At 50.0% G+C, this 230,686-nt stretch carries 211 protein-coding genes and 1 riboswitch (1 of these 212 cut by a window edge); of the genes, 101 read left to right on the top strand and 110 right to left on the bottom strand.

The features are described from left to right. Both CRO03_RS15190 and CRO03_RS15185 read right to left on the bottom strand, forming a co-directional pair. On the bottom strand, positions 1–465 hold the 5' portion of the coding sequence (locus CRO03_RS15190) for a PilN domain-containing protein (protein ID WP_097112486.1). It extends 132 nt beyond the left edge of the window; 465 of the gene's 597 nt are visible here — the first part of the coding sequence; its start codon is at positions 463–465; its stop codon lies beyond the left edge, outside the window. After that, the gene (locus CRO03_RS15185) at positions 453–1,532 is read right to left on the bottom strand and encodes a pilus assembly protein PilM (RefSeq protein ID WP_097112485.1); all 1,080 of its coding nucleotides are present in this window, start codon (positions 1,530–1,532) and stop codon (positions 453–455) included. The genes CRO03_RS15190 and CRO03_RS15185 overlap by 13 nt, the downstream gene beginning before the upstream one ends. A gap of 153 nt (positions 1,533–1,685) precedes the next feature. On the opposite strand from CRO03_RS15185, the gene CRO03_RS15180 reads away from it, so the two are divergent. Continuing rightward, positions 1,686–4,352 (top strand): penicillin-binding protein 1A, encoded by a 2,667-nt coding sequence (locus CRO03_RS15180; RefSeq protein WP_097112484.1) that lies wholly within the window; start codon positions 1,686–1,688, stop codon positions 4,350–4,352. Positions 4,353–4,478: 126 nt separating this feature from the next. On the opposite strand, the gene argH is transcribed toward CRO03_RS15180, so the two are convergent. The 9 genes from argH to metB form a co-directional block, all read right to left on the bottom strand. Beyond that, a complete protein-coding gene (gene argH / locus CRO03_RS15175) occupies positions 4,479–5,867 on the bottom strand; it encodes an argininosuccinate lyase (protein ID WP_097112483.1) in 1,389 nt (462 codons plus the stop codon). Positions 5,868–5,872: 5 nt separating this feature from the next. After that, positions 5,873–7,078 (bottom strand): argininosuccinate synthase, encoded by a 1,206-nt coding sequence (locus tag CRO03_RS15170; RefSeq protein WP_097112482.1) that lies wholly within the window; start codon positions 7,076–7,078, stop codon positions 5,873–5,875. Positions 7,079–7,085: 7 nt separating this feature from the next. Next, on the bottom strand, positions 7,086–8,000 hold the full coding sequence (locus CRO03_RS15165) for an ornithine carbamoyltransferase (RefSeq protein WP_097112481.1): 915 nt from the start codon (positions 7,998–8,000) through the stop codon (positions 7,086–7,088). 69 nt (positions 8,001–8,069) lie between these two features. After that, a complete protein-coding gene (gene argB / locus CRO03_RS15160) occupies positions 8,070–8,840 on the bottom strand; it encodes an acetylglutamate kinase (RefSeq protein ID WP_097112480.1) in 771 nt (256 codons plus the stop codon). Then, on the bottom strand, positions 8,837–9,868 hold the full coding sequence (gene argC, locus CRO03_RS15155; RefSeq protein WP_097112534.1) for an N-acetyl-gamma-glutamyl-phosphate reductase: 1,032 nt from the start codon (positions 9,866–9,868) through the stop codon (positions 8,837–8,839). Before argC ends, argB begins: the two co-directional genes overlap by 4 nt. Before the next feature lie 120 nt (positions 9,869–9,988). Further along, on the bottom strand, positions 9,989–12,892 hold the full coding sequence (locus CRO03_RS15150) for a ligand-binding sensor domain-containing diguanylate cyclase (RefSeq protein WP_097112479.1): 2,904 nt from the start codon (positions 12,890–12,892) through the stop codon (positions 9,989–9,991). Positions 12,893–12,981: 89 nt separating this feature from the next. Continuing rightward, positions 12,982–13,875, bottom strand: a complete 894-nt coding sequence (metF, locus tag CRO03_RS15145) for a methylenetetrahydrofolate reductase (protein ID WP_097112478.1) — start codon at positions 13,873–13,875, stop codon at positions 12,982–12,984. Positions 13,876–13,894: 19 nt separating this feature from the next. Beyond that, entirely contained in the window at positions 13,895–16,297 is a 2,403-nt protein-coding gene (gene metL / locus CRO03_RS15140) for a bifunctional aspartate kinase/homoserine dehydrogenase II (RefSeq protein WP_097112477.1), read from the bottom strand. Between the two features lie 6 nt (positions 16,298–16,303). Beyond that, a complete protein-coding gene (metB, locus tag CRO03_RS15135) occupies positions 16,304–17,584 on the bottom strand; it encodes a cystathionine gamma-synthase (protein WP_097112476.1) in 1,281 nt (426 codons plus the stop codon). A 195-nt stretch (positions 17,585–17,779) separates the two neighbouring features. On the opposite strand from metB, the gene metJ reads away from it, so the two are divergent. Beyond that, positions 17,780–18,115 (top strand): met regulon transcriptional regulator MetJ, encoded by a 336-nt coding sequence (gene metJ / locus CRO03_RS15130; RefSeq protein WP_097112475.1) that lies wholly within the window; start codon positions 17,780–17,782, stop codon positions 18,113–18,115. 105 nt (positions 18,116–18,220) lie between these two features. Here the strand turns inward: metJ and CRO03_RS15125 are convergent, their stop codons facing one another. Next, complete coding sequence (locus CRO03_RS15125; RefSeq protein ID WP_097112474.1) at positions 18,221–18,868, bottom strand: response regulator; 648 nt, start codon at positions 18,866–18,868, stop codon at positions 18,221–18,223. Next, complete coding sequence (locus tag CRO03_RS15120) at positions 18,861–20,003, bottom strand: sensor histidine kinase (protein WP_097112473.1); 1,143 nt, start codon at positions 20,001–20,003, stop codon at positions 18,861–18,863. Before CRO03_RS15120 ends, CRO03_RS15125 begins: the two co-directional genes overlap by 8 nt. A gap of 129 nt (positions 20,004–20,132) precedes the next feature. On the opposite strand from CRO03_RS15120, the gene CRO03_RS15115 reads away from it, so the two are divergent. The 3 genes from CRO03_RS15115 to CRO03_RS15105 all read left to right on the top strand — a co-directional run bounded on the left by CRO03_RS15115 (position 20,133) and on the right by CRO03_RS15105 (position 22,859). After that, positions 20,133–20,891: a DUF2306 domain-containing protein gene (locus CRO03_RS15115; protein WP_097112472.1), complete on the top strand. Its 759-nt coding sequence runs from the start codon at positions 20,133–20,135 to the stop codon at positions 20,889–20,891. A 50-nt stretch (positions 20,892–20,941) separates the two neighbouring features. Beyond that, positions 20,942–21,751: an SDR family oxidoreductase gene (locus tag CRO03_RS15110; protein WP_097112471.1), complete on the top strand. Its 810-nt coding sequence runs from the start codon at positions 20,942–20,944 to the stop codon at positions 21,749–21,751. A 136-nt stretch (positions 21,752–21,887) separates the two neighbouring features. After that, positions 21,888–22,859 (top strand): sugar phosphate nucleotidyltransferase, encoded by a 972-nt coding sequence (locus CRO03_RS15105; protein WP_097112470.1) that lies wholly within the window; start codon positions 21,888–21,890, stop codon positions 22,857–22,859. Between the two features lie 29 nt (positions 22,860–22,888). Here CRO03_RS15105 and CRO03_RS15100 read toward each other — a convergent pair whose 3' ends face one another. Both CRO03_RS15100 and rpmE read right to left on the bottom strand, forming a co-directional pair. Continuing rightward, complete coding sequence (locus CRO03_RS15100) at positions 22,889–24,130, bottom strand: malic enzyme-like NAD(P)-binding protein (RefSeq protein ID WP_097112469.1); 1,242 nt, start codon at positions 24,128–24,130, stop codon at positions 22,889–22,891. Between the two features lie 608 nt (positions 24,131–24,738). Continuing rightward, on the bottom strand, positions 24,739–24,951 hold the full coding sequence (rpmE, locus tag CRO03_RS15095) for a 50S ribosomal protein L31 (RefSeq protein ID WP_019675731.1): 213 nt from the start codon (positions 24,949–24,951) through the stop codon (positions 24,739–24,741). A gap of 203 nt (positions 24,952–25,154) precedes the next feature. Between rpmE and priA the strand changes: the two genes are divergently transcribed. The 5 genes from priA (at position 25,155) to CRO03_RS15070 (ending at position 30,318) form a co-directional block, all read left to right on the top strand. Then, positions 25,155–27,329: a primosomal protein N' gene (priA, locus tag CRO03_RS15090; protein WP_097112468.1), complete on the top strand. Its 2,175-nt coding sequence runs from the start codon at positions 25,155–25,157 to the stop codon at positions 27,327–27,329. Between the two features lie 87 nt (positions 27,330–27,416). After that, positions 27,417–27,992 (top strand): SPOR domain-containing protein, encoded by a 576-nt coding sequence (locus CRO03_RS15085; protein ID WP_097112467.1) that lies wholly within the window; start codon positions 27,417–27,419, stop codon positions 27,990–27,992. 59 nt (positions 27,993–28,051) lie between these two features. After that, positions 28,052–28,570 (top strand): ATP-dependent protease subunit HslV, encoded by a 519-nt coding sequence (hslV, locus tag CRO03_RS15080; protein ID WP_097112466.1) that lies wholly within the window; start codon positions 28,052–28,054, stop codon positions 28,568–28,570. 11 nt (positions 28,571–28,581) lie between these two features. Then, positions 28,582–29,916, top strand: a complete 1,335-nt coding sequence (gene hslU / locus CRO03_RS15075; RefSeq protein ID WP_097112465.1) for an ATP-dependent protease ATPase subunit HslU — start codon at positions 28,582–28,584, stop codon at positions 29,914–29,916. A gap of 33 nt (positions 29,917–29,949) precedes the next feature. Further along, complete coding sequence (locus CRO03_RS15070; protein WP_097112464.1) at positions 29,950–30,318, top strand: gamma-butyrobetaine hydroxylase family protein; 369 nt, start codon at positions 29,950–29,952, stop codon at positions 30,316–30,318. Positions 30,319–30,337: 19 nt separating this feature from the next. Here CRO03_RS15070 and CRO03_RS15065 read toward each other — a convergent pair whose 3' ends face one another. Both CRO03_RS15065 and CRO03_RS15060 read right to left on the bottom strand, forming a co-directional pair. Beyond that, on the bottom strand, positions 30,338–32,200 hold the full coding sequence (locus CRO03_RS15065; protein ID WP_097112463.1) for a methyl-accepting chemotaxis protein: 1,863 nt from the start codon (positions 32,198–32,200) through the stop codon (positions 30,338–30,340). Positions 32,201–32,277: 77 nt separating this feature from the next. After that, complete coding sequence (locus CRO03_RS15060; protein ID WP_097112462.1) at positions 32,278–34,278, bottom strand: putative bifunctional diguanylate cyclase/phosphodiesterase; 2,001 nt, start codon at positions 34,276–34,278, stop codon at positions 32,278–32,280. A 163-nt stretch (positions 34,279–34,441) separates the two neighbouring features. On the opposite strand from CRO03_RS15060, the gene rraA reads away from it, so the two are divergent. Both rraA and CRO03_RS15050 read left to right on the top strand, forming a co-directional pair. After that, positions 34,442–34,927, top strand: coding sequence for a ribonuclease E activity regulator RraA (rraA, locus tag CRO03_RS15055; protein ID WP_097112461.1), 486 nt, complete (start codon positions 34,442–34,444; stop codon positions 34,925–34,927). An 18-nt stretch (positions 34,928–34,945) separates the two neighbouring features. Then, positions 34,946–36,004 carry a formimidoylglutamase gene (locus CRO03_RS15050; protein ID WP_097112460.1) on the top strand — a complete coding sequence of 353 codons (1,059 nt, stop codon included), beginning with the start codon at positions 34,946–34,948 and terminating at the stop codon, positions 36,002–36,004. Here CRO03_RS15050 and CRO03_RS15045 read toward each other — a convergent pair. Both CRO03_RS15045 and hutI read right to left on the bottom strand, forming a co-directional pair. Continuing rightward, positions 36,001–37,527, bottom strand: coding sequence for a putative bifunctional diguanylate cyclase/phosphodiesterase (locus CRO03_RS15045; RefSeq protein ID WP_097112459.1), 1,527 nt, complete (start codon positions 37,525–37,527; stop codon positions 36,001–36,003). The two genes, CRO03_RS15050 and CRO03_RS15045, sit on opposite strands and share 4 nt — an antisense overlap. An 81-nt stretch (positions 37,528–37,608) precedes the next feature. Beyond that, positions 37,609–38,829, bottom strand: a complete 1,221-nt coding sequence (gene hutI, locus CRO03_RS15040; protein ID WP_097112533.1) for an imidazolonepropionase — start codon at positions 38,827–38,829, stop codon at positions 37,609–37,611. A 129-nt stretch (positions 38,830–38,958) separates the two neighbouring features. Between hutI and hutC the strand changes: the two genes are divergently transcribed. The 4 genes from hutC to CRO03_RS15020 all read left to right on the top strand — a co-directional run bounded on the left by hutC (position 38,959) and on the right by CRO03_RS15020 (position 45,107). Continuing rightward, positions 38,959–39,675, top strand: a complete 717-nt coding sequence (gene hutC / locus CRO03_RS15035; protein ID WP_097112458.1) for a histidine utilization transcriptional repressor HutC — start codon at positions 38,959–38,961, stop codon at positions 39,673–39,675. 10 nt (positions 39,676–39,685) lie between these two features. Continuing rightward, positions 39,686–41,359, top strand: coding sequence for a urocanate hydratase (gene hutU / locus CRO03_RS15030; protein WP_097112457.1), 1,674 nt, complete (start codon positions 39,686–39,688; stop codon positions 41,357–41,359). A 4-nt stretch (positions 41,360–41,363) separates the two neighbouring features. Continuing rightward, positions 41,364–42,899 (top strand): histidine ammonia-lyase, encoded by a 1,536-nt coding sequence (gene hutH, locus CRO03_RS15025; RefSeq protein WP_097112456.1) that lies wholly within the window; start codon positions 41,364–41,366, stop codon positions 42,897–42,899. 180 nt (positions 42,900–43,079) lie between these two features. Beyond that, positions 43,080–45,107 (top strand): methyl-accepting chemotaxis protein, encoded by a 2,028-nt coding sequence (locus CRO03_RS15020; RefSeq protein WP_097112455.1) that lies wholly within the window; start codon positions 43,080–43,082, stop codon positions 45,105–45,107. Positions 45,108–45,274: 167 nt separating this feature from the next. Here the strand turns inward: CRO03_RS15020 and CRO03_RS15015 are convergent, their stop codons facing one another. The 6 genes from CRO03_RS15015 to typA form a co-directional block, all read right to left on the bottom strand. Beyond that, positions 45,275–45,895 carry a restriction endonuclease gene (locus CRO03_RS15015; RefSeq protein ID WP_097112454.1) on the bottom strand — a complete coding sequence of 207 codons (621 nt, stop codon included), beginning with the start codon at positions 45,893–45,895 and terminating at the stop codon, positions 45,275–45,277. A gap of 111 nt (positions 45,896–46,006) precedes the next feature. Then, positions 46,007–46,930, bottom strand: a complete 924-nt coding sequence (locus CRO03_RS15010; RefSeq protein ID WP_097112453.1) for a bifunctional GNAT family N-acetyltransferase/hotdog fold thioesterase — start codon at positions 46,928–46,930, stop codon at positions 46,007–46,009. A 31-nt stretch (positions 46,931–46,961) separates the two neighbouring features. Further along, positions 46,962–47,399, bottom strand: a complete 438-nt coding sequence (gene dtd, locus CRO03_RS15005) for a D-aminoacyl-tRNA deacylase (RefSeq protein ID WP_097112452.1) — start codon at positions 47,397–47,399, stop codon at positions 46,962–46,964. Next, positions 47,396–48,262 (bottom strand): virulence factor BrkB family protein, encoded by an 867-nt coding sequence (locus tag CRO03_RS15000; RefSeq protein ID WP_097112451.1) that lies wholly within the window; start codon positions 48,260–48,262, stop codon positions 47,396–47,398. Before CRO03_RS15000 ends, dtd begins: the two co-directional genes overlap by 4 nt. 151 nt (positions 48,263–48,413) lie before the next feature. Next, on the bottom strand, positions 48,414–49,238 hold the full coding sequence (locus CRO03_RS14995) for a substrate-binding periplasmic protein (protein WP_097112450.1): 825 nt from the start codon (positions 49,236–49,238) through the stop codon (positions 48,414–48,416). A gap of 113 nt (positions 49,239–49,351) precedes the next feature. After that, positions 49,352–51,190 carry a translational GTPase TypA gene (gene typA / locus CRO03_RS14990; protein WP_097112449.1) on the bottom strand — a complete coding sequence of 613 codons (1,839 nt, stop codon included), beginning with the start codon at positions 51,188–51,190 and terminating at the stop codon, positions 49,352–49,354. A 347-nt stretch (positions 51,191–51,537) separates the two neighbouring features. Here typA and glnA point away from each other — a divergent pair, with 347 nt between their 5' ends. From glnA to glnG, 4 genes are all read left to right on the top strand, one after another. Beyond that, the gene (glnA, locus tag CRO03_RS14985) at positions 51,538–52,947 is read left to right on the top strand and encodes a glutamate--ammonia ligase (protein ID WP_097112448.1); all 1,410 of its coding nucleotides are present in this window, start codon (positions 51,538–51,540) and stop codon (positions 52,945–52,947) included. 119 nt (positions 52,948–53,066) lie between these two features. Next, entirely contained in the window at positions 53,067–53,582 is a 516-nt protein-coding gene (locus tag CRO03_RS14980; RefSeq protein WP_097112447.1) for a DUF4124 domain-containing protein, read from the top strand. An 81-nt stretch (positions 53,583–53,663) separates the two neighbouring features. Next, positions 53,664–54,728: a nitrogen regulation protein NR(II) gene (gene glnL / locus CRO03_RS14975; RefSeq protein WP_212682429.1), complete on the top strand. Its 1,065-nt coding sequence runs from the start codon at positions 53,664–53,666 to the stop codon at positions 54,726–54,728. A 4-nt stretch (positions 54,729–54,732) separates the two neighbouring features. Continuing rightward, positions 54,733–56,142: a nitrogen regulation protein NR(I) gene (gene glnG / locus CRO03_RS14970; RefSeq protein ID WP_097112445.1), complete on the top strand. Its 1,410-nt coding sequence runs from the start codon at positions 54,733–54,735 to the stop codon at positions 56,140–56,142. A 1-nt stretch (position 56,143) separates the two neighbouring features. Here the strand turns inward: glnG and CRO03_RS14965 are convergent, their stop codons facing one another. After that, complete coding sequence (locus CRO03_RS14965; protein ID WP_097112444.1) at positions 56,144–56,617, bottom strand: Spy/CpxP family protein refolding chaperone; 474 nt, start codon at positions 56,615–56,617, stop codon at positions 56,144–56,146. A gap of 130 nt (positions 56,618–56,747) precedes the next feature. Here CRO03_RS14965 and CRO03_RS14960 point away from each other — a divergent pair, with 130 nt between their 5' ends. Genes CRO03_RS14960 through CRO03_RS14950 form a run of 3 tightly spaced genes read left to right on the top strand, consistent with a single transcriptional unit; the run spans position 56,748 to position 59,832 of the window. Continuing rightward, positions 56,748–57,443: a response regulator transcription factor gene (locus tag CRO03_RS14960; protein WP_097112443.1), complete on the top strand. Its 696-nt coding sequence runs from the start codon at positions 56,748–56,750 to the stop codon at positions 57,441–57,443. 2 nt (positions 57,444–57,445) lie between these two features. Beyond that, positions 57,446–58,828, top strand: coding sequence for an ATP-binding protein (locus tag CRO03_RS14955; protein WP_097112442.1), 1,383 nt, complete (start codon positions 57,446–57,448; stop codon positions 58,826–58,828). Next, positions 58,825–59,832 (top strand): alpha/beta fold hydrolase, encoded by a 1,008-nt coding sequence (locus CRO03_RS14950; RefSeq protein ID WP_097112441.1) that lies wholly within the window; start codon positions 58,825–58,827, stop codon positions 59,830–59,832. The genes CRO03_RS14955 and CRO03_RS14950 overlap by 4 nt, the downstream gene beginning before the upstream one ends. Positions 59,833–59,841: 9 nt before the next feature. Here the strand turns inward: CRO03_RS14950 and CRO03_RS14945 are convergent, their stop codons facing one another. Next, positions 59,842–60,306, bottom strand: coding sequence for a tRNA (cytidine(34)-2'-O)-methyltransferase (locus tag CRO03_RS14945; RefSeq protein WP_097112440.1), 465 nt, complete (start codon positions 60,304–60,306; stop codon positions 59,842–59,844). A gap of 168 nt (positions 60,307–60,474) precedes the next feature. Here CRO03_RS14945 and CRO03_RS14940 point away from each other — a divergent pair, with 168 nt between their 5' ends. Next, on the top strand, positions 60,475–62,340 hold the full coding sequence (locus tag CRO03_RS14940; protein WP_170949032.1) for a putative bifunctional diguanylate cyclase/phosphodiesterase: 1,866 nt from the start codon (positions 60,475–60,477) through the stop codon (positions 62,338–62,340). 3 nt (positions 62,341–62,343) lie between these two features. On the opposite strand, the gene gpsA is transcribed toward CRO03_RS14940, so the two are convergent. The 4 genes from gpsA to CRO03_RS14920 are packed head-to-tail and all read right to left on the bottom strand — an operon-like array spanning position 62,344 to position 64,564. Further along, positions 62,344–63,351 carry an NAD(P)H-dependent glycerol-3-phosphate dehydrogenase gene (gene gpsA, locus CRO03_RS14935; RefSeq protein WP_097112438.1) on the bottom strand — a complete coding sequence of 336 codons (1,008 nt, stop codon included), beginning with the start codon at positions 63,349–63,351 and terminating at the stop codon, positions 62,344–62,346. A gap of 4 nt (positions 63,352–63,355) precedes the next feature. After that, positions 63,356–63,850, bottom strand: a complete 495-nt coding sequence (gene secB / locus CRO03_RS14930) for a protein-export chaperone SecB (RefSeq protein WP_097112437.1) — start codon at positions 63,848–63,850, stop codon at positions 63,356–63,358. A 19-nt stretch (positions 63,851–63,869) separates the two neighbouring features. Next, on the bottom strand, positions 63,870–64,127 hold the full coding sequence (gene grxC / locus CRO03_RS14925) for a glutaredoxin 3 (RefSeq protein WP_097112436.1): 258 nt from the start codon (positions 64,125–64,127) through the stop codon (positions 63,870–63,872). A 2-nt stretch (positions 64,128–64,129) separates the two neighbouring features. Beyond that, positions 64,130–64,564, bottom strand: coding sequence for a rhodanese-like domain-containing protein (locus CRO03_RS14920; protein WP_097112435.1), 435 nt, complete (start codon positions 64,562–64,564; stop codon positions 64,130–64,132). Between the two features lie 163 nt (positions 64,565–64,727). Between CRO03_RS14920 and gpmM the strand changes: the two genes are divergently transcribed. The 3 genes from gpmM to CRO03_RS14905 all read left to right on the top strand — a co-directional run bounded on the left by gpmM (position 64,728) and on the right by CRO03_RS14905 (position 68,334). Continuing rightward, on the top strand, positions 64,728–66,278 hold the full coding sequence (gpmM, locus tag CRO03_RS14915) for a 2,3-bisphosphoglycerate-independent phosphoglycerate mutase (protein ID WP_097112434.1): 1,551 nt from the start codon (positions 64,728–64,730) through the stop codon (positions 66,276–66,278). Positions 66,279–66,289: 11 nt separating this feature from the next. Beyond that, complete coding sequence (locus CRO03_RS14910) at positions 66,290–67,453, top strand: murein hydrolase activator EnvC family protein (RefSeq protein WP_097112433.1); 1,164 nt, start codon at positions 66,290–66,292, stop codon at positions 67,451–67,453. Between the two features lie 107 nt (positions 67,454–67,560). Further along, positions 67,561–68,334, top strand: coding sequence for a divergent polysaccharide deacetylase family protein (locus CRO03_RS14905; protein ID WP_097112432.1), 774 nt, complete (start codon positions 67,561–67,563; stop codon positions 68,332–68,334). Between the two features lie 64 nt (positions 68,335–68,398). On the opposite strand, the gene rpoH is transcribed toward CRO03_RS14905, so the two are convergent. The 4 genes from rpoH to ftsY all read right to left on the bottom strand — a co-directional run bounded on the left by rpoH (position 68,399) and on the right by ftsY (position 72,300). Further along, positions 68,399–69,259, bottom strand: coding sequence for an RNA polymerase sigma factor RpoH (gene rpoH, locus CRO03_RS14900; RefSeq protein ID WP_097112431.1), 861 nt, complete (start codon positions 69,257–69,259; stop codon positions 68,399–68,401). Positions 69,260–69,386: 127 nt separating this feature from the next. Next, the gene (ftsX, locus tag CRO03_RS14895) at positions 69,387–70,367 is read right to left on the bottom strand and encodes a permease-like cell division protein FtsX (RefSeq protein ID WP_097112430.1); all 981 of its coding nucleotides are present in this window, start codon (positions 70,365–70,367) and stop codon (positions 69,387–69,389) included. Continuing rightward, on the bottom strand, positions 70,364–71,047 hold the full coding sequence (gene ftsE, locus CRO03_RS14890; protein WP_097112429.1) for a cell division ATP-binding protein FtsE: 684 nt from the start codon (positions 71,045–71,047) through the stop codon (positions 70,364–70,366). Before ftsE ends, ftsX begins: the two co-directional genes overlap by 4 nt. 2 nt (positions 71,048–71,049) lie before the next feature. Then, positions 71,050–72,300 (bottom strand): signal recognition particle-docking protein FtsY, encoded by a 1,251-nt coding sequence (gene ftsY, locus CRO03_RS14885; protein ID WP_097112428.1) that lies wholly within the window; start codon positions 72,298–72,300, stop codon positions 71,050–71,052. An 81-nt stretch (positions 72,301–72,381) separates the two neighbouring features. Between ftsY and rsmD the strand changes: the two genes are divergently transcribed. Further along, positions 72,382–72,975 carry a 16S rRNA (guanine(966)-N(2))-methyltransferase RsmD gene (rsmD, locus tag CRO03_RS14880; RefSeq protein WP_097112427.1) on the top strand — a complete coding sequence of 198 codons (594 nt, stop codon included), beginning with the start codon at positions 72,382–72,384 and terminating at the stop codon, positions 72,973–72,975. 1 nt (position 72,976) lies between these two features. Here the strand turns inward: rsmD and CRO03_RS14875 are convergent, their stop codons facing one another. Further along, on the bottom strand, positions 72,977–73,579 hold the full coding sequence (locus CRO03_RS14875) for a YjaG family protein (protein WP_097112426.1): 603 nt from the start codon (positions 73,577–73,579) through the stop codon (positions 72,977–72,979). Positions 73,580–73,608: 29 nt separating this feature from the next. Then, on the bottom strand, positions 73,609–74,838 hold the full coding sequence (locus CRO03_RS14870) for a coiled-coil domain-containing protein (RefSeq protein WP_170949031.1): 1,230 nt from the start codon (positions 74,836–74,838) through the stop codon (positions 73,609–73,611). A 300-nt stretch (positions 74,839–75,138) separates the two neighbouring features. On the opposite strand from CRO03_RS14870, the gene CRO03_RS14865 reads away from it, so the two are divergent. Beyond that, complete coding sequence (locus tag CRO03_RS14865; RefSeq protein ID WP_097112424.1) at positions 75,139–75,729, top strand: DUF4136 domain-containing protein; 591 nt, start codon at positions 75,139–75,141, stop codon at positions 75,727–75,729. Here CRO03_RS14865 and CRO03_RS14860 read toward each other — a convergent pair. After that, on the bottom strand, positions 75,726–76,316 hold the full coding sequence (locus CRO03_RS14860) for a DUF3833 domain-containing protein (RefSeq protein WP_097112423.1): 591 nt from the start codon (positions 76,314–76,316) through the stop codon (positions 75,726–75,728). The two genes, CRO03_RS14865 and CRO03_RS14860, sit on opposite strands and share 4 nt — an antisense overlap. Positions 76,317–76,492: 176 nt before the next feature. Between CRO03_RS14860 and CRO03_RS14855 the strand changes: the two genes are divergently transcribed. Continuing rightward, the gene (locus CRO03_RS14855) at positions 76,493–77,146 is read left to right on the top strand and encodes a 2OG-Fe(II) oxygenase (protein WP_097112422.1); all 654 of its coding nucleotides are present in this window, start codon (positions 76,493–76,495) and stop codon (positions 77,144–77,146) included. A gap of 24 nt (positions 77,147–77,170) precedes the next feature. On the opposite strand, the gene CRO03_RS14850 is transcribed toward CRO03_RS14855, so the two are convergent. The 3 genes from CRO03_RS14850 to CRO03_RS14840 are packed head-to-tail and all read right to left on the bottom strand — an operon-like array spanning position 77,171 to position 79,038. Further along, positions 77,171–77,605, bottom strand: coding sequence for a DUF192 domain-containing protein (locus CRO03_RS14850; RefSeq protein ID WP_097112421.1), 435 nt, complete (start codon positions 77,603–77,605; stop codon positions 77,171–77,173). Between the two features lie 39 nt (positions 77,606–77,644). Then, positions 77,645–78,520: a 4-hydroxybenzoate octaprenyltransferase gene (gene ubiA / locus CRO03_RS14845; RefSeq protein WP_097112420.1), complete on the bottom strand. Its 876-nt coding sequence runs from the start codon at positions 78,518–78,520 to the stop codon at positions 77,645–77,647. Further along, positions 78,517–79,038, bottom strand: coding sequence for a chorismate--pyruvate lyase family protein (locus tag CRO03_RS14840; RefSeq protein WP_097112419.1), 522 nt, complete (start codon positions 79,036–79,038; stop codon positions 78,517–78,519). Before CRO03_RS14840 ends, ubiA begins: the two co-directional genes overlap by 4 nt. Before the next feature lie 164 nt (positions 79,039–79,202). Between CRO03_RS14840 and CRO03_RS14835 the strand changes: the two genes are divergently transcribed. Continuing rightward, positions 79,203–79,601 carry a flagellar basal body-associated protein FliL gene (locus tag CRO03_RS14835; protein WP_097112418.1) on the top strand — a complete coding sequence of 133 codons (399 nt, stop codon included), beginning with the start codon at positions 79,203–79,205 and terminating at the stop codon, positions 79,599–79,601. Here CRO03_RS14835 and glpG read toward each other — a convergent pair. Both glpG and glpE read right to left on the bottom strand, forming a co-directional pair. Beyond that, positions 79,595–80,455 carry a rhomboid family intramembrane serine protease GlpG gene (gene glpG / locus CRO03_RS14830; RefSeq protein ID WP_245861679.1) on the bottom strand — a complete coding sequence of 287 codons (861 nt, stop codon included), beginning with the start codon at positions 80,453–80,455 and terminating at the stop codon, positions 79,595–79,597. The genes CRO03_RS14835 and glpG overlap by 7 nt on opposite strands. Beyond that, positions 80,409–80,735 carry a thiosulfate sulfurtransferase GlpE gene (gene glpE / locus CRO03_RS14825; RefSeq protein WP_097112416.1) on the bottom strand — a complete coding sequence of 109 codons (327 nt, stop codon included), beginning with the start codon at positions 80,733–80,735 and terminating at the stop codon, positions 80,409–80,411. The genes glpG and glpE overlap by 47 nt, the downstream gene beginning before the upstream one ends. Before the next feature lie 177 nt (positions 80,736–80,912). Here glpE and CRO03_RS14820 point away from each other — a divergent pair, with 177 nt between their 5' ends. The 7 genes from CRO03_RS14820 (at position 80,913) to dusC (ending at position 87,077) form a co-directional block, all read left to right on the top strand. Further along, on the top strand, positions 80,913–81,503 hold the full coding sequence (locus CRO03_RS14820) for a LemA family protein (protein WP_097112415.1): 591 nt from the start codon (positions 80,913–80,915) through the stop codon (positions 81,501–81,503). A gap of 6 nt (positions 81,504–81,509) precedes the next feature. Next, positions 81,510–83,369 carry a M48 family metallopeptidase gene (locus CRO03_RS14815; RefSeq protein WP_097112414.1) on the top strand — a complete coding sequence of 620 codons (1,860 nt, stop codon included), beginning with the start codon at positions 81,510–81,512 and terminating at the stop codon, positions 83,367–83,369. A gap of 103 nt (positions 83,370–83,472) precedes the next feature. Beyond that, positions 83,473–83,949, top strand: a complete 477-nt coding sequence (locus CRO03_RS14810; protein WP_212682428.1) for a hypothetical protein — start codon at positions 83,473–83,475, stop codon at positions 83,947–83,949. 105 nt (positions 83,950–84,054) lie between these two features. Continuing rightward, on the top strand, positions 84,055–84,930 hold the full coding sequence (locus tag CRO03_RS14805) for an HDOD domain-containing protein (RefSeq protein WP_097112413.1): 876 nt from the start codon (positions 84,055–84,057) through the stop codon (positions 84,928–84,930). A 19-nt stretch (positions 84,931–84,949) separates the two neighbouring features. Continuing rightward, complete coding sequence (locus CRO03_RS14800) at positions 84,950–85,114, top strand: DUF2256 domain-containing protein (protein WP_097112412.1); 165 nt, start codon at positions 84,950–84,952, stop codon at positions 85,112–85,114. Positions 85,115–85,236: 122 nt separating this feature from the next. Next, a complete protein-coding gene (nagB, locus tag CRO03_RS14795) occupies positions 85,237–86,031 on the top strand; it encodes a glucosamine-6-phosphate deaminase (protein ID WP_097112411.1) in 795 nt (264 codons plus the stop codon). Between the two features lie 80 nt (positions 86,032–86,111). Beyond that, positions 86,112–87,077 carry a tRNA dihydrouridine(16) synthase DusC gene (dusC, locus tag CRO03_RS14790; RefSeq protein WP_097112410.1) on the top strand — a complete coding sequence of 322 codons (966 nt, stop codon included), beginning with the start codon at positions 86,112–86,114 and terminating at the stop codon, positions 87,075–87,077. 28 nt (positions 87,078–87,105) lie between these two features. On the opposite strand, the gene tdh is transcribed toward dusC, so the two are convergent. The 3 genes from tdh to CRO03_RS14775 form a co-directional block, all read right to left on the bottom strand. Further along, positions 87,106–88,128, bottom strand: coding sequence for an L-threonine 3-dehydrogenase (tdh, locus tag CRO03_RS14785; RefSeq protein ID WP_097112409.1), 1,023 nt, complete (start codon positions 88,126–88,128; stop codon positions 87,106–87,108). A 14-nt stretch (positions 88,129–88,142) separates the two neighbouring features. After that, positions 88,143–89,339 carry a glycine C-acetyltransferase gene (locus CRO03_RS14780; RefSeq protein WP_097112408.1) on the bottom strand — a complete coding sequence of 399 codons (1,197 nt, stop codon included), beginning with the start codon at positions 89,337–89,339 and terminating at the stop codon, positions 88,143–88,145. Positions 89,340–89,487: 148 nt separating this feature from the next. Next, positions 89,488–90,150 carry a TetR/AcrR family transcriptional regulator gene (locus tag CRO03_RS14775; RefSeq protein ID WP_097112407.1) on the bottom strand — a complete coding sequence of 221 codons (663 nt, stop codon included), beginning with the start codon at positions 90,148–90,150 and terminating at the stop codon, positions 89,488–89,490. A 136-nt stretch (positions 90,151–90,286) separates the two neighbouring features. Between CRO03_RS14775 and coaD the strand changes: the two genes are divergently transcribed. Beyond that, on the top strand, positions 90,287–90,772 hold the full coding sequence (coaD, locus tag CRO03_RS14770) for a pantetheine-phosphate adenylyltransferase (protein ID WP_097112406.1): 486 nt from the start codon (positions 90,287–90,289) through the stop codon (positions 90,770–90,772). A gap of 7 nt (positions 90,773–90,779) precedes the next feature. On the opposite strand, the gene CRO03_RS14765 is transcribed toward coaD, so the two are convergent. From CRO03_RS14765 to nagK, 3 genes are read right to left on the bottom strand one after another with little or no spacing between them, the layout of a single operon-like run. Further along, a complete protein-coding gene (locus tag CRO03_RS14765; RefSeq protein ID WP_097112405.1) occupies positions 90,780–92,105 on the bottom strand; it encodes a sugar MFS transporter in 1,326 nt (441 codons plus the stop codon). A gap of 25 nt (positions 92,106–92,130) precedes the next feature. Then, positions 92,131–93,300 carry an N-acetylglucosamine-6-phosphate deacetylase gene (gene nagA / locus CRO03_RS14760; RefSeq protein ID WP_097112404.1) on the bottom strand — a complete coding sequence of 390 codons (1,170 nt, stop codon included), beginning with the start codon at positions 93,298–93,300 and terminating at the stop codon, positions 92,131–92,133. Further along, entirely contained in the window at positions 93,300–94,214 is a 915-nt protein-coding gene (gene nagK, locus CRO03_RS14755) for an N-acetylglucosamine kinase (RefSeq protein WP_097112403.1), read from the bottom strand. Before nagK ends, nagA begins: the two co-directional genes overlap by 1 nt. A gap of 218 nt (positions 94,215–94,432) precedes the next feature. Between nagK and CRO03_RS14750 the strand changes: the two genes are divergently transcribed. Further along, on the top strand, positions 94,433–97,000 hold the full coding sequence (locus CRO03_RS14750) for a family 20 glycosylhydrolase (protein WP_170949030.1): 2,568 nt from the start codon (positions 94,433–94,435) through the stop codon (positions 96,998–97,000). Between the two features lie 79 nt (positions 97,001–97,079). Here the strand turns inward: CRO03_RS14750 and CRO03_RS14745 are convergent, their stop codons facing one another. The 3 genes from CRO03_RS14745 to CRO03_RS14735 form a co-directional block, all read right to left on the bottom strand. Further along, on the bottom strand, positions 97,080–97,790 hold the full coding sequence (locus tag CRO03_RS14745; protein WP_097112402.1) for a SapC family protein: 711 nt from the start codon (positions 97,788–97,790) through the stop codon (positions 97,080–97,082). A 194-nt stretch (positions 97,791–97,984) separates the two neighbouring features. Beyond that, entirely contained in the window at positions 97,985–99,010 is a 1,026-nt protein-coding gene (locus tag CRO03_RS14740; protein WP_097112401.1) for a cupin-like domain-containing protein, read from the bottom strand. Between the two features lie 71 nt (positions 99,011–99,081). Beyond that, the gene (locus CRO03_RS14735; RefSeq protein WP_170949029.1) at positions 99,082–101,757 is read right to left on the bottom strand and encodes a TonB-dependent receptor; all 2,676 of its coding nucleotides are present in this window, start codon (positions 101,755–101,757) and stop codon (positions 99,082–99,084) included. 431 nt (positions 101,758–102,188) lie between these two features. Between CRO03_RS14735 and CRO03_RS14730 the strand changes: the two genes are divergently transcribed. Continuing rightward, a complete protein-coding gene (locus CRO03_RS14730) occupies positions 102,189–103,214 on the top strand; it encodes a LacI family DNA-binding transcriptional regulator (RefSeq protein WP_097112400.1) in 1,026 nt (341 codons plus the stop codon). A 55-nt stretch (positions 103,215–103,269) separates the two neighbouring features. Here the strand turns inward: CRO03_RS14730 and CRO03_RS14725 are convergent, their stop codons facing one another. Next, positions 103,270–104,871 (bottom strand): AbgT family transporter, encoded by a 1,602-nt coding sequence (locus CRO03_RS14725; RefSeq protein ID WP_097112399.1) that lies wholly within the window; start codon positions 104,869–104,871, stop codon positions 103,270–103,272. A 391-nt stretch (positions 104,872–105,262) separates the two neighbouring features. Here CRO03_RS14725 and CRO03_RS14720 point away from each other — a divergent pair, with 391 nt between their 5' ends. Both CRO03_RS14720 and CRO03_RS14715 read left to right on the top strand, forming a co-directional pair. Next, positions 105,263–106,012: a 3-hydroxybutyrate dehydrogenase gene (locus CRO03_RS14720; RefSeq protein WP_097112398.1), complete on the top strand. Its 750-nt coding sequence runs from the start codon at positions 105,263–105,265 to the stop codon at positions 106,010–106,012. A 43-nt stretch (positions 106,013–106,055) separates the two neighbouring features. Then, positions 106,056–109,544: a PAS domain-containing hybrid sensor histidine kinase/response regulator gene (locus CRO03_RS14715; protein WP_097112529.1), complete on the top strand. Its 3,489-nt coding sequence runs from the start codon at positions 106,056–106,058 to the stop codon at positions 109,542–109,544. Positions 109,545–109,608: 64 nt separating this feature from the next. Here CRO03_RS14715 and CRO03_RS14710 read toward each other — a convergent pair whose 3' ends face one another. Next, on the bottom strand, positions 109,609–110,262 hold the full coding sequence (locus tag CRO03_RS14710; RefSeq protein ID WP_097112397.1) for a response regulator: 654 nt from the start codon (positions 110,260–110,262) through the stop codon (positions 109,609–109,611). 72 nt (positions 110,263–110,334) lie between these two features. Next, positions 110,335–112,650, bottom strand: a complete 2,316-nt coding sequence (locus CRO03_RS14705; RefSeq protein WP_097112396.1) for a TonB-dependent receptor — start codon at positions 112,648–112,650, stop codon at positions 110,335–110,337. A 154-nt stretch (positions 112,651–112,804) separates the two neighbouring features. Here CRO03_RS14705 and CRO03_RS14700 point away from each other — a divergent pair, with 154 nt between their 5' ends. The 4 genes from CRO03_RS14700 to CRO03_RS14685 all read left to right on the top strand — a co-directional run bounded on the left by CRO03_RS14700 (position 112,805) and on the right by CRO03_RS14685 (position 117,258). Then, a complete protein-coding gene (locus CRO03_RS14700; RefSeq protein ID WP_097112528.1) occupies positions 112,805–114,106 on the top strand; it encodes a GntP family permease in 1,302 nt (433 codons plus the stop codon). 11 nt (positions 114,107–114,117) lie between these two features. Next, positions 114,118–115,287, top strand: a complete 1,170-nt coding sequence (locus CRO03_RS14695) for an E22 family MetX-like putative esterase (RefSeq protein ID WP_097112395.1) — start codon at positions 114,118–114,120, stop codon at positions 115,285–115,287. Positions 115,288–115,506: 219 nt separating this feature from the next. Continuing rightward, positions 115,507–116,250, top strand: coding sequence for a substrate-binding periplasmic protein (locus CRO03_RS14690; protein ID WP_097112394.1), 744 nt, complete (start codon positions 115,507–115,509; stop codon positions 116,248–116,250). A 105-nt stretch (positions 116,251–116,355) separates the two neighbouring features. Then, positions 116,356–117,258, top strand: a complete 903-nt coding sequence (locus CRO03_RS14685) for an amino acid ABC transporter substrate-binding protein (RefSeq protein ID WP_141397754.1) — start codon at positions 116,356–116,358, stop codon at positions 117,256–117,258. Positions 117,259–117,330: 72 nt separating this feature from the next. Here the strand turns inward: CRO03_RS14685 and CRO03_RS14680 are convergent, their stop codons facing one another. From CRO03_RS14680 to ilvC, 6 genes are all read right to left on the bottom strand, one after another. Beyond that, positions 117,331–118,371 (bottom strand): ABC transporter ATP-binding protein, encoded by a 1,041-nt coding sequence (locus tag CRO03_RS14680; protein ID WP_097112392.1) that lies wholly within the window; start codon positions 118,369–118,371, stop codon positions 117,331–117,333. Between the two features lie 2 nt (positions 118,372–118,373). After that, positions 118,374–120,008 carry an ABC transporter permease gene (locus CRO03_RS14675; protein WP_097112391.1) on the bottom strand — a complete coding sequence of 545 codons (1,635 nt, stop codon included), beginning with the start codon at positions 120,006–120,008 and terminating at the stop codon, positions 118,374–118,376. A 42-nt stretch (positions 120,009–120,050) separates the two neighbouring features. Continuing rightward, a complete protein-coding gene (locus CRO03_RS14670; RefSeq protein WP_097112390.1) occupies positions 120,051–121,070 on the bottom strand; it encodes a Fe(3+) ABC transporter substrate-binding protein in 1,020 nt (339 codons plus the stop codon). A gap of 98 nt (positions 121,071–121,168) precedes the next feature. After that, a complete protein-coding gene (locus tag CRO03_RS14665) occupies positions 121,169–121,981 on the bottom strand; it encodes a TlpA family protein disulfide reductase (RefSeq protein WP_097112389.1) in 813 nt (270 codons plus the stop codon). A gap of 7 nt (positions 121,982–121,988) precedes the next feature. Continuing rightward, the gene (locus tag CRO03_RS14660) at positions 121,989–122,423 is read right to left on the bottom strand and encodes a methylglyoxal synthase (RefSeq protein WP_097112388.1); all 435 of its coding nucleotides are present in this window, start codon (positions 122,421–122,423) and stop codon (positions 121,989–121,991) included. 166 nt (positions 122,424–122,589) lie between these two features. Further along, entirely contained in the window at positions 122,590–124,155 is a 1,566-nt protein-coding gene (gene ilvC / locus CRO03_RS14655; protein WP_342745196.1) for a ketol-acid reductoisomerase, read from the bottom strand. A 144-nt stretch (positions 124,156–124,299) separates the two neighbouring features. Between ilvC and ilvY the strand changes: the two genes are divergently transcribed. After that, positions 124,300–125,184, top strand: coding sequence for an HTH-type transcriptional activator IlvY (gene ilvY, locus CRO03_RS14650; protein ID WP_097112386.1), 885 nt, complete (start codon positions 124,300–124,302; stop codon positions 125,182–125,184). Positions 125,185–125,237: 53 nt separating this feature from the next. Here ilvY and CRO03_RS14645 read toward each other — a convergent pair whose 3' ends face one another. The 8 genes from CRO03_RS14645 to zapE form a co-directional block, all read right to left on the bottom strand. Further along, entirely contained in the window at positions 125,238–125,648 is a 411-nt protein-coding gene (locus tag CRO03_RS14645) for a ClpXP protease specificity-enhancing factor (protein WP_046556867.1), read from the bottom strand. Positions 125,649–125,656: 8 nt separating this feature from the next. After that, positions 125,657–126,295: a stringent starvation protein SspA gene (gene sspA / locus CRO03_RS14640; protein WP_097112385.1), complete on the bottom strand. Its 639-nt coding sequence runs from the start codon at positions 126,293–126,295 to the stop codon at positions 125,657–125,659. Positions 126,296–126,372: 77 nt separating this feature from the next. Further along, positions 126,373–127,110 carry a cytochrome c1 gene (locus CRO03_RS14635; protein ID WP_097112384.1) on the bottom strand — a complete coding sequence of 246 codons (738 nt, stop codon included), beginning with the start codon at positions 127,108–127,110 and terminating at the stop codon, positions 126,373–126,375. Continuing rightward, on the bottom strand, positions 127,110–128,384 hold the full coding sequence (locus CRO03_RS14630) for a cytochrome b (RefSeq protein WP_097112383.1): 1,275 nt from the start codon (positions 128,382–128,384) through the stop codon (positions 127,110–127,112). The genes CRO03_RS14635 and CRO03_RS14630 overlap by 1 nt, the downstream gene beginning before the upstream one ends. After that, positions 128,384–128,974 (bottom strand): ubiquinol-cytochrome c reductase iron-sulfur subunit, encoded by a 591-nt coding sequence (petA, locus tag CRO03_RS14625; RefSeq protein WP_097112382.1) that lies wholly within the window; start codon positions 128,972–128,974, stop codon positions 128,384–128,386. The genes CRO03_RS14630 and petA overlap by 1 nt, the downstream gene beginning before the upstream one ends. A gap of 273 nt (positions 128,975–129,247) precedes the next feature. After that, positions 129,248–129,640 carry a 30S ribosomal protein S9 gene (gene rpsI, locus CRO03_RS14620; protein ID WP_097112381.1) on the bottom strand — a complete coding sequence of 131 codons (393 nt, stop codon included), beginning with the start codon at positions 129,638–129,640 and terminating at the stop codon, positions 129,248–129,250. A 12-nt stretch (positions 129,641–129,652) separates the two neighbouring features. Then, positions 129,653–130,081, bottom strand: coding sequence for a 50S ribosomal protein L13 (rplM, locus tag CRO03_RS14615; RefSeq protein ID WP_019675269.1), 429 nt, complete (start codon positions 130,079–130,081; stop codon positions 129,653–129,655). A 228-nt stretch (positions 130,082–130,309) separates the two neighbouring features. Further along, positions 130,310–131,401: a cell division protein ZapE gene (gene zapE, locus CRO03_RS14610; protein WP_097112380.1), complete on the bottom strand. Its 1,092-nt coding sequence runs from the start codon at positions 131,399–131,401 to the stop codon at positions 130,310–130,312. A gap of 123 nt (positions 131,402–131,524) precedes the next feature. Here zapE and CRO03_RS14605 point away from each other — a divergent pair, with 123 nt between their 5' ends. The 3 genes from CRO03_RS14605 (at position 131,525) to CRO03_RS14595 (ending at position 134,593) form a co-directional block, all read left to right on the top strand. Continuing rightward, complete coding sequence (locus CRO03_RS14605; protein WP_097112379.1) at positions 131,525–131,971, top strand: Z-ring associated ZapG family protein; 447 nt, start codon at positions 131,525–131,527, stop codon at positions 131,969–131,971. A 91-nt stretch (positions 131,972–132,062) separates the two neighbouring features. Then, positions 132,063–133,415, top strand: coding sequence for a Do family serine endopeptidase (locus CRO03_RS14600; RefSeq protein WP_097112378.1), 1,353 nt, complete (start codon positions 132,063–132,065; stop codon positions 133,413–133,415). A gap of 92 nt (positions 133,416–133,507) precedes the next feature. Next, positions 133,508–134,593 carry a trypsin-like peptidase domain-containing protein gene (locus CRO03_RS14595; RefSeq protein WP_097112377.1) on the top strand — a complete coding sequence of 362 codons (1,086 nt, stop codon included), beginning with the start codon at positions 133,508–133,510 and terminating at the stop codon, positions 134,591–134,593. On the opposite strand, the gene murA is transcribed toward CRO03_RS14595, so the two are convergent. The 7 genes from murA to mlaF are packed head-to-tail and all read right to left on the bottom strand — an operon-like array spanning position 134,590 to position 139,135. Then, positions 134,590–135,849: a UDP-N-acetylglucosamine 1-carboxyvinyltransferase gene (gene murA, locus CRO03_RS14590; protein ID WP_097112376.1), complete on the bottom strand. Its 1,260-nt coding sequence runs from the start codon at positions 135,847–135,849 to the stop codon at positions 134,590–134,592. The genes CRO03_RS14595 and murA overlap by 4 nt on opposite strands. An 8-nt stretch (positions 135,850–135,857) precedes the next feature. Beyond that, a complete protein-coding gene (locus tag CRO03_RS14585) occupies positions 135,858–136,115 on the bottom strand; it encodes a BolA family protein (RefSeq protein ID WP_097112375.1) in 258 nt (85 codons plus the stop codon). Positions 136,116–136,123: 8 nt separating this feature from the next. Continuing rightward, positions 136,124–136,417 carry an STAS domain-containing protein gene (locus tag CRO03_RS14580; protein WP_097112374.1) on the bottom strand — a complete coding sequence of 98 codons (294 nt, stop codon included), beginning with the start codon at positions 136,415–136,417 and terminating at the stop codon, positions 136,124–136,126. A 4-nt stretch (positions 136,418–136,421) separates the two neighbouring features. Then, positions 136,422–137,096, bottom strand: a complete 675-nt coding sequence (locus tag CRO03_RS14575; protein ID WP_097112373.1) for an MlaC/ttg2D family ABC transporter substrate-binding protein — start codon at positions 137,094–137,096, stop codon at positions 136,422–136,424. Positions 137,097–137,098: 2 nt separating this feature from the next. After that, positions 137,099–137,563 (bottom strand): outer membrane lipid asymmetry maintenance protein MlaD, encoded by a 465-nt coding sequence (gene mlaD / locus CRO03_RS14570; protein ID WP_097112372.1) that lies wholly within the window; start codon positions 137,561–137,563, stop codon positions 137,099–137,101. A gap of 1 nt (position 137,564) precedes the next feature. Next, on the bottom strand, positions 137,565–138,347 hold the full coding sequence (gene mlaE, locus CRO03_RS14565) for a lipid asymmetry maintenance ABC transporter permease subunit MlaE (protein WP_097112371.1): 783 nt from the start codon (positions 138,345–138,347) through the stop codon (positions 137,565–137,567). Next, the gene (gene mlaF / locus CRO03_RS14560; protein ID WP_097112370.1) at positions 138,344–139,135 is read right to left on the bottom strand and encodes a phospholipid ABC transporter ATP-binding protein MlaF; all 792 of its coding nucleotides are present in this window, start codon (positions 139,133–139,135) and stop codon (positions 138,344–138,346) included. The genes mlaE and mlaF overlap by 4 nt, the downstream gene beginning before the upstream one ends. A 288-nt stretch (positions 139,136–139,423) precedes the next feature. On the opposite strand from mlaF, the gene CRO03_RS14555 reads away from it, so the two are divergent. From CRO03_RS14555 to CRO03_RS14505, 11 genes are read left to right on the top strand one after another with little or no spacing between them, the layout of a single operon-like run. Further along, the gene (locus CRO03_RS14555) at positions 139,424–140,401 is read left to right on the top strand and encodes a calcium/sodium antiporter (protein ID WP_097112369.1); all 978 of its coding nucleotides are present in this window, start codon (positions 139,424–139,426) and stop codon (positions 140,399–140,401) included. A 28-nt stretch (positions 140,402–140,429) separates the two neighbouring features. Continuing rightward, positions 140,430–141,398, top strand: coding sequence for a KpsF/GutQ family sugar-phosphate isomerase (locus CRO03_RS14550; protein ID WP_170949028.1), 969 nt, complete (start codon positions 140,430–140,432; stop codon positions 141,396–141,398). A gap of 1 nt (position 141,399) precedes the next feature. Further along, positions 141,400–141,954 carry a 3-deoxy-manno-octulosonate-8-phosphatase KdsC gene (gene kdsC, locus CRO03_RS14545; RefSeq protein WP_097112368.1) on the top strand — a complete coding sequence of 185 codons (555 nt, stop codon included), beginning with the start codon at positions 141,400–141,402 and terminating at the stop codon, positions 141,952–141,954. Beyond that, positions 141,951–142,508: an LPS export ABC transporter periplasmic protein LptC gene (lptC, locus tag CRO03_RS14540; RefSeq protein WP_097112367.1), complete on the top strand. Its 558-nt coding sequence runs from the start codon at positions 141,951–141,953 to the stop codon at positions 142,506–142,508. Before kdsC ends, lptC begins: the two co-directional genes overlap by 4 nt. Next, a complete protein-coding gene (gene lptA, locus CRO03_RS14535) occupies positions 142,495–142,989 on the top strand; it encodes a lipopolysaccharide transport periplasmic protein LptA (protein WP_097112366.1) in 495 nt (164 codons plus the stop codon). Before lptC ends, lptA begins: the two co-directional genes overlap by 14 nt. Then, positions 142,986–143,708 (top strand): LPS export ABC transporter ATP-binding protein, encoded by a 723-nt coding sequence (gene lptB / locus CRO03_RS14530; protein WP_097112365.1) that lies wholly within the window; start codon positions 142,986–142,988, stop codon positions 143,706–143,708. Before lptA ends, lptB begins: the two co-directional genes overlap by 4 nt. A 46-nt stretch (positions 143,709–143,754) precedes the next feature. Further along, positions 143,755–145,251, top strand: a complete 1,497-nt coding sequence (locus CRO03_RS14525) for an RNA polymerase factor sigma-54 (protein ID WP_097112364.1) — start codon at positions 143,755–143,757, stop codon at positions 145,249–145,251. 26 nt (positions 145,252–145,277) lie between these two features. Further along, positions 145,278–145,565 carry a ribosome hibernation promoting factor gene (hpf, locus tag CRO03_RS14520; protein WP_019675250.1) on the top strand — a complete coding sequence of 96 codons (288 nt, stop codon included), beginning with the start codon at positions 145,278–145,280 and terminating at the stop codon, positions 145,563–145,565. A 7-nt stretch (positions 145,566–145,572) separates the two neighbouring features. Continuing rightward, on the top strand, positions 145,573–146,046 hold the full coding sequence (gene ptsN / locus CRO03_RS14515; protein WP_097112363.1) for a PTS IIA-like nitrogen regulatory protein PtsN: 474 nt from the start codon (positions 145,573–145,575) through the stop codon (positions 146,044–146,046). Continuing rightward, the gene (gene rapZ, locus CRO03_RS14510) at positions 146,043–146,900 is read left to right on the top strand and encodes an RNase adapter RapZ (RefSeq protein ID WP_097112362.1); all 858 of its coding nucleotides are present in this window, start codon (positions 146,043–146,045) and stop codon (positions 146,898–146,900) included. The genes ptsN and rapZ overlap by 4 nt, the downstream gene beginning before the upstream one ends. After that, a complete protein-coding gene (locus tag CRO03_RS14505; protein ID WP_097112361.1) occupies positions 146,890–147,162 on the top strand; it encodes an HPr family phosphocarrier protein in 273 nt (90 codons plus the stop codon). Before rapZ ends, CRO03_RS14505 begins: the two co-directional genes overlap by 11 nt. 11 nt (positions 147,163–147,173) lie before the next feature. Here the strand turns inward: CRO03_RS14505 and CRO03_RS14500 are convergent, their stop codons facing one another. From CRO03_RS14500 to CRO03_RS14475, 6 genes are read right to left on the bottom strand one after another with little or no spacing between them, the layout of a single operon-like run. Further along, positions 147,174–147,572: a Na+/H+ antiporter subunit G gene (locus CRO03_RS14500; RefSeq protein ID WP_097112360.1), complete on the bottom strand. Its 399-nt coding sequence runs from the start codon at positions 147,570–147,572 to the stop codon at positions 147,174–147,176. 10 nt (positions 147,573–147,582) lie between these two features. Further along, positions 147,583–147,852 (bottom strand): K+/H+ antiporter subunit F, encoded by a 270-nt coding sequence (locus CRO03_RS14495; RefSeq protein ID WP_097112359.1) that lies wholly within the window; start codon positions 147,850–147,852, stop codon positions 147,583–147,585. Beyond that, a complete protein-coding gene (locus CRO03_RS14490) occupies positions 147,846–148,382 on the bottom strand; it encodes a Na+/H+ antiporter subunit E (RefSeq protein ID WP_097112358.1) in 537 nt (178 codons plus the stop codon). The genes CRO03_RS14495 and CRO03_RS14490 overlap by 7 nt, the downstream gene beginning before the upstream one ends. Next, on the bottom strand, positions 148,379–149,902 hold the full coding sequence (locus CRO03_RS14485; RefSeq protein ID WP_097112357.1) for a monovalent cation/H+ antiporter subunit D: 1,524 nt from the start codon (positions 149,900–149,902) through the stop codon (positions 148,379–148,381). Before CRO03_RS14485 ends, CRO03_RS14490 begins: the two co-directional genes overlap by 4 nt. Further along, on the bottom strand, positions 149,902–150,255 hold the full coding sequence (locus tag CRO03_RS14480; protein WP_097112356.1) for a Na+/H+ antiporter subunit C: 354 nt from the start codon (positions 150,253–150,255) through the stop codon (positions 149,902–149,904). Before CRO03_RS14480 ends, CRO03_RS14485 begins: the two co-directional genes overlap by 1 nt. Continuing rightward, positions 150,255–153,050: a monovalent cation/H+ antiporter subunit A gene (locus CRO03_RS14475; protein WP_097112355.1), complete on the bottom strand. Its 2,796-nt coding sequence runs from the start codon at positions 153,048–153,050 to the stop codon at positions 150,255–150,257. The genes CRO03_RS14480 and CRO03_RS14475 overlap by 1 nt, the downstream gene beginning before the upstream one ends. Before the next feature lie 325 nt (positions 153,051–153,375). Here CRO03_RS14475 and CRO03_RS14470 point away from each other — a divergent pair, with 325 nt between their 5' ends. Continuing rightward, positions 153,376–153,558 carry a helix-turn-helix domain-containing protein gene (locus tag CRO03_RS14470; RefSeq protein ID WP_097112354.1) on the top strand — a complete coding sequence of 61 codons (183 nt, stop codon included), beginning with the start codon at positions 153,376–153,378 and terminating at the stop codon, positions 153,556–153,558. Here the strand turns inward: CRO03_RS14470 and CRO03_RS14465 are convergent. From CRO03_RS14465 to CRO03_RS14450, 4 genes are read right to left on the bottom strand one after another with little or no spacing between them, the layout of a single operon-like run. Further along, the gene (locus tag CRO03_RS14465) at positions 153,544–154,443 is read right to left on the bottom strand and encodes a phosphotransferase (RefSeq protein WP_097112353.1); all 900 of its coding nucleotides are present in this window, start codon (positions 154,441–154,443) and stop codon (positions 153,544–153,546) included. The two genes, CRO03_RS14470 and CRO03_RS14465, sit on opposite strands and share 15 nt — an antisense overlap. Beyond that, positions 154,392–155,021, bottom strand: coding sequence for a nicotinamide riboside transporter PnuC (gene pnuC / locus CRO03_RS14460; protein WP_097112352.1), 630 nt, complete (start codon positions 155,019–155,021; stop codon positions 154,392–154,394). Before pnuC ends, CRO03_RS14465 begins: the two co-directional genes overlap by 52 nt. After that, positions 155,018–155,266 (bottom strand): YkoF family thiamine/hydroxymethylpyrimidine-binding protein, encoded by a 249-nt coding sequence (locus tag CRO03_RS14455; protein WP_097112351.1) that lies wholly within the window; start codon positions 155,264–155,266, stop codon positions 155,018–155,020. Before CRO03_RS14455 ends, pnuC begins: the two co-directional genes overlap by 4 nt. A gap of 27 nt (positions 155,267–155,293) precedes the next feature. Beyond that, positions 155,294–157,399 carry a TonB-dependent receptor gene (locus CRO03_RS14450; RefSeq protein ID WP_097112350.1) on the bottom strand — a complete coding sequence of 702 codons (2,106 nt, stop codon included), beginning with the start codon at positions 157,397–157,399 and terminating at the stop codon, positions 155,294–155,296. 46 nt (positions 157,400–157,445) lie between these two features. Beyond that, positions 157,446–157,558, bottom strand: a riboswitch (TPP riboswitch). A 140-nt stretch (positions 157,559–157,698) separates the two neighbouring features. On the opposite strand from CRO03_RS14450, the gene CRO03_RS14445 reads away from it, so the two are divergent. Beyond that, positions 157,699–158,472, top strand: a complete 774-nt coding sequence (locus CRO03_RS14445; protein ID WP_097112349.1) for a M15 family metallopeptidase — start codon at positions 157,699–157,701, stop codon at positions 158,470–158,472. 23 nt (positions 158,473–158,495) lie between these two features. Here the strand turns inward: CRO03_RS14445 and mgtE are convergent, their stop codons facing one another. Continuing rightward, positions 158,496–159,839 carry a magnesium transporter gene (mgtE, locus tag CRO03_RS14440; RefSeq protein WP_097112348.1) on the bottom strand — a complete coding sequence of 448 codons (1,344 nt, stop codon included), beginning with the start codon at positions 159,837–159,839 and terminating at the stop codon, positions 158,496–158,498. A gap of 320 nt (positions 159,840–160,159) precedes the next feature. On the opposite strand from mgtE, the gene CRO03_RS14435 reads away from it, so the two are divergent. The 3 genes from CRO03_RS14435 to CRO03_RS14425 are packed head-to-tail and all read left to right on the top strand — an operon-like array spanning position 160,160 to position 163,491. Then, positions 160,160–160,975, top strand: coding sequence for a DUF432 domain-containing protein (locus CRO03_RS14435; RefSeq protein ID WP_097112347.1), 816 nt, complete (start codon positions 160,160–160,162; stop codon positions 160,973–160,975). A 15-nt stretch (positions 160,976–160,990) separates the two neighbouring features. Then, the gene (locus CRO03_RS14430) at positions 160,991–161,845 is read left to right on the top strand and encodes a mechanosensitive ion channel family protein (protein ID WP_097112346.1); all 855 of its coding nucleotides are present in this window, start codon (positions 160,991–160,993) and stop codon (positions 161,843–161,845) included. 5 nt (positions 161,846–161,850) lie between these two features. Then, positions 161,851–163,491, top strand: coding sequence for a BamA/TamA family outer membrane protein (locus CRO03_RS14425; protein ID WP_097112345.1), 1,641 nt, complete (start codon positions 161,851–161,853; stop codon positions 163,489–163,491). 19 nt (positions 163,492–163,510) lie between these two features. Here the strand turns inward: CRO03_RS14425 and CRO03_RS14420 are convergent, their stop codons facing one another. The 6 genes from CRO03_RS14420 to radC form a co-directional block, all read right to left on the bottom strand. After that, complete coding sequence (locus CRO03_RS14420; RefSeq protein WP_097112344.1) at positions 163,511–165,730, bottom strand: tetratricopeptide repeat protein; 2,220 nt, start codon at positions 165,728–165,730, stop codon at positions 163,511–163,513. Positions 165,731–165,789: 59 nt separating this feature from the next. Beyond that, positions 165,790–166,599, bottom strand: coding sequence for a bifunctional DNA-formamidopyrimidine glycosylase/DNA-(apurinic or apyrimidinic site) lyase (gene mutM / locus CRO03_RS14415; RefSeq protein WP_097112343.1), 810 nt, complete (start codon positions 166,597–166,599; stop codon positions 165,790–165,792). A 5-nt stretch (positions 166,600–166,604) separates the two neighbouring features. Next, a complete protein-coding gene (locus tag CRO03_RS14410; protein ID WP_097112526.1) occupies positions 166,605–167,105 on the bottom strand; it encodes a hypothetical protein in 501 nt (166 codons plus the stop codon). A 110-nt stretch (positions 167,106–167,215) separates the two neighbouring features. Next, on the bottom strand, positions 167,216–167,371 hold the full coding sequence (rpmG, locus tag CRO03_RS14405; RefSeq protein ID WP_008219722.1) for a 50S ribosomal protein L33: 156 nt from the start codon (positions 167,369–167,371) through the stop codon (positions 167,216–167,218). An 11-nt stretch (positions 167,372–167,382) separates the two neighbouring features. Continuing rightward, positions 167,383–167,619 carry a 50S ribosomal protein L28 gene (gene rpmB, locus CRO03_RS14400; protein WP_026349251.1) on the bottom strand — a complete coding sequence of 79 codons (237 nt, stop codon included), beginning with the start codon at positions 167,617–167,619 and terminating at the stop codon, positions 167,383–167,385. Between the two features lie 179 nt (positions 167,620–167,798). Then, entirely contained in the window at positions 167,799–168,473 is a 675-nt protein-coding gene (radC, locus tag CRO03_RS14395) for a RadC family protein (RefSeq protein WP_097112342.1), read from the bottom strand. A gap of 82 nt (positions 168,474–168,555) precedes the next feature. Between radC and coaBC the strand changes: the two genes are divergently transcribed. The 3 genes from coaBC (at position 168,556) to slmA (ending at position 171,209) form a co-directional block, all read left to right on the top strand. Then, on the top strand, positions 168,556–169,800 hold the full coding sequence (gene coaBC / locus CRO03_RS14390) for a bifunctional phosphopantothenoylcysteine decarboxylase/phosphopantothenate--cysteine ligase CoaBC (protein WP_097112341.1): 1,245 nt from the start codon (positions 168,556–168,558) through the stop codon (positions 169,798–169,800). Further along, the gene (dut, locus tag CRO03_RS14385) at positions 169,800–170,258 is read left to right on the top strand and encodes a dUTP diphosphatase (protein ID WP_097112340.1); all 459 of its coding nucleotides are present in this window, start codon (positions 169,800–169,802) and stop codon (positions 170,256–170,258) included. The genes coaBC and dut overlap by 1 nt, the downstream gene beginning before the upstream one ends. Positions 170,259–170,618: 360 nt before the next feature. After that, a complete protein-coding gene (gene slmA, locus CRO03_RS14380; protein WP_097112339.1) occupies positions 170,619–171,209 on the top strand; it encodes a nucleoid occlusion factor SlmA in 591 nt (196 codons plus the stop codon). A gap of 202 nt (positions 171,210–171,411) precedes the next feature. On the opposite strand, the gene pyrE is transcribed toward slmA, so the two are convergent. Both pyrE and rph read right to left on the bottom strand, forming a co-directional pair. After that, complete coding sequence (pyrE, locus tag CRO03_RS14375) at positions 171,412–172,059, bottom strand: orotate phosphoribosyltransferase (RefSeq protein ID WP_097112338.1); 648 nt, start codon at positions 172,057–172,059, stop codon at positions 171,412–171,414. Between the two features lie 18 nt (positions 172,060–172,077). Beyond that, on the bottom strand, positions 172,078–172,791 hold the full coding sequence (rph, locus tag CRO03_RS14370; protein WP_097112337.1) for a ribonuclease PH: 714 nt from the start codon (positions 172,789–172,791) through the stop codon (positions 172,078–172,080). Positions 172,792–172,916: 125 nt separating this feature from the next. Between rph and CRO03_RS14365 the strand changes: the two genes are divergently transcribed. Next, the gene (locus CRO03_RS14365; RefSeq protein ID WP_097112336.1) at positions 172,917–173,777 is read left to right on the top strand and encodes a YicC/YloC family endoribonuclease; all 861 of its coding nucleotides are present in this window, start codon (positions 172,917–172,919) and stop codon (positions 173,775–173,777) included. Between the two features lie 46 nt (positions 173,778–173,823). Here the strand turns inward: CRO03_RS14365 and CRO03_RS14360 are convergent, their stop codons facing one another. Beyond that, positions 173,824–174,960 (bottom strand): Fic family protein, encoded by a 1,137-nt coding sequence (locus CRO03_RS14360; RefSeq protein ID WP_097112335.1) that lies wholly within the window; start codon positions 174,958–174,960, stop codon positions 173,824–173,826. Positions 174,961–175,351: 391 nt separating this feature from the next. Here CRO03_RS14360 and CRO03_RS14355 point away from each other — a divergent pair, with 391 nt between their 5' ends. From CRO03_RS14355 to CRO03_RS14330, 6 genes are all read left to right on the top strand, one after another. Continuing rightward, positions 175,352–177,145, top strand: a complete 1,794-nt coding sequence (locus CRO03_RS14355) for a serine hydrolase domain-containing protein (RefSeq protein ID WP_097112334.1) — start codon at positions 175,352–175,354, stop codon at positions 177,143–177,145. Between the two features lie 142 nt (positions 177,146–177,287). Beyond that, complete coding sequence (locus CRO03_RS14350; RefSeq protein WP_097112333.1) at positions 177,288–178,487, top strand: MFS transporter; 1,200 nt, start codon at positions 177,288–177,290, stop codon at positions 178,485–178,487. A gap of 94 nt (positions 178,488–178,581) precedes the next feature. Next, positions 178,582–180,390: a MocR-like pyridoxine biosynthesis transcription factor PdxR gene (gene pdxR / locus CRO03_RS14345; RefSeq protein WP_097112332.1), complete on the top strand. Its 1,809-nt coding sequence runs from the start codon at positions 178,582–178,584 to the stop codon at positions 180,388–180,390. 124 nt (positions 180,391–180,514) lie between these two features. Next, the gene (locus tag CRO03_RS14340; RefSeq protein ID WP_097112331.1) at positions 180,515–181,384 is read left to right on the top strand and encodes a carbon-nitrogen hydrolase family protein; all 870 of its coding nucleotides are present in this window, start codon (positions 180,515–180,517) and stop codon (positions 181,382–181,384) included. Positions 181,385–181,458: 74 nt separating this feature from the next. Next, complete coding sequence (locus CRO03_RS14335; protein WP_097112330.1) at positions 181,459–183,882, top strand: TonB-dependent receptor; 2,424 nt, start codon at positions 181,459–181,461, stop codon at positions 183,880–183,882. A 99-nt stretch (positions 183,883–183,981) separates the two neighbouring features. Next, the gene (locus tag CRO03_RS14330; protein ID WP_097112329.1) at positions 183,982–185,550 is read left to right on the top strand and encodes a tetratricopeptide repeat-containing sulfotransferase family protein; all 1,569 of its coding nucleotides are present in this window, start codon (positions 183,982–183,984) and stop codon (positions 185,548–185,550) included. A gap of 22 nt (positions 185,551–185,572) precedes the next feature. Here the strand turns inward: CRO03_RS14330 and gabT are convergent, their stop codons facing one another. Together gabT and CRO03_RS14320 are read right to left on the bottom strand one after the other, a co-directional pair. Then, on the bottom strand, positions 185,573–186,856 hold the full coding sequence (gene gabT, locus CRO03_RS14325) for a 4-aminobutyrate--2-oxoglutarate transaminase (RefSeq protein WP_097112328.1): 1,284 nt from the start codon (positions 186,854–186,856) through the stop codon (positions 185,573–185,575). A gap of 28 nt (positions 186,857–186,884) precedes the next feature. Next, positions 186,885–188,336 carry an NAD-dependent succinate-semialdehyde dehydrogenase gene (locus CRO03_RS14320; RefSeq protein WP_097112327.1) on the bottom strand — a complete coding sequence of 484 codons (1,452 nt, stop codon included), beginning with the start codon at positions 188,334–188,336 and terminating at the stop codon, positions 186,885–186,887. A 94-nt stretch (positions 188,337–188,430) separates the two neighbouring features. Here CRO03_RS14320 and CRO03_RS14315 point away from each other — a divergent pair, with 94 nt between their 5' ends. Continuing rightward, positions 188,431–189,342, top strand: coding sequence for a LysR family transcriptional regulator (locus tag CRO03_RS14315; protein WP_097112326.1), 912 nt, complete (start codon positions 188,431–188,433; stop codon positions 189,340–189,342). Positions 189,343–189,375: 33 nt separating this feature from the next. On the opposite strand, the gene CRO03_RS14310 is transcribed toward CRO03_RS14315, so the two are convergent. Next, positions 189,376–192,333 carry a ligand-binding sensor domain-containing diguanylate cyclase gene (locus tag CRO03_RS14310; RefSeq protein ID WP_097112325.1) on the bottom strand — a complete coding sequence of 986 codons (2,958 nt, stop codon included), beginning with the start codon at positions 192,331–192,333 and terminating at the stop codon, positions 189,376–189,378. 179 nt (positions 192,334–192,512) lie between these two features. Between CRO03_RS14310 and CRO03_RS14305 the strand changes: the two genes are divergently transcribed. From CRO03_RS14305 to CRO03_RS14270, 8 genes are all read left to right on the top strand, one after another. After that, a complete protein-coding gene (locus CRO03_RS14305) occupies positions 192,513–192,989 on the top strand; it encodes a DUF4442 domain-containing protein (protein WP_097112324.1) in 477 nt (158 codons plus the stop codon). Positions 192,990–193,071: 82 nt separating this feature from the next. Then, entirely contained in the window at positions 193,072–193,704 is a 633-nt protein-coding gene (gene gmk / locus CRO03_RS14300) for a guanylate kinase (protein ID WP_097112323.1), read from the top strand. 48 nt (positions 193,705–193,752) lie between these two features. Continuing rightward, entirely contained in the window at positions 193,753–194,028 is a 276-nt protein-coding gene (gene rpoZ / locus CRO03_RS14295; protein ID WP_019675213.1) for a DNA-directed RNA polymerase subunit omega, read from the top strand. 118 nt (positions 194,029–194,146) lie between these two features. Continuing rightward, entirely contained in the window at positions 194,147–196,267 is a 2,121-nt protein-coding gene (gene spoT, locus CRO03_RS14290; protein WP_097112525.1) for a bifunctional GTP diphosphokinase/guanosine-3',5'-bis pyrophosphate 3'-pyrophosphohydrolase, read from the top strand. A gap of 4 nt (positions 196,268–196,271) precedes the next feature. Beyond that, positions 196,272–196,664, top strand: coding sequence for a RidA family protein (locus CRO03_RS14285; protein ID WP_097112322.1), 393 nt, complete (start codon positions 196,272–196,274; stop codon positions 196,662–196,664). Positions 196,665–196,702: 38 nt separating this feature from the next. Then, entirely contained in the window at positions 196,703–197,497 is a 795-nt protein-coding gene (locus tag CRO03_RS14280; RefSeq protein ID WP_245861676.1) for a substrate-binding periplasmic protein, read from the top strand. 74 nt (positions 197,498–197,571) lie between these two features. Next, the gene (gene recG, locus CRO03_RS14275; RefSeq protein ID WP_097112320.1) at positions 197,572–199,653 is read left to right on the top strand and encodes an ATP-dependent DNA helicase RecG; all 2,082 of its coding nucleotides are present in this window, start codon (positions 197,572–197,574) and stop codon (positions 199,651–199,653) included. Positions 199,654–199,665: 12 nt separating this feature from the next. Then, on the top strand, positions 199,666–200,460 hold the full coding sequence (locus tag CRO03_RS14270) for a putative hydro-lyase (protein WP_097112319.1): 795 nt from the start codon (positions 199,666–199,668) through the stop codon (positions 200,458–200,460). Between the two features lie 60 nt (positions 200,461–200,520). On the opposite strand, the gene CRO03_RS14265 is transcribed toward CRO03_RS14270, so the two are convergent. Next, positions 200,521–204,537: a cache domain-containing protein gene (locus CRO03_RS14265; RefSeq protein WP_097112318.1), complete on the bottom strand. Its 4,017-nt coding sequence runs from the start codon at positions 204,535–204,537 to the stop codon at positions 200,521–200,523. Between the two features lie 263 nt (positions 204,538–204,800). Here CRO03_RS14265 and CRO03_RS14260 point away from each other — a divergent pair, with 263 nt between their 5' ends. Continuing rightward, entirely contained in the window at positions 204,801–205,421 is a 621-nt protein-coding gene (locus CRO03_RS14260) for a C39 family peptidase (RefSeq protein ID WP_097112317.1), read from the top strand. Between the two features lie 145 nt (positions 205,422–205,566). Here the strand turns inward: CRO03_RS14260 and CRO03_RS14255 are convergent, their stop codons facing one another. Beyond that, positions 205,567–206,730, bottom strand: coding sequence for an MFS transporter (locus tag CRO03_RS14255; RefSeq protein ID WP_097112316.1), 1,164 nt, complete (start codon positions 206,728–206,730; stop codon positions 205,567–205,569). 126 nt (positions 206,731–206,856) lie between these two features. Then, on the bottom strand, positions 206,857–209,277 hold the full coding sequence (locus CRO03_RS14250) for a TonB-dependent receptor (RefSeq protein WP_097112315.1): 2,421 nt from the start codon (positions 209,275–209,277) through the stop codon (positions 206,857–206,859). Between the two features lie 149 nt (positions 209,278–209,426). On the opposite strand from CRO03_RS14250, the gene CRO03_RS14245 reads away from it, so the two are divergent. From CRO03_RS14245 to CRO03_RS14220, 6 genes are all read left to right on the top strand, one after another. Beyond that, positions 209,427–210,341 carry a LysR family transcriptional regulator gene (locus tag CRO03_RS14245; RefSeq protein WP_170949027.1) on the top strand — a complete coding sequence of 305 codons (915 nt, stop codon included), beginning with the start codon at positions 209,427–209,429 and terminating at the stop codon, positions 210,339–210,341. Between the two features lie 147 nt (positions 210,342–210,488). Then, positions 210,489–211,898: an aminotransferase gene (locus tag CRO03_RS14240; protein ID WP_097112313.1), complete on the top strand. Its 1,410-nt coding sequence runs from the start codon at positions 210,489–210,491 to the stop codon at positions 211,896–211,898. A 25-nt stretch (positions 211,899–211,923) separates the two neighbouring features. Continuing rightward, positions 211,924–212,463 (top strand): NlpC/P60 family protein, encoded by a 540-nt coding sequence (locus CRO03_RS14235; protein ID WP_212682427.1) that lies wholly within the window; start codon positions 211,924–211,926, stop codon positions 212,461–212,463. A gap of 231 nt (positions 212,464–212,694) precedes the next feature. Next, positions 212,695–212,976 (top strand): helix-turn-helix domain-containing protein, encoded by a 282-nt coding sequence (locus CRO03_RS14230; RefSeq protein ID WP_097112311.1) that lies wholly within the window; start codon positions 212,695–212,697, stop codon positions 212,974–212,976. After that, positions 212,976–214,241 (top strand): HipA domain-containing protein, encoded by a 1,266-nt coding sequence (locus CRO03_RS14225; protein WP_097112310.1) that lies wholly within the window; start codon positions 212,976–212,978, stop codon positions 214,239–214,241. Before CRO03_RS14230 ends, CRO03_RS14225 begins: the two co-directional genes overlap by 1 nt. A gap of 131 nt (positions 214,242–214,372) precedes the next feature. Next, positions 214,373–214,645 carry a DUF3297 family protein gene (locus CRO03_RS14220; protein WP_097112309.1) on the top strand — a complete coding sequence of 91 codons (273 nt, stop codon included), beginning with the start codon at positions 214,373–214,375 and terminating at the stop codon, positions 214,643–214,645. 51 nt (positions 214,646–214,696) lie between these two features. Here CRO03_RS14220 and CRO03_RS14215 read toward each other — a convergent pair whose 3' ends face one another. From CRO03_RS14215 to CRO03_RS14190, 6 genes are all read right to left on the bottom strand, one after another. Next, positions 214,697–216,412, bottom strand: a complete 1,716-nt coding sequence (locus tag CRO03_RS14215) for a diguanylate cyclase (RefSeq protein WP_097112308.1) — start codon at positions 216,410–216,412, stop codon at positions 214,697–214,699. 167 nt (positions 216,413–216,579) lie between these two features. Beyond that, on the bottom strand, positions 216,580–218,496 hold the full coding sequence (locus CRO03_RS14210; protein WP_097112307.1) for a M1 family metallopeptidase: 1,917 nt from the start codon (positions 218,494–218,496) through the stop codon (positions 216,580–216,582). A 165-nt stretch (positions 218,497–218,661) separates the two neighbouring features. After that, positions 218,662–219,507, bottom strand: coding sequence for a helix-turn-helix domain-containing protein (locus CRO03_RS14205; protein WP_097112306.1), 846 nt, complete (start codon positions 219,505–219,507; stop codon positions 218,662–218,664). Positions 219,508–219,510: 3 nt separating this feature from the next. Further along, positions 219,511–220,497, bottom strand: coding sequence for an agmatinase (gene speB / locus CRO03_RS14200; protein ID WP_097112305.1), 987 nt, complete (start codon positions 220,495–220,497; stop codon positions 219,511–219,513). After that, complete coding sequence (locus CRO03_RS14195) at positions 220,494–221,933, bottom strand: aldehyde dehydrogenase family protein (RefSeq protein ID WP_097112304.1); 1,440 nt, start codon at positions 221,931–221,933, stop codon at positions 220,494–220,496. The genes speB and CRO03_RS14195 overlap by 4 nt, the downstream gene beginning before the upstream one ends. A 30-nt stretch (positions 221,934–221,963) precedes the next feature. Further along, entirely contained in the window at positions 221,964–222,896 is a 933-nt protein-coding gene (locus tag CRO03_RS14190) for a hypothetical protein (RefSeq protein ID WP_097112303.1), read from the bottom strand. A 220-nt stretch (positions 222,897–223,116) separates the two neighbouring features. On the opposite strand from CRO03_RS14190, the gene CRO03_RS14185 reads away from it, so the two are divergent. From CRO03_RS14185 to CRO03_RS14160, 6 genes are all read left to right on the top strand, one after another. Continuing rightward, positions 223,117–224,541: an amidase gene (locus CRO03_RS14185; protein WP_097112302.1), complete on the top strand. Its 1,425-nt coding sequence runs from the start codon at positions 223,117–223,119 to the stop codon at positions 224,539–224,541. Positions 224,542–224,680: 139 nt separating this feature from the next. Continuing rightward, on the top strand, positions 224,681–225,430 hold the full coding sequence (locus CRO03_RS14180) for a 5-oxoprolinase subunit PxpA (protein WP_097112301.1): 750 nt from the start codon (positions 224,681–224,683) through the stop codon (positions 225,428–225,430). Positions 225,431–225,438: 8 nt separating this feature from the next. Further along, positions 225,439–226,131 carry a 5-oxoprolinase subunit PxpB gene (gene pxpB, locus CRO03_RS14175; RefSeq protein ID WP_245861674.1) on the top strand — a complete coding sequence of 231 codons (693 nt, stop codon included), beginning with the start codon at positions 225,439–225,441 and terminating at the stop codon, positions 226,129–226,131. Next, entirely contained in the window at positions 226,128–227,102 is a 975-nt protein-coding gene (locus CRO03_RS14170) for a 5-oxoprolinase subunit C family protein (protein WP_097112299.1), read from the top strand. The genes pxpB and CRO03_RS14170 overlap by 4 nt, the downstream gene beginning before the upstream one ends. Then, positions 227,092–227,931 (top strand): glutamate cyclase domain-containing protein, encoded by an 840-nt coding sequence (locus CRO03_RS14165; RefSeq protein ID WP_097112298.1) that lies wholly within the window; start codon positions 227,092–227,094, stop codon positions 227,929–227,931. The genes CRO03_RS14170 and CRO03_RS14165 overlap by 11 nt, the downstream gene beginning before the upstream one ends. Positions 227,932–228,105: 174 nt before the next feature. Continuing rightward, positions 228,106–228,972 (top strand): D-amino acid aminotransferase, encoded by an 867-nt coding sequence (locus CRO03_RS14160; RefSeq protein ID WP_097112297.1) that lies wholly within the window; start codon positions 228,106–228,108, stop codon positions 228,970–228,972. A gap of 83 nt (positions 228,973–229,055) precedes the next feature. On the opposite strand, the gene CRO03_RS14155 is transcribed toward CRO03_RS14160, so the two are convergent. Continuing rightward, positions 229,056–229,295, bottom strand: coding sequence for a YlcI/YnfO family protein (locus tag CRO03_RS14155; protein WP_097112296.1), 240 nt, complete (start codon positions 229,293–229,295; stop codon positions 229,056–229,058). Positions 229,296–229,344: 49 nt separating this feature from the next. Next, positions 229,345–229,665 carry an addiction module antidote protein gene (locus CRO03_RS14150; RefSeq protein ID WP_097112295.1) on the bottom strand — a complete coding sequence of 107 codons (321 nt, stop codon included), beginning with the start codon at positions 229,663–229,665 and terminating at the stop codon, positions 229,345–229,347. Between the two features lie 363 nt (positions 229,666–230,028). Here CRO03_RS14150 and CRO03_RS14145 point away from each other — a divergent pair, with 363 nt between their 5' ends. Further along, on the top strand, positions 230,029–230,301 hold the full coding sequence (locus tag CRO03_RS14145; protein ID WP_097112294.1) for a BrnT family toxin: 273 nt from the start codon (positions 230,029–230,031) through the stop codon (positions 230,299–230,301). Further along, complete coding sequence (locus CRO03_RS14140; RefSeq protein ID WP_097112293.1) at positions 230,261–230,539, top strand: BrnA antitoxin family protein; 279 nt, start codon at positions 230,261–230,263, stop codon at positions 230,537–230,539. Before CRO03_RS14145 ends, CRO03_RS14140 begins: the two co-directional genes overlap by 41 nt. Positions 230,540–230,686: the final 147 nt, after the last annotated feature.

Here is a 230,686-nt window from a genome sequence, read left to right as displayed (position 1 = left end):
CAGTAACGGACTATCCAGTAATTCAGACTGTTCTGCATCCCGTAACATTGTCGACAATCGGTTATTGGACTCACTTCGGCCAATTAGCAATAAATTTGAGCCTTTTTTCTCTAATTGAGTCAGGTATATACCTGATGGAACCACCCGGGCAATTTCAGACATAATTTCCGTACCAAGATTACGACTGCCCTGTAACTGTTCAATCAGACTCATCCGTTGCTGCAGGCTGCGTTTAGTTTCATTCAGGGTTCGGATCTCTGCAATTCTCTGATCCAGTATTTTAATCTCATTCTCCAGATAGCGATTCCGCTGATACTGACCGTCAATCATGCTGCTGTACACCATGTTGATCAGGAAAAAAACCAAGAAACTGAAAACCGCTGTCATTGCCAATACAGTAACGTATTGTTTTTGTTTTTCTTTGCGCGCAGCTTCCCGCCAGGGCAGTAAATTTATATATGCCATGCTGAAAAACTCCGTAAGGCAAGGCCACTGGCAACCATCAGCTGCGGGGCGCTTTTATTTAGTTGTTCGCGGTCAACTGAGGTAGCAACATCAATTGTTTTAAAGGGGTTAGCGACAACAGTATGAATACCCAATTCATCAATCAATAATTTATCAATTCCCTCGATTAATGCAGTACCACCAGACACGATCAGATAGTCAACCGCGTCGCGGCCACTGCTTGTCAGGTACATCTGAATGCCCCGACGAATTTGTTGCAGTAACATAGTTTGAAAAGGTGCCAGCACTTCAAAGGTATAGTTGGGCGGTAAATCACCGGTAACTTTCGCCAGTTCTGCTTCATCATAGCTTTTGTTGTAGTACGACAAAATACTGCGGGTGTATTGCTCGCCACCAAAGGCCTGGTCACGGGTGTACAGGGTTTTGCCTTTTTCAACAATACTCAGTAAGGTCATGGTGGCGCCAATATCAACCAGCGCAACGACTTTACCTGCTGCATCATCCGGTAGCTGCTTTAAACATAACTCAGCTGCCCTGCTAAGGGCATAACTTTCGACATCAACCAGTTTAGCGTTGAAACCACCATTATCTAAAGCAGCAACCCGCGCCTCAACACTCTCAGTGCGCGCTGCACTCAGTAACACATTTACTTTTGATGGGTCTGATTCGTTGACATCTAATTTCTCGAAGTCGAGACTGACCTCATTCAATGGGTAAGGAATTAATGTATCAGCCTCAACTTCGATCTGACTTTCCAATTCAGCATCGGTTAATGACACATCCATGAAGATGACTTTGCTGATCACAGTTGATCCGGAAACCGCAGCGGCGGCAAACTTGACCGACCTTGGGATCTTCTTACGGATCTTGCCGATCACGTTACCGACAGCTTCGATATCCTGGATCTCACGATCGGACATCGCGCCTTTAATCATCGGCTCGACAGCAAAGGCTTCAACCTTATACTGGTTACCATGCTGGCTTAGCAGCACAGCCTTGACGGAGTGGGCACCAATATCGATACCGACCATCATGGGTGTTTGTTTACTGAACAGGCTTTTTATCATAGCTTCCTGTGGCCAATTTTTAGTTATGATTATTATTGTCGTATTCTTAGCTCAGACGCTATTTTTTAGCAAGAAAAAGCGTTTCATCGACAGCCAATAAATATATACTAGCAGCGTTGTAAAGGAATTGGGAGTAAAAATTGGGGTTATTCAGTGTCTTGGGTTAAAAAACTTTTAATAGTCTGTCTGGTTGGTTTTTTTGCCGGGATCCTGACGATCGTAGCAATGTACTTTTATGTCAGAAATGATCTGCCTGACGTCGCTACGTTGAAGGAAGTAAAGCTGCAAACCCCAATGCAGGTTTATACCGCTGACGGTCAACTGATTTCTCAATTTGGTGAGAAACGGCGAATACCTTTAAAACTTGATGAAATGCCACCTTTACTGATTCAGGCATTCTTAGCCATTGAAGATACAAGGTTTTATGAACACCCCGGTATAGATATTATTGGCATTATGCGGGCTGTCACTGTGGTTGCATCTTCAGGGGACTTTAGTCAGGGTGCCAGTACTATCACTCAGCAACTTGCCCGAAATTTTTTCCTGAGCCGGGAAAAAAAGATTATGCGGAAAATTAAAGAAGTGTTTCTGGCATTTCGGATTGAGCAACTTCTGAGCAAAGACGAAATTCTTGAGTTGTACCTTAATAAAATTGAACTGGGCCACCGTTCCTTCGGGGTAGGTGCTGCTGCTCAGGTTTATTTCGGTAAAACAGTAGATGAGTTAACCCTGGACGAGATAGCCATTATTGCTGGTCTACCCAAAGCTCCCTCTACACTAAATCCCATCCGCTCCCCGGCGAATGCCAAAAATCGTCGTGATATCGTTTTAACCAGAATGCGCGCTATCAATGTGATTAGTGAACAGGATTACCGTACTGCTTTAGCTGCGCCCATTACCAGCAAACTTCATGGCGCTCAGATAACTGCCTCAGCTCCTTATATTGCTGAAATGGTTCGTCAGCAAATGGTAGAGCGTTATGGTGAAGAGACCGCTTATTCAGAAGGCTACCGGGTTTACACCACCATCCATAGTCAGCATCAGCATGCCGCCAAACAAGCATTGCAGCAGAATTTATACAACTACGATGAACGCCATGGTTATCGCGGCGCCGTAGCAAAATTGTGGAAATCCGAGTTAGCGGAGCAAACCGGAACGCCAGAAGATACTTATCCGGAGCAGGAGCAACAGCCTGTATTTACTGAAGAGGGCCGCCCTGAACACGCTGAGATAATTAACTACTTAACTAAGCAGCAGGGCATTGAAGATTTATTCCCGGCAGTTGTGTTGACGGTTTATAACAACAGCGCTGATGTGCTGCTGGCCAGTGATCAGATCGTGACTCTGGAGTGGGATGGTTTGAAATGGGCAAGAGCATTTATTACTGATGAGCGTCAGGCTGTCGCACCTAAAAGCGCTGCTGCAACTCTGGCCCCGGGCATGCACATTCTGGTGCGCCAGCAAGACGAACAGTGGCGGCTTAGTCAGGTGCCGGCAGCCAGTAGCGCACTGGTCGCAATAAATCCTGAAAACGGCGCTATTCAGGCTCTGGTTGGCGGGTACAGCTTTAGCCAAAGCCAGTTTAACCGGGTAACGCAGGCAAAACGACAGGTCGGTTCTAATATCAAGCCTTTTATATATTCGGCGGCCTTAGAGCAGGATTATACTCTGGCGTCGATCATGAACGACGCGCCTATTCATCAGTGGGATGACAACGCCGGTATTGCCTGGCGTCCCCGAAATTCACCGCCGGTCTATGATGGGCCAATTCGGATCCGGGAAGCACTGGCTAAATCGAAAAACGTGGTATCAGTCAGATTGTTGCGCGGTGTTGGCATAGATGAAAGCATTCGTCATTTACAGCGTTTCGGTTTCGCAGCAAATGATCTGCCCCGCAATGAGACGTTGTCTCTGGGTTCAGCTTCATTAACGCCGTTAGAACTGGTGACAGGCTATGCCGTGTTTGCCAATGGTGGTTTCCTGGTAACCCCATTTATAGTCGATCGGGTGTTAAATGAGCAGGACGAGGTAATTTATCAACACTTACCAGAGATCGCTTGTACAGAATGCCAGACAACGGCTGCTTCAGATGATGAGTTAGCAGCAGCTGAGCCAGAGCAAGCTGGCGATAGTGAACAACAGCTATATGAACTCTTCAATACCATGCAACAGACTGAATCAGCACCAGCTGATGACCCGGGCGTTGAGTCTGAGCCTGAGCCAGCAACCCCCATCCTGGCCGAGCAGGTTATCAGTAGTCAGAATGCTTTTTTAATAGCCGATGCCCTGACCAGCAGTGTCTGGGGTGGGGGTGACTGGGCCAAGGGCACCGGCTGGAATGGTACGGCCTGGCGAGTGCAGCGCTTGAAAAGACGCGATATTTCTGCAAAAACCGGAACCACGAACGATTCAAAGGATACCTGGTTTTCAGGCTTTACTACAGCAACTGCGGTCACCACCTGGGTTGGCTTTGACGATGCCAATCGTAGCCTCGGCAGAGCACAGTGGCATGCCAATATGGGCCAGGATCAGAGCGCCGGAACCGAGTCAGGTGCGCGCACCGCTTTGCCTGCGTGGCTTGATTATATGACAAAAGTCCTGCCAGACTATGAACAACAACCTATGCAAGCTCCTACCGGGCTAGCCTCAGTCAGGATTGATTTAGCCAGTGGCCTGCTAAGCCGCAGTACTGACCATACCAGCAGCTTTGAGTACTTTAAAATAGGCACAGAACCTACTCAGTACAGTCAGAATAGCGTCCAGCAAATTCATTTTGATAACGATAAAAAAGCCGAGCCTGACGAATCAGAATTGTTTTAACCCTGTCTGGTTTTCACATAGATGTTCTTTAACCGATGTCTTTGTTATTAATGGTTTAGTTGCCGATAAAATAAAGGCCAGCATCTTGCTGGCCTGTACTATTCTCTGATATTGCAATATCAGCCGTTAATCAGTAACCGTGTGTTCAAACCAGCTTTTGGCATCAGCAAGGGCCTGCATGACCTGTTCCGCCGCTGTGCCACCTAATGCACAACGTCTGGCCATCCCTGCCTCCAGCGTCAGAGCCGGATAAACATCATCGGTAATTAATCCGCTTACCTGCTGCAACTGGCTCAGACTTAATGCTTCCAGCGGCAACTGCTGCTTTGATGCCACCAGCACCAGCTCACCGGCACATTCATGCGCATCCCGAAACGGCATACCCTTGCTTACCAGATAGTCTGCTAAATCGGTGGCGTTGCTGTAGCCGAGCTCTGCAGCCTTGCGGCATTGCTCCCGGTTAACACTCAGGTGAGGCAATACCGTCGCCAGTACTAACAGCGATTGCTGCCAGCTATGCATCAGATCAAAAAAGCCTTGTTTATCTTCCTGCATATCTTTGTTGTAAGCCAGTGGCAAACCCTTTAACACGTGCAAAATAGCCACCAGATGTCCCAACACCCGGCCGGTTTTACCGCGAAGTAACTCAAACACGTCCGGGTTTTTCTTCTGCGGCATCAGTGACGAGCCCGAGCTTATGGCATCACCGAGCTTAAAAAAGCCCGCTTCGCCCGAGCAAAAGAAAATGACATCTTCTGACAAGCGCGATAAGTGAGTCATACAAAGGCTGGCGGTTGCTGACAGCTCCACCAGATAATCGCGATCAGAGACCGCATCCAGACTATTAAGCGCCGCATTACTAAAACCCAACTCATTTGCCAGGACCTGCCGGTCAATATTAACGCCGGTACCTGCCAGCGCCCCGCAACCGAGTGGACAGCTGTCCATTCTGGTTAAGGCATCATCCAACCGACCTAAATCACGTTTAAACATTTCAACGTACGCCAGCGCCCAATGCGCTACCAACACTGGCTGCGCCCGCTGCAAGTGGGTAAATCCCGGCATCACTGCCTGCTCTGCCTTGTCAGCAAATTCCAGCAACGCCGCCAGCGCGGCCAATAATGATTTACGTACCGTACCGGCTTGTAAGCGGGTCCATAAGCGCAGATCTGTTGCTACCAAATCATTGCGGCTGCGGCCGGTATGCAGCTTCTTGGCTACATCTCCGAGCGTAGCGGTAAGCTGACTTTCTACCCAGCTATGAATGTCCTCTTCCTTGGTTTGCAATGGCAAACGTGGATCAGCTTCAATGGCGATAGCTAAATCTGCCAACCCCTGATCCAATTGCTTGGCTTCAGCAGCGCTAATAATGCCTGCTTGCAGCAGACCTTTGGCCCAGGCTCTGGAGGCAGCAATGTCCTGCTGCGCCAGTAAATAATCGAAACTAAGCGAGTCATTAAACTCTCTGAACTCGCTTAAGGTGGCTTCGGTAAACCGTCCTCCCCACATCGCCATAACGATTAATCCTTTTGTTGATGCATGGCCCGGATCCGACTGGCCAGGCTGTATAGCCGGATAAAGCCAGCCGCATCTTTCTGATCGTAAACTTCATCACCTTCAAAGGTAGCAAAAGCTTCCGAGTACAATGTATTTACCGAGCGACGTTTCGCTACAGTAACATTACCTTTATAAAGCTTAATCACCACCTCACCGGTTAACTGCTCAGCCAGCGAGGTTGCGGCCGCCAGCAATGCATCTTTAAGCGGGGTAAACCAGCGACCATCGTATACCAGCTGAGCAAACTCCAGACCAATTTCCTCGCGGTACTTCAGCGAACTACGGTCATACACCAGTGCTTCCAACCCTTTTAATCCGGCCAGTAAAATGGTGCCGCCCGGGGTTTCATAGCAACCTCGTGATTTCATGCCCACCAGCCGGTTTTCAACGATATCAATCCGACCCACGCCATGCTCGGAACCCAACTCATTTAACAGCTCAATTGCTGCCACACCATCCAGCTGCTTGCCATTAACCTGAGTTAACTGACCCCGTGCAAACGCCAGCTCAACATAGGCCGGATGATCTGGTGCCTGCTCGGGCGCTTTGGTCCACATCCATACCTGCTCAGACGGCTCAGACCAGGGATCTTCCAGCTCGCCGCCTTCATGCGAAATATGCCATAAATTGGCATCACGGCTGTAAATCTTGGTAGCAGAAGCGGTGGTAGGCACCTTTTTCTCTGCCAGGTAGTCCAGCAAAGACTGGCGAGAGTTAAACTGCCACTCGCGCCACGGCGCGATAACTTTCAGCTGTGGTGCTAACGCTGCAAAGCAGCTTTCGAACCGAACCTGATCATTGCCTTTACCGGTACAACCATGACATAACGCATCGGCACCAAGCTCCAGCGCCAGCTTAACCTGAGCGCGGGCAATAACCGGCCGGGCCATCGACGTACCCAGTAAATACTGGCCTTCGTATACCGCACCGGTTTTTAAGGTCGGGTAAATAACCTCATTGACCAGTTCCTGGCGCAAATCGACCACATAACAGCTGCTGGCACCGGAATTAATGGCTTTTTGCTCTACTCCTGCCAGTTCTTCATCGCCCTGGCCAACATTAGCGACAAAAGCAATTACTTCACAGTTATAGTTATCTTTTAACCACGGCACGATAGCCGACGTATCCAAGCCACCCGAGTACGCCAATACTACTTTTTTAACACTCATTGTTACCTCAACTAAATAAACTGACTAATACGGCATTCTGGGCATGCATCCGGTTTTCTGCCTGCTGCAAAACCAACGAATAATCACTATCCAGCACTTCGCTGGTTACTTCCTGGCCCCGATGTGCCGGTAAGCAATGCATAAAATGTTTTACGGCTAAGCGCTGCATCGCTGCAGTGTTAATCTGATAATCAGCAAACAACTGGCCCACTTGTTTTGGATCGGCTTTAGCCCCCATCGACAACCAGGTATCAGTATAAATTGCATCTACCCCGGCAGCTGATGATAAATGCTGACTCAGGATCAGCTTAGCGCCGCTTTTTGCTGCCATTTGCTGAGCTTTTAACAGCACATGGGCGTCAGGGCCAAAACCGGGTGGCGTAATAACAGTTAAGTCCATCCCCATAATTGCAGCGCCAAGCATTAATGAATGACAGACATTATTGCCATCGCCAACAAAGGCCAGATGCACCTTATCCAGCTCGCCAAACTGTTCGTGTAAGGTCAGTAAATCAGCCAGCGCCTGACACGGGTGATATAAATCGCTCAGCGCATTAATCACCGGTTTCTTGCTGCTATGCGCCAGTTCAATCAGCGTTTTCTGGGAGAACACCCTGGCGACAATAGCATCAGTCCAACAAGCCAGATTACTGCCAAAGTCCTGCACCGACTCACGTACACCCATAGCGCCGTTTTGTAAGTCCAGATAAACGCTGTGACCGCCCAGCTTATTGATGCCGACATCAAAACTCACCCTGGTTCTAAGCGAAGGCTTTTCAAATAGCAGCGCAATACTTTTACCTGCAAGGGCGCTACTGAACTGCGTCGGGTTTCGTTTAATTTCAACGGCCAGAGTCAGAATATCATTTAGTTGGTTCCGGTCCAGATCGGCTAAGCACAGTAGCTGGCTTAATTTACTCATAAAACACGCTGTAATCCGCTAGGCGGTTTCCTGATCAAGCCATAGGTGTGCAACAACACCCTGGCGGGTTTAATATAAAATACAGGTGCCTACCGGCTCGTCCTGCATCAGTTTTAATAAATTCTCTGGTTGTTGCCAGCCGGCGACAATAATATTGCGCTGCAGCGCCAACCCTGTTTCCAGTGCGGCATCCAACTTCACTTTCATGCCACCTTTAATTACGCCACTGGCGACCAGCTCGCCAGCGCCAGCCGGGGTAAGCTCTGCAATCAGTTGCATCTGACTATCCAGAATTCCCGGTACATCCGTCAGTAAAACCAACTCGCCCTGCACCAGCTGACAAATAGCCGCGGCCGCTAAATCGGCGTTAACATTCAGCAACTGACCTTCAGTGCCAATGCCTACAGAGCTGAAAACCGGGGTAAAGCCCTGCTCAAGCAACAAATTAATTAGTTGAGGACTGTTTGCTTTGGCCAAACCAACAGCACCCAGTTTTGCATTTACAGTAAACTGCAAACTGTTTCCGGCAGAAAGGTTCAGGCCCACCGGATTTAATCCCTGCAACATCGCCCGGCTAACCAGCTCTGCATTAACTGCACCGTCCAGTGCGCCGGTTATTACCGGCATCTGCTCTGTGGGCGACACCCGCTGACCGTCAATTTTTTCAGTGGTAAAACCAAATTTTGCCAGCCATTGATCCACCTGATCGCCGCCGCCATGTACCAGCACGACAGGCCGCTGTTGTTTAAGTTGATGACAAACTGCAAGTAACGCATCAAGCGCCGGGCGCTCCTGTAATAAACGGCCACCCATTTTTATTACCAGCGGTAAGGTTTTCATGCCACCACCCCGCTGAATAAACCTGAAGTTTCCGGCTTATTAAAGCGTACATTTGCCGCCTGCATCGCTTGCGCGGCAGCACCTTTCAGCAAATTGTCAATCGCTGACACGACCACCAGCTGTTCACCATCCTGTTGCCAGTAAATGTCGCAATAAGGGGTACCTGCAACATTAGCGACATTGGGAGACTGAGTTAACAACCTGACCAGCGGTTTATACTGATATGCCGCAGTAAAGGCATGTTTAACCTGTTCCGGGCTGACGTCAGGTTTTAACGTCACCACACTGGTGGCGAGGATACCGCGTTTAAAATTACCTAAATGAGGAGTAAACACCACTTTGCGGCCAAGGTTCTGCTCAATTTCAGGCCGGTGCCGATGGCCAAAAAAGCCATAGGCATTCAGGCCTACTTCGCAAAACGACGTGCTGAGCGCAGCCTTACGGCCCGCACCCGACACACCACTGGTAGCATTTATAACAGGGATACACTGCTTAGCCAGCATGTCGGCTTTAATTAACGGCAGTAACGCCAGTGAACAGGCCGTGGGATAACAGCCGGGTACCGAAATTAAATTGCCCGGTGCCTCATGTAACCATTCCATCAGGCAATAGACAGCGTCGTTTAACAGCTGTGGATGCTGATGCTGATAACCATAATATTTAGGGTAAAGTTCGGCTTGCTTCAGCCGGAACGCACCGGATAAATCAACCACCACTATGCCAGCGGCCAATAATAAAGGCGTAACCGCTTCGCTCGCTTCATGTGGCAACGCCAGAAAAGCCACATCGACCTGTAAAGAGCTGATCCGCTCATCCTGCCAGGGTTCTACCATAATATCGATGGCATTGGTAAAACGTGGATATAAATTACTTAATGGCTCGGCAGTTCTACCGGCAGACGCAAAGGCATAGTCCAGTGAGAAGTAAGGGTTAGCGCTAAGTAAGGCACATAGCTCGGCACCGCTATAGCCGGCGGCACCTAATACGGCACTACGAATTATTTGATCTGAAGAAGACGCTAAAGGCATGTTAACCATTCTCAATTGCAAAACCAGCTAAAAGTTATAGCATAAAACGGCTGCTAGTGTAGAACGGCAAACATGCAGAATCAACAATAATTATGCTGTTTTTGTGAATTTTTATCTATTTTATAAAGATTCGTCAGAGGTGAAACTATTATGACTGATTACCGTATTCCGGCCGCTGTTTTTCGCCTGATAAAGCGCCCGGTCTGCGTCAATAAGCAGTTGTTTACCATCGTCTTTAACCTGAAGCGTTGCCAGGCCAATACTTAAGGTAACCGTCAGATCGGGTACGATGTCGGTAAAGCAGGTATCGGCCACGCGTTGACGCAGTCTGTCGCATACTTCCTGTGCCAGCGGCAGTGAAGTGTCCGGTAACAAAATTACAAACTCTTCCCCTCCCCAGCGTGCCAGGGAATCAATATCCCGGCAATGCTGCTGCAAGGTAGCTGCTACCCTTTTTAACACCTCATCACCCACGCTATGTGACCAGTTGTCATTTACTTGCTTAAAGTGGTCAATATCCAGCAATGCCAGACATAGCGGCTCTTGTTGGCGCTTCGCCCGCTTCAATTCGTGCTGCATGGCCTCATCAAATGCCCGACGATTGGCCAGGCCGGTCAAAGAATCCAGTCTGGCCAATGCCGCCAGCTCAGCCGTTTTTTCAGCCACCTGACGTTTTAATTTCAACTCGCTGCGTTTTAAGCTGGCCAGACGCCAGCGCACTATGGCAATGACTAACGCGACCAGAAATAATATAACCAATGCCTGAAACAGTGGTCGCTGCCAGAGATGAGGGGCAATACTAAAGGAAATTGTGGCCGCAACAGGGCTCCAGCCACCATCCGGGTATGAGGCCGCCACATTAAAGGTATAGTGTCCCGGCGCTAAGTTGGTATATTGCACATTAGCCTGGGTACCTCGCGCTACCCAGTCCTGCTCAAACCCTTCCAGCATGGTGCGATACTGGATGCGATGCGGCATAATATAACCTAAGCCGGCATATTCCAGCTCTATCCGGCTGGTACCCGCCGCCAGTTTAACAGACTGCTGCAAAGAGTAGTGCTTACCATCTGCCACCAGTTTTTCCAGTACCACCGGCGGAATCACCGCAGAAAACGAACTTAGCCTGGCCGGTTGTACTTTACTGGCGCCAACAGAGGTTGCCACCCAAACCGAGCCATCGTTATGCAGGCTGGCAGCAGGAGAGGATCCACCATTTGCCTGAGCACTGGCCATTCCGTCGCTTTCGCCAAATAACTCATAGTTTATCTGATCGCGCCGGCCATACACCACGTCCAGCGCCTGTTCTCTGCCCAGTCGTAACACGCCACGATTGGTAGAAATCCAGAAGTGCTGCTGCTCATCAATAACCAGCTGAAAGAGTTTATCAAAGGGCATACCATGACTGCGGCCTATCAGGGCTAATTGCTCAGTAGCAAGATCAAACGCCACCAACCCCCGGTCGGTAGTCATCCACAGAATGCCGGCGGCTGGGTCCTCGACAAAACCAAACGCATATTCAGCTTGATCCAGCACACTGAAATCAAGCTGAGTGACCCGGTCGTTTTGCCATACCGATACGCCGGCTCCACTACCAATAAATACTCTGCCATCGTCAGTTTGGTGCAGTGCCATGATAAAAGGTGAAGGTAGTGCCACCGCCTCTACCGGCGTGGTGATTTGACCATCTCGTATCAAACTCAGACCCTGAGCTGTCCCTACTAGTACTGAGCCGTCTGCTCTTGGTAAAATTGCCCGCACTTCATTTGCTGCCAGGCCATCTTCACTACTGTAGTGGGCTATGACTTTACCGTCAGCATAATGCAGCAAGCCATCGGTATAGGTGCCAATCCATAAGCTTTGCTGCTGGCCCATGGCAAGACTGAGCACAGATTGCCCTTTGGCATGACTGGACAGGTCGATATTGCGGATAATACCATTGCAAATCTGGTCAAGGCCCCTGCTGCTACCGACATAAACACAGTCTGCCTGATCAGACATGACGGTACGCACATAATTATCTGCTAAGCCCTGCTCACTGGTATAAGTTGTAAAGGGCGCGTCACGCAGCCGGAAAATACCGCCATTAGTGCCTACCCACAGACTGCGCTCTTTGTCACGCAACAACGCCAGTACCCGGTTATTGGGTAAACCTTGTTCAATGCTCAATTGCTCTACAGTATTGTTGTATAGCCTCAGTAAGCCGCGGTCGACAGTGCCTATCCACAGCACGCCCGACGCCTCCGGTAGCAGCGTTGCAACCGGCACATCAGCCAGAAGCTGAGTTAATTGCTGTTGCTCATTTAGCAGAAACAGTCCGCGTTCTGTGCCAATCAGTAATTGCTGCTGAGCGTTGGCTGCCAGGGCAAAAACCGGTGAGGTAATCTGCTCAGGAAACGGGTGGCGTAGTACTAAGTCAGGATCAATAACCGCCAGGCCCGCCCTGGTCCCTACCCATATCCGGCCTTTGCTATCTTCAAACACACTATTGGCCGCATTGGCAGGTAAGCCATTATCCTCAGTAAACTGACGCCGACTGCCGTTCGGTGTCTGCATAACAACACCTTCGCCTTCGGTCGCCAGCCATAGTCTTTGCTGGCTATCTACCAGCGCTTTGTTAATTAGTACACCAAGCGGAGGGTAGCTTTGCCATTGATGACCATTGACCCGGGCAATACCACCACGCGAGCCGGCCACCAGCAGATCACCGTTTTGGGCAACACTCAACGTCCGGATCCCGGAATCGGGTAAGCCGGTTACAGCACTGCGCTCAAAAATATCAAAACGACGGCCGTTAAAGCGGGCAACCCCTTCCCAGGTAGCAAACCACAGATAACCATCGGGTGTCTGGGCAATGGCGTTAACGGTGTTGTGGGGTAGTCCATCGACTGTACTCCAGCTTTCGCTGAAGTAGTTATCAAGGCTGACAATGTCATTAGTTGTGGCGATTACCGGCGTCACCAGCAATCCACTAAGCAACCATAGCAGGCTGGTTACACCGCTTCGGTAAACAGTTAACAACGGCATGGCCAATCCCTGTTTCAAGAATACATAACTTGCGGATGCAAGATTACCGCTTTTGCTGATACTTGGGAAGCCTGATTCAACAGATGTTGCTAAAGCACGGGGCGTACGCCCAGTAAATGACAAATGGCATAGCTTAATTCACTGCGGTTAAGGGTATAAAAGTGGAACTGGTCAACCCCCTCGCGGCTTAATACTTTTACCATTTCCATCGCTATATTTGCCCCCACCAGATTGCGGGTAGTCGGGTCATTGTCCAACCCCTGATAGGCTTTATTCATCCAGTCAGGGATAGCAACATTTGTCAGACCGGCAAATTTCTGTAACTGTTGAAAGTTGGTAACCGGCAAAATACCCGGAATAATATCGACATCAATACCTATGGCGGCACAACGATCGCGATAGCGTAAAAACTTTTCGATATCAAAGAAAAACTGGGTAATGGCCCGCGAGGCACCTGCTTCAACTTTACGTTTTAAATTCAGTAAATCGAATTGGGCATTGGGCGCTTGCGGGTGCACTTCCGGATAAGCTGCCACCGAAATGTCAAAGTCCGCCACAGAACGCAGTATTTCAACCAGATCTGCCGCATATAACTCTGGCACATCGCTACTGCCTGGCGGTAAATCGCCACGTAACGCCACTATATGCCGGATCCCATTGTTCCAGTAGTCACGGGCAATATCGGTCAGCTGCTGCTTGCTGGCATCAACGCAGGTTAAATGCGGCGCAGCAATTAGACCGGTGCGTTGTTTTATCGATTTAATAATATCGTGAGTGCGGTCCCGCTCTCCGGAATTAGCACCGTAGGTGACCGACACAAAAGACGGTGTCAAAGGTGCCAGCCGCTCAATCGACTGCCACAAGGTTTGTTCCATTTGTGCAGTCCGCGGGGGAAAAAATTCAAAGCTTACATTAACTTTTCCCTGCACATCGTGCAGGTTGCGGTTGATTGCATCCAGATATTGAGCGTTAGCAAAGGCCATATTTCTTCTCTTTAAACCGTCATACTTCGCGGCTTGCGCCAGTTAAAATGAGCTGCTGACACAACTGCGCCAGATCAGCATGAATACCTCCGGCGGTAACTTGCTTGCCCGCCCCCGGACCTTTCAGCACCAGTGGATTAGCGCAGTACCACTGGCTTTCAATTACAAAAATATTGTCGCAGGGGGCCAGCGCAGCCAAAGGCTCATCAGGCGCCACTTGCAACAACTTAACCTCAGCCTCCGGCCCGTGGTCAGTCAGAGTTAAACTGGCGGCATATCGCAATAGTTTGCCAGCAGTGTTGGCTTCATCCCGGGCATTGGCCAGCATGCTATCCAGCAAGTCTCGTTGCAGCCAGGCCTCTGCCCAGCTGCCGGCGGCAAGGGCCGCTGGCATCAGTGGCTGCAGGCTGATCTGCTCCAGCTCCATACTCAGCCCCAGTTCACGCGCCAGCACCAGCAACTTGCGCTGGACATCAATACCAGATAAATCGTCCCGCGGATCAGGCTCGGTGAAGCCCAACTCGGCCGCTTCGGCCAGTAAGCCCGAAAATGGCTGACTACCATCGAACTTACATAGCAACCAGGACAAGGTGCCGGAGAACACCCCGCTAATCCGTTTAATTTTGTCGCCGCTCTGCAGCAGACCTTGTACAACCTGTTGCACCGGAATGCCGGCACCGACAGTAGTATTGCTGCGCCAGCTTAAGTGATTGCTGGCTAACTCAGCCCGGATAGCGTTGTATTCAACTAACGGTAGTGTCACACCTTGCTTATTGGCGCTGATAATATGGCAACCTGCAGCGATAAAATCAGGATACTGCCTTGCAAACTGCCGGCTGGGCGTAATATCCACTAATACTTTTGGTCCCGGTAACTGACGAATATAAGCCAGCAGTTCAGGTTCGGAATAGCTGTTGGCAGCAGCAAGCTCACTTTGCCACTGCAAAGGGTTCAGTTGCTCACCCAGCCAGGCCTGACGAGAATTAAACACTCCCGCCAGTTGTATGCTTATCGCATTGCCAAGTGTTTCTATCTGCCCTGGCAGCAGTTGTAAAAACTCAGCACCAACGTTACCAGTACCCGCCACCAGCAAGTGCAAGCTGGGTTTAGTGACCACACAGTGTTGATGGATCTTATTTAGCTCTGTCACTGTTAACTCCCGTTTAAACAGCCACACGGCCAGTTGATCATTTTCATATGCGTTTTGCACCTCAAGCTGCTGTAATAACTGAGATAAAAAATAACTCACCTGCTGCTGAGCACTTGCTTTTAACCAGACCAGTGCATAGTAATTGAAGGTATCTGTCAGTGGATGGCAGCCATACTGTTGCAACAGCGTGGCTGCTTGCGGCCACACTGAAGATGGAATAAGCCAGCGCTGACTGGCATCATCACTACCATCATGTTGCTGTGGCAACACCACCACCGGGCTTTGTAATTGTTCGGCCAGGGTATCGGCGTTTACCGCCAGCCTACCGGGCAACGACACTAAGCGTACCGATGCTAAACTGGTTAAAAACGCCTTGGCAGGGGCATCGGCAACAACTTCACAAGCTGTTTCCTCAGGCTTCAGTGCACTGCGTACCAGCAAACTGGTGCTGCTGCCAGTAAGTGGTGCCAGAGTGCGGGCATGCAATACCGGGTTTCCCAGTGCAGCCAGCTGACAAGCCTGGCGTTCATTCACTTTGCTATAAGGTTTGGCGCTGGCACATTTTCGCGGATCAGCGCTGTAAATCGCTTTTACGTCAGTCCAGATACTGACTTTATCTGCAGCAAGCAGCGCTGCCAGCAGCGTGGCACTGTAGTCACTGCCATTGCGACCCAGGGTGATACTTGCACCCTGCTGATTGCGACCTATATAGCCGGTGACGACATAAATCAGTGGCGACGGGGGTGTGGCTGCGGTTATTTCAGCCAACAGCAATGAGCTTTGCTGCCAGTTGGGATTGGTGTCCTGAAATACCAGAAAATCGCGGGCATCAATTGCCGCTGCTGGCCGGCCCTGCTCGGTGAGCAACGTGGCCAGTAGGGAGGCCGACAGTAGTTCACCAATTGCCAGAACCTCGTTGCTTTGTCTGCAGGTTAACCACCGCGGAACTTGTTCAAGCCAGCTGTTCAGTTTTGCAATTACCGGCATTGCCGCCTGTGCTGACAAGGTTGCAGTAACCAGTTGCTGCAACTGCGTAGTGAGTTGAGCCAATAACGGCTTAATGTCATCGCCATTATCATAACTGGCAAGCAATGCCAGCAAAGCATCGGTGGTGTCACCGGGAGCAGAAACCACCACCCAGGGTAAACCACATTGTTGCTGCACCAGGTCGGCAACTGCCTGAAAACGCGCTGCGCTGGCCAGACTACTACCACCGAATTTATGTACCTCTACCGCTGGCCGGTTAAGTGCTGCTGTTAAATGCTGAGTCATCTTTATTTACCAGAATGCTGTTAAAGCCGGGTTTAGCCGGAATTGCTGCTCGACTGAGCCCTTACCAGTACCAGTATTACCGCTGGCAACCCGATCAGCGTTGTTATTGTGTTGCGAGGTATTAAGCCAATTTGCTACTGCATTAAAGCCAGCTTGTAAGTCGGCGATTAGATCTGCCGACGCTTCAATGCCGACCGACAAGCGAATTAGTGTCGGGCCAATACCCGCTGTTTGCTGAGCGGCAGCATCCATTGAAGCATGAGTCATCGACCCAGGGTGGCAAATCAGGCTTTCAATGCCGCCTAGTGATTGGGCCAGGGTAAATAATTGTAAGCTGGCAAAAAATACCGGCAAGGCTTCAGCCGGGGCGGCTAAATCAAAACTGCACATGGCGCCAAACCCTGTTTGCTGTGCTTTGGCAACAGCATGGCCCGGGTGGTCGGTCAGACCCGGGTAATACAATTTGCTGACCAATGGCTGGCGCTGTAAAAAACTGACCAGCTCGTTGGTATTTTGTTGCTGTAGCTGCAAGCGAGGTACCAGCGTGCGTAAACCGCGCAATGTCATATAGCTGTCAAAAGCCGGCCCGGTTACGCCTAAACAATTAGCCCACCACTTTAACTCATCACCAATAACCGGATCTTTGGCTACCAGCACCCCACCAACAATGTCGCTGTGGCCATTAATATACTTAGTAGTGGAATGCACCACGATATCGGCACCCAGCCGCAGCGGCTGTTGCAATACCGGCGATAAGAAAGTGTTATCTACCACCACCTTTGCACTTAAATTTTTGGCTAACTGGCATACCGCTTTAATATCGGTAATTTGCAGCAAAGGGTTACTTGGCGTTTCCAGCCAGATCATCGCTGGCGCTGCTGCCTTAACTTGCTCTGACCAGTCGCTTTCCTGAAAATTAATGAGCACCAGCTTAAAAGCCTGCTTGCGCGTCGCCAGATTGGTAAATAAGCGATAGCTGCCACCGTAGCAATCATGCGGGATGACCAGTGTGTCGTCTGGCCCCAGCAACTGCAGCGCCAGCAAACAGGCGGACATGCCACTGCCGGTAACAATAGCCCGCGCACCCTGCTCCAACTGACATAACGCCTCGGCCAGAGTATCCCGGGTCGGGTTGTTAGAACGCGAATAATCGTACTGGCCGGGTTGTCTAAATGCCGGTAACTCATAAGTAGACGTTAAATATAAAGGTGGGGTAACTGCGCCAAACGCCGTATCCTGAGCTATTCCGGCCCGGGCAGTAATGGTTGCAGCAGCTGAGTGAGACATAACGACACCTTTTGACTTTCTTTTTTGGAAGTTTAGACGTCTAAAAGTATATCGATCAAAAGTTGGATGTCAAACCATTTAGCCGTCTATAATGATTATTTGTTGCGCACTATTGGACATGGCAGGATAAAAAGTTAGAATTTGGCAACTGCGCGAGCAAATACGAATAACCATTAAAATAACTAAGGTACCCTTATGGCTAAATGGAATGGCGAATATATCCATCCTTATGCGGAACATGGTAAAAAGTCAGAACAAGTAAAAAAAATTACCGTTTCCATTCCGCTGAATGTTTTAAAAGTATTGACCGACGAGCGCACCCGTCGCCAGGTTAACAACCTGCGCCACGCAACTAACAGTGAATTGTTATGCGAAGCATTTTTACATGCATTCACCGGCCAGCCACTGCCGGCTGACGAAGACTTACGCAAAGATAACCCGCATCAGATCCCGGCGGAAGTACGGCAAATTCTGACCAGTATGGGTAAACCCATCCCGGTAATTATTGAAGCGGATACTGCTGAAGACTAGAGTCGACAGTGTTAACAAGCCCAAATAAAGCCGCCTGCAGGCGGCTTTTTTACGGGCTTGTGCAGGCAGTATTGGTTATAAAGCGCGTTTCATAAGCAAAAAACGTTAATTGATAAGGCCCAGTTCCAGCGCCAGCAAGACAGCCCGGGTGCGGTCACGCACCCCCAGCTTTGCCAGAATCGCCGAACACTGATTTTTAACCGTCCCCTCAGATTTATACAATGCAGCCGCAATTTCCTTGTTGCTGTAACCTGCCGCCATTAATTGCAGAATCTCCAGCTCTTTGTCACTCAGCGGCTCCAGCTGAGCGGGCATGCTAAAACCAGCATCGCTGGTTTGCCGGATACTACCTAGTAAGCGCTCGGTAATATTAGGCGCAAACCAGCTACCGCCATCAGCCAGGGTTGCAATTGCCTGCACCAGGGTCTCCAATGACACATCTTTTAATAAAAAACCCCGTGCACCATAAGAGATACTCTTTAACACCAGTTCATGTTCATCGAAAGTCGTCAGGATCAATACTGGCGTGCTGACACCGGCCTGCTTTAGTGACGCCAGGGTTTGCACCCCGTTCATCACCGGCATGGACAGATCCAGTAAAATAACGTCAGGCTGCAACTGTGAGCAGGCTGTGAGCACGCCAGAACCGTCAACACACTCACCCACTACCACGACTTTTCCAGATAACCCAAGCAAACTTTTAATACCATCGCGGATCAGTTTCTGATCATCAACCAGCAATACTTTATGCATTGTCACTCTCATTGTAGGGAAGCGTTATGGTTAACTGCATTGCCTGATGATTATTGCCAAGCACTAAACTACCCTTGCACTCAGCCAACCGTTCCTGCATGCCGGTAATACCATTGCCTGGCTGCCAGCGTGGTGTCAGGCTGCCATTATCATATATCACTAGTTTTAGCTGTTGTTGTGCCACCTGCGCTGCAATAGTCACTTCGCTGGCACCACTGTGTTTTAGGCTGTTACTCAACGCTTCCTGTACAATACAAAGCAGATGCTGAGCCTGCGCCAGATCGTTGAGCATAATATCAGACGGGATTTGCAGCTTTACCTGCAACTGCGCTGGCACTAACCGGGTTAAGCCGCAGACTGCATCCAGCAAGCTGACATCAGCATACTGACGCATAGTACTGACTGCGTCGCGAACATCTGACAACAATAGTTTCGCCAGCTGATGGCAGTTGTCTACCTGCACTTTTGCCTCACCGTCGGTTAAATGGCTGGCAACCTGCAATTGAATAGTCAGGGCCGTTAAATGGTGGCCGACCAGATCATGCAGATTGCGGGCAATCCGGGTGCGTTCACTCTGACGCGATGCTGCCTGCAGTAATTGCCGGGTTGCCAGCAACTGCTGATGTTTTTGCTCCAGCTCGTCTTTGGCATTCTCAGCATCGCGGCTGGCACTTTGCACCATAACCGCGAACAAATGAAAGCAGCCATACAACAGTGCTGTTATCCAGACCGCCCTGCCACCTTGCCAGGCCACCAGCCCAAACCAGACCGCTACCACTGCCGTTGTCAGCAACAATGCAGGGCCAGTTCGCATAACAAAAGGCAACATAGCAGCCCAGATAACCGTCAGGATAGACAAAAACTCAAAATTGCGCGCTGGTGTCAGCCAGAGCAAGCAAATAGCCACCAGTAACTGTAGCGACAACAGATAATGTCCAACACGGCTTTGCAAGCCATAGCGGCCCTGCTTGCGGGTCAGCAACCAGAATAAGCCACCATAGGCCAGAAACAATATATGCAACGCTACGCTGCCATATGTTGCCGCTGTTTTCTGCAAAATATACAGGCTGATGCCATATACCATCAGCCAGGTTAGCAAACCGGCCAGGGTAGCGAAGTCAATTTTTGTTTTCATTCTTCCATTATGCGGAGTAACTAAATAACTGCAATAGGCCAGAAGTCACAGTAAAAAATCCTGACTTCTGGCACCTGCTTTGGCAACTTGCCAGGCGTAAGCTGGCAACATTAACCAAGGAGACTGACCATGTTAGTTATTCACACCACATTGTTGTATCTGCATATTGCACTTGGCGCGATAGCGCTGTTGCTATTCTGGCTGCCAATCGTCGCCCGTAAAGGTGGCAAGCTACATATTGCTGCCGGTAAGGCCTTTTACTCTATTATGCTGGTTGTTGCCGGTTCAGGCATCATAATGACCCTGATTGGCTTAGCTGATCCGGTCGGTATTTACATCAATAGCAGACAACTGACTCCTGAGCAGATTGACAGCATGATGATCTGGCGCATTCCTTTTACTTATTTTTTACTGCTGCTCAGTCTGCTGACCTGGGTAACGGTGCGTCATGCCATCGGTGTGCTGCGCGCTAAAACAAATCGCAGTATGCTGCGCAACTGGCGCTATCAGGGGCCAGTGCTAATGATGTTTCCGGTTGCCTTGTTCGTTGGCTGGCAGGGGATAACTATCGCTATGCCGCTGTTGATCATTTTTGCCGTTGTCAGTCTGATCACAGCAACTACTATTAGCAAGTATGTATACCGGGCGGAGATAACGCCCCGGGCCTGGATTATTGAACACTTCAGCGCCATGGTCGGTGCCGGTATTGCGGTATACACCGCCTTCTTTGCAGCAGGCGGACGCCGGGTGTTATCACAATGGTTGCCGGGTGAATGGCAAATAGTCAGCTGGCTGGCAGCACCTGTTATTGGCCTGACCATACTTGTCACCCTGACCGGTTATTACAAACGTAAATATAAGGTGCAACACAACAAAGCTTTACAATAGCCTCAGGGCTGGCTTAATGTCCCTGAAAATGCTGACCAGGGACAACAACAATGACCATAAAAAACACTGCAGTTAACAATAGAGTGATCTGGATCACCGGCGCTTCCGGTGGGATTGGTGAAGCCCTGGCCCGTGAGCTGGCCGCTGACGGGGCCAGACTGATATTAAGTGCCCGGCGCCAGTCTGAACTGGAGCGGGTGCGCACCAGCCTGCCCAATGCGGCTTCTCACCTGATACTGGCACTGGATATTACTGACCACGATGCCATCACAGCCGCTATTGCTGAGATTAAGCAACAAATTGGTGGCCTGGACTGGCTTATCAATAATGCCGGGATCAGCCAGCGCGCATTAATTACGGACACCACGCTGGATACTGAGCGCAAGCTCTTTGAAGTTGATTACTTTTCCCAGATTAATTTAACCCGACAGGCCCTGCCACTGCTGCTGGCCGACGGCGGCGGCAAGGTGGTGTTTGTATCATCCGTAGCCGGTTTAGTGGGCACCCAGTATCGCGCCAGTTACTCTGCCGCTAAAGCGGCGTTGCATCTGTGGGCGAATAGTTTACGGGCAGAGTTGTTTGAGCAGGGGCTTAGTGTCGCTACCATTTTCCCTGGCTTTGTGAACACAGAAGTGTCACGCAATGCCTTAACTGGCGATGGCAGCGTACTGGGCGAAATGGACGATGCTCAGGCCAAAGCCATGAGCGCAGAACAATTTGCTGAAAAAGCCGTAAAGGCATTGGTTAAGGATAAAAATTATATTGTTATTGGCGGCTTAAAAGAGCGGCTGGGGGCCTTGGTATCCAGATTGTCGCCAGAATTGTTGTATAAAATGATTCGAAAAAGCAACGTCCGCTAGCGTTGCCCGGTAAGCTGGCATTCGTTGCGTCCTGGCCTTTACAACTAAACACAATATTCTTTTGATCTGAATCAAGCCTTGTTGCTGCTGCTGAACTAGGCTTAATGGCACCTCAAGCCAGCATGGAAAACACCCAATGTCAGCCGTGTTAAGTGTGTTACTGGCCGGTGGCTGTGGCAGTCGCCTGCGTCCTTTGACATTACATCAGGCCAAGCCGGCAGTGCCCTTTGCTGGCCGCTTCAGAATAATTGATTTTGTATTAAGTAATTTACTGCACTCTGGCTTTACCGATCTGCTAGTACTGACTCAATACCAGGCCGCAGGCTTAGAGCACTACTTACAGCAGCACTGGGGCGGCCGCTTTCGCCGCCAGGGGTTTTTGCGCTGTTACCATGCCGAGGCAAATGCAAATCTTGGCACTGCCGGTGCAGTCGCCATACAACTTAGTCAGATCCGTAACTTGCAGCCACAACATATCGCCCTGTTAAGTGCCGACCATATTTATAAAATGGATTACCGGCAAATGCTGCGATACCATTTGCAGCAGCAAGCAGCGGTTACTGTCGCCGCGATAGCTATACCCAAAGCACATGCTCACCGTTTTGGCATTATTCAGACTGACGCCACTGGCAGGATAACCGGTTTTATTGAAAAACCGCAGACGCCTCCTCCCTGTATGCCGGGCAGACCAGGTTATGTATTAGCATCGATGGGAAATTACCTGTTTAATGCTGCAACCCTGTATCAGTCTTTAGCACTCTGCCAACCCGGGCACTACCTTGATTTCGGTCAGCAAGTGCTACCCGCATTGTTCAAGCAACATGCTGTTTATGTTTACAATTTTGCTGACAACCTGTTGCCAGGCACTCAGGCGCTGACCGGCTACTGGCGCGATGTTGGCACACTCAATGCTTTTTATGCCGCCCAGCAGGATGTACTAAACCATCCCGACTGGCTGCAGGGCCCGACCCAACCCTGGCCGATTCTGAATGGCAGCGCTATTGCCACACAGATACCCCGCCATCAGTTGCGTAAAGTACAACCAATGACAGGTGGCAGGCCTTGTTATGCTATGCATCAATACGGCCTGCAACAACAAGTCCATTAGCTGACAACGCAGTAAGCGCAACGCAGACGTTACAGATAATAATTATCCGGCAGCTCAATCCGGGCGACGCCGGACGCTACTGCCGCCTCAGCCACCGCACGGGCAACCCGCGGTAGCAACCTTGGGTCCATGGGCTTGGGAATAATATAAGCTTTGCCAAATTCCAGCTTATCGATTTGTGCTGCCTGCAGCACCTCAGCGGGTACCGGTTCTTTCGCAATTGCCCGAATAGCATTGACTGCAGCTATTTTCATTTCATCGTTGATAACACTGGCCCGTACATCGAGCGCACCACGGAAAATAAACGGGAAACACAAGACGTTATTAACCTGATTCGGATAATCCGAGCGGCCGGTTGCCATAATCAAATCCTTGCGGGCTGCGTGGGCCAGTGCCGGCTTAATTTCAGGATCAGGATTAGAGCAGGCAAAAATAACCGGATTAGGCGCCATTAATTGCAGGGCTTCCGGTGGCAGCACATCCGGGCCTGACACGCCGACGAATACATCGGCACCGCTTAATGCATCTTCCAGGGTACGTTTATCAGTGTTATTGGCAAATAATAGCTTGTACTGGTTTAAGTCATCACGCCGGGTATGAATAACCCCTTTGGTGTCCAGCATATAGATATGCTCACGCTGGGCACCACATTTAATCAGCAGCTCCATACAGGCGATGGCAGCCGCGCCGGCACCCATACAGACAATAATTGCTTTGCTGATATCTTTACCCTGAATTTCCAGGGCGTTCAGCATGCCAGCGGCCGTAACAATAGCGGTACCATGCTGATCATCATGAAATACCGGTATTTTACAGCGCTTAATCAATTCTTTTTCAATTTCAAAGCATTCCGGCGCTTTAATATCTTCCAGATTAATACCACCAAAGGTATCTGCGATATTGGCAACCGTATTAATAAACTCTTCAGTAGTGCGATGACTAACTTCTATATCAATCGAGTCCAGATTGGCAAAACGTTTAAACAGCAAAGCCTTACCTTCCATAACTGGCTTGGAGGCCATAGGCCCTAAATTACCTAAGCCAAGAATTGCCGTGCCATTGGTAATTACCGCCACCAGATTGCCTTTGGCAGTATATTTGTAGACATTGTCGACGTCAGCGGCAATTTCCCGTACAGGCTCGGCAACACCAGGGCTGTACGCCAGGGCTAAATCTTTGACGGTTTCTGCCGGCTTGCTGATTTCAATACTAATTTTGCCCGGGGTCGGCTCTGAATGATACTTCAGTGCCTGTTCTCTGAAATCTGACATCTTGTTTTCCTGCGTTTAGTGAGTGAGGGTAACTTCTGATTATTGTTGTTTTGCGACGGCGGAATGATGATCTTACCAGCGCAGCTGCGCCCTACTGACCATACCACTTTAGTCTTATTGTTAGTTGTTATAGCAACTTCAGCGGCAATCGCCAAGCCTTGGCCCACCCGACCATTTCCTGTATCAGGTAAAATTTAACTTAATTCAAACGGTTTATACGTAATCAATCGATTAAGATTTCGCTTATTGTGATTAACTATCAGCAAATGCTGACCGGTATTTAATGCCAAAATGCTGGCAATTCAGGCGTATAGCCATCCAAACTCGATTTCAGCTACTGCATAATCAGCTAAACATTGGAAATTAAACTATTTTTTTTATTAATATCGACTATTTGCTTAAAAAACGAACAAAATCAGTTGTCATTATTCAGTTGCCACAAAAGTATGAAGAAGTGAGCTTTGAATAAGAAGCATAAATCCATGAGCTGCTTGTATCCGAGCAAGTCAACGTCATGGCTAACCCTGTTCCGGGGTGTATACCCTGGATTCCAGCCATAAAAAAAGCACCCGAAGGTGCTTTTTTTATTTGCGTTATACTCAGGCGAATTAACGATTGCCCAGTACCGCGAAACGTTTCTTGAAGCGGTCAACCCGGCCGCCAACGTCTAATACTTTCTGCTTACCGGTATAGAACGGGTGGCAGCTTGAACATACGTCCAAGTGAATATCTTTACATAGAGCTGAGTGCGTTTTGAAGCTGTTACCGCAAGTACAGGTTGCAGTAATTTCTTTGTATTCTGGGTGGATACCTGGTTTCATGGGTTACCTCGTTAGGCCGTATCGCTATCTGGTCATCGTGTGCCAGACACCATACGTAATTACAGTTAATTAAGGGCGCGTAGCTTAATAGATAGCCAGCAAAGTTGCAACTGCCATACTGGCTTATTTACAACTTTGTTTTACTTGGCAGCAGCCAGAGTGCACCTTACACTATGCGTTGCCTAACCTGAAGGATTTTAGCTGTGTCAGTTATTCGCGTTGCCCTGCCGCTGCCATTACGGCAACACTTTGATTATTTGCTTAGCGCCGGCCAGCAGGTGCAGATAGGCAGCAGGCTGCGGGTCCCTTTTGGCAAGCGCGAGTTAATTGGTATTGCCTGGCAGCTTAACCCGGCAGATCACTATCCCATCGCCCAGTTAAAGTCCGTTATCAGTGTGATTGATGACCAGCCCGTGTTAAGTGACACTTTGCGCCAGTTGCTGACCTTTGCCGCCGAGTATTATCACCATCCGCTGGGGGAAGTATTAACGGCTGCCCTGCCCGCGCTGCTGCGTGAAGGGAAAAGCCTGACAGATTACCAGCAATTTGCCTGGCGCCTGACCGCTGCTGGTGCTGAGGCCAGCGCAGCCAATTTTAAACGTTCGGCGCGGCAACTGGAATTGTGGCAGGCGTTGCAGGATGGCGCTGTACCCGCTATTGAACTGCTGACAAACCATCCGCGCACTGCGTTGAAACAACTTGCAGATAAAGGCCTGATTGAACAACAACTGATGCCACTTTCGCCTTTTAGCCAGCGTGGCCTGAAACAGCCGGCATTGCAGCTGACAGCCGATCAGGCTTTGGCTGTGACGGCAATAAATCAGGCTGCTGGCCGTTTTCAGACTTTGTTACTCGAAGGTGTCACGGGTTCAGGCAAAACAGAAGTTTACCTGCAAGCCATTGCCCCACTGCTTGATGCCGGCCAGCAGGTGCTGCTGATTGTGCCGGAAATAGGCCTTACCCCGCAAACGCTATCCCGCTTTCAGAGCCGCTTTCAGGCCCCGGTACTTTGCTGGCATTCCAATCTGACTGATACGGAACGTCTTAACTGCTGGCAACAAACACAGGCTGGCAGCGCCGCTATTGTTGTCGGCACCCGCTCCGCGTTGTTTTTACCGTTTGCCCGTCTGGGGCTGATTATAATTGATGAAGAGCATGACCAGTCGTTAAAGCAACAGGATGGCTTTCGTTATCACGCCCGGGATCTTGCCATTAAACGGGCAGCCATTGAACATTGCCCTGTTTTACTCGGCTCGGCAACGCCGTCGCTGGAAAGTCTGTACAACTGTCAGCAGCAGCGTTTTATTCACCTCAGCCTGCACAACCGGGCGGGGGGGCAGGCTATGCCGCGTTACCAACTGGTCGATCTAAAGCAACAAGTGCTGCAATTTGGCCTGGCCAGCCAGACATTACAGTATATCCGGCAACAGCTGCAGCAAGGCATGCAGGTTATGCTGTTTTTAAACCGGCGTGGTTTTGCCCCTGCTCTCAGTTGCCAGGAGTGCGGCTGGCTGACGGAATGCCATCGTTGCAGTGCGTTCACCACCTATCACAAACAAAGCAGACAACTGGTATGTCACCACTGTGGTGCAATAAAAGCCGTGCCGCGCCAATGCAAACAATGTGGCAGCGCCCGCCTGGCACCCGTAGGACAAGGCACCGAGCAGCTGGAAGAAAATTTACAGCAATTGTTTCCGGATGTCGCTATTACCCGGTTGGATCGCGACACCACCCGCCGCAAAGGTGCATTAGCCAGTGCACTGGATAGCATCAACCAAAGTGGGCCACGACTGATATTGGGCACCCAGATGCTGGCTAAAGGCCATCATTTTCCGTTCGTCACCCTGGTTGTCATTGTTGATGTCGACGGTGCCCTCTACAGCAGCGATTTCAGAGCGCCAGAACAACTCGGCCAGTTACTCACGCAGGTAGCAGGGCGGGCTGGCAGGGGCAGCAATCCCGGCACCGTATTGCTGCAAACACATTATCCGGAACATGCACTGTTGCAGGATATTATTCAAAATGGCTATGCCTCCTTTGCCCGCAGCGCCCTGTTAGAAAGACAACACACCCGCTTGCCTCCATATCAGCATCTGGCGCTGTTTCGGGCAGAGGCACTGCAAAGTAACTTATGTCAGCAATGGCTGACCGAGCTGGCTGCACTGGCAAAGACCCTACCCGGCATCGAACTGTTAGGCCCACTTAGTTCGCCGATGGAAAAACGCGCCGGTAAATACCGCTGGCAGTTACAGCTATACAGCAGCCAGCGGCCTCAGTTGCACCAGGCACTGCAGACACTGCTAAGTGCACTGCAAAGCTGGCAACTAAGCCGCCAGCTGAAGTGGCAACTTGATGTCGATCCGATTGATCTGAGCTAACTGCATTGGCGCTGCTTATTTCTTTTTCATACTAAGCAGGTAGAATAGCGCTAGTGAATACTCAAGCCAGGTTGTTAAGCTGTCAATATGCCGCAAAAAGATTACGTAAAAACCGCCCGACCCAAGCCAAAAGCAAAGCCAAGAGCTAGTAACGCGCGCCGCGGTAATGCCCGGCCGACACAAGGTGCAAACCGTCCCTGGTTGCTTATTATTATTACGGCTTTGCTACTTGGTAGTTTTGGCTGGTTTTTATGGTACTTAAAACAGCAACCGGCTAACCCGCAACAACCGCCGGCTGAAGTAAGCAAAAGCAAACCAGTCGTTGACGATTTACCTGTTAAACCGGTTGCCGAGCCTTACCAATATATTAAAGAGCTGGAAAACAAAGAGGTCCAGGTAGAAGTAGACACGACCGAACGGGAACCACAGGGCCCGTTTCAAATGCAATGTGGCTCTTTCCGGCAGGCAGAGCAGGCCGAAGCTATGCGTGCTCAGATTGCCTTTGCCGGCTTTGCCTCTGCGGTGCGCCGCACTGAGGGAACTAATGGTATCTGGTATCGGGTGGTATTGGGGCCTTATGATTCCAAGCGGCAGGCTACTGCCGATCGAAACCGGTTGCAGCAACAAAACATCAATGGCTGCCGGATCTGGAACTGGACTTGAAAAGCAGAGCCGCCAGCCACACTTAAGCCCTAGGTTCATTCGCCATAGGGCAAAAATTCATGACAACTATCGTTTCTGTTCGCCGTAATGGCCATGTCGCCATTGGCGGCGATGGCCAGGTGTCGCTGGGCAATACCGTAATGAAAGGTAATGCCCGTAAAGTACGCCGGCTGTATAACAACAAAGTGCTGGCCGGTTTTGCCGGCGGCACTGCCGATGCTTTTACTTTGTTTGAACGCTTTGAAGCTAAACTGGAACTGCATCAGGGCCATCTGATGCGGGCGGCGGTAGAACTTGCCAAAGACTGGCGTACCGATCGTATGCTGCGCAAGCTTGAAGCGCTGCTGGCTGTAGCCGACGCTAACTGCTCGTTGATTATTACCGGTAACGGTGATGTCATTCAGCCTGAGCAGGATTTAATCGCCATTGGCAGCGGCGGCCCTTTCGCTCAGGCAGCCGCCACCGCCTTGTTACAGAATACCGAGCTAAGTGCCCAGGATATTGTTGAAAAAAGCTTAACGATTGCTGGTGATATCTGTGTATACACCAACCAGCAACACACCATTGAACAACTTTAAGCAGGTTTATTATGTCTGATATGACACCCAGAGAGATTGTCCACGAGCTGGACCGGCATATTATTGGCCAGAGCAAAGCGAAACGTGCTGTGGCCATTGCCCTGCGTAATCGCTGGCGCCGGATGCAGTTAGAAGTAGGCCTGCGCGCCGAAGTTACCCCGAAGAATATTCTGATGATTGGCCCGACCGGTGTCGGCAAAACCGAAATTGCCCGCCGCTTAGCCAAACTGGCCAATGCCCCATTTATCAAGGTTGAGGCGACTAAATTTACTGAAGTTGGCTATGTCGGCAAAGAAGTCGAGAGCATCATCCGCGATTTAACCGACAGTGCAGTGAAAATGCTGCGCGAACAGGCGATTGCTAAAAATCGCTTCCGGGCGGAAGAAGCTGCCGAAGAAAGGATTTTAGATGCGTTACTACCTAAAGGCCGGGACAACTGGGTAGAAACTGATAACCAGCCCGCACCTGACAATAATACCCGGCAAATTTTTCGCAAAAAATTACGCGAAGGTCAGCTGGATGATAAGGAAATTGAACTTGAACTGGCACAAACCCCGGTGGGCGTAGAGATAATGGCACCACCTGGCATGGAAGAAATGACCTCGCAGTTGCAAAGTATGTTTCAAAGCCTGGGCAGTGACAAAACGAAAAAACGTAAGCTGAAAATTAAAGATGCCTTTAAACAGCTAATCGAAGAAGAAGCTGCCAGGCTGGTCAACCCGGAAGAATTAAAGGCTGAAGCATTGGAAGCAGTTGAACAAAACGGCATCGTCTTTCTGGATGAAATCGATAAAATTTGTAAGCGCGGTGAAACCAGTGGCCCCGATGTGTCCCGCGAAGGCGTGCAGCGCGATTTACTACCGTTAATTGAAGGCTGTACCGTTAATACCAAGCACGGCATGGTAAAAACCGACCACATTTTGTTTATTGCCTCTGGTGCCTTTCAGATGAGTAAACCGTCAGACTTAGTACCCGAATTGCAAGGCCGGCTACCTATCCGGGTAGAACTTGAAGCGCTGACTGCAGCCGATTTCGAACGCATTCTAACTGAGCCGAAAGCATCGCTGACTGAACAGTCTATTGCTATGCTGGCGACCGAAGGCGTTAATATCAGTTTTAGCGACGAGGGTATTAAACGGATAGCTGCGGCAGCTTTTCAGGTAAATGAGACCACCGAAAACATCGGTGCCCGCCGCCTTTACACAGTGATAGAGCGCTTACTGGAAGAAATATCCTATAATGCTGCCGACCACGCCGGTGAGCATATCGAAATTACTGCGGACTATGTCGAGCAGCACCTCGGTGCCCTGGTGCAGGACGAAGATTTAAGCCGCTTTATTCTGTAATAGATAGCACGTTAACTGAAGGCTAAGTAACAGATGATATTACGCACCCTGCACTATCACCAGCAGCGACGTTTGCTGGATCTGATATTCACTGACGGCAGCATAAAAGTGCTGTCAGCGGAGTTCTTACGAGTGCATTCACCATCAGCTGAAGTGCGCGGTCACGGCCAGCCCAAACTGGTTGCCAATAAACGCGACGTTGCTATTCAAACTATCAGCCCGGTAGGCCATTACGGAGTTAAACTAACTTTTGATGATGGCCATAATACCGGCTTATACCATTTCCGATATTTATGCCAGTTAGCAGACGAGCAGCAAACCTTGTGGCAGCGTTACCTGGCACAGCTGAAAGCGGCCAATGCCAGCAGAGAAAGTCTGATCAGCAGCCGCCCTCTGAGTTAGGAAACCCGCTAGCCTGGCCTCAGGCTTTAAATATTTCCACGCTTTGGCGCAAACTGGCTGCCTGCTGTGCTACCTCTTCACTGATAGCTGCATTCTGGCGGGCATAGCCAAAGGTATCGTCCGATAAGTCGCGAATTTTCACCACATTTTTATTAACCTCAGCGGCGACATGGCTTTGCTGTTCAATCGCAGCGGCTATCTGGGTAGTCATATCCATAATATTGGTAACATCTTCGGTGATTTCACCAAGCAGCTTCATGGCAATGCCAGCCTGTTCAGCGCTGTCTGTACCTTGTTGCCGGCACTGCTGCATCGCTTCGACAATGTGGCGAGTGCGGCCCTGAAGTGCTGCAATAATCTCTTCAATTTGCCCGGTCGATTGTGCTGTGCGCTGCGCCAGATGACGCACTTCATCCGCAACCACCGCAAAACCGCGGCCCTGATCACCCGCCCTCGCGGCCTCAATAGCAGCGTTTAACGCCAGCAAATTGGTTTGTTCGGCAATACCACGAATAACATCAAGTACCGAGCCGATAGTCTGGCTGTCCTGTTCCAGCTCGGTAACGATTGATGTTGCTTCCTGTAAACGGCCAGATAACTGTTGGATCTGATTTACCGTTTGCTCGACTTCTTTGCGGCCACTGTTTGCATTCTGGTTAGTGCTGTCAGCTTTGGCGGCAGTCATCTCAGTATTACTGGCAATTTCATTGATGGTTGCCCCCATCTCGGTAACCGCAGTAGCAACCATATCGGTTTCTGACTGCTGACGTTGCATGCCCTGACTGGTATCTGACGTTGACTGCGCCAGCTCGGCGGTTGCCTGATCCAACATCGTCAGGGCTTCGTTTACAGTGCGGATTAAATGCTGAATATCTGCCAGCATGGCATTAAAATCCTGTGCTAAATGGCTCATTTCATCCTGACCACTTTCATCTACCCGCTGCCGGAAATCGTGTTCATTGCGAATCAACCCTATGGTTTTGCACACGGCCAGCACCGGGCCGATAATACTGCGGCTGGTCAGGCCGACCAGCGCCAGCATTAGCAGCAACACGACCACAAAAATAATAACTGCCAGCTGCTTGGTCGTGGCCACTGCTGCAGTTATGGCGTCGCTGGTTTCGACCGATAACGTTTCCAAGCTGGTTTCAGTTTGATGAATAGCACTGCGCATCTGACCGGTCAGGCCTTCAGTTTCAGACAGCCCCAACTGCTGCATGCCGGCAACCAATGCATTAAAGCCCTCATTATAGGCCGTAGCTGCTGCCACGCCTTGCTGGTAGTCCCGTTGTAAAGCGGCCATCAGAGTCGCAAAATCCCGATTAAAACCCTCGACATAACCCATATCGAGCCTGAGTAAAAAATCTTTTTCCTGACGGCGTAATTGCAACAACTGCAATTGCCACTCGGTCTCTCCGGCTGCTGACAGTTGTTGCTCCAGACTGTGAGCTCCATCACGTAATCGCCCCTTTAATCCCTCTTCTGGTGTTAAACCCAGCTGCTGTTGTTGCGCTACCAGGCTGTTAAATACTTGCTGGTACTCGGCAGTCAGCTGGTTAAACCTGTCCAGCGGTGCTACCGGAATATCATGATTATGCAGATACTCTCGTAATGACCTGACCTTGTCGGTTAGCTGCTGAATGCGATCATTCAGGCGCTGCTGATATTTCAGATCGCTGCGCATCATAAAGTCTTTTTCATGCCGTCGTAGCATCAACACATCGGTATTAAGCTGTTCTACCAATTGCTGGGTGGTTGCCAGGCTACTGAGTTGATTACTCTGGTAAAACAAAATTGCCAGCATCAGCAACATGGCAATAATTAAAGCAAAAGCATTGGCTAGCAGTCGTTGTTTAATGGTTAACCGACGAAGCAACTTCATAGTTAATACTCTTATGATTATGACATTTTTTTTAATACTAGATGACTTTTGAAATGTTAACAGCGCCTACCTGAAAATTATCGGGGATAAGCCCGAAAAAATGCCAGCGCTTCAGTTTCAGGCAAGGGTTTAGCGATGTAATAACCCTGCACGGCATCACAGGATAAACTGCGCAGCAAATTTAGCTGCTCAACGGTCTCGACACCCTCTGCCAGAATGCGCTTTCCAAGACCATGGGCCAGCTTTATCATAGTTTTAACGATCATCATATCGGAGTCATTCGACGTCATATCCATGACGAAACTGCGATCTATTTTAATTTTTTCTATGGGCATTTTACGTAAATAGGCCAGCGAGGAGTAACCGGTACCAAAGTCGTCAATCGATACTTTGATGCCCATTTGTTGCAGCTCAAGCGCAAAATTCGAGCCTTTCTCCATATCCTGCATTGCGGTATTTTCGGTCACTTCCAGTTCAACCATCTCTGGTGATACCGCATATTGCTGCAGTAAACCTTTTAGTTCCTGCTTTAAACCTTCCTGCTCGAAATGGATAGGTGACATATTTATCGCTAATGGAATATGGACACCTTGCTGCTGCCAACGCTGAATACTGGCGATAGCATTTCGTAAAATGACTAAATCTAATACCTGACTCAGGCCAAGTTGCTCACACAGCGGCAAAAACTCACCCGGCATTAATAAACCACGCTGCGGGTGCTGCCAACGCACCAACACTTCGAAACCTTCCAGCAAATTTGTACGCAGACTGAGCTGCGGCTGATAATACAACACAAACTGGTTTTCACTGATGGCCTGCAGCAATTCACTTTCCCAGGCCAGTAAGCGGGCAGTTTCTTCTTCCATACCGGTTTGATAACTGAGCCAGCTGGCTTGCAGCCGTTTAGCCTGATGAAAGGCAATATTTGCCTGCTGCAGCAACTGCTCAGCACTGCTGGCATGCAGCGGATAATGCGACAAGCCAATACTGGTGGTCAGCTTTACCGGTCCACTATCCAGTAAAAATGGTTTTTCAACCAGCTGTTGAATGTGCTGCAGGGTATACTGCAACTGCTTTTCATTGACAACATCCGCCAGCACCAGGCCAAAAATATCGCCACCGGTGCGCGCTATCAGTGCTGGTTTAACAATACTTTGTTCAAACCGACGAATCACCTCCCGAAGTATCCGGTCACCCTGCTTCAGGCCCACTGATTCATTAACGTTTTTAAATTTATCCAGCCCCAGCATCACCAGGTGCAAATTCCTGACATTGTCGGTCGCAATCAACTGGTCGAGTTTTATTAATAACGCATCACGATTCAGCGCCCCGGTAAGCTGGTCGTGCTGGTCCAGGTAACGGGTTTTTTCAGTAAGTTTCAGGTTGGTACTGCGCTCATTTTCCTGTAGCCAGATGACCAGTGAAAACCCCAGGGTTACCAGCAAGGTCAGCTCAATGCTCTTGTAGACAAACATAAAGTTTAACGAGGAAAAACTGCTGAGCTGCAGCATATCGCCCAGGGCTTTTCCAAGATACAACGTACCCCATACCACCAGTACTGCAGACGCTAATTTAGGCCCAAAGCCGCGGCTATTGCTTTGCCATAAGCCTGTACCGGCCATAAGTAAAAGTATTCCGGTTACCACAAAGCGAAAGTCAGACTCCAGCACCTGTTGCCAGGCTGCCAATGCAGGCAACAAAAACGGCAGTAACACCCCGGCACAGGACAAAATAAAGAAAATGAAGAAGTAACGATAAACAGGCCAGGGTTTTGTTTGCCCGGAGTTAACCGGAAATTGTAATCGATTACCCAGTAACATTAATAAGGCAAAACTATAACAGGCAAAGTGGATAAGCACAGCCAACGGCAGTTGCGCTCTGCTCTGGCCTAAATCAGTAGTATAGAGCAGTAAAATAGCAACCTGATATCCGGCAAATGCCAGAAAAGCCAGCAACCAGAATTTAAGATAGGCTTGCCGGTAAACCTGCAGGTAATACCAAAATAAAATAGCCATAAGCAATGCCAACCCGGTTTGGGTTAAATACAGGGCAATTCGGGCGAATAATTCTGCTGGCACATTGCACTCTCTTGTTGCTTGGCAATTACACCTTAGCAAACAAATTGCTTTTGCAGCAATACTTTGTTGAACGTAAAAGCGCTGACCAACAACATTATTCCCTTGAGCTTGCAGGACATAGCGCTATACTGTGCAAAAGCTGTTGCTGCCTACGGAGCCTTACATGGAATACAATACCTCAGAACTGTGCGATCTTTATGCTGATCAGGTTGATGTTGTCGAACCGATCTTTGCAAACTACGGTGGCAGACGTTCATTTGGCGGCCAAATTCATACCATTAAATGCTTTGAAGACAACGGCCTGGTGCGTCAGGTACTGGCGGATAGTGGCGTAGGGAAAGTATTACTAATTGATGGTGGCGGCTCTGCCCGCCGGGCGTTAATCGATGCCGAGCTGGCTAGTCTGGCAGCCAGCAATGGCTGGGAAGGCATTGTCTGCTATGGTAGCGTGCGCGATCTGGATGCGCTGGAAGATTTTGAAATTGGTATTCAGGCTGTTAATGCTATCCCCATTGGTGCTGATGACAATGGCTTTGGTGAAACTGAAGTACCGGTTAACTTTGCCGGCGTAACGTTTTTACCCGGCGATCATTTATACGCTGACAGCACCGGTATTATTATGTCACCGGATCCGCTCGATATTGAATAAAGATATTGAGAAAGTTTTATGTTACAGCGCTTCACTGCTAACGATTTAGATAAATATTGTGTCAGGCGCAGTGGTGAAAACCGACTGGGCCATCAACTACAGTTGCCGGATCCCGATTTAGTCTACACCGAATTGCTGGCGGCCCATAAAGCTGCCGGCGGTCAGTTCGTCCTGCTGGGCATAGCAGAGTGTATTGGTCCACTGGCCAATATGGGCAATGGTGGAGCTGAACTGGGCTGGCAGGCCTTTTTACAACGCTTTTTAAACCTGCAACATAACGATAGCCTGATGACTGAACGCGTTTTGTTGCTCGGTCAAATCGATTGTTTCGATTTACAGCAACAGGCCGCAACACTGGACAACCAACAGCCGCAGCAACTGGCTGAGTTACGTGAGCTTTGTGCTGAACTGGACCTGCGGGTACAACAGCAATTAAAACCAATCTTCGAGGCAGGTTTATACCCTGTCGTCATTGGTGGTGGCCATAATAATGCCTATCCATTGTTACAGGCATTGGCAGAAGTAAGCCAGCAGCCGGTAAATTGCGCCAACCTGGACCCTCACGCCGACTTCCGGCCACGGGAAGGCCGGCATAGCGGCAATGGCTTTAGTTACGCCAGTGCAGCCGCTTATCTCGGTCACTACACAGTACTGGGGCTTGATCTACAGAAAAACTCTGCAGCCAGTTTAACGATGTTGCAACAAGCTGGCGGCGATTACATCAGCTATCAGCAGTTCGCTGTCCGTCAGGAGTTAAGTTATCAACAGGCATTAGATAAAGTGATTGAGCAGTGTTGTAGCGGGGTAGCTGACATTGCTGTTGAGCTGGATACGGATAGTATTCAGACTATGCCCGCCAGTGCTCTTAACTATACCGGATTAAGCGTTGAACAAGCGGCGCAGTTTGTTTTTCAGCTGGCGCGGCTGCCACGCGCCCGTTATCTGCATCTGGCTGAGGCCGCCCCGGCGTGCCACCCTGCAGGCCTTGCCGCCGGCATGAGCCAGTGTGGTCAGGTACTGGCAGCACTTGTGCTGGCGTTTATCGATGGTAAAGCGTTACAACCACCGGAAATCTAACCGGGGTGGCGATGTTGCCACTGTTTTAACCACGCCGGAAAACCACTTAGTTCGAACGGCTGTGAATACCAGAAACCCTGACCACGGGCACAACCCATTCGCAGCAGTTTATCTTCTACTTCAGCGCCCTCTACCCCTTCAGCAATAACCCCTAACCCGAGGTTTCGTGCCATGTCTATAATAGCGCCGGTGATAGCCATATGCGCTTCGGTTTTATGTAGTTCGCTAATAAAGCTGCAGTCAACTTTGACATACTGTACCGGCAGTTTGCGCAAATAAGCCAGCGATGAAAAACCAGTACCAAAATCATCCAGAGCCAGCTCAACACCCAGCCGATGCAGGCGCTGCATCATCGCCATAGTACGCTCCGGTTCTGCCAACAAGGCATTTTCGCTGACCTCCAGCATCAGCAACTGTGGTTTTACCTGATATTTCTCGAATAGCTGTTCCAGTGCCTCTATCAGCTCATCCTGCAGTAAATCTTTGCTGGAAATATTGACTGCGATCCGGCTGACCAACTGCTGTTCGGTTAAGCTGGCAATAGTTTTGATTGCCTGCTCTAACACCCAAAGGCTGAGTGGGTAAATAACGCCCATTTCTTCAGCCAACGCCAGAAATGCCTCCGGCGCCAACAAGCCTCTTTTCGGATGCCGCCAACGGATAAGCACCTCAGCAGCCAGCACCTGACGGTTACGCATTGCCATCTGGGGTTGCACAAATAACACTAGCTGATCTTCATCAATGGCCTGGCGTAACTCTGCCATCAGCGCCAGTTTTTCGGTGGTGTAATTTATCATGTCCGGAGCAAATAACAGGCTGGCACCACGCTGCCACTGAAAATGCTGCAACGCCAGATAGGCACGTTCCAGCAGTTCATTTAACTGAGTACTGTGTTCAGGATACAGGGATATGCCAACGCCTAACTGATAATCTATTGCGCAGCCATGCACCAGCATCGGTTGCGGCACCGATTGTTGTAGTTGTTTTGCTAAAAACTCAGCCCTTGCCGGCTGATTACCAATATCAAGCCAGATTGCGAAGTCGACACTGCCCAGATGACACACCCGAACCGGTTGTTGCTGCCGATACTCATAAGTCAGAATCTTGCTCTCATCGGCAAGTTTATCGTTAATACGCTGGGCGATTTGGGCCAGAATTAAATTACTGTTACTGTGGCCCAGTAGTTGGTTTATCTGGTCGAACTGCTCAATTTTAAGCAGAATAAGGGCGAACTGCTGGTCCGGAGCGCTTTTCAGAATATCGTCAAGTTTGCGTTGCAACGCATATTTATTCGGAAAGCCACTGATGTCATCGTGTAAAGAGTAAAAACCCTGCATATCAGGTTTAGGTTGCAACGCTCGTCTGAGCCGTAACTTCAATACGACAATATAAATAAACGCCAATATTAACAACAATAATAAAAGCAGGGAAACCGGCAAAGCCGGTGCGGTCTGATTAGCCATTGCCGGTGCGCTACTGCCGAGCAGCCCCAAAACCAACAAACGTTTGAATCCAATTACCATGGCGCTACCACACCTTGTTACTGCCGTATTGTTTTCTGCTGACAGCTTACCCCAAATTTACTACTTGTAAAGCTGCCTGATTTATAACCTGATCGGTTTACCTTTTATAATCAGCTGCTTAAGCTGATTAACCCCAAATTGATAACATAGCTCAGCGGGCTGGCTGATGCTATAACAGGCAAAATCAGCCCGCATACCGCTGGCTAACACTCCCCTGTCAGCCATCCCCAGCGCTGCAGCAGCATGGCGGGTGACGCCCAGCAAGACTTCCTCTGGTGTTAAACGAAACAAGGTACATGCCATATTTAACATTAACGGCAATGAACACAGCGGTGAGGTGCCGGGATTTAAATCGGTCGCCACGGCCATCGGCACTTTATATTTTCGTAACAGTTCAACAGGTGGCAGCTGGGTTTCACGTAAAAAATAGTATGCGCCCGGCAGCAGCACTGCCACCGTGCCGGCCTGTGCCATGCTGGCGACACCGGCCTCATCCAGAAACTCAACATGGTCAGCCGATAAACCGCCAAACTCGGCAACCAAACTGCTGCCGCCAAGATTAGACAGCTGCTCGGCGTGCGCCTTAACCGGCAACCCCAATGCTCGCGCGGTTGCAAATACTTTACGGCACTGGCTGACGCTAAAACCTATCCCTTCACAAAATACATCTACCGCATCAACCAGTTTGCGGGCATGTAATCCGGGTAACATCTGGCATACCGCATCAATATAACCATCTGCATCATCAGCAAACTCAGCAGGCAGGGCATGGGCGCCCAGAAACGTCTTCACCACGGTTGCCGGGTGATGTTTATCCAGTTCCGCTGCCACTTCCAGGATTTTTTGCTCAGTGGCTAAATCGAGACCATAGCCTGATTTTACTTCAACTGTGGTAACGCCCTGAGCCAGCAAGGTATTCAACCGATCTTTGGCTAACACAAACAATTGCTCGTGGCTGGCAGCACGGGTTGCCGCTACTGTCGCTTTGATGCCTCCCCCCTCTGCCGCAATTTGCTGGTAGCTGGCACCCTTTAAGCGCATTTCAAATTCGTTGGCCCGGTTGCCGCCATAAATCAAATGCGTATGGCAATCAATAAACCCCGGCAGCAACCACTGGCCCTGCATGTCGTGCACGGGCGTTACCATCGCATCAAACTGAGGCAAGTCACTGCGCGCACCCACAAAGGCAATCATGCCATCTTTTACCGCCAGCACCCCATTGCTAATGGTGCCGTAAGGCATGCCGTTGTCAGTCATGGTAGCGATATTGGCGTTAATCCAGATGGCATCAAACTGCTGCATGTGACTCTCCCGTTTATAAATATAAAATAATTTTACACCATCAACTTGTATATACAACCAAATTGCCGTATTTTTATTTTAGTCGTAAAGATTAAACTGCAGTTTTTCTGATCCCGGAACGGAGTTGCTATGGCTGTCGCCAAATTTGCTGAGATAAAAGAGTTTATGCTGAGCCAGATTGAAATTGGTGCCTGGCCTGAGCATAGCCGGGTGCCCTCTGAAAATGAGCTGGCCGAGCAATTCAGCGTTAGCCGGATGACAGCCCGGCGGGCACTGCAGGAGCTGACCGAACAGGGTATTCTTTACCGTACGCAGGGTGTCGGCAGTTTTGTCGCTGCGCTGAAGTCACAATCGTCGTTACTGGAAATTCGTAATATTGCCGATGAAGTACAAGCCCGTGGCCATGCCTATAGCGCCCGGTTGCTGCAACTGACTGAATTGCCCTGCCCAACCATCATTGCCAGTGCGCTTGGCCTGCGGCGCAACGATCCGGTGTTTTTCTCTTTAATTGTTCATCTGGAAAACAATCTGCCACTGCAACTGGAAGCACGCTATGTCAACCCGTTGCAGGTACCAAACTATACCGCTCAGGATTTCAGTTATCAGACCCCACACCAGTATCTGAGCCTGATTGCACCGCTAACGGAAGCAGAACACACGGTAGAGGCCATCTGGCCGGATGACTTTACCTGCAAACATTTAGTGTTGAAAAAAGCCGAACCCTGCCTGCGCCTGACCCGCCGCACCTTTAGTCGTGGCGGCGCGGTCAGCCTGGCCTATTTAACATCACCAGGTAGCCGTTATCGCTTAGGCGGCCATCTGAATTTTTCATTACCTAATATATAGAGAGTATCTGATGACAGACTCACGTATTGATAATAGCCGGGTTGTCCGCGCTGAGCGCGGCACCACGATTACTGCAAAAAGCTGGCAAACTGAAGCCGCCAAGCGGATGTTAATGAACAACCTGGATCCGGAAGTGGCCGAGCATCCGCAAGCACTGGTCGTGTATGGAGGTATTGGCCGCGCCGCGCGCAACTGGCAGTGCTTTGACAAAATTGTCGAGGTACTGAACCGGCTGGAAGATAACCAGACCTTGCTGGTGCAAAGCGGCAAACCGGTGGGGGTCTTCCCGACCCACCCGGACGCACCACGGGTACTGATTGCCAATTCAAACCTGGTACCGGCATGGGCCAACTGGCAGCATTTTAACGAGCTGGATCGCAAAGGCCTGATGATGTATGGCCAGATGACCGCAGGTTCCTGGATATACATTGGTACCCAGGGCATTGTTCAGGGTACCTACGAAACCTTTGTCGCGATGGCGAAACAGCATTTTAACGGTGACGCCAGCGGCAAATGGATTTTAACCGGTGGTTTAGGCGGTATGGGTGGCGCTCAGCCACTTGCTGCTACCATGGCCGGCTTTCATATGATTGCCTGTGAGGTGGATGAAAGCCGCATCGATTTCCGGCTGAAAACCGGTTATCTGGATAAAAAAGCTTACTCGCTGGATGAAGCCCAGGCCATGCTGGAGCAGGCAAAAACTGACGGCAAGCCTACCTCTATCGGCCTGTTGGCGAATGCCGCTGACGTGTTTGCAGAACTGGTAACCCGGGGTGTCACCCCGGATGTGGTAACTGACCAGACTTCAGCCCATGATCCGCTTAACGGCTATCTGCCTCAGGGCTGGAGCATGACAAAAGCAGCTGAGCAACGCAAAACTGACGAGGCTGGCGTGGTGAAAGCAGCAAAGCAATCGATGGCGGTGCAGGTGCAGGCTATTCTGACGTTGCAGCAACGCGGTGCCGTAGCAACAGACTACGGTAACAATATCCGGCAGATGGCCATGGACGAGGGTATCACCAATGCCTTTGATTTCCCTGGTTTTGTACCGGCTTACATCCGGCCTTTATTTTGTCAGGGTATAGGGCCATTTCGCTGGGTAGCCCTGTCGGGCGATGCCGAAGATATTTATAAAACTGATGCCAAAGTAAAAGAGCTTATCCCGGACGACCCACACTTACATAACTGGCTGGACATGGCGCGTGAGCGCATTCAGTTTCAGGGCCTGCCGGCGCGTATTTGCTGGATTGGCTTAAAAGACCGGGCCCGCATTGCCCTGGCATTTAATGAGATGGTAAAAAACGGCGAGCTGAAAGCGCCTGTTGTAATAGGCCGCGATCATCTGGATTCAGGCTCGGTTGCCAGCCCTAATCGTGAAACTGAAGCCATGCTGGATGGCTCAGATGCCGTATCAGACTGGCCATTGTTAAATGCGCTGCTTAACACTGCCGGTGGCGCAACCTGGGTGTCACTGCATCATGGCGGTGGTGTAGGTATGGGTTATAGCCAGCACAGCGGTGTGGTAATCGTCGCTGATGGCACTGACGCTGCGGCAGCACGTTTAGGCCGGGTACTTTGGAATGACCCAGGCACCGGTGTGATGCGCCATGCCGATGCCGGTTACGATATCGCGGTAAATTGCGCGAAAGAACAGGCCTTAGACTTACCAATGGTTACGGAGTAACAACATGAGTTTCACACTGAATTTAGTACCGGGTGAGTTAACGCTGGCCCAATTGCGCCAGGTACAGCAAGGCCCGGTGCAGCTGACCCTTGACCGCTCGGCAATACCGGCAATTGAAAAATCTGCAGCCTGCGTTGCCGATGTTATTAAACAGAATAAAGTGGTGTATGGCATCAACACCGGCTTTGGCCTGCTGGCCAATACCCGGATAAAAAATGAAGAACTGGAGCTGCTGCAGCGCTCTATCGTGTTGTCACATGCCGCCGGCTTTGGTGATTTTATGGATGACAGTACCGTGCGTTTAATGCTGGTACTGAAAATTAACGCCCTGGCCCGTGGTTTTTCCGGGATCCGTCTGAGCGTGATCGAAGCGTTAATCGGCCTGGTAAACGCCGGGCTGTACCCTTGCATTCCGGTAAAAGGCTCGGTGGGTGCCTCTGGTGATTTGGCACCGCTAGCCCATATGGTCTTGCCGTTAATTGGCGAAGGAGAAGTCAGTTTCAACGGCCAGATATATGATGCAACCGAAGGCTTAGCGCTGGCCGGGATGGCGCCTCTTACGCTGGCAGCTAAAGAAGGGCTGGCGTTGTTAAACGGCACCCAGGCATCTACTGCATTGGCATTGGAGGGCTTGTTCCGGGCTGAAAACTTGTTTGCTGCCGGCAGCGTTATTGGCGCGATGAGTGTTGAAGCAGCGCTTGGCAGTCGGGCGCCTTTTGATGCCAGAATTCACGCCGCCCGTGGTCAGCGTGGCCAGATAGATGCCGCTGCAATTTACCGGCACTTACTTACCGCCGGCTCTGAGGTCGGTGCGTCGCATCAAGATTGTGAAAAAGTACAGGACCCATACAGCTTACGCTGTCAGCCTCAGGTGATGGGTGCCTGCTTAACCCAGATCCGGCAGGCAGCAGAGGTACTGCAAGTTGAAGCTAATGGCGTAACTGACAACCCGTTAGTGTTTGCTGACGAGGGTGACATTATTTCCGGGGGCAATTTTCATGCTGAGCCGGTAGCAATGGCTGCTGACAACCTTGCGCTGGCAATTGCCGAAATTGGCGCCTTATCTGAACGGCGGATGGCGTTGCTGATCGATGCCAGCTTAAGTAAGTTACCCGCTTTCCTGGTACCGAATGGTGGGGTTAACAGTGGTTTTATGATTGCGCAGGTCACCGCTGCGGCACTGGCTTCTGAAAACAAAAGCCTGGCCCACCCGGCTTCAGTTGACAGCCTGCCAACCTCAGCTAATCAGGAAGATCATGTTTCGATGGCGACCTTCGCCGCGCGGCGTCTGGCTGATATGAGTGAAAACACCACTGGTGTCCTTGCCGTAGAGTACTTAGCGGCAGCTCAGGGACTGGATTTCCGGGCGCCGTTGAAATCGACTGCTTTACTGGAAAATGCAAAAGCACTGTTGCGGGATGCCGTGTCTTTCTATAATCAAGATCGTTATTTTGGACCTGATATCGAAAAGAGCGCTGCTCTGGTGCGCAGCGCTGAGCTGAACCAGTTTATTCCGGCGAAGATGCTCTGTAGTTTTTAAGCCGTAACACACTTTTTGTAATCCAGGCGCAGCAAAAGGCTGCGCCTGCCCTTTCAAATGTCATTTCTACGGCTATTTCTGGCTAGACCAGTTTATCTTTGTTTGCTACCTTGTTGTTTTCACACTAACTACTGATTTTGTCACTATACTTAGACAAGCAGGTATTAACTGGCGAATGTTATGACGTTAAAAGTTGCTCATAAAGTCATTTTAGGCTTTGGATTTATTGCCGCATTATTATTGTTTGCCAGCATTTTAGCGCTGTTCAGCTTTAATACCGTCACCCGGTATAGTAATGACGTCAACTTGTTAGCTGTACCCGCGCAACAACAAAGCAATCTGGCTCAGATCCAGCTGCTTAAACTGGCAAAGTTGTCGGCTTTAGGCTTTACCGCTGAACAGCAGGCTGAAATAGATAGCTATCAACAGCAGTTTACAACAAGCAGAAACCGGTTCAGCTCTGTAATTAGCGATTTTAACCAACTTACCGCCCAGGACAACGCGCTGCAACAACCGCTGCAGGCAGCACTGAATCATTTTGAACAATACAGCAAAGCAGTAGACAACATGTTTGCTGCGCGCAGCCAGAGTAATGCTGTGGCAGAAGCGGTTACAACCGAGTTGAGTGAGCTCGAGATAGCAATAGACGATGCCGGTGCCAGCTTGCTGGATTTAGCTGATGCCGACTTGTCCCTTGACGATAATTTAATGGAGCAAATAAGCGGTAACGCGGGCCGGATTGATGGTCAGATTTTAGGTTTACTCAACACGGTTCGGGAAGTGGCGGGTTATGTCGACTTAGCCGTGTTGGAACGAAACCAACAAAATATCGGCTTTACCCTTAGTGATATCCAGGTAAATATTGATTATTTAGGCCGGCAGATAGGTGATATCGATACCGATGACCTGTGGCCGCAGTTTCTGCAGCAATTCGCGGCATTAACTGATCGACTGCAAAGTGACAACAGCCTGTTAAACCTGAAACAGCAGCAACTGCAACAACAGCAAACGGCCCGGCGTCAACTTAACAACTCAGAGCAACAGGTAGCACAGGCAGTACTGGCGCTGGATCAGGTGGTTGAACTGGCTGATCAGCGCTTTAATCAGTTGCAACAACAGGTTTCAGATGCGTTGAGCTCGGGGAGCAACCGCACCCTTGTCATGATGCTGGTTTTAGTTGTGCTGGCAGTGGTCGCTGCCTACTTTACGATTAGTGCCATGTTAAAGCCGCTGGCAAGTATAAATCATATGCTGGGCGACATTGCCAAAGGCGACTTAACCCGCGAACTTACAATAGTACAACAAGACGAATTTGGTGCCTTGTCAGCCAAGGTTAACAGCCTGATAGCGGCGCTGCGCAGTTTAATAACCAATATTCAGCAAAACGCGACTGATTTGAATAACAATGCCAGTCAATCCAGCAGTGAGGTACAGGAGATAAGTACATCATTGCAACAACAGCAGCAACAAATCAGTCGGGTTAATGGTATTACCGGCGAATTAGCGGACAACACCCAAACTGTCGCGGATCAGGCTCAGCAAGCTGGTGAGTCAATGCGCCAGGCTCTTGAGCAAAGTCAGCATATTCAACAGATTGCCGACAAGAACAAACTATTGATTACGGGCCTGGCGAGTCAGCTGGCCGGTACCAGCGACGTCATGAACAAAGTAAACGATCAGTCCACCAACATTGGCGGCATTCTTACCACAATCAGCGCCATTGCCGAGCAGACTAACCTGTTGGCGCTAAATGCAGCAATTGAAGCCGCACGAGCAGGAGAACAAGGCCGCGGGTTTGCTGTGGTAGCTGATGAAGTGCGCTCACTGGCCGGGCGCACCCAGCAGGCAACAAATGAAATAAGGCAAATGATCGGTACCCTGCAACAACAAAGCCAGCAAGCGGTAGCATCGGTGCTTACAGGTAAAACAGATGCCGAACAATGTGTTGCCACCACCGAGCAGCTGGCAGCAGCGTTGGAGAAAGTGACCGAAGCTATGGCGCAAACGCGTCAAATAAGTAATGCGGTAAGTAATGCCAGCGCCAGCCAGTTAGATTTAGGCGCTGCCATTAGCGAGAATATGCAGCAAATGGTGCAACTGGCTAACAACAGTACCAGCAAAGCTCAAAGCACCTTGGTGCATAGTGATGATGTCGCCAGACTAGCAGCACAGCTTCAGTCAGCCGCTACCCGTTTCAAAATTCACTGACCGCACGCTACTTACTCACTGCGGGATTCATGATAATAAACTGGCAATAAAAAAGCTGGCCGAAGCCAGCTATGCAGGAAGTGAAGCCATCCATGTTTATTATTTTGATTCCCTTCAGCACGGAATATCGCCTTTTTACCAACAAAAATCCTGATGAAACTTTGATATCAGCTCTGAATTATTGGTACTTGCTGGATTTTTGCACGTTTTTGCTGTTTTCTTAAACTTTTACTGTCCAGCAAACTGATATTTGCTTCCTGAGCAAAAATCCAGGCCTGGTTGGAAAAGCCACCGCTACTAACCACAATGCCATCAGAAATATCAATCGCCAACATTTGCTGAAACATCGCCCTGACCTGAGTAATGTCTACGGGTAAACAACCTTGCTGAACGAAAACCAGAGTGTCACGTTGCGCATGCAGCAACTGATAATCAGCAGCTATTCTGTCGCTGGCAGACCAACGTCCTTTGCGGCTCAACAGGCGTTGTGCTTCGAGCAAAAACTGTTGCTGGCGGTCACCGCCTGCCAACATGGTTCGTAAGCGCTGATTAACTCCTGCCAACCGGTGCTCGTCATCAAGCTCCATAAACGCCAGTACATTGCACAAAAGCGCTACCACAAACATCAGCACAAAAGCCCATAACATAAATGTCGACCAAAAGGCTGACAACGTTAAGTCCTTATCACTTAATAACAATGAATGTTCGGCAAAGAACAGGTAAATGCCACCGGCTAATATACCAATTAATGTACTGATAGATGAAACCCAAAGCCATTTACTTTTCATAATCACCTCAAACCCGTATTGCCTGAGGTGTATTATCTGCCAGCACTCGTAACGCCGCTTTACCAAGTTTTGATAAATGCTTTATAAAAACTGACCGTAGTGGTTTTGTGGCTAATTTTGCAGCGCTGGCTCAGGTAATACCACATACTGACCAATGAACTCGGCACAAACTTGCTGCTGGCAGTAAATACCCACCTTAATGCGCTGCCTGACTTTTTTCCCCTGCACCAGTGGCCCTAAATCTCCAATGCAGTCCAGCAACTGACAACGTGCTTCAGGTGCACTGTCAACAGGGCGCAGATATCTGATATCCGCATGCGCCAGCACCTGGGCCCCCTGCAAACCAAGCGCCTGCAGTTGCATATATAGCATTCCCCAGCCCGTTAGTGTTGCAAGGGTATAAATACTGCCGGCAAACATGGTCTGGTGTAAATTGATATTCGGAGCCAGCGGCGCACTGCAGCTTAACCGGTAGCCATTAAAGCCACTGATATTTATTTGCATATACTGGCTGAGGGGGATTGTTTGCCGCCAGGTTTGCGCCAGCTGTTGCTGCCATTGTTTGAAGTCGTCAGCGCTGCCCGTCAGGCACAAGGCTTTGATCATTTTCAGATGCGCAATACCAAACAAGGGTGCCGCATCACCAGCCTGCTTATATCCCAACTGTTGATAAAAGCCGACAGCGTCTTCTCTGGCATTAAGTTGCAGTTGCTGCAGCCCCAGATACACTGCCTGCTGCTCCAATGCATGCAATATCATACTACCAGCGCCTTTTTTACGGGCACTGTCAGCCACCGCCATATAACGGATTTGCCCGGTACTATCATCAAGACGATGTAACCTGCCAACGGCCTGCACCAGCCCACTGCCATCGGTCAGCATTAGATGATGAGCCTGCGCTTCAAACTCATCCTGCTCAGAGCCCAGTGGTTGTTGCCAGGGTGCTCGCAGTACCTGCCAGCGCAATTGATAATAGGCTTGCCAATGCTCTGGTGTTATCGGGCTGGTTAGTTGCCAATTGGTGGGGAGTGCCATTAAAGTGCTCGTTATCAATCGTTCAGTGAAATTAACTGCTTAGCATAAAGGTAACCGGGCCATCATTTATCAGGCTAACCTGCATATCTGCCGCAAACCGGCCGGTTTGTACCAGTATATCAAGTGCGGTTAATTGTTGAGTAAATTGCAGATAGAACTGCTCTGCTTTAGCCGGAGCGGCTGCAGGGGTAAAGCTCGGACGCAAACCACTTTGAGTATCTGCTGCCAGAGTAAATTGCGACACCACTAACACGGCACCGCCAGCCTGCTGCACATTTAAATTCATTTTACCGTTGTTATCACTGAACAGCCGGTAATGTGCTACTTTATGCACCAGCTTTGCCAGTGAGCCGTCGTTATCTGTAGCTTCAACGGCTAACAACACCAGCATGCCAGGACCAATAGCACTGATTTGCTCACCAGCTACCGACACTGAAGCCTTACTAACCCGTTGAATCAGAGCTTTCATGCTTGCGACTCACCAGATGATTCCGCTTCTTCCAGCTCAGCCCGCTGCTGTAACAAGGCAGTAAGCTCCGCCCCAAGCAGCACTACCAGCCAGGATAAATATACCCAGATAAACAGGATCGGCACCAGCGCCAGCGCACCATACAGCGCCTGATAAGATGGAAACTCGCTCACATACAACGCAAAGCCACGCTTAAAAAACTCGAATAATACCGTAGCTAACAATGCCCCCCATAACGCATGACGTACCTGTACTTTCAGGTTGGGCACAACCAGATAAAGTATAAAAAAAGCCAGCAGCGACATCACATAAGGCACAAGCCACAAAATAAAACTGGAAATACCCGGTGTATAGTCATCCGCATAACGGCTCAACGTTGCCAGATAAGATGTAACTGCAATGGAAGTACCAATCAGTACCGGGCCCAGAGTCAGAATCATCCAGTATATTGAGAATGAAATAATAGGCCGAGGCCGCTGTTTTACCCGCCAGATTTTGTTTAGCGTTTTATCAATATTATAAATGAGCAGTAGCGCAATAATAATCAGCACCAGAATACCAACCGTTGTCATGCCGGCGGTATTGCCAATAAATTCATTGACATAACTTTGAATTTCCTCGCCACGGGTAGGAATTACATTGGCAAAAATCAGTTCTTCCAGCCGGGAACGTAGCTCGGAAAACATCGGAAACATGCCCAACATCGAAAACATTACGGCGATAAGCGGCACCAGAGACAGCAGTGAAATATAAGCCAGGTACCCACCAATAATAGTGATCTGATCCTGCTGGCAACGCTGAACATAAGCGACAATAAAATCTTTGCTTTGATGCAGGTATCGCATCAGTCCTTGCTTGTCCATAGCCGCTCCTTAAAACCCTGATATACCGAAGAATACTAGAAAAACTAATGTCAGACCAGCATGGTTCGTCAGCCGATACAGGTTTATTGCTGACATAGCCCAACGTAAATCAGGTATTTATTGGAATTTCATCAAGTGTGAATATAAGTCGTTAAGGGTTAACGAGTCGGGCATAAGCTTCCAGCCGGTCAATCATGGTCGCTGGATAATGTGGCTTGTAAGTTTTACGCATTGTTCCGTCGCGAAAACTGTTAAATAGTTCCTGTTGCCAGCTTGCAACCACACTGTCGCTGACAAAAGGCGAAAATGCCAGAAATAACTCACTGAAATAAAGCGGGTTCATGGCGTAAATAACCACATTTCCTTCAGATCTCTGGTCACCATAACGATAGTAATTTAACGCGACAATGTCTGTCCGTCCCTTGCTTATCATCTGCAAACAATCGCCAGCGCGTGACGTTAATGTCAGGTTTTTACCTTCTTCAAACCCTAACGCCGTCAGATAGCTAACATGTGCTGCGCCGCGGTAGCCACAGGCTCGGTATGTGCGGTGGAGTGAATTTAGCTCAAGCTTGCTCTGCGAGACACGTTCTGTACCGTATAATCGCATATCGAACAGCTTTATTGGCCCCACCCATTTGAAACGATCTTCTCTTTGCGGAATGCGTGCAGTTTCAAACAACACGGTATTATTGCCCTGCAGCGCAATTTCGTAAGCCCTTGCCCAACTCAGTAACGAAAACTGCACGTCCTGCTGCAGGTTATTTGCCACTACTTTCAACAGCTCAACAGTAGCCCCCGCCACCTCGCCTTCAGCTGTTAAAAACTGGCCTGGAGGGCTGTGTTCTGTCAGAAAATGCAGGTTTGAGGGCGCAACTGCTGGCAAAACCGCAGTGTTAGCTTTCGCAAGCTGTAGTACTGATTGTATGACCACTGCGAGCCCAACAGCTATTATCCCCATCTTGCAAAATCGCATAGCCCCTCCAGAGCATTGGCATTATTACAAGCTAGGCAATAATTGAGGGTTTTACCAGTAACAAAAACAACAAAGCCAGCATAATGCTGGCTTTGTTTTATAGCAAAAAAACCTTAGGCAGATGGGCCACGGCTGGCGCGCTTGCGGTCGTTTTCAGTTAAGTGACGCTTACGAATACGGATAGATTTAGGCGTTACTTCTACCAGCTCGTCGTCGTCAATAAACTCCAGTGCCTGCTCCAGCGTATAGCGAATTGGCGGCACCAGGTTGATGGCTTCGTCTGTACCTGAAGCACGTACGTTAGTTAATTGCTTACCTTTTAAGCAGTTAACCGTTAAGTCGTTGCTACGGCTGTGAATACCGATAACCTGACCTTCGTACACTTCTTCCGCATGACCGATAAACATCTTACCGCGTTCCTGCAATGAGAAAATAGCGTAACCAGCTGCTTTACCCACGGCATTAGAGATCATTACACCATTCATCCGCTGACCAATAGTGCCGCCTTTATGCGGGCCGTAGTGGTCGAAGCTGTGGTACATCAGGCCGGTGCCTGAGGTAATGGTCATAAACTCAGTACGGAAACCAATTAAGCCACGGCTTGGCATATTGAAATCCATCCGGATCCGGCCTTTACCGTCTGGCTGCATATTGGTTAAGTCGGCTTTACGCTCACCCATCCGCTCCATGATAGAGCCCTGATGCTGCTCTTCACAATCGATGGTGACGTTTTCCATCGGTTCCATTTTCGCGCCATCTACCATTCTCATGATAACTTCAGGACGTGATACGGCTAACTCGAACCCTTCGCGGCGCATGTTTTCAATTAATACGCCTAAGTGCAATTCACCACGGCCAGACACTTTAAACTTGTCACCGTCTTCGGTTTCTTCAACTCGCAGTGCCACGTTGTGTTTTAACTCGTGAGTTAACCGCTCTAAAATCTGACGTGAAGTAACAAACTTACCTTCTTTACCCGCGAACGGTGAGGTGTTTACCTGAAATGTCATCGTTACAGTGGGCTCATCAACCTGCAGAGCGGGTAACGCCTGCACTTTGGTGGTGCTGCAGATGGTGTCTGATATTTTCAGCTCGCCCAGGCCGGTAAAAGCAACAATATCACCTGCTTGCGCTTCGTCAGTCTCAACCCGCTCCAGGCCTAAGTAGCCAAAAACCTGGCCTACTTTGCCGTTACGCTTGCTGCCATCAGCGCCAACAATCGTTACTTGCTGGTTAGGTTTCAGGTTACCGCGCTTAATCCGGCCAATACCAATAATGCCCAGGTAGCTGGAGTAATCCAGCTGCGACACCTGTAATTGCGTTTCACCATTGAGCTCTACGGCTGGGGGTGCCACGTGCTTAACGATGGCTTCGAACAAATCAGTAATATCTGGCTTCTGCTCGTTATAGTCTAAAGTAGCCCAACCATTTAACGCTGATGCATAAACAATAGGGAAGTCCAGCTGCTCGTCGGTCGCGCCAAGGTTGTCGAACAAATCGAACACCTGATCAATAACCCAATCAGGGCGCGCGCCGGGACGGTCAATTTTATTGACTACAACAATTGGCTTTAAACCATGCGCGAAAGCTTTTTGGGTAACGAAGCGGGTTTGTGGCATCGGGCCGTCTACCGCGTCTACCAGCAGTAAAACTGAGTCTGCCATTGACAGTACCCGCTCTACTTCACCACCGAAGTCGGCGTGGCCGGGGGTGTCCAGAATATTGATATGATAGCCATTCCAGCGTACCGAGGTATTTTTAGCCAGAATGGTAATACCGCGCTCAGACTCCTGAGCATTGGAGTCCATCATCCGCTCCTGCAACTTGGCCCGGGCATCGAAAGTGCCTGATTGTTGCAACAGTTTATCTACCAGGGTAGTTTTGCCGTGGTCGACGTGCGCGATGATGGCAATATTACGCAGTTTATCTAAAGTTGACGCGGTAACGCTCATGTATCAGTATCCTCTGTGGCACTAGATGACCATAATGACCACCAGGCAAACGCTTTTCAAAAGTAAAGGGCGCATATTCTACTCTTTTTTTTCACAGAAAGAAAAAGGCGTTGTACGCATTGGCGGTTTTTTTTTAAACAGAGTCAAAAACTCAGCTACACTTGGCTGTGATTATAGCGCACCATAACCGGGCGCCGCAGCACAAATTTGGTGCAACCAAGTGTGTCAAAAACTATTTCTTTATAATAAAGCTATTAGAATCAATATAGTTATATGTTGGCATATATCTGGCATTTAACAGGGCAATCACTAATTCAGTGTTCAAAACGGGTCAATTGGAGGAATGCATGTCTGCATCGGAAGTATTAAAACTAATTAAAGAAAACGACGTTAAATTCGTAGATCTGCGGTTTACCGACACGAAAGGTAAAGAACAGCATGTCAGTATTCCGGTAAGCCAGGTCACCGAAGACATGTTTGAAGACGGTAAAATGTTCGACGGCTCGTCTATTACCGGTTGGAAAGGTATCAACGACTCAGACATGATCCTGTTGCCAGACCCAAGCACCGCCGTATTGGACCCCTTCTTTGAAGAAACCACTCTAAACGTCACGTGCGATGTTATTGAACCTAGCACCATGCAGGGCTACGACCGCGACCCGCGTTCAATCGCCAAACGTGCTGAAGAATATTTAAAATCTACTGGCATTGCCGATACCGTGCTGTTTGGCCCCGAGCCAGAATTCTTTATGTTCGACGACATTCGCTTTGAAACCACCATGGCCAGCTCATTCTTCAAAATTAACTCTACCGAAGCTGCCTGGAACTCAGGCACTGCTTATGAAGAGGGTAATAAAGGCCACCGCCCCAGTGTCAAAGGGGGTTATTTTCCATTACCACCGGTAGATTCAGGCCACGATATTCGCAGTGCAATGTGTATGGTACTGGAAGAAATGGGTCAGGTAGTTGAAGCGCATCACCACGAAGTGGCCACTGCTGGCCAGAACGAAATTGCCACCCGCTTTAACACTCTGACCAAAAAAGCCGATGAAGTGCAGCAGTTAAAGTACGTTATTCATAACGTTGCTCATCTGTACGGCAAGACAGCGACCTTTATGCCAAAACCGCTGGTTGGCGATAACGGTTCAGGTATGCATTGTCACCAGTCACTGGCCAAAGACGGCGTAAACCTGTTTGCGGGTGATAAATATGCCGGCCTGTCAGAGCTGGCGTTGTACTATATTGGCGGCATTATCAAACATGCTAAGTCAATCAACGCTTTCACTAACCCGTCAACTAACTCGTATAAGCGTCTGGTACCGCACTTTGAAGCACCGGTAATGCTGGCTTATTCGGCCCGCAACCGTTCTGCGTCAATTCGTATTCCATTGGTGCCAAGCGCCAAGGCGCGCCGGATTGAATGTCGTTTCCCAGACCCTGCAGCTAACCCTTACCTGGCATTCACTGCCCAGTTAATGGCTGGTTTAGATGGCATTCAGAATAAAATTCATCCTGGCGATGCGATGGATAAAGATTTATATGACTTACCAGCAGAAGAAGCGGCAAATATTCCGCAGGTTTGTACTTCTTTAGACGAGGCAATGGACGAGCTGGACAAAAACCGCGCCATCTTCACCAAGGGCGGCGTAATGTCTGATGCCATGATTGATGCATATATTGCGATTAAACGTGCCGAGTCTCGCCGCGTGTCGGTAGCAGTACACCCGCTGGAGTTTGAACTGTATTACAGCGTCTAACATACGCTTGCCCAAAAAGGCCCACCTCGGTGGGCCTTTTTTTGTAGAAATCTTTATTAAAGCACGCTAAAGTGTGGTGATAATAATTAAAATGCAACATCAATGGATTTGACAAGCACATGAATAAGTTACTGTTGTTATTAACTTTACTGATAATCATGCTGCCATTGCAGGCGCAGGAAAAGCGTATTTTTGTCACTAAAGACGCAAATGGTGTATTAATATTCTCTGACAGCCCGCAGCCTGGGGCCGAAGAGGTAAACTTAACCAGTCGTCCCAATATTATGGAGTCTACCGGCACTAACCTGCCCGCCAGAAAACCGGTTGAAGTTGAACCCTTTAAAATTGAAATAGCCCAGCCTGAAAACAACGGTACAGTTCGTGATAATACCGGATCAGTTTATGTGTCTGGCCGGATCACGCCAATGTTTCAACGTGGCCTGCAGGTGCGGCTGGTCGTTGACGGCACCCCCCTGAGCGAACCGCAAAATAAAGCTACTTTCATCCTGCGTGATGTTGAGCGCGGCGAACATACTTTGCAAATGGAATTGTTTGATCAAAGCGGCAAGCTTATTGCAACCAGTCCTGTCACAACCTTCTATCTTCACAGAGCGTCGGTAATTAACCCCAATTAGGGCAGCCCAGGCTGTATTTCGGCTAAAAACCGATTACACTGCCAGTCACCTGCACTAAATTGGTGCAATAGAGGTGGCAGTGTGACAACAAAAAGCATACAACCTGATTTTATGGCTCTTGCCGAACAGCTGACTACAGCGGTGCTGCTGCTCGACAGTGATCTAATGCTGCGCTACTTTAACACTGCTTGTTGTGCCGCAATGGGCCTGGGCGAAAAACGTTTAACTGGCCAGTATTTTCCCGGGTTATTTCAGCACCTGGATATTAAAGCCAGCCATTTAACTGCAGCATTAAGCAGCAAGCAGGGTTTTAGTGTCAGCGATGTGCAAGCGGTACTGCTTGATGGCCGCCATCTTTTACTGGATATTTCCCTGACGGTCAGTGAGCAACCGGCCAATCATTTGCTGCTGGAACTACGTCAGGTCGACCAGCAGCGAAAAATCAGTATGGAAAGCCTGCAACAACATCAGCACTTAGCTGCGCGCGAGCTTATTCGTGGCCTGGCCCACGAGATTAAAAACCCGTTAGGTGGTCTGCGTGGCGCAGCGCAACTGCTCGAAGAATCGCTGGACGAAGAGCAAAAAGAATATACTCAGCTGATTATTGCCCAGGCTGACCGCTTACGTAATCTGGTCGACCGCTTACTGGGCCCCTACCGTCCTCCACAAAAAGTTACCACCAACCTGCATCAGGTCATTGAACAGGTACTGCAACTGGCGCTAATGGATAATCCTGCCAAAGCCCGCTTCAGTCGGGACTATGATCCCAGTATTCCGGATTTCAGCTTTGATCCTGAATTAATAGAGCAAGCATTGCTGAATATCGTCCGCAACGCGCAGCAGGTTTTGTCAAATGGCGGGGCCATTTGCATGCAAAGCCGGATTTTGCATCAACATACCCTTAACGGTAAGCGATATAAGTTGGTCGCCTTTATCAAGGTTATCGATAATGGCCCTGGTATACCTTCTGAAATTAAAGATACCCTTTTTTACCCCATGGTCAGTGGTAAGGCCGGCGGAACCGGTCTCGGCCTGTCTATTGCCCAGACCTTAATTCATCAGCATGGTGGCTGGATAGACTGCGACAGTTGGCCTGGCCAAACAGAATTTACCTTATATTTACCCATCTCAGATTCGGAGGAATAACGCAATGAGTGATACCGTCTGGATTATTGACGATGACAACTCAATTCGTTGGGTGTTAGAAAAGGCACTAGGCCGCGCTGACATTCTGTGTGAAAGCTTTGCATCAGCCGATTTAATGCTGCAGCGACTGGAGTTTGAGCAACCGGCAGTGGTAGTATCCGACATCAGAATGCCTGGTACCGATGGCATGGCATTACTGGCCAGGTTACAGGACCTGGCCCCGGAATTACCGGTAATCATAATGACCGCCCACTCTGATCTGGATAGCGCTGTTAACGCTTTTAAACGCGGTGCTTTTGAATATCTGCCAAAGCCGTTTGATGTTAACGACGCTGTAGCGTTAATCAGCCGGGCTTTGCAGCATAGCCTCAGTCAGCGTGCCCGCCAAAAACCACAGGTCGCCAGCATTACCCCGGAGATTATTGGTGAAGCCCCAGCGATGCAGGAAGTCTTCCGGGCCATAGGCAGGCTGGCCCGCTCCAGTATCAGTGTATTAATTAATGGCCAGTCAGGTACCGGTAAAGAGTTGGTTGCCCGGGCGCTGCATAAACACAGCCCTCGTTCAGAACAGCCGTTTATTGCCCTGAATATGGCAGCTATTCCTAAAGATTTAATTGAATCGGAACTGTTTGGCCATGAAAAAGGGGCGTTTACCGGCGCCAATAATTTGCGTAAAGGCCGTTTTGAGCAGGCTGACGGCGGGACTTTATTTTTAGATGAAATTGGCGACATGCCACTGGATGTGCAAACCCGCTTGCTGAGGGTGCTGGCCGACGGCCAGTTTTACCGGGTTGGTGGCCATCAGGCCGTTGGTGTTGATGTGCGGATTATCGCTGCGACTCACCAGAACCTCGAGCAACTGGCACAGGATGGTAAGTTCCGGGAAGATTTGTTCCACCGTCTGAACGTGATCCGGGTGCATTTACCGCCATTGAAAGACCGCAAGCAGGATATTGCCAGATTAGCGCAGCATTTTTTGCAACAAGCCGCCAAAGAGTTAAACGTCGAAGCAAAAACCCTGACCAAAGAAGCGGAACAATTTTTAAGCCAGCTTGACTGGCCGGGTAATGTCCGTCAGCTGGAAAACAGCTGTCGCTGGCTGACCGTAATGGCCAGCGGCAAACATATAGTAGTTGCAGACCTGCCACCAGAGTTAACCCAACCGGCTAAAAGCAGCCAGAAACTGGCAACGCCTGAAAGCGGAGATTGGCAAAGCCAGTTGGCAAGCTGGGTTGAAGACAAACTGAGCGCTGGTGAACAGAATATTCTGGCAGAAGCCAGCCCGGCGTTTGAACGGATTGTATTGCAACAAGCGCTGCACTTCACCCGGGGCCACAAACAGGAAGCGGCCCGGTGCCTTGGCTGGGGCCGCAATACCTTAACCCGTAAACTAAAAGAGCTGGAAATCGAATAACTTACTGGCTTTGCTCTGGTTTACGTTGCTGCCACTGACGCTTACGTTGCTGATGTTTGTCAGCCAGTTGTTGCCGTTGGTCCGGTGTCAGCAACTGATTAACCTGATGACGCAGTTTTAACTGGGCAACCCGCTGGGCCAACCGTTTTTGCTGTTGTTGCTGTAACAGCTCGGTTACTGCAACTTCATCGAAATAATCTGCTTGCAGCAGCTGACGCATGGCACCGCGCTCGCTATTATCGCGTTCCCGTTTAGGTTTATCGCTGCGATGCTCGGCCATTAACTGCTGCAGCTGTTGTTGTTGCGCCGTAGTAAGTTCAACATCGGCCAGCATTTTCTGATAAGAAAAACTGCCGCGCTGCATCTTATAAGACTTGTCTGCCTGCTCAGGCTTGTTATGATGCCCGGCAGTGGCGCTGTGGGTTACCAGCAGCAGGCTGGCAGCCGTTAACATTAACGTTATTGCTTTCATCATTGATACTCCGTGGTTTTGACCCTGACAGCATAACGGCTTGAATGCAAAGTAACGCAAAGCACAGGTAAAGGTTCAGTAAAGACGCTGGCAGCAAAGAGTGCGCGGGATACACTGAATAAAAAGGAGTGGTATGGCTGCTATCTTAATGATTGATGATGATATTGAATTATGCCAGCTGGTTGCCGATTACCTGGCGATGGATGGCTATCAGTTCGATATGGTGCATGACGGTGTCAGTGGTTTAGCCAAAGCGAAAAGCGGCAACTATCAATTGGTTTTACTGGACGTGATGCTGCCCGGACTGGACGGTCTTAGTCTGCTTAAAGCCCTGCGCACTGACAATTATTGTCCGGTGCTAATGTTAACCGCCCGGGGCGAAGATGTTGACCGGATAATTGGCCTTGAACTTGGCGCAGACGATTATCTGGCCAAACCGTTTAACCCACGGGAATTACAGGCCCGGGTCAAAGCAATTCTACGCCGGGTAGAGCTGGCTCATCATGATAACAATCAGACAGCACAATTACTTGACGTTAATCAGGTGGCACTGAATCCACGAAACCGCCAGGTGCAATGCCAGCAACACGATGTCAGCCTGACCGCGACTGAGTTCCAGTTGCTGGAAATGCTGATGCGCAACGCCGGTCAACTGGTCAGTAAAGAAACCCTTAGCCAGCAGGTATTAGGCCGCCGTCTGCAACTTTATGATCGTAGTCTAGATATGCATATCAGTAACATACGCAAAAAACTCAGCCAGTTTACGGATGACGAAAAAATTCAGACACTGCGCGGCAGTGGTTATCTGTTTCTCAGTGGTCCACTCTGAGCATGTTGCGCTGGTTAAACCCAATTAACTCCCTGGCCGGGCGCATTTTTGTCTGGTTCTGGCTGGTATTGCTGTCAACCGTGTTTTTAACGCTGTTAATTTCACGCAGCCTCAGCGATCCAACCGATATCCGACGGCTACCCTCATCGCTCAGCCAGCAAATGCAACGTCAGTTAGCACCGCTGGCGCAAAGCGATAATCTGGCCAGCCTGTTGCAACAATTGGCCCGGGACGAACGCAACCGCTGGCTGGTAGTGAACAATGCTGACCAGCAATTACTGAACCCTGAGGCATTGCCTGCCCGCTTTGATCCACATTGGTTAACAGAATTGGCTCAGCTTAACCGTCCCCGCATGCTGCGTCATCGCAATGTCTATTTAGCCGGACCTTTTGTGATTGAGGTTGCTGGCCAGCAACTGGCGCTGTATCAGCAACGGCAACGGCCGCAGCGGGCCTGGTGGAGCCTGCGGGCGCTGTCGGAGCCAGTATTGATTTTTTTGTTGTTGGCAGTGTCCGCCACTGCCAGTTTTATTCTGGCAGTATCTATTTCCAGACCCCTCAGGGAACTGCTGCAGCAAAATCTCTCTTTTGCTTCTGGTAAGCTTAATAGCCGGGTCAGCAGCTTGGCAAAACGACGCGACGAACTGGGTCAGCTTGGTCGTAGCTTTAACACTATGGCAGAACGAATCAGTGATTTACTGCAAAACCAACAACGTTTGCTGCGTGATATTTCGCATGAATTGCGCTCCCCTCTGACCCGCGCTCAGCTTGCATTGGGATTGACAGAACAGCAACAAAACCTGCAGCAATTGCCAAGACTAAAACAGGAACTTGAGCGCATTGATGCCATGCTGGATGAATTACTGACATATAGCAGGCTCGATGCCGGCCAGTACCATTTGGATATAAATCCTTGTGACTTAACCGCAATGCTGACAGAGTTAATTGAGCTCAACCAGGTAGAAGCAGACAGCAAGCAGCAACACCTGCTACTCGATGCCCCAGAGCAATTGTGGCTGGATGCCGACGGCCGGTTACTGAGCAGGGCGTTGGAGAATATATTACGTAATGCTATTAAATACAGCCCTCCCGACAGCACCATCCGTCTTAGCCTGCAGCAACAGCCAGAATGCCTGATATTGGCAATCAGTGATCAGGGGCCGGGCCTGCCAGACCAAGAGCTTGCAGCCGTGTTTCAACCGTTTTACCGGGTAAGCGGCAGTCGCACCCAGCAAACTGGCGGCACTGGCCTTGGCCTGGCTATCGTCGCTAAAATTGTCCGGCAGCATAACGGAACACTACAGGCATTGAATTGCAACCCTGGTTTATCTGTACGGGTAACACTGCCGCGGGTTGCTGCAACTGAACAGACTCGACCGATATGATGCCACCAATCGTCGCGGGAATGATGGAAACAAAGCTTACCGAATACTGGCAGCAACAGTTGCTGCCATTGTGGCAGCAATTTGTCCATGCTGATCTGCTCAGTAGTGATAAGACCCGTCTGAGTTACAGTTATTATCTGGCCGATGACAGGGCGCAAGCCGTCGTATTCAGTACTGGCCGGGTTGAAATGGCAGTTAAGTATATGGAGTTGATGCAGGAGTTTATTGTAGCCGGCTATAGTGTATTTATTCTGGACCATCGCGGTCAGGGCCAATCGGCACGTTTACATCCTGACCCACATCTGGGATATGTCGGCAATTTTCAGGATTATGTCGAAGACTTTAACCAGTTTGTCACTGAAATAGTTCTGCCAACGGCTCACCAACACCATTTAGTGCTGGCTCACTCCATGGGCGCAGCTATCGCTTGTCGTTATTTACAACAATTTACTCACCCATTTGACGCTGCAATTTTCTGCTCACCTATGTTTGGTTTACATGCCGGCAGAATACCATCAACCCTGGCCAGCCGTTTGGTTGCGGGTTATGGCTGGCTGATGGGTAAGTTAAAATGGGACAGCCAGCAATATTTTCCGGGACAAACCAGCTACCTCGAAAAGCCATTTGCCGGTAACCCGCTAACTCACAGCAACGAACGTTATCAGTGGCTGCGGCAACTTTACCAGCTTTATCCCGACAGCCAGCTGGGTGGTGTAAGCTGGGCCTGGCTAATGCAGGCAATCAGCGCGATGAGCCAGATCCAGTTACAAGCGGCAGAATTCAAGGTCCCGGTATTGCTGTTACAGGCTGTTGAAGATCAGATAGTCAGCAACCGCGCTCAGGATAACTGGTTTAGGCACTTACCCGCACCACTCTATAAACAATTCACGTCACTGACAGGCGCTCATCATGAAATCTGGATGGAACAGGACAGAATCAGGCAACAAGCAATGGCTGCAGTTAATCAGTTTCTGTCGGGACTCTCTGACCGTGTCATTCAATAACGTTAAGCACTAAATTCCGCCAGCAAAATCATGCTGGCGCCAGGCTTCATAACAGACAATCGCTACCGTATTCGCCAGGTTCAGACTGCGGGCACCAGGTTGCATTGGCACCCTTATCCGTTGGCCTGCAGGAATCGTATCGCGCACTGAATCAGGTAAGCCCGATGTTTCAGATCCAAATAACAGAATGTCATCAGCCCGGAACTGTTGTTGCTGATAAGGCTGACTGCCCTTGGTAGTTAAAGCCAAGATCCGTTTGCCGGCCATCGCTGCGGCAAATGTCTGGTAGTCAGTATAGCGACTGACATTGGCCAGATCATGATAATCCAGCCCGGCCCGGCGTAATTTCTTCTCTTCAAAATCAAAACCCATCGGCTCGATAATATGTAATCGGCACCCGGTATTGGCGGCTAAACGGATAATATTTCCGGTATTAGGTGCTATTCTGGGTTCAAACAAGGCGATATGGAACATAAAGTCCGCTGCTAAATTGATAAGGGCTTTAATTTACACCCTGTCTTAGCTTATTTAAAGGCGTTAATTGGCAGTAGCCGGCGAAAATATCGTCATTTAATTTGCTTAAAGGCGGGTATGACGGCTATATTTAAGCGGTATTTTGTATACTACAAGGACGTTTTTGTTATGCCACTGTCAGGTTGGCTGTGTTTTTTCGCCCTGTTGCCGGCCTTTTCGGTCCAGGCAAGTATTGCTGATGGGCTTTCAGCTACCCCGGTTACCATTATACTTCTGACGTTTACCGCGGGACTGGTCGTTGCTGGCGTTGCAGGTTGGTGGCGTATTCAACAACAACGAGCCTATCAAAAATCCCAACAAAAAGTATTGCGCCAACTGCTCACGGATACCAGTGCATTAGTTGCTGTGCTCGATCAAGACTGTCAACTGTTAATAGCCAGTAATGTGCTGGAGCAACTTACTCAGGATCAAAACCTCTGTCACTGTATGTATTTTGATCCTGCTGCCAAACAAACTGCCTGGCAGGATATCCAACAGGTATTGCAACAACAGCGGAGCTGGCAGGGAGAAGTGTGGTGGCAGCTGAAAAATGATTTACTTGCGGTAAGCCTTACTATTACCCAAAGCAATAATACTGCATGGCCTGCAGCCCGATATTTGTTGGTCGCCCAGGATATAACGGAACGTAAAAGAGCCGATCAACAGCAACTGAACAACCTGACCCGAGATCCGCTGACCAACCTGCCAAACAGGATTATGCTGGAGGAGCAACTCGCCAGCAATATTGCCTGCTGCACCAACCTCTACCCTGTTACCGCTTTGTTACTGGTAAAGTTTAACCAGCTGCTGGGTGCTGAACACTCTGCCACCGACCAGAGCAGCGCGAAACGAATTGCTGAAGCAGCACAAGGCTTACGCCAGATTATTGCACCACAATTCACCGTTGGTCGCTACAGTAGCGACAGCTTCGCAATATTAGTGGCGCCTCATCTGTGCACGTCACCTGTCGAATTGCCCTTGAATCAGCTGGCACACCAGATACTACTGCAAATAAATCAGTTTAATATTATCAGTAAGCCTCATCAGGTGTCTGCCAGTGTAGGCATCAGCCGGTTTCCCGAAGATGGCGCAGATGCCAATGCCATTATGCACAGTGCTGAACGGGCTGTTCTGAACGCTGCCCGCAGCGGTACCAGTCAATTTTGCTTTGCAGACAGCAGATTACAACAACACGCTACCGAATATCTGGCGCTGCAAACTGAACTTAGCAAAAGCCTGCATCAGGACGATTTTATTGTTTATTACCAGCCTCAGTTGAGTATCAGCAGCAACCGGGTAGTTGGCTACGAGGCACTGCTTCGTTGGCATAACCCGAAACGTGGAATTATGCAGCCACAGAGCTTTCTGGCACTGGCAGAACAAAGCGGCATGATTGTCACGCTGGACCGTTTAGTGTTCCGGCAAAGCTGTCAGCAAATAAAACTCTGGCTGGAAACAAATCAACTTCGTGGCCGGATTGCCCTGAATATCTCAGCACAACACTTTCAGCAGGCTGATTTTGTTGAATATCTCAGTAGCTGTTTACAGGAGCAAAAACTACCAGCCGATCACTTCACCCTGGAGCTGGACGAAAGAATTTTTCAACAACCGAACGTCAATCTGCATAGCCGGTTGACCGCGCTGAGCGATTTGGGTTTTCAATTGGTATTGGATAACTTTGGTGATGGTATCTCTTCGCTTACCACTTTACGTCAGTTGCCATTAGATGGCGTTAAAATTGCCCGTAGTCTTATCAATCAGATGGAGCAAAAAGAACAACAACGTAATATTACTGCCAGTTTAATCCGGCTGGCAGGTTATTTGCGGCTGGAAGTGACAGCAAGCGGCATTGACAATGAAATGCAAGCCTACCTGTTACATGTAATGGGCTGTGATAAATTGCAGGGCAATTTATTCAGTAAGGCATTGCCAGCCAGTGAGATACCGGCACTGTTGGCAAAAGAGAATAAATTAATCAAAAAGGCAGCTAGTTAACGTCTAGTTAACTTCGTCGCGTTTCTCGCGACCAAGCAAATCGACAGCAGCTAGCTTAACGTCTTTGTCCTGGTATAAAACCTGATAAATCTGCTCTGAAATTGGCATTTCAATACCTACCCGCTGAGCCAGGTTAAATACTTCTTTGGCGTTTCTATACCCTTCAACCACCTGGCCTATTGTTGCCATCGCATCGTCGACTGACTTGCCCTGACCTAACAACAAACCAAAACGGCGGTTACGTGACTGATTATCGGTGCATGTCAGTACTAAATCACCCAGCCCGGCCATCCCCATAAACGTTTCCTTCTGGGCACCGAGGGCGCATCCTAAACGGCTCATTTCTGCTAATCCACGGGTAATCAGCGCTGTTCTGGCATTTGCACCAAAGCCTATTCCGTCTGCCATGCCGGCACCAATAGCAATAACATTTTTAACGGCGCCACCCAACTGCACACCAATAAAGTCGGGGTTAGTATAAACCCGGAAGCTTTTAGCGCAGTGGAGTAAGTCTGAAAGCCGGTTAATAAAATCCTGGTCAACAGATGACAATGTTATTGCTGTTGGCATCCCGGCTGCCATTTCTTTGGCAAAAGTAGGACCTGACAACACGGCAAGTGCCACCTTTTCGCCGAGAATTTCGCGAGCGACATCTTGTAACAAGCGGCCCGTCTCCGGCTCCAGCCCCTTGGTTGCCCAGGCAACTCTGGCATTTGCAGGTAATAATGGTTTTATTTGTTTTAAGGTATCGGCAAAAGCATGACTCGGCACTACAACTAATATGTCGCGACTGCTTTGCACCACTGCCTGTAGATCAGCACTGACCGTTAAACTATCAGGCAACCTGATATCAGGCAGATATTTGTGATTGCAGCGCTGCTGCTGCATCTGCGCAATGTCGGAACCACTGCGTCCCCAGAGTGTTATCGGGTTGCCATTTCGAGCCAGACAAATAGCAAGGGCGGTTCCGTAAGACCCCGCCCCCAATACCGCAATTGCTGCGCTATCCATCAGCTTAAGCGTCAGCTTTAACGTCCTGGCCTTCGGCTTGACGCTTTTGCAGATACTGTGCAAATAACGCATCAAAATTTACCGGTGCCAGATTCAGCTGCGGGAAGGTACCACGATTAACCAGACTTGATACCGCTTCCCGGGCATAAGGGAACAAGATGTTAGGGCAGAACGCTGCAAGCATATGCGCCAGCTGGCTCTCTTCCAGCTCACCAATAGAGAAAATACCGGCTTGTTGTACTTCACACAGGAAAGCGGTTTCCTCACCCACCATAGTCGTTACGGTCAGTGACAATGTTACCTGATATACACCGTCTTCCACTTTTTCGCTGCGGGTATCTAAATCCAGTTTTACTTCTGGTTTCCACTCTTTGCGAAAAATTGCCGGCGCGTTTGGCGCTTCAAAAGAAATATCTTTTACAAAAATACGCTGGATAGCAAATTGTAAACCCTGTGCCTGTTGCTCGTTTGCAACACCATTTGCCTGTTGTTCGGCCATGAATAATTCCTAGTTTAAGTTATGCAGTTAACAGTGGATCGAGCTTGTCAGCAGCATTTAGCGCAAACATCTCATCGCATCCACCAATGTGTGTTGTACCGATAAAAATTTGCGGCACCGTTGAGCGACCGTTGGCTTTTTCAATCATTTCGGCACGGCGCTCTGGCTGCTCATCTATTTTTACTTCCTGATAGGCAACCTGTTTTTGATCAAGTAACGCCTTGGCGCGAACACAATATGGACAATATGCCTTGGTGTACATAATTACTTCTGCCATGCTTACCTCTTTGCTTTAACAACTGGCAGGCTGGCGCTGGACCAGGCTCCCATGCCGCCTTGTAATACAGAGACGTTGGTAAAACCTTGTTTCGCCAGCGCAGCGGCACTCTTCTGTGCAGTCATGCCTGCCTGGCATACCACAATAATGGGAGCATCTTTCTGTTTTTCAAGCCCAGCCAGTTTTTGCTCAGTAATTTGGCTGGCTGCAAGCTGCCGGGCTCCAGTTATGTGACCTTTCTTGAAATCATCTTCATTACGGATATCAACTATTACCCCATCCTGACGATTCACCAGCATGGTCAGCTCGGTTGGTGACACCTGCCGGATAGCCGAGAAGCGGGCTTTCAGCCATCCACCCACTATCAATAAAAAAATAACAACCCAGGCTAAACTCAGCAAAGGATGATTAGTCACAAACTCGATAAACTGCGCCATAGTGTTACATTCTTACTCTGAACCAATTAAAGTGGCCTGAGTATAACGATTTTGTTCTAAGAAAGCAGCCCTAAAACGGCCAATCCGGACTGGAGAAAGTTAGAAAAAGCGGTAAGATACTAGCCTTGCTTAAATGTTCAGCTAAATCAAAATCGGAGTCAGCATGAGTCATCCCAAAAAGCCCCTTGTATTATTAATTCTAGATGGCTGGGGATACCGCGAACAAACCACTGATAACGCGATCGCCCAGGCCAGTACACCAGTAATGGATAAATTGTGGCAGGATTATCCGCACAGTCTGATCTCAGGCTCAGGTCTGGATGTTGGCCTGCCAGATGGTCAGATGGGCAATTCAGAGGTTGGCCATGTCAATCTGGGCTCCGGACGTGTGGTTTACCAGGATTTCACCCGAATTACTAAGGCCATTAAAGAGGGTGATTTCTTTCAAAACCCGGTGCTGGTTGATGCAGTAACCACTGCTAAAAACAAAGGCAAAGCGGTTCACATTATGGGCTTGCTGTCTGAGGGCGGTGTCCATAGTCATGAAGAACATATTCTTGCAATGATAAAACTGGCTGAACAACAGGGTGCCGGCCCGATTTATCTGCATGCCTTTTTAGATGGCAGAGATACACCACCGCGTAGCGCCGAAAGCTCACTCCAGAAAATTCAGCAACATTTTGCCAGCAGCGGCAGTGGCCAGATTGCGTCTGTTATTGGCCGCTACTACGCAATGGACCGCGATAAACGCTGGGACAGGGTGCAGCAAGCTTATGATTTACTCACTCAGGGCAAAGCAGCGTTTACGGCTCCTGATGCCATCACCGCACTGCACAATGCCTACCAGCGGGACGAAAATGATGAGTTTGTAAAAGCCACTGCCATAGCAGGTGCTGATGGTAAGCCTGTACAGATGGCAGACGGTGATGCATTAATATTTATGAATTTCCGCGCCGACCGGGCCCGCCAGTTCAGCCGCGCGCTTACCGAGCCGGACTTTGATGCCTTTGAACGCGGCCACCAACCGAAACTCAGCAGCTTTGTTATGCTGACCGAGTATGCCGCCGATATTAACGCGCCTTGTGCCTACCCACCTGAACCACTCAATAATGTTCTGGGAGAGTGGCTGGCTAAACATGATAAAACACAGCTACGTATTTCAGAAACGGAAAAATACGCCCATGTTACCTTCTTTTTTAGTGGTGGCCGCGAGACAGAGTTTACCGGTGAGAGCCGTATTTTAGTGCCCTCGCCATCAGTGGCAACCTACGATTTGCAACCGGAAATGAGTTCAGCTGAACTCACCGATAAGCTGGTCGCAGCCATTCATAGCGGCGATTTTGACGTGATTATTTGTAATTACCCCAATGGTGACATGGTAGGCCATACCGGCATTATGACAGCTGCTATTAAAGCAGTGGAGGCGGTAGATCATTGTATTGGCCGGGTGGTTGCAGCCTTGCAACAGGTTGGTGGTGAATGCTTAATAACTGCTGATCATGGGAATGCAGAAATGATGCAAGATCCAAGTTCAGGTCAGGCGCATACCGCCCATACCAGCGGCCCGGTGCCCCTAATTTACGTTGGTCGCCCCGCTACGGCGGTTGAAGGTGGAATTTTAAGTGACATCGCACCGACAATGCTGCAGTTGTTAGGATTACCTAAACCGGCAGAAATGACCGGTAAAGTGCTAATGCAACTTAAGCAAAGCTAACCCGGCAGCTGATGAAAATACGCTTTTACCCTTCAGCACACCAGCCGCCAGTATGGCTGTTGGTGATAGGTTGTTTAATCTGCACGACTCCCGTAGTCGGCCGCCAGCAGGCTGAGCAGCAGCAGGAGCTTGAACAGGTTCAACAGCAAATAAAAACGACTGAGCGTCAGCTAAAAAAACAACAACAGCAACTCAGTAAGGCAGAGCAACTACTGCAACAATCTGACCGGGCACTGGCCAATGCGTCAGCCGAATTACGGCAGACAGAGCAACAACTGGCCCGCATTGAACAAAGCGGTCAGGAACTTAACCAGCAACAACTGCAATTGCAAACAGAGCTGCAACAACAACAAACTCAGTTGGCTGCGCAATTAAAAAGTGCTTACAGTCTGGGACAACATGATTATACCCGTATGCTGTTAAACCAGCAGGATGCCGGCAAGCTGGAGCGGGCTCTAACTTACTATCAGTACTTTAACCGGGCCAGGGTAAAGCAGCTGGCAGAAATAAATAAAACGGTTTTGCAATTAGAACAGGTGAAAAAGCAACTGGCAGAACAGCAGCAGCAGCTACAGACCACATTAACCGAGCAACAACAACAACAGCAGCAATTGTTGGCGGTAAAAGCGGAGCAGCAAACTGCGGTTAGCCAATTACAGCAGTTGCTGAAAGAGCAAGGCAATCAGCTAAGTTACCTGCGCCAGAATGAATCCAGTCTACAGACTACTATCGACCAGCTGCGGGCGTTAGCAGAGCGCAGTCTTGAACTGCTGGGCTTAACAGCAAATAAAGGCAAGCTGCGCTGGCCCCTGAACGGTGCTCTGCTACAGGGCTTTGGTGAAAATCGTCAGGGCGGCATGCGTTCCCGTGGAATTTTAATCGGCGGCACGGAGGGTAATCCGGTCCAGGCGATTGCTGATGGCAGAGTAATATACGCTGACTGGTTAAAAGGGTATGGCTGGGTGATTGTGCTGGACCATGGCGAGGGCTTTATGAGCCTCTACGGCCATAATCAAAATATTTTAAAACAACCGGGTGAGCAAATTATTGCTGGCGAGACGATTGCCCTGGTTGGCATGAGTGGCGGTCAGGCCAACGCCGGCCTTTATTTCGAGATAAGAGAAAAAGGTGATGCCGTTAACCCCTTGGCGTGGCTCAGCAAAAACAAGGGATAAAAATGACTTGCGACCCGTGTTGGCATACGCCAATATACAGGCAATAGCAGGATGATCTGACCAAGACTCGCTGGCAGACAGAACGGGCGAACAGGAATAATAACCGCGTGCGTATAACTTTTTTTGGGCTGGTATTGGCTGGGTTGCTAAGCGCTAAAGCGCTGGCAGATAAGCCCCGTATTGCCATTATTATTGATGATATTGGCTATCAGAAAGCTGACTTAAAGATGGTAGCCTTACCCTATCCGTTAACTTTGTCAGTATTACCTCACACTCCTTACGGTCCAAAATCAGCGCAATTGGCGTTTTCACAGCAGAAAGACGTTATGCTGCACATGCCAATGGAAGCAAATAACCGTAAAAGCCTGGGACCCGGCGCCCTTACCCGTAATATGAGCCGTCAGCAAGTGCGTGATGCGTTGCAACAGGCTCTAGCCGATATTCCCTATGCTATTGGTGTCAACAACCATATGGGCAGTCTATACACTGAGCTGGACCAGCCAATGGCCTGGACCATGGAGTATCTGCGGCAACGTCAGCTTTTCTTTGTTGACAGTCTGACTACGCCGCAAAGCAAAGCTCGTTTATATGCGCGACAATATGGTGTCGCCAGCTTAAGCCGCCATGTTTTTCTCGACAATGATTTGTCTGAGGCGGCGCTGCAGCGCCAGTTTCAGCAACTACTTCATATAGCCAAACGGCACCAGGTGGCAATCGCGATTGGCCACCCCTACCCGCAGACTTATGAATTTCTGAAGAAAAATCTGCCAATGTTGAATAAGCATGGGATTGAACTCGTCAGGATCTCTGAGTTGTTGCCACAGGAACACGATGTCGTTGCTGCAGGCTTTACTGCACCTGCTATTTCGGCACCACAATAAAATCTGGCGACACCAATAAAAAAACCTGCCACGGCAGGTTTTTTTATTGGTGTTGGAGTAGTAATCAGCTAAGCGCAGAATGCAGTTTTTTCATGGCGTTCTTTTCAAGCTGACGCACTCGTTCTGCTGACACCTGATAACGCTCTGCCAGCTCCTGTAACGTTAACTTGTTATTGTCCAGCCAGCGTGCCCGGACGATATCCTGACTCCGGTCATCCAGCGTGCGCATCGCAGCTTGCAAGCGATCTGCTGCGGCATTATCCCATTGCTCGTCTTCTACCTGCACAGCCAGATCAGATGCTTTGTCCTGCAAATAATATACGGGTGCCGTGAAAGCAGAATCATCATCTTCGTCTGGCGCATCGTAAGGCATATCGTAATTACTCATCCGGGATTCCATTTCCCGTACTTCATGCTCTGCCACGCCCAGTGATTCCGCGACATGCTTTACTTCGTCCTGATTAAACCACCCCAAATGCTTTTTGGCTTTGCGTAGGTTAAAAAATAACTTCCGTTGTGCTTTAGTGGTAGCAATTTTAACAATGCGCCAGTTTTTTAACACATATTCATGTATTTCCGCTTTAATCCAGTGCACAGCAAAAGAAACCAGCCGAACCCCTACTGTCGGGTCGAAGCGTTTAACCGCTTTCATCAAACCAATGTTGCCTTCCTGCACTAAATCACTGATGGGTAAACCATAACCGGAATAGCTTCGAGCGATGTGCACAACAAAACGCAGGTGAGACATAATCAGCTGACGGGCTGCGGTTAAATCACCATCCTGCTGCAAGCGCTCAGCAAGGCTACGCTCCTGTTCAGCAGTTAACATTGGGATGGTGCTAACGGCGTGAGTATATGCCTCAAGACTGCCGCTGGCAGCGACGGTAAGCGGCATAAATTCTGCTTTATCTGCTTTAATTGTCATGTTTTGCCAATCCTGTTTCAATCGAATGCGATCATATTAGCACTCTTTACGCAAGAGTGCTAATTGTCGATTAAAAGTTTTAAAGATCTGGTTATTCTAAAAAAGAGACTTTAATAATTAATTATTATTACGGTCCGGTAGGCTCGATCGCACTGATGTGGCGACGTACTGATAAATATGAACCAGCAAGACCAAGTAGCACGGCAATCAGCAGTAAGCCAATAAACTCTTGGAAGCTCATAGCCATCAAACTGAAATCACTTTTATACAATGCAGTGACATTACTGATAGCGCCTTGCAGCCACCACAACATTAACTCCACCACCAGGAAAGCCAGCAAACCACCAAAAATACCAAACCAGACACCGGTATATAAGAAAGGTCGTTGAATAAAGGCATCGGTGGCACCAACCAGTTTCATTACTTCGATTTCATCTTTTTTATTCATAATCGATAAACGAATAGTGTTGCCCACAATCAGTAACACAGCGCTTAACAGCAGCAGCGCTATAATCGCCACGGCTTGTTGCAACATACTGACAATAGCGTTTAACCGGGTTAACCAGTCAATATCCAACTTGGCAAAATCCACTATCCGCTCGCTACTTAACCGCTGCAGCAACGTTTCAGCTGCTTGTGGTGCAGTGTTCTTTGGCAACACCCGGATAAGATCAGGCAAGGGGTTACTCTCCAGATAATTAAGCGCTGCACCAAATCCGGATATTTGCTGGAACTCTGTCATCGCCTGTTGCTTACTAACAAAAATAACCTCTGCAACATCACGGTCTGCCTGTAAAATAGCAACCAGGCTTTGCACCTGATTAGCAGGAGTTTGTTCACGAATATAGAGACTTATCTCTGCTGCCTGAGTAAAGCTGCTGCTGATTTGCTGCATATTTTTCACCAGCAAATGTAAAGTTGCCGGCAATGTTAAACTGACTCCCAGTACCGCGATGGTTAAAATGGATGCAGAAGGCGTCCGCCATAACTCACCGAGGCTGGCGACTGCCTGACGCGCATGGTTAAGCCAGAACATAATAAAACGACGCAATAAACTAATTTTTTTAGCCGCAGCCCCGGTTGCTCTGCCGGTGAACAAAATACTCATACCGGCTCCTGATATTGTAACAAACCGTCGTTAATCATCCGGCCATGTTTCAGGGTAAGGGTGCGATACTTCATCCGCGCTACCAGGCCAAGATCATGGGTCGCCACCAATACCGATACCCCAACCTGATTAAAGGCTTCAAATACCCGCATGGTGTCTTTCGATAAGTCTGGATCCAGGTTGCCGGTAGGCTCATCTGCTAACAATAACGGCGGCTTGTTAACCACCGCCCGGGCAATACCAACCCGCTGCTGTTCACCGCCCGATAGCGTAGCCGGTAAGCAGCGTACTTTATCCAGTAACCCTACTTTATCCAGCGCTGCATGTACCCGCTTAACCATCTCTTTGCCGGTAAAGCCTTCAATCACTAAGGGTAACGCCACATTATCAAACACAGTATGGTTCATCAGCAGACGGTGATTTTGAAAAATAATGCCAACATCGCGCCGAACATAAGGGATCTGGCTGCGCTTTATCCGACTTAACTCAATATCATTAATTAAAACCCTGCCAGCACTGGGGCGTTCAATCAGGCTGATCAGTTTTAGTAATGTGCTTTTGCCCGCGCCAGAATGACCGGTAAGAAAAGCCATTTCGCCTTTCTCCAGCCTGAAACTGATGCGGTCCAGCGCAACAAAACCACCGGGATAACTTTTACTGACCTGATCAAACTGCAGCATGGTTAGTGTTCCTTACTAAACAAGGCTTTAATAAAGTCCTGACTGTTGAATTGGCGTAAGTCGTCTATGGCCTCACCCACGCCAATATAACGAATAGGTACGGTGAACTGATTAGCAATGGCAAATATCACCCCGCCTTTCGCGGTGCCATCCAGCTTAGTCAGGGTAATGCCGGTCAGAGGCACGGCTTCATTAAATAACTTGGCCTGACTTAACGCATTCTGACCGGTACCCGCATCAAGTGTCAGCATAACCTCATGCGGTGCAGCCCCGTCTATTTTCTGTAACACCCGGACTATTTTCTTTAATTCTTCCATCAAATGCGCTTTGTTTTGCAGACGACCTGCCGTATCAGCAATTAAGATATCCACTTTGCGGGCTTTTGCTGCCTGATAAGCATCGAAAATAACCGAAGCACTATCTGCCCCAGTCTGCTGAGCAATAACCGGAATGGCATTGCGCTCACCCCAAACCTGCAGTTGCTCTACCGCAGCAGCCCGGAAGGTGTCACCTGCGGCCAACATAACGGATTTACCCTGCTGGCGGAATTGCTGTGCCATTTTACCGATAGTGGTAGTTTTACCAACGCCGTTAACACCGACCATTAGAATAACAAAAGGGCCTGCAGGATTACTGGCGACCAGAGGTTGTTCCACTTTGGCCAATAACGCAGCCATATCCAGCTGCAGCTGACTAAACAACAAGCCGGCATCTTTTAAGGCTCTGCGATTTGCATGTTGGGTCAGCTGAGTAATCAGCTTCTGAGTAGTGTCCATACCCACGTCGGCCATCAGCAACTGAGTTTCCAGTTCCTCATAAAGTTCATCATCAATTTTTTTGCCACTGAATAAACCGGCCAGACCATCACCAAGATTCTGGCTGGTCTTGGTCAACCCCTGTCGCAAACGACTGAAAAAACTTGCTTTCTTAGCTGGCGTTGCTGTAATGGGCTCACTTGTAGCGGCAAGTTGTGGTGATTGACTAGCCGACTCTAAAACAGCAGTAACCGTAGCCTCAGCAGCATCGTTTTGTGTCGCTACCGGCCCGTCGGACTGAGCAGCCTGCGGTTTATCGGCTAATTCGGGCGATTCTGTCACCGCGTTTTTTTCGGATTTGGGTTCAGCACCAGACCCGCCAGGCGTTGCCTTGGTGTCTGTCTCAGCTTTTGCAGGCTGTTTTTTTGGGTCCGTTTCCGGCTCTGCTGTTTTTTTACCAAGGCCAAGCCAGGAGAAAAGATTTTTCTGTTTTGTCATAAGCTTTTGTGTCGAAGGCAATATTCAGGATAAAATTGTTGTCAATACTATCACCTTTAACTCACAGGCAAAACGGAAACGATGAAACAAGCTAAAACCGCCAAAAGCAAAACCGGCCAACCCGGTTTTGTCCGGATTATCAGCGGTCAGTGGCGGGGCCGGCGTTTACCTGTTGCCGATGTGACCGGCTTACGGCCAACTACCGATCGGGTAAAAGAGACCTTATTTAACTGGTTGATGCACGATATCACCGACAGTACAGTGCTGGACTGTTTCAGCGGCTCTGGTGCACTGGCTTTTGAGGCGTTATCACGCTATGCGGGCTATGCCACTCTGGTTGAAAAAGATCCGGCTCAGGCCAAACGGCTGCAAGCGCTGCTGACCAGTTTTAACGTCAGTCAGGCTGAGGTGTTAAACAGCGATTGTTTACATTATCTGGCCCAACCGGCACACCGCCAATATCAGATAGTGTTGGTAGACCCACCTTTTCGGCAAAACCTGGCGATTCCCTGCTGTCAGTTGCTGGAACAACAAGGCTGGCTAAGTCCTGGCGCAATAATTTATCTGGAAACGGAGAAAGAGCTGCCTCTGGCAGAGGTGCCTGCCAGCTGGAGACTACTAAAAGAAAAAGTAGCCGGCCAGCTGGCATATCGTTTATGGTCAAAGCAGCTTTAAATTAAAACTCCATACCCAGATTTGTCAGGCCCTGCTCTTGCACCCAGGCTTTTAACTGCAGCATCTGCTGCCGCTCTATCTGTTTCATCGGGCTAACCAGCTCGATAAGTTCGGCCAGGCATTCCATTTCATAAGCCATTAACGGGTGGTCTCTGACGTGCTTTTTTAGCTCATTTTCTGAGGTTATATCTTCATCTTCGGCCTGATGCTCTATTAGCCGGGCCACTGTTGCCTGAGATATTTTCGCGACATTAATAAATTCGCTGCTATCTTGCTGACTGATACCATTAAACATCGCATCCAGCGCGGTGGCACAATCTACTGCCGGGAATACGCCAAACATGGAGAAATGATTAACTTCAGGGATAAGTGGTTCCAACTCCTCAGCAAGGCGCGGGAAGTTAATTTTTGCTTTCTTTACTGTTAGCCACTCCCAGCTTAGGTCCAGCATATGTCTGAGCGCTGCACTATCGCCAAATTCACTGACTTCACTGAACAACTGATAATTAGGTAACATGCGCTCAAGCAAACAGGCTGCAATAGCAGCCTGTTGATAGAACCCCAGCTCACGCATTAGCTGGAAGTTATTTGCCTTTTCTTTCATAGCACTCCAAAACGGATTAACGCCCGGCGTTAACCCGATACAGCAAGTTGTTTTTGAGCATATTCAAACTTAAGTTTGTACTCCATAATTTTTTGTTCAAGCTCGCTAATCTGATGCTGGTTGTTTTCATCCTGTTCTGCAAGTTGAGATCGTAACTGCCGGATCATTTCACGGCTCTGATCAGCCTCGCTTTGCTGCTTCTGCTCTGCGGCTTGTTGCCGGTTAACTGCATGCTCTAATTGGGTTTCCAACTTTTTACTGCGGCTCTGGCTCTGACTTAACAGCTCATTAATATTAACAAACTCTGCCTGTAACCGGGTTAGCTCTGAGCCCAACTCTGCGCTGCTATCAGCCAGTTCGCTGCGGTGTTGCTCAAACTCATTAATTTGTGCTTGCAAAGCTTCACTATGCGCTTCTAGCTCAGCGAGCTGCGCTTTCAGTTCGCCATGCTCTTGTTGTTGCTCGCTAAGCTGCTGGTCCCGTTCTGCCAATTGCTGTTCTAAATCGCGAACTTGTTGCTGGCTTTTAGCCAGCGCCTGCAGTTTATCTTGTTGTGCCTGGGTTTGTTGCTCAGCTTCTTGCTGCAATGCCTGGTAGCGTTGATTTAGTTCTGCCAGTTGATGCTCACTTTGCTGCTGCTCTTGTTGTTGCTGTTGTAAACTTGTTTTCAGCTGTTGTAACTCAAGCTTGCTTTCATGCGCCTGAGCCCGGGCTTGCTCGAGGTCTGACCGCAATTGGGTAAGCTCCTCAGGGTCAGCTGCGCTTTGTTGAGCCGCTTTTAACGCCTTTTCAAAATGCTGAGCTTTATGCTGTTCAAGCTGTAGTTCTTTAGTCAACTCAGCAAGCTGTTGCTCAAGGTTGATTTCCCGTTCACTGAGGGTGGTATTGTGTTGTTGCGCCTTCTTTAACTCAGCAGCAAGTGCCGCCATTTGTTTGGTTGTCTCAGCAGTTTTTTGTTTAAGACTGTCCAGTTCCTGATTATCAGCACTGGCTACCGGCACGGCTAAATCAAGTTGCTGCTTAGTTTGCTGCCAGTCTTTAAACAACTTCTGATAAGCTTGTTCCTGTTCTATTAACCGTTGTTGCCACTGGCTTTGTGATTTTGCCAGGATTTGGGCGCTGTAGCCTTGCAACAACTGCTGTTGTTCATTCATCAGCTGCTTGCCGAAGTCAGCAAGACTGGCGGCAAGTTGTTGCTGGGCTTGATTTTCAAGTTCAGCTGCGAGCTGTTGCTCGTTGTTGTTATTATTTTTTTTCACTGCATTCATGTTCTGGTCTCGAATTGAACAGCCGACCCGGCTGCATACTATCATTGTTGTGCCGAGATCCCTGTCGCACTTTATCAATAAGTGTAATATGACTTGAGACTGATAGCTAACGCTATTGTGTATTTTGTCAGCAACTGTTTTACCACACTTAGCATGCCATAATAAATATCAGAGTTGGCAAATTACCGATACAGCTGCAATCATTCACCAACCGCTTACTGATTTAATCCGCGCAACTTAATGACAAGCAGCCTGTCGTACTGAACAGGATGTAACCAGAGGATAGTAATAATGACAACGCGACCAAACTTCATCCAAAGAAGTAAATTTTTAACGGCAGCAATTATAGCGCTGGCCCTTACAGCATGCAGCAGTGGCCCAAAAGTTCGCTCTGATCAAGCTCCTAACATTAACTTTAGTCAGTATCAGACTTTTTCCTTCGTTTCTGAACTGGCAACTGACAGGGCCGGCTATACCACTTTAGTCACTCAGCATTTTAAGGATGCAATCAGCGCGGAGCTGACTGCCAGGGGCTACCGTTACGTTGAATCGGACCCCCAATTGCTGGTTAACTTTAATTCGAATGTAGCCAACCGTTCAGATACCCGCAGCATTCCGACAACCAGTTATCATTATGGCTACTATCACTATCGGCGCGGTATTGTGTACGCTGGTTTTCCGGTATATAGCAATGATGTCAGCACCGTGCACTACAAAGTCGGCACAGTTAATATCGATATTGTAGATGCGTCTGAACGTCAGTTAATCTGGGAAGGAATTGCAGAGGGCACGTTGAAACAGAAAGATTTAGAGCAGCCGCGCGAAGCCGCCGCTCGCACTGTTGCTCTGATTTTTGAACAATTCCCACTATCGGGTCGTTAATCTGCGGCAATTTCGGCAACTTGCTGCTTTAATGCTGAGCAATCGGCGTTGGCGTCAAGTTGCTGAATAGATAGGGTCAGCTCCGCAACCTTAAAACCGAATTTATGTAGTGTAGTTCGGTTAATCAGATTTTTTTCATCAACCAGGTGCAGCCAGTCCTTTACGGTTACATCCAGGGTATCGCCGTCATAGGGGATCCGCAGCACGTACTGCCAATACAAACTGTTGCCCGCCAACTGGCCGGTAGCTTCCCCGACCACATCACCAGCTGTACCCCGAACCTCGCCGTCTGCATTTTGGGTCAGCTGCCAGTGACGCTGCTCTACCCGGCCATCACTGAAGTAAAAGACTTCATATAAATCGCCGCTTCCCTGTTGCCACTCTCCGCATAGATCGGCAACAAAACGGACGCTTTGTTGACCACGCCAGTCGTGCATTACCCCGTAAGCCTGGCCGGCCCCCAGAAAAAAGCGATCCAGCTTCAGTGCTGGTGTGAGTTGTGTGTAGTCTGATATGGACTGGCTGCAGCCAGCAATTAATGTCAGGGCGCTTGCAAGCGCCGCGCTTTGCCAGAAATATTTTTGCATGATGATATCCTTGTTTCATTCAACCTTAGCAGTTGCTACGCAGATAAATGTGCTTTAGCCCAATCTAACCTGAAATGATACGCACCAGAAACACTTATCCTTAAGACAAGTTTTTCTTGTTAGACAGGTTATAGGCAACCCCGTACAAACGCAGCCTCGTATCGAGGAAAGCAAATATGACTGAATTGGTTACTAGCATAGCGGCACAGCGAGAAAGCAATGCTGTTATTGACGACACGGTCACGCTGACCCAATTCTATCAGCAGGGCTGGACTGTTATTCCCGACTTCCTGCCGCAGAGCTTAAATCAGCAGCTGCTGGATGAAGCACGATATGATGCAACGTTAACTCCGGCAGGCGTGGGACGGGCACGTGATCATACCCTGAACCGCCAGATCCGTCGTGATAAAACACATTGGTTCGATGGCAACAGTGAAGCCCAGCAACACTATCTGCAGTTAATGCAGCAACTGCAGCTGCAACTGAACCGCCAGTTTTTCCTTGGATTATTTGATTTCGAGTGCCATTTTGCCTGCTATCAGCATGGTGACTTCTATCAGAAACATTTCGATGCGTTCAGCGGCCGCTCCAACCGGGTGCTGACCACTGTCAGTTATCTCAATGATGTTAACAATGGCGGCGAGTTAGTACTGTATGGCCCTGAAGACACCATACTGAGTTGTATAAAGCCGCAGGCGGGTAGTCTGGTACTATTTGAAAGCGAGCGTTTTGCCCATGAAGTGCTGAGCGCTGTTGATGACAGGTACAGTATCGCTGGCTGGTTCCGGCACAATAACAGTATCAACGGTATTATTGACCCCAGTCGCTAAACTTACCCTGGTTGACGAGCAGAGTCAGCGAAGCAAGATTAGTTTTTCACCCGGCTGAATGTCGTGCTCGGCAAACCAGCCGCGCGGCATCTCCAGCGCAGCCAGCGCGGCAGATGGCGCCGATACCGGTGTTTCATCCAGCGGATGCAGCTGTTCTATTGCCATGATTCGCCATTGTGGATCAATAAATGCCACATCCAGCGCTAAGTTGGTATTGCGCATCCAAAGACTAATCAACCTCGGTTCGGGGTACAATAACAACATACCCGGCTCGGCACTTTGCTGAAACATCAACCCTCGCTCGCGTAATTCCGGGGTATCAGCCAACTGTACCGGCCTTGTAACGTCAGCAAGCTGAATTGTTGCTTGCGGGAACTTCACCAGCTGGTCATTTTCTGGTGCGGCACAGGCACTAACCGTAACCAGCGACAATAATAAAGCAAGGATTCGATTTTTCATTAATGTTTACCTGCGGCAAGTTAACGCGCAGCCATCCGGCTAAGCACTGAAAAAGAAATAATGGAGGGCGATACCGGAAAACACCAGTAACCCGACATAATGGTTGTGTAAAAATGCCTGAAAACAACCTGCCCGGCTACTAACTGCCAGTCGATACTGATAGATAAATGCTACCAAACAACAGCTGAGCGCGGCATAATAAACCATACTCAACTGCGCCAGCACCCCAACATACCCCAACAATAGTAAGGTTAACAGCTGTAATAAACCGATAATGGGTAGCACCTGCCTGCCAAATAAAATCGCGGTTGATTTAATACCCGCCTTAACATCATCTGGCTTATCTACCATCGCATAATAGGTATCGTAGGCGACAGTCCAGCATAAATTAGCCAAATACAAATACCAGACTACTGCTGGCAACTGCAACTGAATTGCCATAAAAGCCATCGGCATCCCCCAGCTGAATGCGGCCCCCAGCACCAGTTGGGGTAAATGGGTATAGCGTTTCATAAAGGGATAGGCGGCAGCCAACAGTAAGGCGACTAATGACAGCAGCACGGTCTGCCAGTTCAACCACAGCAATAAGCTTGCGCTAAGGATCACCAGCAAACTGAATAATTGTAAGGCCTCCGTCGCAGTAACCCTGCCCTGAGCCAAAGGTCGCTGAGCGGTGCGCTCGACCAGGCCGTCGACGTGGCGGTCAGCATAATCATTGATAACACAGCCAGCTGAGCGCATCAGGATCACACCCAAACTGAAAATAACCAGCATGCCGGGTTCCGGCACGCCCCCGGAGGCCAACCATAAAGCCCACCAGGTAGGCCACAACAACAAATAAATGCCAATAGGTTTATCCAACCGCATCAACAGCCGGTAATCATGCCAGCGATGCCAGCTCAACTGCCAACTCATAGTGTCAGTATTCCATCTAAAAACACTTCGGCAACCAGTAGCGGGTGGCCAGCCAGGGTAAATACTGAACGACGGGCCCAGTATTCTCCAGACGCTACGGCAGCAGCTAACGGCTGGTGCAATTGCACCCTGGCAACCTCGACTGCACTGCGCCTGACATGTTGTTGCTGAAAAATTACTTCACCCAACGGCTGCTCGCCAAGTTCTGCAAGTGGCCGTAATGCGGCTAACGTCTTTAAAGGCAGCCAGCTTTGTGCATAAACACAAGGCAGCTGGTTACAGGACATTAGTACCTCACGGCATTGAGCAACCTGACTATCCGGCAGCAATGGTAGCAAAAACGCAGGTAAAGCTTGCTGCTGCTGTTGCAACACCTGTAACTGAAAATCGCGGGCACGGTGTTTCAACCTCGCTGTCAGAGAGGCAGGTTCCAGCAACCAGGCCTGTAGCAGAGGAGGCAAGGCAACGGCGCTGGCCAATTGCCAGTCGGCCGCCAATGAAATAGCAGGTTTAGCCACTAAAATGCTCAGATGACGATAATGTGGCCGGATGATAACAAGTTAAGCTTACCTTTTCAGCTGAAAAAACTATTGCGCTGATTAGAAATAAACTGGTAATGATCCGGGGAAAACACTAAGGTTAACAAAGTATTCCCCCTGATACAGAAAAAAGGCCGGGCCAGATGAAATTATTCGTTTTCGTACTTATTGCATTAATGCTGATGCTGTCACCCGCCAGCGCAAAGCAACAGGAAGCGGAGTTTGTTTATTATGGCTTTGATCCGGATATCGTAACCAATTATGTGTCAGGCAACAGGCGCAGCCTTGGTTATGTCAGGGTTACTATCGAATTAATGATTACCGACAAAAATTTTCTGCCGGCTATTGAGCATCACGAGCCGTTAATTCTCGACACCATTATTGGCATTCTTAGCAAACAATCAGAAGACAACGTAAAATCGCTGACCGGCAGGGAAGAAATCCGGACCACGATTTTAACAAAATTGCAGGAAGTACTGAAAAGGGAAACCGGTGACGCTATTATTAAAGACGTACTTTTTACCAAGTATTTGTATCAATAACCTGTAGCAGCACGAGGCGGCTTAATCAGCAGTGCCATCGCCAGACCGGCCAGTAAGCCAGCTAAATGCGCCCAGTTTGCCATGCTAACCCAAAGTACATCAGCAAAACCCAGTAACAGCCATACCACCATAAAAGCAGCCAGCGCATCGCTTATCAGAGGCCACGGCTGCGGATACCGTTTCTGATTAAGCCAGCAGAAACCAAACAGCGCATAAACTACCCCTGACAAACCACCAAAGTTGGTACCAACCAGAAAGTATTGTGCCGCGTTGGAAATAACGGCTGTAGCCACCATGAAGTTCAACAGGGACATGCTGCCAAAACGCCGCTCTACTGCAGCACCGAGCAACAACCACCACAGTAAATTGAACACCAGATGAGTCACAGAGAAATGTAATAATACCGGGGTAAACCAGCGCCAGAGCTGCTGGGGTTCGGTTAACTGTAAAGCCGTTACGGCAGCTTGAAAACTGACTTGCTGCCAGCCGTAAACCAGCAGACATAACACCAGCATTATGCTGGTTACCGGACTATTCACCAGCTTAGTCCAGGGAATATGCACCGTGTTCTTTGGTCCGGACGTTGCTACAGGCTGGCTGCGCTGCCATGCTGCAGCCTGATAACGTGGGTGGTCTGGCTGGGTTATAAACTCTCTGAGCAATTCAGTTGCCTGCTCATAACCCGCCTGATCGCAATACAGTATTGCCGGAGCCTGCGGTGTCAGTTCAGCGTTTACCTGCAGTCCTTTGCTCTTACAGTAGTCTGCGAATAATAGCGCGGCGGCGGGATTGTTAACTTCAGCCAGCTTACGCATCGCTATCGCGCTCAAACGGCTGAGATTGTTGCCATTCACTAAAGCCACCGTCCATACTGTAAACTTTCTCGAACCCCTGCTGAGCCAGATATTGCGCTGCTCCCTGACTGGAATTGCCGTGATAACACACCACAATGACCGGCTGATCAAATTCGATCTGCTGCATAAACTGATTCAAACTGCCGTTGGTCAGATGATAAGCACCGGCAATATGGCCATTGGCGAAGCTCTGTTCATCCCGGATATCGGCAATTATCACAGGCTGTTGCGCTAGCATGGCCACTGTATCTGTAACAGAAATATGATGAAAATCGGTCATATTGGTTCTCAGTTGTCTCTGTAGTTAAGTCAGGATCTCTATAATAACGCACTGAAGTCTAAATAGCAGCTGACAACGTCTTGTCTGTTTTAGCAATTACTGAACAAGAAAGGCTGGACATTCGATTAAACTGTTGTTAACAATATTGGCATCAAACCATAGTGCCGGGAATTCACCATGAACCTACTTATTGTCCTTGTCATACTTGCAGTCATCATTTTCTACGTAATTAGCATTTTTAATCAACTGGTTAAGTTAAAAAACCGCTTTCAGAATGCTTTTGCTCAAATTGAGGTGCAATTAAAGCGACGTTATGACCTGATCCCTAACCTGGTAGAAACCGCAAAAGCCTATATGTCGCATGAGCGGGAAACACTGGAAGCGGTGATCAGCGCCCGTAACGCGGCGATGGCTGGCTTGAAAGTAGCAGCAAACAACCCTGGCGATGCCGGTGCTATCAGCCAACTGGCCGGTGCTGAAGGTGCATTACAAAGTGCAATGGGCCGGCTGAATATGGTTATGGAAGCGTATCCTGACTTGAAAGCCAATCAGAATATGATGCAATTATCTGAAGAATTAACCAGCACTGAAAACAGGGTAGCATTTGCCCGGCAAGCCTTTAACGACGCGGTTACTGAATATAATACGTATAAACAAAGCTTTCCACCTGTGCTGGTAGCCGCCACCTTTGGCCATGCCAACGACGCAACCTTACTGGAGTTTGAAGACAGTCAGCTAATTCAGGCAGCACCGAAAGTGAGCTTCTGATAAGCCATGGCAACTAACTTTTTCAGTCAACAGGATTTAGCCCGTCGCAATACCCGGATCCTGGTGTCATTATTCAGTCTGGCCGTAATCCTGCTGTTGTTACTAACCAACGCTCTGGTGTTGGTTGGGCTTGGCCTGGTAGATTTACAAAATGTTGATTCGCCCGCTGCAATAGAGCACGGTCTGCCCTGGCCCACTGTGTTTTTTATCAGTAGTGCGGTAATCGTTGCTGTCGGCATTGCCGTGTTAATTAAGTGGCAACAACTGAAGGGCGGCGGTAAAGTTGTGGCAACCAGCCTTGGCGGCAGCCGGATTGATGCCGCCAGTGATGACCCACTTGAACGACGCTTGCTAAACGTAGTGGAAGAAATGGCTATTGCTGCCAATGTACCGGTACCACCGGTTTATTTGTTACCTGAAAAAGGCATTAATGCATTTGCCGCGGGTTACAGTCCGGGGGATGCGGTAATTGGGGTAACCAGGGGCTGTATTGAGCAGTTAAACCGGGATGAGTTACAAGGCGTGGTGGCACATGAATTCAGCCACATTCTAAATGGTGATATGCGGATGAATATCCGGATGATTGCCATCTTAAACGGGATTCTATTTTTAGGACATATCGGGTACTACATGCTGCGCTCTGGCAGCACCACCAGAGGCAGTATCAGCCGCAGCAGCAGTGGTAAGAATAAAAACGCCGGCGGTATCCTGGCTATTGCCCTGGGCCTGGTTGTCATTGGTTACTTAGGTTCATTTTTCGGCAACCTGATCAAAGCGGCGGTCAGCAGGCAGCGCGAATATCTGGCCGATGCCTCGGCAGTGCAATTCAGTCGAAACCCCAGAGGAATTGCCGGCGCATTAAAACGAATAGGTGCGCACAGTGCAGGTACCCGTATTAACAACCAGAATGCCGATGAAAATAGTCACTTGTTTTTTGGTGAAGCCATCTCCCGCTGGGCAAGTATTTTTGCCACGCATCCGCCACTAAACCAGCGGATCAAGCGTCTTGAACCGCACTGGAACGGCAAATTCCCCAGTCCGGTAAGCCAGGTAGAGGTTGTAACCGAACCCACCGAAGCTAAGCCTGCAAGCAGCACAATGCCAGATAAACAAACAATAATGCAGGCCATGGCTGCCTTGCCGATGCTGTTGGTGCAGAACAGCCGCCAGCCACTGCAAGCTCAGGCTATCGTCTGCGCCTTGTTATTACAGCATCCTGACTATGAAGCCGAGCAAATAAAGTTAATTAAAGAGCAGGGCTCACTGGAGTTGTTGCAACAGGTTGATCAACTGGTCGACGCTGTACAGGCGTTGAGTTTGCCGCTGCAGGTGCAATTGTTGCAGCGCACAGTACCGGCGCTAAAAGAGCTTAGCAACGACCAGTTTCTCAAGTTTGAACGCTTGCTCACCGCGCTGACTGCGGCTGATAAACAATTGTCACTGCCAGAATGGATTATCATTAATTTTATTGATCATACTGTCGCCAGCCACTTTAAACCGAAACAGCAAATTAGTGGCGCAAGGCAGGCAGATTTTGCCACCTTGCAAACTCCGGCTACGCAGTTACTTGCCGCAGTTGCAAGGGCAGCGGGTGAGCCAGAAACTTGTCGGCAAGCATGGCTGGCTGGGTTAAATACCCTGGGACTTGCCGAAACGACGGCAATGCCTGCAAGCAATTTGCCCGATTTAACTCATCATCTTGACCGGCTGCTTAGTGCGGCACCGTTGGTAAAACAAAAAATCTGGCAGGCAATACTGGCCGCAGTAGCAGCTGATAACCTGCAAACTGACAGCGAACAGGCGTTATTGACTGCGCTGGCTTTACTGCTGGAAATGCCCTGGCAGCCAGAGGTAGCCGCTGTTTAAGCGGCTTGTATTGCGGTCAAATTGTTAAAAATCCACTTTAGGGCTTTAGCCCGGACGTCAGCTAAGGTAAAATAACCGGTTCTTGTTTAATTCCGGAGGCTCTGTGTCCGATAATCCGTCAGATAATCGCTTGTTTTTATTGTACGATTCCTCATTCGACGATATGGATGCGGAAGGCTGCCCGGGCTTTGGCTTTGTGTTGCTGTTCAATGAGGCTGACATCAGCCAGTTTACTGCTGGTGAAAATCCGGCTTGTCCGGCAGTTTCGATGTTGTTTACTGATCATGCCGATGGCAGTATCAGCGGCGATTTGTTGGGCTGGGCACATTTAGATGCTGAGATTTTTCAGCACTATCCCCTTGGTCAGTTTTTAACCCTGATGGAACAAGCTGCGCAGGTTGCCGTAAACGCCTTCCGGCAAGTGGGTCAGGTACCAGACAAGTTGGTGGCGCTAAATCTGCCTGATGACGATTTGATCCAGTTTGATGTGCAATTTAATGATCTGCAGCTGGAAGATAAGCAAAGTGAGTTAATGCTGGCACAGCAACTGATGGTCGGCCGCCCCTACCTCGATTCCTGAGATAGTTTATATCCCAGCAGTGCAATCGCCAATTGCAATTTATCGCCGTTCTTTTACTATAGCGAATATCGGTAAATAAACAGGTCAGCAGACGGAGTAAGCGTGATGACTACTGCCCTAGATATGGCCCTGATTGAACGGGCTTTAAGCGGCTTTACTATTCCGCCACGACCAGAGATATTGCAACATATCCAGCAACAGCTGGCGAAGAGTGAGCCTAGTATCAGCCGGATTGCTGCATTAATAAATCTGGATGTCGGCATCGCCGGTTTTACTTTAAAAGTTGTCAATTCAGCATACTTTGGTCTGCGTCAGAAAATCACCTCTATTGAGCATGCCTGTAAATATCTGGGCCTGAACCGGGTTATTGCTCTGGTCCGGAGTATTCTGCTGCGCTTTACCCTGGCAGAAGGCCGGCAGGATCCTTTTAGTCAGCGTTTATGGAGCAGTGCCCTGCATACTGCCACTATCGCTATGGCGTTGGCAAAACAGTTTAATCTTAACCAGGCAGCGCAGGATGACTGCTATAGCCTGGGATTATTTCATAATGCTGGTATCGCCCTGATCAGTGAGCAGGCGCCTCAGTATGCCACGTTAATGCAACAGGGCTTACAGGCGGGCCGTGGCTGCAGCGAAATTGAAGAGCAGCATTTCCAGACCTGCCATGAAGTGCTGGGTTATTTAATTGCCCAGTCCTGGGGATTAACGCCGGAACTCTGTAATGTTATTGCTTACCACCACAGCCCCGCGCTAATTTTGCAATCCGATAATGATTATGAACAACAGTTGTTTGCCCTGTTGAAACTGGCCGAGTTTTTCAGTGGCGAAAGCCGGTTGCTTTATAACATTAATGTTGACCCGGAATGGCAAAATTACAGTGGTGCTATTTTAGATGTACTTGAGCTGGACAGCCTGAGCCTGCCTGATTTTGCCGAATTGTTGCACCGCCAGGATATTCATACCGTATATAGCCTTAACTGAAGCCTGTTAAAGTATAGCTGTGGTCCACCGCAAGTCACTACTGCCTCAGAAAATATGTCCCTGTTGTCAGCGCCCTTTCAATTGGCGCAAAAAATGGCAGTTAAACTGGGACAAGGTCATTTATTGTTCTGAACGCTGTCGCCGGAACAAAACATCACCTATTGTTGAACACAGCCGTTTTTAAGCTGAAGTCGATAAATAAAAACCGCAATGACAGCGTTGTCATTACGGTTTTTGTCTGCTACATTTGTTCCACCGATAACACTATAAAGCGGTTTTTCTGACTTTTCCTGCAAGGCGGGCCCAATGCAAATTGTTATATTACCTACAGCTGAAGACGTGGCAGAATATGGCACACAGCTATTCATTCGTCAGCTGACTGAAAAGCCACAGTCTGTGCTGGGGTTAGCCACAGGTTCGACTCCCCTGGCATTATACCGGTTGTTAATTAGTGCCTGCCAACAGCAAGAAGTGTCCTTCGCCAAAGCTAAAACCTTTAATCTTGATGAGTATCTGGGTTTATCAGCCGACCATCCGCAAAGCTACCGCTATTTTATGCAGCAGCATTTATTTGACGCTATCGATATTCTGCCGGCAAATACCGCGGTGCCAGACGGCTGTGCTGCCGACCCTGTTGCCGCTTGTCAGCAGTTCGAGCAGCAAATTGCTGATGCCGGTGGTATCGACCTGCAATTATTGGGGTTGGGCCGCAATGGCCATATTGGTTTTAACGAACCGTCTTCCGGACTGCGTTCCCGTACCCGGATTAAAACCCTGACCCCGGCAACGATTGCTGATAATGCCCGTTTCTTTGCGCCGGGTGAGTATCAGCCTCATTTATCGATCACCATGGGAATTGGCACCATTCTGGATGCCCGTAAAGTACTGCTACTGGCCACTGGCGCCAATAAAGCCGGTGCAGTTAAAGCCATGATCGAAGGGCCACTAACTGCCTCCTGTCCGGCCTCTGCTTTGCAATTACATCAGCAGGCCGTTGTGGTGCTGGATGAAGCCGCAGCAGCAGAGCTGGCTGATATTGAATTCTACCGGCATATCGAGCGGGAAAATCAGGCGCTGCTAAAACGATTAAGCGGCCGGTAATACCCAACTACGCCGGTTCCGGCTATAATAGCGCCCTTAATTTAAGCCATCAGCGCTGCAGCATCAAGTAGGAAGGGTATATGCAAATTGTGTTGGCGCCGATGGAAGGTGTAGTAGACCACCTGATGCGGGAAATGCTAACCCAAATAGGAGGCTACGACTTATGTGTAACCGAATTCATCCGGATAGTTGACCAACGTTTACCCGCCAGAGTGTTTTACCGGATTTGCCCTGAGTTATTGCAGGGTGGCCAAACCTTGTCAGGCACACCGGTTCGGGTGCAATTGCTGGGGCAAGAGCCCAACTGGCTGGCAGAAAATGCGGTTAGGGCGGTCGAGCTGGGGTCGCCCGGAGTAGACTTAAATTTTGGCTGCCCAGCCAAAGCAGTGAATAAAAGCCGTGGTGGAGCGGTACTGTTAAAAGAAACCGAGCAGCTTTACCGGATTGTTAAAGCGGTGCGGGATGCGGTGCCGCCTGAGTTTCCGGTAAGCGCTAAAATCCGCCTTGGCTATGATGACACCAGCCTGACCTTAGCGAATGCCGAAGCCATTTCTGCTGCCGGTGCCAGCAGCCTCGCCGTACATGCCCGTACCAAGAGCGATGGCTACCGGCCACCTGCATATTGGCCTTGGATCGCAAGAATTAAAAAACACATTGATATCCCCGTTATCGCCAACGGCGAAATATGGACCGCCAGCGACGCTCTGCTGTGTCAGCAGCAAAGCAACTGCGCTGATATTATGCTGGGGCGCGGCGCACTGGCCATGCCTAACCTGGCGCAAACTATCAGGCAACAGCAAGACGTAATGCCATGGCAGCAAGTGCTTGAATTACTGATGCATTACTCAGAATTTGAAATGGCTGGCGATAAAGGAAAGTACTATGCCAACCGGGTAAAACAGTGGTTCAGCTATTTAAAGCTACAGTACCCGCAGGCTGCTAATTTATTCCAGCATCTGCGGTTACTAAGGACCAGCTCTGATATTCTGCTTTTATTAACCAATGAGTTAGCAAAACTGAACGCAAAACATAGCACACAAACATAAGTTCGTGTGCTATGAAAAAAAGCCTGAGTTACCAGTTTAACACCACTTTGCCTGACTGGCCGGAGCACATAATATCAAACCCTTCCTGGAAGCGTTCCATCGGCATTTCATGAGTCACCATTGGGGTCAGATCCAGGCCTGACTGAATCAAACTGGCCATTTTGTACCAGGTTTCAAACATTTCCCGGCCATAAATACCTTTTATTATCAATCCTTTGAAAATTACTTTGTTCCAGTCTACCGCCATATCAGACGGCGGAATACCCAGCATGGCAATCTTGCCACCGTGGTTCATGGTATCAAGCATGCTGCGAAACGCAGATGGCACACCGGACATTTCCATACCCACGTCAAAGCCTTCTGTCATACCCAGTTCTTTCATCACATCTTTCAGGTTCTGCTGGCTGACATCAACCGCCCGGCTGGCGCCCATTTTCAAAGCCAGTTCCAGCCGGTAAGGATTAACGTCGGTGATCACCACATGCCGGGCGCCTACATGACGCGCCACAGCTGCAGCCATTATTCCGATAGGACCGGCCCCGGTAATTAATACATCCTCGCCAACCAGATCAAACGATAGCGCGGTATGCACCGCATTGCCGAACGGGTCAAAAATAGCGGCGATACTATCCGGAATATTGTCTGGCAGCTTGAAGGCATTGTAGGCCGGAATGACCAGATACTCGGCGAAAGCACCCGGCCGGTTCACGCCCACACCGGTGGTGTTTCGACACAAGTGCACCCGGCCGGCCCGGCAATTGCGGCAATGGCCGCAAGTAATGTGGCCCTCGCCCGACACCCTGTCGCCGACGCTAAAACCACGAACTTCTGAACCCATCCCTTCAATGACACCCACATACTCGTGCCCCACTACCATACCGTGGGGAATGGTGTTCTGCGCCCATTCATCCCATTTGTAAATATGGACATCAGTACCACAAATCGCGGTTTTTTTAATCTTGATTAATACGTCATTCGGGCCAACCTGAGGTTTATCGACTTCAGTCTGCCAAATGCCGGGTTCTGCTTTTAATTTTGCTAATGCTTTCATTTTACGTCCCGCCCTTATGCGATCACGCCCATGTCTTTACCAATCCGGATAAAGGCATCAATAGCCTTATCCAGTTGCGCTTTGCTGTGTGCTGCAGAAATCTGGGTGCGAATTCGGGCCTGACCTTTTGGCACCACCGGGAACGAAAAACCAACGACATAAATTCCTTCCGCCAGCATGCGTTTTGCCATTTCGGCTGCAACTTTGGCATCGCCCAGCATCACCGGAATAATCGCATGGTCTTTCCCTGCCAGGGTAAAGCCAGCAGCTGACATTTTTTCCCGGAAATAATTGGCGTTATCCCACAGTTTAGCGCGCAGGGCATCGCCCGACGCCAGCATATCCAGCACCTTAATTGACGCGGTAACAATGGACGGCGCCAGCGAATTTGAAAATAAATACGGCCGTGAGCGCTGACGCAGCCAGGCAATCACTTCTTTTTTACCGGAAGTGAAGCCGCCCGACGCCCCACCAAGTGCTTTGCCAAGAGTTCCGGTAATAATATCTACCCGCTCAAGGACATCGCAGTACTCATGAGTGCCGCGGCCCTTTTTACCGACAAAGCCAACCGCATGGCTGTCGTCAACCATAACCATGGCATTATATTTGTCGGCCAGATCACATATCGCTTTTAAGTCAGCAATAATACCATCCATCGAAAACACACCGTCGGTGGCGATCAGTTTAAAGCGGGCACCATCTGCATCAGCTTGCTTTAGCTGCGCTTCCAGATCTGTCATATCGTTATTGGCATAACGATAACGTTTTGCTTTGCACAAACGCACACCATCAATAATCGAAGCATGATTAAGCGCGTCAGAAATAACGGCGTCTTCTGCAGTTAAAATGGTTTCAAACAAACCACCGTTAGCATCAAAGCAAGACGAATAAAGAATGGTGCCTTCTGTACCCAGAAACTCGCTGACTTTTGCTTCCAGGGTTTTATGAATATCCTGGGTACCACAAATAAAACGCACTGATGCTACCCCAAAGCCATGACTGTCAAGGCCTTGTTTTGCCGCAGCAATCAGATCCGGGTGGTTCGCCAGGCCCAGATAATTATTGGCACAGAAATTCAGTACCTGAGTGCCGCCCACTGTGACATCCGCTTGCTGCTGGGAGGAGATAATCCGCTCTGCCTTAAATAACCCTTCAGCGGTTACGTCTTCGATTTGGTGTTGTAGATGTTGCAGAAAAGCGCTATTGCGCATGCGGCCTCCTGATTGGCGATGGTCTGGGCGGTTTTAAAGGATGCACATTGTAATGGTTAACACGCTGCTCTGCAGCGTTTCGCCATTAAGTGTAGTAGCTGGCAGTTTTACAGCTGTAAATAATCAGATACAAGCGCGGCTGTTTTCATTAGCTGGTCTGATCTGCACCGGCCAGATTAGCATAGTGTTGCTGCAAATTACTGATCCTCGGTAAGGCATGAGCGGTGGCGTAAGGTTTAAATAATAGCAGCACCTTTAACACCCCCTGATAGACACTGGCCTGATTTATCGGTTTATCCGGTGCCTGGGTTTTCAGATAACTGATCCAGAAGGTAACCAACAATTTAATGCTGTGGGCAAAGCCAGTGATATCTTCGTCGGCAATTTCAATCACTGCTTTAGCTTTCAGTGCCTTTAGCACCGAGATCACGCGCTCCAGCACCCCTTGTTGCACCCGGGCATAATCCTGCTGTAAAGCAATGTCCCGGGCCAGAATATCGGGCAGATTGGCGTAGAAAAAATGAAAACGCCACATCAATTCAAACACCACATCCAGATACTCTGCCAGCGCATCCAGTGCTTCTTTCTCGGCAGAAGGCGGTTTTATCCGGGTTTCCAGTAACTTGGCATACTCTTTAAAAATTTGCCGGACTATGTCTTCTTTATTCCGAAAATGATAATACAAATTCCCCGGGCTGATTCCTAAGTGAGCGGCAATATGATTGGTCGTAACCTGACGTTCCCCGACTTCGTTAAACAGCGCGATACTGGCTTGCAGAATTTTATCTTTGGTTCTGAGCTTTTTTTCCATGTCGGCAGCTAAGCTTCTTTGTTGGTATAGTTGTTTGCTATAGTAACGCCAAACTGACTAAAAACTCTAGTCGCTTACACTGCAGAGATGTCAGCTGGCGATAACATAAGCAAACTATTATGAAAGTACATACCATATGAAAGTAAAAGCCATTTACCCCGGCACCTTTGACCCACTAACCAATGGCCACAGCGATCTGGTATTGCGGGCAGCCCGGCTGTTTGATTCAGTAGTGGTTGGGGTAGCATCAAACCCCAGTAAACAGCCATTATTCAGCCTGAATGAACGGGTGCAACTGGCTGAGCAAGCCTTTGCAGATTGTCGCAATGTACAGGTTATTGGCTTTTCCGGTTTACTGGCCCAGTTTGCCAAAGAGCAGCATGCTCAGGTCTTGTTGCGGGGCGTACGGGCAGTGGCTGACTACGAATACGAGTTTCAGCTGGCCAGCATGAACCGCCAGCTAAACCCTGAGCTGGATAGTCTGTTTATGACGCCTTCAGAGAAAAATACTTTTATTTCATCTACTTTAGTAAAAGAAGTGTGTCGTCATGGCGGTGATATCAGTAGTTTTGTGCCCGCTCATGTTGAGCGGGCATTAAAAGCAAAGTTCAGCAAAATCTGAAAATGGTTTAACCCCAGTTCCGCAGCTTATGGCCTTTGAAAGCATAAAACAGGATATAAGCGTAACAGGGCAGCATCATCCAGTAAGCAAACTGGCTGTCACCTGAGCTATGCGCCAGATAACCATAAACCATTGGCAATATTGCCCCTCCGGCAATGCCCATAATCAGTAACGCTGAGCCTGTGCTGGTTAACTTACCCAACCCCTGCAACGCCAGAGGCCACACTGCCGGCCAAACCAGGGCGTTGGCGAAGCCCAGTAATGCCAGAAACATTACCGTGTCCGGCACTACCGGAATACCACTCCAGCCAAACAGCACATCTGCCAGCAAGCTACTGCCGGTATTACCAAAAATCACGCCGAGCGTGAACAATAAACCGAACACAGCTGACCCCTGCAACGCCCGATCCTGCGACAAGTATTTAGGAATACAGAAGACACCTACCAGGTAACCCAGTACCATAAAAGCCATGGTGTATGACGTTAGCGCGCCAAAATGCGCCACACCCAGTCCCTGCCCATATAAACCGATAGTGTCGCCGGCAATAACTTCGACTCCAACATAAACAAATAATGCCACAACACCCAACACCAGTTGCGGATGACTGAAAATAGCAGTCCAGGATGTACTTGTGGCGTTATCATCCTCGCTGTCATTTAAATTCAGTTCGGGTAAGGGGGAAAATTTGACAAAGGCAGCCAGCAGCAGCAGGGCAACCGTCATATAGATATAAGGCGTTACCAGCCGGTTTGATAGCTCAGCCAACTGGATATTGCGCTCGGCCTCTGTCAGCACAGCCAATGCCTCTGCTGAAAATTGCTCCATGCCGGTTAACACCCAGGCCGTAAAGATAATGGGCACAATAAAACCAGCGCCTTTATTAACCAACCCCATAATACTAATGCGCATGGCAGCACTTTCCCGCGGGCCGATACAGACAATATAAGGGTTAGATGCTGTTTGCAGAATAGTCAGTCCGGTTCCCAGAATGAACAAAGCCGCTAAAAATAATGCATAGTGCGAGGTCTGCGCCGCCGGAATAAACAAAATGGCACCAATGGCCATGATCAATAACCCCAGCACCATGCCATTCTTATACCCTACTTTATTCAGGACAAATGACATGGGCAGCGCCATTACGACGTAGGCAATATAAAACGCAAAAGTAACCAGTAAGGCCTGGAACTCGTTCAGCTCGCAAACAATTTTTAAAAACGGGATCAGAGAGCCATTTAACCAGGTTACAAAACCAAAGATAAAAAATAAGATACCGATAATTATCATTGGTAACACACTACTATGGCTCACTGGCCGGGCAACAGATCTTTCCATTATATGTAGTCCTCTTTTATTATAATCATTTGAGCTGCTCAGCCGGATGCGCCTGATAAACACTGTTGCCGGCCATCCAGTTTTGCTGCACCTGATAATGCTCATCCAGCAATACCATATCGGCCTGAAAACCGTTGCGCAGCCGGCCGTAATTGTCGGCGCGGCCCAATGCCTCAGCCGGATAAAGCGCTGCCATTCGCAAGGCTTCGCCCGGTTCAACCGCCAATACCTCAACCGCGTAGCGCACGGCACTGGCCATATCCAGTACTGAACCTGCCAGCGCACCGGCTTCGTTAGTTAGCTTGTTACCTTCGCGCACCACCTTACCGCTAAAAAAAGCAAATTCAGTATCATCGGTGCCAACCGGTGCCATCGCATCAGTCACCAGTACGACCTTGCCTTTAGGCTTGGCGGCCAGCGCCAGTTTGGCGGCTGTCGGATGCAAGTGCAGACCGTCCAGAATAATGCCACACCAGCTGTCTGCATCAGTCAGCGCCACACCTACCATGCCCGGCTCCCGTGAGGTAAGCGGCGACATGGCGTTATACAAATGAGTAAAACCCCGGGCCCCGGCGGCCAGCGCCTGCTGTACAGTAGCGGCGTCGGCATTAGAATGCCCGAGCCAAACCTGCATACCCGCTGCTGTCAATTGTTTGATTTGTTGTGGCGTGACATTTTCCGGTGCTACGGTAATCAGCTTAATGCCAATATCAGTGCGCTGATACAGTGCCAGCTCGGCCGCTGACAATGGCCGGATATGCTCGGCCGGATGGACGCCTTTTTTCGGCACAGATAAATGTGGACCTTCAAAATGCAGGCCAATGATCCCTGGTAGCTTGGCGGCAATAGCCTGTGCCACTACATCAGCAGTTCGTTGCATAACTTCAACAGAATCGGTAATCACGGTCGGTAACATTGCGCAGGTGCCAAAGCGGGCATGCGCCTGCACCATGCTGCGCAAGGTTAGCAAAGTCGGCGCAGTATTAAACAGCACACCACCACCGCCATTGACCTGTAAATCAATAAAGCCCGGTACCAGAGTGCCCGTGAGCACAGTCCCGATGGCGGGCTTAATACCGGTAATCACGCCCTCGCGCCAGCTTAGCTCAACATTGCTGTGCCAGGCATTCCCATCAAAAAGCGAAGCGACAGCAACACTGTTATTGCTGCCGTCCTGTTCAGATAATTTATTCATTATGTCGTTCCGGTTTCAACAGCGCTGGCAATCGCTTGCCTGGCAAACCATACTGCGCCATGTTCCGGCGGCTGGGACGCTGGCACCACCAATTGACGCACCGCTGATGCAAGATAAGGTTCTACTTTATATGCCAGACCACCGATTAAACACAAGGCCTGAGGATCAATAGTCAGTAACCGCTCGGCAATCGCATTAATATGGCCGGCACCTTGCTCAACTATTTGCCGGGCGACAGCATCACCATGCTCTGCCGCAGTAAATACCAGCGGTGCCAGCCGGGCGTAGTCAGTAGGGCTGGCATTCATAAAATGTGACACTAGTCGTAAGGTATCATTACATGCCACTTCTGCCTGCAACAGTTCCGTCAGCAAGGTTGGTTCAATCAACTGATCTTTACTGCGAAGCACCTGCTGCAATAGCTGCAAGCCGAACCATGCACCACTGCCATTATCGCCGTAGGGAAAACCATGGCCACCAACTTCCAGCAGCTGGCCTTTCACCGCCGCCAGGCCGCAGGAGCCGGTACCGCAGATAAGCACAGCACCATCCTGTCCCTGGTGCGCACCAATACAGGCAATATGTAAGTCGCTGGTCAGGTGTAAACTGGCAAAAGGGTGTTGCCAGGCCGAAAATAACTGATAGTACTCTGGCAAATTAACCCCAGCCAGCCCTGCCCCAACCACCAGTTTTGCCATTGCACTGTGTGGCAGGCCGGCGCTATCTAATGCCTGCTTTGTAGCATCGATAATAGACGCCGTAGCCAATTGCATACCACGCAGCGGATTCGCCGGACCTGACAAACCCTCACCCAGCACGCGCTCATCCGCTGCCATAAGCACCACCCGGCATTTACTGCCGCCACCATCGATGCCTAAATACAAGGGTTGTTGTGTTGGTACCTCTGTCCTCATCCTGGATCCTCTTTCCTGAGTCGGCGTGGTTCACTCAATTTGCCTTGCCGTGCTGTAACCTAAGCGGTTTAATTGGCTGAAGCTTGACTTTAGCATAAGTCTTTGCCAAATTGACAGCGTTGTCATTTTGTTTTTCAGCATATAATAAATCTGACAAATAACAAGAGCCTTGTTTAATTTTCAGCCGGATTTTTTCCAGCAACGCCAGGAGCAGGTAAATGCGTCAAATTTACATATTGATTTTTATAGGGTTTATAAGTTTGAATTGCAAGGCAGCCATTAATAGCCAAAGCGAATTAGCTAATTTTGCCAACGGTGCTGAACTGTGGTTTGCCGTTGAATCAAATTTACTGGCCGAGCCTGGCACCTTTAAAGGCAGTATTAGTCTGATAAACAAATCAGCACACCCCTTACCTGGCGGGTCGGCAGACTGGAGCATTTATCTGCATATGGTACGCCGGCTCAATAGTACAGAACAGGCTGGCCTGACTTTGCAGCATATTCAGGGTGATTTGCATCGTATCTCGCCAACCGAAGATTTTAAAGGCCTGGCCGTTGGCGCGCAGTCACAACTGCATTTCCACTCTGCACCCTGGATCATCAGCTACAGCGACTTTATGCCGCGGGCATTTATTGTTGCCCATGGGCTCACTCCGGAAATATTTGCCAATACCGACAGTGAGGATTTCAGCCGCTTTGTCCGGCCGTTGACCAAGCCACAGCAGCTACTGCGTAATATAGGTGATGGCGACAAATTTGCCACTATGACCAACCAGCAACGTTATAAGCAACAGCTACCAACAGATGAGCCATTGTTAACAGACACTCAGCTGCAGCAACGGATTATTCCCACACCCCAACAGTCACAAACTCAGCCTGGCAGCACAACGATAAGCAGCCAGTGGCAAGTTAATGTCAGCGCTGCATTAGAACAGGAAGGTCAGTACTTACAACAGCAGTTGCAACAGTACTTTGACGGCGATATTGCCCTTGTTCAGGCAAAGCGCAAACAGCAAATCCGGCTGGCTTTGTCACAAACCGATGAGCGAATGGCTGCTGAAAGCTACACGTTACAGATTAACGCTGACGTAATTGAGATTACCGGTGCCGATAGTGCCGGGGTATTTTATGGCATTCAGAGTTTACTGGCACTTTTGCCTGTTACTGAACGCGCCACAACCAAGGTGCGCTTGCCACGACTGCAGATTATTGACCAACCCCGTTATCAATGGCGCGGTATGCACTACGATATGGGCCGGAACTTTCATGGGTTCGATGTCACCCTGCGGCTGATTGAACAAATGGCCCGTTACAAACTGAATAAATTACATCTGCATCTGACTGAGGATGAGGGCTGGCGCCTTGAAATTCCGGGCTTACCCGAGCTGACGGAGTTGGGGGCATTTCGCTGCTTTGATTTAACCGAGCAGCACTGCCTGCTGACTCAGCTGGGTACGGGTCCACACACCAGTGGCTCTGGCAATGGTTACTATAGCCACGAACAATATATTCAGTTACTACGCCATGCCCGGGCACATCATATAGAGGTGATTCCGGAGATTGACTTACCTGGCCACGCCCGTGCCGCTATTAAAGCAATGGAAGCGCGTTATCAGCGGCTGAATCTGGCCGAGCAGCCAGAGCAGGCGAACCACTACCGGCTGACAGAGGAACACGACCAGTCTGACTACCTGACGGTGCAAAACTATAACGATAATTCGGTAAACGTTTGTCTGGAGTCAAGCTATCAGTTTGTTGATAAAGTTGTTGGTGAACTGCAGCAAATGCATCTGGACGCAGGTACACCGCTGCGGTTGTTTCATATGGGCGGTGATGAAGTTGCCAAAGGCTCCTGGCAGGGCTCACCGGCATGTCAGCAGCTCATTGCTATCCCTGACAATGGGGTTAACAGTGTGGCTGATTTAAAACCCTACTTTATTAACCGGGTCGCCGAACTGGCGGCGCAGCGGGGCTTAGCCTTAGCTGCCTGGGAAGATGGTTTAATGGCGACCCCTGCCCAGCCTTTTGCCCGGGAACAATTCAAAAACCCGCAAGTGGTGGTAAACGCCTGGGATAATATCTGGGAATGGGGTTATGGCGACAGAGCCTATCTGTTTGCGAATGCCGGTTATGATGTGGTGCAATCGCCAGGAACGAACCTGTACTTTGACCACCCGCAGGAGGCGCACCCGGCAGAGCGTGGTTACTACTGGGCTGCCCGTTATACTGATACAGAGAAAGTATTTTTCTACCGGCCCGATCATCTGTATCACAACGCCGAATTCACCCGCGACGGCAGCGCTATTACAGATTTAGCCGCCTTACTGGGCCGGGAGTTGCCACAGCTGGAAAAGCCGCAGCATATGCTGGGTATTCAGGGCCAGCTGTGGAGTGAAACCGTTCGCACTGCAGCGCAACTGGAGCAAATGCTTTACCCCCGGTTAATTGCTCTGGCTGAGCGGGCCTGGCATAAAGCCAGCTGGGAACCTGATAAGGCAAGTAGCGCTGCCCGTAACGACTGGCATCAATTCAGTCAGCGTCTGGTCAGTTATGAATTGCCGAAGTTGCAACGAAGTAACAGCGGACATTATTTACCGCCGCCAGGCGCCATACGCGACAATGGAATAGTTAAAGCGAGCACGGCCTGGCCTGGTCTGACTATTGAGTACAGTGTCGATCAGGGCCAGAGCTGGCAGCGCTATCAACAGGTTATTACGGTAGTTCAGCAGCACGTGTGGTTACGCAGCAGGCTTGGTGAGGTCAGCAGCAGAGTTATTAAACTCTGAATCTGATTATTCAATTAATTTATCTGTACTAACAAAAACGGCACCTGCACGGTGCCGTTTTCAATATCAGATATTGCAATCAGACCGGCTTAGCCAGCTTTTGCACCAGTTTCTGAGTATGTTGCAGTGACATCAGGTGGGCATAAATGGCTGTCAGGAAGCCTAACTTGCGCAGCTCCAGGAACACGTCATCTCCCAGCTCGTTCAGCTTTTTCTCGTCGATCATATGAATACCATTAATATTGCGCGGTTCACCGTCGATAGTAATGGTCAATACCTGCTCTTTAATCAGATCCAGGCTCTTTAATTTTTCACTGAAACCACGGGTCATCCGGCTGAATTCAACGTACTCACCCATTTGCTTTTTCCGATCGGCCAGGTAATCAGTCTCGCTGCCATCTTCTTTAAACAATGACACACCGTCGGTTTCATTAACCCGCTCTGACGCTTCATCTAATGCTATTACTAAGCGGTCACTTTTTGGTTCAGGTTGCACCAGCACCAGTGGATAATTGCGCGCTACCCGTGGCACGTAAAGCGCCTGCCATTTACCGTCGTCGATTACCAGGTTCTGGTTAGCCGCTAAACCCAGCAACACCACAGGCTGATAGCTGTCATTCTGGCCATCTTTAACAAAAACAACCGGAAACTCAGCACCCGCCACCACAAACTCCTGTACCACTACGGGTAACATATGTTGATTGGCAACATGGCTGAATGCATTAACATTGCTGATTTTGGTCTTGGCGTGTTGTTCTTTATTTAGCGCGACTACTTTATTCTGTTCCATAGATAACTCATTGTTATGGGATTTTTAAGATACCAGCTGGGTGCGGCGTTAATATTTTCAGCAGCTGCAGGTGCTGCCACCGTCTGATCCACTGGCGTACCGGCGTTATCTTGCGTCAAGTTGGCTTGTGAATCAACTGCTGAATACCGATAAAACCGGCGATAAACCCGGGTAGTTGCCAACAGACAACATCTTTACCCCTCGGTATGTCTGGCCAGCGAATTAATCAGCCAGTTGGTTATTGCCTGTTTAGCAGCAAACGCGCCCTGCCCCTGAATACCCTGCTTATTAGCTGGAATATGGGCCAGTGCATCATCGTTATTATTCAGCAGAAAATGACTGAACATTGCTTGCCATGCCTGGCGCTGCTGCGGCGGTAACTCACGTAAACTGAGCAAGCTGTGCAGCAGGCCGTTCAAGGGCGCCGGCCGGCTGTCTGTCGTGCCTATAGAGCCGTTCCACCAGTAGTTAACCAGCAAATTGACGGCAGCAGTGGACTGTACCTGATGCCACCACAATGCCGGGATATACAACACATCACCGGGTTCAAGCTCAGCTGTCAAAGCGTGTTGCAGCGCCTCAGCCGCCCTGGGAAAGCGTTTGAAATCAGGCTGGCTGAAATCAACCAGACTTATAGGCGCACCGGTTGGTGTATAGTCCAGCGGTCCGATGTACAGATTGGACACCTGCTCTGGCGCAAACAAGGTAAAAACCCGTTTGCCGGCTACGACACAAGCCAGGTTATCGGCGTCATCGAAGTGCGCCGGCACCGTCACCTTATTGCCCAGCCATATTCTGGGAGCAACCGACGCCGCTAATAACGGATTAGTATTTTCTGCGGTAAAAGCAGGTAAACAGTCGCTGACTAGTGCACTTTGCGCGGCAATGCGCACTGCCTGCGGATCTGTTTTGGTTTTGTGCAGTTGAGCCAGTATGGCAGTTAGCGGGTACTGACGTTTTTCATAGTTAAAGCCTGCCCAATCGGGCTGATAACCTATCCGGCCATCCGTTTGCGCGGCCAGCAGCAACGTATCAACCTGCCAGCCACTATCCATAGCGGCAATATACTGCTGCAAACTCTCCGCAGACGCCATTGCCCGTTGCACCACCGGCCAGTGCTTTAGCAAGCCTTTTAATATTGCTGGTTTTGCAGCAGGCATTATCTCTTGCTGCCACTTTGCCACCGTGACGTTATGCCAGCATTTTACTGCCTCAGCCATAGTTCACTCCAAAAACTAAAAGGGGTTAACACCTGATGCCAACCCCTTATACTTATTACTTTTTAACCCGCTTAGAATGCCATTCTGATCCCGGCAGTAAAGCGGCGGCCATTCTGATAAATCGAGAATAAACGTGCCGTATCGGTGTTGTACTCCACCACTTCCTCATCAGTCAGGTTAACCGCTTCCAGTGACAATGTGATTGTATCTGTCAGATTGTAACCGAAACTGGCATCCAGCTGACCGTAGCTGTCATTCCAGAGTTCATCACCATTAAAATGTAAGCCTTTATACCACTCAGTACGGTAGTTATACATCAGCCTGGCACTGAGGGTATCCGTTTCATAGTAGACACTGGCATTCATCATATGCCGTGAAGTACCTTCCACCAGGCCAGAGCCCGGCCGTGTCAGTTGCCGCTCTTCATCACGCTGGGCGTTAGTGTAGGTGTAATTTGCACTAACCCCATAATCACCAAAAGCCTGCTGAAATGTCAGCTCGATACCATCGGTTGTACCACCAGGACCATTCTCCGGCCGGGTAAAGGTTACATCAACCCACACTTCGCCTTCTTCCCAGTAACGCTGGTCAACGAAGGTTGAGAAACTGCGGTAGCTTTTAATGTCTTTGTGAAAGTAGGTTACAGCAAGCAGCGCGGATGCATCAAAATACCATTCCCAGGACAAATCAAACTGATCTGCAATCTGTGGCATCAGATTAGGATTACTGGCACTGCCTGTTGGTTGCGCCACGTTCAGTGAACCATATGTAATTGACGATGAAATATTATTCCAGTCCTGGCGCGCCATTACCCGGGCGGCGCCAAAACGCAAAATTTGATCTTCAGATAAATCAAAAGCAATATTCAGGCTGGGCAGCACTTCACTGTAATCGTTTTTAGTCTCTACCCATTCCAGCACTTCAGGTGTAAGCCACTCACGGTCAATGGTCCACAGGCCCCAGGAGTCTCCCGAGAACTCATACCCCCCCGACGTTTGCTGGGTATCGACAAAACGTACACCAACATTCCCGCGAAAGCCCTCACCCTCAAAGTCGCCCTGGACGTACAACGCCAGAATATCTTCTTCAACTGTCCAAATCTCAGCGAGGTTTTTCGAGCGGGCAAAATCTGCTGGTACCCCATTTAAGCCGTCAAAGGCAATCTGCTCCATCGCATGGCGATTGTGCGCCATCTGTTGGGTCATATTGCCATTGACTACCGCATCGATATTAACCGTACCATTAAACAGGCCGCACTGTGCCCAGTCGTAACAAGTGGCAAAAATATGATCCAGATAACTGCCGGCGACATCTTCATTGCCGGTCATGGTTTGCGGGCCGTGCCAGCTATACGCTATCCGGTCCTGGGTCCGTTCAGCCATCCGGTATTTTGCGCCGGTTTTAATGGCAGTAAAGGCCCCTTTCTGTACCGGAATAGTAAAATCAAACTGGGCATAGGTTTCTTCATCAGTTGTCGGCTTTTCGCCACCCCAGATCCAGCCCGGACGAAACTGGGTCGGATCGGTCGCATCAACTTCAGTATTGGCCGTCGGCGTACCACTGCGTAAATCGAAGTCATAGCCAGTGCCTCCTGCAGGGCCGTACTCCCATGATGTTTCCCGGTAGGTGCCTCCTTTTGCTTCGGTATGACCAAGCTGGGTATGCAATTCAAAGTTGTCGGCACTGTAATTAAGATCAAAATCAATAGCACGGGTTTCTGTAGACGATACGCGGTTAATAAAGTTATAAGCCGCAGTGCCGGCGGCCGCAACTTCACCAGCAACAATACTGCCATTTTCAAGCGCAGTATTAGTTAGCGAACCTGCGTTGTTGTTGACGAAAATAAGCCAGTTCTGGTTATGATTATTGGCATCAACTTTTGAATCCAGGATATTGAGTACCATATCCAGATTGTCATTGGGCCGGGATTGCAACGACAAAAACAGCGTTTCGCGTTCACGATCCTGCTCAAAGCGGGGCACCCCAATATGACTTGGTAATTTTGCGTCTAAATCAGCATTATTTGGCCAGCCCAGCACTTCAAAGCCCTGCCGGACCACTTTACGGTCTTGTTTTATCGCCGACACCAGTACCCCGAAGCTTTCTGCTTCGTTCTTCCATGAGTACATGCCGGACAGTTGCGGGTCCCACTGCTCTGATGCTTCTGAATACTGACCTTCCAGCGAGAGGTTTAGCGAATTTGCCTCCATCGACAACGGCGTCCGGGTACGCAAAATAACGGTGCCGCCTATCGAACCTTCATCAATACTTGCCAAAGGCGATTTATATACTTCTAAATCTGATACCAGGGCTGAGGGCAGCATGGTGTAGTTAAAACTACGGCCCGGATTATCCAGTATAAACCAGTCGGCAGTTGCCACCGTCTGACCATTTAATAAGGTACGGTTTGTTGAGGAACTGGCGCCACGAATGGTAATTTTTTCACCTTCACCAAATTCGCGGCTCACCCCGACACCGGTGATCCTGGACAGCGATTCAGCGACGTTTTTATCCGGAAACTTGCCAATGTCTTCCGCTGTCACTACATCAACGATGGCATTGGAATATCGCTTGGCATTCAGGTTAGCTTCCTGCGAGGCACGAATACCCCTAACCTGAATTACTTCGACTTGTTGCTCTTTTGCCCCGTCATCCTGTGCCACTACCGGCATTGCTGTAACTGCAGCTCCGGCAATTATCGCCATTTTTACCGCTATAACACTTTTTCTTACGTTGTTGTGCAGCATGTGTTTCTCCCGTTCCTGTGCTCATTGGCATGGTACTTTTTATCTTTTATATTAATGACAGCGTTGTCATCTGAGTTAAACATACACAAATTAATTTTGCTTTGCAAAGATTTTAAGCTGTTTTTTTAACCAGTTATTAGGGTGGTAGAAGTGTTTCGCAAAACAAGCCTGCTCGTGGGAATCGGCAGCTACAAGGCGTGAGAAATAAGTTATGCTACTGATTTATAAATATTAATATCCATTACTCCGGTTTAAAGCCTGTCTGCAGGCGTTCGATGGTTGCAATTTATTGCAATAACCGATGTTGAACATTTTTGTATCAGCCTGAACATTGGCTAGCGCTGTCATAATGACCAACAAGGCATGTTATAAACCTGCTGCAATATGCTAGACTGAGCAATATAAGCGGCTATGCCGACCTGAGAAGATCAATGAAAATAACCATTAACGATGTAGCAAGACTGGCGGGTGTCTCGATAAAAACCGTATCCAGAGTGATGAACAACGAACCCTCGGTGCGCAAAGACACTTTTGATAAAGTAACTGCCGCCATTAAGCAGCTGCAATATCAACCTAACTCTGCCGCCCGCAATCTGGCCAGCAGCCGCTCTTACAGCATTGGTTATGTGTATGACAACCCCAATGCCTATTATGTTATTGAGATGCAACGCGGCATGCTGGATGCGTGTCGCAAACATCATTATGAATTAATTATTCACCCCACTAACGCCAAGTCACCGGACATTGTGCAGGAAGTACTCGAGCTGGTTGAACGCTCGCGGCTGGCAGGGTTGGTGTTAACGCCACCGTTTTCAGAAATGCCGCATCTGGCTGAAGCGCTGACAGCAAAAGATATTGCCTTTGTCCGGATTATTTCCGGTTCTACGCCATCACCAAAACTCAGCAACTGCGTGCTGGTAGACGATTTTACTGCGGCATTTAAAATTACTAATCATTTACTGGAACTGGGCCACACCGATATCGCCTTTTTAGGCGGTGACGAAGAACACAGTTCCAGCGGCGAACGGCTGGCGGGTTTTGAAGCTGCGCTGGGTAAACGCGGCCTGAAACCGAGACCGGAGTGGGTAGTATCCGGCAGCTACTCCTTTGAATCAGGTGTCGCCCGTGCCAAAACCTTGCTGAGCGCCAAACATAAGCCCAGCGCAATATTTGCCTGTAACGATGAAATTGCAGCCGGCGCCTTATTTAGCGCCCGCTTAATGAATGTCGCTATTCCGGAGCAACTGGCAATTGCCGGCTTTGAAAACAGCCCGTTTTCGCGCCAGACCTGGCCGCGACTGACAACTGCTCATCAGCCGAACACCACTATTGCCCAATACGCTGCAGAGCTGTTATTTAAGTGCAGCAAAAAAACCAACAACAAAGCTGATGTTAAACAGCAGACGGTATTTATCCCGGAACTGGTCGTACGAGAGTCCACTTCGCCCGGCGGTTAAGCTTTATAAGTCAAAAAAAACCGCTGTAATCAGCGGTTTTTTATAAACGGCAGTATTACCCTGCACTAAACTCGTAATAGGTCGGCGCGTTTGGGCCCACCGGGAAACCCGCGACAAACACCCATAAAATAAATAAAATAGTCCAGCCGATAAAAAAGACCATCGAGTATGGCAGCATCGTCGCAATCAGCGTGCCCAGCCCCATATCTTTTTTATATCGTGCTGCTACGGCAAGAATAAGTCCAAAGTAGCTCATCATCGGCGTAATGACATTGGTTACCGAATCACCTATCCGGTAAGCTGCCTGAATAACTTCCGGTGAGTAGCCGACGATCATCAGCATCGGCACAAAAATGGGCGCCGTTATGGCCCACTGCGCTGATGCTGATCCCAGCATCAGATTAACAAAGCCACACATGGCAATAAAAAATACAAACAACAGTGGCCCAGTCAGGCCCATTTCCTGCAAGGCGGTCGCGCCTTTTACTGCGAAAATAGCGCCCATGTTTGACCAGCCAAAGAAGGCGACAAATTGCGCTGCAAAAAACACCAGCACAATATACAGCCCCATGGAGCCGATACTTTTCGACATCGCATTGATCACATCACGATCTGTGTTCATAGTGCCGACAATTTTGCCGTAAACAAAGCCAGGTATGGCAAAGGTGACAAAGATAAAAACCACTATACCTTTTAAAAAAGGCGAATCAGGTACACCGCCGGTTTCCGGGTTCCGTAAGATACCCCACTCGGGCACTATGCTTAATGCCAGTAAAACCGCTAACAGTAAAAATGCCAGGCCAGCGCCTTTTAAGCCTAATCTTTCCCGGGCAGTTAATTTATCAAGCTGCTGAGCTCCTAAATCAATGGACGCTTCATCAGAATTGTATTTTCCTAATTTAGGCTCAACAATTTTCTCAGTGACAATGGCGCCCAATGTTGCAATAACGAAGGTACTGGCAATCATAAAATACCAGTTTGCTTCAGGGCCGACATTATAGGACGGGTCAATCAGGTTGGCGGCTGACGTAGTAAAACCAGCCAGCAGCGGGTCGACGGTACCAATAAATAAATTAGCACTATAACCACCTGAGACACCGGCAAAAGCGGCTGCTAAACCGGCCAGCGGGTGACGGCCAAGCGAATGAAAAATCACCGCAGCCATTGGGATAAGCACCACATAGCCCAGCTCTGATGCCGTGTTTGAAACAATACCGGCAAAAACGATAGTAACGGTAACCATTCTTTTTGATGCGCCCATCACCAGGCCACGCATTGCTGCAGAAATAAGGCCGGAATGCTCAGCAATACTGACGCCAAGCAAGGCTACCAGTACCACCCCAAGTGGCGGGAAGCTGGTAAAGTTAGTCACCAGATTAGCAATAATCCGTTGCAGCCCATCAACACTGAACAAGCTGACCACCCGGATAATGCCATCGGCAGAACGTCCGGCGGCTCCCTCAGGTCTTGGGTCTACGGCGCTGAAATCAAAATAGGCAGCAACACCGCTACCGACAACGACCAGTACAGCAAATAAAGCAAATAAGGTTACCGGATGGGGTAATAAATTGCCCAGCCACTCTACCGTATCCAGAAAACGGGTAAACCAGCCACGCTTCGGTCCTGCCGGGACAGGTGTTCTACCAGCGTTTGTCATATTGAATTCCTCTTGGTCAAAGCACAGATAACGTCAGTAATTATCTGGAATTAATAAACAGCTTTTTAGTTGTTTTTATGGCTCAGGGTGAAAAAGTAGCGCAAGAGCCTGATATATCGCAACTTAACCAGGCCAAAACACGGCCTTAAGCTGACTTTTTATAGTATTTATCGGCCAAATCTATCACAGGAAAGGCTGTACGCAAAGCGTGAGGCTGTGGTAGCACAGGCTATTACACCAAATTGCCGTTGAAAACGACAAATTCTGCGACTAATACTCTGTTATGCCTGCTGCGAATAGCTGTTGAGTAGCACTCATAGCACTAAAGTACCGTTGCCAGTCGCCCTCTGGCTGCCTAGCATAAGCTATTAACGATTACAGGAGTAACCCTATGCGAGCAGTCATTACCGGTGGCACCGGTGGTATTGGTTTTGCGATCGCCAACCATTTTGGCAAGGCCGGCTATCAGGTGGTATTAGCTGATTTAAACCAGAACCTGTTACAGCAAAAAACCGCAGAGCTCACTAGTCAGGGTATTGCCGCTGACTACTGTGTCCTGGATGTTACTGATCAGCACGCTATTGAAGACTGTGCCAAACGCTTTCCGGCTGACATTCTGGTTAATAATGCGGGTATTCAGCATGTGGCACGACTGGAAGACTTTCCGCCGGAAAAATGGGCGCTATTACTCAGCGTCATGCTAACCGGGCCGGCTATGCTCACCCGCGCCATGCTGCCGGCAATGCGCAACAATAATTTTGGTCGGGTGATTAACATCGGCTCTATTCATGCGGTAATAGCCTCACCGTTTAAGTCTGCCTATGTTGCGGCGAAACATGGCTTGCTCGGCTTTAGCAAAGTAGTGGCGCTGGAAAACGCTGATAAAAATTTTACCATTAATACTATTTGTCCGGCCTACGTTAAAACACCCCTGGTAGAGCAGCAAATTGCCGCTCAGGCTAAAGAGCATAACCTGACCGAGCAACAGGTCATTGAACAAATTATGCTGGCCCCCATGCCGCAGAAAGCCTTTATTGATGTCAGTGAAATCGCGGAGATGGCCGCATTTTTATGTCAGGATGGCGCCAGGCATATGACAGCGCAAACCTTAATCCTGGATGGTGGCTGGACAGCCCGCTAGCGCTAAGCCGGTAACTGAGGCACAATCGGCTAACGAGTATTACATGACCTCACCGCAACAGATGATTGAAAATGGCAGCGGCATTGGTTTAGCCACCATAGCCGCCATATCACTGGTTTACCTGCTGATTTTATTCAGTGTTGGCCGTTTTGGCAGACGTATTACTGCCCGGCATCCGCTGGCCCCCTGGATATTCAGCTTCGCCCTGTCTATTTACTGCACGTCATGGGCGTTTTATGGCGTTACTGCTCAGGCAGCGGTGAATGGCTGGTGGATCCCCCCGACCTACATCGGATCTTTTATTCTATTCTGGTTCGGCTTCAAACTAATAGCCCGCATCGCCATTGCCTGCCGGCGCTATCGTATTACCTCCGTTGCCGATTTTATAGCCACCCGCTTTGGCCACTCCCGCTCACTGGCAGTGTTAATTACCTTAATTCTGATCATGGCGGTTATCCCCTACATCGCGCTGCAATTGCATGCCGTCTCTACCAGTATTAACACCCTGGTGCAGGCAGAGGTTGGCCAGCACTGGTATACCGATACCGGCTTTTATGTCAGTTTATGGATGGCGGTTTTTGCCTTGCTGTTTGTCAGTAAAAGTGCCCGGGCTCATCAGCCTAATCCCGGCCTGATGACCGCTATCGCGTTTGAATCACTGATTAAACTGCTGGCGCTGCTGGCCATTGGCTGTTTTGTGGTGTTTGGCATGTTCGATGGCTTCGCCAGCATTTTTGACAGTGCCGCAGTGGACCCGGCAATCAGTAAATTACGCCAACAAGCCCTACCGATGCATGCCTACTGGCTGCACGCCCTGCTCGGTTTTTTTGCCACGCTTTGTTTACCAAGACAGTTTCATGTCAGCTTTGTTGAAAACCAGAAACTGAGCCACCTGCGCAGTGCCCGCTGGATCTTCCCGCTCTATTTGCTGTTAATGAGTATTTTTACCCTGCCGCTGGCATTAGCCGGCGTTATGTTGCTGGGGAACGACGTCAACATTGACGTCGTGGTATTACAGTTGCCGCTGGCCGCTAACCGCACCGATATTGCCTTACTGGCTTATCTCGGTGGTTTTTCTGCCGCCACCAGCATGGTGGTGGTCGCCACAGTGGTGCTGGGCATTATGATCACCAACGAATTGCTGGCGCCTCTTATTTACCGCAGCAGCCAGCTGCAACCCGAGCAACAGAACAAAGTTAAAGTGGCCACGCTACGCCGCTCTGCGATGTTAACGGTTATGGCGCTGGGCTTTGTGTACTATCGTTTTATCGGCACTGAGACCGGGTTGGCCCAACTGGGCTTAATGGCCTTCGCTCTGGTGGCACAGCTGGCACCGGCATTAATCCTTGGTTTGCTGTCTCGTAAAGTCAACCGCCAGGGTGCTATCGCCGGGGTGCTGAGCGGTGCGGTAGTCTGGGCCTACATTTTGTTGTTACCGGAAATCAGCAGAGCAGGCCTGATGGGGTCTGACTGGCTGGGTCAGGGCCCATTCGGTCTGTCTTGGCTGGCCCCCCAGCAATTGTTTGGCTGGCAGGCCGATCCATTAAGCTTAGGCGTATTACTGAGCTTATCAGTAAACTGTCTGATGGTGTTGCTGATAAGCCAGTTCAGCAATACCCGGGTGAGTGAATGGCTGGAAAGCGGCCGTTTTTTGCGGGCACAGCTCAGTACTGAGCAAAATCGGCGCAGCCTGCAGTTAAGCGTGCAGGATTGCTTCTTGCTGGTGAAACGCTTTGCCGGCGAAAAAGAAGCCCGGCGGCTGTTACTGCGCAATTTAAAAGACCCTACACCTGGTCAGAACCAACTTGCGCCGCTCAATCTGGTACAAGCAGCTGAACGCAGTCTGGCTGCGGTCGTAGGCGGCGCCTCGATGCGGCTGATTATGGATGCTGCCGGCAAGCATGCTCAGTTGCCGATGGAAACGGTAGAGCGTTTCGTTGACGAAGCCAGTCAGGTATTTCAGTTTAACCAGGCACTGCTACTGTCGACTATTGACAATATCAGCCAGGGGATCAGCGTCGTCGATGCGGATTTAAGGCTGATAGCCTGGAACCAACGTTACATCGATATGTTCAGTTATCCATCGGGTATGGTGGAGGTAGGCAAACCGGTCGCTGATGTCATTCGCTTTAATTTACAACGCGGCCTGATAGACAGTGAAAATATTGATGCAGAAGTCAGCAAACGGCTGAGCTTTCTGCGTCAGGGTAGCAGCTATAAGTTCCAGCGCCAGCAGCAAGATGGCCGGGTGCTGGAAATGCAGGGCAACCCGTTACCCGGTGGTGGTTTTGTGACGACCTACACAGATGTCAGCTCTTTTATTGAAGTGCAGACTCAGCTGGAACAAAGCAATACCCTGCTCGAACAGCGGGTAAGCGAACGCACCTATGAACTGCAGCAATTAAATCAACAGTTACAACAAACCCAGCAGCAACTGGAAGCCAGCACTGCCGCCAAAACCCGCTTTTTTGCCGCCGCCAGCCACGACCTGATGCAGCCGTTTAATGCCGCTGCGTTGTTTGCAGGCTTATTGCGCCAACAAAGTAACACTCCGGAACTGCGTCAACTCAGTGTCAATCTGACAAACTCTCTTAATTCAGCAGAAGAGCTGTTAACCGCTATTCTGGATTTAACCAAGCTTGATTCCGGGGTAATTAAAGCCTACCCGCAAACGGTTTCCGTCAGCCAGCTACTGGATGACATTGGACGGGATGCGGCGGCATTGGCTGCTGAGAAAGGCCTGCAGTTTCGGATTTACAGCAGTAAACTTAGTGTCAGTACAGACCGCAAACTGGTAAAGCGGGTTGTCCAGAACCTGCTGGCCAACGCAGTGCGCTATACAAGTCAGGGCAAAGTGGTACTTGGCGTTAAACGTGCTGGCAACCACTTGCAGATCCGAGTCATTGATACCGGGGCTGGCATTGCGAAAGCGGACCAGCAACGTATATTTGAAGAATTTCAGCAAGGCAGCCAGCCAGACCAGAAAGGCCTGGGCCTCGGTCTGGCCATTGCACTGCGAATAAGTGACATTCTCGGTCATAAACTCAGTGTGCAGTCGATACCCGGCAAAGGTAGCTGCTTTAGTTTAATGCTGCCTTTGGCAACATCACCAGCGATTGCAGCAATACTGCCTGCCAGCAGCAATGAAATCAGTGCCAGCTTTGCCGGCAAAAAGGTCTTGTTATTGGATAACGAAGCCCATTTACTCAGTGCGGTCAGCGCCCTGCTAAGTAGCTGGCAGTGTCAGGTTACGGCAGTCAGCCAGCCCGGTGAGGCATTGGCAGCCATTCGTCAGGGGCTGAAACCAGACTTATGCCTGTTTGACTATCATCTTGATAACGCCGCTACCGGTGTCGCTGTCGCAGAGCAACTGGCCAGCCACTTTGCGATAAATGTGCCGGTCATTATTCATTCTGCTGATCACGATCAGAATATTCGCGAACAGGCGCTGAACAGTGGCTTTTACTTTCTGTTAAAGCCGTTAAAACCGGCCGCCCTGAAGCGACTGTTCCAGCGTTTATTGCGAGACTAATATTCTAACATCGGTATTCTAACATCGGTATTCTGACATCGGTAATCAGGTATCGGGAAAGTAATTAACCGGTATAGCTCTCTGGCAGGCGCAACTTTTCAAACATAATACCGGCTAAAGTGCGGTTATTAACATTAAGTTTGCGTAAAATAGCCGACACATGTTGCTTAATGGTGGTTTCCTGCACGTTCATTTCATAGGCAATTTGTTTGTTCAGCAAACCATCGGCAATCATTTTCAACACCCGAAACTGTTGCGGAGTCAGTTGCTCTAAGCGCTGGGCAAAATCGTTATCGATAAGGGGCTTGGCATTTTTAACATCCTCTGCCAGGCCGGGTGGCAACCAGCTGTCGCCATTTAATACGGCGCTTATCGCATCAGATAACAATTCCAGTGGCACCGATTTAGGAATATAAGCTGCGGCGCCTAAGGCCAGTGCTTGCTTAATAATAACCGGATCTTCCTCGGCAGACACCATTATAACCGGCACGTCGGGGTACTCGGTACGCAGGGCACTAAGGCCGGTAAAACCGTCAGAGCCCGGCATTTTTAAATCAAGAAAGATAAAGTGGGTATCAGGGTGCTGGCGCAGTAACGGCCAGACTTGCTCCATGGTTTGCGCTTGTAACAGCAACGCATCGTTGCCTAAAATGGCGGAAGAGGCCTGGGCTAAGGCAACCCGGAATAAAGGATGATCATCAGCGATGATAGCTATCATAACGTTTACTTCTGAGCACTGGGGCTCACTATAATGAACCGGGGCTTACGCCCCGGCAAGGTTTTTAACGTATCAGAAGCGGTATGCTACCGTTAAGCTGACTTCACGCGGCGCACCATAGTAACCAATTAAGGTATTATCGCCACCCAGGCCAGGAATGAACTCACCCGGATTAGCCGGATCTGGGGCAATAAAAGCGTAGTTACCAATTAAGTATTGCTCATCGGTCAGGTTCTTACCATGTAAGCCCACCCGCCACTGACCATTATTACTCAACCAGGTTACCCCCAGGTTCAGCAAGCCATAGGCATCCTGCGATAACAGGTTGTCCAGTTCAACCAGATCATAGTCACTGCGATAGGCATAGTTACCGTTAAAGATAATATCACCGAAATCAGTAATCATGTCGTAGCTAAAACCAACTGTAGCAGTGGTTTCCGGCGTATTGGTAATCGTGAAGCGGTCAGAGATATCAACAGCGCCTTCAACCGGATCAAAAGTTAGTGCTTCTTTAAACTTCGCATCAATTAAACCAATATTGGCATAAATGTTCAGGTTGCGGCTGGCTATCCAGGTCATTTCAAGTTCAGCACCGGTTGCTTCTGAGCGGCCGATGTTACCCAACCGCTGGTTTAATGCCGAGGCATCGTCAGGGTCTGGAATAACGGAGATATACTGACGGTCTTTATGGTCCAGCATAAACAAGGTGGCGTTTAAGCGCAGATTGTCGTTCCAGTCGCTCTTCATACCGATTTCATATGAATTAACCGTTTCTGGATCGGCTGCCGGCTCAGCTACCGTTGCCCGCGGGTTAAAGGTACCGGACTTAAAGCCCTGGCTAAAGCTGGCATACAACATCATATCTCTGCTGTGCTGATATTCGACGCCGATTTTCGGCGTCAACTTAGTCCAGTCTTCTTTATCATCCAGCACTACCGGTGTGGTTAAACCATCTGGCCGCACATAGCCTGGGATCCAGCCTGACTCCGGATACACCGTATCAAATATCAAGCCATTGCGTACCGTGGCTTCTTTTTCATCTTTGGTGTAGCGTAAACCAGCGGTAACTGACCATTTGTCATTTAAGTCATAACTGCCCTGAGCATAGGCCGCGGTGCTGTCGCCGTTACTGCAACCACCCACCTCGCGGGTTAAACCAGGAGTGCCAAATGCACCTTGTCCCAGCACTTCAAGAATGGCATCAAATACACCGCAGGAATCAGAGGTGTAATAGTACAAACCAGAGACCATTTTAAAGCCATCAGTCTGGTAGTTTAACTGCAGTTCCTGGGTGAAACTTTCATCATCATATATTGCCGGCACATCGAAAATACGGATAGAGGTATTGTCAAAATCAATGTTAGTTGGCGAGTAACTGGTGCGCTTGGAGGTTATCGACTTCAGGGTATAGTTATCATTGATATCCCAGGCCGCAGTCAAACTGATGCCATCCGTCTCAACTTTGTTCCAGGTCGGCATACTGGTGTATGAATCGTAGACGCTGTCTGGCACCGGCGCGTCAGTTAACAAACTGGGCAGTAACCGGTAACCGCCTTTGGCGTTAGAGTCATCTTCGGTTTTATCGTAATTCAGCCGGAAAAATAAATTATCCTGTGGCCGGTATTCCAGGGTCAGGCGTAGTGCCTGTAAATCTTTGTTGTAGTTTTCATTGTCCTGGCCTGGCAGTGCCGAAGTCAGAAACTTACCGTAGCCATCGCGTTGCAAGTTGGCATAGCCGACACCCAGATATAAGGTATTGGCGATCAGTGGGATCTGGCCGGTGACTTTAACATCGCGCTGATTGTAACTACCTACGGTGCCACTTACCGAAAACTCAGTATCACCGGTCATCTCGCGGGTAACATATTTTAATGCCCCACCAATAGTATTTTTACCATACAGCGTACCCTGTGGGCCGCGCAGTACTTCAATCCGCTCGACGTTCAGGATATCCAGCACCGCACCTTGTGGCCGGGCCACATAGACATCATCTATATAAATACCAACGCCTGGCTCATAACCCCACAATGGGTCTTCCTGGCCTACACCACGGATAAATGCGGTCAGGGTAGAGTTAGTGCCCCGGCTGGCCTGTAAGGTGGTATTGGGTGAAAACTGTTGTATTTCCACTACTGATGCCAACCCGCGCTCGGCAATATCGGTCGCACCTATCGAGGTAACCGCCACCGGCACTTCCTGCAAGCTTTCCACCGTGCGCCGCGCTGTTACTTCAATACGTTCCAGTTTTAATTCAGCTTCAGCCGCGTCCTGTTGCTGTGCCATCGCCGGCACCGCCAGACAGCTGCTGATAGCCAGAGCTAACAGGCTGGGTTTAAGGGCCGAGCGGGTAAACTTGTGCTGTGCATCATTGTTATAGTTATTGGCCATCGTTGGCTCTCCTGCTGATTGATTGCAAAATGTGGTACTAACCAGTGCTGTTACTGTAGGCCTAAACGCAGAATTTTTAACCTGTACCTTAGTACTATGGTGGCAATCGCCAAGCTGTATCAGACTAGCTGAAAATGATAACAAGGATTTGCCGATGTTAAGTATCTTTGGCTTGCTACTGGGTTTAGGCCTGTTGATCGTGTTCACCATGCGCGGCTTTAATTTATTTATAACAGCACCCTTGTGTGCATTACTTGTGGCGGCGACCAATGGTATACCATTTTGGCAAGTAGCTGATAAAATTGATTTTGTTCACGGTTACATGAATGGATTCGCCGGCTTTGTTGCCGCCTGGTTTCTGATGTTTTTGCTGGGGTCCTTGTTCGGTAAATTAATGGAGCACACCGGCGCGGCTGACGCAGTGGCGCTGGCTATTGTTAAACGGCTGGGGCATACCCGGGCAGTGCTGGCCATCGTGCTGGCTTGTGCGGTATTAACTTATGGTGGCGTCAGCTTGTTTGTGGTGGCTTTTTCGGCCTACCCGATGGCTGTCAGCTTGTTTAAAGGTGCCAATTTACCCCGGCGCTTTATTCCGGCGGCCTTGGCGCTGGGTTCAGTTACCTTTACCATGACCTCAGCCGGCTCGCCGGAAATTCAGAACTGGATCCCGATCGCTTATTTAGGCACTACGCCTTACGCTGGCTGGCAAGTCAGCATAGTGGTGGCGTTGTTTATGGCGGTCGGTGGCTATTTCAGCCTGATGTGGATGATTAAAAATGCGGTGAAAAACGGCGAGCAGTTTGTGCAGCGCGCCAGCGATCCAACCTTAACCGACAAACCCTTACCCCATTGGTTAACCGGTTTAATTCCACTTTTGGTGGTGCTGATTACCTCTTTCCTGTTGCACGACAGTCTGCAGCAAGCAGCACTAATTATTGCCCTCGCCGGCGGTGTAGTCAGTTTATATCTGCTGAATTTCCGCTTCCTGACCAACCCGGCCGCGGCCACCAATGAAGGTGTATTGGGTGCGTTACTGGCTATTGGTAATACCGCGGCTGTGGTTGGCTTTGGCAGTGTTGCCAAGTTAACCCCAGCCTTTAGCAGCGTAGTTGATTATATGACCCACCTGCCCGGCCCGGAATTAGTGGGCGCGGCAGTCGCAGTTAGTGCTATTGCCGGCTTAACAGGCTCGGCCTCGGGTGGTCAGGCAATTGCCCTGCCGGAAATTGCGCCAACATACTTAGATCGTGGTGTCGATGCCGAGCAATTACACCGGGTGGTTGCTATTTCATCGGGCGCACTCGACTCATTGCCGCACAATGGCTACGTGGTCACCACTATTCGTGCTATCTGTGGTGAAACCCACCAGAACGCTTACTGGCCTATGGCGGTGGTAAGTGTGTTAATGCCGTTGCTGGGCGTGGTATTGGCCATCGTGTTGTTTCAATGGTTTTAAGGATTAAAAAAATGAAACTATTCAGGACATTTTTATTACTGACATTAATGCTCGCTGGCTGGCACAGCCAGGCCATGCTGGTCAGTAAGCAGGCGTTTGAGATTGAGCGCTTTACCACAGAAAATGGTGCCGTAATCAGCCCGGTAAAAGTCGGCTGGGAAGCTTATGGCAAGCTAAACGAAGATAAATCAAATGTTATTCTGATCACCCACTTTTTTTCTGGCAGCTCGCATGCAGCCGGGAAATATCAGCAATCAGACGCGGCGCCCGGTTACTGGGATGCCATTATCGGCCCCGGCAAAGCCATTGATACCAACAAATATTATGTGCTGAGTGTTGATACCCTGGTGAACGCCAATGTGTTTGACCCGAACGTGATTACTACCGGCCCGGCTACCGTAAACCCGGCAACCGGTAAGCCTTATGGTTTAAGCTTTCCGGTGGTAACTATTGGTGATTTTGTTGAGGTGCAAAAAGCATTGCTCGACAGTTTGGGTATTAACAAGCTGCATGCGGTTATTGGCGGTTCAATGGGTTCTTTCCAGGCCATTGAATGGGCCACCCGCTACCCACAACGGGTTGAACGCTTAATACCGGTCATAGGTACTGCTTATATTGATGCCTGGGCCGCAGTACGTTTAGAACGCTGGGCCTACCCGATTAAACAAGACCCGGCCTGGCGCGGCGGCGATTATTATCAGCATGGCCAGCCAGAGCAGGGCTTAACCACCGCGCTGGCCTATATTATTCAGGATGCCGTTTACCCCACTGGTTTTAATATGCGCTACCCGGCACCGGAAACTGACAAAGCGCCGCATCGGGATATTCTGGCCAGCTTTTCTGCCTGGGAGCAGTTAATGGCTCACGCTAAACTGCGTGCAAAAATGCAGGACGCTAACCATATTTTATACCTGGTACGCGCTTCTCAATTATACCGCGCTGGCATGGGCGACAACTGGCAGCAGGCACTTAGCCGGGTGCAGGCCAAAACCTTGTTTTTACCCGCTACCGGTGACCAACTATTGCTGCCAGAAATGGCTCAGGCCAGCGTCGAAGCCATGCGTGCCGCTGGCAAACAAGTGGAATATGCTGAGATACCCGGCATCTGGGGTCACCTGGATGGGGTAGTCGGTATTACTGCGGTTGCCGACCATATTCAAAACTTTCTGGACAAAGAATAACCCTGAGTCCTGTTACCGTTCCTGGATGGGATGCCGCTTTTTCAGGGTGTCCCTTTTTTATTAGCTGGCATTATTAGCTGATAGAAATCTGATATTTCATTGATTAGTTAAATCTGGCCCTCGCTTTGCCTTAAATTTATGTAACACTTTCATATATCGAAACTAATAACGACATAGTTATTGAAATAGTTTTTGAAAGGGTTATTAAGGCTACGCTGTATGATGTTCAGATTATTCAATCTTCTGCTGTTAATGCTGCTAAGCAGCGCTGCTGTCAAAGCAGAGGTTATCCGGCTGGCCAGCAGCAATTATTATCCGCATTATGGTGAGCAACTGGCTCAGCAGGGCGCCACTATCGAAATAATCCGCCAGGCTTTTGCCCTGCAGGGCGTGCAGCTGGAAATCGAATTTTTACCCTTCGCCCGCGCGTTGTATGAAAGTCAGCAAGGTCATTACAGCGGTTTAGTGGCCGCCTGGTACAGCGATCAACGTGCCGAACATTTCTATTTTTCCCAGCCGTTATACGCTAACCAGATTGTGTTATTCAAACGCAAAACAGACATTATCAGCTTTCAGAATTTTCAGGATCTTGCCAGGCAGCATAAGCGGCTGGGTGCGGTGCAAGGCTATATGCAGCCAATTGGCCTGGTGGAAAGTGGTATTGAAACTATTCAGGTCGCTACCGACGAGCAGGCGCTGGCAATGCTGGCACGGCAACGGGTAGATTTAGTACCTGCCGATTTACTCAATGGTTTATATTTGCTTGAAAACCTTTTGCCGCAACATCAGCAGCAACTGGATTGGTTAACGCCGGTACTGGAACAACGGCCAATGTATTTAGTTTTATCCAAAAAAGATCCGGCAAACCAAAAACGTATGGAACGCTTTAATCTGGGCCTGCAGCAATTAAAAGCCTCCGGCCAGTATCAGCAAATTATTGAGACCCTGCTACCGCAGTATTAAGGCGTGTTGGTACTCTAACCTTAAAATTCCGTCAGAATTTTGCTTGCTCTGAAGCAACCTTTTCAACTATAAGTGTAATTGACGGCGCCCGAAGAACATTTTTATATGAACCGAACAGTCCCAATGTTTTGCTGGCTAACGCTCTGCTGTCACCTGCAATTAGCCGCTGCTGTGGAACTGACGATTACCGTACCCGGACCACGCTCACAGTTCGATATTGCCCACGATTACCACATGCGCCTTTTGGATATTGCCCTCACCAATTCAGGTGTTGATATCAGCAAAGTCGACATTCAACAGATCCCGGTGATCTCCGAGGGCAGAGCTAAAATCGAATTAAAAAAAGGCACCTTAATAAATTTGTATTGGTTGGGAGCTGAACAGTCATTAGCCGAAGATTTAATACCCATTAAAGTACCAACCACCCGCGGCCTGATTGGCTTTCGGAAATTCATTATCGCCAAACAACAGATTGCCGATTTTAGCAGAATTGACTCGCTGCAAGCCCTTCGTACTAAAGTGGCATGTCAGGGCCAGCACTGGGCAGATACGCTTATTTTGAGCCAGGCAGGTCTTCAGGTTACCACCTCTGTAAATTATGAAGCGCTGTTTAAAATGGTTGCGCTCGGTCGTTGTGATTATTTCCCGCGCGGTTATCACGATGTTTTGCTGGAGCTTGAGCAAAGAAGCCTTGCCTACCCGCAGTTGATGCGTTTCGACGATATTATGTTGCACTACCCTTTTGCTGTTTTCTTTTATGTGTCGAAATCAGCCCCCGGGCTAGCAGAAAAACTGCAACAAGGTATGGAAATGGCAGGACAGCAGGGGCAAATCAACGAGTTGATGCGCAAGCATCCACTGACAAAATCGATCTTTCCCCTGCAAAACGGCAAACCTAAACTTTATCTGAGCATACCCAACCCAACCATGACGTTTCACGATATTAATAATCCGGATTATTGGATAACGCCTGCCGACTTTGGGATCACGAATTCAGAGAATCAATAGCATTAGTGTCGTTGCCAAAAACTATTGCAAACTTCCGTTCCCCAGCTGCCGCACTGTGAGTGCAGCCAGGTTTTACGAAATACGGGGAAATAATACCAGGTGGTCTAGATCGAGGCGGATGCCTATTTGCTCGCCGATGGCATGATTATGATGGCTTAACGCCAGACAATACACATGCTCGCCGCCACTGAGTGCCAGGGTATACAGGATGTGGGAGCCGCGAAATGACTTTTCCAGCACTTTAGCAGTAATGCCACTATCATCATCGTGCACGATATCGTCGGGCCTGATCAGCACATCGACTTTGTCGCCGTTGTTAGCATTTTGCAGATAACGCTGGTTAAAAATACCGAGACAGGTTTGCACTCTTGTGGCGTCCAGCATTTCACCGGGTAACATTACCCCACGCCCGACAAAGTCGGCCACAAAGCGGCTGGCTGGCTTATGATATAGCTCATAAGGGGTGGCCCATTGCTGTAACTTACCATGCTGCATTACCCCGACCATATCGGCCATGGTAAAAGCTTCGAACTGGTCGTGGGTTACCATTACCGCGGTAATTTTTAACTGTTGTAAAATTTGCCGGATATCGCGGGCCAACGCTTCGCGCAGCTCTGCATCCAGGCTGGAAAAGGGTTCATCCAGCAACAGTACCTTAGGCTCTGGCGCCAGGGCTCGGGCTAACGCCACCCGCTGTTGCTGGCCACCGGATAACTGGTGTGGATAGCGGTTAGCAAGGTCGGGTAAGCCCACCAGTTGCAGCAACTGTTTTACTTTGGCGTGCTTTTGCTTGCTGCTCTGCCCCTGCAGGCCAAAACTGATGTTGTCGGCCACTGATAAATGCGGAAATAGGGCAAAATCCTGAAATACCATGCCTACCCGGCGCTGCTCGGTAGGCAATTGGGTTTGCTGGTCGCTGACGATATGCTGCTGTAAGCTGATACTGCCACTGGCGGCAGGCTCGAAGCCGGCTATTGCCCTCAGCAAGGTGGTTTTGCCACAGCCAGACGGGCCAACTAAACAACCAATCTGGCCCTCGGCCAGCGCCAGGCTGACATCTTTGACCACCACATGCGGGCCATAGGCGACTGCCAGCTTATCCAGAACTAACATGCTTAAGATCCTCTGCTGGCATCCAGCGTCCGCGACAACAAAATAACCGGAATAATACTAACACAAACAATAGCAAGCGCAGGTAAGGCGGCGTCGGCCAGCCGTTCGTCTGACGCCAGCTCATAAGTGCGTACCGCCAGGGTATTAAAATTAAACGGCCGTAAAATCAGGGTAGCTGGTAGCTCTTTTAACACGTCAACAAACACCAGCATTAATGCAGTTAACACGCTGCCGCGTAACAGCGGCACATGGACCCGGCGCAGTACCTGCAACGGACCGGCTCCGAGCGAGCGGGCGGCATTGTCCATACTGGGTTTAATTCGTTCCAGCCCCGCTTCTACGCTATGTAACGATACGGCCAGAAAGCGCACACTGTAAGCCAGTAACAAGGCAAATAGGGTACCCGACAACAGCAGGCCAGTGCGGATATCAAACCATTGCTCAGCCAGCAAATCGATATTCCGGTCCAGCCAGGCCAGCGGGATCATCACGCCAATAGCAATAACGGTGCCCGGAATGGCATAGCCCAGTGCCGCCAGGCGCACCGGCAACCGCACCAGCGGGTCGCGGCGCAGCCGGCTGGCGTAACCAAACAACAGCGCCAGCATAACTGATAACACCGCTGCCAGTGCCGCCAGACTAAAGCTATTCCAGATCAGCCGGCCAAAATCTATGGTAAACAAAGTTGGCCAGTTTGGTAAGGCCCAGCTGGCCAGCTGACTAGCCGGCACAATAAAGCCCAGCAACACCGGCAATAAACAGATAAGCGCCACCAGCATCTGGCGGGAGAGCGGTAATTTACGGAGCGGGCTGATTTGCTGGCGCTGGCCCTGGAAAAAATAGCGGATTTTACGTCTCGACCACTGCTCCAGTACCAGTAATACCAATACAAAACTGCTTAGCAAAGCAGCTAGCTGGGCAGCGCCGCCCTGGCTGCCCATGCCAAACCAGGTTCGGAAAATACCAGTGGTAAAGGTCGCGATACCAAAGTACTGCACGGTGCCATAGTCGGCGAACGCTTCCATCATCGCCAATGCCACCCCGGTCAGTAGTGCCGGCCGTGCCAGCGGCAGCGCTACTTTCCAGAAATGCTGGCGCGGGCAGAAACCCAGGGTGCGGCTGGCTTCCAGCATACTACTGGATTGCTCACGAAAGGCGCTGCGCGCCAGCATATACACGTAGGGATACAGCACCAGCGATAACATCAGGATAGCGCCGCTTAATGAGCGGATCTCCGGAAACCAGTAATCGCCATAGACCCAGCCAAAATAATCGCGCAACCAGCCTTGCACTGGCCCGGCGAAATCGAGCATACCGGTGTAGGTATAAGCAATAATATAAGCCGGCATCGCCAGTGGCAGCAACAGCAACCACTGCAACACGCGCCGACCAATAAACTGATACTGGCTGACCAGCCAAGCGGTACTGGTACCGATAATGAGCGCACCAGCGCCTGTGCCAAACGCCAGTAACAAAGAATTAATGATGTAATCGGCCAGTACGGTTTGGCGCAAGTGGCGCCAAACCTCAATATCCGGGCTGAATACGCTGCCAAAAACGACTAAAACCGGCATTGCTAACAGCAATGCCGGGATCAGTACTGACCAACGCCAGATATCCGCTTTTAATGGCAGCATACTACCTCTTTGCTGAACCGCTGCGTTGATTCCGGCGGCTGATTAACGCCAGCCAGCCCGGTCCATTACCCGGATAGCTTCACCGTTCAGCTCGCCCAGTTTATCCAGGTTCAACTTATCAGCTTTAAACTCACCCATGTTTTGCAATAAATCACTGGCTTGCACCCCGGCAACAACCGGATATTCATGGTTTGCCTCGGCGTACCACTGTTGCGCCTGCTCACTAACCATATATTCCAGTAAGCGCACAGCGTTTACTTTATTCGGGGCATAGGCGGCAACACCGGCGCCGGAGATATTGACGTGTGCGCCGTTACCATCCTGATCAGGCCAGAACACCTTCACTTGTTCTGCGGTTGCGCGCTGCTCTGCACTGGCCAGCATGCCACCCAGATAATAGGTATTGGCTATGGCGATATCACAGACACCATTAGCAGCGGCACTGATTTGGTCACGATCACCACCCCGTGGTGGTCTGGCAAAGTTCGCAACTAATCCTTTCACCCACTGCTCTGCTGCCGCAGCGCCCTCATGAGCAATCAGCCCGGCGACCATAGACTGATTATAAATGTTGTCAGAGGAACGAATACAAATACGGCCCCGCCATTTCGGGTCAGCCAGGTCGGCATAAGTAGAAAGCTCTTCTGGTTTCACTTTACCTGGTACATACATAATTGGGCGGGCACGCATCGTTAAACCATACCACTGACCAGCCGGGTCGCGCAGTTGTTCCGGAATTGCGCTTGTTAACGCTTCAGATTCAATACTTTGTAATACGCCCTGAGTTTTGGCGCGGTACAAGCGGCCTACGTCAGTGCTGATTAGTAAATCGGCCGGGCTGTTGCGCCCCTCACTGGCCAGGCGGCTAATTAGTTCATCCGGTTTGCCGGTGATTAAATTCACTTTAATGCCGGTATCACGGCTGAAATTATCCAGCAAAGGCTTTATCAGCTCTTCCTGCCGGGCAGAATAAATATTAACTTCGCTGGCGAAAACTGTAGCAGTACTGAACAACGCACTGCTAAGTGCGGCAATAACTAATAAGGTTGATTTCATTCGCATAGTAAGGCTACTCCGGTTTGCGGGCAACATCAGGGTTGCTATATAACCATAAACGCGAATTATTCTCAATAAGTTTGCGATCTATATTTATAAAATATTTAATCTGTGCTCACGCCCAGCTGTTGCAGACTCTGCGCCAGACTGGCCGCAGAAAGCTCACCCATATGACTTTGCAGCAACTGGCCATCTGCGCCAAAATACAAGGTAACCGGTAAACCATGAGCGCCTAACTGGGTGGCAAGCTGGCCTTGCCTATCCAGCAGCAAATGGTTAAACCGCAAACCGGCTTGTTGTAAGTACTGCTGGACAAGTTGCGGGTGCTCCCGCTGATTAAGCAGCACAAACCGCACGTCAGGGTATTGCCGCTCAGCCTGCTGTAGCACCGGCATTTCCCGCCGGCACGGTGGGCACCAGGTAGCCCATAAATTAACAACGGTTAGCCTGCCCTGCCCCAGCTCTGCCAGGTTAACACTGTCACCATTGAGTTGCTGAAAGCTGATTGCCGGCAATACCGCCTGTTGCCGGCCAACAAAAATCACCGAACTAAAAGCGCCAAACAGCATCGAGACGGTGAGTACCCCGGCCAGCAACGCTTGCCGCTGCTGCCGGCGGCGCCATAGCAGCCAGACTAAAATCAGCAGTGCCGCTAATACTGTGGCCAGCAGGTCGAAGCCCCGGTCACGGATATCCAGCATCTGCCAGAGTGAATCGTAACTGTCGGCAAAGCGCGCCACAAAAACCAGCCGGCCGAATAGTAAGCTTCCCAGCAAAATGGTTAGCAGCGGATCGGTAACCGATACCTTATATTTACGCCCTACCAGGGCTGCTACCAGTAATCCAAGTAACACACTGATAAGTAATAGCAACGGGGTGATGGGCAACGCCAAAGGGCCAACAGTTACAGCGGTCATATCATTATCACTTATTTTTGTGCAAACGTTGGTTATGGGCTGAAAAATCAGGCACTTCGCGCTGGTAATCCTGCTGATATAAACTGGAGTGAATAATAAAATCCGCTGTAGCACGGTTGCAAGCCACCGGAATATTCCATACCACAGCCAGGCGGATTAACGCTTTTACGTCCGGATCATGCGGTTGGGACGACAGTGGGTCCCAGAAGAAGATCAGCCAGTCAATTTGCTGCTCGGCTATTAACGCGCCAATTTGCTGATCGCCCCCCAGCGGGCCGCTGGCCATGCACTGTACCGGCTGCTGTAGCGCGTCACTGATTAATTTACCAGTGGTACCGGTTGCAAATAAGTTTTTATCGGCAAAAAACGGCTTATGTTTGCCAATCCACTGTAACAAGGTGGCTTTTTTACCGTCGTGGGCCACCAGCGCAATGTTTTTCATATCAGTTCCCGCAAATTGTGTGCTGTTGACCTTACACCCAAAAAAAAGCCCCGACAAGCGGGGCAAAACAACCAAGGTCCACGTATAACATCGTTATTGGTCTGGTATTAACCGGGGCACTACCCACTGTTAATCACCATTAACCACATCATTCTTTCAAGGCAGTCTAGCTTGCCTCGACAATTCGTTTCATTGCGGTCATATAACCACGTAATTTTTTACCTACAACTTCCACCGGGTGCTGCCGGATAGCGTCATTTACCGCAATCAGCTTTAAGTTATCCACGCCGGTCTGGCTCTGGCTGAAACCTTTGCCGATATACTCGCTGCTCAAACTGTTTACTTTGTCACGCAGCAATGGCACGGCAGCGTGCGCAAACAGATAATTACCATATTCCGCGGTGTCGGAAATAACCACGTTCATCTCATACAAACGCTTACGGGCGATAGTATTGGCAATGAGTGGCGTCTCATGCAGCGACTCGTAATAGGCTGACTCTGCGATAATGCCGGCATCAACCATAGTTTCAAACGCCAGCTCCACACCCGCTTTCACCATGGCTACCAGCAAAATACCGCGGTCAAAATATTCCTGCTCGCTTATCTTCTCGTCCGACACCGGCGCTTGTTCAAAGCCGCTGTCACGGGTTTGTTCGCGCCAGGTCAGCAGGTTTTTATCATCATTAGCCCAGTCAGCCATCATGGTGCCGGAGAATTCACCACTGATGATATCGTCCATATGCTTTTCAAATAACGGCCGTAAGGTAATTTTTAACTCTTCTGCCAAATCGTAGGCTTTAATCTTGGCCGGATTGCTCAGCCGGTCCATCATATTAGTAATGCCGCCGTGCTTCAGCGCTTCGGTTACTGTTTCCCAGCCATACTGAATTAATTTGGCGGCATAGCCGGCTTCCGTACCTTCAGCAACCAGTTTATCGAAAGCCAGAATAGCGCCGGTTTGCAACATGCCACACAGAATGGTTTGCTCACCCATTAAATCTGATTTTACTTCGGCAATAAATGACGACTGCAATACACCGGCTCGGTCGCCGCCAGTGGCCGAGGCGTAAGCTTTGGCTACGGCCAGTCCATGCCCTTGCGGGTCGTTCTCCGGGTGCACAGCGATTAACGTTGGCACACCAAAGCCGCGTTTATACTCTTCCCGCACCTCGGTACCGGGGCACTTCGGTGCCACCATCACTACCGTGATATCCGGCCGGATTTGCTTGCCTTCTTCCACAATATTAAAGCCATGCGAATACGCTAAGGTTGCACCTTGCTTCATCAGCGGCATTACCGCATCAACCACACTGCTATGCTGCTTATCCGGAGTCAGGTTTAATACCAAATCAGCCTGCGGAATTAACTGCTGATAAGTACCGACAGTAAAGCCATTGCTGCTGGCTTTTTCAAATGAAGCACGCTTTTGGCTGATCGCTTCTGCCCGCAGGGCATAGCTGATATTTAAACCAGAGTCGCGCATATTCAGGCCCTGGTTCAGGCCTTGCGCACCGCAACCAACAATAACGATGTTCCAGTCTTTAATGAAATTACAGCCATCGCTAAACTCACTTCTATCCATAAAGCGACACTGCCCCAGCTGCTGTAACTGCTGGCGTAAACTTAAGGTATTAAAATAATTGCTCATACTATTTCTCAAAATTCGGTTTAGCGGATAAGCGTGGCTTACCTTACGCAACTCTGGCTTACCCATCTTTGGCTTACTCAGCATAGTGGGGCGCCATGACAGTAAAATTACGTCGATGGCGCAGCAAATTGCGTTAATGACGTTATAGTAGCGGCTGCATTTAATTGCGTGAAGTGATATATTTACAACTCTGTATTTCATTTTTTGCAATTAAAGGGGGGGGGGGTAATGGATATTCGCAGTGCCCAGTTGTTTCTGCATTTGGCGTCAAGTCTGAACTTTGCCAAAACCAGTGAACACATGTATGTCAGCCCATCCACCCTGACCCGGGTGATCCAAAGGCTGGAAGACGAGCTAGGCACTTTATTATTTAACCGGGATAAACGGTCAGTGCAACTCACCACTGCCGGGGTACGGGTGCAGCGGTTTGTCCGCCTTTGGCTGGATGAATGGCATCAATTGCAGCTGGACTTGCAACTGGCCAGCGCTGAGCTTACCGGCGAAATCCGCTTGTTCTGCACCGTTACCGCCAGTTACAGCCACTTGCCGGCAATTATGGATAAGTTCCGGCTGCAATGCCCGAAAGCCGAAATTAAACTGACCACCGGTGATGCGGCGATGGCGTTTGAAAAAATTAAAGCCGGTGATGTGGATATTGCGCTGGCAGCCTACCCGGCACATTTACCAGCTACCATGATTTTCCAACGCATTGCCCAACTGCCAGTATGGCTTATTGCCCCGGTAATCCCCTGCAAAGTAAATGATTTACTGGCAGGGGCGCCCATTAACTGGCACGACATACCGCTGGTGCAGTCAGATCATGGTCCGGCCCGCTCCCGCTCTGATCAATGGCTGAGCGATTGCAATATAAAACCTAAGGTAGCCGTTAAAGTAGATGGTCATGAAGCGATGGTGTCAATGGTGGCATTGGGTAGCGGTGTCGCCGTGGTACCTGAGCCGGTAATAAACCATAGTCCGGTGCGGGATCGGGTGCGTATTCTGGATATTAGCTATCAGTTTCAGCCGTTTGAACTGGGTGTCTGTATGCTGAGTAAAAAACTGGAACAACCTTTACTTCAAGCTTTCTGGCAACTGGCTGCGGCAAAAAAATAAAGCTGCCAATGGCAGCTTTATTACACAAGTAAAATGTATCCGTTGACTCAACTTTATTTTACAACCTTAAGATGGCTGCCTTTCTTCGGCTTGGGTGGCTCCGGGGTATCGTCATCGTCAAAGGGTTCGGCGAATAACTCCGCATCGTCCTCTTCCTCTTCCAATGTAAACACGGTACCTGCGCCATTTTCCTTAGCGTAAATGGCTAATACCGCCTTTACCGGAATATATAACGCAAACGGCTGGCCACCAAAACGGGCACTAAAGGTTATCGCGTCGTTCCCAAGCTGCATATTGCCAACTGCTGAGGGCAACACATTCAGCACAATCTGGCCATTCTGGACAAACTGTTGTGGTACTTTTACTTGTGGATAGCTGGCATCTACCACCAAATACGGCGTACAGTCGTTATCAACTATCCATTCGTAAAACGCCCGCACTAAATAGGGGCGATTTGGTGACATTGCCGCCATTACAAGCGCATCCCGCGGCGAATTTCCCGCTCTGCCTCTGTCAGTGAAGCCTGAAATGCATCACGTTCGAAAATCCGCGCCATATAGTTTTTCAGTTCTTTGCTACCAGGCCCCTGAAATTCAATGCCCAGGGTAGGTAAGCGCCACATCAGCGCCGCCATATAACAATCTACCAGACCAAATTCGTCACTCATGAAGAACGGGGTCTCATTAAATAATGGTGCCAGCGACAACAAACCTTCTTTTAATTCCTGGCGGGCGTTGTCAGCGTCATCGGCATTGGTCAAAACCTTCTCTGCCAGGCTATACCAGTCATTTTTTATCCGGTACATCATCAGTCGGGCCTGGCCACGTGCTACCGGATACACCGGCATTAATGGTGGGTGCGGAAAACGCTCGTCCAGATATTCCATAATAATATCGGCCTGGTATAAGGCCAGTTCACGGTCAAGTAATGTCGGTAAACTGCCGTACGGGTTAACTTCGTACAAGTCTTCTGGCAGGTTATCCTGAGCTACCTGAAGGATATCAACAGTTACGCCCTTTTCAGCCAGCACAATACGCACCTGGTGACTGTACATATCATCAATAGCTGTGAAAAGTGTCATCACAGGGCGTTTATTGGCAATGATCGCCATTTATTCCTCCGGTAAAATAAAAAACGGCAAAGGGGCGCTAAGGCCCCTGGTATCTCAATACTAGTTAAATCAACTAATTAGTGAACATCTTTCCAGTATTCTTTCTTCAGTAAGTAAGCTAACACCAAGAAGATCAGTAAAAAGATCATTACTTTGTAACCTAAAGCATGTGCTTCCAGTTTGGTTGGCTCACCAACATATTCCATGTAGTTTACCAGATCTGCGACAGCTCTATCATATTCTTCTTCGCTCAACTCACCGCTACCGTCAGTCTGGATGCCAACATAAACCTCTTTAGGCTCACCATCGACTAACCGGGTTTCGTAAGTTTTGCGCGGCACACCCTGCAATTCCTGCAGTACATGCGGCATACCTACCATTGGGAACACTTTATTATTGACCCCAAAAGGACGGCTGTCGTCGACATAGAACGCCCGTAAATAAGTATATAACCAATCCGGGCCGCGAACCCGGGCTACGTTGGTTAAATCTGGTGGCGTGGCGCCAAACCATTTTTCACCGTCTTTAGCCGACATATTATTAGTAATATGGTCACCGACTTTTTCGCCGGTAAACATCAGGTGTTCCATGCCCAGCTCTTCCGGGATATCCAGATCGGCGAAGGTGCGCGAATAGCGCTGATATTGCATCTGATGACAACCCAGACAATAGTTCTGGAACAGCCGGGCACCATTTTGCAGTGATGCCTTATCGGTTAAATCTATTGGCGCTTTATCCAGTGGAACTGCCGGGCCCGCTGCCATGGCCAGTGATGAAGCTAATAATGCAACTGCAGACAATAACGTTTTCAGCATTAGGTAACCCTCACTGGTAATGGCTTGGTGTTTTCGTTCTTACTGTAGAAGAACAGCAATACGAAGAACCCAAAATAAGTAAACGAGAAAATCTGCGCCAGTAAGGTATAAATGCCTACAGCAGGTAATACCCCTAGCACACCCAGCGCAACAAAGCTGACACAGAAATTAATCAGGTTAATTTTGTGCAAGCCACTGCGGTAGCGCACTGACCTTACTCTGCCACGGTCCAGCCATGGCAATAAAGCCAGAGCAATTATTGCTGCAAACATAGCAACAGCGCCCATAAACGGGTGCGGAATCGCCCGCAAAATAGCGTAGAACGGCGTGAAGTACCATACCGGTGCAATGTGAGCCGGAGTCTTAAGTGGGTTTGCCGGCTCAAAATTTGGTGGCTCCAGGAAATAACCACCGCCCTCTGGCAGGAAGAAAATTACCCAGGCAAAAATTAGCAGGAAGCCCGCTACACCCACTAAGTCTTTTACGGTGTAATAAGGATGAAATGGAATAGCATCAACAATAATTTTCTTACCACCGCGGGTAAAGTACTGGTGGAAAGTAAATTTCTTATCAGCTTCAGTTTGCTCAACCGTACCGTCGTTATCTTTCTTAATATCGATACCATCCGGGTTATTTGAACCTACTTCATGCAGCGCCATAATGTGTAAAAACACCAGAATAACCAGCACCAGAGGCAGCGCGATAACATGCAGCGCGAAAAAACGGTTCAGGGTTGCACCCGAGATAACATAGTCACCGCGGATCCACAGGGTTAAATCTTCACCAATAAACGGAATAGTACCGAAGATGCCAATGATAACCTGTGCACCCCAGAACGACATCTGGCCCCAGGGTAATAAGTACCCCATAAAGGCTTCAGCCATTAATACCAGGAAAATCAGCATACCAAAAATCCACAGTAATTCCCGTGGCTTCTGATAAGAGCCATACATCATGCCACGCAGCATGTGCAGATAAACCACCACGAAAAAGGCCGAGGCGCCGGTAGAGTGCATATAGCGTAGTAACCAACCATAATCGACATCACGCATAATGTATTCAACAGAGGCAAAAGCGCCTTCAGCTGACGGTTCATAATTCATGGTTAACCAGATACCGGTAACAATCTGGTTAACCAGTACCAGCATGGCCAGTGAGCCAAAAAAGTACCAGAAGTTAAAGTTTTTAGGTGCCGGATACTGCATCACATGCAGGTTCATCTTATCCATAAAGGGTAAGCGGTATTCAATCCAGCTCATCAGATTTTTAAACATCAGACAGCCCCCTCATCTTCGCCTACCACTATGGTGTTATCGTCGATGAACATATGTGGTGGCACCACTAAATTGGTTGGTGCCGGGACACCCTGGAACACCCGGCCAGCCATATCGAATTTAGAACCATGACACGGACAAAAGAAACCAGAAATGATGCCTTCAACTTGCTCTGAAAAGTCATTTGGCAGATAACTAGGTGAACAACCAAGGTGAGTACAAATACCCACCGCAACAAAAATATCAGGCTTAATAGAACGATGACGGTTCTGGGCATAAGCAGGTTGCTGAGCCACATCTGAACCAGGGTCGCGCAGATTCTCTTCAGTTAACGCTAACTGATCCAGGGTTTCTGTAGTGCGTTTTACTATCCACACCGGTTTACCCCGCCATTCTACCCGGATTAACTGACCTGGTTCGAGTTTGCTTATGTCTGCAGTGACTGCAGCACCGGCTTGTTTAGCCCGCTCACTCGGATTCCAGGATGCAATAAAGGGCACAGCCACTCCTACAGCACCCACGCCTCCCACTACTGAGGTAGCAATGGTAAGGAAGCGGCGGCGACCATGATCTACAGGCGCATTGCTCATCCACTCATCTCCACATTAACGCTTAACTTAAAATAAATTTAAGCGGCTGAATTCCAGCAATTATTATAAGTTTAAAAAATAACGCCGATCATAATGAAAAGCCCTGCTTTACACAAGGTTTAAGGTTAGATGAATAGCTAATATATCGGGACCTCACTGGCCCAAACAGCAACAAAGCGTTACAGTTCAGGGCTTACAGCGATACTTAATTTTAAAAATTACAGGTATAAAAAAACCCGGTATAAAAACCGGGTTTTTGGTACCAACAGCGAATTAACGCTTTGAGTACTGTGGACGTTTACGTGCTTTACGCAGACCCACTTTCTTCCGTTCAACTTTACGTGCATCACGCGTTACGAAACCTGCTTTACGCAGTGCCGGACGCAATGACTCGTCAAACTCCATCAGTGCACGGGTAATACCGTGACGGATAGCACCAGCCTGACCGCTGATACCACCACCTTTAACGGTGATGTATAAGTCGAACTTCTCAACCATATCAACCAGTTCTAACGGCTGTTTTACTACCATACAGGCAGTTTCACGGCCGAAGTACTCGGTCAGAACGCGCTGATTGATAACAATGTTACCTGAACCAGCTTTTAAGAAGACACGGGCCGTTGAGCTTTTACGACGACCAGTTCCGTAGTATTGATTCTGTGCCATGTTATGCTCCGATTAAATATCTAAAATTTGCGGTTGCTGAGCAGTGTGTTGATGCTCTGCGCCAGCGTAAACTTTTAACTTACGGAACATAGCGCGGCCCAATGGACCTTTTGGCAACATACCTTTGATAGCAGTTTCCAGAACCATTTCAGGTTTTTTCGCGATCAACTTCTCAAAGCTGATTTCCTTGATACCGCCTGGGAAACCAGTGTGCGAGTAATACATTTTGTTTTTCGCTTTGTTACCAGTAACCGTTACTTTCTCAGCATTGATAACGATGATGTAATCACCGGTGTCAACGTGAGGCGTATACTCTGGCTTATGCTTGCCACGTAAACGAGCAGCGATTTCAGTTGCGATACGACCCAGTGTTTTACCGTTTGCATCAACAACGTACCAGTCGCGTTCTACGCTTTCTGGCTTTGCAGTAAAAGTTTTCATCTAAACCTATTCCAAAATAAACTTAAGTTACACCTAACATTGCGCAGGGCTGTTGCTAACAATGTCGTAATCGCACCCCTTCGAGTACAAAAACTACCGGGCTAACGGCAGTATGAGGCTGTAACGTAGGCCGGGCGCGGATTATATATTAAACAATTACAAAGATCAGCCCTGTTACTGAAAAAATATCAGAAATGTTGCAGATACATCGCTGCTCTTTACGGCAAGTTACGGTAAATGCGGTGAAGCAAGGTAATCCCGCGACTGCATTTCCTGTAAGCGACTGATACAACGTTTAAACTCAAATTCCAGTAAACCGTGGCTATACAACTGCTCGAGCGCGACTTCGGCCGAAATAATCAGCTTGACCTGGCGCTCATAAAATTCATCTACCAGCGCAATAAAGCGCCGGCTGACATCCTCATTATGGCGGCCCATGGCTTTTACCCCGGCCAGTAACACGGTGTGATAACAACGGCTCAGTTCCATGTAATCGTATTGGCTACGCGCGCTCTCACACAGGGTGTTGAAGGTAAACCAGACGATACCATCCGCCTCAGCCACAGCGGTTAACTTTCTGTTGGCAACGTCAATCTGGCACGCTTGCTGGCGGGGCTCTACTGACAACGCCATGAAATACTGTTGTAAATTCTGCTCAGCTTGCTCATCTAATGGGCAATGATAAATTTCTGCCTGCTCCAGAGTGCGTAGCCGGTAATCAATGCCACTGTCAACGTTAAAAATCTGACAATGTTGTTTAATCAGGTTTATCGCCGGGACAAAACGGGCCCGCTGCAAACCGTTACGATACAAGCCATCAGGCTCAATATTCGACGTGGCCACCAGGGTAATGCCACGGGCAAACAACTCTTGCATCAGGGTGCCTAAAATCATGGCATCGGTAATGTCTGAGACAAAAAATTCGTCAAAACAGATAATATCGGTTTGCTGTTTAAAATTATCAGCGACCTGCTGCAGTGGGTTTTTGACCCCTTTAAGCTGCTTCATGTCCTCATGCACCCGATGCATAAAGCGATGAAAGTGAATCCGCATTTTACGCCTGGTTGGTAAACACTCATAAAACGTATCGACCAGATAAGTTTTACCGCGGCCTACGCCGCCCCAGAAATACAGGCCAGTCAGGGGTTTGGGCTGCGGCGTGCCTGCCATCAGTTTTTGCCACCACGACTGGCGCTGCGGTAACATTTGCACAAAATCATCGTACAGCCGTTGTAGCTGTTTGACAGCGTGTTCCTGCGCCGTGTCGTGATGAAAATCGGGCCGGGTTAAGTCTTGCTGGTATTTTTCTGCTGGTGTCATGGTCTCTGGCTGGAAACTTAGTTGGTTTAGCGGGCAAAACAGGCAATAATAATAACATGCCTTACCACTCACGCTAAGAAGTTAAGGTACACTGGTAGCAGAATTTACTATTGAGGAGTTGATATGGATCTCACATTCGCCCTGGCGGGTTTGGCAGTTGGTTTAATTGTGGGTGCAATTCTGGCCAGATTATACAGCTTAAAGCAGTTTAACAGCCATAAACTACAGCAGGAGCTTGACGCCAGTCGCCAGCAGCTTAGCCAGTACCGACAGGATGTGTCGCAGCATCTGGACGTAACCAACCAGTTAATGACGCAACTGCAGGACAATTACTCGCGGATTGCCCGCCATGTGCAGCAATCAAAAATGCAGTTAGTTGAACAGCCGCCAGCGACTAAAAATTCTGACTTAAATTACTTGTCTACCGATACTGCTGCCCATATTAAGCAGTCATTACATCAGATTGATGAAAAGCGCCGGGTCTATTCCGCTGTTGATGAACAGCCTCGAGACTACTCCGGCGAAGCAAGCGGTCTGATTAAAGAGCGGAAAGTCAGCAAGCCAGAGTAATACTTCGTTACACAATGCTTTTCTGCAACGCTGAACTTTTTCTCTGCGATAACGTTCTTAGTCGCATGTTTGTAGAGGAGACTATTACGCGATGAAGATTAAATTGTCCGTGTTACATGCTGCCGTGTTGGCAGCAACATTAGCTGTTCCGGCCAGCACCGCGCAGGCAGCACTACCTTTCTTTAATTCCGATAAACAAGAAATGCCAACCTTGGCGCCAATGCTGGAAAAAGCGACCCCGGCGGTAGTGCATATATCGGTTGAAGGCAGCCGCGAAGTCCGCCAGCGTATCCCCGATGCATTCCGCCACTTTTTTGGTCAGCGCGGTCAGGGGGAACTCCGTCAGGAGCGGCCGTTCAGTGGCCTGGGTTCTGGTGTCATTATTGATGCTGGCAAAGGCTACATCGTAACCAACAATCATGTGGTACAAGATGCGGATAAAATTCTTGTCCGCTTAAAAGATGGTCGCAGTTTTGAGGCGAAGAAACTCGGTGCAGACCCGCAGAGCGATATTGCGCTGCTGCAGATTGAAGCAGAAAAGCTGGTACAAATTCCACTGGCCGATTCAGACAAATTACGGGTTGGTGATTACGCAATTGCTATTGGCAACCCGTTCGGCTTAGAGCAAACCGTTACCTCAGGCATTGTCAGCTCGCTGGGTCGCAGCGGCCTTAATATGGATGGTTTTGAGGACTTTATTCAAACCGATGCCGCAATTAACAGTGGTAATTCGGGCGGTGCTCTGGTGAACCTGCGTGGGGAACTGATAGGCATTAACACGGCTATCCTCGGGCCCAATGGCGGTAACGTCGGTATCGGGTTTTCCATTCCATCCAATATGATGAAAAGCCTGGTTGACCAGATCCTCGAATTTGGTGAAGTCCGCCGAGGCAGCCTCGGTGTGCGTGGTACTGATGTTAATTCAGAGCTGACTGATGCATTTAATTTAAATGTAAGCCGTGGGGCGTTTGTTAATGAAGTTTTACCCGATACCGCTGCGGCGAAGGCGGGGTTAAAGGCCGGCGATGTGATTATCAGCATGAATGGTAACCGGATCCAGAGCTTTAATGAGCTAAGGGCCAAAATCGCCACCCTCGGCGCAGGACGTAAAGCCGAACTCGGCATTTTACGGGACGGCAAAGAGCGTAACTTCAGTGTCACCCTGCAGCAACTGGAGAGTGGTCAGATTGCTGCAAATGAGCTGCACCCGATGTTGCAGGGCGCTACCCTGAACAATAGCGAACAAGGGGTTGAGATCACTGAGCTTGCCAGCGACTCGGTAGCAGCACAAGTTGGCTTGCGTCAGGGTGATGTAATTACCGGCGTGAACCGGCAGCGGGTCGCTAATCTCGCGGAATTAAGGCGTATTCTGGAAGGCCGGCAAGGTGTTGCAGCACTCTATATTCGTCGTGGCAATGATGACTTGTACATTCTACTCAGATAATTGAAATTGGCTTAAGCAGTAGCTAAGTGGCTACTGCTTAAGCACAATAAGTGCTATGCTAGCTGCACTTATTTTTCTGCTACCAGACTGCTGTGCGAAATTTTCTGCTGTTTACCCTTAAAAGCGTTGCTTATGGCCTGGCTCTGGCGCTGGTCATTTTACTATTTTTTCCGAATTTAACCGGAATAAGCCTGCCAACCTGGAAAAGTAGCGCTGAACAAGCTGAACCCGCACCGGTGTCCTACGCCAGAGCAGTAAGAAGAGCGGCACCGGCAGTGGTAAATGTTTACACCCGCAGCAGAGTAATTGATCCCCGTGGTTTCCAGCCACGTTCTATTGAACGGCAGGAATTGGGCTCCGGCGTTATTATGAGTGCCAAAGGCTACATTTTAACTAATCATCATGTGGTGTCCGGTGCCGACCATATTGAGGTTGCACTGCAGGACGGTCGCTGGCTGGAGGCCGTATTAATTGGTCAGGATGTCATCTCCGATTTGGCAGTGCTGTATGTCGAAGCCGATAACCTTCCTGTCATCCCACAGGACACTATGCTGGACCCACAGGTAGGCGATGTGGTGCTGGCGATTGGTAACCCGCTGAATCTTGGTCAAACCATAACTCAGGGCATTATCAGCGCAAACGGCAATACTGGCCTGAGCTCCCGTGGTTATATCGATTTTATGCGGATGGATGCCGCAATTAATAAAGGTAATTCCGGGGGTGCTCTGGTTAACACTAATGGCACTTTGGTTGGGATAAATGCTGCAGCATTTCAATTACAGAACCAGGAAATTCAGGGTATTTTCTTCGCGGTACCCTATCAGCTGGCTCAAAATATTATGCAGAAGCTAATCAAACATGGCAGGGTTACCCGCAGTCATTTAGGCGTGTCTGGTGATGCAGTAGTAAATGCGGCCGGCGACAAACTGGTATCCACTGGCCAGAAAATGTATGGTCTGGCGTTAACCGCGATTAATCCGGGCGGGCCAGCCGATGAAGCCGATTTGCAGATTGGCGATGTTATTCTGAAAATTGCCGGAGAACAATTCTCTGATACCCGCCAGGCGTTAAATCTGATTGCTGAAACAGCGCCAAACACTGAGTTAATCCTGACCATTGATCGCAATGGCCAGATTCTTGAAGTGCCAACAGTGGTAAGGGAGTTACGCCGGGGTTAAACGGCGTCAATCCGCTCAATTTTAGCACCCAGCTTTTGCAGTTTGTGCTCAATCCGCTCGTAGCCACGATCAATATGATAAATACGCTCAACCAGGGTTTCGCCTTCGGCGACCAAACCGGCAATAACTAAGCTGGCCGAGGCGCGTAAGTCGGTAGCCATAACCTGTGCAGCCATCAATTTCGGACTATGCTGGCAAACAGCGGTATTACCTTCCAGCCGAATTTTAGCGCCCATTCTTTGTAGTTCAGGCACATGCATAAAGCGGTTTTCGAAAATGGTTTCAGTAACTACGCCCACGCCTTCTGCCACCACATTCAGTACCGTAAACTGGGCTTGCATGTCAGTTGGAAATCCAGGATGAGGGACTGTTTTCACATCGACAGAGGTCAACTTTCGACCTGTCATATTCAGTCGGATCCAATCCTGACCAGTGGTAATTTCGGCACCTGCTTCGCGCAGTTTCTCCAGTACAACTTCTAATTCTGACGGGTCGGCGCTAACGCAGGTAACATCGCCACCGGTAACCGCAGCCGCGACCAGAAAAGTACCGGTCTCTATCCGATCAGGTAGCACCCGGTGAGTACCACCTTGCAAGGCTTTGACACCTTCAATCCGAATAGTATCCGAGCCAGCACCGGTAATTTTTGCGCCCATAGTATTCAGATAGGTTGCTAAATCGACAACTTCAGGTTCACGGGCCGCATTTTCAATAGTGGTAATACCATCAGCCAGCACCGCCGCCATTAGCAGGTTTTCCGTGCCCGTTACGCTAACCATCTCCATAATAATATGGGCGCCTTTTAGACGGCTGGCCCGCGCCTTAATGTAACCATTTTCAACCTGAATTTCGGCGCCCATTCTGCGCAGACCATCAATATGCAGATTGACCGGGCGAGCACCAATGGCACAACCACCTGGCAACGACACTTCAGCCTGACCAAAACGGCTGAGCAAGGGCCCAAGCGCCAGAATAGAAGCCCGCATAGTTTTAACCAGCTCATAGGGCGCATACTGATTATTAATCTGGCCGGCATCAACAGTAACGCTGTTCGTGTCTACCGTGAGTTTGGCACCAAATAACTGTAATAGTTGGTAGGTGGTTTCAATGTCTTTCAGTTTCGGCACGTTAGTAATGGTGCTGGGTTTTTCAGAAAGGATGCTGGCAAATAAAATAGGTAGAGCGGCATTCTTTGCACCGGAGATTATTACCTCACCTTGCAAAGGACCACTGGCAGTAACGCGGAATTGTTGCATATTTTGTCTTACACAGGTGGGTTTAAAAGTTTTTCTCTGCGCCATTGTTCCGGCGTAAAGGCCTTGATGCTGACAGCATGGATACTGCCGTCGGCAATTGCACTCATCAGGGGTGCATAAATCATTTGTTGTTGTTTAACCCGGCTAACATCGGCAAAACAACTGCCAACGGCTGTTACCGAGTAGTGCGACCCTTCGGCCCGCACATATACTTCGGTAAGCTGCAACTGCTCTGTTAACAGCTGCTCAATTTGTTTAATCTCCACACTACACCTTAATCTGTTATCGGTAACAAGGTCGTCACGCCGCTAACCTTGGCCAAAGCAAGCAATTGTGAAGGAACCTTGTTGAATTCCACCTGCAACTTCTGCTTGCGGGCCTGACCGAGTTGCTGAATTAACCACGCTAATCCAGCTGAGTCTACATTGCTTAGGGCAGAAAAATCAAAGATTACCTTGCCACTAAGCGTATTTAACAGTTTAAAAGGTGAATATAGCATTAATGTATCGCGGTTCAGTTCACCACTGATCCGTAAAACACCATCGTCTTTGACAATATCTAGTGACACGGCATTACTCCGGCACCTTAATAGGTTCTTTGGCTTTTTCCAGCAAGAGTTCCGTAACCCGGGCCACACCTTGCTGCCGGATCAGGTTGCTGAGCTCGGCACGCTTACTGTCTAATAATGAAATACCTTCTGCAACCATATCGTAAACCAGCCAATGCTCTGAACCACGATTACGGCGCAGTTTAAAGTCGATCGTGATATCAGGTTTTCCGGGATCGATTACCCGGGTTTTGATGGTCATGATGCTTTGATTTTCTGGTGGACGTGCCGGTTGAATAATCACTTTCTGATCCCGGTAATATGTTAATGCCCCCGCATAAGAGGCAACCATATAGTCTTCAAACGCCACCACAAAATTGTCAAACTCTTCCCGTGGCAATTCCCGCAAATTTACTGACCTGCCAATCACCGTTAAGGCCGCATACCTGCTGTCAACGTATGGTACCAGTTCCTCATTGACGATGACCCGCAAATGCTCTTTATCCTTAGCAATCAGTTCCTGATCTCTGGCAATCCGCTGAAAGGTTTTATCTGCCACAATCTCCATCATTTTGAACGGATCAGTGTACTGTTCTACCTGTTGTGCGGCATTTTTATTTCCAGACTCATTACCAAGCGCAGCAAGCGGCGTTGTTGCTAACGCAATCAGTAATAAGGCGCTGCCCGATATATATTTCACGGTTAATTCCCCCGGTTAAATAAGAACTGGCCAATGAGCTCTTCAAGTACTATCGCTGAGCGCGTGTCCTGAATGGAATCACCATCAGCTAGAATTTCGACTGTTTCATCTATAAAGCCTGGTTGTAAGCCAAGATACTGCTCACCCAGCAAGCCTGATGTTAAAATAGCGACCGAACTGGTCTCAGGGAAATTACTATATTGTTCGTTAATTTCCATTTTAACTACAGGTGTGTAATACACCGTGTCCAGATCAATAGAGGCTACGCGGCCAACCACAACACCGCCCACTTTTATTGGCGAGCGCACCTTTAAACCACCAATATTTTCGAACTTAGCATACAACACATAACTCTCGCCTGAACCACTCACTCCGGCGTTTGCAACTTTCAGCGCCAGCATCAGAAATGCGGCGACCGCCAGAACAATAAAGGTGCCTACTAAAATTTCAATTTTCCGTGTGGTCATTTTATCCACCAAACATTAATGCAGTTAATATAAAGTCAAAGCCCAGTACAGTCAGTGAAGCTGTTACCACTGTCTGGGTTGTTGCCCGGCTAATTCCCTCAGAAGTCGGTATCGCATCATAGCCCTTGTGTAATGCTATCCAGACTACAATTACGGCAAAAACGACGCTTTTGATTACCCCATTCAGCACATCCTGATATAAATCGACATTGGCCTGCATGGTCGACCAGTAACTGCCGCCGTCTACACCCAGCCAATCAACACCAATCAGGTGGCCACCAAGAATACCTACTGCATTAAATACCAGCGCAAGCAATGGCATACTGATCACCCCGGCCCAGAAGCGCGGTGCAATAATGCGGCGCAGCGGATCTACCGCCATCATCTCCATTCCTGACAATTGCTCAGTCGCTTTCATCAGGCCTATTTCCGCTGTTAACGCACTGCCAGCACGCCCGGCAAACAGTAAGGCTGTCACCACCGGGCCAAGCTCCCTGAGCAAGCTCAGTGCCACCAACGGCCCCAGCATTCCTTCGGCACCAAATTTGACCAGTACGGTGTAGCCTTGTAACGCCAGCACCATGCCAATAAACAAGCCTGATACTACTATAATTAATAGTGATAGCACGCCAATAACATAAAGCTGCTTAATAAGCAGCGGGAAACCTTTGCGAAAATCCGGTTTACCAATCAGCGCTCCGAACAACATTAATCCTGAGCGCCCGAAACCAGCGACATTATCGATGGTGGTCCGGCCAAGGTTTTGCAACTTGTCTGTAATCACCTGGCAGGCTCCATTAATTCATCTTCATAGGCATCAGCCCGATAATGAAATGGCACTGCCCCATCGGCTTCTCCCTGCAAAAACTGTTGTACCAGCTCTGATTTATCCTGGCGTAACTGTGCAGGAGTGCCATGCCCTATTACTTTTTTCTCGGCAACGACATAGACATAATCAGCAATACTCATTACCTCAGTAACGTCGTGCGATACCACTATTGAGGTTAAACCCAGGGCGTTGTTCAGCTCTTTAATCAAACGAACAATCACGCCCATTGAAATGGGATCCTGGCCAGCGAAAGGTTCATCATACATAATCAACTCAGGGTCCAGCGCTATGGCTCTGGCCAGTGCCGCCCGGCGCGCCATCCCTCCTGATAATTCAGCAGGCATAAGATCCCGGGCACCGCGCAGGCCAACAGATTCAAGCTTCATCAACACGATTAACCGGATTATCGATTCCGGCAATCGGGTGTGCTCACGGATTGGAAAGGCGACATTGTCAAAAACTGACATTTCGGTAAACAAGGCACCGCTTTGAAATAACATGCTCATTTTCTTACGGGCCTGATACAAAGCAGCCCGCGACAAAGCTGGAATATCCTGACCATCAAATAAAATGCGACCACTGTCTGGTTTCAGCTGACCACCAATAAGCTTAAGTAGCGTTGTTTTACCAATACCACTGGGCCCCATAATGGCGGTTACTTTGCCCCGACGCACCTGCATGCTCATACCGTCGTATATCAGGTTCTCGCCCCGGGAAAAGCTTAAGTGCTGGATATCAACCATAATATCGGACAAATTGGACTCCACCTGAAAACAACCGCTAACGCGGTTTTGCCGCACCTGGCATTAAACCCGACAATATACATACAAGAGTGTATGTTTGCAATCGAATACCGATGCCTCCTGACGTTGTAATATTGTAAAGGTATTGCGCAGTAAAGTCGTTACAAAAAATCGTAACAAAGTGTGCGAAAAAATCGAAGTGAGCTGAAGTAACAGGTTTTTTTGCAATTAACCGCAATAACGCGGAAAATACGCCAAACTTTACCAGATAAATTACAGGACTGTTGCGTGTCTCCTCTTATTGTCGCTATCTTTTTTGTGGTCGTTGGTCTGGTGTTACTGATTTGGAGTGCCGATCGCTTTGTATATGGTGCATCTTCAATTGCCCGGAACAGCGGTATTTCACCGATGGTTATCGGCCTGACCATTGTTGCGATGGGTTCCTCTGCTCCTGAAATGCTGGTGTCGGCAACAGCAGCATGGCAGGGAAAACTGGATACCTCCGTTGGTAATGCTATCGGCTCAAACATTACCAATATTTTATTGGTCATTGGTGCAGCTGCACTGTTAAAGCCGATTGCAGTATCCTCTTTAACATTACGCCGCGAATTCCCGCTGCTGTTAGTTTGCACCCTGTTTGGTTACTATCTGCTGTCAGACGACCTGTTAACCCGCACAGAAGGTATTATTTTACTGGTTGCGTTCTTCAGTTTTCTGGCGCTGTTAGTTTACTGGGGTAAGCATGCTACCCCGGATGACCCGTTAATCGCGGAAATTAACGCCGAAGTTCCTACAGTGACAATCTCTACCCTCAAAGCAATAATTTGGGCTGCAGTGGGCCTGGTGCTGCTACTGGCCAGTTCGCAGTTACTGGTACACGGTGCCGTTACTATTGCCCGCTATGCGGGCTTAAGCGATCTGGTGATTGGTCTGACTATCATCGCGATCGGCACCAGCTTGCCAGAGCTGGCCGCCAGTATTATTGGTATTTTAAAGGGCGAAGACGACTTAGCGCTGGGCAACATTATCGGTTCTAACATTTTTAATATACTGGCCGTGTTGGGCTTAGGTGCTGTCATAGGTCCGGACGTTATTGATGCCAATGCCGGGGGGCGTGACAGTTATGTCATGATCGGCGCAACTATTTTAATGCTGGTGATGTCAGTACGTCTGACACGTATGCAACGGATTAACCGGGTGGAGGGTGCTATACTGCTGGCAGGCTTTATCGGCTATCAGTATCTGTTGTTCTCTCAGGTGGCATAGTTTTTTATCCTTACTAATGGCAAGTATTATGACCAGCACTTTTTGTAACCGGGCACTGGAAGTTCTGCAAATTGAAGCAGAAGCCGTGCGGCAACTTGCGCAATATATCAATGCTGATTTCGACCAGGCCTGTCAGTTGCTGTTTCACAGCAAGGGCAAAGTTATTGTGATGGGGATGGGTAAATCAGGCCATATCGCCAATAAGATATCAGCCACCCTGGCTTCTACCGGTACCCCGGCGTTTTTTGTCCACCCTGCTGAAGCCAGTCATGGTGATCTGGGAATGCTTACCGCAGGCGATATTGTGCTGGCCATTTCCAATTCTGGCGAAACTGCTGAAATATTAACGATATTGCCGGTAATAAAGAGGCTTGGCATTACTTTGATTAGTATGTCAGGCAATCCGGGTTCCACTCTGGCAAAGTTATCTGACGTCCATTTATGTGTCAGAGTGGAACAGGAAGCCTGTCCATTGGGGCTGGCTCCGACGGCCAGTACAACAGCGACGTTAGCCATGGGTGATGCGCTGGCTGTTGCTCTGCTTGATGCCCGTGGTTTTTCTGCCGATGATTTTGCGCTATCCCACCCTGGGGGCAGTCTGGGCAGGAAGTTACTACTGCGCCTGAGCGATGTGATGCATAAAGACTCACAAATTCCGGCTGTACCGCGCCAGGCTACGATCAAAGAAGCGTTGTTGGAGATATCAGAAAAAGGCCTTGGCATGACCGCGGTGGTTAACGAGGATCGCAGCTTGGCAGGCATTTTTACCGATGGCGACTTACGGCGCATTCTTGACCTTAAACTGGATATTCATAGCACCACAATCGAACAGGTTATGACAACGCCCTGCACTACCGCCAACGCTGAAATGCTGGCAGGCGAGGCCCTTAAAATTATGCAGCAGAAAAAAATCAATGGTTTATTGATTGTTGATGAGAACCAGATCCCGGTTGGGGCAATGAATATGCATGATTTGTTGCGGGCGGGAGTACTTTAGTATGTCGCTGTTTGCCAAGCTTTATCAAGATGTCAGTGATGACCTGATAACCCGGGCCTGCAAAATTAAACTACTGATTTGCGATGTAGACGGCGTATTTTCTGATGGCCGGATTTATCTGGGCAATGACGGGGAAGAGTTAAAAGCATTTCATACCCGCGATGGCTATGGCATCAAAGCCTTGCGCCATGCCGGGATTGAGGTAGCGGTAATAACCGGCCGCACCTCTGCTATCGTTGAGCAACGCATGCGCTCGCTCACAGTGCCTTTTATCTTTCAGGGCCAGGAAAATAAACTGGCCGCCTTTGCCAGCTTGCAGCAGCAACTGGCGTTAAGCACTGAGCAGATTGGCTACATTGGCGATGATTTAGCAGACTGGCAGGTTATGCAGCACTGTGGTTTATCTGTTGCAGTAAAAGATGCCCATCCCTATTTACGTTTGCATGCAGACTACACCACGTCGTTGTCCGGGGGCTTTGGGGCCGTGCGTGAGCTGACTGATTTACTGCTGATCAGCCAACAACAGTTTCAACAGTTTGATGGCAGCAGCTCATGAAAAAAGCGCTGTTTTTATTGGTATTTGCGCTGGTACTGACCGCAACCTATTTATGGTTCAATCCAACCGAGCAAACCGACCCGAATTACGCCGACCGTGAACTGTTACCCGATTATATTGCCGAACAAGTTACCCGTACCCTGTATGATGAACAGGGATACGTTGCCGATCTTATTCAGGCCGGCCGGCTGGAGTTTTTTGAACGACTGGGATTTACCCAGTTTGAACAACCCAAATACACGTTATTCGATGCTGAACACCGGGCCGCATGGCAGGTCACCAGCCAGTTTGGTATTTGGCTGCCAGACGATAAAATTATTCTGGAACAGGATGTCAGCATCAGTAACGTTAACGGTAGTGAGCTTCTGGACAGAATAGATACAGCCAATCTTGAACTGTTGCTACCGGCTAAAACAATTCAGACAGCAGCTGCTGTAAAAATAATTGGTAAGGGTTTTTACATTAATGGTATAGGCTTGCAAGCAGATTTAACTGAGCAGAATTTGCGGATTATCAAGCATCTGGAGACGGTATACACCAATGAACAGAATTAATTATTTGTTTCTCACTGTGCTGCTATCGGCAAACACTTACGCTGCTGAAGCGGATTACAGCCAGCCCATTGCCATCACCTCTGATGATAACGCCACTTCTATCAGAGAAAACGTCTCGATATATACCAATAATGTTGAAATCCGTCAGGGTAGCTTAAATATTAAAGCTGACCGGCTGGAAATAAATGCCAGTGCAGGCAAAGGCAATGAAGTGTTCCTGACCACAGGCTCACCGGTACAATACAGTCAGTTGTTAGATGGTGATTTACCCGTTACGGCCACAGCGTCAGAAATACGTTATGATCGTGCCAGCCGCACACTTACCCTCAGTGGCAATGCAGAACTGAGTCAGAGTGGTAGTCAGGTGCAAGCGGCCGTTATTCGCTATAACATAGAGACACAGGAAATTGTCGCTGAAAGTGGTGAACAGAAAAAACGGGTCACCACTATTTTCACCCCGGAGAATAAGGAAAATCCATGAAGTTAGTGGCAGCGCATCTGGCTAAAAGTTATAAAGGCCGGCAGGTAGTGAAGGATGTCAGCCTGGAAGTCAGCGCCGGCCAGATTGTTGGCTTACTTGGACCTAACGGGGCAGGCAAAACCACTACCTTTTATATGATTGTCGGCCTGGTACCATCAGACAAAGGTAAAATCACCTTAAATGAGCAGGACATCACCTTCGATCCTATTCATGCCAGAGCCCGCGCTGGCATTGGCTACTTACCACAGGAAAGCTCTATTTTCCGCAAATTAACGGTATATGATAATCTGCTGGCCATTTTACAAACCCGCAAAGAGCTCAGCACCGCAAAACGGGAAGAGCTGGCAGATGACTTACTGGAAGAGTTTCACATTGGCCATATCAAGAATAGCCTCGGCATGAGCTTGTCGGGTGGTGAGCGGCGCCGGGTGGAAATCGCCAGGGCGTTGGCCGCAAACCCGGCCTTTATTCTGTTAGATGAGCCCTTTGCCGGCGTCGATCCTATTTCAGTACTCGATATTAAAAAAATTATTCAGCATCTGGGACAACGTGGCATTGGCGTATTGATCACCGACCACAATGTAAGGGAAACCCTTGATGTCTGTGAGATGGCCTATATTGTCAGCCATGGTGAACTGATTGCTGCCGGGCCACCTCAGGAAGTATTAGTTAATCAGCAGGTTCGTGATGTATACCTCGGTGAACAATTCAGGCTATAGTTACTTAAAACAACAAACGCCTGCTTCAGGAGAGAATTAGACGTAAATGAAACCCTCTTTACAACTTCGGCTTGGTCAGCAACTTACAATGACACCTCAGTTACAGCAAGCCATTCGCTTACTGCAATTGTCGACCATTGAATTGCAACAGGAAATACAGGAAGCATTGGATGCTAATCCGTTGTTGGAAAGCGAAGATGAGTTTGAGAGCTTCTCTGCTGATCCGGATAGCAGCGACGTCAATGATAACGATGCACGTTCCGCTGCTGACGAAAGTAACGACACCGCCCAGGAAAACCTGACTGAAATAGCCGAGCGTGACAGCAGTGAATCCATGGCTGAACAGGGCCTGCAGGAAGACCTGCCACTTGACAACAACTGGGATGACCTGATTAGCGCCGCGCCTGTAAGTGCCGGTTCACCACCCGATGAAGATATGGTTTTCCAGGGGGAAACCAGCGAAACGCTACAAGACTATCTGCGCTGGCAAATGCAGTTAACGCCGTTCTCCGAGACCGATTTGGCCATTGCCGAAATTATAATTGAAGCGATTGATGAAAGTGGTTTATTGACTATAGATGTAGCAGAAATTCTGGAATCACTTGGCTTGCCAGAGGTCGAAGCTGATGAAGTTGAAGCCGTCATAAAACGTATTCAGTTATTTGATCCTGTCGGCGTTGGCGCCCGCACCATAGCTGAATGTTTGCTGGTTCAGTTACGACAGTTTGACCCACAGACCCCGTTTTTACAGCAAGCAAAACATGTCATAAAAGAACATACCGACTTTTTAGCAAACCGGGACTTTCGTTCTTTAATGCGGGTGACTAAACTGAAAGAAGATGAGCTGAAAGAAGTGATGCGGCTTATCCTGAGTTTAAACCCCAGACCAGGTGCTGATGTGATCCGTCAGGAACAACAGTACGTGATCCCGGATGTTTCGGTGAATAAAGTTAAAGGTCGCTGGCAGGTTGAACTTAACCCTGATGCCATGCCCAAAGTAAGAATAAATCAGCAGTATGCTGCTATGTCACGTACTGCTAAAAACACAGCTGATACCCAGTTTATCAGGTCACACCTGCAGGAGGCTAAGTGGTTTCTGAAGAGCCTGGAAAGCCGCAACGAAACATTACTGAAGGTTGCCAATTGTATTGTGCAGCAGCAGCAAGCTTTTTTTGAGCATGGCGAAGAGGCAATGAAACCTATGGTGTTGAATGATGTAGCGGAAATGGTTGGCATGCACGAGTCAACAATATCGAGGGTAACGACCCAAAAGTTTATGCACACCCCCAGAGGGATATTTGAGCTTAAATTCTTTTTTTCCAGCCATGTCAGTACAGAGAGTGGCGGTGAATGTTCCTCTACAGCTATTCGGGCTTTTATCAAAAAACTGGTGGCCGCTGAAAACCCGGCTAAGCCACTAAGTGACAGCAAGATGGCGGATATATTGTCGGAGCAAGGTATCAACGTAGCGCGGCGCACTATCGCCAAGTATCGTGAAGCTTTGTTTATTCCGCCATCGAATCAACGCAAGACCTTGGTTTAGGTCGGCAAAACAGAAGGAAAACGTCTATGCAAATCAACTTAACGGGTCGTCATGTAGAAATTACCACTGCATTAAAAGAGTACGTAGACAATAAATTCGCTAAGCTTGAACGTCATTTTGATCATATTAACAATGTACATGTCATCCTAAACGTGGAAAAATTGAAACAAATTGCGGAAGCTAAGCTGCATTTAAACGGCGGTGAAGTTTTTGCAGCATCTGAAGATGAAAATATGTACGCGGCTATCGACCAGTTAATTGACAAGCTCGATAGACAAGTTATTAAACATAAAGAAAAAGTGGCCCGACACTAACTTAATTATGATCAACTTAAGCGCTATGCTAGCCGAGAACTGCACCAAGAGTGCAGTTCTTTTTAACAGCAAAAAACGAATCCTCGAATATATTGCCGAGCTGGCGCATCAGCGCTTACCCGAAATAAGCGAATATACCATCCTCGAAGCATTAATGACCCGCGAAAAGCTCGGCTCTACCGGCATTGGTGGCGGTATTGCAATTCCACATGGCAAGCTTAAAACGGTTACCCAGCCCATTCTGGTATTCGTGGTGACCAAAGATGCGATTGCTTTTGATGCTATCGATAATCAGGCAGTAGATATTTTTTGTGCCATCCTGATCCCGGAAGAGCAATGTCAGGCTCATCTGACAACGCTAGCCGGTATTGCCCGCTTGTTAAGCCAGAAAGAACTAACCCGGAAAATCCGGCACGCTGAGTCTGATGAACACCTGTACGAATTGATAATCGACGCCAGTGAGGTAATGAGCGCATCATGAAACTTTTGGTTGTCAGCGGTCGCTCAGGTTCCGGTAAGTCAGTCGCGTTAAGGGTGTTAGAAGATCTTGGCTATTACTGCGTTGATAATATTCCGGTAAATTTATTACCCACGCTGGCCACTACTGTCATGGGTCAGTACGAACGGGTTGCCGTTAGCATTGATGTCCGTAATCTGCCACAAGACCCGGATGAACTGGCTGATATTTTGTCTTATCTGCCGCGCAAACTAGACCTGACTATTCTATATCTCGACGCTGACCACGCCAGTTTAATCAAGCGTTTCAGCGAGACCAGGCGTCTGCACCCATTATCACACCAGGCAATGTCACTGGACGAAGCCATTTCCCGCGAGCAGCAGTTGCTCGATCCCATTTCCAGTCGTGCCGATTTATATATTGATACCACTGAGCTGAATGTCCACCAGTTAGCAGAACAACTGCGCGAGCGGATCCTGGGCCAGAAAACCGGCAGATTAGTGATGTTATTTGAATCATTCGGTTTTAAATATGGCATTCCGAAAGACGCTGACTTCGTATTTGATGCCCGTTTTCTACCTAACCCACACTGGGAGCCCGAATTAAAACCGCTGACCGGTTTAGATCAACCGGTAAAAGATTTCCTGGCATCGCAAGCCGTAGTGGCAAAATACACCTGGCAAATCAACAGCTTTATCAGTAGCTGGCTGCCACACCTGGAACGGAACAACCGCAGCTACCTGACCATTGCGATTGGTTGCACCGGCGGCCAGCATCGCTCGGTCTACATTGCCGAAAACCTGGCCGAAAGTTACCGCAGTCAGCGGGAAGACGTACAAATCCGGCACCGGGAGCTGGTTCGCCATCATGGCCATTAAGCTCAGCCGTAATGTCACTATAGTCAACCAGCTTGGATTACATGCCCGAGCCGCCACCAAGCTCGCCCAGCTGTGTCAGCAATTTAAGTCACATATTGAGTTGGTGCATGAAGATAAAACAGCTGACGCTTGCAGTGTGTTAGCGTTACTGATGCTAGCCAGCAGCAAAGGAAAAACCTTGAAGGTCACTGCTGAGGGGAGTGATGCAGAAGCAGCGCTAAATGCTGTGGTCTCGCTTATTGAACAAGGCTTTGGTGAGTAACCACTACAAGCCTAGGACTCTTTGCTCTGTTTGCTCTCCGGCATCGCTGTTTTCGTATCGGGGCTGCCCTGCTGTTGACCCTGCTTAAGTTCACGTTCGCCCCGGGTCCGCTCAATGGCTTTAAGCTGATGATGCAGTGCAGTTTTAATCAGCATATGGGCGCTGATAGGGGCGGTTATCAGCAAAAAGATGGTAATCAGTAACTCATGGACACTAATACTCTGTTGTAAGCTGAAGTAAAAAATTGAGCCCAATAAAATACCGCCCATTCCCAGCGTCGTGGCTTTTGTCGGACCATGCAACCGCATAAAAAAGTCAGGCATTCTGCTTAAACCGATTGAACCAATTAACACAAAACTACCACCTAACAGCAGGAAAAACGCAACAGCCCACTCCATCCAATTTTGCATATATCTCTTCCTATTCGATTATATCGCCGCGCAGCAAAAACTTACATACAGCTACAGTACTGACAAAACCCAGCATAGCGATAAGCAGCGCTGCTTCGAAATATAACGGCGAGCCCATTAACAGACCGTACAAGATAATCAAGGCGATACTGTTAATAAACATGGTATCCAGTGCCAGGATCCTGTCTGGCAGACTTGGACCTATCAGCAGCCGCCACAAATTGAGCAACAATGCCAGGCTGATCATACCAAACACCAGAAATATGACATTCTCTAACATTGAAATATCTCCTTTAACGGTGCTTCGTAACGGCTTTTTATAGTTGCGATTAACTCGGCTTCGTCTTCTAAATTAAGCACATGAATTAACAGCCAGCGCTGAGTTATCTCTCCGGCATCAGGTTGGGTGTCATGACACGGATAGACATCTGCACTAACGGTGCCCGGTGTCATGGATACTGTGCTGGCCAGAATAGTAATGGGTAAATCATGCTGTAAGTCTAATGGCATCCGCACAAAAGCCGGATTGAGTCTGCGCTGCGGGCCTAAAATAAGAATTGCCACCTGCGCATTGGCAGTAATAATATCGCCAAAAACTGTCAGTATATAACGCAATGCCAGCAACGGCCGCTCAATCAAAGGCTGAGGATCCCGGAATCTGGCACTAATCAGTGGAATAACCAGCGCCAGAATAGTACCGAAGAATAAATGAACCACAGCAACACTCTGATTCAATAATAGCCACACCACCAGCAATAGCACACTGCGATAGGGTGTAGGTAACCAGCTGAAACGTGGTGTTACTCTCATGGTTGTTCTCCAACAGTTGCCGCATCGCCCAGAATAATGGCAATACTACTCTGAATATCGCGCATTTGTTCGGCGGCCGCAAATGACAGTTCTGTCAGAGGTCCGGCAAAAACCACCATTAACGGCGCTGCCAGCAACAACCAGCCTAAAGCAAAAGCCTGCAGCGGCAATACCCGTTCCGGGCCTGCTTCGTTGCCACTCACCCGCCAGAACAGAATACTGCCAGCGCGGGACAAACCAATCAGCACCATTAAACTACTCAGTAATACTACTGACCACAGTAGTACCTGCTGCAACGGCGAACCTGCCGCCTGCAGGATCATCAGCTTGCCGACAAAGCCTGACATTGGCGGCAAGCCGGCCACCGCCACAGCGGCTACCACAAACATGGTACCCAGCAAGGCGGGTTGCGCCATCCGCCGGCCCGGTACTAATCTGTCGCCAGCTTTGCCACGCTGGGCGCCGATTAAATCTGCCAGTAAAAACAAGGCACCGCATACCAACGTTGAATGTATTGTATAAAATAACACCGCAGCTGTGGCCGCAGAGCTTTGCAAGGCAACCAGCGTCACCAGGGTACCAACCGAAATGATTACCAGGTTCGCCACCAGCTTTCTGAAGTCCTGACTGGCCAGCACGCCGATAGCACCCAGCATAATAGTGGCAAGCCCCAGCGGCCATAACCAGTCAGAAGCCATTCCGGCTAGAGGCCCTGCCTGCTCACCAAAAATGGTGGTGTAAACTCTTAACAGAGCGTAAATACCGATTTTAGTCATCACCGCGAACAACGCAGCTACCGGCGGCGACGCTGCTGAATAGGTTGCAGGCAACCAGAATTGCAAAGGTAGAATTGCCGCTTTTAATGCAAATACGATTAACAGTAATAAGCCACCTGATTTTACCAGCATTAAGTTTTCAGGCGGTAACTTCGCGACCTGAACCGCCATGTCAGCGATATTCAGTGTGCCAAGCGTGCCGTATAAAATCCCCAAAGAGAACAAAAATACTGCCGATCCTGCCAGATTCAGCACTACATAATGCACTGCTGCTTTCGTTTTATTCTTGCCACCGGCATGCACCAGCAAACCATAGGAAGCGATTAACAGCACTTCGAAAAACACAAACAAATTAAACAAGTCGCCGGTTAAAAACGCGCCGTTTATGCCCATAAGTTGAAACTGAAACAAAGGATGGAAGAACGAACCCTTTTCATCTTCACCCGCGCTACCGTAGCAAATTGCCCCCAGCGCCAGCATTGAGGTTAAACACACCATACTGACACTGAAGATATCAGCGACCAGGATTATACCAAAGGGCGGCTGCCAGGCGCCTAATGCATAGAACGAAACCCCTTCGGCCTGCGTTTGCAACAGCAGACACACGGTCAGAATCAGCAAGATCACGGTAGAGACCATACTGACCCAGCGCCGGCGCATCGGCGAGTAGTGAATAGGTGGCAGCATAATTAGCAGCGCGGTAAAAATTGGCAACAGAATTGGCGCGATAATCAGGTGCGACATTAACGGCTCTCCTTGCGGCTATTTTCATTTCCTGGCAATTTGCCATCGACATGGTCATTGCCTAAATCGGCGCGAGCCCGAATTGCCAGGATCACCAGATAGGCAGTCATCGCAAAGCCGATAACTATCGCGGTCAGCACCAAAGCCTGTGGCAGAGGGTCAGCATAGTTATCTGTCGTGCCGAGCACTGCCGCGCCCTGCAAGGTCAGCCGTCCTGATGAAAATAAAAATAAGTTTACGGCATAAGCAAGCATCGTCAGCCCTACCACCACCGGAAAAGTGCGGCCTCGCAGCAACAAAAACACGCCACAGGCGGTCAGGAAGCCAATACAACCTGCAAGTAAGCTTTCCATTAAATGGTCTCCGTATGCACTGGCCGGTGGCTGGTGGTCATCTTACCCAGACTGGCCAGAATCAGCAGGGTCGACCCCACTACTGTGATATAAACCCCGGCATCAAACGCAATGGCGCTGGCCAGTTCAATTTTACCCAGTAGCGGGATATCAAAATAATCAAACCAGGATGTTAAAAACGGTTTGTTAAACAGCCAACTCGCGACACCGGTAATTAAAGCCACCATCAAACCAACCGCCACTACCCGCTGATACTCAATATTCATCCGGCTTTTTACCCATTCCACACCATGAGCAATGTATTGCAGAATCAGCGCAACAGCCGTAACCAGACCGGCAATAAAGCCTCCTCCTGGCAAGTTATGGCCACGGAAGAAAATAAATACTGACACCATTAATGCCAGGGGTAATAGACCCTGTGACACTGTCGCCAGCAATACCGGGTGGCGCTCAAGCGCCCAGGGTCGCCCTTCACCATCACTGCTTGGTTTAAAGACCGGGATCCGGGTCAGCAATTTAAAAATACCCAGTGACGCAATCCCAAGTACTGCTATCTCACCAAAGGTATCAAAGCCCCGGAAGTCGACCAGAATCACGTTAACCACGTTAGTTCCGCCACCACCGGTTTTCGCATTCGCCAGGAAATAATCTGAAATGGTATTAAATGGCCGGGTCATAATGGCGTAACTGATACTGCCAATGACCACACCAACCATACTGGCCAGACTAATGTCTCTGATAACCCGGGTCGGACTGGATTGCTTCGGCGTTTTATGAGGTAAGAAAAACAGCGCCAGCATCAGCAGAATAATAGTAACGACCTCAACTGACAGCTGGGTTAATGCCAGATCAGGCGCTGAGAAACGGGTAAAGGCAATTGACACCATTAAACCAACTACCGAAATCATTAACAGCGCCACCACCCGTTGCCGGTGAAATACCACGGTAGCAAAGGCACTGATTAACAACATTGCGGCACCGGCAGCATTAACTGCATCAACCGGTAACTCAGGACGACCACCATACAGCGTATCAAGTTGCAGCAGCGGCAACCCTGCCAGCACCACGATGGCCATCAATAAAAACACCAGATAACGTTGCAGTGAGCCATTATCCAGCCAGCTGTATATTTGCTGACAACGCTTAGCCAACATTTTCATGGCCGCTTCAAACGTATTGATGGCATCAACCCCGGGCAAGGTGTTCTGAAAGTCGAATAAGTGTTTACGGTTAATATAAATTAACGCACCACCGGCGAGGGCCACTACACTCATCAGCAACGGCAGATTCAGGCCATGCCAGATAGCCAGGCTGTATTCAGGTACAGCCGTTCCTAATACTGAAAGAGAGGCAGCATACAGTAAATCTCCCACAATGTAGCCTGGAGCCACCCCTACCAGAATACACAGCACCACTAACACTTCAACCGGCATCCGCATATAGCGTGGCGGTTCATGTGGGGTTTTGGTTAAACCCTTAGGCTTGCCATTGAAAAACACATCATGAATAAACCGCATGGAATAAGCGACTGAGAAAATTGCCGCCACTGTTGCCAGCACCGGAATTATCCACGACAACGAGCCCAGTAGGTGCTGATGCAGGGTCTCAGCAAAAAACATTTCTTTTGACAGGAAGCCATTCAGTAACGGCACCCCTGCCATCGCTGCGGCCGCGACCATGGCCAGAGTGGCGGTAATCGGCATAAAGTGCCACAAACCATTTAATTTGCGCATATCGCGCGAGCCTGATTCATGGTCGATAATGCCAGCTGCCATAAACAAAGAGGCTTTGAAGGTGGCATGATTAATAATATGAAACACCCCGGCCACAGCCGCCAGATCAGTCCCCATACCAAATAACAAGGTAATCAAGCCTAAATGACTGATAGTTGAATATGCCAGCAAGCCTTTTAAGTCGTGCTTAAACAGCGCCAGATAGGCGCCAACTAACAGCGTCGTTAAGCCAGTAATACTGACCAGCAAGAACCATAAATCAGTGCCAGCCATTGCCGGGTAAAACCTGGCAAGCAGAAAAATACCAGCCTTTACCATTGTTGCTGAATGCAGGTAAGCACTTACCGGAGTCGGCGCAGCCATGGCATTAGGTAACCAGAAGTGAAATGGAAACTGTGCTGATTTAGTAAAACAGCCCAGTAAAAACAGCACTAAAACCAACGGGTACCAGCCATGCTGTTGAATCACAGCACCGCTGGCCAGAATAACATCTAAGTCGTAACTGCCCGTGATCTGACCGAGCAGTAGCAATGCCGCCAGTAAACACAAACCACCGGCACCGGTAACTGTCAGGGCCATTCTGGCACCACGCCGGGCTTCAGACTTATGCCACCAGTAGCTGATCAGTAAAAATGAGCTGATACTGGTTAATTCCCAGAACAACCACAGCTGTAAAACATTATTAGATAACACGATACCCATCATTGCCGTCATAAACAGCATCAGATAAGCATAAAACCGCGGCATAGAGTCTTGTTCAGATAAGTAATAACGGGCATATAAAATGATCAGCAAACCAATACCCAAAATCAGCAAACTGAATAAAAATGCTAATCCGTCCAGCCGGATACTGATATCCAGCCCCAGCAAGGGTATCCAAGCCAGGGTGTAACGCAAACTTTCACCAGCAAACACCGCGCTGCTGTGATAGAGCAATATCATCAGCGCAATGGCGGGAGGAATGGCCGTTGCCATGGCACAGGCACTGCGGCGCCAGTTAGCCGTAACCACCGGCACCAGGCTACCCAGCAGGGGAAGTAGAAGTATCCATAACAAAGTCATAGCGTTGTTGCTTCCTTTACAAAAAGGCCAGATTTCAAAATAAACTACACCTTACGGCCTGCAGGTTGTGCGTGCTACCAGATACCAACCCGGGTTGGGGACCAACAGCAAAGAAGATGAAACTGTGTTGCAACCTGAAGCGAATCAAAACTTAAGTGAATTTTTAGCAATATTTATACCGATAAGTAGCCGTAATGTCTATTAAAGTCGGTATAACAGCCTGCGAAATCCTGCCAACAATTTTTTCAGAATTACGCTTTTTTTAATTCAAAAAAGTGCTTGAATAGGTTATTACTAGTAACTTAACTTTTATCAGGATAATGCTATGTCACTCATGTCGGTACAACAGGTTGCTGAGTTTCTTGGGATCCCGGATATTCGGGTAGAACGGTTGGCCAGAGAAAATTTACTGGTTGCTACAGAGCAGGACGAAAGCGGCAAGCCATTATTTAACGAAGACGATGTCAAACGCTATAAAGTATTGGCAGAGCGTTTAGGGGGTTTGTAACGCCAGCTGTTGCATCAGCTGCTGCTGCCAATGAAGGGCTTGTCCCCGACAAGCCGCCAGACTTTCCTGCAGGCTCATGTACCACAACCAGCAAAAACCGCTAAAAACAACTTTTGCCAGTGATAGATTTGCCTTAAGTTGTTTTACAGTGACAGTACTGGCAGCCCTATGTTGCCGGTAAGCTGCCAGCAACAGCTGCTCAGCTTCATCAGACAACTGAAAATTAAGTGATATTGCAGCCAAATCAAGGCAACTGTCAGCTAATTGCGCATATTCAAAGTCCAGCAACCATAATGCATCATCTTTCCAGAGTATATTGCCGGCATGTAAATCCAGATGGCATAGCACCCAATCAGTTGCCAATAACTGATATTTCTCTGCTATCGCTATTAACCTTTTAAATAGCATGTCATCTGCAGCAATAAACGAATTTTCGGCATGCTGAGCTAATTGATAAAGATAGGCTACCGGTTGTAACAAAGGTGTTTGAGTAGGTAATTGATGTAACTTTGCCAGGGTGCAGGCCAGTAATGGAATTTTTTGCTCGGTAAAAGTAAAGGCGCCACCGCCCTCTATAAACTCGCTAATCAGCACCTGCAAATGATTATTTAAACAAAGAGGTGCCGGCGCAATACCGGCTACAGCGGCGGCATGCTGACAACGCAGTTCCTGCTGACGGCATACTCCGCTACTACTGACCGGATAACGCCGCACTGCATAAAGCCCACGACATGTTTCTACCCGGTAATTAAGATTGAACGCACCATTCGAGAGCGGAGCGATGGACAGCGGCGGATGGCCGGCAAAAAACTCCAGATGCCGGCACAGCGCAGCTATCTGCCCGGCACCGCTAATTGCGGCTGCTGCTGATAAGTTGCCCGCCATATAAAGTATCCTGCTAATGCAATAATGGTATACAGCATAAACAACAGGGTCAGAAAATACAGATGTTTTTGGGCATAGACGTATATTGATATCGCATCTATTACCACCCAATATAACCAATTTGACACCAGCTTACGGGCAACCAGCCAGGTTGCCATCACACTAAAGGCGGTGGTTTGGGCATCAAGATAAGCGAAATCTGCGTGGGTATAACTCGCCATAAGGTATCCCAGCACTAAGCCAATAGCGCCGGTAACGGCTATCAATTGCAGATGCCGGCGCCAGGGCCATTCCGATACCGTATTCTGCCCGTGGTGCTGCTGCTTCAGCTGTTGCCAGCGCCACCAGCCATACATTGCCATTGCCGCGTAGTAAAGTTGCAGCAAGGCATCGGACAACAATGCAGAATCCCACATTATATGCGTAAACAAGATGGTGCTCAGTAATGCCGCCGGCCAGCACCAGAGGCTCTGGCGTAACGCCAGTACTACATAAGCCAGCGCCAGCAACGTTGCCAGCAGCTCCAGGCTGTGCATTAACTGCCATTGTTCCAGGACATTACTGAGCCATAACATCATGGTTGTAAATCACCATGAATAAACTTGCAGACAAACACCACCTTGCCGTATTGGGCAAAAGACGCCTTGATACAGCTTTGCAGCGCCTGCATCACCTCATCGTAATCACCGAACAGCTGGGTACTCATGGTATTGGTGATCACCCGGATCTCCGGGTATTGATTCAACTGCTCGATAAAACCCTTGATCGGGCCAATATAGTCTTCAGCCAGCGGGTATTTGCTAATCTCTACTGATAATTTCATCACAACTCCTGTTACGTAGTCGAAACATTAAAATTGGTAACTGGCACTGAGCCCTATCCGGCGCGGCTCAGCAAACTGCTCATACAGATGCGGCTCGTAGCCATCGCGAGGGTCATTGCCAAAGTAGAAGCCACGTACTCCAACATCCTGATCCAGCGCATTGCGGCTCCAAACCGCCAGCTGCCATTGCTGCAACTGATAACTTAGCCGCAGATTTAATAACTCATAACGGCTCGAGCGCTGATTATGGCCATCAGAATAGTAATAGCTGTCTTTGCCCTGCAGGCCAACATTAAATATAAGCGCGTCGCTCAGGTACCAGTCGGCTGCCAGATTGTAGCCAAAGCGCGGAGCCTGGGCCTGTTCCCGGCCACTGAAATCGTCACCATCAATAGTGACATAATTACCCAGTTTGGTTTTCAGCCAGCTGGCGCTTATCATCAGCGCCAATTGCGGATTGACTTGCAAGCGGCTTTCAACTTCGACACCGTAATTCCGGCCACTACCGGCATTATCAATAAAACCGGCAAATTGCGGCCCACTGTCCGGGTTTAACCAGCCTTTTACCTGCATATCCTCGCGCCACATGTAAAATGCGGCAACCCGGGTTACCAGGCTCTGGTCCAGCGCCGTGCCTTTTACGCCAAACTCGGCGTTGTACAAAGTTTCCGGGGCAAAGCTGGCTTTGGTCAGTAATTCATTCAGGCTATCATCAGCGGCCTTTGCCAGGGCGTCGCCATTAACCCCACCCGCTTTATAGCCACGTGATGCCAACAAATAAATCAAAGCCTGCGGATTCGGCTGAAAATTCAGGCTTAGTTTTGCGCCCCACATGGTGTCACTGTTATCTATCCGGTTAGCACTGCTGTCGGCGTATTCATCTTCATAGCGTTCTAAGCGCAGACCGGATACCAGCGTTAACTTCTCAGTTAGCGGGGTGCTCAGTTCGGTATATAACGCCAGATTACTGCGACTCAGCGCACTGGCAAAACTGTCTGCCTGCCATAAATCCCAGTTCCAGAACTGGCGAGTCAGATCAAATTCTTTGCTGGCGGCATAAATACCCAGCACCCAATCGCTTTCGCCAAGCCGGCCTGCATCGGTAGAAACCAGACGGTAATCCAGGGTTAACTGCTCACGGTCACGCAAATAGCGGTCAGTAGTTGAATATTCATCCGGGTGTAAGCCAACATAGCTCCAGTCTTCATCAAAACCATAATCTGCAGCGGCATCCAGCCAGCTAAGCTGGCCCTGCAATCTGGCAAAAGTTAAACCTGTGTAGTCTGCCTGCAGTGCCAGCGCTTTGCTGCGCAATTTGTCCTGACCGGGTTGATCAGACAGCGTGGTGCGGTCTCTGTCCAGCGAGAACGCGTCATAGCCGTTATCCTGATCAACAAAGTGGCTAACCAGTTGTAGCTTTAGCGTGTCGGTTGGCTGATAAGCTAATTTCAAACGTCCGGTTAACTCGTCAATATTGTTAGTATCGTCCCGATCAAGAAAGCGGTTTTCAATAAAGCCATCAGAACGTTGCTGTTCCAGTGACAGACTGTAGCCCCACTTTGAAGTAATAGCATTGCTGAACTGCCCAGCAAGCTGATAGCTATCATAATTAGCAACGGTCAGGCTGGCTTTCCCCTCGGCACTGTCGGTGGGCCCCTTAGTCGTCAGATTCAGCATGCCGGCCAGCGCATTGGCGCCAAAACGGGTTGCCTCTGGGCCACGAAACACTTCAAACTGGGCGATATCACTTATACCGCTAATCCCCAACCCGGAGTAATCGATGCCATCAATCAGAATACCGACCGAGGGGTTAATGGTATCGACAAATTCACTGCGCTCACCAATACCTCGTACCTGAACATAGCGGCCTCGCGATGCACCGGCACTAAAATTCACGTTGGCGAACTGGTTAAGTAACTGGTCAAGATGTTGTACCGACTGGCGTTGCAGATCCTGTTCAGTAACCACAGATAGACTGCCGGCAAGCTGGCCTGCGCTTTGCTGGCGCAAGTCACCCTGCACTGTAATGCGCTCAATAGCAGCATCCGTTTGGGAATTGTCGGCATAAGCAAAGTTAGTAGCAGCCAGCGCTGCAAATACTGCTGATGTAACTAAAGACGGGGAAAAACGCATTATCGTATGACGCTCCATTTATTAAAAAAACAGAGATCACACCAGCTTAAGGAGTTAGCACCATCCCTCCGCCGGCATAATCCGGATCAGGTTCTAAGGGTTTGCCCGTAAGCATCTCAGCAGCCGCGTTTTTGCGCAGATGCACCCCTTGGTTGCGGCGCAAGTGTATAGCTTTTCAACTAACGGAGCAAGCCGGCTGGTCAACACTTCGTCGCATTTACAAAACTGTAGCTATAATAATTGCAAGCCGCAGCGCTTGTGGCCGGGTTTACAACAGGGGCTTCGCAAGGACCACAACAATGAGCAGAGATACCAAATTGACACACCTGCATCCGGTTTTCCGGCATAAAGTTGAGTTGTTACTGCAAGATCTGGCTCACGCCAATTTACCTTTTCGACTATTTGAGAGTTTTCGCTCGCCGCAGCGCCAGCGCGAACTCTACAACCAAGGCCGCAGTAAGCCTGGGCCCAGGGTAACCAACGCCGATGCCTGGAGTTCACTGCATCAATATGGTGTTGCCGCTGATTTTGTATTACATATTGATGGCAGGTGGAGCTGGGATGACAAAGCTGAACGCAAACAATGGTGGCAGCAGTTACATCAACTGGCCGCTAAACACGGCCTGCAACCACTAAGCTGGGAGCTGCCTCACCTGCAGCTGCAGAACCTTACGCTGGCACAATTGAAAAGTGGTCATTATCCGGCTGGCGGAGACAGTGACTGGGCCGAAAACCTGCATCAGGCTATAATCAGCTGGCGGGGAGCCCCGCCCGCCCCGCCGTTGCCACCAGATTTACCCGCCAGGCCGCCATTGCCGCCAGAAGCACTTGCAGAAGATCAAGATACTGCAATACTGCCCCGTCTGTCCGTCATTCAAGCCCGGGTAACCGCACGCGATGGCTTGCGACTCCGGGCTGGCCCCGGCACCGATTTTGATATCATCACGGTATTAGCCAGTGACCAGCAGGTCAGCATACTGAACCAAAGTGCTGACTGGAGCCAGATAGACCTGGAGGGAGATGGCCTGGCAGATGGTTATTGCTATAGCGGTTTTTTAAAGCCTCTACACTGATGCCGGGCCCGCAGGATTCGTATCTATAACCCCAGATACCAGGTTGCGATAGAGAAGTACAACACCACCCCGGCCACATCAGCAATTGAGGTAATTAACGGGCCGCTGGCGGTGGCCGGGTCCAGCTTTAACCGGCTGAGTAAAAAGGGTAACGATAAGCCAACCAGGCTACCGACCATGACCACCAGCATCATGGTCGCTGCTACCACTATGGCAATATCATAGCCACCGCGCCACCAGCCCAACCATACCACGGCAAATGACATGGTTAACCCCAGTAACCCGGCGACCAGACACTCTTTGGCCAGCAATGAGCCCCAGTCACGTAATTTAATATCACCGGTAGCCAATGCCCGCACCATCAATGTCCCTGACTGAGCGCCGGCGTTGCCGCTACTGGCAATCAGTAGTGGCAGGAAAAACAGTAAGGCCAGATAGCTGGCAATAGTCTCTTCAAAATAAGCGATACCGGCGCCGGAAAAAATATTGCCAAATACCAATATCACCAGCCAGAACACCCGCTTGCGATAAAGCAGACCAATGCTGGCATCTTTGACATTACCGTCCAGTTTACCGATAGTGGCGGTTTTATGAAAATCCTCTGTCGCTTCAGCTGCGGCAACATCCATTGCATCATCATAGGTCACAATGCCGACCATTTGTTGTTCGGTATTCAGAATGGGCAATGCCAGCAAGTCATATTTCGCCACCATCGCTGCGACCTGCTCCTGCGCCATCTCCACCGTCGCGTAGATAGGGTCATGATTCATCAGCTCGTCCACCAGCATAGCAGCAGGTGCCAGAATAAGCTCCCGTAGTGACACCACACCAATTAACTTACGGTCTGCATCTACAACATAGGCTGAATAGATGGTTTCTTTATCAGGCGCTTCGCGGCGTAGCACATCTAACGCATCCAGCACATTAATATCGGGGGCCAGAATGGCATAGTCCGACGTCATTATGGCGCCTGCGGTCCCCTCCTGATGACTGGACAAACGGAGCAAATCTTCCCGCTCCGCCTGGGCCAGTGCCGGCAACAACGTTTCGCGCTGTTCGGCAGTTAAGCGGTTAAACAGGTCGGCCCGTTCATCAGATGACATCTGGCGAATTATTGGTGCCAGTTTGCGTCGGCTAATTCTGATTGCCAGGGCAACCTGCACTTCAGCTGGCAAGTAACCAAATACTTCTGCCTGCTCTGCCCGACGCAGTGCCGCCAGCAGCATCCATAAGTGCTCGAGGGAAAATTCAGTAATCGCAGCGGCGTAATCGGCAGGATGCACATCTTCCAGCTGGTCCTGCAACAACTGCACCGTATTGTTTTCAAGTGCTGAGCGCAGCCGGTTTATCAGTACAGGTAACTCCATAACACCCTCTTAAATCTGGCCTGACCTCAATATTGCTATTTCCTGCGAATTACAGGGTAAGCTTATTAAGCGTAATTTCATAAAGCAGTCGGCATACTGGCTGCAAGCTGGAACGGGTAACTGAAAATATGATAACCCGAGCTGACACAGCTCACCATCGATAGTTTAGATAAAATAACATATTGCTTATTAAGCGGAATTTAACCATCATTTTAAAATCTGCTGCCTGGGATAACAATCAGGACATCGGAAAATTTAGCGAAGCACTCACCTGTGCTCTGCTACTATGCCAAAGCTGACGCTCATTGACCGGACAGGATATGCAACCACAACACAGCAACAATACAACGGCGCTTAGCCCCTGGTGGCTGCCCATTGCTCTGGAAAGCGGCCAAAGCTGGCAATATACGCTTGGGCCATTAACCCTGTATCTGCAAAGGTTGCATTCTGAATGGTGGCTGGGTTTTACCCGACTTGGAGAACAAGAAGACCGACATCAGTTGCTCAGCCAGAACATTGAACAGTTACCACAGCTTGATAATTTGCAACGCTTTGTATTTCGGGAAAGTCCGGCCCGGTTTTGTCTGACCCCCAGGTTACTTGACCGCCCGGTGGTGGTAAAAACCCGTACTCAGCTCAGTATTCCTCCGGCACAGCAGGCGGTGTTTTATATCAGCTCGCCGGTTGAAGTAGCGGTAAGCTTGCAACAGCCCGAGTGCAAGCTGGCTGAAATTGCCAGCCAGCGTTTATCTGATACCTGGTTCGGGCCCTCCACCTTACATGGTGAATTGTGTTATGCCGATAAAACCCAGGCCCGCCACAACCGGTCTGAACTCCCTGCCCGGCCTCACCGGGCGGTTACTACCATTACCATAGAAAATAACGCCGATAGCATGTTGATGCTGGATAAATTAAGTATTCCGGTGCCCTATCTGGCCCTGTATGGTTTACATGACGGAACGCTGTGGACAGACCCGATAACCCTGCAACACGAGGGTAATCATGCCCTCACCCGCTTCAAAATAAGTAAGCAGTTACCTGCAGGCGTAACGGCGGCATCCCGGGTTGCCGAGCCGCGGCAACATATCGAAAAGCAAGGGCTGATCCGGGCTTTTACTGGCATGTTCAATGACTAACAGGAGCTGGCATTAATGGAGCAATTTACTGCTTTTTTGCGGTCTGAACAGATGGTTAATATGCTACAGGCAGCTATTATGCTGGCTGCAGGCTTATTATTGGCCAGCCTGGCCAGTCGTGGCGTGCAAAGGCTGGTTATCCATAACTTCTCGCAGCACCACGCCGTATTGTTTAAACGCTTAGTTTACTGGCTGGTACTGGCCTTGTTCTTTGCCTCTGCACTACGCCAGCTGGGTTTTTCACTTGGGGTATTACTTGGTGCCGCCGGTGTATTATCAGTCGCCATTGGTTTTGCTTCACAAACCTCAGCTTCAAATTTAATCAGTGGCTTGTTTCTGATTGGTGAACAGCCATTCCAGCTGGGTGACGTTATCAAAGTGGGCAACACCACCGGCGAAGTATTGTCGATCGATTTACTGTCAGTGAAGCTGCGTACTTTTGACAATCTGTATGTCCGGATCCCCAATGAAAGCCTGATTAAAACTGAAATGATCAATATGACTCGCTTTCCTATTCGTCGGTTTGATTTGATGATAGGCGTGGCCTACAAAGAGAATATCAGTAAGGTGCGCCAGATCTTGCAGCAAGTAGCAGATGATAATCCGCTGAGCCTGGACGAACCGGCCCCGTTATTTATTTTTAACGGCTTTGCCGATTCATCACTGAGCATTCAGTTCAGTGTCTGGACCAAACGGGAAAACTTTCGTGAATTACGAAACAGTATTCAGGAGGAAGTTAAAATTGCCTTCGATCAGGCAGGTATTGAAATTCCGTTTCCGCAACGCACCGTAGTATTTGGTCAGGGCTCTGCCCCAGTTACCATCAATACTGCGGCTGATGTTAATGCTTCAGCTGAGAAGAAGGATTAACGGATATGATGCTTCGCAGTACGTTAGTGATTGCCGTTTTGCTGGCCGGCGCTTTGTTTAATCAAGCTCGTGCAGATACTAATGCCAGTTGCACCACCTTATTTGATGAAGCAGATTTACAAAAAACCGGTCTGACAATCAGCGCTATTCATTTCACCCAGCAAAATGTGTTCGACCTGTCAGAACCTGGCACCTTCTGGTTGCACCGCTTTGCTAATTACAGCCATATTATTTCTAAAGAAGTGACTATCGCCAACGATTTGCTGTTTACCCCGCAAAGCCCGTTAGATTTGGCCGAACTGGCAGAAACTGAACGGATTTTGCGTGGCCGTAGCTACATTCGTGACGCTGATGTCGCGGTAAGTCACTATTGCCCCGAGACCAATACTGTTGAGGTCCGGGTACAAACCTGGGACAACTGGTCGTTGCTGCCAAAAATAGATTTCTCCAGCGAAGGCGGTTCAACCGAATATTCGATAGGTATCGCCGAAGATAACCTGCTCGGCACCGGTAATCAGTTGCAACTGGATTACGCGAAAGACGCAGAACGCACCGGCTATTTATTTAGTTTTGCCAGCCCGAATATTATGGGCAGCCACTGGCAGGCACTCACCCGCTATGCTAACAACTCCGACGGTGAAAGCTATCAGATTAATGTTCAGCGGCCATTTTACCGCTTAAGCTCGCCCTGGGCAGTAAGCTTTGATGTCAGCAAGGACAAACAACAAATTAATGATTATGTGCTTGGCGAGAAGGTTAACCAGTACGACCGTACCCAGCAGGGGTTTACCAGTTTTGTCGGTTTAAGGTTAGCCGGCAACAGTAAGCGTATTCATCGCCTGAACAGCGGCGTAACGCTGGAAGACGTTAGTTTTTCGGAAAATGCCGACACCTTGTTTGATTTACCGTCGGAGCGGAATTTGTCCAGAGTCTGGGTAGAGTACCAGTTGCTGGAAGACCAGTATCGAAAGCTCTACAACATAAACCAGTTTAACCGGGTAGAAGATATTAATCTGGGCTGGCAGGCGTATCTGAGACTAGCTAATTTGCAAAAAGGTCTGGGGGCAGACGCCAGTGGCTGGCAAGTGGATGCGGCAATTGAAAAAGCCTGGTCGCTGCAAAGCGACTTATGGTTGCTCGGCAGCGTTCGTTATCATGGTCTGAAAATGGCTGATTTGCGCCAGCAATTACTTAGCACCCATTGGCAGCTGGTGTATCAGCTGAACCGGCAAAGCAGTGTAGTCGGTATTCTCGATTTACAACGTGGCAAAGATCTGTTCGAAGATGAAGCGCTATATCTTGGCGGCGATACCGGTCTGCGGGCCTTTCCGTTATTTTACCAGCGTGGTGATAACCGGATGGTTGCCACTGCCGAGTATCGTTACTATACCGACTGGAACATTCTGCACATTTTCGATGTCGGCTTTGCCGGCTTTGCCGATGCCGGCCGTAGCTGGGGCGCTGAACAGCGCGGTGAAAATAATATTGATTCCAATGTCTTGTATGGTGTTGGCGTAGGTATACGCTTATTGTCCACCCATTCCAGCCGCGGCACCATGGTCCATATCGACTTAACCCGGCCGGTTAGCGACAATCCGGAGCTGGGAAACTGGCAATGGCGGGTTACTGCTAAACGGCGTTTTTAATTTAAGGCAACAAATAACATCAAAGCCAAAGTGATTTTGACTTTTCAAACATTTGGATTATCAGCGTTTCAGTGACGTCCTCGCTCAAAGTCTGCCCGTCAGTTAAAATCTCAGTTACTGATTCCTTTGGGTTCCCGAGTTTAAAATGTGCTTCCAATAAATGGCAGCACATAACTAATTGTCCTCGTTTAAAATTACTTTGTTGCCACCGTTTTAATCCCTCTTCAGCTAACTCAATAGCCGTCGTATATTCTCCAATGATAATGTACTTTCTGGCTAACCCATTCAAACAGTCTATATATTGATGCTCAAAGCCATTTTTTTTGGCTAATACTTTGCATTCATGCAATAGCTCTATTGCTTCCGGAATTTTGCCTATGCTTTCAAAAGCGGTGGACAATGACAATTTTGTGTAAACTATTTGCTTTGCATCTTCAAGCTTAAGAGCAAGTTCAAGGCCTTCTTGATAACACTCAATACATTTTTCTATTAATGCTGGTTCATGTTTAGTTTGAGCCAACGAGTAATAACATAATCCTAGTTGGACTAACGCTTTGCCTTTTATTTCATCAGAAGGCTCTACTATACAATCCTCAAGAATCTTTTTTATCGTGCGGCTGGCAGCGACCTCATCGCCATGCTGGCGTTGGGTTGTCGCAATTTCAATACGGGCTTGTTGAACTTCAATTAAGTTGGAATCAGCCACTGAAACAGCTTTTTCATACTGTGCTAATGCATCAGCCATTTTAGTTTGATACTGATAAACTCGGCCACAAAGCATGAGATAGTCGAATCGTTTCTCATTATTAAATACCAGGTCGGTAGCGTAGTAACTGACATTATCAAAGTTACTAAAACCTTTTGCCCCCTCCAGGGCAAGATCTGTTATTTTGTCCCGAAAATAATGATACAGAAAGGATCTGACTCTAATCTGAGTATCTTTTTCCAGGTAATCTATCATGGCTCGCTTCATCAACGCGCTTATAGTGAAATCGTGTTCATTAATATGGTGAATAAACGAGTATCGATTAAATTCAGCAAAGTTAACTGGCGAATAACCAGTTTCAAACGCTTTCATCAGAGCAGAAAACAAATCTACATCATAGGTCCGGCATAATGCCAAAACTTTCAAGCTGGCGAGTTCATTTCTGTCAAGATATCGAATAAATCGGTCAAGCAGCTCCCTGGGCGTTTTGCCCATAAAATCAGTAATATCAGGAGACTTTCCTGACGACAATAATTTTCTATAACTATCAACTGCCAAATCTAAATAAAAGGGTGAACCTTCGCTGGAAATGGCAATTGCCGAAGCAATAGTATTATTTGCAATTCCACAGCGTTCCAAAAACAGCGTCGAATCCTTGTCAGAAAGTCGCTCTAATATGTGACTATCTATTACGTCGTTCCAATCTGGATCAGTTTCCAACCAACGGAGTTTTTCTCTACCTGCAATCACAAATAAAAATTGAGGCAAATGGCCAACGAGCTCTCTTACCCATTCATCAACCTCGAAAAACTTTCCTGCTGAAGTATTGTTTTCCCACAATGCTTCGTATGTATCAAAAAATACACATACTCTGTGTTGTGGATATTCGTCCAGAAAGTCATGTATATCCTGGGCAAAATACGCTGGTAGCCATAGCTTTATTTCATTGCTTTGTTTTTGCTCTAGCTGCTGGGTAATCGAGCACCCTCTCTTGAGCCACCAGGAGTTAATAGCTGAATTCGCTTTTTTTCCGAGTTTCGCAACTTTATTGATGATGCCAAGGCCCGGAACCGCTTCAAGCGTGTCAAACAGATTGGTTCCGATCTCTGTTAATAAGTCAGAATTTTCCAAAATATCAAAGCTGCTATCACTAAGATCTATTGATGGATTAAGTTTCTGCCAATACGTTGCATAGACATAGTCAAAAGACCGGAATTTAAACTTGGGTAAGGCTTTCGCAAGCTGATTTCTTAAGTTCAGTAACGCCGCAGCACTCTCGTGCAAATTCGCTTGCGCCATATCAAGAGTTAACGGAGTCCATCTGTCAGACTTTTTTACCGAATTAACAAACTCGGTTATTAATCGACTTTTGCCAACCCCACCTATGCCATAAAAGTTTAGTATTTGATGCTCTTCTGTTGAATTTGCATTGAGGTACTTTGCAAAAATGGCTCTGGGCTCATCCCTGTCAGTAAAATATCGCTGAGCAGAATCAGGTGGACTATCAAATCTAAATTTCGGTTGAATTGGCATCGGGCCCCTACAAGAACTGGCGGTTAACTAATCAATAAAACTTAAAGTACTGTAATTATTTACCTCTGACAAATATCACAATAAACCGTAGTGCGCTGGCCCAGTTTTATCTCAGTTAATGGTTGCTGACATTGCAGACATGGCTGGCCGCCACGGCCGTATACCAGTAACTGTTGTTTAAAATAGCCCGGCTTACCATCGGCCTGACTAAAGTCTTTTAAGGTGGTGCCGCCCTGCACTATCGCTGCTGCCAGCGTTTCTTTTACTACTGTGCTTAATAAAGCCAGTTTCGCTGCAGGCACGCTGTTGGCTGGTGCGGTTGGCAAAATACCGGCTTTAAACAACGCCTCGTTTGCGTAGATATTTCCTACCCCGACTACCACCTTGTTATCCATTAGCACCAATTTAATCGCTGCCGAGCGTTTGGCACAGCCGTCAATCAGGGTATGCTCGCTAAAATCTTCTGTTAGTGGTTCTGGCCCCAGTGCTGCCAATAACGGATGCACCTCGCCTTTAGCCTGCCACAGCACAGCGCCAAAACGGCGGGTATCGTTTAATCGCAGCACTTTATTGTTCGACAATAATAAATCCAGATGATCATGTTTGGCCGCAGGGGTATTACTGGCAACCACTTTTAAATGGCCCGACATACCTAAATGCAAAATAATATCGCCGCTGGCCAGGCTAATCAGTAAATACTTAGCCCGCCGCTGCACCGCCAAAATGGGTTGGTTGCTTAACTGCACCACTTCATCCGGGATCCACCAGCGCAGCTGGCGTTGGCGGGCTACCACCCTAAGTAGTTGCTGACCCTCCAGGTGTGGGCTAATGCCTAAACGGGAAACTTCTACCTCGGGTAATTCTGGCATTAGTGTTATTGCTCCAGCAAAAATAATTGGCGGGCCTGCTCCCTGCTCAACTGATAAAACTGCTTCTGGCCGGCCTGTTGCAACAGATACTGGCTAGTGTCAGGGCCTTGTTCAGGGTTATTGGCAGGCTCAGCGCCCGGATACAGCAACCAGATAATGGGCGTGCTTTTTCCGACCAGTTGCACACTGGCCTGCGCCACCGGCACCCGGCTTTGCATTGGCACGGTATCCACCGGTATCAGCTGGCTATACTGCCAGGCCAATGCTACCTGCTCGGCATCAACCTGACTATTACCAGCCGGTTGTAATTGCCACTGCGGCCCGGCTTTAACTAAACGCTGACTGGCAAAGCCTACCATTAATAACTCAGCGTCTGCCGGGACTAAACGGTGCTCAGCGGCCATTTTTTGTTGTAAACGTTGTGGTATGCCATACAGCACAAACATCAGGATCAATACTGCAAAAATCAGTACGTTGTTCCAGTTACGGCGTGAGAGTTTCAGCATAATAAAGTTTTTCTGCGCGGGGCAGTACCTGTCTGCAAGGGGCAGCGGCATAGTAACTTAGGCAGGGTATAAAAAGCAAAAACCCGGCGTTGGCCGGGTTTTCAGGTCGATTACTTGATTTTCGCTTCTTTGAAAATCACGTGCTTGCGCACTTTAGGATCGAACTTTTTAATTTCCATTTTTTCTGGCATGGTACGCTTGTTCTTCGTAGTAGTGTAGAAGAAACCAGTACCGGCAGAAGAAACTAAACGGATTTTATCGCGCATGAGTTAATTCCTTAAACCTTGTGACCGTTGGCACGAACGTCTACTAAAACGGCGTCGATACCTTTCTTGTCAATAATACGCATACCACGGGTGGTAGTACGTAAAGTAACAAAACGGTTTTCGCTTTCAACCCAGAAACGGTGAGTTTGCAGGTTAGGCAGGAAACGGCGCTTTGTCGCGTTGTTGGCGTGCGAACGACGGTTACCTACCATCGGACCTTTGCCAGTTACTTGGCATACTCTAGACATGTCTATATTTCTCCAAAATTACGTCAGCTCGAGCTATCATTCACCCTTCTGGCCTTGAAGGTTGCCCCGAAAATGGATGAGGGCGCACTTTATACACGAAAGCCCCATTAAACTCAAGAGAATTTAAATGGCACCTTAGTCAGATCCGTTGGCGATCCGCCTGTTTCATTCGAATATTGTTAAAGCCAGCCGCGTTCTGCAAAAGAGACAACTTCTGCATCGCCCACCACAAAATGGTCCAGTATTTTAATATCTACCAATGCCATAGCCTGGGTCAGGCGCTCCGTTATTGCCCTGTCGGCGCGGCTTGGCTCCGCCACCCCGGAAGGATGATTATGAGCCAATATAACGGCGGCGGCATTATGCGCTAAAGCGCGCTGAACTACAATACGTGGATACACCGGCGACGCATCAATAGTGCCCATAAATAATGGCTCGCTGGCAATTAAACGATGTTGATTATCAAGGTAAAGTAACAGGAAAACTTCACGCTGCTCGTGGCCAATGGTATGCGATAAAAATTTCTTTACCAGTGCCGGCTCAGTAAACACGGTTTCCCGCTGCAATTGCTGTTGCATATACCTTTTACTCAGCTCCAGCACTGCCTGCAACTGCACAAATTTGGCTTCACCCAGGCCCTTCGCCTGGCAAAACTCATGCTGACTGGCGCCCATTAAGCGGCGCAACGATCCAAAATGATTCAGTAACTGCCGGGCCAGGGTTACCGCATCGCAGCCACTGACTCCGGTGCGTAGAAATATCGCCAAAAGCTCAGCATCAGATAAGGCCTTAGGCCCCAGCTGCAACAGTTTTTCCCGCGGTCGCTCGGTAACTGGCCAGTCAGAAATAACCATCTGAATCCTCCCTGAATTGATGCCGATTTTTACGTTCCGTGTTATCTTATACCGATGATTTTCGGACCAGCTTTAGGTATCTATGCAGCAGACACTGGCAGCAAAACGGATCTTACTTGGCATTAGTGGCGGCATTGCCGCTTACAAAAGTGCCGATTTAGTCCGCCGTTTAAAAGAGCGGGGCGCGGAGGTCCGGGTGATTCTGACCGATGCCGCCCAGCAATTTATTACCCCGCTGACCTTACAGGCAGTATCCGGAAACCCGGTTAGCACCAGCATGCTCGATCCGGCGGCAGAAGCCGCGATGGGCCATATTGAGCTGGCCAAATGGGCTAACCTGATTGTCGTTGCCCCGGCCTCAGCCGATGTTATTGCTAAACTGGCCCATGGTATGGCCAACGATTTACTCACCACCTGCGTGCTGGCTTCTGCGGCACCGATTGCTGTAGCGCCTGCGATGAATCAGCAGATGTATAACAATATAGCTACCCAGCAAAACTTAGCAACACTAAAAAAACATAAATTTCACATTTATGGCCCGGGCGCCGGCGAGCAAGCCTGTGGCGATGTTGGCTATGGTCGGATGCTGGAGCCATTAGAATTGGTTGCGCTTATTGAACAAAGCCTGACGCCAGTAACATCATTAACCGGCCTGCGCTTTACCATTACTGCGGGTCCCACCCGCGAAGCCCTGGACCCGGTGCGTTACTTATCCAACCATAGCTCTGGCAAAATGGGCTTTGCGTTAGCCGCCGCTGCTGCTGCGATGGGCGCTGATGTCACGCTGATCAGCGGTCCGGTGCAACTGGTTACTCCGGCGGGCGTTAAGCGGGTAGATGTTATCAGCGCCGAACAAATGCATGACGCTGCGCTAAAGGCTGCGGTACAAAGTGATATTTTCATCGGCTGCGCCGCAGTAGCCGATTACCGGGCGGCGGAAGTGGCGGCCAATAAGCTGAAAAAAGGCGCAAGTGAGCAGCTACAACTTACTCTGGTGAAAAACCCGGATATTATCGCTGCAGTGGCCAGCCTGGCTAAACAACGTCCTTTTACCGTAGGTTTCGCTGCTGAAACTCAGGATGTGCTGAGCTATGCCCGGCAAAAGCTGGTCAATAAAAAACTTGATATGATTTGCGCCAACGATGTGTCGCAGCCCGATGCCGGCTTTAACAGCGATCAGAATGCCGTAACTTTGCTCTGGCAAGATGGTGAAGAGACTCTGGTCCTGCAAAGCAAAGCCGCGCTGGCCGAAAGCCTGATCACCTTAATTTCTAAACAATTTTCTCAACTCTTATCTCAACAAAACACAACTAGTGAAGCTAACTAATGAATAAAGCAATTGAGCTGAAGATCCTCGACCCCCGTATTGGTAATGAATTCCCGCTACCGGCATATGCCACGCCAGGTTCAGCCGGCCTCGATTTACGCGCCTGTCTGGATCAAACCCTGAACCTGGAACCAGGCCAGACGGTATTAATTCCAACCGGTATCTCGATTTTTATTGGCGACGCTAACTTATGCGCCACCATTTTACCGCGCTCTGGCCTGGGCCATAAGCACGGTATTGTACTGGGTAATCTGGTGGGCTTAATTGATTCTGATTATCAGGGGCCGTTAATGGTTTCCATGTGGAACCGCGGCCAGCAAACGTTCAGCATTGAGCCGGGCGACCGGATTGCCCAACTGGTATTTATGCCGGTAGTGCAGGCGGAATTTAAGCTGGTTGATAACTTTGATGCCTCCGAGCGTGGGGAAGGTGGCTTTGGTCACTCTGGTAAAAGTTAGTTCGTCGGCTTCCGTTAAGAATCACCAGATAGCTCGGGAGGCCAATGTGTGTTTTGAGCAGCGGCATGGATGCCGCGGAGCCTGAAGGGGCACATGGATGTGATCCTTGAAGGCGGCGAAAGGCGCATATTGGCTGGACGAGCTATCGATAGCACGATAATCCAGTGTGAGTTTTGAGCAGTGGCATCGATGCAGTGGAGCCTGAAAGGGCACAGGGATGTGATCCTTGAAGGCGGCGAAAGGCGCATATTGGCTGGACGAGCCTGCCCACAAACGACGGGCTCAACGATTGATCAAGTAATCTAAATAAGATCTCCCAGTTTAAACCTATTTTGCAATAGTTCATTTTCAGGAACAGCTATGTCATCACCGCGTCGCGGCAACAGAAAAGAAGATATTTTGCAGGCGTTAGCCGCCATGCTGCAAAGCAATAACGGCCAGCGGATCACCACTGCTGCCCTGGCCGAAAAAGTCGGGGTATCAGAAGCTGCGCTATATCGCCACTTCCCCAGCAAAGCCCGGATGTTTGAAGGCTTAATTGAGTTTATTGAAGACACCCTGCTCTCCAGAATAAACAGCATTTCGGATGAGCATAAAGATACCCAAAGCCGCATAGAGCTAATGCTGCAATTAATTCTGGTATTTGCCGAGCGTAACCCCGGCTTTTGCCGCATTCTTAGCGGCGATGCCCTGCAGGGCGAGCAGGAACGCTTACTGGAGCGGGTAGCGGCATTGTTTGAAAAGCTGGAAACTCAGTTTAAACAAACCCTGCGCGAGCGCAAATTGCGTGAAGGTAAAGGTTTTAGTATTGATGAAGGCGAGTTGGCTAACCTGTTGCTGGCTACAGTAGAGGGCAAAATAAGCCAGTTTGTCCGCTCCGGCTTTAAACGCCTGCCCACCGCCGCCTGGCAAAACCAGTGGGCGCTATTGCAGCAGGCTTTGTTTAACTAGCAGAGGCACTTTGAGCTGTGGTTCTGACATATCACGTCATTCAGAAAACAGGGAGTGGTGTTACTGCAGAGCAAGGTGTCAGGTAATGCTTATGAAACAGCGGCATGGATGCCGCGCAGGCTGAAGGGGCACAGGGATGTGATCCTTGAAGCCGGTGGAGTAAGCGTTACCTGATACCTTGCGTTCCTAAATTTACAGTGACTTATGTCTTAACCCCATATTGCGCCCGATAAGCTTTCACCGCCTCCAGATGCTCCGCCATTTCCGGCTTATCCGCTAAATAGCTGATTAAATCCGGCAGGCTGATAATGGCCACAACCTTAGTGTTAAAGTCACGTTCCACTTCCTGAATGGCCGATAACTCACCCTGGCCACGTTCCTGCCGGTCCAGCGCTACCAGCACGCCGCTAAGCTCTGCGCCCTGTGCCTGAATAAGCTGCATCGACTCACGAATGGCAGTACCGGCAGTAATTACATCATCCACCAGCATAATCCGGCCTTGCAGTGGCGCGCCAACCAGGTTGCCGCCCTCGCCGTGGGCTTTGGCTTCTTTGCGGTTAAAGCAATACGGCACGTCGCGGTTGTGATGATCCGCCAGCGCTACTGCAGTGGTGGTAGCAATTGGTATACCTTTATAGGCCGGGCCAAACAGCACGTCGAATTCAATCGCCGCATCCTGCAATGCTGCGGCATAAAACCGGCCCAGCTTCGCCAGGTCACTACCGGTATTAAACAAACCGGCATTAAAAAAATACGGGCTGGTGCGGCCCGACTTCAGCGTAAACTGGCCAAATTTCAGCACCTGACGTGCCAGGGCAAATTCAATAAAATCACGTTGAAACTGCTTCATGGTCTTGCTGTCCTCTGCTTACGCCAATACCCGTTTTTGCTCTTCAATAATTTCCCGGATGGCATGCCGACCCAAATCCATCATCTGCTGCATTTCATCAAAGCTGAAGGGTTCGGTTTCTGCCGTGCCCTGCACTTCAATAATTTTGCCAGTTTCGGTCATTACGATATTCATATCGGTTTCGGCATTAGAATCTTCAGCGTAATCTAAATCGGCTACCGGCGTACCTTTGTAAACACCCACCGAAACTGCCGCTACCATATATTTTAACGGGTTGGTTTTGATAGTGCCCTTGGCCCGCATAAAATTCAGCGCATCAACCAGGGCAACACAAGCGCCGGTAATAGACGCGGTACGGGTGCCGCCATCGGCCTGAATCACATCACAGTCAATAGTAATGGTATTCTCACCCAGCAGTTTTAAATCGACCGCAGTGCGCAGGGCCCGGCCAATTAAGCGCTGAATTTCCATAGTGCGACCACCTTGCTTACCACGCGCTGCTTCGCGGTCATTACGGGTATGGGTTGCCCGCGGCAGCATGCCGTACTCGGCGGTTACCCAGCCTTTGCCCTGACCTTTCATAAAGCGCGGTACACCCTCCACCACACTGGCAGTACAAATTACCTTGGTATTGCCAAACTCAACCAGTACTGAGCCTTCAGCGTGAGCGGTAAATTGACGGGTAAAAGTAAGGGGACGGATCTGACTGGCGGTTCTGCCACTTGGACGCATAGCTGCACTCCTGAAATTAACGATGGCCGCTATTATAGGTTGTATAGCCGTTGAGGGCCATCTATTCGCCAAATTCGATTCGGCTGCGGTATACTCTGGTTTTATTTGTCGCCAGAGAGCTTTTTATGATCCACAGCATGACCGCCTTCGCCCGTCACGAAACCAAAGCCAGCTGGGGCACCGCCCAGTGGGAAATCCGCTCGGTAAACCAGCGTTACCTGGAAAGTTATTTCCGCTTACCCGAGCAGTTTCGCGGCTTAGAAAGCCTGCTGCGCGATAAACTGCGTAACAGCCTGCAACGTGGCAAAATTGAAGTGAATCTGCGTTATCATGCAAATCAGGCGGCTGGCGAACTGACCTTAAACGAAGAATTTGCGGAGCAATTGCTGCAAAAAGCCCAGCAACTGCTGCAAAAAGCGCCGCAGGCACAATTAAACATTGCCGACATTCTGCGCTGGCCCGGCGTTATGGAAACCCCGACTGACGATTTAGACGCTATGCAGGGCGAACTGCTGGCCGGTTTTGACGCCGCCATGCAGGATTTCCTGGCTGGCCGCGGCCGTGAGGGCGATGCGATAGAACAGATGATCCAGCAGCGCTTAACCGCTATTGGCGAGCAAGTGGCTTTTGTCCGCACGCATTTACCACAAGCCATGCAATGGCAGCGCGACCGTATTCTGAACCGCTTAAACGACATTAAAGCCGATATAGAGCAAGGCCGTTTAGAACAGGAAATGGCGTTTTTGGCGTCAAAATCTGACGTCGCCGAAGAACTCGACCGCCTGGATGCCCACATTAAAGAAACCCGCCACACCCTGAAAAAGGGCGGCGCCTGCGGCCGACGCTTAGATTTTATGATGCAGGAATTTAACCGCGAAGCGAATACCCTGTCATCCAAAGCCATCAGTACCGAAATTACCAATGCAGCGGTAGAGCTTAAGGTGTTAATCGAGCAGATGAGAGAGCAGATCCAGAACGTTGAATAACGTTACATCGCCCCTCAACAAATTAGCAGGTTCAATCAGGTGCCTGCTATTGCAAGATGACATACCTGGTACTTCTGCCCCCAGCAGCGGTTTTCATCAAACACCCGCTCTCAACCAACTGAGCCAAATGCCTGCTGGCCGTTGCAGGGCTTACTTTGGCGACTTTGCCGTATTGGCTGTTGCTGATGCCTTCGCTGAAATCGCCATCCAGTAAGCGGTTTAATACTTTAACTTGTTCTTTACTCAGTTTCGTCTGGTCTACCCGTTGCCAGAACCGGGTTTTTAGCAACGTTTGCTCAATATCGTCCAGCACCTGGCGCAGGCTGACGGCCAGGGTGTCGAGAAACCAGACCAACCAGGCAGTGATGTCAGTATCGCCCTTTTGGCTTTGTTCCAGGATGTCGTAATAGCTGCTACGTCGCTCCAGGATAGCAACCGACATGGCATAGAAGCGGATTGACTGATGCTCTGCCTGGGCTAGTGCCAAGTCAGTCAGCAGCCTTGCCAACCGACCATTGCCATCCTCCAGCGGATGGATGGTGATAAACCAGAAATGCGCAATGCCAGCGCGTAGTAGCGGGTCCAAATTGGCGTCATCTCGCGAGCGGTTAAACCAGTCAATAAAACAGCTAAGCTCGTTTTCTAATACTTCGCGCGGTGGCGCTTCGAAATGCACTTTAGGGCGATCAATTCTGCCTGAGACAACCTGCATCGGCTCGTTACCGCGAAGCTGCCCACCGAGTACCCTTTGCACTATTTGCTCTCTCTGTATTAGTGAGCTGTCAGACGGAAATAGCCAGGCATGCCACTGCAACAAGCGTTCTAGTGTTAACGGCTGCTGCCAGTTACCAATTGCGTCAGTTACCATAGCAGCGAGGCCGTCAGACTGTGCTGTCGTTGCGACGCTCTGTGGTTCATCAATACCCAGCTTGCGGGCCAATGATGAACGCACCACACTATGATTCAACCGCTCACCCTCAATAGCGCTAGACGTGAGTATATTCGCAAGCATGGTATCGAGTGCCGCCTGCTGGTTATCCTGTACGTCCATTTTACCCAGCAGCACCCCCTGCAAAAAATGCAGTTCACGTAACTTAGGGGTCAATACCGCATGATCATAACGAAAGACCTGCGATACCTGTTTCTGACGGCCCGGCCAGTCCGGTTGTTGCCAGATCCACATAGGCAAAGCTCCTGCTCAATGAGGTGAATATACGACACAATCTACTCACATAGTGAGGCGAATAGCAAGACTAATTACCTCATCAAACGCAAGTAGGGTTAGGAATGCAATAATCCGGATGTTAAACTTTTCCATCAGCATGCTACAGTTGTTGTAATTTTCGATTCTAAACGACTGCTTTCCAGGTGGGTAAAGTGGTGGGTTAAACTCTCACCTAAGAAGCATAGTGGCAGGATCGGAGCCCCTTTGAATCTGGTTCTGCCATTCATATATAACTGGTTCTGTTGGCCGGTAAGCTGCTGTGAAATAGTAGTTCATACCCCAGACAAATAATGGTTTCACTGTGAGGACTTGTCGTCTTACATTATTCCTACTGCTACTCCTGAGTATAGTGGCATGTACCAACACTGCACCCGGTATAAACGCGTTCGCCACGCAATCCAAACAACAGAACTTAGCTGATGCACCCAGCAACAATTCAGAATTTAACGATGCTAACTGCGACTATGCCTGCTTAGACGGTGATGGTACGGTAACCCGTTCCGGGCTTAGTTACAGCCAGCTGACCGGTACTGGCGGCATCAGTCTGCAAAACTATAGTCATTATGCCGTGCCTGCCAATGCTGCTAATCCGCTTAACCAGTTCAGCGGTACCTTAACCCTGAGTATCGTCAATGGCACGCTGACTGAGCAAGGTACCTCCCTGGCCGGCAGTTATACTAACCCTAACCGCTTACCGGATTTTAGTTTCCAGTTTGTCCAGCATGGCACTCACCTAATCCCGCTGCAACGCCAGTTAATCGCTACCAGTCATCCATCCTGGGAATATTTATTGCTGCCGGGCCGGGTATGGCAGGAGCATGGCGACAACGGCTATAGCCGGGTAGCCTTACCCTTTGCGCTGCAGGAAGTAAACGCTAACTGTACCCACAACGGCGTTATGACCTTTTTATTTAAAGATGATGGCAGCGTGTCGAAGCTGGCCTATCAGATTGCTCAGGAGACGTGTCAGTACTTCAAATTTAACCTGCATGGCAAGCTGAATGCCAGCTACCAGAGCGCCATCATCAGCGGCGCCACCGCTATTAAAACCGCTTATGTTCAGGAGGTTGCTGCGCGGCTACCGGTAAAGCCAATCAGTGCTCTGGCAACGGACTACCCGCAAGCCGGAATTGTACTGGCCTATATTGCATCTGATCAAAGCGCCAGCCACTTATCGGCTTATGGCGTTTATTACAACGGTGTCCATTATGCCGGCAACTGTGCTACCCGTCAGGGTAACTATCCATTTTGCGGGCTGATGGCCCTGCCGTCATACTCTACGGCAAAATCTGTAGTGGCAGGGTTTGCCCTAATGCGGCTGGAGCAAAAATACGGTGGCAATCAGCGTGAACTAGTCATTAGCGATTATGTTAGTGAATGTGCCACCAGCCGCTGGGCTGATGTCAGTTTTGGTCAGACCCTGGATATGGCTACCGGCAATTACAACTCGACCGGGGCGTCGGTAGATGAAGGCGCCCAGGCAACCATCGATAACTTCTTCCTGGCAGGCAGCCATCAGGCGAAAATCCAGCATGCCTGTGCGTATCCGCGCCAAGCCGCACCAGGTAGCCAGTTCGTCTACCATAGCTCTGACACTTTCATTCTCAGCCGCGCCATGCAGCAGTATTACCGCAGCATGGCCGGTACCAGTGCAGATTATTACTCTGAGTTATTAGTTAAAGAGCTATGGCAACCGTTGCAACTAAGCCCGCTGACTCACCATTCCAAGCGTACGTATGATGCCCAGACTCAGCCCTTTGCCGGTTATGGCCTAAGTTTCATTAGTGACGATTTAATTAAACTGGGCCGCTTTGCCCATCAGCAACAGGGGCAGATTAATGGTCAGCAGCTGCTCGATGCCGGCATGTTACAGGATGCGATGCAGCTGGGCAGTAATGGTGGCTTGAGTACGGGCACGGCCAGTAGCCGTTACCGCTACGGGTTCTGGGCATATGATTTAAGTGACTCGACCCAGCTGGGCTGCGCCAACCCGAGCTGGGTGCCTTATATGTCCGGCTTTGGCGGTATTGGGGTCGTGATGCTGCCCAACCAGATGGTGTACTACTACGTTAGCGATAACAGCGAATACGGCTTTACCAAAACGGTGAAAGAGCTGGCTAAAATCAGCCCGGTCTGTAGCTAGGCTTGCCGGTGAAAATGACGGACAGAGCCGTAACTGGCTCTGTCCACAAGTGTAAACTGGCTCTGTTGTCAGCCATAAAAGCTGATAGGCTACAGTGACAATCATAATAAAAAGCGCCAATAAGCTATAAGGTAAAGCCGCTATGACCCAGCAACAACAGACGCTTAGCAGCACAGCAGCCACCAACCGCTACCGGCGATTACCCGCGGCGACTGCCGACAGCACCCTGGCCAGGTTAATGCTGGCTTTTCTGGCAACAGCAGGGCTGTTTTACGTCAACATTATGCCCGCACTGGTTTCAGGCTTAATTGAAGGCCGGGGCTTTAGTGCCAGAGAGGCAGGCATTATCGGCTCATGCAATGTTTATGGCGCCGCGGTTGGCGCTTTTATTGCCATATTTCTGGTAAAAAAAATCCCCTGGAAAACCGCCAGTGCCAGCTTGCTGTTGCTGTTAATCAGTATCGATTTAAGCTCAATGCTGCTGGATAATCCACTGCCGATGATGCTTTTGCGCGCCGTGCATGGCTTAACCGGTGGCTTGCTGGTTGGTATTGCTTTTGCAGTGATGGCACGCTGTGGTCAGGTGCACAAAGCCTTTGGTATGTTGCTACTGGTGCAGTTTGGTCTGGGCGGTTTAGGCGTAATGCTGTTGCCACCACTGGTGCCACTATACGGTTCCTGGGTGCTGTTTATGGCGCTGATTGCCTTCAGCCTTACCGCACTGCTTATGCTGGCCTTTTTACCGGCCTATCCACTGGTACCTACCGATCCAACCAAAGCAAAAGCGGCTATTCAGTACCGGCCTCTTCTGGCAGCGATTTTAGCTATTTTTATGTTTCAGGCTGCCAATATGGCACTGTATGCCTACATTATTGAGCTGGGAGAACAAGCCGGGCTTAATTTGGCGGTTATCTCCCCGGCGCTGGGTGTCTCAGCCTGGCTCGGGCTGCTTGGCTCAGTATTAGTGATCTGGCTGTCAACCCGACTCGGTAGGGCGCTACCCGTATTTATCAGCATTATTATTACCGCTATTGCTACCTATGCGCTGCATTACAGTGCCAGCGCCAGCATTTTCTGGCTGGCCAATCTGGCTGTTGGCGTAACCTGGGCCTTCAGCATTGCCTATTTACTGGGTGTTTGTGCCGAATTTGATAAAGCCGGGCAAATGGCCGCGTTGGGCGGCTTTGCCTCAAAAATGGGCTTAGCGAGCGGCCCGTTATTTGCGGCGCTGATTATTGATGGCGGCAGTTACAGCGGGCTGATTAACATTGCAGTAGTGCTGCTGGTGCTGGCCGCGATAGTGGCGTTATACCCTTGCCGGCTATTGGATAAAGCCGCCTGATGCGCAGTTTCGCACTGTTGCTGCCCAGCAGTTGCAGAACGCGGCCGTGGCCTTTATGCTGGGTCAACCCGCAGTAGAATAATAAGATCTCACTATGCAGCATCTGTTTGTGCTTGATGCCAGCGGCAGTACTAATTTACAACAACAGCTGATGCAAAAACTGATCAGCGCCATTGTCAGCGGCTATTTTGCCGCTGGCAGCAAAATGCCCTCATCCCGCAAGCTGGCCGAGCAACTGGGTATCGCCCGTAATACCGTGGTGCATGCCTATCAGCAGTTAATTGACGAAGGCTATTTACTCAGCCGTGAACGCAGCGGTATTTATGTCAATGACCTGCAGTTTGAGCAACCAACAATCCCTGAACAGCCTGCCGCTACCAGCAGCAACCAGTATCCATGGGACAAGGTGCTGTCTGAACTGAGGCTGGAAAGCAGCCTGCCACCCTACCCGCATAACTGGCAACAATATCCGTTTCCCTTTATCGATGGGCAGTTCGACCCCTCGCTGTTTCCGGTGAATCAGTGGCGGGAGTGCTCGAAGCTCAGCCTGAATGTCGGCGAGATTAAAAGCTGGGCCAGCGACAGCGGCCAGCATGATGATCAGCTACTGACCGAGGAAATTCGCACTAAGGTGCTACCACGCCGCGGCATTTTTGCCAACGCGGACGAAATACTGATCACGCTCGGCTCCCAGCAAGGCCTGTATCTGTTGAGCAAATTGCTGCTGAACAACCAAACTTTACTGGCGATGGAAGAACCCGGTTATCAGGGCATGCGCCAACTGGCTCAGCTGGCATATTCGCCGCTGCATTATGTCGAGGTCGAAGAAGATGGCATTGCCGTGGCGAACATTCCGCCTCACGCCGATTTAGTCTATGTTACCCCCAGTCATCAAATGCCAACTGCAGTAACCATGTCGCTGGCAAAACGTGAGGCGTTAATCAACCGCGCCGAACAAGATAACTTCCTGATTATTGAGGATGATTACGAGTGTGAAAGCAATTTTATCAGCCAGCCGCACCCGGCGGTAAAAAGCCTGGATCGCAATGGCCGGGTGCTCTACGTGTCAAGCTTCTCCAAGGTACTGGCGCCGGGTTTGCGCCTGGGTTTTATGGTCGCGCCCGCGCCACTTATCCGCAAAGCCCGCCAGCTGCGAACCTTAATATCACGCCATCCTCCGGCTAATAATCAGCGGATTATGGGGCTGTTTTTGTCGCTGGGTTACTATGATCAAACCATGCGGCGGTTAAATCAGGAACTGGCCCAGCGCTGGCAGCAAATGCGTGAGGCGCTTAACCACTATTTGTCGACTGCTATTGTTACCAGCCGCACGGTGGGTGGCAGCACCTGCTGGATCCAGGGGCCTGACAGCCTGAATAGCCAGCGCTTTGCTGCAGAAGCGGCGAAAATAGGCATTCTTATTGAGCCCGTCAGCCGCTTTTATGGCGGCAAAACCAAGCCACAACATTATTTCCGGCTGGGTGTCAGCAGTATTCCAACCCCGAAAATCCGCGATGGCATCGGCCAGCTGGCCCAGCTGATGCACCAGTGGCAGCAGCACAGTGAAGAGCCACAAAGCCCGGTCGACTATGGGTCGCGCCTGCGTGGTAAAGCACTGCGCCAATTTGCCAGTCAATGCGAATTTATTGGCCGTACCGTATTTGGCGATCCGTACCGGATAAAGCTGGCAGCCGACGGCAGCATGCAGGGCTTTGAAGGTTATCACGATGAAAAACAAGATACCGGTAAATGGTGGCTGGATGGCGATATCTGGTATCGGCAATGGCAACACTGGTCTTATGCTGAGGTACTGGGTTTTGAGCTGTATATTGCTCAAAATCAGATTAACTGGCTACGCGATGGCCAACTGGTCGACTCCGCTTTTTTTGTGCTGCACCCCTAACTGGTTCCTGTATTCACTGCAAACTGGTTCTACCCCGCCCCGGCTGGCTTGCTTAAGCTGTCTGTAGAAAAGCAACAAGCCGTAATTCAGTATCAGAAGTGCGGCCTGCACCGGAGTTAAACTTATGACCACCTTTAATATTGCAGGTTTGCAACTGGCCCTGACGGCGAATCAGGACAATTTTGCCATTATCCGGCAACAGGTGCTGGCCGCCAAGCGGCGCTTCCCGGCACTGGATATGGTACTGCTGCCAGAGCTGTGTACCTTTGGCCCGGCGCCGCGTTTCGCCGAAACCCTGCCGGGTAACACCGAGAATAAATACTGCGAGCTGGCCATAGAAGCCGGGATCTGGCTGTGCAATGGCTCGATGTTTGAGCGGGACGGCGATCACATCTACAACACCAGCTCCGTTATTGCCCCCAACGGCAAAGTACATTGCCGTTATCGCAAAGTGTACCCGTTTCTACCCTATGAAGAGGGGATCAGCGCCGGTAACGAGTTTAAGGTATTTGATATTCCCGGGGTCGGCCGCTTTGGCTTATCAATTTGTTATGATATGTGGTTTCCGGAGAGCATCCGGGCTCTGGTTTGGCAAGGAGCAGAAGTTATTCTGCACCCCACTCTTACTAACACGGTAGATCGCAATATCGAATTAGCGATGGCCCGCGCCAATGCCTGTATGAACCAGTGCTATATGGTTGATATTAATTCTGCTGCTGGCCTGGGTGTCGGCCAGTCTGTGGTTGCCGGCCCTGGCGGTGAAGTAGTACATCAGGCTGGCGATCAGCAGGAAATTATCGTGCTGCAGCTCGATTTAGCCTATCTGCGCCGGGTGCGGCAACAGGGTTGGCATACCCTGGGCCAGCCGCTGAAAAGCTTTCGCGATACCGCCGTAGTGTTTCCACAATATCAGCAACAGCGCTCAACTTACCTGGACCAACTGGGCAAACTGGAAAAACCAGCGGGCCGCAACTGGACCAGTGAAACGTTTTGAACTGGTGCTTACCCGCCCCAGCACACTTACCTATTCTGAACAAAAGTATAAAAAATCAGCAAGGGAACAGAACAATGACTAACACAGCTCGCGCGACCGCTTTTAGCAAAGCTCCACTGGCACTGGCAATAAGCTCAGCATTATTTTTCAGTTATGCCAGCCAGGCTCAGCAAAATGCTGAAGAATCCGAAAACGCGACGGCCAGTGTGGAACGGATTACCGTTACTGCCAGTCGCCGCCCGCAAACAGTGGAACAAACACCGTACAATATCTCAGTGATGTCCGGCAGTCAGCTGGAAGAAAAGCACATTATTGATGCGGTCGATATGATGCGTGAAATGTCAGGTATCACCGTGGTAGACCGCGGTTATCGCAACTCCGGGGTAATCAACAATATTATTATCCGCGGCATGAATATTGATTCAGCCGGTAACGGTGACTTTGCCTTAAACGCGGCACCAACTGTATCAACCTACCTGAATGATACGCCACTGTTTGCCAACTTTATCTTAAAAGATATTGATGCCGTTGAAGTATTACGGGGCCCACAGGGTACCTTATATGGCTCAGGCTCACTGGCTGGCACGGTACGCTATAAAATGAACCGGCCCGATTTAATGGAATTCAGCGGCAAGGTGTCCGGCGTGTTAAGCCAGAGCGAAGGTTCTGAAGGTTTTAATAAAAACCTCGACCTGCTGTTAAATGTGCCGCTAAGCGAAACCGTCGCGGTGCGCGGCTATCTGGGCCGGATTGATAACGATGGCATCGTCGATTATACCAACGTATATCAGCTGAATGCCGCCGGCGCCCCGATTGCACAAGACAACGACGTGGCCAACGGTGGCCCGGTATTTACCGAAGTGGAAGATGCCGATACGGTCGAAATCGACTACGGCCGGCTGGCGTTATTATGGCAACCCTCTGACAAATTTAATGCCTTGTTATCGTATCAGTTTCAGCAGGACAATATTGGCGCCCGGCGTCAGGTTACCCGCGGTACTAACTGGGTAAATGGCACAGAGCAGCGCTACAATGATTACGAAAATGGCGCCATTCAGCTGGAGCCCAGTGAGCGGGAAGTCGATGCCTGGGCTCTGGAAATGGAATGGGACTTGGGCTTTGCCACCGCCACCTCAAGTACTTCCGGTTACGATCATTCCGGCAGTTCCGCCAGCGACAACAGCGGCTTTTACGCCCAGAATGGTTGGTTTTCTTCATACTACGGTGGCTCGCCACGGCCGATGGCCACCGCCAATCGTTTTTATCAGGATGAAGGTCTGAGCCAGGAGCTACGCCTTGTTTCTAATGGCACGCAAACCCTGGACTGGATAGTCGGCCTGTTTTATCTGGATCAGGATACCGCGTCTGGCCAAGACAGCCTGATGCCGGGTTTCTCAGAGTGGGCGCTGGCCAGTGGCTTTGCCGATACGCTGGCCAGTTGGGGCGGCGTGCTGGGCGATCAGGATTTCTACTATCGCGACCAACGTAATATTAAAGACACCTCAGTATTTGGTGAGCTAACATATCATTTAAGCGATACCCTGCGCACAACCTTTGGCGCGCGCCATTTCCGCAATGATATCAGCAACGACACCATTATCGATTTACCACTATATCCGGGCGCGTCCGATGTCAGTTCAAAGGTAAAAGATAACGGCACCTTATTTAAAGTTAACCTGGCCTATGACTGGTCTGAAAATACCATGCTGTACGCAACGGTATCAGAAGGTTATCGCCGTGGCGGCACCAGTGCGGTGCCAGTCAGCGGCGGCTTCGCCGAAAATCCGGCCTATCTTAATTATGGCTCTGACAGCGTGCTGAATATGGAGCTGGGCATTAAGGGTAATACCGGACGGCATTTTTATGCAGTGTCGGTGTTTAACGCTGAATGGGATGACCCGCAATTAAATATCCCTACCCCTAACTGGGGCTTTTATGCGGCAGTAAACGGCGAATCCGCCCGCTCGCAGGGTATTGAACTGGAGTTACGCGGTTACCTTACTGAAGCGCTGCAATACAACTTTGGCTATACCTTTGTTGACGCCAAACTGACCGCAGATTTAATTGCGCCGTCGGGTAGCGCGGCCAACCCAGGCACTTACACTTACGCCCGAAAAGGCGAGCAATTGCCCAGCATGGCTGAACATACCCTCAGTGCCGGCTTAAGCCACAGCTACGATCTGGGCAGTGGCTATTACCTTGTGAGCTCAGCCAGTGCTTACTATCAATCAGAGTCGCGCAACGCACTGGGCAGTAACCCGAATTTTGCTATCGATTTAGACAGCTTCTGGTTAGCGAATCTGGGCACCAGCCTGTATACCGAAAACTGGACGCTGTCGCTGTTTGTCCGCAACCTGTTTAATGAGGATGGCGTTACCGGGACTCTGTCAGAAGGCTACATGGGCACCGCCCCGGAGCAAAACTTCTTCGGTAATGCCTCAAAAGACTATATCAGCCAACCGCGTACCATTGGCCTGAGTGTCAGTTATCAGTTCTGATACGCCGTTACCACTACTACGCCGGGGTTGTGTCAGGGGTTGTGTCAAAGCCACGCCCCGGCTATTGTTTGTTTTACTTTTACAGACAGTTAAGCAGTTATGACTGAAGCGGCCCATTTACTCACGACTTTTTATCAGGCCGTTGGCCAGAAAAATCCGGCGACAGCTGCCAGGACTGTCCAGCAACTGATTACAAATTTTCCACAGCTGGCAGACAGCTGGCTGGCCGCCAGTGTGTTTGCAGAACATACTTCTCAATTGAGCAAAGCGCTGCAGGCCATTGATAAAGCTGTGACGCTGAGTCCGGACATACCCAGGCTGCAATTGCGTCGTTTACATTGTCTGCAACGTTGTCATCAGACTGCAGCGGCCCTGCAGCTGGCCGACCACCTATCTCAAACACCAGCAGCAGATGCTGATTTTCTCAGCGAACTGGCGCTGCAATGCAGCCAGCTACAGCGTTATAAGCAGGCAGCCAGGTTGTATCAGCAGGCGCTTGCACTGCAACCGGACAATGCCACCCTTTATTACAACTACGCCACTATGTTGCGCTTCTGCGGCCAACTTGCTACAGCTGAGCAAATGCTGGACAAAGCTATTGACCTGCAGCCGCGGGATACCGATGCCTGGCATCTGCGCAGCAGTTTGCGCAAACAACGCACCGACAATCATCATTGCGCCGGCTTAACCGCCATGTTGCAGCGACAGGATCTTAGTCCGAAGCAACGTGTACAACTGCATTATGCCTTGGCAAAAGAGCTGGAAGACTTAAAGCAGTATCCGCAGTCTTTTACTCAGTTACAGGCCGGGGCGACCCTGCGCCGCAACCATATTAATTATCAGCTGGCAGCAGATTTAGCAGTGATGCAGGAAATTCAGCAGCAATTTGATCAGGACTTTTTCCGGCAAGCCAGGCCACAAGGTTGCGACAATCCTGAGCCGGTGTTTATTGTCAGTATGCCACGGGCCGGCTCTACCCTGGCCGAACGAATGCTCGGTTGCGATCCACAGGTGCAGTTAGCGGGAGAGCTGAATAATTTTGCCACTCAGCTAAGCCGTCTGGCCCAGCTCCAGGCAGAAAAAAAACTGGATAAAGCCGCTCTGGTGCAGCAGACGAAAAAACTTGATTTTGCGATGCTGGGTCAGGCCTACCTCGACAGCACCCGGCCGCTCACCGGTCGGCAACAGCACTTTGTCGATAAGCTACCGCTGAATTTTCTGTATGTCGGGTTAATTCATCTGGCCCTGCCGCGGGCGCGGATTATTCATGTCCAGCGTAACCCGATTGATCATTGCTATGCCATCTACAAACATTTGTTTGCCGATGCCTATCCGTTTTCTTACCAGCTAGACGAACTGGTTCAATATTATCAGGCTTATCAGGCGCTGATGGCACACTGGCAACGTTGCCTGCCCGGCGTAATTCATACCGTGCAATACGAAGAGTTAGTCAGCCAGCCAGCACAGAGTAGCCAGGCATTGTATCAATACTGTGGCCTGCCATGGAACGAGCATGTGCTGCAGTTTCATCAGCATAACCAGCAAGCCAGCACCACCGGCAGTGCCAGCCAGGTCCGCCAGCCGCTTTACAACAGCTCGGTAGCACGCTGGCGCTGTTATCAGACCGAACTGGCAGAGCTGGTTAGCGCTTTTCCTGATGCCGTCTGAATCACAGTTAAGCCGGCAACGGCTACGCCGCCAATACCGAGCGCAGTAACACGTCCAGTTTATCCAGCCCCTGCTGCAGCACGTCTGCTTCAATGGTCAGCGGCGGTAAAAACCGCAATACATTGCCATAAAAGCCGCATGATAACAGGATCAGGCCATGGGCGGCGGCTTTGCCAATAATTTGCTGGGTTAAGGCCGCATCGGGCTGTTCCTTATCACCGTTTTGCATAAACTCAATGGCGATCATCGCGCCCAGTTGCCGCACTTCAGCAACCCGCTGTGGAAAATCCTGCTGCAGCGCCGTTAAGCGGACAGCAAAGGCTTCACCAATCACGTTCGCTTGCTGACACAGATTATCCTGCTCAATAATATCCAGCACTGCCAGCGCCGCAGCACAAGCCACCGGCGAGCCGCCATAAGTACCGCCGAGGCCACCGGGCAGCGGCGCATCCATAATCTCACTTTTACCTATTACCGCCGCCAGCGGTAAGCCGCCGGCGATGCCTTTGGCCATGGTGATTAAATCCGGCTCGATGCCACTGTGCGCCATGGCAAACATTTTGCCGGTGCGGCCAAAACCGGTCTGAATTTCATCAGCAATCAGCACGATGCCATGTTGATCACACAGTTGGCGTAGTGCCTTAAGCAGTTCTGGCGGTGCCGGATAAAAGCCGCCCTCGCCCTGCACCGGCTCAATAATAATGGCCGCTACATCGTCCGGCGCTATTGCTACTTTAAACAGGTTACGCAGCGCAACCAGTGCTTGCTCAGTTCTGATGCCATGCGCGGCCATCGGAAACGGCACGTGGTAAATGTCGGCTGGGAAAGGGCCGAACAGGTGTTTGTAAGGCGCCACCTTGCCGGTTAACCCCATCGTTAAATTAGTCCGGCCATGAAAACCGCCATTAAACGCTATCACACCACGACGACGGGTATGGGCGCGGGCAATTTTAATGCAGTTTTCCACCGCTTCCGCACCGGTGCTGACAAAAATCGCTTTTTTAGCGCTACTGCCGGGTGCCAGCCGGGTCAGCCGTTCTGCCAGCTCAACGGCTTCAGCATAGGGGTTAATCATCAGACAACTATGACTGAACCGTGCCAGCTGTGCCTGGGCTGCAGCCACCACTTTCGGGTGAGCATGGCCGGTATTACAAACGGCAATGCCGGTACCAAAATCGATATAGCGGTTGCCTTCCACATCCCATACCTCAGCATTTTTTGCCTGCTGCACGTACACCGGATAAAGATTGCCCTGACCGCGCGCAATAACGGCCTGCTTACGTTGTTGTAACTGCTGATTTGTCATAAAACTGCCTTTTATCAATTCGCCTTTGTTAAAGCCCGCCTAAACACAGGTATTTCAGATCGGTATAATCATCCAGACCATAGTGCGAGCCTTCGCGACCATAGCCAGATTGTTTAACACCACCAAAAGGTGCGGCAGCGTTGGAAATAATGCCGTCGTTAATGCCGACCATGCCAAACTGCAACGCCTGCGCCAGCCGGAATACCCGGCCGATATCCCGGCTGTAAAAGTAGGCCGCTAAGCCATATTCGGTGTTATTGGCCAGCGCAATCGCATCCTGCTCGCTATCAAAGGTCTGTATCGCAGCGACAGGACCGAATATTTCCTGCTTAGCAATTTCCATAGCCGCGCTGACATCGGTCAGTACTGTTGGCTGATAAAACTGCGTTCCGGCCTGGTCAATTTTTCCGCCCAACAGTAAGGTAGCGCCAGCACTTAGTGCTTGCTGCTGCAGCTGAACCACTTTTTCTACCGCGTTAGCATCAATTAGCGGGCCTATCTGGCTGTCGCCAGCTAAGCCATCGCCTACCTTTAGTTGGGTGACGGCAATCGCCAGCTTGTCGGCAAACGCCTGGGCTACACTGCGCTGCACCAGAATGCGGTTGGCGCAGACACAGGTCTGGCCGGCATTACGAAATTTCGACGCCAGCAAGCCCTGCACGGCAGCATCTAAATCGGCATCATCAAACACGATAAAAGGCGCGTTCCCCCCCAGTTCCATCGTCACCCGTTTCACTCCGTCAGCACATTGTTTTATCAATTGCTTACCGACCGCGGTAGAACCGGTGAAACTGAATTTGGCCACCCTGGCATGCCGGGTCAGTACCTCACCAATCGCCTTGGCATCGGTGCCCACTACCACATTAAACACCCCGGCCGGAATACCAGCCTGATCAGCGAGTTCTGCCAATGCCAGCGCAGACAAAGGCGTCTGATGGGCCGGCTTCACCACAAAAGTACAACCTGCTGCCAGGGCTGCCGCCGCTTTGCGGGCGATCATCGCGTTGGGGAAGTTCCACGGGGTTATAGCTGCCACCACCCCCACTGGCTGGCGCTGGACAATAATCCGCTTGTCGGCAGACGGTGCCGGTATGGTATCGCCGTACAGGCGTTTCGCTTCTTCAGCAAACCACTGAATATAAGAGGCACCATAGGCGATTTCGCCCTTTGCCTCCGCCAGTGGTTTGCCCTGTTCCAGGGTTAGTAAACGGGCTAAATCATCCTGATGCTGCATCACCAGTTGATACCAGCGCTGCATCAGTTCGGCACGTTTCGCCGCAGGTTGTGCGGCCCAGCCGGCAAATGCATGATCGGCGGCCAGCACGGCCTGCTCTGCCTCTGCGGCGCCGGCCGTTGCTACCTGCGCCAGTAACTGCTGCGAAGCCGGGTTAACCACCTTAAAACTGGTTTCTGCATGCTGCCAGGCGCCATTAATAAAGGAACCCTGTCTGATTAAAGCGGAACAAGAAATTTGTTGCATAGCCATCTCCGTTGAATTGGGCCTATTGCAACATGGCGGCAAACAAGGTTAAATACCAAACATTCAAAGCTTAGTTTGAAAAATATCAACCTATATGGCCAAACTGCCGAAAAACCTGACTCAGCACGACATCAAGTTGCTACGAATTTTCCAGACGGTGGTGGACTGCGGCGGTTTTACCGCGGCAGAGACGGAGCTGAATATTGGTCGCTCTACCATTAGTATTCACATTGCTAACCTGGAACAGCGCTTGAAGCTCAGTTTATGCCATCGTGGCAGGCAGGGCTTTTCGCTGACCCGGGAGGGCCAGGCGGTTTACAACGCAATTCAGACTTTAGAACAGGCCCATCAGCAATTTAGTCAGTTAGTCGCCAGTTTAACCGACGAGTGCAGTGGCGAGCTGGTGATTCTGACCGCCGATCAGCTGGATCAGTCAAGACTGGCGCTGCTAAGCAAGTTATGCGCAGCGTTGCAGCAACAGGCGCCGCAACTAAACCTGGCATTGGATGTACTGCCATTACAGCAAATTGAACTGGCGTTGCTGAAAGATCAGGCACATCTGGCCCTGATGCCGGGTTATCGGCAGATAGACGGCCTGCAGTATCAGCATGTGTTCAGTACCCCGATATTTTTGTGCTGCAGTGCCAGCCATCCACTTTTCAGCCTCGCAGATAACAACATTGATGACGACATGTTGGGCAGTTACCCGGCTATTCATCCTGGTATTGATATTAATCCCGAGGGGCGGAAACAACTGCAGAAGCTTAAAGCAGGCGCCCGGGCTTATCAGTTTGATACCAGGCTGGCCCTGCTGTTATCCGGCGGTTATATTGGCTTTTTACCGGCAGAAATTGCCCGGCCCTATATCGAAAGTGGTCAGCTACGTTACATCAGACCCAACGAGTATCAGTATCCGTTTAATCAGTCGATAGTAACCAAATATTCGCCCGGAGAAAGCGCAAAGGTGCAACTCGCGCTGAACATCGTGCAGTCACTATTGCCCTGATCCACGACGCTTTAATCAATTCGCACCGGCAGCTTAAGCTTCGGCCAGCTGTTTACCCCGGCTGGCTGCCAGCCATTTTTTGGTTAGCACCTCGTCAAGTTCGGCTTTCTTATCACTGGTGGTTAAACTGGCAGGGGCATCCGGGCCGGGTTGCAGCAACATGTAGTCAGCCCGACCGGAATTTTTAACTTTATACAAGGCGGCATCTGCCAGATACAAACTGTATTCCCAGTCCCAGCCCGGCGGTTGAATAGTCGCACCAATCGAACAGGTAATGCTTACCGGTGCGCCCAATTGCTGTTGCCAGGGGTAGTTGTGCACCAGTTGCTGCAGCCGTTCAATATAGTGCTGGATCTCACTACTTTGCTCCAGCACCATCAGGAACTCTTCGCCACCCCAGCGGATAAGGTGGTCATTGCTGCGGCTATGCTGCTGCAAAATACCGGCAAAATGCTTTAACACACTATCGCCGAGTTGATGGCCATACTGATCATTGATGCGCTTAAAGTTGTCTAAGTCTAACAGGACCCAGGCTAGCGGCTGATTATTACGCTGGGCCCGGGCCAGCATGGCATCTATATTTACATCCAGATAATGGCGGTTATGTAGCTCGGTCAGCGCATCCTGCATACTCATCTGCTGTAACTTCTGGTTTGCCAGATATAACTCCTGAGTCCGCTCTGTAACCTGCCGGCTCAGTTCTTCGCGGGCATTGGCTAATGATGCTAACCGCAAACGATATACCAGCCAGAATAATGCCAGTAATAGCCCCAACAGCAGCAAGCGGGCGGTTAAGGTTTCATGCCAGTATGGTGTTAACTGAATATCGATAGTGGTGGGGTCACTCCACCGATAGTCGCCGGCGACTTTTACCTGCACATAAAAACGATAGTCACCCGGCGGCAAATTTGTGTAAAACGCCTCACGCCGGCTGCCGGCATCAACCCAGTTTTGCTCGTAGCCTTCAAGCCGGTAACGGGTTTCAATTGACGACGCCTGATGATAATAAGGTGCACTAAACTGAAAATGCCAGTCACGCTGCTCGGGTGCCAACTTAACTGTATCACCTTTAAACTGCTGATTAGCGGCAGTTAAACTTTCCATCACCGGCACGGGCACTGGTGCATAACTGTTAAGCCGGTCTAACCGCAAGGCGATAATGCCGTCGAGCGTTGGGAACCAGAGTTTGTTCTGATGCACGGCGCCTTTATTGCTGCCCGCCCCATTACAGCAACGATGTGAGTCAGTGGCGGCCTCCGGCTGGCGATCATCAACTAACATATACAACTGGCTTACTGTACCTTGCTGCAAGGCCGGATAATCAAGCCGGTAAAAGCCTTCAAAGTTACTGATGATCAGCTTGTCGTTTACCAGCGCAGCATGCATAACACCATTACCGGGCAAACCGTTTAGCTGGCTGAAATGCTGCCAGTTGCCTGGCTTGCCCAACACAAAGCCCTGATCAAAGCTGCCAATCAGCATATTGCCATCAGGCAATTCAACAATCACACTGATAAAGGTTTCGGCTAACGGCATATCCAGCACCGGCTGAAACTGCTCAGTACTACGTAAATATAAGCCTGACTCAGTGCCCACCCATAGTCTGTCACTGCTGTCATGTAATAACGCTCTGATACTTAAGTCGGTTAACGGCGAAGTAATACCCTGCTGTGATAACTCACCATTTTCTAAAACAAATAGACCACCGTTACTGCCCACCCAAATTCTTTGCTGCTCTGTGATCATTGTAGTAATAAGCAAGTGTGCGGTTTGCGGGAAGTTTTTCTGCCAGGCCAGGGTATCAGCATCCAGTAAACTCAAGCCGGCACGGGTGCCAACCCACAGGTTGTCCTGTTGATGCAGCAGGCTGTACACAAAGGGACTGGGTAACTGCTGATTGGCCAGCAGCGGCTGAAACTCGCCGTCTCTGAGTAATGCGACACCTTCGCTGGTTCCAACCATTAAATGTCGCTGCCAGGGCAGCACCGCCCAGCTATAAGGGTCCGGGATACCGGCAGCGCTGCTGTAACGCTCCGTCAACGCCGCTCGCAACCGGATAACACCATGAGCACGGCTGCCCAGCCAGACATTCTGATGCTGATCTTCCAGCATGCTTTCAATCCAGCTAAAAGGTTTGCTGGCATTGCCAGGCTGCTGCACCTGTATTACCTGGCCGGGCTTTACCTGGTAAAGGCCATCAAAAGTAGACGTCCATACTTGCCGCTTGTTATCCAGATACAATAACTCAATCCGGCTGTTCGGGGCGGCGCCCGGTAATGCCAGATGTTGCCAGCGGTTTTGTTGCCATTGATACAACCCCTTGTTTGTACCCAAATATATAACATTGTTGCGCGCAACCAACTCGCTAACCTGTAACGCCTCTGCAGCGGCCGGCGCCGGATACCAGCGATACTGTTGCTGCTGATAAGAAGCAAACCCATCCTGGCCGCCTATCCATAAAATGCTGTCCTGCTGGTAAAGCTGGAAAACGGGCCCGGCATGCTCTGCAACCGGCTGCAACTGATTTTGTTGCCATTGGTATAACTGATTAGCACCAATAAAAAATCGGCCGTCAGGTAACTCAGCAAAGCTGGTAATAGTACCGGGTTCAATATCGTGGGTATCAACCGTCGTAAAATGATCATCGGCATAATAACTTAAGCCATTGACGGTACCAATCCACAGCCGGTTTTTGCTGTCTACATACAATGAAGTAATTAAGTTGGATAACAGTTGAGGGGTGTTAGCGGTATTAAATACGGTGAACTGATGACCATCAAACCGGGCCAGACCACCCTGGGTACCAAGCCAGATATAGCCTTGTTCATCTTGCGCCATAGCAGTAACAGACACTTGCGGCAGTCCGGCTTCAACTGACCACCCCCGGTATAACAGCGACGTTTTGTCCAGCACGCCGGGCATGGCATGTAGGCAGGCACTGACTGACAACAGCATTAACAACAGCATTGTCGCCGCAACATATCTGAACACTAAACCGGCTCCTTGTTCTGTATACCCCCTGATAATAGCTGTTACTTTACTAAAAAGCCTGTGGCAGTTTTTACCAAAAGCTGACGAATGGTACTTTTTAGCCTCTCAGCGGTACTGTTGCGCTAATGGTCTTACCAGTGCTAAGCTCGATAAATTATTGGCAACAAAACAGGTTTATCATGTCGTTGTTTAAAGCTAACTGGGGCCTCAAGCTCTTTGCCTGGCGCTATATTCCGTTAATTGGCTTTTGTTCGCCCAAAATTGTCAGGATGAGCAGCAGCACGCTTGAAGTGACAATGCCGCATAGCTGGCGTACCAAAAACCATCTGGGCAGTGTCTATTTTGGCGCGCTGGCTATTGGTGCCGACCTGGCGGGTGCTTTTCTGGTGTTCTCCAAAGCCAAAGCCCGCGGTATTAATGCTAATTTTGCCTTTAAAGATGTGCAGGGCCAGTTTTTAAAGCGACCTGAAGCCACGGTTCACTTTACCAGCAACGACGGCGACATCATTGATCAAATGCTGGATGAATCGCTGGCCAGTGGCGAGCGGGTTAATAAACCGGTAACCGTGGTGGTAACCTGCCCCAGCCTGCACGGTGCAGAGCCAATGGCAACCTTCACACTGACCCTGTCAGTTAAAGCAAAAACCAAGCGTTAGTGTTTGGTTTGCACCGCGGCAGCGGACAGTCTAAAATTGCCCTTTAGTTAATTCTGGCCAGTGGCCGTATCCGGGCGTAACAATGCAAGAACTCAGTGGTAATCTTTTTATTGTCTCGGCGCCCAGTGGCGCGGGCAAATCTTCTCTTATTAACGCCTTACTAAACAACCATGCTGATATGCAGGTCAGTGTCTCGCACACTACCCGCCAGCCACGGCCGGGTGAAGTTGACGGCAAACACTATCACTTTATCAGTGTTGAGCAGTTTAAAAAGCTGATAGCGAACAACGAATTTCTGGAGTGGGCTGAAGTATTTGGCAACTATTACGGTACGTCGCGCAGTGCAATTATTGCCAATTTGCGCCAGGGTATCGACGTGTTTCTTGACATTGACTGGCAAGGTGCGCGGCAAATTCGTGAACAGGCGCCTGGCACCCTGGGTATTTTTATTCTGCCACCCAGTATGGAAGCGTTGCAGCAACGGTTGGTGCAGCGGGGGCAGGACAGCGAACAGGTTATTGCCAAACGTATGGCGCAGGCACAAAGCGAAATGCAACACGCCGATGAATACGAATACCTGATTATCAATGACGATTTTAATCAGGCGCTGCGCGAGTTGTCACACATCGTGTTAAGCCAGCGCAACAGCTTGTTGTCGCAGCAAAGCCGGCACCGGCAGTTAATGCAACAACTGTTGGCGAAACCAGCAAAATAGCGTAAACTATGCGGTCTTGTAATATACCTGAACACTCCGGAGTGGCGAATGGCTCGCGTAACAGTTGAAGATGCAGTAGATAAAATTGGTAACCGTTTTGATTTAATTCTGGTTGCGGCCCGTCGTGCCCGCCAACTGGCAGTGGAAGGCAAAGAGCCGATGGTTGATCGTGAAAACGATAAACCAACCGTGGTGGCACTGCGCGAAATTGAACAGGGCTTTATTACCAACAGCATTCTTGATCAACAAGAAAAACGCGACCAGATGCAGCAAGAGGCGACCGAGATGGCTGCAGTTGCCGCAATTATCGGTTCTGATCAGTAAAAACCCCCTGCCAAACCTTGCCAGCGGCGCTTTAGCCGTTGGCATCTGCGTGTTTTAGACGTATATTCTTTACTAACCAGCATATTAAATTTGTAGCTGTCGAAGTTTGGGAGCGTTTGTGTATTTATTTGAAGGCCTGAAAAATCAAGTTTCCGCCTATCTGCCTGCCGAACAGGTTAGTCTGGTGCAGCAGGCCTATGTCGTCGCGCGCGACGCGCATGCCCCACAAACGCGCTCCAGCGGCGAGCCTTATATTACCCACCCGGTTGCCGTTACCAGCATTCTGGCTGAAATGCGGATGGACCATGAAACCCTGATGGCCGCCCTGCTACACGACGTTATTGAAGACACCGAATACAGCAAAGAAGATTTAGCCCGGCTATTTGGTGACACGGTTGCCGAACTGGTGCAAGGGGTCAGTAAGCTCGATAAAGTTAAATTTAAAGACTATCAGGAATTCGAAGCCACCAACCTGCAAAAAATGTTTATGGCAATGACCCAGGACATCCGGGTCATCTTAATAAAACTGGCTGACCGCACCCATAACATGCGCACCCTCGGTGCCCTGCGTCCGGAGAAGCGCCGGCGGATTGCCAAAGAAACGCTCGAGCTGTATGCCCCCATCGCCAATCGCCTGGGTATTCACAACATTAAAAACGAACTGGAAGACTTAGGCTTTCAGGCGCTTTACCCTATGCGCTACCGGGCGCTGGGTAGTGCGGTAAAACTGGCTCGCGGTAACCGGCGCGAGTTGCTGGAAAAAGTCCAGAATGAAATTCGCGGCCGGATCAGCGACGCCGGCATTGAAGCTGACGTCAGCGGCCGGGAAAAACACCTGTATAGCATTTATCGCAAAATGAAAAACAAAGAGCTGATGTTCAATGATGTGATGGACATTTATGCTTTTCGGGTAGTGGTTAACTCCATTGATAACTGCTATCGCATCCTCGGTCTGGTCCATAACCTGTACAAACCCATTGAAATCCGTTTTAAAGACTATATTGCTATCCCGAAGCAAAATGGCTATCAATCTCTGCATACCTCCCTTATCGGCCCGCACGGCATTCCGGTTGAAATTCAGATGCGCACCCGGGAAATGGACGAAATGGCCGATAAAGGTATTGCCGCCCACTGGATGTATAAATCAAATGGCGAGCATAAAGATACCACGGCGCAAATCAGGGCGCATCGCTGGATGCAAAGCCTGTTGGAATTGCAGCAAAGTGCCGGCACCAGTTACGAATTCGTCGAAAACGTTAAATCTGAGCTTTACCCGGAAGAACTGTACGTATTTACCCCGAAAGGTAAAATTGTCGAGCTGCCGATTGGCGCCACCGCAGTCGATTTTGCCTATGCGGTGCACACCGATGTCGGTAACCGCTGTGTCGGCGCCAAAGTTGACCGTCGGCCCTATTCGCTTAGCAAAACCCTGGAAACCGGCCAGACGGTTGAAATTATCACCAGCCCGGGTGGCAAACCCAATGCTAACTGGCTCAATTATGTGGTAACCAGCCGGGCCATTCTGGGTATTCGCAATTATTTAAAACGCCAGCAGCAAAACGAAGCCATTAGTCTTGGTAAACGACTGTTAACGTCCGCACTGGGTGAAGTAAAACTGGAAGATATTGCGCCAGAGCGGATTGAGCAGGTACTGAAAAATGTCCACCAGCAATCTTTTGATGCGCTGTGCAGTGAAATTGGCCTCGGTAATCAGTTACCGGTCGCTATCGCCCGGCGCTTACTGGGCGAATTTGAAGCCGATGACACCAGCGGTAAAAACAGCTCGCCACTGCCCAAAAGCAATGCCTTTATTGTTGGCTCTGAAGGGATGCTGGTAACCTTTGCCAAATGCTGCCGGCCAATACCGGGTGATGAAATTGTCGCCAACGCTACTCCGGGCAAAGGCCTGAATGTACACCGCAGCGACTGTCGCAACATCAAAGGCTGGGAACGCGACCCGGCCAAATTCTTCGCTATTCGCTGGGACAATACCAGCGACAAACAATTTTTATGCGATATCCGGGTGTTTATTATTAACCGCCAGGGTGTGCTGGCGAAACTCACCACTCTTATTGCCAGTCAAAACTCGAATATTCAGGATCTGATAACCGACGATCGGGATACCGGTGAATATGTGATTAAAATTACCCTGTCAGTTCAGGATAGGGTGCATCTGGCCAATGTCATGCGAAAAATCCGCGTTATGCCAGACGTGCAAAAAGTTTACAGAAGGAAATAAAGTTATGTCAAAAGTCATTATCCGCACTGAAGCAGCCCCTGCTGCTATTGGCACTTACAGCCAGGCGGTAAAAATTGGTACCACTGTCTATTTGTCGGGCCAGATCCCACTGGTACCTGCCACTATGCAGATGGTGTCAGAAGATTTTGCCGAGCAAACGCATCAGGTATTTAAAAACCTGACGGCAGTCTGTGAAGCAGCCGGTGGTAACCTGAATAACATGGTTAAGGTTAATATTTTTCTGACTGATTTGGGGCAGTTTGCCACCGTTAACCAGATCATGAGTGAATACTTTGCCGAACCTTACCCGGCCAGAGCGGCGGTTCAGGTCAGTGCCCTGCCCCGTGGCGCGCAAATTGAAATTGACGGCGTGATGGAAGTGCCGTCCACTCACTGATGGCCAAAACAACAGCAAGATATTGCCTTTCAGCTCTGATGCTGTGGCTTTGGCTGCTGCCAAAACCGGCTGGGGCAGAAATTCAGCCACAGGTTATTGCGCCACCGACACTGGTCTGGTGCCTGGATCATTTTCCGCATTTTCATGAGTACGACAACAGCGACACACCGGTCGGTCCATCGGTCGTATTGATGCAGGAACTGGCAAGACGGGCCGGGTTTCAGCTGAGTTTTACCCCCCGCACCAGTCTGGCCCGCTGTTTAAAGCTAATGGAGCAGGGTGACGTCGACCTGATGAGCAACCTCAGATACAGCGACGAGCGCAACCAGTTTATGTATTTGCTGCCATACAGTAGCAACGTGGCAGAAAGCTTATTTCTGCGAAAAGCGGACCAGCGACTGATTGACAGCAAAGCCCAGTTACGGGGCCTGACCCTGGCAACCTTACGCCACTATTTGTACAACCCGGCTACCATGGCGCTTATCGCCGAAGAGTCACGTCATATCGCTCAGGTAGACAGCATAGAAGTGGCGCTGGAAATGCTGCTACGCAACCGGATTGATGGCCTGGTCGCGCCGACAATCAGTACTACTGAAGCCATCAAGGCTATCAGCAGTTATCAGCAACGGTTTAAAATTGCCCCGCTTGATTTCAGTGGTGTTGCACCCAACAACATTCATCTTGCTATTGCCAGAAACAGTCCTAATGCCGCGTTAAAACCCTTGCTGCAACAACATTTACAAACCATGATTGACGACGGCACCGTAGCGCGGCTTATCCGCAACCCGAAGGACCGGCCTGATGTGAAAGAGCTTAAACTGCAACAACCCTAAGCAGATTAATACTTTGCCTGTGTCCGTTCCCGGTTTACACTAAAAACATGCTCCCGCTACAGTAAGAGACCTCTTTGCCACATACCCGACTGGATAGCCTCAGCATCAGCCTGATCAAGGGCGTAGGTGCCAAAGTGGCAGCGCGCCTGGAAAAGCTTGGCATTGCCAGTGTCCAGGACTTGCTGTTTCATTTGCCACTGCGCTACGAAGACCGCACCCGGATTTATCCGATTGCCGATTTAATGCCGGCCATTCATGCCACCGTGCTGGCTGACGTGGTCAGCAGTGAGATCCAGTTTGGTAAAAGACGCAGCTGGCTGGTAAAGGTAACCGATGGTAGCGGCTTTTTAACCTGCCGGTTTTTTCATTTTAGTGCGGCCCAGAAAAATGCGGTAACCCCCGGCGTTAAACTGCGGCTGTTTGGCGAAGTAAAACGCGGCCCGCGGGGCATTGAAATGCTCCATCCGGAATATCGGGTACAACAGGATGAGCAGTTACAACAGGTAGCCGAAACCCTTACTCCGGTATACCCGACAACGGAAGGCATCAAACAGGCCAGCTGGCGCAAGCTGACCGACACAGCTCTCGATTACCTTCAGCGCTATACCCCGGCAGAATACCTGCCGCCAAACTTACTCAGTACGCCCTGGTCACTGGCCGACGCCCTGGCGTACATTCACCGGCCCCCGCCGGATGCCGAGCTTAGCCTGCTGGAGCAAGGCCGCCATCCGGCACAACAACGGCTGATCCTGGAAGAGCTGGTGGCCCAGCAACTGAGCATGAACCAGCTGCGCAGCCAGAGCCAGCAACAACGGGCAATTGCCCTGGCTCATAAACCAGACATTGAGCAGACTTTTTTAGCCACCTTGCCGTTTCAGCTTACTGGTGCCCAGCAGCGGGTGGTGGCCGAGTTGCGGCAGGATTTAGCAAAGCCGTTGCCCATGCTGCGGCTGGTGCAAGGGGATGTCGGCTCCGGCAAAACTCTGGTCGCCGCGCTGGCCGCACTAACGGCCATAGGTCAGGGTTATCAGGTGGCATTGATGGCGCCGACTGAACTGCTGGCCGAGCAACATGCTGCAAATTTCAGTAAATGGTTTAGCCCGCTTGGCATTACCGTAGCCTGGCTGGGGGGGAAAACCAAAGGCAAGGCACGGGATGAAGTGTTGAAGCAGCTTGCCGATGGCAGCGCCCAAATGATATTAGGTACCCATGCCTTATTCCAGCAAAGTGTCAGCTTTAATAAGCTGGCACTGATTATCATTGACGAGCAGCATCGCTTTGGCGTGCACCAACGTTTAGCCCTGCGCGAAAAGGGCGGCATCCCCGGGGTGTATCCGCATCAGCTGGTAATGACCGCCACCCCTATTCCACGCACCCTGGCAATGACCGCCTATGCTGATCTCGATACCTCAGTCATCGACGAATTACCGCCCGGCCGTACCCCGGTCACCACCGTTGCTATTCCCGATAGCCGGCGCCAGGACATTATCGAACGGGTACGTAATGGCGTATTGCAGGATAAACGGCAGGTATACTGGGTCTGTACGCTTATAGAAGAATCTGAAGTGCTGCAATGCCAGGCAGCCGAAGACACCGCTGCCAGCCTGGCCACTGCCTTGCCAGAGCTGAATATTGCCCTGGTGCATGGCCGCTTAAAAAGCACAGAAAAACAAGATATTATGGCGCGCTTCAGCAGGGGCGAACTTGACTTACTGGTCGCAACCACAGTAATAGAAGTGGGGGTAGACGTGCCCAATGCCAGTTTAATGATTATTGAAAACCCGGAGCGGCTCGGTCTGGCGCAGTTACATCAGTTGCGCGGCCGGGTGGGTCGTGGCAGCGCCATATCGCATTGTGTTTTGTTGTACCATGCGCCATTATCGAAAACCGCGCAGGCCAGGCTCGGTGTATTGCGGGACTCTAACGACGGTTTTGTGATTGCCCAGCGCGACCTGGAAATTCGCGGCCCGGGCGAGTTGTTAGGCACCCGCCAGACCGGCCTGCTACAGTTTAAAATTGCCGACATCAGCCGCGATGCCGAACTGATTCCGCATGCCCGGCAGTTGGCTGCCAAATTGTGGCAACAGGACCAGGCGGCCAGTCAGCAACTTATCCGGCGCTGGCTGGCAAACAAAGATATTTATGGCAATGCCTGAAGGAAAACCCTAATGAAAGAGTTACAACAGTTAAGCCCGCTGCATCTGCGTCAGCAGTGCCGCAGTGGCCAGTTCAGCGGCACCACCTCAGGTTTGGCGCCCGGCTTTGTCCAGGCTAATATGGCCATCTTACCTAAGCAATATGCCGCCGACTTTTTGCAATTTTGTCACTTTAACCCCAAGCCCTGCCCGTTGCTCGGTATGGCCGCCCTGCCCGGCGCCACCGATATGCCGGCCCTGGCAGAGCAGCTGGATATTCGCAGCGATTTACCTAAATACCGGATTTTCCAGAATGGCGAACTGACCAATGAAGTAACTGATATCAGCGATTACTGGCGGGATGATTTAGTCACCTTTCTGATTGGTTGCTCGTTTTCATTCGAAGAGTCACTGCTGGCCGATGGCCTGGAAATTCGCAATATTACTGAACAAGTAAACGTACCCATGTATCGCACCACTATCGGCTGCACCCCCGCCGGGGTATTTCACGGCGGCATGGTGGTCAGTATGCGGCCGATGAAACCGGCCGACGCTATCCGGGCCATTCAAATTTGTTCGCGCTTTCCGCAGGTGCATGGTGCACCGGTCCATTTTGGCGACCCGGCCGCTATTGGCATTAAAGATATTAATAAACCAGATTATGGTGATGCAGTAACGATAAAACCGGGCGAAGTACCGGTATTCTGGGCCTGTGGTGTAACGCCTCAGGTGGCTATCGCCAATGCCAGAGTAGACTTTTGCATTACCCACAGCCCGGGCCATATGCTGGTGTTAGATACCCCCAACAGTAAGTTGTCGATACTTTGAGTATCTTGAAAATGAGTTGGCCTCTTAGCCTTTAAGTCAGCTTTTAAATCAGCTTTTAAATCAGCTTTTAAAATAGTTGCGCAAGGTACTGCCACTGCTGAACACACTGATAATACTGCCCAGTACCCCGGCAATAGAGGCGGCAACAATGTGTAACGACTGGCCAGACGTTAACGCTATGCCACCAACGACCACAACGACCACGATGGCAAACGTCAGCCGATAGTTTTTCCAGACCCCTGCTTCGCCCACTTTTACCAGCTGGCGCAGGGTTTCAGACGGTTCGGCATTTAACACAAATTGGCGAAAACTGCGGTTCACCAGCGTTAACCGGCCACGGCTTACCCGCAGCAGACCATTAATGGCCAGGTGCTCGATCATCAGACAGTTAAGCGGGTTAAGCTGATGACCATTAGCCAGATTATACAGCGCCAGCTTTTCTTCGTTACTGCAGCTTTCCCACTTGTAGCGGTAAAGAGCATCGGCATGTTGCAGAATAAAGTTTAATGTTGCCCACTGCCGGGTACTCAGACCGTCGTTACCCCGCCAGAGGCCAGGCTCTGGTTCAGCATGTTGCTGGTTTAACTGCTCAGTACTGACCGGCAAGGGTCCAAGTAGCGGATAGGCATTAATTTCCTGCTGCAGCATGTCGGTGTCTAATGGTTCTGCCAGCGAGGCCGGTAACTGCACATTAAAATTAAGCAGACACTCCGACCAGGCCAGATATTCAGTTTGTTCCAGTACCCGCTCACTGGCAGCGGCCAGGTCATCTTTTATGGTTAATCGCTGCAGCGTATTAAAGCCCATCACCAGTTTAAACTCGCTCAGCTGCCCCAGTAAGGTCAGGGTTTTAAATTCAGTGATCAGCGCTAACAGCTGCTGACGCCGGCGCGGGCCATCCAGACAGGTATCAATCTGGCTCAGTGTTACCTGCAGTGGCCCGCCTGCTTTGCTCTGTTGCACCATTATCGACACATTCTGCAACTGCAGCTGCTCATCTTGCTGCAGTAAGGCACTTTGCCGGTAAAGTTGCTCAAAACCCGGCAGCAACAGCAAATTATTGTTATCGCTGCTATCCGTCAGCTGCACTTGTTTCAACAGTGTCTGCAAATTAACACCGGCAGGCGGGCAGGCTGTTAGCTGTAAATGCAGCCCGGCAACCAAACGTTTAGCAGCTGCCGGCTGGGTCTGATTACACAAGCGGTGAACATGCCGCAGAAAATCGCTGTCATAGCCCAGTCTTTGCCATAGTACCCGTCGTACATACAACTGCCATAACATCAGAAATAACAGCAATGGCAGTAAAAAACGTACACTCAGGCCCAGCAGCTGCCCAACAGATTTAGGGCTGTTACCACTGTCGTGCAACTGCTGCACGCCGTCATCAGTTGGGTTAAGCGGCTCAACCCTTACCAGAAAGGTTTTTACCCACTGCCATAAGTAGGTGTTGCCAATAATAGTGCTGAGCTTAGGATAATCGTCTGGCAAGCCACTACTGCTTACGCCGGCACAACGTTGCTGAAACTCAGGGTATGACCAGCTAACCGGCAGTAATTGCCACGGCTGAAATCGTTGCTCTGTCATCGAATTTGGAAAGCGGTTTAAGGCAAATTCATGTAACTCGGCCCGCTCGCGGTTAAATTCAATACATTGCATTTTGGCATAATGTGCCTGTAATGCCTGTTGTGGCACCTTACTTATGTACGACAGATAGCTGAAAGGTAATAAACTGATTAAGGCGACACTGCCGGCAATAATCAGTTTGGCAGCGGGCCTGATCACCGGCGCCTGCGGTTTACGCTGGCGTAAAAACAAGCCGCAGCAGCCAACAATTAACAGCAGTAACCCGGCACTTAACCAGGGGGTAACCGAAATCAGCTGGGCTGAGGGAAGAATAAGCTGCAAGGCAGTATGCAACGCAAAAAAGCCGTACACCAACCCCCAGACCAGCGACACCAGCAGCAGCAAGCGCCTGCTGTCAAAACCCAGCGGTATCGCCAGCCGGTTTTTTACCAACTTACTGTTAATCAGCCGTCGCACCAGCTGTAAACCCATAATCAGCAGTAAAAAGAACACGATCATACTGACACTGAAAATCAGGAACTGATTACTCATAATGGCATCGACATGATCCTGCGGGTAAAACAGCACCAGCGCCCACTCATCTACCGGTGTTGCTGCCAGAATAAAATTACCGGGCTGGCCATGATAAAACCCCGCCAGCCCGCCTCTGATATCGCTTCCTGTCGGCTCGCCCGATTTAATCGTCTGGCTTAGCAGGTTATTTTCACTGCCAATATAGAAAATATTCTCGACAAAGGTACGGCTGTTATCATTGTGATACAGCACTTTACCGCTGCGCCGTTCTACTATCATAAACTGCAGGCCATTGGCAGAGGGCGAGGCCAGACTGACAGAAGGCAGTACCACATCGGCTACCAGCACAAAGCCGGCATCTGCGCTGCTGCCGGCATCAGGTTCAGCCATTAAAGGCATGGCTATGGTGGTGCCGCGGGTACCATTATTAATATTCAGCAAACGTTGAATATAAACATTGTCAAAGCGCTGACCCGCCAAGTCCAGCTGCCAGCCATTGCCATTGCGTACCCGCTTAAAATAGTCGCGGTGCGATAGATCATAGATTTTGGGAGCAGCGTTATTCTCCAGGTAATAGGCGGAGGGCAGGCTGGAGCGCCCTGCTGCATCCAATACCGTGACAGACAGAAGACGGCTGGGTGTCATGGCTCTATCCCGCCGGTAAAAGGTGCGCAGCGAGCAGGGCGGGTCTGCCGTTACCTGCATTGCCGGTGGGTAAAAATCGAAAACCAACTCAGCGGGCGGGCAGTCCGTCAGTAACTGCGGATAATTAACTTTTTGTAACTCACGCACGGGCTGCATCAGCTCCGCATAGGCCGCGCTGCCTTGCCAGTGCTTTTGATAATACTGACGGTAAGCCTGTAATTCAGAAAACACCGCATTAATGTCGTTTGTTAAACTGGCCCGTAGTTGCTCAACATAGTCTTGCGCCTGTTGCTGGCGGCTTTGCTGCCATACGGTCACGGTCAGGTAGCTGAAAATCAGTGCCAGCAACACCGCAAAAAAACCATAGGCCACCAGATAACAAAAACTGCTGTAAAGCCGGTTAACCGACTGGTTTTTCGGTTGCAGATACATCCGTAATACCGACCAGACAAAGGTCAGGCTCACCAGAGTGGCAAACAGTAACGGAATATTCCAGTAGCCGCTGCCCTGCTCTGCCAGTTGCTGCCGGGGCAATAAGCCGACCAGATATAATTGCGACACCGCCTTATCGTCAGCGGCATAATCTACTGCCACCAGGCCAGAGGCCAGTCGCATTGGGTAAATAAACAACCGGTAGTCGCCATAAGACAGTTTCATATCCAGATGCACACTGTAACTGGGCAAGCGCGGCTCGGGCCGCTCGCTGCTATCGGTTACCTCACTGAAAAAGTCGCTGAACTGCTGCTTGCTTAGCGCTTCGGTGACGCTGGTCAGGTTAACAAAGGAAATGCTGGTTTCACCACCGGTGCTGGCCAGCACCTGGCTGTCTTCGGTGACAAACAGCAGCTGGCTAAAGCCACGCTCTGGCTCTGGCAGAAAATCGGCATGCTGAATTTCTGCCTCAATGTAATTGACCGTGTCTTTATCTGACCATTGGTACCAGCGCAGTTGTACCTTATCCTGGGTTAGCCAGTAACGGTTGGTGTAGTCTGGACAGACAACACTGGTATCAGCAGCCTGTTGCTGTGAACACTCAGCGCTCAGCTGTTGCCGCTTGGTGACTTTATAACTGGGGAATAAGGCGCGGATCGCGGTTTCGCTCTCCTGGTAGTCATACAAGCTTTGCAGTTTAATCAGGTTTTCAGTGAAGGTACTTCCGGCTTCGGCCAGCACCCGGAAGTAATCCTGGTTTATCACACTGCCGCGGGCCTGGGCATACCGATAGTAACCAAACACCACCAACGCCAGTAAAGCAGCCATCAGCAATATCAGGCCGGCAATCCGTTTCGGCCCGGACTTGGACGTAGGTTGCGCTGGCGCTGGGTTGTTACTCATGGTACTGGCCTTTAGTTAACAATAAAGTAATAACTCATTCTTTGTAAAATGCAAATTACCGCCGCTATAAACGGTTTAACCTATGGTTATTCATTTCTAAAAGTTGTGGTCAGCCAGTAAGCTGATTTCTGCTAAGCAACATTTGCCTGGCACTCCCGGTCAGAACTCTCCCGTTCCTGGGCCGGAATTTAACTAACCTCCTGGTTTTTTTGGTTTGTTACAGGGCGCTTGTCGCCCTTTTTTTATTACAGCTGAGGATAACAATGACATTATTTTCCGGCTTGTGGCTGATATCAGCCCTGATACCAGCTCTGATGGCATCACCAGTATTGGCAAACACAGCAGTAAATAAGACCACCAACCCGGATGTGCCTTACTGGGATCAGAAACAAAACGCGGTAAACCCGGACAGCACCTGCAGTATTACCTCGCTGGCAATGATTACCGATTTCTTTGGCCTGACCGACCCGGCCGAGCTGGGTCAGCGCACGCCCGATTATCTGAATGCGCGTTTTGGTTTATTGCAGGACGTACCGGCCCTGGCCGGAGGGTTTAATACCATCGCCAAAGAGGCAGGTAGCGCGTTACGGGGTATCGGGGTAACCAATGGTACTATTGGCCAGCTACAACAACTGGCCAGCGCGGGCAAACCTACCATAGTGCATGGCTGGTTTACTGTGCCGGGGCACATTCTGGTGGTAACGGGTTATGACGGCAGCCACTACACTGTAAATGACCCTTACGGCGTCTGGAACCTGCAAAAATGGGGCAGCTACGACACCAGTAAATCAGGCAAAGCGGTGCGTTACCCGAAAGCCGCCTTTGAATATGCCATTAATGACAATGGCACTGGCGATGACTTATGGCTGCACCGGTTTGAGTAGTACTTATTCCAGGACTTCACACTGAAGTATAAAGCAGGAACCGGATTGCTCACATCAACACGCCGTGAACCTATCCCTGGGGGCTCGTTTCCGCCCGTCCAGGGCTTCAACGGTTGACTTAGAGCAAACCGATTCCTGCCGGATGCTACTCCGCCCGCCGCTGTGCCAACTGCAGACAAATTGCACTTAGCACTATCGCCGCAACGCCCAGCGGCAATACCACGGTTAAACTGCTGGCGCTGATAGCCAGGGCGGCTATCGGCGGCCCCAGCATCAGCCCCACTTTAAAGGCGCTCAGGCAAAACACAATTAACCGGCCAGACGGGTCAACATCGTTAAAAATCCCCATCATTACCGGCACCACAAAGCTCCAGAAAATCTGATACACAATAGTGGCACTGGCGTAGATCAGCCAGGCCGACCCGCTGCTCATCAGGCTTAAGGCAAATAAACAGGGCAACTGAATAGCCACCATCAGCCACAGGGCTGCGGTGCGGCCGAATTTCGCCACAAACACCCCGGATAGCAGTGAGCCAACGGCACTTATCGCAAAGCCCAGCCCCAGCACGTAGCCTACTTCTGTCATGGTCAGGCCCGCTGCCACACCCAGCCGCTCCAGATAGCCCCAGACACTGCCCTGGGCAAAGTAATACAGCACCACCCCGCTAAATACCCAGATAGCCGGTTTCAGGCGGCCACTGATATCGAAATGCACACTATGTTGTGGCTTCAGGTTTTGCGGAAAATTAACGAAGCTCAGCAGCAATGCTGCCAGCAAAAATAAGTTAAAACTCTGATAAATTGCACCATAACCAAAACGGCTAATCAGCTCTGGCAGCACCAAAAAGCCGACCGTGCCAAACACCACCTGAATGGTTACCATCACACCAAAGGCTTTATCTACCCGACGCTCATCGCCGAGGGCCGCCAGCGCTATCGCATAGCTGACCCCACAGGCCAGGCCGGCAGCAAAGCGTAGCGCCATTAAAGCGTGATACCCATCAATAAAGGCCGTAGTCAGGTTGGCCAGAATAAACAGCACTAAACTCAGCTGCACCGCCGGGCGCCAGGCCAGCCGGCGCACCCACCAGAAGGCCGACGTGGTCGATAACAGAATACCGGCAACGTCAGCCGCCGCCAGATAACCCACCTGCTGGGTACTGAACTGACCACTATCCGAAAAGGCGCCAACAATAAGTGGCATCAGGTTAGTGACCGCAGCCCCCATCATGGCGATCAGCATAATGCAGCTGTACTGCGCAAAATACAGTGCTGAGCGACGCTCAGCGGGTAAAGAAAGTTCAGGCATCTGCTGCTCCACAAAAAGTAAAAGTGAGCACGGGCCACCGGCTCACTTTTATCCAGCCTGTATCATTGTCAGCTATACACTCAGTTACACGTAGTAATACACGTAGTAATACACGTAGTAATACTTCTAGTAATACTGGTAGGAGAAGTTAATACCCACGGTGCGCGGCGTCAACGCTATCGTGCGCCGGCCCAGAATACCCCCGTTCAGATTCGATACTATCGCATCTTCGTCGGTCAGGTTTTGCACCCACAGCGCGACATCCCAGTTATCTTTACCAAAGCCGATATTGGCACTGTACGTGGTGTACGAAGGGTACTCAAATACCGTTGACGTCGGGTCATCCTGGCGGTCATTCTGCACCTTGCCAACATAACGGCCATTCAGTGCAGCATACGCGGTCATACCATTGTCAAAATCAGTATCGTAACGCACCCCAAAGTTATGCCGCCACTTCGGCGAGCCACCCAGTAAGCCGCCTTTATTCCAGGTACGGCATTCATTGTCAGCTTCCGGTACATCCTGATACACACACTTGGTCAGGGTTTCATCCCACTTACCTTCAGTAGTGGCCGTGGCATAACTCAGGCTGATATTGTCGCTCAGATAATAACGGCTGTTAAGCTCCCAGCCGCGGGTAACCGCATCCGGGCCATTGGTCGTGCCGTTAACCGGGAAAATACCGTCGATGGTTTGCGAGAAATAGGTTTGCACATTGTTCCAGTTAATCTGGTAAATATTGGTTTGCACATACCAGCCATCGGCCAGATAACCTTTTACTCCAAGCTCCAGGTTGTCAGTAGAATCCGGCTCATAGTTCTGCACATCGTCAGCCACCTGCTGGCCGCCTTCCTCCCGGAAGCCGTTAGTGCCGCCACGGCGGAACCCTTGCGAGTAAGTAAAATAGGCAAACACTTCGCCGTTGAACTGATACGAGGCATTAAATTTATAGAAGCTTTCGCCACTTTCTTTATTACTGAACTCACGGTTAGAGTCGGTGGTTCCCAGATAATCGCGGATCAGCGCCAGGCCGGTATCTTCGTAATTAAAAATCCGGGCACCGACAGTAATATTCAGCTTGTCGGTCACGTCATAACCCACTTCGCCAAATAACGCCAGCTCGGTGTACTTACTGCCTAAATCTTCTTCATAACCCTGGCCCGGCACACCACCCACGGCGCTGCGGTCAAAGCCCAGCCAGCTAACTTCAGATGCAATTTCGTCCAGCTGATCAAACCATTCGGAGAAGCGATAATTACGATCCTGATCGGTGTAATATATCCCGGCAATCCAGCTTAACCGGCTGTCAGTATCAGAGGTTAACCGGGTTTCATGGGTCAGGCCTTCATAAGTATTATCAAAGGTCATATAGGCCGAGTCATTGCCATCTGCCAGTGCCAGCCCCGGGATCCAGCCATAGTAGGCATCACCCTGCGAGGCGTAATCCGCCTGACCAATACTGCTGTCTTCATAGAATGCCGTGGTGCTGTGCAACTTCATGCCCGCTAATTGCCAGTCCAGATCAACGGTATTCATGCTCAGTTCGCGGTCAGCATATTCTTCAAACCGCGCGACAATAGTACGGTCGTTATACTGAAACGGTGTATCAAAAGAGGTAAAGGTGCAGTCGGTGATGCCCTCACAAGCCCGGTCAACCGGCAAGCGGGCCGCACCATTGGTACCGTGCGCTAACTGGTCCTGCATAATGTGGCTAAAGGTCAGTTTCACATCATCATTAACCTGCCACAGCAACGCGATTTTGCCGCCGGTCACATCCTGATAATCATCATCTTTATAAAGCGTCTGGTTTGGGTTGGGATTACCGGGAAAGCCCTCATCCGCGCCAAGCCACACCGGGTTTACCTGGCGGTCGGTGTAGCCTTTTTCATCCAGCCGGGCAATGGATGCCCGCAGTGCCACACTCTGGCCCAGCGGCACATTCAGCACAATATCGGTATCGTTGCTGACCCCACCATTTTTGGTCTGGTACAGGCTGGTATTAAAATTAAACTGAAAGTCATCCAGCACCGGCTGGTTGGTAATATAGCGAATAGTACCACCCAGGCTGCCGGCACCATATAAGGTGCCTTGCGGGCCGAGCAAGGTTTCTACCCGGTTAATATCTTTAATCCGGTAATTAATACTCGGCAGTGGCGTCGCATCCAGATAGTAGGCCATAGTGGTGCGGATAAACTGCTGAATATTGTTAGCATTCACCCCCGACACATTCAGGCCACGCACTGACACCGAATCAGAGAAACGGGCACTGTTGCCCGGTGCACTAATCTCTACACTGTCAGCAATCAAATCTTTTAAGCTGGCTATCCGCTTTTCGCGTAGCTCTGCTTCGGTCATCGCACTAATATTCATCGGAATTTCCGATGCTAATTTAGGCCGACCTGAAGCCGTGACGGTAATCACTTCAATTTGTTTTTCTTTTTTTACCTGAGTACCGTCTGTGGCATCCTGCTGTTGAGCCTGGGCCGCGCCAGTGACTAAAATTGCTGAAATTACCAGACTTAACCTGTGTTTAGTAAAAGGTACCATGCTAAGTTTCCTTCCTGTTCCCGTTATTATTTTTAATTTACAAGTCTGGTAATCCTGCTAAATTATTTGCTCAGAACTTGTACGCTACCATGAATAGAAGCTTTTTTATGGCAAGTACAGTTGATAACCATCGGTTGAGGCGATACGAGATGCAATTATCATTTGAACAACTGCAGGCATTTTTAACCACAGTCGAGACCGGCAGCTTCTCGGCAGCAGCCCGTAAACTGGGTAAGGCCCAGTCCTCGATTAGTGGTCTTATCAGTAATCTGGAAATTGATGCCGGCTTTGAGGTATTCGATCGCAGCAAACGCACTCCACCGCTTACCGCTGAAGGTCTGGCACTGCTGAACGACATTAAGTCGGTGCTGAAAAGCTATAACAACCTGCTTAGCCGCATTCAGAACCTGAATAAAGACGTCGAAACTGAAATCAGCCTGGCGTTTGACGATTTAGCCCTGCCGGTCAGCCTGATTCTGCAGGTAGCCTCCGACTTTAAAGAGCACTTCCCCAATACCTCGTTAATGTTGCTTAAAGCCAGTCATCAGCAGGGCTATCAGCTGCTGAAACAAGGTAAGGCTGACTTAACCATTGCCATCAGCCAGGACGACTATCCGGAAAACGTGGCCTTTCGCGGTATTTCCCATGTCCATTACGGCACTGTGGTCAGCAGTAGCCACCCGCTGGCAAAACTGGCGCAGGTTACCCCTTATGATTTATCGCAGCACCGCCACTTGCGCATTACCGATGCCGACAGCGGTTTCCGCCGCTTTGACTCCGACTTATCCAGCACCATCTGGTTTACCAACAGCTCCAGCCTGCTGATTGACGCCGTTAGCGTCGGCCTGGGCTGGGCCGAGCTGCCGCTGCATCTTATCCGGCCGCAACTGGCCAGTGGCCAGTTGCTCAAACTGCCGACCAGCCATCAGGCCGTCTCCTTTCCGCATTGTGTTGATATGGTATGGCAAAGCGAAACCCCGGTCGGACAGGGAATGCAGTGGCTGCTAAACGCCCTGACCGAGCAGGGCATTGCGTTTAGTAAGCAAAGCGGCGAAGCCGGTTAGGAACAAGTATGGCGAAGCCGGTTAGCACGTCATTAAAAGCAGCCCCCCCGCAAATGGGGGTAAGCCAAACTGCTCCCGCCTGAACGGGGAATAGCGGCTCCGTGCCGGTTCACGGTAAAACCTGTACACCAGCTACAGGAGACTATAATGAGCAGCCGCTACGATACCGCCGAACTAAACCGGCTTGATAAACAACATTTTACTCACCCCTGGACCATTTTTGACGTGTTTCAGGAGCAGGGGGCCCTGCCCATCAGCCGCGGTGATGGCTGCTATATTGAAGACAGCAACGGCCGGCGTTATCTGGACGCAGTGGGCGGTTTATGGTGCACCAATATTGGCCTGGGCCGCAGTGAAATGGCCGATGCCATCGCTGAGCAGTGCCGCAAACTGGCCTTTGCCAACCCCTTTGTTGATATGACTAATGTCCCGGCCACTTTACTGGCCGCAAAACTGGCAGAGCTGGCCCCGGGCGATCTGAACCATGTGCTGTTTAGTTGCGGTGGTTCAACTGCGGTCGACTCGTCCTACCGGCTTATTCAGTTCTACCAGAACTGCCGGGGTAAACACACTAAAAAGCATGTGATCTCGCGGAAAAACTCGTACCACGGCTCTACTTACCTGTCGATGTCAATTGGTGGCAAAGCAGGCGACCACCCGCCGGAATTCGATTTTATCAGCGATTTTATTCACCATATCAGCTGCCCCAATTACTATCGGGCACCGGCCGGCATGGCTGAACCCGAGTACCTGCAGTTTTTACTGGATGAATTAGAACAAACCATTTTGCGCGTCGGCCCCGATAACGTCGCCGCCTTTTATGCCGAGCCGGTATTGGGTGCCGGTGGCGTTATAGTGCCGCCAGCGGGTTATCATCAGGGTACCTTTGATATTTGCCGCAAATACGACGTACTGTATATCTCAGATGAAGTGGTTACCGCCTTTGGCCGGCTCGGCCACTGGTTTGCCTCAAAAGACGTATTTGGCATTGAACCGGATATGATCATTACCGCCAAAGGGCTCACCTCAGGCTATCAGCCGCTGGGCGCCTGCATTTATTCCGACCGGATTCATCAGGTCATCAGCGAGCCCGGCCACGGCCGCTGTTTTGCCCATGGTTTTACTTACTCCGGCCATCCGGTGGCTTGTGCAGCGGCGCTGAAGAATATCGAAATTCTTCAGCGTGAACAACTACTTAACCGGGTACAACAACTTGGCCCCTATTTTCAGCAGCAGATGAAAACCCTGGAAGACCTGCCTATCGTCGGCCAGGTGCGCGGTATGCAACTGATGGTCTGCGTTGAGAACGTACGCTGTAAAAAAACCAAAGCATTATTCCCGGAAGAGCTGGATATCGGCAAACGCATCGCCGATCACGCGGAAACCCTGGGCTTAATTGTCCGGCCCATCGTCCATTTAAATGTGATGTCGCCGCCCCTTACCATCAGTCGCTCGCAAATTGACGATATTGTCGCAACTTTGCGCAAAGCGATTGAACTGACTATCAACGATCTTTATGCTGAAGGCCATCTGGCCCGACAAAGCGCCTGTGCCTGAGAGCTTTCTTATGAAGAACAAGTGTATGAAAAAAGCATCCATGACTAAACAGCATCTGTTTTCCGGCTTATTGCTGGGCAGCCTGCTCTGGCAAAGTGCCGCTTTTGCCGGCAACCCGCAAGCTAGCATTGTCGAGGCGGCCATGCCCTGGCAAAACCAGACCTTCGAGCAAGGCAAGGCCGAACAATGTATGAACTGGACCCGTACCGTGCTCAGGCAAGCCTGCGGCGAAAAGTTTGCCAGCCTGCAATCTGCACAACCCTGGGATTTAGCCCAGCTTGGGCCAGGTGATAAGCTGCAACCGGAACACGCGGACTCGCTGGCCGCTGATGAATTCGGTACTAAAATTGAAAGTGTCAACGCACTGCAGGCCGGCGATTTAGTGTTTCTGCAAAACACCTACGGCAACTGGAACAAAGGCGTTATTACCCATGTCGGTATCGCCACCGGCGACGGCAACTACATTCACCGCATGACCTCAAACGCAGGCTATGTCCGGATAGAACCCATCCCGGCAGCCGACTTTCACGCCGGGCTCAGGCTTAAACCGGAGTTGTGTCAGTAGTTTTCCTGCAATGGCGGCCAGACCGGCCGTCTGCTACCAAGCGAACTTTAATAACCGCGTACGCATATAATCTATTTTAGTAGTCGTATATCAAGCGAATTAACCGCGATGGCATGTATTTGATCTCGATCAGAGTCAATTCCAACAAATTGACCGCGATCGCATATAATTTGTTGCGCATGGTTGTATTTACGCTAATATAACCGCGATAGCATTTATTTGAGGTGTGCAGTGAAAGTGCCAGTGAAAGACAGCAAACAATTAGGGCAATTGGTCAGGTTAGTCAGAAAAACTCAGGGCTTAGATCAACTGGCCGCAGCTGGCTTATCTTTCAACGGCACCACCTTTATCAGTGATTTTGAAAATGGCAAAGCCACTGTCGAACTGGGCCGGGTACTGCGGGTATTAGAAATGCTCGGCATGCGCCTAAGTATCGATTTACCGATCGAAGATATCAGCTTAACAAAAACCCAGCAGCAGCAATTGTCAGACATTCTAAGCGGAAGCTGCTGATGAGCCGCACACTTGACGTTTTTGTCGATACCGAGCTGGTCGGCAAGTTAACGGATCAGAATAACATCTGGTCTTTTCAGTATCATCCGGACTGGCTTGCCCGTAAGCAGGCTCATCCGTTATCACCGGCACTGCCATTAACAGCAGATAAGCTGACAGACGGCGCGTCCATCCGGCCGGTACAGTGGTTTTTTGATAACCTGCTGCCGGAGGAAGCCGCCCGCGAGTTGTTAGCCCAAGCAGTAAAATTGCCGCAAAGCGATGTCTTTGGCCTGCTTGAGGCAGCTGGCGCTGAGTCTGCCGGCGCTATCACCTTATTACCACAGGGTCAGACACCGGCAGCAGGTAGCCTGGAACCGCTTAATGCAGAAGAACTTAGCGCCCGTATCCGCGCCTTACCCAAAACGCCACTAAACCGCGCCGAACGCAAAAGAATGTCGCTGGCTGGTGCTCAGCATAAAATGTTGGTGGTGTATCACGACAAGCAGTTATTTGAACCGTCCGGCTTTTTCCCTTCCACTCATATTTTAAAGCCGGAGCATACTTCGCCAGAGCTGTACTTTCATACACCAAGAAACGAATGGTTTGTGATGAAGCTGGCAGCGGCTTGTGGCCTGAATGTGCCAGAGGTCGATATACAATATTTACCTGAACCGGTGTACCTGATAGAGCGCTTTGACCGCACTGGCCAGTACCCTAATCAGCAGCGTTTGCATGTACTGGATGGCTGCCAGTTACTAAATTTAGCCCATACGATGAAGTATAGTAATAGCACTGTCAACAGACTAAAGCAGCTAGCCGATCAAACCAGAAAGGTCGGTATAACACGGTTGGCCATCTTCAAATGGGCCGTATTCAACGCACTGGTCGGCAATGGTGATGCGCACCTGAAAAACCTGTCGTTTTTTATCAGTAGCGACAAGATGGTACTGACACCACACTATGATTTGCTTTCCACCATTATCTACGCCGACATTGGCAAACACCTGTCTGAGAACCTGTCGCAGCCAATGGGCAATGCCATCACTTTCGACGAGCTAACCCAGGCCGACGTACTGGCCTTTGCCAGCGAGCTAAATATCGCTCCCGGCCTGGCCAATCGCGAGCTGCAGCAACTGCTAACTGCTGTCCCGAAACAGGCAGCAGAATTGCTGCAGCAAGTACAAAGCTTGCCGCCACACCCCGGTAAAGCCGGCGAGCTAAGAATGCTCAGGCAAATTTGCCGCCTGGCAATAGCTGACATGGTTCAGCGGCTGCAGAGTTAAATAACTGAACGGGCAACATGTGCAGCTTAATTACACTGACTCTTTTAATTCCTGTTTATTGCCGCCGCTATTGAGCAGTTCGCCGGCTTTGCCTACAATGGCCTACTTTTTATTTTCTAAAGATCAGAGCCATGAACGATACAACCGCCGATTCTGTCAACAACGAGCAAGCCCGTCCGGAATTACCCGACCGCCTGTCGGTTAATCCGCGCAGCCCGCATTATGTGGAACAGATATTCCAGTACGACGTCGGTATTAAACTAAACGGCAAAGAACGCTTTGATATAGAAGAATATTGCATCAGCGAAGGTTGGGTAAAAGCAGCCGCCGCCAAAGCACTCGACCGCCGTGGCCAACCACTGTTGATGACCTTAAAAGGTAAAGTTGAAGCCTTTTATCGCTGATAACAGCAGGAAGTGCGGGTAGTTGCTTGTAGTTAAAAATAGTTGGCTCAGTCAATTTGCCCGCGCAACCCGGTTGCGACCGCCAGCTTTAGCATCATACAACGCTGCATCAACCCGACGCATAAAGTCGTTACCTGTTTCCTGGTGGTCAAACTCGCCGACAGCAAAGCTGGCGGTTATTTGCCCTACTATATCGAATTGATGTTTGCTCAGCGCCAGACGCAAGCGCTCGGCCAGGTCCAGCGCTTCAGACATCGTAGTTTCGGGCGCCAGAACGGCAAATTCCTCACCACCCCAGCGGCTGACAATATCACTGTCTCTAACTTCGTTTAGCAGTGCCTTTACCAGCGCCCGCAGCACATCATCACCGATGCCATGGCCAAAAGTGTCATTAATCCGCTTGAAATGGTCAACGTCCAGAAAGATCAGGGCTAAAGGGCGCCGGTAACGCCGGGCGGTAGTGCAAACCATTTCCAGCCGGTCATCGAAGCCCTTGCGATTAAACGCGCCTGTCAGATAGTCCTGCTCGGCGTGTTTACGATCGCTGATATCGCGGATCATCTCATAAAAGCCCTGCACCTCGCCTTTAGTACTGCGCAACGGCGTGTACTCAATCTCCACTGGCTTCGCAGCGCCGTCTGCCTGCAGTAAATGATACTCAAAGGTAACCCGCTCGCCAGACAGCGCCGACAACATATAATGCTGAATATCCTCAAACTGTGTCTGGCCCATAACCTCTGCCACCTGCTTACCGACAATTTGCTCAATCGGCCGGTTGTACCAACGGGTATAGGCGACGTTTATTTCGCGGTAGTACAACTGCTGGTCGACAAATGAAATCAGAATTGGCAACGAGTCTACCAGCAAAGTACGGCGGTCACGCTCGCCTTTAAAAAGCCGGGCGTCAGCCAGCGATGAGGCTAGTAGCTGGCTGGCCATATTAAGCAGTTTCAGGTCGTCGTCACTAAAGGCGTCAGGTTGCGCAGAGTAAACCTTTAGTACCCCAAAGCACTGCTCCTTATGAGTCAGTGGCACCAGCAAGCCGGAACGAAACCCCACCTTATCGGCTGCAGCTTTTGCTACACGAGGATCATGATGGGTATCGCGGCAATGAATAGATTCTCGTTGCAGGTAACAGGAACCGGACAGGCTGCCCGCGACTGGCAAGCGCAACCCTAATGAATCTGCCGCCCGGCCACTACTGGCGGTGTACACCATTTCGCCGTGCTCCGCTTCTTCAACTGCAGCGCCGTCGGCACCGGTTACCGCCATCGCGACCTCAGCAACCTGATCGCGCATTGCTTGTAAATCCAGGCCGGCAGTCCCAACCTGGGTTTGGATCTCGACCAGCGCCTGTAATTGCTGGCGCTGTTGCTCAAGATTACGCATCACGGAAACATCACGCTGGGCGGCGATAAAATAACGTGGCTGGCCGGTGGCAGGAAACGGCCGGATTTTCCACTGCATCCGGAACGAACTGCCATCTTTACGATAATTAATTGTTTCGCCGGAAAACTCCTCACCTGCCAGCAGTTGCTGGCGCAAGGTTCGCATTAGTCCGGCATCCGTTTCCGGGCCCTGCAGCAGGCGCGGCGTCTGTCCTGCCAGCTGTTCAATGGTGTAACCGCTCAGTTTACAAAAGGCAGGATTGGCATAAACAATATAGGGGCCTGGCCGATCAAGCTGGTTGTCAGTGATCAGCACAGCTTCACGAACCGTTTCCAGAGCGGCTTTCAGCAGTTCATAGTCAGACATTGCGAGCGTCATCCCCTGCTACTCCTTCAATTCTAAACAGGCTGTGTACCGAATACTCCCGCCTTAGTCAGATAAAAATAGTTGGCTTGCTGACACCAGCTTAGTTAAAAGTCGACAGCTTGGCAAAACCTTAAAAAATTGGGGTCAGATAACAATAAATAAAAAATTGGGGTCAGATATTAATTAATCAACCTATCAACCTCGGTCAGTTGGTTATTGCTTAATTCGGCATCAGCCAGCACCATTAACTCTGTTGATACCGGCATCGACGCTGCCAGGGCAAACCTTACTGTGGCCTGCTGATTATTTAAACGCCAGATATCAACCGGCAAGCGTCGTTCTGTCATGCTGCCATCGGCAAACGTCAGTTTAAGCTGAAATGGCATCACAATGCCGCCCCGGTTATCTACTGTCACTGTCAGGGTGCCATCATCGCTACTGACGTTAGCTAGCGCCAGGTCAACGTGATTAGCCGAGTAAAACCAGCCACGCCAGAACCAGTGCAAATCCAGTCCGGTTTCAGCGTGAAAAAAACGGATAATATCGGCGAATTTCGCTCTTTTCCCGCGCCAATGGCCAACAAAGTCGCGCAAGGTGGCATCAAACAACTCCGGGCCAATAAGATGCTGGCGTAATATTACCCAGGCCACTGCCGGTACATGATAATGGGAATCAAGTTTGGCACTGAAATGATCGGCCCGGCGCACCGGTGCGGCATAAGCCGCCTGCTGCATTACAGCACCCACGTCTTTAGGGTCACCATAAAAGCTTTGAAAATCCGTACTCCAGCGCTGCTCTAACAAATAAGCTAGAAAGCTGACGATACCCTCATCGAAAAAGCCTTCATGGCGCTCATCGGTATTCACCAGCATCGGAAAATAGCTGTGCGCCACTTCGTGCATAATGCCACCCAGTACATCGTGTTTTTCAGTGCGGCTGTAGGCCGGCGCCGGGCCGTTAATAGCCGCATCAGGGCCGCGAAAACCGACAAAGGTAATACCCGGATATTCCATACCAATACCGCCAATATTAACCACGTTCATTGTTTTAAACGGAAATTCACCGAAGTATTCCGACAACTCAATAACAGAATGGCGGGTGCTGGCCAGCGCATATTTATGCCAGAGCCAGCGGCCGTTATCCGGGTAAGCCACATTCAACCGCTGCCAGCGACCATTAATATTCAGCTGCTCAGTTTGCCAGATCAGCTTATTGCCGGCAGCAAAAGCAAAATCACGCACCTGTGTTGCACTAAACTGCCAGGTTTTGCTGGCAGTGCCGTCACCGCTCTTTGGCATAAGCAACTCCGGCACAAGCAACTCCGGCATCAGCAACTGCGCACTGCCCTGTTGCTGCCAGGCCCGATACTGTGCTTCAGTTAACACCTGCTCCGGGTTCGTCAGCTCACCCGTGGCCAGCAGCAGATACTCTGCCGGCAGGCTAATATTCACCTGATAATTGCCCTGCTCAGTGGCAAACTCAGCATCTTTAATAAAAGGGCTAAGCGCCCAGCCTTCGTCAGTAAACGCCACCGCCCGCGGAAACCACAATGCGACACCAAAGATGCTGCTGCCATCGCTGAAGCGCTCAACTCCGGCCCGCGGCCGGCGCGGATCGGTGCGCTCCGGCAGTTGCAGTTGCCAGCTGACATTCAGGCTGGCACGCTGACCGGGCAACAATGGCTCGGCCAGGCTCACCCGATAAAACGTATCCTGCCTGAGCAGCGTCAATTCTTTATTGTCAGCGCTAAAGCGAATCTGTTGCAAGCCGGCCGCTCCAAGGCCCTTGCCATGCAAGGCTGTGCTGATACTGTCTGGTAAAAAACGATTAAGGGGTAACTCGAACCACAAGGCAGTCAGCGTCTGTGGCGAATTATTCTGATAATGAATCTGCCCAGTGGCATTAATGGTGGCGCTAGCGGGCTTCAGCTCAGCGTTAATCTGATAATCCACCTGCTGCTGCCAGTACTGTGCCGATGGTACTCCGGTAACGCTGCTGCCTGCTGGTAATGGCAGTGCCAGTGGCGCAAACAGATCGTCAGCCGCCGCTGCCGCAGCAAAACACAGTAATACGCTGATTACCAGCCGGTTTTTCATATTTAACTCCGGTTCAATACAAATCTACTTGTAGCAGGAGTCGGATTACTCTAAATCAACCGTTGCAGGCCCGGACGGCCGAATCGAGCCCCCAGGGATGGGTTCACGGCGTGTTGATGTGAGTAAACCGGCTTCGGCTACCCTGGCAGTGACTAGCAAATTCAACTACCCAGTCCGCTTTAAATCCGCAGCTGCGGCAATATCCAGCAAAGGATCGCGCAACACCGGGGCTTCTGAGCTGGCCAGTAATTCAATAAATAGTGCCAGCAACTCCGGGTGCGAGCCAATACCAAGCTTGGCGTACAGGTTTTTGCGATGCATTTTTACCGTTTCCAGCCCCAGCTTCAACTGCCGCGCTATCGCCTTTACGCAGTGGCCTTCCAGCATCATATTCAGCACATCGCGCTCGCGTGCAGTGCATACTTCGCTGCCAAAACAACGCTGAAAATCATCCACCAGATAACCGGTAGCGTGTGGTCGCAGCGTATCATTGTCCAGCAATTGCTGATGTTGCAGCACCAGTTGCTCCACCAGACAAAACAGTGCCTGCCACTGCGCAATAACATCCAGCCGGAACAGTTCGCTGCCGGCAATTTGCGCCAGTTCGATATGGACAAAGCCCTGATGCAGCCCCAGCGGTATAATAAAACCCACTTCATCCTGAATTTTCAGATGACGAAAGTAGCTGTTGTAGTATTGCTCAAACTCGGCGTATTCATCCGGCGCAATATCACTAAGCCGCCATACCCCTTTATGGCTGCCGCGCAGGCCCAGCCGGTAAAACGGATCCAGCACATAGGCCGATTTCAGGTAGCGGCCAAAATTATCCCCCGGCAGGGGCGCGCGCTGATACAACAATTGCGGCGGCTCGGCCGGGCGGAACAGCAGCACCACGCACTCATCCAGGCTTTGCAGTTGTGCCAGCAGCTGACACAGTGCCGGATAAAAGCGCTCTGTGCCCTGGCTTTGCTGCACCCGCAGCAGTTGCTCGCTCCAGTTGGCCAGTTGCATCCGCTACTGCACCCCTTCCTGCATGCGATAGGCCACACCCGGCAGCACACACAGCATTTCATACACTAAATTCGCCGCCAGCAGCGCCGTGTTGCCACTGGTATCGTACGGAGGTGATACCTCAACCAAATCGCCACCCACCAGCTGCAATCCGCGGCTACCGCGAATAATCTGCAGCGCCTGCGGTACCGTTAAGCCGGCAATTTCTACCGTGCCAGTACCGGGGGCGTAGGCCGGATCAATACCGTCAATATCAAATGATAAATAACAGGGCGTATCGCCAATCTGCTGCCGCACCTGTGCCATTAGCAGCTCAAGCGATTTACCCCAGCACTCTTCTGCCGTTACCACGGTAAAACCCTGCTGGCGCGGCCAGTCAAAGTCATCGGCGGCATAGCCGGTACCGCGCAGGCCAATCTGAAATACCTTGTCACCCTGCAATAAGCCCTCTTCCACCGCGCGACGAAACGGCGTGCCATGGGCTATCGGCTCACCAAACATATGCTCGTTTACATCAGCGTGGGCATCGACATGCACCAGCGCCAGCGGGCCATGTTTAGCCGCCAGCGCCCGCAGGATCGGTAACACTATAGTGTGGTCGCCGCCCAGCGTCAGCGGCACTACCCCTGCAGCGGTAAGCTGCTGATAATGCCGTTCAATAATATCGATGCTTTTTAACAGGTTAAACGTATTAATGGCCACATCACCCAGATCCGCAATTTGCAGTGAATCAAAGGGCGCGGCGCGGGTCGCCATATTGTAGGGCCGCAGCATCCGCGACTCATCCCGGATCTGGCGCGGTGCCAGCCTGGCCCCGGGCCGGTTAGAGGTACCAATATCAAACGGCACCCCAATAATACCAACGTCAATATCGGTGAGGTCCGTCGCGGCCGGCAGCCGCATAAAGGTCGCCGGGCCGCCAAAACGTGGCATCTCATTGCCGCTAAGCGGCTGATTTAATACTCTTTGCCGGGATTCAGCGCTACTCATGGCGCGTCCTCAGCCACAATGGCTTTTAGCTCGAAGTATTCTTCCACGCCCTTTAACCCCAGCTCGCGGCCATTGCCACTTTGCTTGTAGCCACCAAAAGGCGCGGCATTGTGCCAGGGGGCAGCGTTTTTAAAAATCAGCCCGGCCCGAATGCCGCCAGCCAGCCGCTCGGCAGTAGCATCATCGTCCGCCCAGACCCGGCCGCTTAAGCCATAGGGTGAATCGTTAGCAATCCGCAGCGCGTCAGCTTCGTCCTGATACGACAATATGCACAGCACCGGCCCGAAAATTTCCTCGCGGGCAATCTGCATCTGGTTATGCACCTCAGCAAACACGGTCGGCGCAATATAATATCCGTCGCCCAGCTGTGGCAGCAGCTCAGCACCACCGGCTACCAGTCGCGCACCTTCGCTCAGGCCAAGTTCGATATAGCGCTGCACACTCTGATACTGCGCCTGGCTAATCAGCGGCCCTAAAAACACCCCTTCCTGATGCGGCTCGCCCACTTTAAGGCTATTAGCATGTGCCGCAGCAATGGCAACGGCGTCGTCATACTGGCTATGGTGCACCAGCATCCGGCTAAGTGCGGTGCAGGTCTGGCCCGAATTGGCCATCACATCCTCCACCCCCAGCCGCACGGCCTCTGCCAGCCGCGTAGTAGGGCTGATAACAAAGGCAGATTTACCGCCCAGCTCCAGACACACCCGTTTTATTGTCGCTGCGGCCTGTTGCTGAATATGGCGGCCAATCTCGGTTGAGCCGGTAAACGACACGCAATCGATGTCGGCATGGCCTGATAAAATATCGCCAATCTGGCTGCCACTGCCCAGCACCAGATTAAACACCCCTGCGGGCAACCCTGCAGCTTCTGCCGCCATTGCCACACAAAGCGCGGTTTTCGGGGTCAGCTCGGCCGGTTTTAACACTACCGTGCAACCGGCCAGCAATGCTGGTGCCAGCTTGGCAATAATCTGATGCAGCGGATAATTCCACGGCGTGATTAACGCACAAACTCCAACCGGCTCTTTCCGCAGTTTCAGCCGGGCATCCAGCTGCAGCTGCTCGTTACTGAGCATATCGGCATAGCCCAGATGTTTGGCAAACGCATCCAGCGGGTCATCCACATGTACCTCACGGGCAAACCACAATGGCGCCCCCAGCTCGGTCACCACGGCTTCCACCAACTCATCGCGACGTTGCTGCAACTGATAAATAAACTGCGCCAGATACTCTGCCCGCTGGCCAAAGCTCAGGGCCGCCCAGGCCGGAAAGGCATGGCTGGCGGCCGATACCGCATCATTCACCAGCCCGGCATCGGCGCGGGCAACACAGGCGTAGGCTTCACCACTGGCCGGGTTAACTAAGGTGTGCCAGTCTGGCGCAGCAATGGTCCGCCACTGGCCATTTACATAGTGGGCATTAATGCGTTGCAACATAATTAAGCTCCTTACAACTATTCTTTGCAGCTACTCTTTGCAGCTATCCAGGCCATAGCCTTGCAGGCAGGCCCATTCGGTCATGGCGTTGGCGATGGCATCAAACAGCGGTGCCGCCCATTGCCGGCCGTTTTCAATACTGCCCGCCAGCTCGACAATATCGATGGCCCGGCTGACTTCGATAATGCTGACCGTAGCGCCGTAGCCGGCAGCACGCTCAATCAGTGGATGCCAGGCCGCGGAAGACCCTTCCACCTCAGAGTGGCCGCCACGCACCCGCGCCCCCTGATTGCCCAGGCCAACCTGTTGATAAAAATCAGCAATATGCCGTTGGATCAGCGCTTCCCATTCAGGGTTACGCTCATTGGTGCCGGTTACCAGCATTTGCGCGCCGGGCAGCGGGTTCTGAATATTGGGGTTATGGGCATCGGCGGTCAGCAAAATGGTCTGTACGCCAGGGTTACCTTTATGAATAGCGGCAATAAAGTGTTCAAACGCCTGATATCCGTCTAAATCTTCGCTGTAATGCTGAATCGCCGGCGTTAACACCACAAAGCCGCGCTGCTTTAAGCGCCAGGCCATTTCCTGCTGGGTAATCTCATTCCACAGCTTACCAACGTTGCGGCCATTTACCGCAGCGCCGGGCATCATCTTGCCTTCTGCCGTGTATTGTTGTGGCAATATCGCAATCGGCTGGTCGGTGGTCAGCCAGATGGCAGCAACATCGGCCACGGTCCAGTTGTCGCCGGTATAGTTAAAGCGCACCCGCCGCTCACCATCACCACGCTCAAACTGAAAGCTTTTATCCTGTTCCAGCTGAATAAACTGCACCGGCGCCGCGTTTGCCGGGCCGGGCTCAGGCTCGGCAGGCAGCACTTGCTCAGAGCCCTGCTGCGGGCCGGGTTGCGGGCTCAGGCTGCAGGCTTGCAGCAGGCCAAACAGCAGCAAATACCATGCTTTCATACGCTATCCTTATTCGGGTAATTGCCATCGATGCTAGCAGTCGCGCTTCAGCACAGCATGTTAGTAACTATCGGTTTACGCGATGGGTCAGAACCGGGTCAGCTGGCCACCCGGCCCGGCTTTCCATAGCGTAAACCGATGGTTATTCATTTTTGCGCGGGTACGCTTCTGCGCACAATGGTCTGATTACCGTAACGCACCTTAATGCCGGAGCCTGCCGTTGAGCCCAATTTATCTGCCACTAACCGAACAGTTACGCCAGTTTGCCAGCGGCCAGTTATCGCCGCTTACGTTAATGCAGCAAAGTTTACAGCGCGTTGAACGCCATAACCCGGCGCTGAATGCCTTTAACTTTTTATTTGCCGACACGGCACTGGCTCAGGCGGAGCAAGCCGGCCAGGCATACCAGCAGGGTACGGCCGGTAAACTCTGCGGCCTGCCGCTGGCAATAAAAGATGAAACCTATATTAAGGGCCAGATCACTACTAACGGCTCGCGCTGTCTGGCCGACTTTGTCGCCAAAGACACCGATCCACCGGCCCAGCGCCTGCTGGATGCCGGCGCCATTATCCTCGGCCGCACCACCACGCCGGAATTCTCCACCTCGGCCGTTACCTGGTCTGATCTATGGGGCGTCAGCCGCAATCCATGGAACCCGGCCATTACCTGCGGTGGCTCGTCCGGCGGTTCGGCCATTGCCGTGGCCAGTGGCATGGCCAGCTTTGCCAACGCCACCGACATTGGCGGCTCGGTCCGTATTCCGGCCGCATTTTGTGGCCTATACGGCTATAAACCGCCGCATGGCCGGGTGGCAGAAATAAGCCCGTACAATATTGATTTATATTGCCATCACAGCATTCTGACCCGCAGCCTGGACGACTTACGCTACGTCTACCCGCTGCTGCGCGGCGCCGACTGGCGTGACTCGCATTCATTTGTGCCCGACACCAACCCCGGGCTGCAACCGCGTAAGCCGGTGCGCCAGCTGAAAATTGCCGTATCGGCTAATCTCGGCTTCTACCCACTGGCGCCAGACATTCGCCGCGAATTAACCCGCAGTGCCGATGCCCTGCGAGCACAGGGCCTGCAGGTAGATGAAGTAGAACTTAACTGGGACAGGCGGGTCATCGACACCGCTAAAATACAACAACGGGCACTGATGGGCCTGCTGTTAAAACGCCAGTTTGGCAGCGCCGCTCAGCGCGCGAAAATGACCCCGTATATGCAGCATTATCTGGCACAGGTAGACACCCTGACCCCGGAACTAATGCTCGATGCCAATCTGTATCTGTGCCAGATGTGGGATGCCCTCGCCACCGTGTTTAAGCAATATGACCTGTTACTATGCCCTACTCTGGCTACCACCGATATCCGGCCGGATTTTGACTACAGCCAGCACCAGGTATCAGTCGATGGCAAGGCGGTCGATGCCAACAAAGGCTGGTTTATGACCTACCCCTTTAACAGCTTAAGCCAGTGCCCGGTACTGTCGATGCCCAATGGCTTTTGCGATAACGGCGTCCCCAGCTCGTTGCAAATTGTTGGCCAGCCGTATCAGGAAGGCGATGTGTTTGCCGTCGCCCAGCTGCTGGCCGATACCGTAGCCAGCGGTTTTTACCGCAGCGATTTCCCGCAGCTGGCTTAGAAAGTGGCTAAACGGTAACGCGGCAGGAATAACCTGGCGCTGGCTATTGCTTATTGGCCTGACAACATGAATAATTTATTCCTGAGCAACCATAACAACTGTGCTGGCTAGCCATAGCAATCTCAGCACGGGAGGCAACATGCAACTCAATTGCGATTTAGGCGAAAGCTACGGCAGCTGGACCATGGGCCTCGACAGCCAGGTTATGCCTTATATCGACCAGGCCAATATTGCCTGTGGCTTTCATGCCGGCGATCCGGACGTGATGCAACGCACCCTGCAACTGGCCAAACAGCATGGCGTGCAAATTGGCGCCCACCCCGCCTACCCCGACCTTAACGGCTTTGGCCGGCGCAGCATGCAATGCTCGCATAATGAAATAATCAACCTTATCCATTATCAGGTCGCGGCGCTGGACGGTATGGCACAGTGTCAGGGCTTAAGCCTAAGCTACGTCAAACCGCACGGTGCCCTGTATAACGATATGATGAGCAAACCGGCAGTCTGGCAGGCGGTGTTGCAGGCCATCGCCAGCTATCATAAACCGTTAAAGCTAATGCTGTTAGCCGACAACAACAGCCAGAACCATCAGCAACAAGCTGCGGCATTAAAGGTAGAACTGTTGTTTGAAGCCTTTGCCGACAGGCGCTATACCGACCAGGGTAAACTTACCCCCCGCAGCGAAAAAGGTGCCGTGCTGCATGGCAGCGAGGTACTGGCCCAGGTCAGCGAACTGCTTAACGATGGCAGTGTTACCACTGCCACCGGCCAGCGCCTGGCACTGAATGCCGATACCCTGTGCGTACATGGCGACAACCCGGGCGCCATTGAGCAAGTGGCGCAAATTCGTGCTTTGTTAAACCGCGCCCAAACATCAACACCAGCATGAAAACGAATATGAGCAAGCCACTTTATAGCTTAACCGTTGCCAGCGAAAACGCGGTTATGGTGTATTTTAAGCAAAAAATGGCCCCTGATATTGCCGGTCTGGTGCAGCAGGCCGGGCCGCTGATCCGCCAGGCAATGGGCCAGCACTTACTGGAATTACTGCCCTCTTATGCCTCGGTTATGGTGGTATTTAACCCCTTTAGTTGCGATCATTTTATAGTTAAACAGCTGCTGCAACAGGCGCTAAGCAGCCTTAGCGCCAGCAGCCAGCCTGCAGGCCGGCGCATCGAATTACCGGTATATTACAGCGAACAAAGCGGCCCCGATCTGGCGCTTATTGCCAAAACCAAACAACTTAGCGTTGCTGAAGTGATTAAACTACACCAACAGCAAGTGTACCGGGTGTACGCCATTGGCTTTGCCCCGGGCTTTGCTTATCTTGGCGAAGTGGCCGAACAACTGGCGATGCCGAGGCTTAAAAGCCCGCGCGCTAAAGTACCCCGCGGCGCAGTGGCCATCGCCGACCGCCAAACTGCAGTATACCCGGCGGTATCCCCGGGTGGCTGGAACTTAATTGGCCTGTGCCCTACTCCGATGTTTCAGCCGGACCAGCAACCCCCTATGCCAGTGGCAGTGGGTGATGAAGTGCAGTTTGTCGCTATCAGCAAAGCCGAGTTCTTAAACTTAGGCGGCGAGCTATGAGCCATTTTGAAGTTCTAAACCCCGGCGTACTCAGCCTTATTCAGGACACTGGTCGTTTCGGCCAGAGCCCGCTTGGCCTGACCAACGGTGGCCCGCTCGATGCCGGCTCGGCGCGCTGGGCAAACATGCTATTGGCTAATGACGCCAACGCCAGCTTTATTGAATGCAGCATTGGCGGCCTGCAACTAAAAGCGCACTGCCCTGCTACCTTCTGTGTTACCGGTGCCAATTTAACGGTAACCGTTAATGGTAAAGCCCGGGCCATGTGGCAAAGCCATACCGTACAAAGTGGCGATATTATCGAGCTTGGCATGGCAAGCCAGGGCCTGCGTGCTTATATCACGGTGGCCGGTGGCTTTAACATTACCCCGCAGTTTGGCAGCACTGCCACGGTAATGCGCGAAGGTATCGGTGGCCTTAACCAGAACGGCGCTAAGCTGCAGGCGGGCGATAAGCTGCCGCTGACAGCCACTAAAGCAGTGCCCTTGCGCCAATTACCGGCAGCCCTGCAACCCAATTTTGATTTTAGTAACGGCCTTAGCCTGCGCCTTATTGAAGGCTATCAGCACCAGCTGTTCAGCAGTGTTGAGCGCCAGCGTTTTTATTTTAATACCTATAAAGTGACACCAAAGGCCGACAGGATGGGGGTTAAACTCAGTGGCCCGGCGATCAGTTGCAGCAGTACCAGTCTGTTATCTGAAGGTATTTGCTATGGCGCAGTGCAAATTCCACCAGACGGCCAGCCAATCGTGCTGTTAAACGACCGCCAGACCCTTGGCGGCTATCCGAAAATAGGCAGTGTGCTGTCGCTCGACTGCTGGCTACTGGCCCAGGCGCCGGCCGGTACCTCATTGCAGTTTGTTAAAACCGACCCGCAGCAGGCGCACAATGCCCTGTTGCTGGCACAGGCCCGCTTTAAGCGGCAGTTAGCAAGCATTAAAAACCCGGGCGGAGCAGCAGATGACAACTAATTTGCTTGAACTCAGCCAGCAAATTGAACACTTATTAGTCGCCCGTAATTTACGTGGCATGCAGCTGTTGCAGCAACAGTTACGGCCCGGTTATATCCTGCGCGCGGCCAGGCTGATTAACCAATGCCAGGGCACGGTATTAATTGGCACCGGCTTTCCGGTACTCGAAACCTTTGAAACCGACGGCCCGGTTGGCGCTATTGCCCTGTATCAACTGTTAGAACAGCTGGGCGCCTCACCGGTGCTGGTGAGCGGCAATCCACTTTGCAGCGTGCTGGCCAGCCGTTATCGCACTTATCAAATAAGCGTTAATCAGCAGCACAACCTGCCGGCTATTGCGACAGCGGCGCTGGCAGAACTGCAACCGCAGTTAATTATTTCCATTGAACGGCCAGGTTTTACTGCCGATGGCCGCTACGCCAATATGCGCGGCGAAGATATCACCGCGCGCTGCGCCAGTTTCGACCACTTTTTAAGCCTGGCCAGCTGCCCCACTATTGGCATTGGCGATGGTGGTAACGAAATTGGCATGGGCAATATGGCAAAATTTCTGGGCCAGCTGAATATTACCCCGGCCATAACCGAATGCGATGAACTGCTGGTAGCCGACGTGTCTAACTGGGCCGCCTGGGGTATTATTGCCATGGTGTCGGTACTGCAGGGCCGTAACTTACTGACAGGCGCTGACCCGTTGGCCATTTTGCAGTTTTTATCAGCCCACGGCAGTGTCGATGGCGTAACCCGGTTAAATACCTTAACCGAAGATGGCCTGGCGCATACCGAGGGCGAGCAACTAATTAGTGATTTGCAGGCCCTGTTAGCAACATAGATGTAACGGGTTACGGGAAATAGAATCGACTTACCCTAAGCCGACCGTTGCAGGCCTGGATGGCCGAATCGAGCCTACAGGGATGTATTCACGGCGTGTTGGCGTGGGTGAGCCGGTTCGGTTTCAGTGCTGCGTATTAGGTTCCAAAAAAACCGTTTTTAAAGTGAGAACAGCATGAGCATAGTGTATTTAAATGGTGATTTTATCCCGGCAGCAGAGGCCAGAATCTCACCAATGGATCGCGGTTTTTTATTTGGCGACGGCATTTACGAAGTTATCCCCAGCTATAACGGCCGCTTTGTTGGCTTTAAACCGCATATCGCCCGCATGCAGGACGGCTTAGCTCAGCTTTCTATCGACCCAGGCCTGAGCCTGGCCGACTGGCAAGCCCTTTGTCAGCGCCTGCTGGCCGACAACAATGGCGAAAACGGCGCCAACCAGGCAGTCTATATTCAGGTCAGTCGCGGCACCGACACCAAGCGCAACCATGCCTTTCCGGCCAATATTAAAGCCACCGTTTTTGCCTACGCCTTCCCTATCGCCGCCGAACCACTGGCCGATAAAAGCAAAGCCACTACCTATAACGTGGTAACCGGCCAGGATTTACGCTGGCAGCGCTGCCATATTAAATCGACGTCATTATTGGGTAATGTGCTGCATTACCAGCAAGGCTACGCCAGTGGCGCCCAGGAAATTCTGCTGTTTGATAAAGACGGTAACTTAACCGAGGGCGCTGCAGTAAATGTGTTTGTAATAAAAGACGGCGTTATCGCCACCCCGCCGCTCAGCAATAAGCTGTTACCCGGTATTACCCGCTTATTGCTGCTGAATATTTTGCGCAAGCACAGCAATATAGTGGTAGAAGAGCGGGATATTTCCGAGCAGGAAGTATTCGCCGCCGACGAAATCTGGCTAACCAGCTCCAGCAAAGAAATCGCGCCGGTACTCAAAGTAAACGAGCATACCGTAGGTACAGGCGAAGTCGGCGATGTCTGGCTGGCCGCGCAACAGCTGTTTAGCGTCCATAAGTATGATGAGTAAATCTGCCCCAACCCCTCTTTGTTAAAGAGGGGGTACAAACTAACCCGTCCCACTTTAGCAAAGGGGGACCACAGGGGGATTTGCTACTTTACTCTGTCATATTTTGCAGGCTCGGTTTCAGCTACCTTATCCATAGCCTGCAAAAATGCCCGCTCGTTTCCTTGCTGCTGCCGCGTTAACAAATACTCCTCCGTTAGTAGTGCTGTCATTTTCTCTGCAACAGCAGAAGAGACAAACTGATTAATAGAGACACCGTCTTTTTTGGCCAGCGCCTTCACCTGTTGATGCAAGGAGTCAGGCAAGCGTAAACTAAGCGTACTCATATTTCACTCCTGTTAAGGGCTAAAAACTGTTGCGGCGTTATCAACGAGCTTAACCTGACTTTCCATATTGCGTGGGCGTATCTTCCCGCACGATTGCCAGTTTATAACCCAGTGCCTGCAATACACGGTTAATAGTGTCAAAACGTGGTACCGCATTGGGTCTTAACGCTTTATACAATGCTTCACGGCTTATGCCAGCATCTTGCGAGATCTGTGTCATACCTCTTGCGCGCGCTATTATGCCAAGCGCATGCGCTAGCTCAGCAGGATCATTTTCATTCATCACTAAATTCAGATAAGCCTGAATATCCGCCTCATCACGCAATTGCTCGGCAAGATCGAAAGTAGGTAAATCAGCAATCTTTAACATAGTTTACTCAAACGGATCCGGGTCAAGTTATCGTTCAGGCTGTTTAGCCACTCATCAAACTCAGGCAAATATTTTACAGTAAACATGCTTGTATAATATGTAAAAGAGATTTGATTAGTGTAGTCGTTCGAATACAGCAATACAAGGTGATACCAAATCTCCCCCAACCCCTCTTTAACAAAGAGGGGAACCTAACCCGTCCCACTTTAGTAAAGGGGGACCACAGGGGGATTTTTACTCCGACCCCATTTACCAAATAATATGCTAATATTTGTTTAAATTTTGTAAATAATAAAATTGAGCTATTAGCTAGCAGTATACGCTTTGACATTGACCGCCATATTTAATGTAACTACAATAACTATGTTGATAACCTTTGATCCAGACAAACATCGTAAAACACTAGCAGAGCGCGGGTTAGATTTTTCGCGTGCCGCAGAGATTTTTAGTGGTAAACATTTCACCGCTACCGATGACCGGCAAGACTATCGTGAATTACGCTACATTACCGTTGGTAACTTGGATGGCCGGATAATTGTAATGGTTTGGACATTACGCGATAAAGCCCGACGAATAATAAGTATGAGGAAAGCAAATGAACGAGAACAAGCTCGTTACGCCAGCCGTCTGGAATGATCCAGACGACGCGCCGGAATTAACTGACGACTTCTTTGAACGAGCTGATGAATTTCAGGGTAGTAAGTTGATTCGTCGGGGTCGGCCAAAAGCAGATCAAACCAAGCAAGCGTTAACTGTTCGCTATGATGCTGACGTTATTGCCGCTTTTAAAAAAACAGGTCGAGGTTGGCAAACGCGGATGAACCTGGCATTGCGCGACTGGCTAAAAACCCATTCACCTCAGGAATATAAATAGCCGGACCAACTAAACTTCTAAACCGATCGTCACAAGATCAATTAATTTTGATCTGATAATCATCTAGCCTAAGTGGCCTTGGACGGCCTCCGAGTTAATAGCTATTTTTTGATTGCCGTCGAAAAAAACTATTTCCAAGGAGGCCGT

Source organism: Arsukibacterium tuosuense, from assembly GCF_900215315.1.
Lineage (GTDB): Bacteria > Pseudomonadota > Gammaproteobacteria > Enterobacterales > Alteromonadaceae > Alishewanella > Alishewanella tuosuense.
Note: the sequence above shows the minus strand (reverse complement) of the source record. Positions and strands in the feature narration are given on the sequence as shown.

Coding starts and splice junctions, on each gene's coding strand:
- CRO03_RS15185 (WP_097112485.1), bottom strand. CDS start 1,532: ATGATAAAAAGCCTGTTCAGTAAACAAACACCCATGATGGTCGGTATC.
- argH (WP_097112483.1), bottom strand. CDS start 5,867: ATGGCGATGTGGGGAGGACGGTTTACCGAAGCCACCTTAAGCGAGTTC.
- CRO03_RS15170 (WP_097112482.1), bottom strand. CDS start 7,078: ATGAGTGTTAAAAAAGTAGTATTGGCGTACTCGGGTGGCTTGGATACG.
- CRO03_RS15165 (WP_097112481.1), bottom strand. CDS start 8,000: ATGAGTAAATTAAGCCAGCTACTGTGCTTAGCCGATCTGGACCGGAAC.
- argB (WP_097112480.1), bottom strand. CDS start 8,840: ATGAAAACCTTACCGCTGGTAATAAAAATGGGTGGCCGTTTATTACAG.
- argC (WP_097112534.1), bottom strand. CDS start 9,868: ATGCCTTTAGCGTCTTCTTCAGATCAAATAATTCGTAGTGCCGTATTA.
- CRO03_RS15150 (WP_097112479.1), bottom strand. CDS start 12,892: ATGCCGTTGTTAACTGTTTACCGAAGCGGTGTAACCAGCCTGCTATGG.
- metF (WP_097112478.1), bottom strand. CDS start 13,875: ATGGCCTTTGCTAACGCTCAATATCTGGATGCAATCAACCGCAACCTG.
- metL (WP_097112477.1), bottom strand. CDS start 16,297: ATGACTCAGCATTTAACAGCAGCACTTAACCGGCCAGCGGTAGAGGTA.
- metB (WP_097112476.1), bottom strand. CDS start 17,584: ATGTCTCACTCAGCTGCTGCAACCATTACTGCCCGGGCCGGAATAGCT.
- metJ (WP_097112475.1), top strand. CDS start 17,780: ATGGCTAAATGGAATGGCGAATATATCCATCCTTATGCGGAACATGGT.
- CRO03_RS15125 (WP_097112474.1), bottom strand. CDS start 18,868: ATGCATAAAGTATTGCTGGTTGATGATCAGAAACTGATCCGCGATGGT.
- CRO03_RS15120 (WP_097112473.1), bottom strand. CDS start 20,003: ATGAAAACAAAAATTGACTTCGCTACCCTGGCCGGTTTGCTAACCTGG.
- CRO03_RS15115 (WP_097112472.1), top strand. CDS start 20,133: ATGTTAGTTATTCACACCACATTGTTGTATCTGCATATTGCACTTGGC.
- CRO03_RS15110 (WP_097112471.1), top strand. CDS start 20,942: ATGACCATAAAAAACACTGCAGTTAACAATAGAGTGATCTGGATCACC.
- CRO03_RS15105 (WP_097112470.1), top strand. CDS start 21,888: ATGTCAGCCGTGTTAAGTGTGTTACTGGCCGGTGGCTGTGGCAGTCGC.
- CRO03_RS15100 (WP_097112469.1), bottom strand. CDS start 24,130: ATGTCAGATTTCAGAGAACAGGCACTGAAGTATCATTCAGAGCCGACC.
- rpmE (WP_019675731.1), bottom strand. CDS start 24,951: ATGAAACCAGGTATCCACCCAGAATACAAAGAAATTACTGCAACCTGT.
- CRO03_RS15085 (WP_097112467.1), top strand. CDS start 27,417: ATGCCGCAAAAAGATTACGTAAAAACCGCCCGACCCAAGCCAAAAGCA.
- hslV (WP_097112466.1), top strand. CDS start 28,052: ATGACAACTATCGTTTCTGTTCGCCGTAATGGCCATGTCGCCATTGGC.
- hslU (WP_097112465.1), top strand. CDS start 28,582: ATGTCTGATATGACACCCAGAGAGATTGTCCACGAGCTGGACCGGCAT.
- CRO03_RS15070 (WP_097112464.1), top strand. CDS start 29,950: ATGATATTACGCACCCTGCACTATCACCAGCAGCGACGTTTGCTGGAT.
- CRO03_RS15065 (WP_097112463.1), bottom strand. CDS start 32,200: ATGAAGTTGCTTCGTCGGTTAACCATTAAACAACGACTGCTAGCCAAT.
- rraA (WP_097112461.1), top strand. CDS start 34,442: ATGGAATACAATACCTCAGAACTGTGCGATCTTTATGCTGATCAGGTT.
- CRO03_RS15050 (WP_097112460.1), top strand. CDS start 34,946: ATGTTACAGCGCTTCACTGCTAACGATTTAGATAAATATTGTGTCAGG.
- CRO03_RS15045 (WP_097112459.1), bottom strand. CDS start 37,527: ATGGTAATTGGATTCAAACGTTTGTTGGTTTTGGGGCTGCTCGGCAGT.
- hutI (WP_097112533.1), bottom strand. CDS start 38,829: ATGCAGCAGTTTGATGCCATCTGGATTAACGCCAATATCGCTACCATG.
- hutC (WP_097112458.1), top strand. CDS start 38,959: ATGGCTGTCGCCAAATTTGCTGAGATAAAAGAGTTTATGCTGAGCCAG.
- hutU (WP_097112457.1), top strand. CDS start 39,686: ATGACAGACTCACGTATTGATAATAGCCGGGTTGTCCGCGCTGAGCGC.
- hutH (WP_097112456.1), top strand. CDS start 41,364: ATGAGTTTCACACTGAATTTAGTACCGGGTGAGTTAACGCTGGCCCAA.
- CRO03_RS15020 (WP_097112455.1), top strand. CDS start 43,080: ATGACGTTAAAAGTTGCTCATAAAGTCATTTTAGGCTTTGGATTTATT.
- CRO03_RS15015 (WP_097112454.1), bottom strand. CDS start 45,895: ATGAAAAGTAAATGGCTTTGGGTTTCATCTATCAGTACATTAATTGGT.
- CRO03_RS15010 (WP_097112453.1), bottom strand. CDS start 46,930: ATGGCACTCCCCACCAATTGGCAACTAACCAGCCCGATAACACCAGAG.
- dtd (WP_097112452.1), bottom strand. CDS start 47,399: ATGAAAGCTCTGATTCAACGGGTTAGTAAGGCTTCAGTGTCGGTAGCT.
- CRO03_RS15000 (WP_097112451.1), bottom strand. CDS start 48,262: ATGGACAAGCAAGGACTGATGCGATACCTGCATCAAAGCAAAGATTTT.
- CRO03_RS14995 (WP_097112450.1), bottom strand. CDS start 49,238: ATGCGATTTTGCAAGATGGGGATAATAGCTGTTGGGCTCGCAGTGGTC.
- typA (WP_097112449.1), bottom strand. CDS start 51,190: ATGAGCGTTACCGCGTCAACTTTAGATAAACTGCGTAATATTGCCATC.
- glnA (WP_097112448.1), top strand. CDS start 51,538: ATGTCTGCATCGGAAGTATTAAAACTAATTAAAGAAAACGACGTTAAA.
- CRO03_RS14980 (WP_097112447.1), top strand. CDS start 53,067: ATGAATAAGTTACTGTTGTTATTAACTTTACTGATAATCATGCTGCCA.
- glnG (WP_097112445.1), top strand. CDS start 54,733: ATGAGTGATACCGTCTGGATTATTGACGATGACAACTCAATTCGTTGG.
- CRO03_RS14965 (WP_097112444.1), bottom strand. CDS start 56,617: ATGATGAAAGCAATAACGTTAATGTTAACGGCTGCCAGCCTGCTGCTG.
- CRO03_RS14960 (WP_097112443.1), top strand. CDS start 56,748: ATGGCTGCTATCTTAATGATTGATGATGATATTGAATTATGCCAGCTG.
- CRO03_RS14955 (WP_097112442.1), top strand. CDS start 57,446: ATGTTGCGCTGGTTAAACCCAATTAACTCCCTGGCCGGGCGCATTTTT.
- CRO03_RS14950 (WP_097112441.1), top strand. CDS start 58,825: ATGATGCCACCAATCGTCGCGGGAATGATGGAAACAAAGCTTACCGAA.
- CRO03_RS14945 (WP_097112440.1), bottom strand. CDS start 60,306: ATGTTCCATATCGCCTTGTTTGAACCCAGAATAGCACCTAATACCGGA.
- CRO03_RS14940 (WP_170949032.1), top strand. CDS start 60,475: ATGCCACTGTCAGGTTGGCTGTGTTTTTTCGCCCTGTTGCCGGCCTTT.
- gpsA (WP_097112438.1), bottom strand. CDS start 63,351: ATGGATAGCGCAGCAATTGCGGTATTGGGGGCGGGGTCTTACGGAACC.
- secB (WP_097112437.1), bottom strand. CDS start 63,850: ATGGCCGAACAACAGGCAAATGGTGTTGCAAACGAGCAACAGGCACAG.
- grxC (WP_097112436.1), bottom strand. CDS start 64,127: ATGGCAGAAGTAATTATGTACACCAAGGCATATTGTCCATATTGTGTT.
- CRO03_RS14920 (WP_097112435.1), bottom strand. CDS start 64,564: ATGGCGCAGTTTATCGAGTTTGTGACTAATCATCCTTTGCTGAGTTTA.
- gpmM (WP_097112434.1), top strand. CDS start 64,728: ATGAGTCATCCCAAAAAGCCCCTTGTATTATTAATTCTAGATGGCTGG.
- CRO03_RS14910 (WP_097112433.1), top strand. CDS start 66,290: ATGAAAATACGCTTTTACCCTTCAGCACACCAGCCGCCAGTATGGCTG.
- rpoH (WP_097112431.1), bottom strand. CDS start 69,259: ATGACAATTAAAGCAGATAAAGCAGAATTTATGCCGCTTACCGTCGCT.
- ftsX (WP_097112430.1), bottom strand. CDS start 70,367: ATGAGTATTTTGTTCACCGGCAGAGCAACCGGGGCTGCGGCTAAAAAA.
- ftsE (WP_097112429.1), bottom strand. CDS start 71,047: ATGCTGCAGTTTGATCAGGTCAGTAAAAGTTATCCCGGTGGTTTTGTT.
- ftsY (WP_097112428.1), bottom strand. CDS start 72,300: ATGACAAAACAGAAAAATCTTTTCTCCTGGCTTGGCCTTGGTAAAAAA.
- rsmD (WP_097112427.1), top strand. CDS start 72,382: ATGAAACAAGCTAAAACCGCCAAAAGCAAAACCGGCCAACCCGGTTTT.
- CRO03_RS14875 (WP_097112426.1), bottom strand. CDS start 73,579: ATGAAAGAAAAGGCAAATAACTTCCAGCTAATGCGTGAGCTGGGGTTC.
- CRO03_RS14865 (WP_097112424.1), top strand. CDS start 75,139: ATGACAACGCGACCAAACTTCATCCAAAGAAGTAAATTTTTAACGGCA.
- CRO03_RS14860 (WP_097112423.1), bottom strand. CDS start 76,316: ATGCAAAAATATTTCTGGCAAAGCGCGGCGCTTGCAAGCGCCCTGACA.
- CRO03_RS14855 (WP_097112422.1), top strand. CDS start 76,493: ATGACTGAATTGGTTACTAGCATAGCGGCACAGCGAGAAAGCAATGCT.
- CRO03_RS14850 (WP_097112421.1), bottom strand. CDS start 77,605: ATGAAAAATCGAATCCTTGCTTTATTATTGTCGCTGGTTACGGTTAGT.
- ubiA (WP_097112420.1), bottom strand. CDS start 78,520: ATGAGTTGGCAGTTGAGCTGGCATCGCTGGCATGATTACCGGCTGTTG.
- CRO03_RS14835 (WP_097112418.1), top strand. CDS start 79,203: ATGAAATTATTCGTTTTCGTACTTATTGCATTAATGCTGATGCTGTCA.
- glpE (WP_097112416.1), bottom strand. CDS start 80,735: ATGACCGATTTTCATCATATTTCTGTTACAGATACAGTGGCCATGCTA.
- CRO03_RS14820 (WP_097112415.1), top strand. CDS start 80,913: ATGAACCTACTTATTGTCCTTGTCATACTTGCAGTCATCATTTTCTAC.
- CRO03_RS14815 (WP_097112414.1), top strand. CDS start 81,510: ATGGCAACTAACTTTTTCAGTCAACAGGATTTAGCCCGTCGCAATACC.
- CRO03_RS14805 (WP_097112413.1), top strand. CDS start 84,055: ATGACTACTGCCCTAGATATGGCCCTGATTGAACGGGCTTTAAGCGGC.
- nagB (WP_097112411.1), top strand. CDS start 85,237: ATGCAAATTGTTATATTACCTACAGCTGAAGACGTGGCAGAATATGGC.
- dusC (WP_097112410.1), top strand. CDS start 86,112: ATGCAAATTGTGTTGGCGCCGATGGAAGGTGTAGTAGACCACCTGATG.
- tdh (WP_097112409.1), bottom strand. CDS start 88,128: ATGAAAGCATTAGCAAAATTAAAAGCAGAACCCGGCATTTGGCAGACT.
- CRO03_RS14780 (WP_097112408.1), bottom strand. CDS start 89,339: ATGCGCAATAGCGCTTTTCTGCAACATCTACAACACCAAATCGAAGAC.
- CRO03_RS14775 (WP_097112407.1), bottom strand. CDS start 90,150: ATGGAAAAAAAGCTCAGAACCAAAGATAAAATTCTGCAAGCCAGTATC.
- coaD (WP_097112406.1), top strand. CDS start 90,287: ATGAAAGTAAAAGCCATTTACCCCGGCACCTTTGACCCACTAACCAAT.
- CRO03_RS14765 (WP_097112405.1), bottom strand. CDS start 92,105: ATGGAAAGATCTGTTGCCCGGCCAGTGAGCCATAGTAGTGTGTTACCA.
- nagA (WP_097112404.1), bottom strand. CDS start 93,300: ATGAATAAATTATCTGAACAGGACGGCAGCAATAACAGTGTTGCTGTC.
- nagK (WP_097112403.1), bottom strand. CDS start 94,214: ATGAGGACAGAGGTACCAACACAACAACCCTTGTATTTAGGCATCGAT.
- CRO03_RS14750 (WP_170949030.1), top strand. CDS start 94,433: ATGCGTCAAATTTACATATTGATTTTTATAGGGTTTATAAGTTTGAAT.
- CRO03_RS14745 (WP_097112402.1), bottom strand. CDS start 97,790: ATGGAACAGAATAAAGTAGTCGCGCTAAATAAAGAACAACACGCCAAG.
- CRO03_RS14740 (WP_097112401.1), bottom strand. CDS start 99,010: ATGGCTGAGGCAGTAAAATGCTGGCATAACGTCACGGTGGCAAAGTGG.
- CRO03_RS14735 (WP_170949029.1), bottom strand. CDS start 101,757: ATGCTGCACAACAACGTAAGAAAAAGTGTTATAGCGGTAAAAATGGCG.
- CRO03_RS14730 (WP_097112400.1), top strand. CDS start 102,189: ATGAAAATAACCATTAACGATGTAGCAAGACTGGCGGGTGTCTCGATA.
- CRO03_RS14725 (WP_097112399.1), bottom strand. CDS start 104,871: ATGACAAACGCTGGTAGAACACCTGTCCCGGCAGGACCGAAGCGTGGC.
- CRO03_RS14720 (WP_097112398.1), top strand. CDS start 105,263: ATGCGAGCAGTCATTACCGGTGGCACCGGTGGTATTGGTTTTGCGATC.
- CRO03_RS14715 (WP_097112529.1), top strand. CDS start 106,056: ATGACCTCACCGCAACAGATGATTGAAAATGGCAGCGGCATTGGTTTA.
- CRO03_RS14710 (WP_097112397.1), bottom strand. CDS start 110,262: ATGATAGCTATCATCGCTGATGATCATCCTTTATTCCGGGTTGCCTTA.
- CRO03_RS14705 (WP_097112396.1), bottom strand. CDS start 112,650: ATGGCCAATAACTATAACAATGATGCACAGCACAAGTTTACCCGCTCG.
- CRO03_RS14700 (WP_097112528.1), top strand. CDS start 112,805: ATGTTAAGTATCTTTGGCTTGCTACTGGGTTTAGGCCTGTTGATCGTG.
- CRO03_RS14695 (WP_097112395.1), top strand. CDS start 114,118: ATGAAACTATTCAGGACATTTTTATTACTGACATTAATGCTCGCTGGC.
- CRO03_RS14690 (WP_097112394.1), top strand. CDS start 115,507: ATGATGTTCAGATTATTCAATCTTCTGCTGTTAATGCTGCTAAGCAGC.
- CRO03_RS14685 (WP_141397754.1), top strand. CDS start 116,356: ATGAACCGAACAGTCCCAATGTTTTGCTGGCTAACGCTCTGCTGTCAC.
- CRO03_RS14680 (WP_097112392.1), bottom strand. CDS start 118,371: ATGTTAGTTCTGGATAAGCTGGCAGTCGCCTATGGCCCGCATGTGGTG.
- CRO03_RS14675 (WP_097112391.1), bottom strand. CDS start 120,008: ATGCTGCCATTAAAAGCGGATATCTGGCGTTGGTCAGTACTGATCCCG.
- CRO03_RS14670 (WP_097112390.1), bottom strand. CDS start 121,070: ATGCGAATGAAATCAACCTTATTAGTTATTGCCGCACTTAGCAGTGCG.
- CRO03_RS14665 (WP_097112389.1), bottom strand. CDS start 121,981: ATGACCGCTGTAACTGTTGGCCCTTTGGCGTTGCCCATCACCCCGTTG.
- CRO03_RS14660 (WP_097112388.1), bottom strand. CDS start 122,423: ATGAAAAACATTGCGCTGGTGGCCCACGACGGTAAAAAAGCCACCTTG.
- ilvC (WP_342745196.1), bottom strand. CDS start 124,155: ATGCTGAGTAAGCCAAAGATGGGTAAGCCAGAGTTGCGTAAGGTAAGC.
- ilvY (WP_097112386.1), top strand. CDS start 124,300: ATGGATATTCGCAGTGCCCAGTTGTTTCTGCATTTGGCGTCAAGTCTG.
- CRO03_RS14645 (WP_046556867.1), bottom strand. CDS start 125,648: ATGTCACCAAATCGCCCCTATTTAGTGCGGGCGTTTTACGAATGGATA.
- sspA (WP_097112385.1), bottom strand. CDS start 126,295: ATGGCGATCATTGCCAATAAACGCCCTGTGATGACACTTTTCACAGCT.
- CRO03_RS14635 (WP_097112384.1), bottom strand. CDS start 127,110: ATGCTGAAAACGTTATTGTCTGCAGTTGCATTATTAGCTTCATCACTG.
- CRO03_RS14630 (WP_097112383.1), bottom strand. CDS start 128,384: ATGTTTAAAAATCTGATGAGCTGGATTGAATACCGCTTACCCTTTATG.
- petA (WP_097112382.1), bottom strand. CDS start 128,974: ATGAGCAATGCGCCTGTAGATCATGGTCGCCGCCGCTTCCTTACCATT.
- rpsI (WP_097112381.1), bottom strand. CDS start 129,640: ATGGCACAGAATCAATACTACGGAACTGGTCGTCGTAAAAGCTCAACG.
- rplM (WP_019675269.1), bottom strand. CDS start 130,081: ATGAAAACTTTTACTGCAAAGCCAGAAAGCGTAGAACGCGACTGGTAC.
- zapE (WP_097112380.1), bottom strand. CDS start 131,401: ATGACACCAGCAGAAAAATACCAGCAAGACTTAACCCGGCCCGATTTT.
- CRO03_RS14605 (WP_097112379.1), top strand. CDS start 131,525: ATGGATCTCACATTCGCCCTGGCGGGTTTGGCAGTTGGTTTAATTGTG.
- CRO03_RS14600 (WP_097112378.1), top strand. CDS start 132,063: ATGAAGATTAAATTGTCCGTGTTACATGCTGCCGTGTTGGCAGCAACA.
- murA (WP_097112376.1), bottom strand. CDS start 135,849: ATGCAACAATTCCGCGTTACTGCCAGTGGTCCTTTGCAAGGTGAGGTA.
- mlaD (WP_097112372.1), bottom strand. CDS start 137,563: ATGACCACACGGAAAATTGAAATTTTAGTAGGCACCTTTATTGTTCTG.
- mlaF (WP_097112370.1), bottom strand. CDS start 139,135: ATGGTTGATATCCAGCACTTAAGCTTTTCCCGGGGCGAGAACCTGATA.
- CRO03_RS14550 (WP_170949028.1), top strand. CDS start 140,430: ATGACCAGCACTTTTTGTAACCGGGCACTGGAAGTTCTGCAAATTGAA.
- kdsC (WP_097112368.1), top strand. CDS start 141,400: ATGTCGCTGTTTGCCAAGCTTTATCAAGATGTCAGTGATGACCTGATA.
- lptC (WP_097112367.1), top strand. CDS start 141,951: ATGAAAAAAGCGCTGTTTTTATTGGTATTTGCGCTGGTACTGACCGCA.
- lptA (WP_097112366.1), top strand. CDS start 142,495: ATGAACAGAATTAATTATTTGTTTCTCACTGTGCTGCTATCGGCAAAC.
- lptB (WP_097112365.1), top strand. CDS start 142,986: ATGAAGTTAGTGGCAGCGCATCTGGCTAAAAGTTATAAAGGCCGGCAG.
- CRO03_RS14525 (WP_097112364.1), top strand. CDS start 143,755: ATGAAACCCTCTTTACAACTTCGGCTTGGTCAGCAACTTACAATGACA.
- hpf (WP_019675250.1), top strand. CDS start 145,278: ATGCAAATCAACTTAACGGGTCGTCATGTAGAAATTACCACTGCATTA.
- ptsN (WP_097112363.1), top strand. CDS start 145,573: ATGATCAACTTAAGCGCTATGCTAGCCGAGAACTGCACCAAGAGTGCA.
- rapZ (WP_097112362.1), top strand. CDS start 146,043: ATGAAACTTTTGGTTGTCAGCGGTCGCTCAGGTTCCGGTAAGTCAGTC.
- CRO03_RS14505 (WP_097112361.1), top strand. CDS start 146,890: ATGGCCATTAAGCTCAGCCGTAATGTCACTATAGTCAACCAGCTTGGA.
- CRO03_RS14500 (WP_097112360.1), bottom strand. CDS start 147,572: ATGCAAAATTGGATGGAGTGGGCTGTTGCGTTTTTCCTGCTGTTAGGT.
- CRO03_RS14495 (WP_097112359.1), bottom strand. CDS start 147,852: ATGTTAGAGAATGTCATATTTCTGGTGTTTGGTATGATCAGCCTGGCA.
- CRO03_RS14490 (WP_097112358.1), bottom strand. CDS start 148,382: ATGAGAGTAACACCACGTTTCAGCTGGTTACCTACACCCTATCGCAGT.
- CRO03_RS14485 (WP_097112357.1), bottom strand. CDS start 149,902: ATGTCGCACCTGATTATCGCGCCAATTCTGTTGCCAATTTTTACCGCG.
- CRO03_RS14480 (WP_097112356.1), bottom strand. CDS start 150,255: ATGGAAAGCTTACTTGCAGGTTGTATTGGCTTCCTGACCGCCTGTGGC.
- CRO03_RS14475 (WP_097112355.1), bottom strand. CDS start 153,050: ATGACTTTGTTATGGATACTTCTACTTCCCCTGCTGGGTAGCCTGGTG.
- CRO03_RS14470 (WP_097112354.1), top strand. CDS start 153,376: ATGTCACTCATGTCGGTACAACAGGTTGCTGAGTTTCTTGGGATCCCG.
- CRO03_RS14465 (WP_097112353.1), bottom strand. CDS start 154,443: ATGGCGGGCAACTTATCAGCAGCAGCCGCAATTAGCGGTGCCGGGCAG.
- pnuC (WP_097112352.1), bottom strand. CDS start 155,021: ATGATGTTATGGCTCAGTAATGTCCTGGAACAATGGCAGTTAATGCAC.
- CRO03_RS14455 (WP_097112351.1), bottom strand. CDS start 155,266: ATGAAATTATCAGTAGAGATTAGCAAATACCCGCTGGCTGAAGACTAT.
- CRO03_RS14450 (WP_097112350.1), bottom strand. CDS start 157,399: ATGCGTTTTTCCCCGTCTTTAGTTACATCAGCAGTATTTGCAGCGCTG.
- CRO03_RS14445 (WP_097112349.1), top strand. CDS start 157,699: ATGAGCAGAGATACCAAATTGACACACCTGCATCCGGTTTTCCGGCAT.
- mgtE (WP_097112348.1), bottom strand. CDS start 159,839: ATGGAGTTACCTGTACTGATAAACCGGCTGCGCTCAGCACTTGAAAAC.
- CRO03_RS14435 (WP_097112347.1), top strand. CDS start 160,160: ATGCAACCACAACACAGCAACAATACAACGGCGCTTAGCCCCTGGTGG.
- CRO03_RS14430 (WP_097112346.1), top strand. CDS start 160,991: ATGGAGCAATTTACTGCTTTTTTGCGGTCTGAACAGATGGTTAATATG.
- CRO03_RS14425 (WP_097112345.1), top strand. CDS start 161,851: ATGATGCTTCGCAGTACGTTAGTGATTGCCGTTTTGCTGGCCGGCGCT.
- CRO03_RS14420 (WP_097112344.1), bottom strand. CDS start 165,730: ATGCCAATTCAACCGAAATTTAGATTTGATAGTCCACCTGATTCTGCT.
- mutM (WP_097112343.1), bottom strand. CDS start 166,599: ATGCCAGAATTACCCGAGGTAGAAGTTTCCCGTTTAGGCATTAGCCCA.
- CRO03_RS14410 (WP_097112526.1), bottom strand. CDS start 167,105: ATGCTGAAACTCTCACGCCGTAACTGGAACAACGTACTGATTTTTGCA.
- rpmG (WP_008219722.1), bottom strand. CDS start 167,371: ATGCGCGATAAAATCCGTTTAGTTTCTTCTGCCGGTACTGGTTTCTTC.
- rpmB (WP_026349251.1), bottom strand. CDS start 167,619: ATGTCTAGAGTATGCCAAGTAACTGGCAAAGGTCCGATGGTAGGTAAC.
- radC (WP_097112342.1), bottom strand. CDS start 168,473: ATGGTTATTTCTGACTGGCCAGTTACCGAGCGACCGCGGGAAAAACTG.
- coaBC (WP_097112341.1), top strand. CDS start 168,556: ATGCAGCAGACACTGGCAGCAAAACGGATCTTACTTGGCATTAGTGGC.
- dut (WP_097112340.1), top strand. CDS start 169,800: ATGAATAAAGCAATTGAGCTGAAGATCCTCGACCCCCGTATTGGTAAT.
- slmA (WP_097112339.1), top strand. CDS start 170,619: ATGTCATCACCGCGTCGCGGCAACAGAAAAGAAGATATTTTGCAGGCG.
- pyrE (WP_097112338.1), bottom strand. CDS start 172,059: ATGAAGCAGTTTCAACGTGATTTTATTGAATTTGCCCTGGCACGTCAG.
- rph (WP_097112337.1), bottom strand. CDS start 172,791: ATGCGTCCAAGTGGCAGAACCGCCAGTCAGATCCGTCCCCTTACTTTT.
- CRO03_RS14365 (WP_097112336.1), top strand. CDS start 172,917: ATGATCCACAGCATGACCGCCTTCGCCCGTCACGAAACCAAAGCCAGC.
- CRO03_RS14360 (WP_097112335.1), bottom strand. CDS start 174,960: ATGTGGATCTGGCAACAACCGGACTGGCCGGGCCGTCAGAAACAGGTA.
- CRO03_RS14350 (WP_097112333.1), top strand. CDS start 177,288: ATGACCCAGCAACAACAGACGCTTAGCAGCACAGCAGCCACCAACCGC.
- pdxR (WP_097112332.1), top strand. CDS start 178,582: ATGCAGCATCTGTTTGTGCTTGATGCCAGCGGCAGTACTAATTTACAA.
- CRO03_RS14340 (WP_097112331.1), top strand. CDS start 180,515: ATGACCACCTTTAATATTGCAGGTTTGCAACTGGCCCTGACGGCGAAT.
- CRO03_RS14335 (WP_097112330.1), top strand. CDS start 181,459: ATGACTAACACAGCTCGCGCGACCGCTTTTAGCAAAGCTCCACTGGCA.
- CRO03_RS14330 (WP_097112329.1), top strand. CDS start 183,982: ATGACTGAAGCGGCCCATTTACTCACGACTTTTTATCAGGCCGTTGGC.
- gabT (WP_097112328.1), bottom strand. CDS start 186,856: ATGACAAATCAGCAGTTACAACAACGTAAGCAGGCCGTTATTGCGCGC.
- CRO03_RS14320 (WP_097112327.1), bottom strand. CDS start 188,336: ATGCAACAAATTTCTTGTTCCGCTTTAATCAGACAGGGTTCCTTTATT.
- CRO03_RS14315 (WP_097112326.1), top strand. CDS start 188,431: ATGGCCAAACTGCCGAAAAACCTGACTCAGCACGACATCAAGTTGCTA.
- CRO03_RS14305 (WP_097112324.1), top strand. CDS start 192,513: ATGTCGTTGTTTAAAGCTAACTGGGGCCTCAAGCTCTTTGCCTGGCGC.
- gmk (WP_097112323.1), top strand. CDS start 193,072: ATGCAAGAACTCAGTGGTAATCTTTTTATTGTCTCGGCGCCCAGTGGC.
- rpoZ (WP_019675213.1), top strand. CDS start 193,753: ATGGCTCGCGTAACAGTTGAAGATGCAGTAGATAAAATTGGTAACCGT.
- CRO03_RS14285 (WP_097112322.1), top strand. CDS start 196,272: ATGTCAAAAGTCATTATCCGCACTGAAGCAGCCCCTGCTGCTATTGGC.
- CRO03_RS14280 (WP_245861676.1), top strand. CDS start 196,703: ATGCTGTGGCTTTGGCTGCTGCCAAAACCGGCTGGGGCAGAAATTCAG.
- CRO03_RS14270 (WP_097112319.1), top strand. CDS start 199,666: ATGAAAGAGTTACAACAGTTAAGCCCGCTGCATCTGCGTCAGCAGTGC.
- CRO03_RS14265 (WP_097112318.1), bottom strand. CDS start 204,537: ATGAGTAACAACCCAGCGCCAGCGCAACCTACGTCCAAGTCCGGGCCG.
- CRO03_RS14260 (WP_097112317.1), top strand. CDS start 204,801: ATGACATTATTTTCCGGCTTGTGGCTGATATCAGCCCTGATACCAGCT.
- CRO03_RS14255 (WP_097112316.1), bottom strand. CDS start 206,730: ATGCCTGAACTTTCTTTACCCGCTGAGCGTCGCTCAGCACTGTATTTT.
- CRO03_RS14250 (WP_097112315.1), bottom strand. CDS start 209,277: ATGGTACCTTTTACTAAACACAGGTTAAGTCTGGTAATTTCAGCAATT.
- CRO03_RS14245 (WP_170949027.1), top strand. CDS start 209,427: ATGCAATTATCATTTGAACAACTGCAGGCATTTTTAACCACAGTCGAG.
- CRO03_RS14240 (WP_097112313.1), top strand. CDS start 210,489: ATGAGCAGCCGCTACGATACCGCCGAACTAAACCGGCTTGATAAACAA.
- CRO03_RS14235 (WP_212682427.1), top strand. CDS start 211,924: ATGAAAAAAGCATCCATGACTAAACAGCATCTGTTTTCCGGCTTATTG.
- CRO03_RS14225 (WP_097112310.1), top strand. CDS start 212,976: ATGAGCCGCACACTTGACGTTTTTGTCGATACCGAGCTGGTCGGCAAG.
- CRO03_RS14220 (WP_097112309.1), top strand. CDS start 214,373: ATGAACGATACAACCGCCGATTCTGTCAACAACGAGCAAGCCCGTCCG.
- CRO03_RS14215 (WP_097112308.1), bottom strand. CDS start 216,412: ATGACGCTCGCAATGTCTGACTATGAACTGCTGAAAGCCGCTCTGGAA.
- CRO03_RS14210 (WP_097112307.1), bottom strand. CDS start 218,496: ATGAAAAACCGGCTGGTAATCAGCGTATTACTGTGTTTTGCTGCGGCA.
- CRO03_RS14205 (WP_097112306.1), bottom strand. CDS start 219,507: ATGCAACTGGCCAACTGGAGCGAGCAACTGCTGCGGGTGCAGCAAAGC.
- speB (WP_097112305.1), bottom strand. CDS start 220,497: ATGAGTAGCGCTGAATCCCGGCAAAGAGTATTAAATCAGCCGCTTAGC.
- CRO03_RS14195 (WP_097112304.1), bottom strand. CDS start 221,933: ATGTTGCAACGCATTAATGCCCACTATGTAAATGGCCAGTGGCGGACC.
- CRO03_RS14190 (WP_097112303.1), bottom strand. CDS start 222,896: ATGAAAGCATGGTATTTGCTGCTGTTTGGCCTGCTGCAAGCCTGCAGC.
- CRO03_RS14180 (WP_097112301.1), top strand. CDS start 224,681: ATGCAACTCAATTGCGATTTAGGCGAAAGCTACGGCAGCTGGACCATG.
- pxpB (WP_245861674.1), top strand. CDS start 225,439: ATGAGCAAGCCACTTTATAGCTTAACCGTTGCCAGCGAAAACGCGGTT.
- CRO03_RS14170 (WP_097112299.1), top strand. CDS start 226,128: ATGAGCCATTTTGAAGTTCTAAACCCCGGCGTACTCAGCCTTATTCAG.
- CRO03_RS14165 (WP_097112298.1), top strand. CDS start 227,092: ATGACAACTAATTTGCTTGAACTCAGCCAGCAAATTGAACACTTATTA.
- CRO03_RS14160 (WP_097112297.1), top strand. CDS start 228,106: ATGAGCATAGTGTATTTAAATGGTGATTTTATCCCGGCAGCAGAGGCC.
- CRO03_RS14155 (WP_097112296.1), bottom strand. CDS start 229,295: ATGAGTACGCTTAGTTTACGCTTGCCTGACTCCTTGCATCAACAGGTG.
- CRO03_RS14150 (WP_097112295.1), bottom strand. CDS start 229,665: ATGTTAAAGATTGCTGATTTACCTACTTTCGATCTTGCCGAGCAATTG.
- CRO03_RS14145 (WP_097112294.1), top strand. CDS start 230,029: ATGTTGATAACCTTTGATCCAGACAAACATCGTAAAACACTAGCAGAG.
- CRO03_RS14140 (WP_097112293.1), top strand. CDS start 230,261: ATGAACGAGAACAAGCTCGTTACGCCAGCCGTCTGGAATGATCCAGAC.